This window comes from Streptomyces millisiae (assembly GCF_031845425.1).
GTDB lineage: Bacteria > Actinomycetota > Actinomycetes > Streptomycetales > Streptomycetaceae > Streptomyces > Streptomyces millisiae.
Genome location: NZ_JAVREM010000006.1, coordinates 1 through 190,957, shown reverse-complemented (window position 1 = coordinate 190,957; position 190,957 = coordinate 1). Strand labels below are relative to the sequence as shown.

The window sequence follows — 190,957 nt, the reverse complement described above, 5'->3', positions numbered from 1 at the left end:
GTGCGGGTGGGAGGGGTTTACCCCACCCGCACCCCGCGCACCCGCACCACGCACCACGCACCACGCACCACGCACCACGCACCACGCACCCGCACGAAAACGCCCACCCACCCCAGGAAGGGGCGGGTGGGCGGGAAAAGAACCGCACCGAGCGGCCGAGGTGGGGGCGGCCACGCCCCCACCACCGTGTGCCGGACGCGCGCCAGGGCGTCTAGGCGTCTAGTCGCCGTTCGGCGTCGGCGTCGTCTTCTGGATCTGCAGCAGGAACTCCGCGTTGGACTTGGTCTGCTTCATCTTGTCCAGCAGCAGCTCGATCGCCTGCTGCTGGTCGAGCGCGTGCAGCACCCTCCGCAGCTTCCAGACGATGCCCAGCTCCTCGCTGCCCATCAGGATCTCCTCCTTCCGCGTGCCGGACGCGTCCACGTCCACCGCGGGGAAGATCCGCTTGTCGGCGAGCTTGCGGTCGAGCTTGAGCTCCATGTTGCCGGTGCCCTTGAACTCCTCGAAGATCACCTCGTCCATCCGCGAGCCGGTCTCGACCAGCGCGGTGGCCAGGATGGTCAGGGAGCCGCCGTCCTCGATGTTGCGCGCCGCGCCGAAGAACTTCTTCGGCGGGTAGAGCGCGGCCGAGTCGACACCACCGGACAGGATGCGGCCGGAGGCCGGCGCCGCCAGGTTGTAGGCGCGGCCGAGGCGGGTGATGGAGTCGAGCAGCACGACCACGTCGTGGCCGAGCTCGACGAGCCGCTTGGCGCGCTCGATGGCCAGCTCGGCGACCGTCGTGTGGTCCTCGGAGGGCCGGTCGAAGGTCGAGGAGATGACCTCGCCCTTCACCGAGCGCTGCATGTCGGTGACCTCTTCGGGACGCTCGTCGACGAGGACGACCATCAGGTGGCACTCGGGGTTGTTGTGGGTGATGGCGTTGGCCACCGCCTGCATGATCATGGTCTTGCCGGTCTTCGGCGGGGCCACGATCAGACCGCGCTGGCCCTTGCCGATGGGCGAGACGAGGTCGATGATCCGAGTGGTCAGCGCGCCCGGGTCGCTCTCCAGGCGCAGCCGCTCCTGCGGGTAGAGGGGGGTCAGCTTGTTGAACTCCGGGCGGCCGCGGCCGGATTCGGCGGCCATGCCGTTGACGGAGTCGAGCCTGACCAGCGCGTTGAACTTCTCGCGCCGCTCGCCCTCGCGCGGCTGCCGCACCGCGCCGGTGACGTGGTCGCCCTTGCGCAGGCCGTTCTTGCGGACCTGGGCGAGCGAGACGTAGACGTCGTTGGGGCCCGGCAGGTAGCCGGAGGTGCGGACGAAGGCGTAGTTGTCGAGGATGTCGAGGATGCCCGCGACGGGGATCAGCACGTCGTCCTCGGCGACCTGCGGCTCCGCGACCTCGTCGCGGCCGCGGCGACCACGCCGGTCCCGGTAGCGGCCGCGGCGGCCGCGCCGACCGCCGTCGAAGTCGTCGTCCTGGTCCCGGTCACGGTCGCGGTCGCGGTCGCGGTCCCGGTTGTCCCGGTTCCGGTCGCGATCCCGATCGCGGTCCCGGTCCCGACCGCCCCGGCCCTGACCGTCCTTGCCCTTGCCCTGGCCGTCCTTGGTCGATCCCTGACCGCCCTGGCCCTGGTTCTGACCGCCCTGGCCACCCTGACCGCTCTGGCCGCCCTGGTGCTGACCGGCACCGCCCTTGTCGCGCCGTCCGCGCTCCCGCTTGGACTGCTGCCGCTCGCCCTGGCCGTCGCCCTTGCCGCCCTCGGCACGCACCTCGCCACGCCCCTCGGCGCGGCCGGCGTCACCGGCCGGCGCGGCCTCGGGGACGCGCTCGGACTCGACGGCGGGCGCCGTGCCGTTGACGGCGGCCTTGGCCTTGCCCTCGGCCGCCTGGCCGGGGATCTCGATCTGCTGCTGAGCGGTGGCCTCGTCGCCCGTGCGCGCCCGGGAGGTGGTCCGGCGCTTGGGCTTCTCGGTGGCGGCGGGCGCGGCCTCGGCCGGCTTGGTCTCCGCGCTCGCGGCCCCGGCGCCGCCGGACCCGGCGGCCTGCTTCTCCTTGATGACCTCGATCAGCTGGCTCTTGCGCATCCGCGCGGTGCCCCTGATCCCCAGCTTGGCGGCGACCTGCTGCAACTCGGCCAGAACCATGCCCTCGAGGCCGGTACCGGCACGCCGACGCCGAGGCGCGGCGGTGGCGGCAGGAGCGTCCGTGGCGGACGCGGTGGCAGCACCGGCGGACTTGTCGGCGGTGTCGGCACTCACGCCCATCAGATCGGTGGTGTCGCTCACGAAGGGTCCTTCCCTGGAGCGGACGTCGGCCTGTCTGGCTCGGCGACCGGTCGTGCTGTCCGGCTGCGGCCCCTGTGCGGCGGGCCGGCCGGTGCGGTAATCCCGCCTGTGATCGCGGCGGAAGATCAGTACATGAGTGGTGCGGGAGGACGTCGCAGCGAACCGCCGCACCGTTCCGGAGCGTGCTCAGCACCGCCAGGCAGGCTGCTCAGGCAGATGATCGAGGCTCCCGGAAGAAAGAGGTGGCCCCAGGATGTGGGACCCCGGAATTCCGCACGACGCCCACCAGGGCGTCTGATGCAGACATGAGATTAACACTACCGGATCCTGCCTTCATTCCCCCTCTCGGCGATCGGTTCGGGATCTCCGGCGATCCCGGCTGATCTGCGGCGATCTGGCCCGATCGCCCGGCCAGGAACGCGATCCGCCGCCCGCTCGGCGCCCGGTCGCGTCACTGGGCGGCCCCGGCCCCGGCCAGCGGCAACACGCAGGTCCCCGCCGTGTCGAGGTCGAGCCGGTTCGCCGTCCAACCGTCGCCGGCCAGACGGGAGATCTTGTCCGCGGCGCCCTCCTCGGCGAGGGCCAGCACGGTGGGCCCGGCGCCCGAGATGACGGCCGGCACGCCGTCGGCGCGCAGCCGGTTCACCAGGTCCATGCTCTCGGGCATCGCGGAGGCCCGGTACTCCTGGTGCAGCCGGTCCTCGGTGGCCGGCAGCAGCAGCTCGGGACGCCTGGTCAGGGCCTCCACCAGGAGCGCGGCGCGCCCGGCGTTGGTGGCGGCGTCGACGTGCGGCACGGTGCGCGGGAGCAGCCCGCGCGCGGTCTCGGTGGCCAGCGGTTCGGCCGGCACGAACACCACCGGCGTCACCTGGGGCGACGGGTCCATCCGGATGGCGCGGACCGAGCCGCCCTCGCCCCAGGCGAGCGTGAACCCGCCGAGCAGGCAGGCGGCGACGTTGTCCGGGTGGCCCTCGATCTCGGCGGCGAGCTCGAGCAGCGCGTCGTCGTCGAGCTTGGCCTCGCCGCCCGTGGTCACGGCGCGGGCCGCGACCAGGCCGGCGCAGATCGCGGCGGAGGACGAGCCGAGGCCGCGGCCGTGCGGGATGCGGTTGGCGCAGACGACCTCGAGACCGCGCGGCTGACCACCCAGCGCGTCGAAGGCGGTGCGCAGCGTGCGGATCAGCAGGTTGCGCTCGTCGCGCGGGAGGGTGTCGGCTCCCTCGCCGGCGATGTCGACGTGCAGCCCCGCGTCCGCCACCCGGACCACGACGTCGTCGTAGAGCCCGAGGGCCAGACCCAGCGCGTCGAAACCCGGGCCCAGGTTGGCGCTGGTGGCCGGGGTGCGCACCCGCACGGCGGCGGCGCGGAAGGCGGGATGGGCCATCGCTTGATGACTCTCCTTGGTGAGATGTGCGGCGTGTCCCCCTCCTCGCACCGCGCCGGTGGACGGAACTGACTGTCCGGGGCGCTGACGTCTGGCGCGAGTGGTGCCCCACTGCGGAGGACGAATACCAGCCTATCGAAGGAAGGTTCAGACGCGATACAGGGCGGCGTGGTGTCGCCGCTCACCCCGCCGCTCCTCCCACGGTCGGTCGCGCGTCAGGCCAGGCCGAGGCGGGCGGCCGCCGCGTCCGCGTCGACCGGCACGGTGACCGGCCGGGGCGCGCCCGCGACCGCCCAGTCCGGGTCCTTGAGGCCGTTGCCCGTGACCGTGCAGACGATGCGCTGGCCTGGGTCGACCAGGCCCTGCTCGGCCGCCTTCAGCAGGCCGGCGACGGACGCCGCGGACGCCGGCTCGACGAACACGCCCTCGCCGGCGGCCAACAGCCGGTAGGCGGCGAGGATCTGACGGTCAGTCACCTCGTCGATCAGGCCGCCCGACTCGTCCCGCGCGCGCTCCGCGAGCTCCCAGGACGCCGGGTTGCCGATGCGGATGGCGGTGGCGATCGTCGACGGGTCCTTCACCGGCTCGCCGCGCACGATGGGGGCCGCGCCCGAGGCCTGGTAGCCCCACATGCGGGGGGTGCGGGTGGCGGGGCCGTCCGCCGCGTACTCGCGGTAACCCTTCCAGTACGCACTGATGTTGCCCGCGTTGCCGACCGGCAGCACATGGATGTCGGGCGCGTCGCCGAGCATGTCGACGATCTCGAACGCGGCCGTCTTCTGGCCCTCGATGCGCACCGGGTTCACCGAATTGACCAGCGCCACCGGGTACTTCTCCGACAGGCCGCGGGCCAGCGTCAGGCAGTCGTCGAAGTTGCCGTCGACCTGGAGGATCCGGGAGCCGTGCACCAGTGCCTGGCCCATCTTGCCGAGCGCGATCTTGCCCTGCGGGACCAGCACCGCGCAGACCATGCCGGCGCGCACCGCGTAGGCGGCGGCGGAGGCGGAGGTGTTGCCCGTGGAGGCGCAGATGACGGCCTGCGCGCCCTCCTCCTTGGCCTTGGAGATGGCCATGGTCATGCCGCGGTCCTTGAAGGACCCGGTGGGGTTGGCGCCCTCGACCTTCAGATGCACCTCGCAGCCGACCCGCTCGGAGACCTGCTGGGCGTGCACCAGCGGGGTGCCGCCCTCGCGCAGCGACACCACGGGCGTCGCGTCGGTCACCGGCAGCCGGTCGCGGTACTCCTCGATCACGCCGCGCCACTGACGGCTGGTGCTGGTGGTGATGCTGCTCATGCGGTGGTCCTACTCCCCTTCGACGCGCATGATGCTCGCGACGCCATGCACGGTGTCCAGTCGGCGCAGCGCCTCGACGGTCCCGCTCAGCGCGGCGTCGGGCGCCCGGTGGGTGACGACGACGAGCTGCGCCTCGCCGTCCTTGCCGGTCTGGCGGACGGTGTCGATCGACACCCCGTGGTCCGCGAAGACCGTGGCGCACTGGGCCAGCACACCCGGCTTGTCAACGACGTCGAGGCTGATGTGGTAGCGGGTGACCACCTCGCCCATCGGGCTGACCGGCAGCCGCGCGTACGCCGACTCGCCGGGCCCGCGGCCGCCGGTGAGCTTGTTGCGGCAGGCCGCGACCAGGTCGCCGAGCACCGCCGAGGCCGTGGGCGCGCCGCCGGCGCCGGGGCCGTAGAACATCAGCTGCCCGGCCGCGTCGGCCTCGACGAAGACCGCGTTGTACGCCTCCCGCACGGAGGCCAGCGGGTGGGCGAGCGGGATCATCGCCGGGTGCACCCGCGCCGTCACCGAGCGTCCGTCCTCGGCGCGCTCGCAGATCGCGAGCAGCTTGACGGTGCAGCCCATCTTGCGGGCGCTGGCGATGTCGGCCGCGGTGACCTCGGTGATGCCCTCGCGGTGCACGTCGTCCAGGCGGACCCGGGTGTGGAAGGCGATACCGGCGAGGATCGCGGCCTTGGCGGCGGCGTCGAAGCCCTCGACGTCCGCCGTCGGGTCGGCCTCCGCGTAGCCGAGCGCGGTGGCCTCCTCCAGCGCCTCGCCGTAGCCGGCGCCGCTGGACTCCATGCGGTCCAGGATGAAGTTGGTGGTGCCGTTGACGATGCCGAGCACCCGGTTGACCTTGTCGCCGGCCAGCGACTCGCGCAACGGCCGCAGCAGCGGGATCGCGCCCGCCACCGCGGCCTCGAAGTAGAGGTCGGCGCCGTGTTTCTCGGCGGCCGCGTGCAGCGCGGCGCCGTCCTGGGCGAGCAGCGCCTTGTTGGCGGTGACGACGCTGGCGCCGGCCTCGAACGCGGCGTCGATCAGGCTCCTGGCCGGCTCGATGCCACCGATCAGCTCCACCACCACGTCGATGTCGCCGCGCCCGACGAGGCCCGCGGCGTCCGTGGTGACCAGGTGCGGGGCGACCCCGCCGCGCGCCTTCGACGGGCGGCGCACGGCCACCCCGGCCAGCTCGACGGGGGCGCCGATGCGGGCGGCGAGGTCGTCGGCGTGCGTCGTCATCAGGCGGGCCACCTGGGAGCCGACGACTCCACATCCGAGCAGCGCCACCTTCAACGGCCGAGTACGCACCATCCGACCTCGCCTTTCAGCTCACGTGTCGTTCCCAGTCTCACGCACCCGCGAAAGATCCCCGCACCGCGGTTCACTATGCGGACGCTTCTCCTCAGCCGACGTCGAGGCGCAGGAGATCCTCCTCGGTCTCCCGCCGCACGATCGTCCTGGCCCGGCCGTCGGCCACCGCGACCACGGGCGGTCGCGGGGTGTGGTTGTAGTTGCTGGCCATCGAGCGGCAGTAGGCGCCGGTGGCCGGCACCGCGAGCAGGTCGCCGGGGGCGGTGTCGGCCGGCAGGTAGGCGTCGCGGACCACGATGTCGCCGCTCTCGCAGTGCTTGCCGACCACCCGCGCCAGCATCGGCGGCGCCGTGGACGCGCGGGAGGCCAGCGCCACCGCGTACTCGGCGTCGTAGAGCGCCGTCCTGATGTTGTCCGACATGCCGCCGTCCACGCTCACGTAGGTGCGCAGCCCGGGCAGCGGCTTGATCGTCCCCACCTCGTAGAGCGTGAACGCCGTCGGGCCCACGATCGCCCGCCCCGGCTCCACCGAGATCCGTGGCATGGCGAGGCCCGCCACCTCGCACTCCCGGCCGACGATCTCGCGCAGCGCCTTGGCGATCTCCGCCGGGCCCTGCGGGTCGTCGTCCGAGGTGTAGGCGATGCCGAGGCCGCCGCCGAGGTCGATCTCCGGGAGCTCCACGCCGTGCTCGTCCCTGATCCTGGCCAGCAGCCCGACGACGCGTCGCGCCGACACCTCGAACCCCGACATGTCGAAGATCTGCGAGCCGATGTGCGAGTGCAGCCCGAGCAGTTCCAGGCTGTCCTCGGCCAGGGCCCGGCGCACCGCCTCGGCCGCCGTCCCGCCGGCCAGCGACAGGCCGAACTTCTGGTCCTCGTGCGCGGTGGCGATGAACTCGTGGGTGTGCGCCTCGACGCCGACCGTCACCCGGATCTGCACGCCCTGCACCACGCCGGCCGCCCGCGCGGCCGCCGCCACCCGCTCGATCTCCTCGAACGAGTCGACCACGATCCGCCCGACCCCGGCCCCGACCGCGCGCTCGATCTCGACCAGCGACTTGTTGTTGCCGTGGAACGCGATCCGCGCCGCCGGCATCCCGCCGGCCAGCGCCGTGCTCAGCTCCCCGCCCGAGCAGACGTCCAGGTTGAGCCCCTCCTCCGTCAGCCAGCGCACCACGGCGCGGGACAGAAAGGCCTTACCGGCGTAGAAGACGTCCGCGTCGGCGCCGAACGCCTCCCGCCAGGCCCGACACCTGGCCCGGAAGTCGGCCTCGTCCAGGAAGTACGCCGGCGTGCCGAACTCCTCGGCCAACGCCTTCACCCCCACGCCCGCGACCGTGACCTGGCCCTCCCGGTCACGTTCGACGGTCCGCGCCCAGACCTTCTCGTCGAGCGCGTTGAGATCGGCGGGCGGCGCCGAGTAGTGACCCTCGGGCAGTACGTCGCCGTGCCTGGGTCCTGCCGGGTGGGCGGAACGACTCATGGGACTCTCTTCTCACACTTCTCACACGTGTTCGGGTGCACTGACGCCCAACTGGGTCAGGCCGTCGACCAGCACCACCCCGGCGGCCTGGGCGAGGGCCAGCCGGGCCCGGTGGACGGCCGAGGGTTTCTCGTCCCCCCACGGCAGCGCCCGCCGCATCGCCTCGCTCCCCCCGAACGCGTCCGCGACGCGCACCAGCGACCGCGCCACCCGCGTGGGCTCCCCGCGCCACGGGTGCTCCCCCAGCGCCCCCACCAGCGCGTCCTCCCCCGGCACGCGCCCCGGCTCGGGCGCCAGACCTATCCGGGCCGCCTCCCTGACGAGCGCGCGCGCCCGGGACTGCGCGTACCGCACCCGGAACAGCGGATTCCGCTCCCGCTGCGTCAGCAACTCCCCGCCGCCCGCCGCGGCGGCCCACCGTTCGACATCCCGTCGCGGATCCTCGGCCACCGCCACCGCCACCGCGCGCGGCCGCCGCACGATCTCCTCGACCAGCGCCGCCTCGCCGCCCTCCGCGAGCCGCACCCCGAGGAACCCGCCCCCGGAGACCTCCACGGCCCGCACCCCGGGCACGTCCAGCAACGCCTCCCGCAGCCGCCCCACGACCTCCCCGGCCGGCCGCCCGGCCCGCTGGGCCACCTGGAGCGCCACCCCGGTCGTCCAGACCCCGCCCCGCCAGCGCAGCGCGACCCTGGCCTCCCCCACGCCGAACCCGCGCGCGGCGTCACGCAGCGCACCGGCAATCACATCGGGGGTCACGGAGCCAGCGTACGAGAACCGCTCCCCCGCTACGCGAGCCGTTTTGCCAGCTGGACAGCCTCCCGCCGCCGCTCCTCACACAGCCGGCGCACCAGGATCACCAACTCGGCCGGCTCGAACGGCTTGGCCACCACCGCGTCGACCCCCTCCGGCAGCCGCCGCCCACCACCGACGCTGGCGCTGACCACCACCAACGGGATGTCCCACGTCACCGGATCGAGCCGCAACCGGTCCACGGTCCCCAACCCGTCGAGCCGCGGCATCACGACGTCCAACGTGATCACGTCGGGCCGGAAGAGCCGCACGACCTCCAGACACTCGGCGCCGTCGGACGCGGTCATGACCTCGAACCCGTCGAGCTCGAGATTGACCCTGATCAACTGCCGGACGACCTTGCTGTCGTCGACGACGAGAACCCGCCCTGAAGCGCCTGGCACACAGCCAGAGTAAGCGCGTACCACCCTCCCCGTCCGGCCTTTCCCCAACTTCTACCCGGGAGTAGCCCCTCCCGCACCCACGTACGGAAACCGCGGTGCGGACCCCCCTCACCGAGCTGGTAATGTTCTTCCCGTCGCCCCCGTAGCTCAGGGGATAGAGCAACGGCCTCCGGAGCCGTGTGCGCAGGTTCGAATCCTGCCGGGGGCACCTCGCACGAGGTGCCAACAAGCCCCGCGACCAGCGTCTTTGGCTGGTGCGGGGCTTTGCTGTGTGCGCGGGTGGGTGCGTCCAAGCGCCCGACTGGCGTTATCCGGACCGCGACACCTCACGCGCCCATCCAGCGCTATACAATTCTCTATATAGTGCGGATCATGGGAGAACACTGGCAGATCGAGATCGAGCCGGAGGTGCAGCAGTGGCTCGAACTTCTCCCGGACGCGGAGTATGACAAGGCGGAGCGGGCAGCCGACATGCTGGCAGCGCGGCCAACGACTCTGGGAGAGCCCTACAGCCGTCACCTCGGAGGCGCGCTGCGGGAGCTTCGCTTCACCATGTCCGGCAACGCCGTACGCATCACCTACTGGCTCGCGCCCCGCCAGCGCATCGTACTGCTCACCGTCTTTCGCAAGACCAGGCAGCGCGAGACGGCGGAGGTGGAACGTGCCCGCCAGGCGCAGAAGCTGTGCGAGGCGGAGCACGGCCCAGCCGAGCACACCTACGACCGGATCACGGAGGAGGACAGCGCGTGAACCACTCCCAGTGGAAGACCCGCCGAACCAGGAAGCTCCTTGACGAGACGGTCGAGGAATCCCCGGCGTACGTGGAAGCGGGTCATGCCTTCGCGCTCGGACAGGCCGTCTACGACCGGCGCACGGAACTCGGCCTTTCCCAGGCCGAACTCGCCCGCCGCGCCGGCATGACGCAACCGCAGATCTCCACCATCGAGGGCGGTGACTCCCTGCCGACGCTCCCCCTTCTCAACCGGCTCGCCAAGGCTTTGGACGCCGCACTGACCATCGCCCTGGACGGCGATGCCTCGGCGTTCGTCTTCACTCCGCGGCAGCGCGGCAACCCGCCATCGGATGAACCGCATCAGCGCCCGTCCGTTGCCTGACCAGGAGCAGCTGCCTCCGGAGCCGTGTGCGCAGGTTCGAATCCTGCCGGGGGCACCTCGCACGAGGTGCCAACAAGCCCCGCGACCAGCCAGTTTGGTTGGTGCGGGGCTTTGCTGTGGGCAGGTGGTGCCGGGAGCGGGAGGCGGCTCAGTTGGCGTACACGACGGCACAGACCAGAACAGTCTCGTCCTCGACGAACCAGGACGCATAGCTGCTCTGGTCATTCTGCGTGCGAGCGCACTCACCCGGTGTGTGGTTCGCCGGGGCGGCGTAGACACCGGTGACGCTGTATATCTGGCTGTACGGCGCGGGCACGCTGCTGTTGTCGCAATCCACCCAGCTCATGAGGTTGGCGCCACCGTCCGGCACGCCGAGGAAGCACTGCCCGACCTCGAACCTTCGGCTGACGCACAGCGCCACCGTCTCGCCCTCGTCGCTCGTGTACGACAGGTGGCTCCGTCCCGCGTCCGACGGGCAACTGCCGGTCGTGTCCGAAACGTACGACACCCAGAGCGCCGCGCCATCGGCGCCACAGGCGACGTCCTCGGGCACCTCGGAGGACCAACTACTCTCCCCGGTCATCCAGTTGTGGAGGCAGTCGCCCGCGTCGACCTCCTGGTACGCCTCAAGCGTCGGATCCGGCGTCGGAGTCCACTGGTCGCCGCTGTTGTCGCCGTTCGACTCCGACGTCCCTGTCGAGCCGTCGCCCGAGCCGTCACCTGGCGTGCCTCCGGTGTCGGCGCCGCCCGTCGCGGAGAGGTCCGTGTCCTCCGGGCCGGGCGACGGGGAATTCTCGGCGTCGTCGCTGAGCGCCCGCCGCAGCTCCTCGTAGTTCTCGATTCCGAGAAAGGCCAGCAGGGCTACGACTGATGCCGCCACGCTAAGCCACAAGGAAATCCTGGAAACGCGTTCCACGTGCTGCTCCCCCACTCCCCCGGCAGCGGGGATTCTCGCCCCCCTCAAGCCTCCACGGCAGAGTGCCAGTCGCTTCTTCCGGGCCGCAAGAGCGATGCCACTCGGTCACGATGTCCTGCCGCCGACCGCCGAGCGGGGTGTTCGCGCCGCGGTCCGGTGGGTGCCGGTCATCGCGGGCGGGCCGGTGGAGGGCTCGCGGTGGGGCCGCCGCCGTGGCGGACGGCGCGGGGGGAGGCGCCCAGTTCGCGGCGGCAGGCCTTGTTGAACGCCTGGAGGTCGGGGATGCCGACCTGGGTGGCGATCGCGGAGATGGAGAGGGTGGATTCGCGCAGCAGGTGGCGGGCGCGGGCGATGCGGCGCTGGCGGACGTAGGCGACGACGGTGGTGCCGGTGTGGGCGCGGAAGAGGCGGGTGAGGTGGTTGTGGGAGACCCCGGCGGCGCGGGCGATGCCGGGGACGGTGAGGGGGTCGGCGAGGTGGGCCTCGATGTGGGCGATGGCGGCGTTGACGGCGGGGTGCCGACCGTCGCGGCGCCCCTGCGGGCCGGGCGGGGTGAGGTGGGCGACGCGCCACAGGGTGGCCCAGATCTCGGCCGCGGCCCGCACGGGGGTGCTGGGCCAGGCGGCGAGGGCCTGGTGCATCAGGGCCGAGAGCACGGGGAGTTCGGGACCGGCGTCCTGCATGACCGGCACCGTGTGGGGCCGGCCGGTGGTGGGCAGCGAGAGGTGCGCGTACAGGTGCTCTGAGCGGCCCCGGTAGCGGTAGCGGACGGTGGTGGCCGGGGGCACGAGGCTGACGCGGCCGGGGCGGATGGCGTGGTGGGTGCCGTCGACGGTCAGGTCGGCGGCGTACCGGTAGAGGTGCAGTTGCCACAGGTCGGGCAGGCGGAAGACGTCGGTGTGGCCGGACAGGCCGTGCACGGCGAATCCGACGCTGGTCACGACGGGCGGCTCGTCCAGGCACACCACGGTCTCGAGCACGGTGAGAAATTACCAGTAGTGGGTGAACCGGGCCCACGCGCCGGGGCCCGACAGGCGCCTAGCGTGCTACGCATGACGAGAACGACAATCACGGATCATCTGCTCACCTCGGTGCAGATGGCGCGTTTCGTGGCGCACGGGTCGTTGCGGCTGGACGCCGTGGTTCCGGCGGAGCTGAACGCCGAGGCGCTGGACGTGCTGCCGGCCGGCATCCCGCCGGTGCCGTACGGCACGCCGGTGGGCCAGGCGTACCCCGAGGGGTCCTTCGTCCGGCGGCTCATCGAACTGCCGTCCGTGGCGGGCGCCTTGCGCAGCCTCGTCGGTCCCGACCCGAACATCGACCACCACGCGGTGCACGTCCGGGAGCCGCGTGAGGGCCAGGCGCAGCCGCTGCACGCGGACGCGATCATCGACGTCCGGCCGGACGCGTTCGACGTGCAGCTCATGTACTACCCGGCCGAGGTGACGCTGGAGATGGGTGGCACGCTCAGCGTCCCCGGGAGTCATCTGCGGCGGACCAACGAGAGCGACACCGGCCGGTACCAGAACCTGCGCGGCCAGAGCCGACTGGTCTGCCCGGCCGGCACCGTGGTGTTTCTCCACCACGGCCTGTGGCACGGCGGCCGGCGCAACGACAGCGACACCCCGCGCTACATGTTCAAGATCCGCTTCAACCCGACCGTGCCGCAGCGGCTGCTGTGGGACACCTCGGACCTGACGGATCCGCGGGTGGCGGCGGAACTGGACGCCCACTTCCCCTGGTACGAGCAGGCGACCGGGCGCCTCGAGCGCTACAACCGGGTCCTGCTCTGGCGGGCCCTGACCGGCGACGCGGACTTCGACCTCGAACACTGGGTCACCCGCGTCTCCAACCGGCCGCTGGAGGCCGCCGGATGAGCACCGCGATCCCCACCCCCGCCCCCACCGTCCGCCAGCAGGTCCTGGTGCTGTACCTGGGGAGTTCCGCGCTGGACTCCGATGTCGTCGGCTGGGCGCGCTACGACGGCACCGGCCGCACGTCCCCGACCACGGGCGACAGCGAGGAGCCGCCGTACGCCACGGGCGTGGCCGCCCTGCGCGACGGCTGGCGCCTCTTCCAGGCCGCCCAGCTCATCCCGCCCTATCCGGGCCACGAGTACGACGTGTCCTTCCTCAAGCACGAGTTCTTCTTCGAGAAGCTCGTGGATCTCCGCGACGACCGGTAGCGATCGGCCGATCGGCACCGACGAACCGCCGGGAGCCGTCCCCGCCGGCCCCGCCCGGGGCCGCGGTCGCGCCTGCCCCTGGCGACTCGGCGGTGCCCGACAGCTCAGACAGGACCAGCGGCGCGTGGCCACGAGGGGCGCGCCGCGCGACATCGAGGAGACGCATGGACTTCCGGTTCGCGGACGACCGGCTTCCCTACTACGAGGACCGCTCCCCCGGCAGCGGCACGCTTCCCGCCCGCGCCTGGTACGCCCGCTCCGACGCCGCGCGGCTCTCGTTGAACGGCTCCTGGGCGTTCCGGCTCTCGGACACGGCCGAGGGCGCGGACACCCGGTTCGTGGCGGACGACGCGGACCCGGCCGGCTGGGACCGGGTGACCGTACCCGGGCACTGGGTGCTCCAGGGCCACGGGGCACCGGCGTACACCAACAGCGACTACCCCTTCCCGGTCGACCCGCCGCGGGTGCCGACCGAGAACCCCACCGGGGACCACCGCCACGTCTTCGACCTGCCCGACGACTGGCCGGGGGGCGGGGAGAGCGTGCTGCGCTTCGACGGCGTGGAGTCCTGCGCCCGGGTGTGGCTCAACGGCCGGGAGCTCGGGTGGTTCACCGGCTCGCGGCTGCCACACGAGTTCGCGGTGGGGGCCCTGCTGCGGCGGCGCGGCAACGTGTTGGCGGTCCGGGTCCACCAGTGGTCGGCCGCCAGCTACCTGGAGGACCAGGACATGTGGTGGCTGCCCGGCATCTTCCGCGATGTGACGTTGCTGCACCGCCCGGTCGGGTCGCCGGCCGACTTCTTCGTGCACGCGGCGTACGACCACACCACGGGCCGGGGCAGCCTGCGGGTCGACTGCGACGTCCCCGGCCGCGTCACCGTGCCGGAACTCGGCCTGGACCTCGGGACCGGTGAGGAGGCCGGCGTGGTCGTCGAACCCTGGAGCGCGGAGGTGCCCAGGCTGTACGACGGGGAGTTGGCGACCTCGGGTGAGCGGGTCCCGCTGCGGATCGGGTTCCGCACCGTCGGGGTGGTGGACGGGGTGTTCAGGGCCAACGGCCGGCGGATCCTCTTCCGTGGCGTCAACCGGCACGAGTTCCACCCCGAGACCGGGCGGACGCTGGACCTGGAGACGATGCGGCGCGACATCCTGCTGATGAAGCGGCACAACATCAACGCCGTCCGCACCAGCCACTACCCGCCCCACCCGGCGTTCCTCGACCTGTGCGACGAGCTGGGCCTGTGGGTCGTCGACGAGTGCGACCTGGAGACGCACGGCTTCTGCGAATTCCCCGGCTGGCGCGGCAACCCCGTCGCCGACAAGCGGTGGACCCCCGCCCTGCTCGACCGGGCCCGGCGCCTGGTCGAACGCGACAAGAACCATCCCTCCGTGGTGGTGTGGTCCCTCGGCAACGAGTGCTCCGCCGGACAGGGCCTGTCGGAGATGGCGGCCTGGATCCGTGAGCGCGACCACTCCCGGGCCGTCCACTACGAGAACGACCCCTCCTACCGCGACAGCGACTTCTACTCCCGGATGTATGTCCCGCACCACGAGGTGGAGGCCATCGGCCGCCGCGAGGAGCCGCCGCTGGACGACCCGGAGCTGGACGCCCGTCGGCGGTCGCTGCCGCTGCTGCTGGTGGAGTACGCGCACGCCATGGGCAACAGTCCGGGCGGACTCGCCGACTACCAGCACCTGTTCGAGACCTACGAGCGCTGCCAGGGCGGCTTCGTGTGGGAGTGGATCGACCACGGCCTGCCCAGGCGCACCCCGGACGGCCGCCCCTACTACGGCTACGGCGGCGACTTCGGCGAGGAGTTGCACGCCGGCAACTTCGTCTGCGACGGCCTGCTCTTCCCCGACCGCACCCCCTCCCCCGCCCTGGTCGAGTACAAGAAGGTCGTCGAACCGGTCCACATCACCGGCGACACCACCGCCGGAGAGATCACGGTCACCAACGGCCACGACTTCGCCGACACCTCCCATCTCGCCTTCACCTGGACCTACGAGGTCGAGGGCGAGGCGGTGGCCAGCGGCCCGCTGACCGTCCCGCCGCTCGCCCCCGGCGCCTCCGCCGACGTCAAACTGCCGGCCCCGCCCGGCGGCGACCTGGTGGGCGAGGCCGTGTGGACCATCGCCGCCGAGCTCGCCGCCGACACCCCGTGGGCCCCACGCGGCCACGAGGTGGCCTGGGCCCAGCTCACCGACGTGCCCCGACGCGTCCCCGAGCCGCCCGCCGCCCGCGCCGCCCCGCGCCGCGAGGCCGGCGCCCTGCGTCTCGGCCCGGCCGTGTTCGACGCCGCGACCGGCACGCTCACCGCACTCGGCGGCCTCACCCTCCGCCAGGGCCCGCGCCTCGACGTGTGGCGGGCCACGACCGACAACGACCGGGGTGCCCCCTGGCTCGCGGAGGAGCCCCTGGGCGCGACGTGGCGGAGGATCGGCCTCCACCGGATGCGGCACCGCGTCGACGCGGTCGACGCCGACGAGGAGAGCCTGACGGTCCGCACCCGGGTCGCCCCGGCCGCCACCGACCTCGGCCTGTACGCCGACTACCGCTGGACGGCCGGCGACGACGAACTCCTGCTGGAGGTCAGCGTCACGCCCGACGGCGAGTGGCCCTGCCCGCTGCCCCGCCTGGGCCTGCTGCTCGGCCTGCCGGCGGAGTACGACCGCGCCGCCTGGTACGGCGGTGGCCCGGGAGAGGCGTACCCCGACTCCTGCGCCGCCTCCCGTCTCGGCCGCTACGCCATGTCCGTCGACGACCTACAGACCCCCTACGTCCGCCCCCAGGAGAACGGCGCCCGCTCCGACGTCCGTTGGGCCGAACTCCGCGACGCCGGCGGCGAAGGGGTGCGCGTCACCGCGCTGACCGACTCCTTCTGGTTCACCGCCCGCCGCTGGACCAGCCATCAGCTGGACGCCGCCGAGCACACCACGGACCTCGTTCCCGGCGACACCGTCTGGGTCAACGTCGACGACGCCCAGCAGGGCCTCGGCTCCGAGCCCTGGGACGACGGCCCGCTCCCGCAGTACCAGCTCACGGTGGCGCCGACGGAGTTCCGCCTCGCGTTCACCGCGCTGAGCCGGCGCTGAGGCACCGCTCACGCCCACCCGAGCGTGGTCGGTGGCGCGTCGAAGCGCTTCGACGACCGATATCGCCATGCCCCCGTCCCGGTTCCCCTGCCGCGACAACCCCACCTGGCCACCGCCTTCCGCTGGCGGGATCGACCAACTCCCCCATAGAACTTCTGCCGCAGGGCTTGTGCGACCCGCCGAGGGCTCCTAACCTCAGCCAACGTTGAAGCGCTTCGACCATGCATCACACGTATGACGAATCGTGCGATGACGTAGAGCCACGATGGGGCGCTGACACCATGCCGCCACCTACCGCCGCCGGGCACGCCGAAGCGCCGCCCCGGGGGCGGTCGTTCCTCGTCAACCTCGCTGGGGCACGAGCCGCCCTGACCCCCACCCCCGTAGAAAGGGACGACGGTGAAGCAACGAAGGCACAGTCTCCTGGCCGCTCTCGTGGTGACCCTGCTCGGCCTGTCGGCCATCCCGGCCACCGCGCTGACCGCCGCCCCGGGCGGGGCCCCGGCGGCCGAGCGAGAGCGTTCACCCCGGGTCTCCACCGCGGAGGAGACGGTCGCGGCCATGCAGCCGGGCTGGAACGTGGGCAACACCCTGGACGCCGTCCCCGACGAGACGTCGTGGGGGAATCCGCGGATCACCCGGGAACTGCTCGCCGCCGTCCACGACCAGGGCTTCAACAGCATCCGGCTGCCCGTGACCTGGACCGACCACCAGGGCGGGGCGCCGGACTACCCGATCGACCCGGCCTGGCTTGACCGGGTCGAGGAGGTCGTGGACATGGCCCTGGACGAGGGCCTGTACGTGCTGCTGAACACCCACCACGACTCCTGGCAGTGGATCCTGGACATGCCGACCCAGCACGACGCGGTGCTGGCCCGGTACACCGCGACCTGGACCCAGATCGCCGAACGCTTCCGCGACGCGCCCCCCGAGCTGCTGCTGGAGAGCGTCAACGAGCCGCAGTTCCGGGGCAGCACGGGTGAGGCCCAGGAGTTCGAGCTGCTGGACGAGCTCAACACCACCTTCCACAGCATCGTCCGCGGCACCGGCGGTAACAACGCCGACCGCGTGCTCGTCCTGCCGACCCTGCACACCAACTCCGAGCAGGCCAGGCTCGACCCGCTGGTCGACACCATCGCCGCGCTGGACGACCCCAACCTCGCGGCCACCGTCCACTACTACGGCTTCTGGCCGTTCAGCACGAACATCGCCGGCTACACCCGCTTCAACGAGGAGGTCCAGGCCGACATCACCGCCAACTTCGACCGGGTGTACGACACGTTCGTCTCCCAGGGCATCCCGGTCATCGTCGGCGAGTACGGGCTGCTCGGCTTCGACCGGAATGTCGGCACCATCCAACACGGCGAGATGCTGAAGTTCTTCGAGTACTTCGGCTCCTACGCCCGCCAGCGGCAGCTGACCACCATGTGGTGGGACAACGGCCAGCACCTCGACCGCGCCGCGCTCAGCTGGCGCGACCCGAGCCTGTACCGGCAGATCAGGACCAGCTGGACCACGGACTCCGCGACGGCCTCCAGCGACCAGATCTTCGTCCGCGCCGGCCAGGCCCCGGCGGACGCGACGCTCACGCTGAACCCCAACGGCAACAACCTGGCAGCCGTGCTCAACGGCTCAGCGGAGCTGGTGCGCGGCCAGGACTACACCGTCAACGGCGACCAACTCACCGTCACCGCCGCCACCCTGGCACGCCTCACGGAGGGCCAGGGGCACGGCGTCAACGCGACGCTGTCGCTCCGCTTCGACGGCGGTGCGCCGTGGGACGTGAACGTCATCACCCACGCCACCCCCGAGCTGGTGAACGCCTCCGGCACCACCAGCGGCCTGACCATCCCGACCGCGTTCAACGGCGACCAACTCGCCACCATGGAGGCGGTCTACGCCGACGGCGGCAACGCCGGACCGCATGACTGGACGTCGTACAAGGAGTTCGGCGTCGCCTTCTCGCCCGACTACGGAGCAGGCCGGATCACCCTGCCCCAGGCGTTCTTCGACGCGGTCGACGACAACTCCACGGTGCGGCTCACGTTCCATTTCTGGAGCGGCGAGACCGTCACCTACACGCTGACCAGGTCGGGGACCACCGTCACCGGCACGGCCGGCTGACGACGCCGGCGCTTTCCACCGAGCGGCCGGTCGTCGGCGCGCCCCCCTTCTCCCCCGCCTCGCCACTCAGGCGCCTGGGGCGCGCGCCGGATGTCCGTCCATCCACGAAAGGTGAACCACCCATGGCGAGTTCGGCCCTTCCCCCGCCCTCCTCCCCGGCCCCACGTGGTCCCGGCAGACGCGCCGTCCTCCGCTCGGCGACGGCCATCGCGGCCGCCGCCGCTGGCGGCGTCTCCCTGGCACCGACCGCCACCGCCCGTTCCACCAACGCCTCGGCCCGGTCCTCCGGAGGGTACGTCTTCCGCAACGCGGAGATCGTCGGCGGCGGCTTCGTCACCGGCATCGTCTTCAACCAGCGCGAGCCTGGCCTGGTCTACGCGCGCACCGACATCGGCGGCGCCTACCGGCTCGACCGGCGCACGCGGCGCTGGGTTCCCCTGCTCGACTGGGTCGACTGGGACCACTACGGCCACACGGGCGTGATCAGCGTCGCGACGGACGAGCTCGACCCCGACCGGGTGTACGCGGCCGTGGGCACGTACCCCATGCCCGACTGGGATCCGACGATGGCGGCGATCGTGCGCTCGACGGACCGGGGCCGCACGTGGCGCAGGACCATGCTGCCGTTCCGCCTCGGCGGGAACATGCCGGGGCGCGGCATCGGCGAGCGCCTGGCCGTCGATCCGCACCGCAACAGCGTCCTCTACCTCGGCGTGCGCGGCGGCCACGGCCTGTGGCGTTCGGTGGATTACGGCGAGACCTGGGCGAGGGTCGAGAGCTTCCCCAACGCCGGGAACTTCGTCCCCGACCCCGAGGACACCAACGGCCCCAACGGCGACAACCTGGGCGTGCTCCAGGTGCTGTTCGACAAGCGGGACGGCCGGCGGGGGCGCGCGACGCGGACGTTGTACGTCACGGTGGCCGACACCGAGAACATCCTCTACCGCTCCACCGACGCGGGCCGGACCTGGGAGCGCGTGCCAGGACAGCCCACCGGCTACATCCCGCACAAGGCCGTCCTCGACCACGAGAACGGCTACCTCTACCTCGCCACGAGCAACACCGCCGGCCCGTACGACGGTTCCAAGGGCGACGTGTGGAAGCTGGACACCGCCACCGACACCTGGACGTGCGTCAGCCCGGTGCCCTCCACCAGCTCCGAGTGTCAGTGGGGCTACTCCGGCCTGTCCGTCGACCGGCAGAACCCCGACACCCTCATGGTGGCCACGCAGATCCTCTGGTACCCGGACGTCATCTTCTTCCGCTCCACCGACGGCGGCGCGAGCTGGTCCCGCGCCTGGGAGCTGGACGCGAACAACGAGCGCACCTTCCGCTACACCATGGACATCTCGGACTCCCCCTGGCTGACCTGGAACGGCAACCCCACCCCACCCGAGTTCACGCCGAAGCTCGGCTGGATGACCGAGGCCCTGGAGATCGACCCCTTCTCCTCCGACCACTTCCTGTACGGCACGGGCGCCACCATCCACGGCTCCGACAACCTCACCGACTGGGACTCCGGCGGCACGGTGCGGATCGACGTCCGCGCCCAGGGCCTGGAGGAGACCGCGGTCCTCTCCCTGATCAGCCCGCCGGCCGGCGCGCACCTGCTCTCCGGTCTCGGCGATGTCGGCGGCTTCCGGCACGCGGACCTCACCCGCGCCACGCGCATGTACGACACGCCCACCTTCAGCACCACGGTCGCGCTGGACTACGCCGAGAACGCGCCCCACACGATCGTCCGGGTCGGCCACCCCACCGCTGCCTGGGCGCAGCACTTCGCCATCTCGACCGACGGCGGCGCGACCTGGACCCCCTCCGGCAGCGAACCGGCCGGCCTGACCGACCCGGGCGTCGCGGACACCGCCGTCGCGATCGCGGCGGACGGCGGCCGCGTCGTGTGGGCTCCGGCGGGCGCGCCGGTGAGCTGGAGCGCCGACGCGGGCCAGACGTGGACCGCCTGCCAGGGCGTCCCCTCCGGCGCGCTGGTGCGCGCGGACCGCGTCAACCCCGGGGTCTTCTACGCCTACCAGGCCGGCACCTTCTACCGGAGCACCGACGGCGGCGAGCACTTCTCGGCCACCCCGGCGACCGGCCTGCCCGCCGAGGGCAACGTCCGGTTCAAGCCGGTCCCGGGCCACGAGGGCGACATCTGGCTGGGCGGCGGCGAGGCGGGCGGCGTCTACGGGCTGTGGCGCTCCACCGACGCCGGCGCCTCCTTCACCCGCCTGCCGGGCGTCGAGGAGGGCGACAACGTGGGCTTCGGCAGGCCGGCGCCCGGACGCTCCTATCCGGCCGTCTACACCAGCTCCCGCATCGGCGGTGTGCGTGGCGTGTTCCGCTCCGACGACGCCGGCCGCACCTGGTCCCGGATCAACGACGACCAGCACCAGTACGCCTGGACCGGCAACACCATCACCGGTGACCCACGCGTCCACGGCCGGGTCTACTTCGGCACCAACGGCCGGGGCGTCATCTACGGCGAGCCGGCCGGACCAACCCCGAGTGAATATTAATTCAATATTGAATAGACATGCGTCGCTGAGTAGCCTGCACGGCAGTTCGAACTCAACGAGGAGTGGCCGCATGAGAAGACGAACCATGCTCGGGGCAGCCGGACTTGTCGCGTCGCTGCCGGGAGTGGTCGGCGCCGCGGGGCGGGCGACGGCGGCGGGGCGGGGCGGTGGGCGCGAGCTCCGGGCGATCGACGCCACGGTCATCGCGGAGGTGAGGCCGGAGGGCTACAAGGTCACGGGGCTCGCGGTCGAGTACGACGGGGTCGTCGACCTCGGCCGGGGCGGGGTGGCCACGAGCGCGTTCGAGGTCACGGTGACGCTCACGCGGCCGGGCGCCGAGCCGCGCACGGGGAACCGCACGGTCGTCCGTGCCTACCCCAACGACGCCGCGGAGTTCGCCGGGCGGCAGCGTCCCGGCAGGTACGTGGTGCTCGAACTCGACCCGGACGACCCGCTCGCGCCCGGCGCCTACAACGAGACGTTCACCCGGTTCTACGACCTGGCCGGCGCCTACGAGGTCCGGCAGGTCGAGGACATCGCGGACCGCATACCCGCCCGACCCGACGTCCCGGTCGTCAACTCCGGAGTGCGGAACCGCCTCGTCGACGACTACGCGGCCGCGACGTTCGACGCCGCCTCTGGCGTGGCGGTGGACTACCGCCTCTTCACGCCCCGGGCCAGGCCGGGGCGGCGGTATCCGCTGGTGGTCACCCTGCACGGCCACGGGGAGAGCGGGGACGACAACTTCGCGCAGATCGCCGGGAACCAGATCTCCGTGGCGTTCGCCGACCCGGCGCGGCAGGCCCGGCACCCGGCCTTCGTGCTCTCTCCCCAGGCGCCCCAGGGGACGCCGGGTACCGGCGGGTGGTGGCGCCCCGATGTGCGGGCCGGTGTACTGGAGTTGGTGCGGGCGACCCTCGCCCGGAACCCCGCGATCGACCCGGGCCGGGTCTATCTGACGGGCCTCTCCATGGGCTCCTACGGTTCCTGGGCCCTGCTGCCCGAGCACCACGACCTGTTCGCCGCCGCCGTCCTCGTGTGCGGCGCGGGCGACGAGGCGGCGGCCGTCGAGTCCCTCGGCGCGTTCCCGATCTGGGCCCTGCACTCCGCCGACGACGCCGTCGTGCCCTACGACGCCCCGGGCTCCGACTACCGGATCTTCCGGGCGCTGGAGGCCGCAGGACGCCCGACGACCTGGAGCGAGTGGGCCGGCACGGCCCCGGACCGGGTCCAGGAGGCGGCGGCCGCCGACGCCAGGGGCCGGGCGGAGGCGGCGGGCAGCAGGCACGTCTTCACCACCTTCCCCGCCGGCACCACTCCCCTGTTCAGCCACGCCTCCTGGATACCCACCTACACCAACGACACCGTCATCGACTGGCTGTTCGCGCAGTGAGCAGGGGCAGCAGCTGGTCGCCGAGGCGGGCTATCTCCTGCTTGTACGGGGTGTCGGACAGCACGAAGTGCGTGACGCCCAGCGCCCGGTAGTTCTCCAGCGCGGTCGCGACGTCGGCGGCGGAGCCGACCAGCCAGGTGGTCGCCGCTCCGCCGCCGCCGTACCTGCCCGGGGTGGTGTACAGGCAGGTGTCGAGCACCTCGCCGCGTTCGGCGAGTTCGAGGAGGCGCCGCTGGCCGACGGCCGTCCGGTGGTCTCCCGTCCAGGTGGCGCCCTCGAACGCGTCGCCGGCCATCCGGGCGACCTTCTCCTCGGCCGCGCGCCACGCCTCCTCGGTGGTGTCGCGCACCAGGGTGGTGATCCGCAGGCCGAACTCCAGCGGCTGGTGCCGGCGGCCGAGGCGTTCGCTCAACGTCCTGAGCCGGTCGACGCGTTCGGCGATGCCGTCCAGCGGCTCGCCCCAGAAGAGCTGGACGTCGGCCTCGGCCGCCGACACCTCCTCGGCGGCCGCGGAGGCCCCGCCGAAGTAGAGGGTGGGGTACTTCCGCTCGCCGACCGCGTACGGGCGGGGCGCGACCGTGGAGTCGGTGACCTGGAAGTGCTCGCCGTGGAAGGTGACGGCCTCCTCGGTCCACAGCCGTCGCACCAGGTGCAGGAACTCCCTGGTGCGGGCGTAGCGCCGCGCCGGGTCGACGTTGGTGTCGCCGTACGCGGCCGGGTTGTCGAGGCCGCTGACGATGTTGACCAGGACACGGCCCCGGCTGAGCTGGTCGAGCGTGGCGGCCGCGCTGGCGAAGTTGGCCGGCTGCCAGTAGCCGGGGCGGACGGCGATCAGCGGCTTGAAGGTCGTGGTGCGGGCGGCGAGCGCCGTGGCGACCGTGAAGGTGTCGGGACGTCCCCAGCCGGTGCCCAGCAGGGCGCCGCCCCAGCCGTGTTCCTCGACGGCGTGGGCGAGTTCGGTGGAGTACTCGATCGACCCCCAGCCGGCGGTGGTGTCGTCGCCGCGGTGTCCGGGCTCGACGGTGTTGGGGATGTACCAGAGATATTCCGGGCTCATGGCGGTGCTTCCGATCGCTGGGTTCGCTGCGGTGGTGTGGCGTCAGGCCGCACCACGGGCGCGAGCGGCAGCACGCGGAGGTCAGACGGGTTCGCGGCTGGGTGAGCGGGTGGCGCGGCGCGGGGCGTAAGGCCGGATCAACAGCGCGCGCTCGACACGCGGAGGAGGTCGACACAGCGCTCGCTGGTCAGGAGCGGGACCTCATACATGTGATCGAGTCTCGGGGCGATCGATCGGAATGTCAACGAGGGCCCGCGTCAGCCGGCGGCCTCCAGGAGCAGGGTGTCGAGGCCCCTGGTGAGCCCGACGCGTCCCGGCAGCGCCCGGACGGCCACGAGCGTGCCGGCGACGTAGGGGGCCGGCGACGAGCCCGCGTCGTGCCGGATCGTCAGGCGCTCGTCGGGGAGGCCGAAGACGACCTCCGTGGACACCACGAAGCTCGGCACCCGCAGCGAGTGGACCTGGACCCGGCCGATGGTGGCGCCGCGGGCCTCGGGGTGGCCGTCCGCGTGGGGGGTCACGGCCCGCTCGGTGGCGGACAGCCGCTCGGCCAGCTCGCGGGCGGTGCCGCTGGGGGCGTCGCGCTTGGCCTCGGAGGCGTAGTCGACGACCTCGGCGTACGGCAGGTGGGGCGCCACCAGGAGGGCGGCCGCCTGCGCCATGGCCGCGGTGATCGAGAAGTTGCCCGCGGCCACCACGCCGAGCCCGCGGGCGGTGGCCGTGGCGTCGATGGCGGCGTAGTCGGCGGCGGACAGCCCCGAGGAGCCGACGACCACCGCGACGCCCGCGTCGAGCGCGGCGGTGACATGGGCTCCGACGGCCTCGTGCGAGGTGTAGTCCACCAGCACGTCGGCCCCGGGCAGGGCCTCGCCGACCGTGCCGGCCACGGGGACGCCGAGGGGTTCGCCGCCCCAGGCCGCGCCGAGGTCGGCGCCCGCGTGCGTGCGGCTCACGGCAGACACGAGCGCCAGGTCCGGCGCGTCCAGGACGGCACGCGCCACCGCGCTGCCGGTCCAGCCCGTCGCCCCGGCGACACAGACCCGGATCACGGCGCCTCACCCTCTCCTTCTTCCAGTTCGTCCGCCGGCAGGAGCGGGCGCCCGTCGACCGGTGAGGACAGCACGATGGACGTCGTCGTGGTGCCGACCGCGGCGAAGGCGAGCAGCAGTTCCTCCAGGTGCCGGGTGTCCCGCACCAGCACCTTGAAGATCCAGCAGTCCTCGCCGACGACGTGGTGGGCCTCGACGACCTCCGGCCTGGTCAGCACCCGGTCCAACGCCGGGCGGCTGGCCAGCGGTTGGAACGTGGCGAGCCGCACGAAGGCGCGCAGCCGGTACCCGAGGTGCTCGGGGTCCACGACCGCGGTGTAGCCGGTGACGACGCCGGCCTTCTCCAGGCGGCGCAGCCGCTCGGAGACGCCGGGCGGGCTCATGCCCACCTGGCGCGACAGCTCGGTGAGGGTGATCCGGCCCGACTCCTGGAGCAGCCTGACGAGCGCCCGGTCGACCGGGTCGAGCGTCGGCTGGGGCTCCCGCGAGACCGGGTTGTCGCTCTTAAGATTTTGAGGCATCCTGCTCCATGCTCTGCGTTTTACGAAGCTTAGCATCGCGTCTTTCTCATAAAAGAAAGCAGCCTGGGGGTCGGCTTGAGCGCGGCACGCATCGGTGTGAGTCAGGGCACGGCGCTGTACGTGGGCGCGATCCTGGGGGCCGGCATCCTGGCCCTGCCCTCCCTGGCCGCCCAGGAGGCGGGCCCGGCCTCGGTGCTCGCCTGGGCGCTGCTGCTGCTGTTCTGCGTGCCGGTGGCGGCCAGCTTCGCGGCGATGAGCACCCACCATCCGGACGGCGGCGGCGTCGCGACGTTCGTGTCCAAGGCGTACGGCCACCGCGCGTCGGCCATGGTCGGGTACTGGTTCTACTTCGCGCTGCCCGCGGGCGCGCCCGTCACGGCGTACGTCGGCGGCCAGTACGTCGCGGACGCGGTGGGCGGCGGCCAGGGCGCGGCCCTGGGGTTCGCGGGCTGCCTGCTCGCGGCGGCGTTCGGCACCAACGCGGTGGGCCTGCGGGTCTCCGGGCGGGTGCAGCTGATCCTCGTCGGCCTCCTCGGGCTGCTGCTGCTGACGGCCTGCCTGCTCGCCCTGCCCGACGCCGACCCGGGCAACATGACGCCGTTCGCGCCGCACGGGCTGCTGGCCGTCGGGCCGGCCGCCAGCCTGCTGTTCTTCTCGTTCGCCGGCTGGGAGGCCGTCACCCACCTCGCCGGGGAGTTCCGCAACCCGGCGCGTGACCTGCGTCTGGTCACCCTGCTCACCCTGGTCGTGATCGGCGTCCTCTACGTCGGTCTCGCGCTGACCTGCGTCCTGGTCCTCGGCCCCGAACTGGCGGAGAGCGAGGTCCCGTTGAGCCTCCTGCTGGAGGCGGGGATCGGCGGCGCGGCCAACGCCTTCACCGCGACGCTCGCCGCGATGCTCACGCTCGGCACCATGAACGCCTACCTGGCCGGCGCCAGCAGGCTCGGCGCGGCGCTCGCCCGCGACGGCTCGCTCCCGGCCTGGATGGCCAAGGGCAACCTGCCCGGCGAGATCCCCCGGCGCAGCCTGGGCGTGCTGGCCGTGCTGTCGGTTCTGGTCTCGGCCGTCGCGCTGGGGGTCGGGGCCGACCTGGGCTCCGTCATGCTCGCCGCCTCGGCCTGCTTCATCGCCGTCACCGTGGCGGGTCTCGTCGCGGGCGTGAAGCTGCTGCCCAGCCGCCGGCCGGTCTGGTACGGCGCCATCCTGGCGGCGGCCGTGATGGGCGTGGTGCTGCTCTTCTCCGGGATCTTCCTGCTGGTCCCGGTCGCGCTCGCGGGCGGCGCCCTCTGGTACACCCGGCGGGGCGCCCGGCCGCTGCCCGCGACCGAGAAGGCCCCCGCCACCTCCGTGTGACGCGTTTTTGACGCGTTTTTGACGCGCTTTCCACGGGATATCGACGGGATCTCGCGCCGTCGATCATTTCGGCAGGGAAAAACGGACCGAATACGGGCGCACGGGCCACGCGCACGCGAATTTATTGTGGAAACAGACATGTGGCGAAGCCTTTCCGCAACACCACCTTATTGTTTCCCGACGGTAAAGCGGAATTTACCATCTGACACCCGTGACACCAGGGGAGCAGATCGGTTACCGTTACTGCTGCGCGCGCAATGGTCTTCGAGCGCCGCGCTTTCGCGTCATCAGCTCTCGTTAAAGCAGCTCATGGCACCGCCATGCGAAAATGGGGAGACGAGAAAATGACCACGAGCATTCCCGCTCCGCAGTGCCTGGTGTGCGACACGGATTTCACGGTCGCCGCCGACTGGGAAAAGGGAGAGATCATCGAGTGCGCCGGCTGCGGCCAGGAGCACGAGGTCACCGAGTTCCGGGACGGCGCGGTCCGTGTCGAGCTCGCGCCCGAGCTGGAAGAGGACTGGGGCGAGTGACCTCTCCGCAGATCCTGGTGTCCGCGACGATGCGGCGGCCCGAGGAGAAGGCGTTGCTCGACGCCCTCCTCGCGCGCGGTCTGCGGGCGGAGCTCGCTCTGCCCCAGGACCTGGCGGCCGTCTTGTCCGGACGCCGGGAGCCGCCCGCCCTGGTGGTGGTCCGCAACCTCTCGCACGCCGAGGGCGCCGCCGTCGCGCGCCGTCTCGAGCACGCGGGCGTCCCGACCCTGAACACCTCGACCGCGATCGACGTCTGCAACGACAAGGGCCTCCAGGCCCTGCTCTTCGCCCGGCACGGGATACCGCACCCGGTCTCCCACCACGCCTTCAGCTTCGACCAGGTCCGCGAGACCGCCGCCGAGGTCGGCCACCCCGTGGTCGTCAAGCCGGTCAGCGGCTCCTGGGGACGGGGCGTGACGCTGCTGCCCGACCGGGACAGCGTCGAGGCGTGGATCGGCGGCCGCGAGTCGGTCGACGCCACGGGCAGGGCGTTCCCCGTCCTGCTCCAGGAGTACGTGGCGAAGCCGGGGCACGACCTGCGGGTCGTGGTCGTCGGTCGGACCCCGGTGGTCGCCATCGAACGCGCCTCGGGCGACTGGCGCACCAACACCCACCTCGGCGCGCGGGTCACCAGGACCGACGTCACCACCGAGATCTCCCGGCTGTGCCGGCGGACCGTCGAGGTCCTCGGCGACGGCTTCTACGGCGTCGACCTCCTGCGGGACACCGCCGACGGGCGGCTGAAGGTCCTGGAGGTCAACGCCAACCCCGAGTTCGCCCGTTCCTCGGCCGTCCACGGCGTGCCCATCGCCGACCACCTGGCCGACCACGTGGCCGAACTGGCCCACGAGGGCTCCGCGCGGGTCACCGCCTGAGACTTCCGCCGACCGTCCTGGACGGAGTAAGCCACCATGCCATCGTTCGACACCGCGCTCGTGCTCGCCCGTGTGCTGACCTCGGGCGTCGTCATGAGCATCGAGAAGAGCGACCGGGAACTGCCCGGCCTCGAACGCCTGCTGAGCAGGCAGACCGCCCGCCGCAGGGCCGTGCTCCTCAACAGCCGCACCGCCGCCGTGCACGCCGCGCTCACCGGCCTCGGCGTCGGCCACGGGGACGAGATCACCCAGCCCGGGCTCGACGCCCGCACCTCCGCGTTCCTGGACTGGCTCGGCGTCCGGGTGCGCCCCGGCGGGCCGGCCACCTTCGACGAGGTCGCGCTCGGCCCGGACACCGCGGGCGACCTCCGGGAGCGGGCCGCGCGAGCCACCGCCCCCGCGCTCGTCGTCGACCTCACCGGCCTCGGCTTCGGCCCGGCCGCCGCCCTCCTCACCGACGACGAGACCGTCTGGGCCCGCGCCGAGCGGCTGAAGATCTTCGGCGCCCACGACCTGCGCACCATGTGGACGCAGGAGGAGGCCGACCCGGAGCTGGTCCCCGGCGTCCAGTTCAACTACCGGCTGAGCCCGCTGGTCGCCGCCTGCGTGCGGATGGCCCTGACCCGCGCCGGCACGCCGCCCGTCACCTCTGGAGCCCCGCTGTGATAACCGACTTCCCCGACCGCCCGTTACCCCTGCCCCGGCCGGAGGACGTCACCGGCGAACTCGCCGCGCTCGGCGGCGAGGCGATGATCCCCCGGGAGGCGCGGCGCACGCCGTTCCCCGTCATCACCAAGGAGGACGTCTTCGGGCTGCTGCTCGCGCAGCGGCAGGCGCCGGAGAAGGTCGTCGCCGACTTCGCCGAGTCCTACCGGGCGTACGTCGGCGCGGCGCACGCCCTGCCCACCGCCAGCGGCACGGCCAGCCTCCACCTGGCGCTCGTCGGCGCCGGCGTACGCCCCGGCGACGAGGTCATCGTCCCCGCGTTCACCTTCATCGCCACCGCGCAGGCCGTCGTCGCCGCGCACGCCGTGCCCGTCTTCGTCGACATCGACCCCGACACCTACTGCATGGACCCGCGGGCGGCGGCCGCGGCGGTCACCGGCAGGACCCGCGCCGTGATGCCCGTGCACGTCCACGGGCTGCCGGCGGACGTGCCCGCGCTGCGGGCCCTGTGCGAGCGGCACGGCCTCGCCCTGGTGGAGGACGCCTCGCACGCGCACTCCGCCCGGATCGGCGACGCGGTCGCCGGCTCGCTCGGCGACGCTGCGGGCCAGAGCCTGATGGCCGACAAGAACTTCCCGCTCGGCGGCGAGGGCGGCATCGCCTTCTTCGCCACCGCCGAGGCCCACCGGCGCGCCGTCGACTACCTGGAGCGGCACGGCATCGACTACCGCATGTCGTGGATCGCGGCCGCCTTCGGCGCCAGCCAACTCAGGCGCCTGCCGCACTACGACGCGATCCGGGCCCGCAACGCCGCCCTGCTCGCCGAGGCGCTCGACACCACCGGCCTCTTCCGGCCGCCGCACGTGCCCGACGGGCACGTGCACGCCTACAACATGTACCGGGTCACCCTCGTGCCGGAGGCCGTCGGCCTCGACGACCTCCCCGCGCACGCGGTGAAGGAGGCGGTGCACGAGCTGCTGGTCGCCGAGGGCGTGCCCGCCCGCGAGTGGCAGAACACCCCGATCCCGTGCCACCTCCCGTTCCGGCACCGGGCCGGCTTCGGCAACGGCTACCCGTTCACGCTCAACCCGGAGGCGGTCACCGACCACCGTCCCGAGGACTTCCCGGTCACCCTGCGGATGTTGGAGACCACCCTCGTGCTGTGCCGGGAGCTGCGCTCGCCCGTCGAGTACGAGCGGGTGCGGCGGTACGCCGACGCCTTCCGCAAGGTCGCCCGCCGGCCGGACGCCATCCGCAAGCTCGTCGCCGACCGCGACTACCGGCGGCCGTACGAGAAGGCGGCCCGCCTTGGCTGACACGCTTCTACGCGCCGCCGTCATCGGGGCCAGCGGCTACACCGGCGGCGAACTCGTCCGGCTGCTCCTGGACCACCCCGCCGCCGAGGTCACGTTCGCCTCCGCCGAGCGCCACGCCGGCGCCGCGCTCGGCGCGGTGCATCCCTGGCTGCGCAACCACCCGGCGGCGGGCCGGGTGACGCTGCGGCCGCTCGACGAACTCCCCGACGTGGACGTCGCGTTCTGCTGCCTGCCCGCCGGGCGGCTGCCCGCGGTCCTGCCCCGGGTGGCCGAGCGCGCCAAGCGGGTGCTCAACCTCGCCGGCGACTTCCGGCTGCGCGACGCGGACGAGATCAGCGCGCACTACCCGGCCTCCGCCGACAGCCCGTTCTCCTTCACCTACTACGTGCCCGAGCTGTCCGACGCGCCGCCGGAGGGCCGCTTCGTCAACCTGCCGGGCTGCATGGCCGTCGCCTCGCTCTACGCCCTCCACCCGCTGTACGCCGGGGCGCTGGCCGAGCCGCGGGTCGTGGTCGACGCCAAGACCGGCTCCACGGGTGGCGGCCGTGACACCGCCGAGCACCCCGCCGAACGGTTCGGGAACTTCCGGGTGCACCGGCCGCACGGCCACCGTCACCTGCCGGAGATCCGCCGCGCCGTCGCCGAGTTCAGCGGCACCGAGCTCGACCTGCAGTTCTCCACCTACAGCCTCGACGTCCCGCGCGGCATCGTGGTCACCGGCTACGCCCGGCTGCGGCCCGGCGTCACCGCCCTGGACGTCAAGCGCGCCTACGCCCGCGCGTACGCCGGCCGGCCGTTCGTGCGGGTGCGGTCGTCGCCCAGGTCGCCGCGGGACTTCCCGATGCTGAAGGCCGTCGTCGGCTCCAACGTCGCCGAGGTCGCCGCCAGCGTGCGGGACGACCGGGTGGTGGCGGTCGCGGCGCTCGACAACCTGGTCAAGGGCGCGGCGGGCCAGGCCGTCCAGGCGATGAACCTGCTCGCGGGCCTCGACGAGGGCGCCGGGCTGCCGTGGACGGCGGTGGCGCCATGAGGCCGCTGTACGTCGTCAAGGTGGGAAGCGCCACGCTGGACCGGGCGACCATCCACGGCGAGCTGAGCGACCTCGTCGCGCGCGGCGCCCGGGTGCTGCTGGTCGCCGGCGGCGCCACCGGCATCGAGCGGCACTACCGGGCCATCGGCCGACCCATCCCCCGGCTGCGGCTGGCGGGCGGCGACTCGGTCCGCTACTGCCCGCCCGCCGAGCTGCCGCACATCGTCGGCGCCTACCAGCAGGTGACGCTGCCGCAGGTCGAGGCGGGCCTGGCCGCGCACGGGCGCTCGGTGTTCACCGCCGTCGCCGCGCAGGGCGGCCTCGTCACCGGGCGGGCCAACCGGCCGCTGCGCGCGGTCTCGGCCGAGGGCCGCGCCAGCGTGGTCCGGGACCACCGGGCCGGCGTCCCGAGCGAGGTCGACACGGCGCGGCTGCTGGTGCTGCTCGACGCCTACGACGTGGTGTGCCTGTCGCCCCCGGTACGCGACGAGGCCGGCGGCACCCCGCTGAACGTGGACGCCGACATGCTGGCCGCCGCGCTCGCCGGCGCCCTCGGCGCCGACCACCTGCGCCTGGTCACCGGCACCGCGGGGCTGCTGCGCGACCCCGCCGACCCGGCGTCCACGCTGCGCGACCTGCACCCGGGCGAGGGCGCGGCGTTCGCGTCCGGCCGCATGCGGCAGAAGGTGCGGGCCGCCGAACAGGCCCTGGCCGGCAGCGCGGACGTGGCGATCACCGGACCGCACACGCTGACCGACCGGCAGGGCTGGACCCGGTTCTGGCGGGAGCCGCCGCCCGCCGAGGACCTGACGCTGCTCAGCCGCGCCGTCGCCGTCCCCGCCACCTCGGGCGACGAACGCGAGCTGGCCGACTACCTGCTCGACTGGTGCGGGCGGCGGGGCATCGACGCCCACGTCGACCAGGTCGGCAACCTCGTCGCCACCCGGGGCGCGGGGCCGCGCCGGCTGCTGCTGCTCGGCCACCTCGACACCGTGCCGTTCCACTGGCCGGTCAGCTGGCTGCCGGGCGACGAACTGTCGGGGCGGGGCAGCGTGGACGCCACGTCCAGCCTCGCCGCGTTCCTCGAGGTGCTCGCCGCCGCCGACGTCCCCGAGGACGGCCAGCTGCGGGTCGTCGGCGCCGTCGAGGAGGAGGTGTCCTCGTCCAGGGGCGCCTTCCACGCCCGGGACCACTACCCCGCGGACGCGGTCGTCGTCGGCGAGCCAAGCGGCGCGCGCAAGCTGACGCTCGGCTACTTCGGGCTGTTCAAACTGCGGGTCACCGCGGCCGTGCCGAGCGGCCACTCGGCCGGCATGGGGGCGGTCACCGCCCCCGACGCGCTGGTCCGGGCCCTGGAGGAGATCCGCGGCGACGTGCTCAAGGCGGCGCCCGAGGCGCTCGCCGCCGTCATCGACCTGTCGACCCACCCGGGCCGCGAGGTCAACCGGGCCACGGGGGTGCTCAACGTCCGGGTCCCGCCGGGCGCCGACCTCGACGAGCTCCGCGCCGCCGCCCTCGCCCACCGGGCGCCGGACCTCGCCATCGACGTGCTGCGGGCCACCCCCGGCCACGTCGGCGGCCGGTCCACGCCCCTGGCCAGGGCGTTCACCCGGGCGTTCGGCCGGGCCGACATCCGGCCCACCTTCGTCGTCAAGAAGGGCACCTCGGACATGAACACGCTCGCCACCACCTGGCGCGGCGTCCCCATGGTCGCCTACGGGCCCGGGGACTCCGCGCTCGACCACACGGACGCCGAACGGATCAGCGCTGCCGAGTACCGCACGGCGCGCCGCGTGCTGGCCGACGCGGTCGCCACCTGGTTCGCCGTCACCGCCGGCACCGCCGGCACGGGAAGCGGGGGCACGCCATGACGCTCGTGGTGGAACACACCCGGCTGCTCGCCGAACGCGCCCTGCGGGCCCGCCGGCTGGTCGTCGACATGGCCGCCACCCCGACAGGCTGCCACCTCGGCGGCAGCCTGTCGGTGCTGGACATCCTCGTCGCCGCGCTCGACCGCGCCGCCCGCGACGACGGCACCCGGGTCGTGCTGAGCAAGGGCCACGCCGCGGCCGGACTCTACGCGGCGCTGCACGTCAGCGGCGTGCTCGCCGAGGATCCCGCGCCGCGCTACGGGCGGGCCGGGCACCCCTACACCGGCCACCCGGGGCCGAAGGTGCCCGGCGTGGTGTTCCCCACCGGCAGCCTGGGCCACGGCGTGCCGTACGCCGCCGGCTGGGCGATGGCCCGCCGGCTGTCCGGCGCGGCCGGCCTCGGCATCGCCGTCGCGGGCGACGGCGAACTGCAGGAGGGTCTGGTGTGGGAGGCCTGCCAGGTCGCCGCGGCCCGCCGGCTCGGCAACCTGGTCCTGGTGGTCGACCGCAACGGCGGCCAGAACGACGGCCTGGTCGCCGACATCTCGCCGCTGCCGGACCTCACCGGCAGGTTCGCCGCCTTCGGCTTCGACACCGCCGAGGTCGACGGCCACGACCTAGGCGCCCTGGCGGCCGTGCTGGCCGACGACCGGTCGGGCGCCGAGCGGCCGCTGGCCGTGGTGGCCCACACGGTCAAGGGCAAGGGCGTGCCCGCGGTGGAGGGCAAGGCCGCCTCGCACTATGTGACGATCGACGCGGCCAGGGCCGCCAGGTGGAAGCGGGTGGTCAGATGACGCTCTCCGGCCGGGACGCCTACCGCGCCACGCTCACCCGGCTCGCCGAGACCGACGACCGCGTCCTGTGCTTCGAGGCCGACCTGGGCGGCCGCCGGCACCCGTTCGCGGAACGACACCCGGACCGCTTCTTCAACCTCGGCATCGCCGAGGCGACGATGATCGACATGGCCGCCGGCCTGGCGGTCGCCGGCTACCGGCCGTTCGTCTCGACCTTCGCGCCCTTCGCGGCCCTGCGGGCGGCGGAGAGCCTGAAGCTGACCCTCGGCTACCTGGCGGCCGGCGTCACCGTCGTCGCGCCCTACGCCGGCGTCTCCGGCGCCTGGTTCGGGACCACCCACCACTGCCTGGAGGACCTGGCCGTGCTGCGCGCCATCCCCGGCGTCGTCGTCGCCGCCCCGCACGGCGAGGCCGAGATGCGCTCCGTCATCGAGTACGCCGCCGCGTCCGGCCGGCCGCACTACGTGCGGACCGGCCGCAACGCGGCCTACGAGAGCCTGCCGGGCGCGGGCGACGGGCGGGTCCCGCCGGTGGTCTGGGACCACCGCGGCCCGCCCGGGGCCACCTGCCTGGTGTCGGTCGGGGAGGAGGGCACCCGGCTGTGCGTGGCGGCCCGGGAACGCGACCCCGGGCTGGCGCACGCGCACCTGTGCTACCTCGACCACGAGCACCTGGCCGCGGCCGCCGCCGAACTCGCCCCGCTGCACCGGAGGTTCGTGGTGGTCGAGGAGCACCGCCCGGCGGGCGGCGTGGCCGAGGCCCTGGCGCTGCTCCTCCCGGACCACGCGGTGACCGGCGTCAACGCCGGCCACTCCTGGCCCACCGAGGGCGGCGACCACGGCGAGGTCCTCGCCGCACTCGGCCTCACCCTCCCCGCGGTCCTCGCCGCCGCCGGCCGGCCCGCCTCGGCGTGAAAGCGCGATGAAAGCGGCGACCGGCCTACTGGGTGCGGGTCGTTCGTCTTCTCCCCAGTCGACGCGGCGGACGGCCTCCAGGGGGAAAACCGCTCCGGGGCCGTCGCCGCGCGCCCCGGAGCGGGTGGGGCGACCCGGTCTGGGCTCCCGGCCGAACCTGTGGTGTCCTGCTCTCGTGGCCGGTGTTCTCTCAGCTCTCATAGCGGTGTTCGGCACCCTGCTCGGCGTCGCCCTGACCCAGCGGTCCCAGCGTCAGGCGACCGCGCGTGACCAGGCGTTCGCGGCCCGGCAGCAACTCCGCTCCGAACGCATGGCCGTGTACAGCGACTTCGCGGGAGCGGTGACCGAGTTCAGGCGGGGCCAGCAGGACCGCTGGCACCGCAGGGACGAGGACCCGGAGGGTCCGGCCGCGCACGAGACCCGCATCGAGGCGTACCGCCTTCGCGGCGTCGCCCTGCACGCGCTGTTCCGGGTGCAGCTCATCGCGAGCGGCCCACCGCTCGTCGACGCCGCCCGCCAGGCGTACGAACTGACGAGCGGCACCCACAAGGCGTCCGACAAAACGGAGTTGAGCGCGCTGAGCGACCGGGCGCGCGAGGCGCTGGAACACTTCGTGCGGCTCGCCTCCGCCGACGTGCGCTGACGGCTCAGCCGTGGGGTCACGGCGGCCCGCCGGCCCGGCGTCGGTGTTCGGCGCGGACGGCGTCGAGGTCGCCGAGCCGGTCGAGGTTCGCGATCGCCCGCGCCATGCGCGGGGTGCCGGCGAGGCGGTCGCGGTGCCGGTCGAGGAAGGACCAGTAGCCGACGGTGTAGGGGCAGGCGTCGTCGCCGACCCGGGCGTCGGGGCGGTAGGCGCAGGGGCCGCAGTAGTCGCTCATCCGGTTCAGGTAGGCGCCGCCCGTGGTGTAGGGCTTGGTGGTCATCCGGCCGCCGTCGGCGTACTGGGACATGCCGACGACGTTGGGCGGCATCACCCAGTCGTAGCCGTCGACGAAGCAGCGGTGGAACCAGTCGGTGACGGCGGCCGGGTCCCAGCCGCGCTGCAGGGCGTGGCTGCCGAGCACCAGCAGGCGGGGGATGTGGTGGGTCCAGCCGACGTCCCGCACCTGGGCCAGGACGGTGGCGAGACAGCGGGCCGTCACCGCGTCGGCGTCGAGCTCCGTGAACCAGTCGGGCAGCGGGGCGGTGTGGCCCAGCACGTTCTCCCGGCGGTAGTCGGGGCCGAAGTGCCAGTAGAGGTGCCACACGTACTCGCGCCAGCCGGCGACCTGCCGCACATACCCCTCGACGCTGCGCAGCGGGGCGTCGCCGGCCCGCCAGGCGGCCTCGGCGGCGGCGACGCACTCGGCCGGGTCCAGCAGGCCGAGGTTGAGCGAGGAGGAGAGCAGGCTGTGGCTCATCACCGGGTCGTCGGCGAGCATCGCGTCCTCCCGCGGGCCGAAGCCGGCGAGCCGGTGCCGGACGAAGCGCCGCAGCGCGGCCCGGGCCTCGCGGCGGGTGGCGGGGAAGCGGCGCGGTCCGTCCCGGCCGACGAAGGAGACGTCGCCGGCGCGCTCCCAGCGGTCGAGGTCGTCGCGGACCTCGGCGTCGATGTCGTCCTCGCGCGGCCGGTAGGGGCCGGGGGCGTGCAGGGTGGCCGCGTCGGACGGCGGCGGTTCGCGGTTCTCGTGGTCGAGGTTCCAGCGCCCGCCGGCCGGCCGGTCGCCGTCCATCAGCAGGTCGAGGCGGCGGCGCGCCCAGCGGTAGAAGTCCTCCTGGCGGAGGGAGCGGGCCTCGGCCCAGCCGCGGAACTCCGCCTGGTCGACGAGGAAGCCGCGGGCGGGCAGCACGTCGACCCGGTCCAGCCGGGTGACGAGGGCCAGCGCCGCGTGCGAGGTGGGGTGGTGGACCGTCAGCCGGCCGAGGTCGGCGGCCTCGCGCAGGCCCTGGCGGTAGGTGTCGGCCACCACGTAGCGCACCCGGTCGCCGAGTTCGGCGGCGCGGTGCCGCATCGCGGAGAGCACCAGGTGCGCCTTGGCCCGGTGGAACCGGCGACGGCGGAGCACGGACCGCGCCTCGATCATCAGCAGCGGGCGCCCGCGGGGCAGGAAGTGCGGGCCGAGCTGGTCGCCGAAGAGCCAGTGGGCTTCCGGTGGGGTGGGGTCTGGCACGGCGGTTCCTCCCGGCGTTCGGCTCGCGGCGTCCGTGCCCGCGACGGACGCCAGGAGACACATGCCACCGGCGGCGGGGGCCGCGTGTGGGCCGTTCGGGTCAGGCGCCCCGGACCTGGACCAGGGCGTGGCTGCCGCTGACGCGCCACCCGTCGCCCGTGGCGTCGAGCTCGGCGACCCGGTCGGCGGTCAGGCCCGTGATCACGTCGGACTTCAGGGTGCGCAGGGCGGCCACCGGGGTGGGGAAGTACGCCGTCAGCCGGTCGAAGGGGGTGGTGGGCGGCCACAGCCGGTCGCCCACCAGGCGGCGGTAGTTGAGGTCCCCCTTCAGGATGGTCAGCGTGCACCCGGCCAGGTCCCGGCGGAGGTCGTCCGGCATCGCCGCGTAGGGCAGCGGGGCGCAGAAGAAGGGGTGGGCGGAGGGGCGGAGCCGTCCGGTCGCCATGGCCTGCCACAGCCGGTCGCCGACCTGCCCGGCGTGCCCCGGGGCGCGGGCCAGGCGGCGCAGCGCGTCGACGAGGTCGGCGGGGGTGGCGTCCGAGACGTAGTACGGCTGCGGCTTGAGGTGGAGGACCACGGTGTGGGCGTGGCCGTGGCGCAGCAGGTGGTCGATGAGCACGAGGTCCGGGATGAGCTCGCGGCCGGCGTTGTCGGCGATCACGGCGACGGTGCCGGGCGGCTCGGCGCCGAGCAGGGCCCACAGCCGGTCGGTGTCGTCGGCGACCAGGCCCGTCGTCGACCGGGCGGACTCGGCGGCGGTGGTGAGGAACCCGAGGTCGGCGCGGTTGCCCCAGAGGGCGGCCTGGATCAGCGCGGCGGCCTCGTCCGCCCGGGAGAGACCGGGCAGGGTGTCGAGCGCGTGGAGCTCCTCGTCGACGGCCGCGCTGTGGAGCTCGGCCCGCTTGGCCGGGGCGAAGGGGTCGATGCCCTGCCAGGGCCCGGGGCCGAAGTAGTCCACGGCCTGCAGGAGGCGACGGTAGAAGTAGCTCTCCGCCCACAGGAACGACGCGTCGAACCAGGACCGGCCGACGTGCTCGCCCATGCGCCAGTGCCGCCACGCCGCGTGGTCGTGCGCCTCGGGCGGCAGGGGCCGCAGGACGCCCTCGGTGATCTCACCCAACAGGGCGTCCAAGGCGAGAAGTTGCGCCGGGGTGTAGGGATGCGCGTCGCGGACCTGCCGGATCAGCGCCGGATGCCGCGTCACCAGCACGTCCCGGGCGAAACTGCCGGGCTCGTCACAGCCGACGACCGGCGCGACGTCCTCGGGCGGGGTCTCCGTCACGATGCCCTCTCTCCGTCCCGAACCACTGCTCCCCCACGGACCGCACGGTACCGTCCGCGGCGCCCGGTCAGCGGCCGCCATCAACGGCCGCCGGCCGGGCTCGGGCGGCGAAACCGCAGCTCGGCGAGGCTTCGGGGCGTTCGCAGCCGGGAACACTCGATCCAGACGGCGAGCTCGTTCGGACGGAACATCTTCGCTTGCGCAGGGGGAACTCAGCACTCATGTCAGCACACAAGCGTCGTTGGCGCTACGCGGTCGGCCCCGTCGTGGCCCTTGCCCTGACCCTTACCGCCTGCAACTCCGACGAGGAGCAACCCACGGACGACGCCGGCACGACCCAGGAGGAGACTCCGGAACGGGACGGTGCGACGGCGGAGGACGCCTCCGGCGGCGCGGCGACCGAGGACGAGGACACCCCTCCCTCCGACGCGGGCGAGCCCACGGATACCGACGTCACGACCCACACGCTGGGCGAGCCCTCAGGACCGAGGCTGTTCCACGAGAACTCCTTCGGCGACTCCTGGGACTTCGACGTCACGGTGGAGCGGGTCGAGGGCGGCAGCTGGGACGACCTGACGGGCACCGACCTCGTCGCGGAGGACCATCCCGGCTTCGACCCGCTCTACGTCCAGTTGTCCTTCACCAACGAGAACGGCCCGTACGAGGGGCCCGATCCGACCGGCTCCCTCCTGGTCCAGGCCGACGACGGCGGGCCGTTCGAGCCTGAGAACGCCCTCTCGGCGGACGGGCTGCCGGACTGGTGCGCCTCCCCCGGGGCAGACCGGGTGATCAGCATCGACGCCGGTGAGACGCAGACCACGTGCCAGGTCGTCCTGGTGGGCCACGGCGTCTCCCCCACCTCCGTCGACTGGCAGCACCGGCTCGGCGCCGAGCGCTGGCTGACCCAGTCCTGACTCACGCCGGCCACGACGCCTGCCGCCGTGGCATCGCCGGAGTCTCATCACCGGGCGAAGGCGGCCACCGACACGTCCTTCGCCAACTCCGCGCGGTGGTGCTCGTACGTCGCGCTGTCGGAGACCCGTATCAGCAGACAGAAGCGTTCGGTCGACCTCAGTCCCCTGGCGACCGTCGCGAACTCCCGGCGCAGGAAGTGGATGGCGGCCAGATTGGCCATCGACGACTGGCCACACACCAGAAAGACGGGACGGCTGGACTCGACGGGAGTGAACTTGGCGACCACGGCGTACTCCCGGTTGTCGGGCTCGTACTGGTACTTCTCCCCGCCGACCTCGATGGCCACCGAGTTCCGACGCCTGCCGTCGTAGGGGTGGAAGACGACCCCCGGCAGGTGCGCGGCAAGGTGGCCACTGGCCCGGGCGTTGACCTCCCCGAGCGGGCCGCCGACGCAGAACTCGGTACGGTCGCTGTTGCTCCCCCGGAACGTGCCCGGCTCCACCGAGACCTGGCAGCCCAACTCGCCAGCCAGCAGCGCCAGTTCCACGACGGCCCGGACGTCCCGGTAGTGCGGGCTGCCGGGAGCGTCGTGCTTCCGACCCAGCACGACGAGGCACGTCTCCTCCGGCCGCACGCCGAAGAAATCCGCCCTCCGGTTCACGGCCCGGGCACGCTTGGCCCGCTCCCACAGCCAGACGAACCACCACCGAGCAGGCTGGTCACCAGACCTATCGCGATGTTCGCGAACACCGACTGCATCGAACCGAACCCCCGTTCCACACCCGCCCGACTGCCGGTCATTCTCACAGAGACGGTCTCCGAGGGAATGAGGCACCGGTCGTGCGTCCCGGTGCGACGGAAACCCGCGACGCCGGAGACTCCACACGCGGACCGGGGGGGGCGAACGGTCACGCCGTCTCGCGACGGCAGGGACGCCCGACTCCAGCACGGACGGCCCACCCGAGTTGTTGGATACGTCGGCTCACCGCAGAGCCGTTGATCCTCGATGAGCCGTTATCTACCGTGTTGCTGAGCACCGAACGTCGCTAGATCACCACGGGGGAAAGATCGTGGCACGTCCGTCTGACTGGTCGCCTGTCGACATGGACCGGGATCCGACGCCGGGCGACCCGGACGAGGTCCGCACGCTGGCCGACGAGTTACAGACGTTCGCGGACGACGTGGGCGAGGCGTTGGGCCGCATCCGTGGCATGGCGGAGGACCGGGCGGTGCTGGAGTGGGCTGGTCTGTCGGCCGAGGCGTTCCGTAGCGAGTTCGACGGCGTGCCGGGCAATCTGCAGAAGCTGCAGACCTCCTACGACATGGCCGCCCAGGCCTTACAGACATACTGGCCGAAGTTGGAGACCGCTCAGGGCATGGCCGACCGCGCCCTGGACCGCGCGATATCCGCCCAGGCCGACCTCTCCACCGCCCAGGCCGCGCTCGCCGATGCCCAGGACTGGGTCTCCCGGGCAGGTGACGAAGCGGAACGCTTGGAAGAACAAAGCGACCGCGAGAACGTCGAGCCGCCCTCCGAGGCGGAGGTCCGCGCCGCCACCCGCGACGCCACCGCCGCGAACGAGGCCGCGAGTTCGGCCCAGTCACGGGTCGACTCGGCCGAGGAGGCGCTGTCCGCCGCGCGCCAACTCGCCCTCGACGCCAAGGAAATGCGGGAGGAGGCCGCCCGCACCTGCGCCTCCGAGATCGACGCCGCCTCCGACGCCGGCATCCAGAACCGCCGCTGGTGGGAGGACGCCATCCACTGGGTCTCAGAAAACTGGGACACCATCGTCGAGATCTGCAAGGTCGTCGTCGCCGTCCTCGGCATCGTCGTCATGATCATCGGCGGCCCCCTCGCCTGGGTCGTCCTCGCCGCCGCCCTCGTCGTCCTCGCCGACACCCTCTACGACTACGCCAACGGCCGCGCCACCCTCTGGGACGTCGCCTTCGCGGCGCTTGACTGCATCCCCGGCATGAAAGGCCTCACCACCCTCGGCGGCCTCGCCCGCGGACTCCGCGGCGGTCTCGCAGCCGCCCGCACCGGCCTGCAGGGACTGCGGCAGGGCGTGCGCGGTCTCGGGCAGGCTCTGCGGGGCCTCGCACGGCGGGCCGATGGGCGGGTCTGCCCGACGGACCCCATCGACATGGCCACGGGCGAGATGTTCATGACCGCCGTGGACGTCGAACTCCCCGGCGTGCTGCCGCTGGTCATCGCCCGGTTTCACAGCAGCACCCTGCGGACGGGAAGGTGGTTCGGCCCCTCCTGGGTGTCCACTCTTGACCAACGACTCGTGCTCGGTGACGACGGCGTGCGGTTCGTCACCGATGACGGCATGGTCCTTGAGTACCCACGCCCCCTCGGCGATCCCGACGTGCCCGTTCTGCCCGTCGAGGGTCCCCGATGGGGCCTGTCCTGGGACGGGGTGCCCAACTCACCGCTCACCATCCACCAACCGGAGACCGGCCGCACGCTCCACTTCGCCCCCGTGGCAGGCCGTCCCGCTACCGAGCTGCCCCTGACGGCGATCGCCGACCGCAACGACAACCGAGTCCACTTCGCCTACGACGACACCGGCGCACCGCACGAGGTCTTCCACGACGGTGGCTACCGCCTGGCCGTCGAGACGGATGGCTCCCACGTCACCGCGCTGAGCCTGATCAGCGCCCCCGACGAGCCGGTACTCCTGAGGTACGGCTACGACGAACGCGGCAACCTCACCGCGGTCACCGACTCCTCCGGCATCCCCTCGCAGCTGTTCTACGACGACCGGCACCGCGTCATCGGCTGGGAGGACCGCAACGGCGCCTGGTACCGGTACCGATACGACGACGCCGGCCGCTGCGTCGCCACGGAGGGCGTGGACGGCATCCTGTCCAGCTCCATCGTGTACGAGCCCGAAAGCGGCCGGACCCGGTTCACCAACGCGCTCGGCCACACCACCGTCTACGAGTTCAACGACAGCTACCAGCCCGTCGCCGAGACCGACCCGCTCGGCAACGTCGTTCGAACGGCATGGGACCGGTACGACCGCCCGACGTCGGTGACCGATCCCCTGGGCCGCACCACCGGCTACGAGTACGACGACGCGGGACGGCTCGTCCGCACTGTCTATCCCGACGGCTCGGAGCAGCTCGCGGCGTATGACGAGCGCGGGCTACTGGTCCGCCAGACCGGTCCTGACGGCAGCGAGTGGCGGTACGACTACGACCAACGCGGCAACCAGACCGAGGTCCATGACCCGGCCGGTACCCGGCTGGCCTTCTCCTATGGCCCGCGCGGCGAACTGCTGTCGATCACCGGCCGCTCGGGAGCGACCACCCGTGTCGAGTCGGACCCCCGGGGCCTGCCGGTGGCGGCCCACAGCGACCAGGGCTCCACGACGACGGTGCGACGCGACGCGTTCGGCCGTGCCGTAGCCGCCACCGATCCCCTGGGCCGCACCACATCCACCACCTGGACCCTGGAGGGACGCCGCAGCAGCCGGACCTCTCCGGACGGCACCACCGAGACTTGGACGTGGGACGGCGAGGGAAACCTGCTCAGCCACACCAACGGCACGGGCGCCACAACCTCGTTCACCTACACCGCGTTCCACAAGGTCGCCACGCGGACCGACGCCACGGGCGGCCGCATCCAGTACCGCTTCGACCGCGAGTTGAACCTCACCGAAGTGGTCAACGCCCTCGGGCACAGCTGGCGATACGTCTACGACCCGGCTGGTCGGCTCGTCGAGGAAACCGACTTCGCCGGCCGGATACTCCGGTACGCCTACGACCCGGCAGGCCGGCGCCTGTCCAGCATCAACGGTGCCGGAGAGACCACCACGTTCGTCCGGGACGCGTTGGGCAACGTCATAGAGAAGAACTGTGGTGGGAGCCGCACCACGTTCCGCTACGACCGAGCCGGCCGTCTCACGACCGCCAGCGGCCCCGACGTCGAGATCGCATACGAGCGAGACGCGCTCGGCCGGATCGTCCGGGAGTCCCTGAACGGCCTGAGCACGGGCTTCGCCTACGACGACGCCGGCCGACGCACCCAGCGAACCACCCCGGGCGGCGCCGTCACCGCGTGGTCATACACCCCCGAAGGGGTCCCCACCGAACTGCACGCCGCCGATCACTCCATCCGCTTCGCCCATGATTCGGCAGGTCAGGAGACCCGGCGCGATCTTGGAGCCGGCCTGGCGTTGCACCACACCTGGGACGAGGCGTCCCGGTTGGTGGCCCAGCGGTTGACCCGGTCCACGGCGGCCGCGCCCGGCGGCGCAGCATTGGCGGGCCGCGACTACCGCTACGCCACCGGATCGCCCAACCCCGACCTGGTCGACGACCTGCTCCTCGGCACCGAGGAGTTGGGCCTCGACGACAACGGCAGGATCACCGCCGTCCACGGAAACGACCGAGACGAGCACTACACCTACGACGCCGCCGGCAACCTCGCCACCGCGTCAACGCCCGGCGATCCGGAACCCGCGGCCCTCACCTATGCCGGCAGCCGTCTGACCTCCGCGGGCCGCCGTTCCTACCGCTACGACGACCAGGGGCGAGTCGTCCACCTCACCCAGCGCACCCTGTCCGGCAAGCGCAAAGTGTGGCACTACGGATGGGACGCGGAGGACCGGCTGGTCACCGTGGCCACCCCGGGCGGCGATCACTGGCACTACACGTACGACCCCTTCGGCCGCCGCATCGGCAAGCAGCGGATCGACTCCTCCGGCCGGACAGTCGAACGGTTCACCTTCGTCTGGGACGGCGACAACCTCGCCGAACAGCACCACGAGGCCGGGGACCGGGTGACGCACACCACCTGGGAGTACGAACCCGGAAGCCATCGCGTCCTCACCCAGGAACAGCGCGGCTGGCTCAAGGACGCGCCGCAGGACGAGATCGACCGCCGCTTCCACCACATCGTCACCGACCTCGTCGGCACCCCGACCGAGTTCCTCACCCCGGACGGTGAGGTGGCCTGGCGCCGGCGCACCACCCTGTGGGGCGCGCCGCTCGGTCCCACCGAAGGCGACTTCCCGCTGCGCTTCCCCGGCCAGTACCACGATCCCGAGACGGGACTCCACTACAACCGTCACCGCTACTACGACCCGGCCACCGCCCGCTACCTCTCACCCGACCCGCTCGGTCTGACCCCCGCCCCCGACCCGTACGCCTACGCGCCCAACCCGTACACCTGGTCCGACCCGCTCGGCCTCACCTGCCGCCCGCGCTTCGTCGGGCTCCAATGGCTCACCGACCGCCAACTCGGCGTCGGCGGCGCCCGCGGTCAGATCTCCTTCCGCTACCAACAACACGTGACAGGGCAGGCGTACGAACAGGTATGGGAACTCGCCGACGGCCGACGCGTCCATGTGGACGGTGGTCCGGCCAACGGCTGGATCACGGAGGCCAAGTGGACGCAGAGTGAGGGCCAGTGGGACGCCTCGCCCTACAACCCGGACCACCACCTGTTCAGCGAGACCAAGCAGGAGAACCTGGTCGACCAGGCCGAGAGACTCCTCGAACTCAACGACGGCATCGGCGGAAACGGCGTCCGGTACGCGGTGTCCAACCTCGAAGGGGCCCAGTACTTCCAGAACCTCTTCGCGGGCAATGAAAGACTGGCCGAGGCCATGGCCAGCGGAAGGCTCGGGGTCTTCCACGTACCAGCGAACGGAATGTGGGGATGAACGACGTACTGAACCTTGTCCAGGGACTGCGCGACCTGCCCGCCCTCACCGCCGAGGACGTCGGCCCGGTGCTGGAGCGGCAGGGCTGGGAACCCATGCGCCGGGTACCGCCACCGCCCGTTCCGCGGGCCTGGTCCCGTGGCGGCCTACGCCTCGGCATCCAGGACCGGCTCCCCCAGCCTCGCGTCGAGATCACCCTGTGGCTCCGCGACTACGACGAGGAGGCCGCCGCCGACGCCGAGGACTTCGACTACGTCGAGGGCCTCTGGGCCGAGGCCGAGACGGCGGGACGCGCCCTCGCGGAGCAGATGGCCGCCAGCGGTCACGCCACCTCGCTGACCGGGGCCGAGTTGGACGAGAAGGAGGCCGAGGAGTTCTTCTGGCACACCGCCTGGACCTCCGCGCCCCGCCGCCTCGTCCTCGGGGCCAAGCAGGACGACACGGACCTCCCCGTCCGGGTCGTGGCGATCATCAGCTGATCACGGCCCGAGGTCGGTCACCGGACCGCTCGCCCCTCACCAAGCCGCCCGCGCCGAACCTGACAAGTCTCACCTGGTTGTGGGCCTCGCAGTCCGACGCGTGCGCGGCGGTGAGGGCCGGCGTCCCAGCGCCGGCCTCAGACAGGGCGACGACGTACACCGCTTCCATCGGCAAAGGCACGAACTGACTGTCAGAAGGGGGTGGCAGAGTGCCGGCATGATTCTTCCTCATGTAACCGATGCCCCGCCGCTCGTCTACACCGACAGCTTCGACATACCCGTACTGCTACGCGACAGGCCGGCCCGTCGTCCTCATCAGCAATGGCGCACCGCCAAGCACAAGCCCTGGCCGGCAATGGCCACGTTCCCGCAAGAGAACGGTTGGTATGCCCCAACCACGACATGGCGGGAGATCATCAAGGCGGCCATCGAGGTCGGCCGTCCCGTCTCGTACATGTTCCACCGGTTCCCCCGACTCGCGAACTCCGAACTGGTCGCCCGCGTCGCCCCGCTCTACGCGTACATGGGTCAGCACGACGTCACACCGAGGCACCCGCTACCGCAGACCGTCGGCCGGCGTCTGACCCTCAACGGCGTCTATGAAGACGCAACCGAACGCACGGCGAAGAACGCCATGGGGTACCGACTGGGGATGACGATGGCCGAGTGGGCGTGCCGCGCGTTGCTGGGGTTGGCGCAGACCTGGCACGTCGAGAATGGCGGCCCCATCCCGGCCTTGAGAGGGGATTTCCAAGACCCGAAGCGCAAGCTTCCGGACCTGTGGGGACTGCACCAGGCTGAGAACCAATACTGGCTCATCGAGGCCAAGGGCGGCGATGTCGGCCAGGGTGCCCTCGACAACGGTCTGGCCCAGCTCGCAGGTGGCAGCAAGATCCTCTCGGCCTACGCGCACCGTCGCGTCCTCATTGGCGCGGCAGTGCGCCCACGAGACGACCTCTTCCTCACCATCGACCACAATCAGCATGCCGGAGGCAAGCCGCTGACTCAGTGGGGCCCGGCCGCGCCCGTTGAGCCGGGCGGCCCCGAGGACTACATCGGAGACAGCGATGACGCCCTCATGGCCACTGCTCGGGCCCAGATGTTGAACTTTCTGGCTCTGAGGTCCCTGCCACCGACTCGTCTGAGGACCGTGCTCGTCGCTACCGACCGCACCCTGCGACGGCACACCCCAGGAACACTGGCCATGCCCCTCGAAAGGGATACCGAGACATTCGAGAGGCGCGCTCGTCTACGTGCCGAGGCACCCGCCGCAGAGACACCGACCCTGCGCGGGCGAGCCAGGGCGATGGGGCTGGAGGAGTTTCTGACCGGCCGGATCCCCGGCACCGAAGTGACCATCGGGATGTCGCGTCGTCTCTTCGCGGCATGTGAGCTGGTGCACCGGGCAGACCTGGAGACCGCCAACAGCACCCCCGGTCTACGCGCCGAGGACCAGCGGTACGGCGACGACCCCATGGACGAAGAGTTCGAAGGCGAAGAGCGCCGCGGGCTCCGAGGCATCTGGTACGAACGGCAGGAAGAGGAAAGCCCGTATCTCAAGCCTGTCGTACGCCGGGCGTACGAGCGTGCAGAAGAGGGCACATGGCGCGGTGTGCTCGGCACAGACCTGGAACCGAGGCTCGACGTCGAACCGGACGCAGGTCGCCTCGAAGCCGCCACAGCCGAGACCTACGTCGCCGTGCGCGGGGAGGGCCTGCCCCATAGCACTTGATGAACTCGACGGCCACCTTCTCGACAGGCCTCCTGGACTACGCAGCAACCGCCTCGTGGACATCGAGATCGTCGACGGGGTCGGCGTCGTCGATGCCGACCACCTCGACAGCGACACCCCACTGTTCGAGGGTCCGCACCGTGTGGGCGAGGGTCACCTGGGAGAAGGCCATGAGGCTGTCGGGGGTCAGCTGGGTTCCCCGCCGCAGGTGGATGGCGAAGACGACGCGTCGCGGCACGAAGTCGTCAGGGAGGACACGCCTGCCGTCGGTCTGTTCACGGACCAGCCGGACGAACTCGGCACGCACCGATGCCGAGCTCTGCAGCAGCTGGATCGTGACCAGCCCCTGGTTGAACAGGTGGCTCAACGGGCCCGAGCGGCCGTGGGCCGGCTTGACCAGGACGAGGCTGTCGTCGGGGGCGAGGTGGTCACAGACCTCCATGACGTTGTGGCGCTTGAACGGGTTCTGCACATAGCCACAGTCGAGGTTGACGAACCCCTCGCACCCCGGGTTACCAGACACCTTGTCGTTGTAGTCCCGCTCGACCATCCCCTTCGGCCACGGCGGCATGGGTGTCGTGGGGTTCGAGCTGATCACCCGGGCGACGACGGCCTGGGCCTCCCGGAGGAAGGCATCGCCGATCTCGTACCATGCCTGGTCCCGGAGGCAGAACCGCCGCGCCCTCAGGCTGACCTCGGCCTCGATCCAGCGCAACGCACCGGTCGTGGCGACGATGTCGGACTCGGTCGACGCGTGGCTGCCGTAGACGAAAACCTTGCCGCGACGCAGGGCCGTCAGGCGGGTGCCCGGTTCACGGAGCCGAACTCCGGCGATGAGGTGCTCGGGGGTAAGGTCGTCCATCCGGCGCAGCCGACCGCCGGCCTTCACCCCGAACGAGACACCCCCACCCAAGACGTCCCGCATCGCGCCCTGGCCGTCCTCCACCTCACCCTCACCGGCCCCGCGACCTGCTCGACACCCTGCGGTCCCTCGCTCACCGCCCCGGGGCCGCCCTCTCGCCCCTCCCCGCCCTCGCCACCCAAGCCCTCACCGGCATCGCCACCATCGAACCCGGCGCCCTCCCCTACACCATCACCCTCCTCACCCCCGGCCCACACCCACTCCCCCGACTCCACCGCGGCCGGCCCCACCGCACCTGGCCCGACACCCACCAATGGCTCTGGGCCCTCGCCTCCCGCACCAACCCCCACGACTACCCGCCCCACCCCGACAGCGTCCCCAGCCTCACCGCGGACACCGTCCACATCTCCGCCGACTGGAGCGCCCTCGTCCTACGCCACGGCGCAGCCTTCATCGGCCACCGCCCCGACCAAGGCCCCACCGACCCCTTCTACGGCTACGCCGAACTCCACACCCGCAGCGTCTACCTCGACGCCCTCCTCTTCGGCATGATCCAGCGCGACCACATCGACCAACTCACCGAAGACCTCACCGACGTCTTCACCGGCCCCGGCGAAGCGGCCCGCCTGGCCACCATCGAACGCCGCATCGCCCACTTCCGCAGCACCTACTGGCGCCAACACCTCACCACCCACGGCACCGCCAACGACCTCCTCACCGCCTACCAGAACCAGTACCGACTCCCCGAACGCTTCACCGAAATCCTCGCCGAAGCCGCCGACCACAACCGCCTCATCCAAACCCACAAAAACCAACAGATCAGCGGCGCCCTCGGCATCATCACCATCCTCGGCCTCCCCCTCACCACCGCCCTCACCGTCATCCAAGTCCTCGGCTACCAAACCCCCTGGCACCTCCTCACCGCCACCCTGACCGCCCTCGCCGCCACCGGCGCCCTCCTCACCACCCCCTACGGCCGCCTCGTCCTCAACTCCCTCCGAGGACGAACCAGAAGGGGAGCGCCATGAACCCGGGGCCCGAGCAGCACGACGGGGCCCGGCAACCGCTATCGGTTGCCGGGCCTTCCTGCGTTCGTCAGTCCACGAGATAGTGGGCTTCGATGTAGGCGACAGTGGAGTCGTACGGTTCCCCCACCGGCTTCAACGCGTACCGACGGAAAACCGCGGCGGTGGCGCGGCGGGCGCCTCGGTTGCGGGCGTCGGCGTTGTCCCAGGACCGGGCAAGGGTGCGGGTCACCACCTGGTCGATCTGCTCGGCCAGGTTCCGCTCCGTGACGGTGAGGCCGGGCGGTGCGTGGTCGTGGATGATCCGCGACAGGACGCCCACGTGATCGTCGTCCAGCACGACGACGGCTTCGTCGGGGTGTTTCTCGGCCTTCACGATGGCTTGGGCGACCCGGAGTGCGTCGGACAGGAAGTCCAGCGCATCCTGAGCGTTCTGGATGATCCGGTCCCGCAGCCGCCTGATCCGCTCGGCGAGAGCGATGTACTTCGCCGACCCCGGCTCTACGCCCTCGTCGAGGGAGGCCTTGATGCGGTCCAGGATCTCCGCCGCGGACGGCGGCGTCTTGTCCTCGCCATCGTTCTTGTCGCGCTTCGGTCGGACGAGGGCCAGCAGCTCCTTGAGGACGGCGATGCCCTGGGCGTCCAGGACGAGGGCTTCCTCCTGGGAGGCGACCACGGAGAAGGAGTGGACGTGGGCGTTGATGATCTCCAGGACCATAGGTCCCAGCTCGGCCAGCCGTTCCTTCCTCTCCTCGTCGGAGGACTTCTTGAACAGGGTCGTGTACACGGACCCGAACAGCCCGAATCCCTCCTGGAACTTGGCGACCCGCTTGTCGGTGTTGATGAGCGGGTACAGGCGAGCCAGGAGCCGGTAGTCCCTGGCGAACACCTCAGCGGCGCCTGGATCCGTATCCAGGTAGACGTTGATGGCTCGCACAGACTCGTATCCGTGGACCGTGAGGTCCAGACCGTCCACGTCCGCGAGGAGGTCTTCGATGCGGGCAAAAGTGGTGCGGAACTCGGCGACCAACTCGGACACGTCGGTGACGAACCCGCCGCCCTTGCCGGCCCCCTCTGCGGTGGGGTCGACGACGGCGCGTTGGACCTCTTCAGCCAGGCCGATGTAGTCCACGATCACGCCGGAGGTCTTCACGAACCCGGTCGGAGACGCCCAGGGGCGGTTCGGTCGGGTGATCGTCTGGAACAGGTTGTGGGCCTTCAGCGGCTTGTCCAGGTAGAGGACGCCCTCGTTGGGGGCGTCGAACCCCGTCATCAGCTTCGCGGTCACCACCAGGAAGCACAACGGGTTCTCCGGGGCGAGGAACCGCCGCTTCTGGTCCTCCTCCTCGACCTCCGAGAGCTGGAACGGCCGCATGGCGGGGTCTTCGTCCTTGGAGTCCGAGACGGAGATGTTCACCTCGGCGGTGATCCGCTCGTGCTTCGCGACCTCGGCAATCAGTCGTGACGCCTCGAAGCCGGCCAGCAGCTCGTTGATCTTGTCTGTGTATGCCACGGCCAGCTCACGGTTGTAGGCGACGACCTGGGCCTTGAGGCCATTGCGGTAGGCGCCGGCCAGGTAGTGGTCCACGATGTCCTGGCAGACCGCGTGTATGCGGTCGGGGTTGGCGAACACCGAGGTGAGGCGCCCGAACTTGCGGGACAGGGCCTCACGATCCGGGTCGTCGAGTTCGAATTCGTCGGCGAACTGGTCGAACTCAGCCTGCAACGCCTGGTCGTCTATCTCGAAGTCGACCGGGTGTGGGTCCAGCATGACGGGGACGGTCGCCTCGTCCAGCAGAGACCGCGACACGGAGTACCGATGCAGCACCCTGCCCGGGTCGGTCTCCTCGCCGAAGAGGGCGAAGGTGTCGGTGGCAAGGTTCCTGACGGGGGTACCGGTCATGCCGAAGAACTTCGCGTGCGGCAACGCCGCACGCATCTGTCCGGCGAGGGACTTCGACTTGGCGGACTGGGTGCGGTGCGCCTCGTCGACCATCACGATGATGTTGGCCCGGGTCGACAGGTTCTTGCCGGCGTCGGCGAACTTGTGCACGGTCGTGGAGATGACGCCACGTACATCGTCGGTCAGCAGGGAACGCAACTCCTGGCTGGTGGCGGGCTGGTGGAAGTATGCGTCCCCCATCGCTGAGGTAAACACCCCGGAGGTCTGCCGGACGAGCTGAGTCCGATCCGAGAGCAGGATGATCGTGGGCGACTCGGTGCGGGTGTCTTCCAGCAACAACGAGGCGGCGAACACCATCAGCAGCGTCTTCCCGGACCCCTGGTGGTGCCAGATCAGGCCCTTCGAGCCGCCCTCCAAGACCCGCTCGTGGATCAGGCGCGCGGCCTCCATCTGCGGATAGCGGGGCAGGTACTTCTTGTCCGCCCCGCCACCGGAGGTGTCGAACAGAACGAAGTTTGCGAGCATGCCCAACACCGTGGCAGGGTTCATCAGCAGCGTGACGGAGCGCTGCACGTCGGCCTGTCCTGACAGGTTCTCGTCGTCGGCGGTGGACCGAAACGGCTGCCACAGGTAGGTCGGCGCGCCGGCGGCACCGAACCGCAGCTTCAGCCCGTCGGATGCGATGGCGAAGACGTTCGGCGTGAAGAACCACGGGTACTCGGTGGCGTACACATCGTTGATCTCGCGGGCGGCATCGATCCACCCGGACTTCGCGGTCGGGGACTTGACCTCGACCACTACCAGGGGCAGGCCGTTGACCCAGTACACGAGGTCGAACCGGCGGGATGTCTTACCGGGGACGGTGATGGTCACCTCGTCCGACACGACCAGGGTGTTGGCGGTCAGATGCTCGAAGTCGATAACTTTCAGGGCGTGCCACACGCCGTCTGCGTCCCGGAACTCCTTGCGCCCACGCAGCAGACGAAGCACCTGCTCGTTGGCCCGCACCAGCCCGCCCTCGACGGCGTTGACCGTGGCAACGATCTCCTCGACCACCACGTCCGCGTCAAACCCATCGATCACCCCAGGGTTTAACCGAACGATGGCGTCCCGCAGCTGGCTGACGATCACGGTCTGCGTCGTCTTGCGCGGCAGCGACCTGCCTGCTGTGAAGTCCCAGCCTATGGGGAGGGACCATTGGATCATCAGGTTCTGGAACTCGCGCTCCCGGATCCCCTTCGCCACGGCTCAGACCTCCAACTCGGCGGACTCGATGTCGATGGTCCGGTCCAGCAGCCCTGCCAGCAGTCTTGCGCGAGCCTGACGGAGACTGGCCCCTTCGGCACGGAGCTCAGCAATCTGTCCCTCGATCGAATCCAGTGCTTCCGCTGCCTGCTCCTGCTCAGGTCGGGACGGGATGGGAAGAGCGACAGAAAGGAGCTGGTCGGGATTGAGGCGCTTACGACGCTGTACAGTCCCGACGACCCTGCTCTGCATCTCAGCCCACAGCCGAGGTGTCCGGCAGACATGCTTCATCCACCCTGGAGCAATGTCACCGGCAAGCGTGAAGGTCGGGAACTCATTGCTTGCCACGAAGCCGTCGAATTCTACAGGAACCACGGTAATTGGCCCCTCCCAAGCAGTCAGCTTTCGCATTACTACCTGGTTCTCCCGAAGGACGTTCATGGCCGTGTACTCGGTATCTGCCCCGTCGAACTCATCCTTGTCCACAAGGCCCTTGCCGGCGTTGAGTACTCCAGCGAGGTGGTAAGTCTTTCCGGCTTCCATCCGGGTCCGTACGACATCGAGGTGCATCGCTTCGCCGAGGAAGCGCAAATCCGCCTCGTTACCATCATTGGTGCACCAGAGCAACGACGCCGCCGCCCGGTACACGCTTTCCAGCGCCCTCGCCTCGTCATCGAGCGCGCTGATCTGATCATCGACCGCGCTGATGATCTCAACGATCCGCTCCTGCACCCTAATCGGCGGAAGGACGATGGATACCGACGCGATGGTCTTGGCGGACAGCTCAGTCTGATTGGTGCTCCCCGTCTGCAGAGATTCGAAGTCCGCCTTACGCATTGATAGAATCAGCCCTGCGAATCCCAACACGAAACGCTCCGGATCGGGACGCACAATGGTGATGTGAGAGTCGGCGGTCGCAGGCTCGGAAAGCTCGCGGAGTTCCGCGGCCCGGCCAAGCGTGCCACGGCCGGTGGAGTTAATGAGCACATCCCCGACCCGAAGGTAGGCGTATTCGGGAAGCGCCCGCGAGAGTTCAGTTTGGCGGGCGAGGGAGAAGTCGATTCGGTTCCCGTCACGGACGCACTTCTGGTTCAATACCAAGCGGCCCTCATCGACGTACTTCGGAGCCTTTCCCCTCTTGATTGAGCGGCAAGCATCTTCGAGCGTCGTCTCGACCCACTGGTCACTCATCGAAGCCCTCAATCCCAGCAGCGGCGAGCACTTTGAGCATCCGCTCCTCGGCGATCCGACGCTTAGCACGCCTGAGGTTGTAAGCGTCGATCAGGGTGCCGAGGTCTTCAGTCTCGGCTGCGGCCTGCTTAATGTAGCGTCCAATATTCAGGTTGTAGTCGTTCTCCTTAGACCTGATCTCGCTCCGGGAGACAAATCGGGCAGCCAGGCGACCGTCACTGTCGAGACCGACGGGGTTGCCTTCGGAATCGAAGTTTGCATGGTAGGCGGTCACCACATCGGCGATGTCAGCGTCGGTGAGCGTGTTGCGGTTCTTGCCCCTCGTGAAGCGTCTGGAGGCATCGATGAACAGCACTCCGTCCTCGCGCTCCTCAGCCTTGGCGCCTTTAGCACGGAAGACGAGGATGCAGGTGGGGATGGAGGTTGAATAGAAGAGGTTGGCCGGCAACCCGATGACGGCTTCCAGGAGGTCGTCGTCCAGGATACGCTGGCGGATGGCTGCTTCCTGACCGCCACGGAAGAGAACGCCATGAGGTAGAACAACGCCGGCACGGCCATTCTTCGGACCCATGCTGGCGATCATGTGCTGCACGAATGCCCAGTCAGCTGACGACTGCGGGGCGACCCCGCCGATGGCGCGCGGGTCGTTGCTCCAAGGCTTCCACTTCAGGCTGTACGGCGGGTTGGCGACGATCACGTCGAACTGTTCGACCGACCCGTCCGGCTTCTTGAAGCGCGGGTCCTTCAGCGTGTCGCCGCCCTCGATTTGAAACTGGGTCAGGTTGTGCATAAAGAGGTTCATGCGTGCCACGCCCGCAGTGTCCGATACGGCCTCCTGCCCATACAAGCTGAGCGTGTAGCCACGCCCGCCGCGAGCCTTCAGGAGGTTCGCGGCGGCGATGAGCATGCCCCCTGAGCCACAGGTCGGGTCGTACACCGACTCGTAGCCCTTGGGGTCCAGGAGTTCGACGATCAACTCGACGACCTCACGCGGGGTGAAGAACTGGCCCGCGCGGGTGCCGGAGCCGTCGGAAAACCGCTTCAACAGGTACTCGTATGCCCCGCCGAGCACGTCGTGGGACATGTTGCCCTCGTGCATCTTCGGGGTGCGGTCCATCGCCTGCATGACCGCCGCCAGCACCTCCCCCGACAGGACCTCTTCGGAGGTCCAGCTCATAGACCCGAACAGGCGGGAGAACTTGTCAGGGTTGGCCGTCTCGATCGCCTGAAGAGAGGCGCGGACCCGCTGGCCGAGGCCGGGCTGGGTGATGGTGGCGAGGATGGACGTCCAAGAGGCGCGACGCTCCTGGACGGTGCCGGGGTAGATGAACGGGATCTCGAACGACTGGTAGTCGCGGTACTCGATCTCGTGGGCTTCCTCGGCAGAGAGGTCGTCCAGGCCCTCGTTGTCGGCCAGAAACTCCTGGTGGTGATGTTCCCAGGTATCCGACAGGTACTTCCAGAACATCAGCGGGAAGACAACCGAGGAGTATTGCGCTTCGGGCATCGCCACGCGCAGCTCGTCGGCGGCATCCCACAACCGGCTCTCGATCTCTTGCTGGGTCACTGCCATCTGTCGGGGTTATCCTTGCTCGTCAAAGGGCGGCGGCCCGAAGGCCGTGGTGTTCCCCGCTGGTGACCCCATATCCGGCGTATCCGGCGCGTGCACGCCGGACGTGTCCCGCTGGGTGAACACACGCGGGGTGTCGTACTCCCTGTACGGGCGACTCACCAACGATATCCCTCCCCAGGACCACGACATACGGCAAACGCCCGACCAAACGGCCGGGCACGCACCACGGTGGCCGCCCCGTCCGGGAGCCTCCCCAACCTGGGCTCTTCACCTTGCCCCGATGCGGACATCTCCCCCACCAGGACCTCCCTCCGCGCCGCCTACTGCATGATCCGCAGGGGGAGCAGATCGACGACGAAGCGGCCTGACCGCCCGGTCGGAGGGCAGGTCATCCGTCCCGGTGAAGCGGGAGGCCGGCGACGACGGACACGCCTCGGACGGGGCGGGGCCTGATGGTCCAGGCGGCGGCGAGGCGATCGACGAGCAGCAGGCCACGGCCCGTCTCGCCGTCAACGTCGAGCGACCGCGGTGCGGGCACGGCATTGCTGGCGGCCGTGCCAGGGTCGGACACGGCGATCCAGTAGTGACCGTCGGCGGGCCACAGGACGAGATCCACCCGCTCGTCCTGCTGGTGCGTGCCATGCCGGATCGCGTTGGTGACCAACTCGGAGGTGAGCAGGCTCAGATCGTCGCCCAGGCACCGTCGCAGTCCAGTCGGCAGCGCCTGGGGGACGGCGTGCCGGGCGCGTCCGACGGAGGCCAGACGGGCAGGGAAGTGCCAGTGCGTGGGCACAAGCGGGATGTCAGGCATGGCCAACTCCGATGCGGTGACGGTTGTTTGAAGACGCACCGGCCGGTGGCTCGCCGCCCTGGACGCGGGCACACCCGCCCCAGGGCAGGCGGGCATGCTCGCGCGGCGCACTTCCGACACAGCGGTGTGTAGCGTGCTTAGTACCGACAGTAGAGGCTGCGAGTTAAATTTGCCATCTCTCACGCTATATTTCACCGTGTGGGTGACATCTCCCCTTGCCAGGGCGACCCGATGGAAGGCAGAACATGGCCCCCAGGACAACACCGACCGAGCGACAGAGGCGCCTGGGCAGCGAGTTGAGAAGACTCCGCATGGCGGCTGGCATGTCTGCCGAACGCGCGGCGGGGCTGCTGGGGGTCGATCGCGGCCGGCTCTCCAACATGGAGTCGGGTCAGCGCGGCATCAGCGAGGAGCGCCTACGCACACTCGTCTGCAACTGTGACTGTACGGATGAGCGATACGTCGAAGCCCTGGTTCAGATGGCGACGGCCGGCCCTGGCTGGTGGGAACCCTTCCGTGGCAGCCTGCCGCAAGGGATGCTGGACATCGCGGAGTTGGAGGCGAACAGCCCGCGCATGCGCGTTTGGAACATGGTCCACATCCCCGGCTTGCTCCAGACCTCTGACCATGCGCTGGCGGTCTTTCGCCTCGCCATCCCCTCTCTGCCCGAGCACGAGGTCGCGCTCCGCCTTGCCCACCGAACCCAGCGTCAACAGATCCTCCTGGGTGAGGCCCCGCCCCAGTACCTGGCTCTCATCCACGAAGCAGCGCTCCGGATGCGCTTCGGCACCCCGGATGTCGTACGCGGACAACTGGCCCACCTGATCGACATGTCCGAGCGCGACAACATCACCGTCTTGGTGATCCCCTTCGAGAGTGGCGGCTTCCCAAGCGCCGGACAGGCCGTCCTTTACGTGGAGGGGCGAGTACCACAGCTCGACACGGTCCAGGTCGACAGTTCTCACGGGCCCGACTTCCTGCACGCGGAGAGCCAGCTCGCGAAATATCGCGCCCAGTTGGACTGGTTGCAGGAACTGGCACTGACCCCGGGGCCGTCTCGTGCCTTCATCCGCGAGATCGCGAACCAACTCTAGGAGACACCTTGCCCGACATCACCTGGGAAGCCCCGTTCTGCGCCGAAGGCGAAGCCTGCTTCCGATTCGGCACCGACAACGACGGCAACGCCTACATATCCGTCAACGGTCAGGAGGAGCACTACCTCACCGACACCCTCGACGCCCTCCGCACCCTCATCACCGACATCAAGGCCGGCAAGGCCGACCACCTGCTGTAGCCCACATCCAGGGCCCCTTCCGTCATAGTGGTGAGACACACCACAGCCGGGCGACGGAACAACGGGGGACACGAGGGGTGACCGCCGGTACACCGGATCGGCGAGCGGGGCGCTGCGAACTAACCGAAGGCACGCTGGTGGAACGCGGTTGGCCCTGCGCCAGTCTGCGAGGTTATGGAGCGCAGCATAGAGAGGGCCGGCATCGACGATCAGTGTGGTTCGCGGTGCCGACTCTCCTCCTCGGCGAGTATGTCCCGCCCCTCAAGCAGGCCGGCGAGAGCTTCCTCCATGCGCTCAGCGATGTCCGGGCGCCCGCTGTCGCCGGCCCCCGTCGAACGGAACGCCGCCGCGCCTGCCCCGGGTGCCCGGCGCCTGGCAGGTGGGAGGCGATGGCCTCTCGGGTCGACTCCGAGATGGTCATGCCACGCTGAGCAGCCTCCTGACGCATGCGAGCGTCGAGGCTGTCCGCCAGTTTGATGGTCGTCCGTCGCCTGTATGCCATCATGCCCGGGCGCGACTGCGTCCGCCGTCACCCGCGCGACGACGCCAAACGGGGCGGGGCCTCGCGCCGCAACTTCGTTGCAGGCGAAGCGCGTTGACAGGGCACCGCGTAGGCTCGTGGCGCATGATGACGCCTTCCTCACAACAGCGGCAGTGCCGGGCGACGACCAAGGCAGGACACCGTTGTCCCATCGATGCCGGACCGTCGGATTTGTGCCATGTGCACGATCCAGCGCTCCAGTGCGGCGCTCAAACCAAGCGCGGCACCCGATGCACTGTGGCCACTGGCGGGGGCCGCTGTAAGACCCACGGCGAGGCGGCAGCCGCTCCGCGACCTGCCACGCTCTGGGAAGAGGAGCAACGCCCCGCAGCGCCATCGAGGGACTTCCTCTCCCACACCCTGGATTTCGGCTGATCGCCGAGCACACCGCCGGCCCGAGCGAGCAGCTACGCCTCAGGCTTCAGGAAGTCAGGGCGCAAGGAATCCGAGATCGTTCCCGGGCGACTCACGGTAGTGCGCTGCCCGGATTACCCGGGGGCCGCGGACCTTCCCGCCTGGATCCCCGCGAAGATCGATGAGTTCACCAGGACCGACTCGGTGCCCGCCACGGCCATCAGCGAGGAGGCGGGGCCGGAGCGGGTGAACGCCTGGCTCGAGGCGTTCGCTCACGGCCAGGGCCTGGGCACCCACGTGCTGCTCAGGACCGGTATGGCGTTCTTCCCCTGGCTGGAGTGCCAACTGCCCGAGAGCGGCTGGGCCACGATCGTTCGCGGGGCGTTGGGCGACGATCTCTTCGTCGCCTCGGCGGACGGGAACGTCCTAGTCGTCGTGTTCGCCGAGGAGTACGACTACCAGGGCTTCGCCGCCCACGCCCCGGAAGGGCGCTAAGGGCTCGCAGCGTGGCCGCGATCGCCACCCGAACGGCGATCGCGAGGCGCGGTGGTCGGGACCACTTCCGCGATCCCGAGCACCGCGCCTCGTGCGACCGAGCCGGCCCTGGGGGCGTCAGCTCTTGACCGACCCCGACATCAGGCCGCCGACGAAGTAGCGGCCGAGGACGATGTAGACGACCAGCGTCGGGAGGGAGGCGAAGAGCGCGCCGGCCATGGAGACGCCGTAGTCCTGGAGGAGCGCGCCGTTGGCCAGGTTGTTCAGCGCCAGGGTGACCGGGCCGTTCTGGCTGGAGGAGAAGAAGACCGCGAACAGGAAGTCGTTCCAGGCGGAGGTGAACTGCCAGATCAGCACGACCACGAAGCTGGGGATGGAGATCGGCAGGATGACGGACCAGTAGGTCCGCAGCATGCCGGCGCCGTCGATGCGGGCGGCCTCGACCAGTTCGTGGGGGACGGTCTGGTAGTAGTTGCGGAAGATCAGCGTCGTGATCGGGATGCCGAAGACCACGTGCAGCAGGATCAACGTCGGTACGCCGCTGGGCAGGGACAGGTCGAGGACCAGCTCGTTCAGCGGGATGATCACCGCCTGGTACGGGATGAACATCCCGAACAGGATGAGCGTGAACACCAGGTTGGCGCCGCGGAAGGACCAGCGGGAGAGCACGAAGCCGTTGATCGAGCCGAGCAGCGCGGAGATGATCGCCGAGGGGACGACCATCTGGAGGGTGCGTCCGATGGCGGGGGTCAACGTGTCGGCGGCGGTGCGCCAGTTGTCCAGCGTCCAGGTGGAGGGGAGGCTCCAGGCGCGGGAGGGGGCCGCGTCGCCGGGGCCCTTGAAGCTGGTGACCAGCAGCACGTAGACCGGGATCAGGACGATGAGGAGGAAGAAGAGGAGCGCGGCGTAGCGCAGGGTGCGGGCCAGGGGGAAGCCGGCGGGGCGCCGCGATGGCGGCGCGGGGCGCTTGGTGGTCGGCTGGGCGGTGGTTGTGGAGAGGGTGGCTGCCATCACCGCTCCCTGCGGTTGGTGCGGACGAGGTAGGGCACGACCACGACGGCCACCAGGACCAGCAGGATCGAGCCGACGGCGGCCGCGTTGGCGTAGTCGAAGCTGGACTTGAAGACGTACATGTCCACCGCGGGGACCTTCGTCTGGTAGTTCGCCGGCTTCGAGATGGACATGATCAGGTCGAAGGACTTCAGCGACATGTGGCCGATGATGATCAGCGCGGAGAGCGCCACCGGGGAGAGCTGCGGGAACAGCACGTGCCGGTAGAGCTGCCAGGTGGTCGCGCCGTCCATCCGCGCCGCCTCGCGGAGTTCGTCGGGGATGCCGCGGAAGCCGGCGAGGAACAGCGCCATGACGTAGCCCGACAGCTGCCAGATCGCGGGGATCGCGATGGCCGTGATGCCGTAGTCGACGTTGTTCCACCAGTTGTTCTGGAGGAAGTCGAGGCCGGTCATCTGGAAGAGGCGGTTGAGGCCGGTGGCGGACTCGTCCTGCCCTGAGTTCAGCAGCCAGCGCCAGACCACGCCCGAGGCCACGAAGGAGACGGCCATCGGGAAGAGGTAGATCGAGCGGAAGACGCCCTCGCCCCTGATCGGCCGTTCCAGCAGCCACGCCCACAGGAAGCCCATGACCATGGTGCCGGCCAGGAACACCAGGGTGTACAGCAGCAGGTTGCGGAGTGAGTGCTGGAAGGCGTCGTTGCCGAGGAGGTCGAGGTAGTTGTCGAACCAGACGGTGCTCGACGGCTCCTGGCCCGTGGTCTGGGCCGCGGTGTGGATGTCGGTCGTCGACGTCCCGAAGTTCACGGCGATCAGGCCGTAGACGAAGACGCCCACGAGGACCAGCGACGGGGCGAGCAGCAGCAGCGGCGGCCCGACGCGTTTCAGGGTGTGTGTCATCGGTGTCTCGTGTCTCCCTTGGGTCGTCACGGCGCGCCGTCGGCGGGGAAGGGCCGGCGGCGCACCGTGACGTGTTCCGGGTCGGTGCCGGCGATCAGCTGGTGGCCGTCGCGGCGGCGAGCTCCGACTGGAACGTCGACAGGTCGGCGGCGCCGGAGGTGAACCTGCTGGTGGCGTCCGTGATGGCGTTCAGCTGGGAGACCGGGACGGCGGCGCCGTGCGCCAGGGAGGAGACGATGGTGTCCTGGCCGTAGGACTCCATGGCGGTCTGCTGGTACTCGGAGAAGTCGGCCGGGTCGGCGTCGACGCGGGCCGGGATGGAGCCCTTGGCCACGCTGAACGCCGTCTGGCCCTCCAGGGAGGCGACGGTCTCCAGCCAGGCGCGGGAGCCCTCGGGGTTGGGGGCGCCCGTCGGCAGGGTGAAGGAGTCGGCGAGGAAGTCGAAGACGCCGTCGGTGCCGGGGACCGGGACCGCGGCGAAGTCGGTGCCCAGCTCCTGGCCCTGCTCCTCGAACGCGGCGACCGCCCAGTCCCCCATCACGTTGAAGGCGGCGTTGCCGTCGATGACCATCTGGGTCGCCTCGGGCCAGTCGAGGCCGTCGCGGTCGTCGTTGGTGTAGCTCATGGCCCGCTCGAAGTCCTCCAGGGCGGCGGTGACGTCGGCGCCCTCCCAGTCGGTCGAGCCGTTCCACAGGCCGGTGTAGGCGTCGGGGCCGAGGTCGGCGAGGAGGATCGTCTCCAGCAGGTGGACCTGGGTCCAGGCGGTGGCGACCGACAGCGGGGTGACGCCGGCGTCCTGGAGGGCGTCGAGGTCCTCGAACCACTCGTCGAGCGAGGCGTAGCTGGGGTTCGGGTCGATGCCGTTCTCCTCCAGCACCGCGGAGTTGGACCACATCACGTTCGCCCGGTGGACGTTGGAGGGTATGGAGTAGATCTGCCCGTCCCGGGTCAGCAGGTCGATCAGGTCCGACGGGAACGCCTCGCGCAGGTCGAACTCGTCGTAGAGCGCGGAGACGTCCTCGATCTGGGCCGCGTTGATGTAGTCCAGCAGCTCCATGCCGGCGTGCGCCTGGAAGGTGTCCGGCGGGTCGCTGGCCTGGAGGCGGGACTGGAGGAGGTCCTTGGCGGCCGATCCCGCGCCGCCGGCGACCGCGCCGTTGACGAACTCGATGTCGGGGTGCTGCTCCTCGAACGCGCCCACCAGGGCGTCGAGTCCGGCCTTCTCGGAGCCGGCCGCCCACCAGGTGAAGACCTCGACCTCGTCGTTCGAACCGCCGCCGCCGCTCGAACCGCCGCCGCCGTTGCTCGAACCGCTGCACGCCCCGAGTGTCAGGGCGGCGATGGCCGCGCCGGCCACCATCGTGCTGGTCCTGCGATTGACACGCATGGGTGTTCCCTACGCCTTCGTTGCCGTACCGGGGGACGCCCCGGGGGCGTCCTTGGTGTCTGCGGACATCCAAGGGCCGACCCTCGTTGAAATCAAGAAGTAAATTCAAAGGAGCCTCTAATCGTTATGTGCGGTCAGCTCGTGTATCCAAGCGGCTGGTGGGCGGGGGTCCCGGGGCGGGCGGCGGCCAACGCGGTCCTGACCGGGCGCGGGTGCGGCGGGTAAGCTGCCCGACGTGCGCACTGACCGGGTGACTCCCGGCTCGCAGACTTCACTACGTGAGGCCAACCGAGCCCGGATCGTGAGCGCCGTTCAGCGGCACGGCTCGCTCACGCAGATAGAACTGGCCGGTGTCACAGGGCTGTCCCCGGCCACCGTCTCCAACATCGTCAAGGAGCTGGCGGCCAGCGGGGTGCTGCACACCTCGCCGTCCACCCGCAGCGGGCGGCGCGCCCTCCAGGTCACCCTCGCCCGGGGTCTCGGCCTGGTCGCCGGGGTGCACTTCGGCAGCCGGTCCCTGCGGGTCGCGCTCGCCGACGCCGCGATGCAGGTGCTCGCCGACCAGCGGATGCCGCTGGCGCCCGACCACCGGGCCGACGCCGGGCTGCGCCGCGCGGCGCTGCTGGTCGTGGAGATGCTGGAGTCCCTCGACGCCGGCCCCGAGGAGCTGCTCGCCGTGGGCGTCTGCCTGCCCACCGCCGTCGACCGCCGCACCGGCCGCATCACGACGGTCGGGATGCTGCGCGGCTGGGACGGCGTGGCCGTGCCCGAGGTGCTCGGCGAGGAGTTGGCCGCCCCGGTGGCGGTCGACAACGACGCCAACCTCGGCGCCCTCGCCGAGACCCGGCTCGGCGCCGCCGCCGGGCACGAGAACGTCGCCTACCTGCGGGTCTCGCACGGGGTCGGCGGCGGCCTCGTCATGGGCGGCCAGCTGGTGCACGGCCGGGCGGGCGGCGCCGGCGAGATAGGCCATGTGACGGTCGACGAGAACGGGCCGATCTGCCGGTGCGGCAACCGGGGCTGCCTGGAGACGTTCGTCGGCGCGCCGGCCCTGCTCGGGATGCTCGCCGCCAGCCACGGGCACCTCACGCTGGACGACGTCATCCTCCGCGCCAGGGAGGGCGACCCGGGCTGCCGCCGGGTGCTGTCGGACACCGGGCAGCACCTGGGCGTGGCCGCCGCCAACCTGTGCAACCTCGTCGACCCCGAGATCGTCGTGGTCGGCGGCCGGCTCGCCGGGGCCGGCGAGATCCTGCTCGGCCCGATGCGCACCGTCGTGGAGCAGCGCACCATGCCGAGCACGGCGGGCCCGGTCCGGGTGGTCGCCTCCGAGTTGGGCGCCGCCGCCGAGGTGCGCGGGGCGCTGGCCGTCGCCCTGGACACGGCCCGGATCAGCGGCGCGCTGGGGGTGACCCCGTGATACGCCGCCCTCTCGACCCCCTTCGCCGGCTTCGGCTCGCCGCGCTCGGGCTGGCGGCGCTCCTGCTGGCGGCGGCGGCCGGGTGCGGGTCGGTCGGCCCCGGCACCCCGCCGGAGGGCGCCATCGGGCTGCTGCTGCCGGAGGTGAAGACCGCCCGCTACGAGACGACCGACCGTCCCACGTTCGTCCATGTCGTCGAGGAGCGCTGCCCCGGCTGCGAGGTGTACTACGCCAACGCCGACCAGAACGCCGCGACCCAGCAGCAGCAGGCCGAGTCGATGCTCGCCAGGGGCGCCGACGTGCTGGTGCTCGACGCCGTCGACACCTCGGCGGCCGTCAGCATCGTCCGGGAGGCTCGCCGGCACGACGTGCCCGTCATCGCCTACGATCGGTTCATCGCCGACGTCGACATCGACTACTACGTGTCGTTCGACAGCGAGCTCATCGGCTACCTACAGGGCGTCTCGCTGGTGACCGCCGTCGAGGAGGCCGTCCGGGAGCGGGGCCCCCGGGCGGACGGCCGGCCCCCGGGCATCCTCCTCGTCCACGGCTCGCCGACCGACCCCAACGCCGCCGCGCTCGCCGCCGGCGTCGACCGTGCCCTCGAAGGAGAGGACATCGAGGTGCTCGCCGAGTACGACACCCCGGACTGGAGCCCGGACATGGCCACCGACTGGGTGGAGAGCCAGGTGGCCAGGTTCGGCGACCGGATCGACGGCGTCTACGCCGCCAACGACGGCATCGCGGGCGGCGCCATCGCCGCCATGAAGGCCGCCGGGTTCCACCCGGTGCCGCCCGTCACCGGGCAGGACGGCGAGCTGGCCGCGGCCCAGCGCATCATCTCCGGCGACCAGTACATGACCGTGTTCAAGGCGACCACCGAGCAGGCCCGCACCGCGGCCGAGCTGGCCGTGCGCGTGCTGCGCGGCGAGTCCCCCCGCACCACCGCCACCATCCAGGGCGTGCCCAGCCTGCTGCTGGCCCCCAGGGCGGTCGGCGTCGACGACGTGGAACGGGTCCTCGTCGACGGCGGGGTGCACACGGCGGAGGAGATCTGCACCCCCTACTACGCGGCGGCGTGCGCCGACACGGGCCTGGCCCGGGAGGGGTCGTGAGCGCCAGAACCACCCCCGTGCTGTCCCTGCGCGGGGTCTCGAAGAACTTCGGCGGCGTGCGCGCCCTGATCGACGTCGACCTGGACATCCACCAGCACGAGGTGCTGGCCGTCGTCGGCGACAACGCGGCCGGCAAGTCGACGCTGGCCGGCGTGATCGCCGGCGTGTACCGGCCGGACGCCGGCCGGATCCTGCTCGACGGGGCGCCCGTGGTGCTCTCCTCCCCCGCCGTCGCCCGTGGCCTGGGCATCGCCGCGGTCTTCCAGGAGCTCGCGCTCTGCGACAACCTCGACGTCGTCGAGAACCTCTTCCTGGGCCACGAGCCGACCCGCGGCGGGTTCCTCGACGAGGTCGCGATGGAGCGCCGGGCGTGGGAGCTGCTCGGCCAGCTCGCCACCAGCGTCCCGTCGGTCCGGGTGCCGGTGCGGGCGCTGTCCGGCGGGCAGCGGCAGGTCGTCGCCGTGGCGCGGGCGCTGCTCGGCTCGCCCCGGGTCGTCGTCCTCGACGAGCCGACCGCGGCGCTCGGCGTCCGGCAGACCGCCGAGGTGCTCAACCTCGTGGAGCGGCTCCGCGAGCGCGGGCACGCGGTGGTCCTCATCAGCCACCAGGCGGCCGACCTCCAGGCAGTCGCCGACCGCTTCGCGGTGCTGCGGCTCGGCCGCGTCGGCGGCGAACTTGACGCCGCGAGCGTCGGGTACGAGGATCTGCTGGCCGCGATGACCGGGGTGAGCCGGCCGAGCGGCAGGAAGCCCCGATGAGCCGAACCACCGCACCGCCGCGGCAGCGCGCGCTCGTGGCCGCCTTCACCGGCGACGAGCCCTGGCACCGGCTGCTGCACCGCATCCCCGACCGCCAGCTCGGCATGGTCCCGGTCACCGGCGCCCTGGTGCTGATCTGGGGCGTGTTCGCGCTCATCGACCCGGCGTTCCTCTCCGCCGAGAACCTGGTGAACCTGACCCTGCAGTCCGTGCCCACCGGGGTGATCGCGCTCGGCGTGGTCCTGGTGCTGCTGGTCGGGCAGATCGACCTATCGGTCGGCTCGGTCAGCGGTCTCGCCGCCGCGGTCGTCGCGGTCACCACCGTGTCCGCGGAGTGGCCGATCGCCCTCGGCGTCCTGCTGGCCCTCGCCGTGGGCGTCGTCGTGGGCCTCGGCTACGGACTGCTGGCCACCCGGCTCGGGCTGCCCAGCTTCGTGCTGACGCTCGCCGGGCTGCTGGCCCTCGCCGGCGTGCAGCTCCGGGTGCTCGGCCCGCAGGGGTCGATCAACCTGCCCTTCGAGTCGTGGCTGGTGCGCTTCGCGCAGGAGAGCTTCCTCTCCCCGCTGGCGGCCTGGAGCCTGGTGGCCTGCGCGGTCGCCGTGGTCACCGTGGCCCAGCTGGTGGAGCGGGCCCGGCGGATCCGGGCCGAGCTGCCGGTGATCGGCCTGGCCCGGCTCCTGCTGCGGGTGGCCGCGCTGGCCGCGGTGCTGGCCGTGACCGTCGGCTACCTGGGCACGGAGCGCGGCATCGGCTACCCGGTGGTGCTGCTCGTGGGGCTCGTCGTCGTGGTGGACGTGCTGCTGCGCCGCACCCGCTGGGGCCGGGCCGTGCGCGCGGTGGGCGGCGACCCCAGGTCGGCGCTGCTGGTGGGGGTGGCGGTGCGGCGCACGACGGTGTCGTGCTTCGTCGCCTGCTCGACGCTCGCCGCGCTGGGCGGCGTCCTCGCGACGGGCCGGCTGGCCGCGGCGAACCAGGGCACGGGCGGCACCGAGACGTTCCTGACCGCCATCGCCGCGGCCGTGATCGGCGGCACGAGCCTCTTCGGCGGCCGGGGCAGCGCCTGGTCGGCGCTGGTCGGCGTGCTCGTCATCACGTCCATCTCCAACGGCCTCACGCTGCTGAACCTGGACACGGCCTCCCGCTACATCGTCACCGGCCTCGTCCTGCTGCTGGCCCTCACCGCCGACACCCTGATCCGCGGCCGCCGCACCCGCGACGCCACCCCGGCGACGCGGCTGCGGCCGTGACCTCGTCGCTCCCGTCTCACTCGCCGAAGTAGACCACCTGCTCCCTGGCGGCGCGCAGCTCCTCGTACTTCGCGCTGAACAGCTCGAAGTAGTCGCGCAGCGAGGCGCCCGAGACATCGGTCCTGCCGGGGACCGGGCGCTGGAACTGGTAGCCGACGCCGCCGGTGAAGGCGCGCCAGGCGAGCTTCTCGTTCCGAGCCGCGTCGTCCACGATCCGGAAGGTGTCGCCGGTGCTGAAGTCGAGGCCGTAGAGGTTCTCGGCGGGGAAGTGCGGGACGTGTCGGAGGGTGTAGGAGCGGCCGGGCGTCTCGCCGCCGGTCTCCGAGACGACGCCGGGCGGCCCGATGTCCTGCTGCGCCGGGTTGCGGAACGACTCCAGCGGCTTCTTGTCGCCGTAGTAGCCGTCGATGTCGGTGTAGTTCGACTGCCGGTCCTTCACGCCGCCGAAGATCTTGTTCAGCAGCCAGGCCACCAGCCAGGCCAGGAGGCGGACCACGATCACGACCACGACCGCGACGACCGCCCCGATGCCCGCGCCGACCGGCCCGCCGATCACCGCGCCGATGCCCGCGCCGCCGACGGCGAACACCGGCAGCGCGGCGCCGATGCCGGCCCAGAACTCGCTGTCGGTCGGGGGGATTCCGGCGAGCCCCGGGCCGCCCTCCTGGACGGTGTCGTAGCTGACCTGGTTCTGCAGGCCCTGGACGGCCAGCAGGTTGGCGAAGACCACCGGGTGACGGCCTTCCGGGCTCTCGGCCCCCTCGTCGTCGACGAGCGTCACGGCCGGATGGTCGAGCGGGATCACGGAGGCGGTGGTGGGGCTGGTGCTGAGGAACAGCAGCCCGCTGAGCGGCTCGTCGGCCCGGCACCGCCGCACCGCGGGCCCTTCGCCCTCGCCGCCCCCGCCGGGGAAGCGGTCCATCAGCAGGCCGACGGCGAGGTGGTGGAACTCCCGGTTGGTGCCGTCGCCGACGGCCAGGCGCCGGGCGCCGTCGTCCGCCGGGTAGAAGGCGTGGTAGAGGAACATCAGCGGCTCGCCGCCGTTGCGCGGGAAGCGCACCTCGCGCAACGGGTCCAGGTGGACCCGGTTGTTGCGCAGCTCGACGAAGCGCCCGCCGCGGGCCGCCGTCGCGGCGTAGTGCCGGTTCAGCCGGGAGGCCGCCTCGGGCGACTTGACCTCGGTGAACAGGGTGGGCACCAGGCGCCCCGGGGTGAGCCGGGCGTCGCCGGCCGGCAGGTTGAGGTGGCCCGCGGTGAGCGGCGAGTCGGGGTAGGGCGCCACCCCGGCGTCGATGCCGATGGTGGCGGCGAACGGCCGCCGCCCGCCCTCCGGGACGTCCTCGGGCGCCGGGCCCTGCCACGCCTCCGGGTTGTCGAAGAGCACGTCGAAGGCGTTCCGCCCGATCGGGCGGGCGCCGGCGTCGCCGTACAGCCGGCCGCGCAGCACGCCGTCGTCGAACGCCAGGTAGCGGGCGATGTCCACGGGCCAGTACGTCTGGCTGTCCGGGTGCCGCAGCACGGGCGCGCAGCGCTCGGCCACCGCCGTGAACACGTCGGCGGTGTCGCGGTCGTCGTAGCCGAGCAGGCCGAACAGCTCGGCGAGGGTGCGCTCCAGGACGGAGCGGAAGCGCTCCAGCTGCTCCCGCTGCTCCGGGTCGGTGCTGGCGTCGGCGCGGGCGTCGAGGGCGGTGGTGGTGGGGATGCGGACGAAACCGGCCGGGGTGGCCGGGACGTCGAACCGACCGTCCTGGTCGAACAGTTCGGCCGGCTCGGTGAGCCCGGCGAAGTCCGGGTCGCTGGTCAGGATCTCGAAGAAGCGCTCGATGAGGTACGCACGGATGGTGTCGAGCCTGCTCATGCGGGCCTCCCCGGCTCGTGGTGGTCGCAGTGGACGTGGATGTGCGTCGCGGGCCGGCCCTCGGTGGCGTCGCGGCCGCGGCAGCCGCAGCCGTGCCCCGGGCCACCGCCCGGACCGCCGGGACCGCCGGGACCTCCCGGGCCACCGCCCGGACCGCCGGGTCCTCCTGGTCCCCCGGGTCTTCCTGGTCCCCCGGGGCCTCGGCCGCCCTGGTCCGCGCACCAGCGCTCCAGCCACTCCACCAGCCAGTCGTACGCGCCGGGACCGCCGCCGGGGACGCCGGCCGGGAAGGTGCTCACGCACCACTCCGGATGGCCCCGCCTGATCTGCTCCCACCGCTCGTGGGAGAGCGGATTGGCCGCGAAGAGCCGCAGCGCCTCCCAGCCGAAGGCCTGCTGCGCGGCCGGGTTGTCCTGGCCCGCCGTCGTCAGGAACCGCTCCAACAGCCGTGCCAGGGCCGGGTCCCGCAACAGGTCGGTGCCGGCCTGCTCGTGCTCCTGGGTCAGCCGGGCGATGTCCACGGCGATCGGCATGAGCGCGTCCAGCGTGGCCGCCGGGTCGACGGCCTGGCCCACGAGGACGCCGGCCAGCCGCCGCGCCCCGGCCGTGACAGCGGTGCCGAACTCCCTGAGCGCCTGCTGTTCCGCGCCGGTGAGCTCCCGCCGCAGCGCGGCGTCCCACAGCTCCATCCGGCTGGTGCCGTCCGATCCCGCGCAGAGCAGCTTGGCGAGGGGCAGGACGAGCTCCTCCCGCTCGTCCAGCGTGTCCACCCAGACCGGGCCGAGCAGCCCGTCGAAGGTGTAGCGGGCGTCGCCGCCCGGCCAGTAGCCGAGGCGGATGCCGTTCTCCCCGACCGGGCGGATCGGCAGCCCGGCCGTGGTCCTGGCGCCGAGCAGCTGCCCGTCCACGCTGAGGGTGAGCACCTGCCCCGAGTCGTACAGCAGCTCGGCGAGGTGCCACTGCCCGGCGCGCAGCCGGCCGACCTGGCTGGAGACGCCCCACCAGTTCGGCGAGCCGTCGTTGATGGTGCCGGACAGCACCCCGCCCGGCTCGGTGAAGAGGGCGAACGAGCCGTCGCCCTCGACCAGGTTGAGCCGGCGGGAGACGACGGTGTCCGCCGCCCTGAAGTAGGCCCGCACCCGCAGCCCGCGCCAACCGGCGAACTCGGGGCGGGGGCCGGTCACGATCTTGGACTCCGGATGGTCGTAACGCACCGCGGTGGCGATCGCGGCCACCGGCCGGTCCACCCAGCGGTCGGCCGCGGGCAGTTCCACGCGGCCGTGGAAGCCGTGTCCCGTCTCGTCCAACGCTGCGTGGGTGACGAAGTCGTAGTGCAGCAGCGGATTCCACGTCATGGGCACAGCCCCCCTGACTCCCCCGACACCCCGCGGACGCGGCTCGGCCCGCGGATAACGGGTATATGCGTCCCGGCCCACGTGGGCATGCGAGCCGGACGGAGCGCGCGGAAGCGCGCGAGGGTGTGCGCCGTGCGTGGCCCCGACACGCCTGGTGTGCAAGGGAGTTGAGTGTCGTGCCGGTGCGCGCCGCACGGCTACCATGGGCTCGCTGGGACGCCCGGAGCGCTGAGACGAAAGGCTGTCATGGACGGCAACGAGCCCGCCACCGCCGCCATCCCCGAGGTGGGGCTTGAGGACCTTCGCCTCGGCCGGCCCCACTCCGCGCGGATGTACGACTTCTTCCTGGGCGGCAAGGACAACTACGAGGCGGACCGCAAGGCCGCCATCCAGGCCCTGACGGTCTACCCGGGCATCATCACGCTCGCCAGGGAGAACCGTTCCTTCATGCACCGGGCCGTGCGGACGCTCGCCGAGGCCGGCATCCGGCAGTTCCTCGACATCGGCACCGGCATCCCCACCTCTCCCAACCTGCACGAGGTGGTCCAGAGCGTCGCCCCCGAGTGCCGGGTGGTGTACGTCGACAACGACCCGCTGGTGCTGGCCCACGCGCAGGCGCTCCTGGACAGCACCCCCGAGGGCCGCACCGCGTACCTCAGGGCGGACGGCACGGATCCGAAGTCGATCCTGTCCGCCCCCGAGTTGACGTCGACGCTGGACCTCAGCCAGCCGGTGGCCATCAGCCTCTGCGCGGTGCTGCACTTCATGCCGGACGACCGGGACCCCTACGGCGTGGTCAGGACGCTGCTGGACGCCGTGCCGTCCGGCTCGGCCCTGACGATCAGCCACGCCACGCCGGACTTCGACCCCGTCGCCACGGCGAAGGCCGTCGAGATCTACCGGGCCAGCGGCACCCCGGCCCAGGTGCGCACCCGGGCCGAGGTCGAGCGGTTCTTCGCCGGGCTCGACCTGATCGAGCCGGGCCTGACGGTGGCCCACCGCTGGCGCCCCTACGAGTCCAGCGCCCGCCTGCACGTGCTGGCCCGGGAGACCATGACGGACGCCGAGGTCAGCCTGCTGGCCGGCGTCGCGTTCAAGCCCTGACGAGCCCTGACCGTGGCCGGGCCCCTCGTCGAGGCCCGACCACGGTCGCGGGGCAGGCGGGGCGGACGGGGCGTCAGCGCGCGGGCCGCACCCGCACCCGGGCCTCGGCGGTGTACCCGGAGCCGGCGCCGGTCGCGGTGAGCGTGGCCTGGCCGGTCGGGGCGTCGGCCGGGACCGCCGCCTCGAAGGCGACCGCGCCCCGGTCGTCCGCGACGGACCGGCCGAGTGAGGTGGCGCCCAGCGTGAACTCCACGCTCTCGCCCGCCCGGTAGCCCCGCGCGCCGACCTCGACGGTCGAGCCCGCGGTGACCGGTCCCGCGACCCGCAGCCCGCCGGTGCGCCCGGCGGCCGCGTACTCGGCGCAGACGTCGCCCTGTTCGCCGACCTCCGGCGCCGGGGAACCGCCGGTGACGCCGTCGTCCTCGCGGACGGTCAGCGTGCCGAAGCCGGCGTCGCCCATCACGGCGCCCGAGACGTTGGTCGCCGAGACCTTGAAGGAGGTCGTCGCGGTCGCGCTCGGGAGGGTGTCCCCGTAGGTGGGGACCGCCACCGGCACGCAGACCTGGCCGGGCGCGAAGGTGACCTCCCGCATCGTGACCCCGGCCCGCCCGGTGGCGGAGCCGAAGACGCTGACGTAGGCGGTGACCGGGTGGCCGACGCGCTGCGAGAGCACGGCCGCGACCTGCGCGGTGCCGGGGCCCGAGCCCTCCTCGACGCGGGTCGACGCGATGTCGACGGTCGCCTGCCGGGCGGGGCGGCGGGCGCCGACGGCCGGGTTCTCGGCGGTCAGGTCGGAGAGATAGACGCCGCCGGAGTCCGTGGCCGGCGTGAAGCGCACCTCGCGCACGTCGGTGAGGTCGAGCCCGTCGAGGGCGGCGGTCGGGATGGTGACCTGCTGCAGGATGATCTTGCGCAGCCAGGGGTGGTCCGCGCCGGGGAGTCGGGTGACGGCGTCGGGGTTGAGCTCCGAGACGGGCGCCGACCACGTCTCGCCGTCGCCGTCGGTGACGCTGACGGTGACGTCGGTCGTGGTGGCGACGGACGCGTCGGCCGCCATCCGCACGGCGATCCGCTCGTAGTCGCCGAGGTCGCGCCGGCCGCGTGGCAGGCTCACCCGGAGTTCGCCGTCGCCCGAGGTCCACGAGAGGTGGAGCATCGGCGAGGCGGGGACGTTCGGCGCCCACAGCGCCGGTGACCAGTGCGGGAGCGCCGCCTGGTCGACCGTGGTGGCGCAGAACGGCCGGGGCTGCGGCAGGGTGACGCCGCCCTGGCCGCCCATGCTGGCGCACACCTCGGCGGTCACGTCGCCCGAGGCGCGCACGGCCGTGGACGCCCGCTCGAAGGTGGCGATGTCCAGGCGGGAGCGGGCGGGTTGGTTGGCGGTGACGGTGATGGTGGCGAACGAGGCCGTCGAGGGGGCGATCACGTCCGAGCCGTCGAAGAGCGGCAGGAACTCCTCCTCCCCGCCCAGCACCAGACGGAAGAAGCCGGCCAGGTAGGCGACGCCGACCTCCCGCTGCTCGGCCGCGGTGAGGCGGGTGGTGGTCGCCGCGGCGGCGTCGCAGGTCGGGTCGTCGCCCGCCGGGGCGAAGGAGGCCCAGTCGTCGGCGGTGGCGGCGGGGAAGAGGCCCGGCGTCCAGACGGTGTTGAAGTAGTTGTGGTTGGCGCCCATCACCAGGACCGCCGAGCGGAGCACGTCGTCGTCGAAGGCGTGCCGCGAGTCGTCGACGATGTGCTGGCCCATCAGGTTCTCCACGTCGCCGTCGCAGTACGGGAGGATCGTCGCCGTCACCGTGTTGGGCAGCGTGATGCGGTCGTAGGCGACGGGGGCGAGCGGCAGCACCGCGTCGATCCCGTACTGCCGCGCCACCGGCCGGGCGTCGTTGAGGGTGGCGGCCGCGACCACGCCCTCGCCGCCGCGCGAGTGGCCCATGAGGCCGACGTCGTCCAGGTCGAGGCGGCCGACGAGGTCCGCCGGCCGCAGGTCGCCGCTGAGGGCGTCGGCGAGGCTGACGTCCCGGTCGGTGAACGCGTCGTGGAAGCCGACGGCCCCACCGTCGTTGGCGCGCTCCAGCATCTCCAGCGTGTCGAGGACGAGTTGGCCGCGGGCCTGGGCGCCGTGGTCGGCGGAGAGCTGGTTGTCGTTGGCGTTGATCGCGTTGGCGGAGATCGACACGACGGCGTAGCCGTTGCTGGCCAGCGCGCGGGCCGGGTCCTCGTAGCCGAGGTGGCTGGGTATGGGGAAGCGCTGCTCGGTGCTGTCCGGCGAGGCCAGGCAGGGCCAGCGCGCCGGGTTGGCGGCGCCCGAGCCGTAGCAGGAGGTGTGCCGGCCGTGCAGGAAGACGACGACGGGCGCCTCGCCGCGGCCGTCCGGGAGGTAGATCTTCCCCGTCATCTCGCCGCGGATGCCGCCGATGTTGAGCAGCGGCACCGCCTGGTCGCCGAAGTCGTACTCGGCCTCGTACACCTCGTGGTCGCCGCGGCGCGCCGGGTCGGCGGCCAGCGCCTCCTGGTCGCCGGCGGGGGTCGGCGCGGGCGTCACCTGCTCGCGGTCGCCGGCCGGCGTCTCACTGCCGAAGGCGTCGGTGGTGACCTCGGTGGCGTCCGCCACCGAGGGGTCGTTGGTGACCAGCGAGAGGGTGCGCCCGTCGGCGGACTCGGTCGCGGGGCCGAGGACGCGGCCGTCGACGGCGAGGGTGGGCGCGCTCGCCGTGACGGGCGGCGTCCTGTCGAGTTCCAGCGAGACCTCGAAACCGCCCGCGACCCGGGTCACGGACCAGGAGGGGCCCGAGGCCACCTCGGGGTCGGCGTCGTCGGGGGCGGCGGAGGCGACGCCCGGGACGGCGAGGCCGGCACAACAGGCGAGCGCCAGCAGGGTGGCGAGGCGTTTCACACGCCGGGGGAATGTCGTCACGTCGGGCCTTACTTCATGAGGTGCGTAGGATGCCCGCCTCTCGCCCCTTTTCGGACGGGTGGCGGGCAGCACGCACCGTACGTCCCGGGCGTGAAGAACGTTCGGGCGGTTTGTTGCGTCCGCTTTACGCCGGCGCGCGTCGCGGCCACTTCCTGCCAGCTCGGCGCCGCGCTTTCTCCCAGACGGCCGGGGCGCGCTCGGTAGGTTGGCGCCATGAGCGACGACGACATGCTGGGCCGGGGCATCGGGCCCGCCGCGATGACGGTGCTGCCGCAGGCGGCCGCCGTCGACGACGAGTTCGAGGTCACCGTGTGGTGCTCGCGGCTCGCCGAGTTCGGCCTGGTGGAGGCCGCCGAACGGCACTTCCGCCCGGCGGCCGAGCGCGGCGACGTCACCTCGGTCAAGTGCCTGCTGTGGCTGGCCAGGACGACGGGCCGGCCCGAGGAGGCGGCCCGGTGGCTGGAGCGCGCCGCGGCGGCCGGGGACCCGTGGGCGATGTACGAGTTCGGCGCCTCGCTCCCCCGGCCCGAGCGGCAGGACGACGTCGAGCACTGGTACCGCCGGGCCGCCGCGGGCGGCCACGCCGCCGCCATGAACGATCTCGGCACCTTCGCCAGCCGCGCCGGCCGCCGCGACGAGGCGATGGACTGGTACCGGCGCGCCGCCGAGTCCGGAAGCCCGACCGGCATGAACAACCTGGCCATCCAGTACGTGCTCCAGGGCATGACCGGGGAGGCCGAGCGGTGGTTCACCGAGGCGGCGAAGGTCGGGAGCGCCGACGGGATGGCCAACCTGGGCCGGTTGAAGGAGCAGCTCGGCGAACCGGCCGAGGCCGAACGGTGGTACGCCGCCGCGGGCGAACAGGGCCACGCCGGCGCCAGCGAGCGGCTGGCCCAACTGCTCGACGCCACGGGCCGCGCCGACCAGGCCGCGGCCTGGCGAGCCCGGGCACGCCGATGAGGGTCACGGCCGACCGCGACAGTGTCGCGATGGGCGACGACATCCTGCCGCACGCCGAGACGACCGAGCTGCCGACGGAGACCCCGCTGGCCGACGTCGTCGGGCGGCTGCTGGAGCGCCACTTCCTCGCGACCATCGCGGGCGGGCGGGCCACCTGGATCCTGGTGGCCGACGGCCGTCGCCCGCTCGCGGTGGTCGCGCAGCAGTGGGCCGAGCCCCGCTTCCTCGTCGACCCGGCGCTGCCGATCGGCTCCTTGGCCACGGGCCGGGACAACGGCCTCTCCCTCATGTTCCGTTACTGGAAGCAGCACGACCCGGACCACGTCCTCGCCGAACTCGCCGCGGGGCGCGAGCCGGTGCGCTGAGCGTCAGGCCGACCGTCCGGCGAGTTCGGTGAGCAGCACCGCCAGGTGGTCGGCGAACGCGGTGAGCTGGTCGAGGGCCGGGCCGCCACGGGCGATCCGGAAGCCGTTCCGGCGCCCCCAGAACGTGGTCTGCACGGCGTGGAACTGGGCCCAGCGCAGCACGCGTTCCCGGTCGAGCTCGGCGGCGTCCGCGTAGACGTGGATCACCCGCAGGACGGCCTTCGACAGGTCGTCCGCGCCGAGGAACGTCATGGCACGGGACTTCAGCAGCGTGCCGGCGTCGTAGGCGGGGTCGCCGGCCCACCCCTTGGGGTCGACGGCCAGCCAGGGCTCGCGCTCGGCGGTCAGGATGTTCCCGGCGTGTAGGTCGCCGTGGATGAGGGTGTCGGACCGGTCCCGGCCCAGCTCGGTGACGGTCGCCACCGCCGCGTCGACCACCCGGCCCGGCAGCGGGTACCCGAACTCGGCCGAGCCGGCGCGCAGTTCCTCGGCCCACCGCTCGGCACGCGCCGCCAACCGGGGCAGCGCGGGCGGCGCGGGGACCGCGAGCCGGCGGCTGAGCCGCCCGGCGATCGCCACCGCCTCGTCGCCGTCGACGAGCTCGGCCAGCGTCGCCGTCCCGGCCCGCTCCAGCAGCATCGCGTACCGGTCGTCGTCCCGCTCGTGCAGCAGCACGGCGCCGCGCCCGCCCCACGCCTCGAAGGCGTCCGGCTCGTGGTCGTTCCCAGGGTGCGGGAACGACACCTTGAGCACCGCCGCCTCCCCGCCGACCCGCCGCACCGGGACGATGACGCCGACCCCACCGTGCCGCACCGCGCCGTCCGGCACGCACCCCCAGCGCTCCAGCAACTCCTCCACGATCCACGGCAGTTCGGCCAGCCACGCCGCGCCACGCTCGCCCTCGCGCTCAACGGTGCCGCGCGCGAACTCCTCCGGTATCCCCGTCCCAGGTGTCAGCGTCATGCGGGCACCCTACGCGGCGGGGTGCCCGGCCCCCGCGGCCGGCGGGACGAGGGTCGCGCGGCGGAGGGCGGGGAAGGCCGCGGCGACGGCCAGGGTGGCGGCGACGCAGACGAGTCCGCCGGTGACGACGGCGGCGCGGGGGCTGGTGAGTTCGGCGAGGAAGCCGACGGCGGCGTTGCCGAGAGCCGGGGAGACCGTCGCCTGGACCATCCACAGGCCGCTGACCCGGCCGCGCAGTTCGTCGGGCGTGCCGTGCTGGAGGAGCGCGGAGCGCAGGACCTCGGAGATCAGGTCGCCGAGGCCGGCGAGCGCCAGCAGCGCCAGGGCCAGCGGCAGCGCCGACGCGGCGCCGAACCCGGTGAGCGCGAGCCCCCACAGCAGGACGGCGCCGACCAGCGCGTGCCCGCCGGCGCGCGCCGTCCAGCCGCTGGTCGCCGCGCCGACGAGGGCGCCGAGGGCGGGGGCGGCGTAGAGCAGCCCGACGACCTGGGGGCCGCCGCCGAAGTGCTGGTCGGCCAGGGCCGGGTAGAGCGCCTGCGGCATCGTGAAGACCATGGCCGCGGCGTCGATGAGCAGCAGTCCCGCGATGAGCCGGTTCCCCCGCACATGACGCACCCCGTCCGCCACCGAGCCGAACGCCCGCCGAACTCCGTTGGCCGAGGTGGCCGTTGGGCCGCCCACCGGCAGCGGGCGCACGAACAGCAGCGCGAGCGAGAACACCAGGAGGCCGGCCGCGTCCACGGCGAAGCAGGCGGCGAGCCCGGGACCGGCGATGAGCGCGCCGCCGACGGCCGGCCCGACGAGCGCCGCGAGTTGGGTGGAGGCCGAGGTGAGCGCGCCGGCGGCGGCGAGGCGTTCGCGCCCCACCAGCGTGGGGATGGCGGCCAGCATCGCGGGGCCGCCGAGGCCGGCGAGCAGGCCGGTGAGACCGGTCGCGACATAGACCGGCCACAGCCGCGGCTCCGGCAGCAGCGCGTTGACCGCGAGCGCCGCCGCGACCAGCGTCAGGGGAAGGCGGGTGGCGAGCATCAGCAGCCGCCGGTCCGTCCGGTCCGCGAGCACGCCGCCCACCAGCACCCCGACCACCATGGGCAGGGCGCGGGCCAGGCTCACCAGGCCGAGCTGGGCAGCCGACCCCGTGAGCTCGTACACCTGGACGGCCACCGCCACGCTGGTCATCAGCGTGCCGAGGAGCGCCCCGAGGAATCCGGCGTACAGCAGCCGGAAGTCGCGACTGTCACGGAGCGGGCTGAGGTCCATGGCGAGACGGGCCGCGGGCATGGGTGACCCCCAGATCGAAGTGAGGCAAGCCTTACCCGCCCCACTCTCGCCGCCGACCCCGCTTGAAGTCAACATGTGTGAAGTTCAAGCGCCTTGCTAGCCTCGCCCTCGATGAGCAGCAGCGAAACGCCCGCCGCCCGGCGCCGGCCGACCCACCGCAAGGGCCGCGCCACGCTCACCCGCGAGTCGGTCGGCCGCGCCGCCCTCGACCTCATCGGCCGCCGCGGCCCGGCCGAACTGACGATGCGCTCGCTCGCCGCCGAGCTGGGCGTCTCGCCCCGCGCCCTCTACAACTACGTGGAGGACCGGCGCGACCTGATCGGCCTCGCCGCCGAGCTCTTCGAACAGGACTGGCACCCACCGAAGTTGGACCCCGCCCCGGACCGCTGGCGGCCCAGCCTGCGGGCGCTGTGCGACGAACTGCGCGCCCACTACCGGCGCCACCCCGGCATGACCACGCTGGCGCTCACCGAGGACGTCACGATGGCCCGCCACCCGACGATGCTGCGCAACGTCGACGCGATCGTCGGCTTCCTCACCGCCCTCGGCCTGCCCCCGGCGGACGCCTACCGCGCCTGCGTCGAGACCATCCGCCTCGTCGTGGGCTTCGTCGAGTTCCACGACGCCCTCCACGACCGGCCGCCCGCCCACCTCGCCCCCGGGGAGCTGACCGAGACCCCACCCCCCTGGCTACGCCCGGAACCCGGCACCGACCTCCCCCACCTCACCCGCCTCGCCGACCTGCCCCCCACCTCCCAGGACGAGCAGTTCACCTTCGCCGTCGACCTCCTCGTCGACGGCCTCGCCGCGCGCGTCCGCCCTGGGGGACGAGCGCGGGGGTAGGCATCGGCGGTGGGCGCGGGTGGACGTCGCCTCACCGAGAACGCAGGCCGCGAGCAGTCAGATCCGAGTGAGATCGATCTCGACCGGAAACGGAGCCGAGACCTTCACGGTGCCGGTGAACACATCGCCCTCGCGATACGTCCTGGTCGCGGGGTCGAGGACGTAGGTGTACGCCAGCGGGACGCCCGTGGCCGCTTGCTCGATCCGCCAGTAGAAGGCGATGCCCGCCCTGGCGTACTGCGCGACCTTCACGATCCGGTCGGTGGTCTCCGAGCCCGGCGAGACCACCTCGACGACCAACAGCACGTGCTCGGGACGGGTGGGCGTCTCGTCGATGGTGTCCGCTCGGTACACGACCACATCCGGACGGCGATTGATCAGCGGCACGTCCTGAAGCCGGACATCGAAATCCGTGTCGGCGTTCCAGTCCGGGCCGCCGGCCCCCTCCAACGCGTTGGCCACGATCCGTGCCAGGCGGTTGTGCCGCTTCGACGCGCTGGGGCTCACCACGACCATCCCGTCGACGATCTCAATGCCCGCGCACTGCTCCTCGGACCAGGAGTCGTACTGCTCAGCCGTGATCTGCTCGTGCATCCACGCGGGGGCGATCATCTCGGCGGTCATGGCGCACCTCCTCGCATCCGTACGGCGGGCGCTGTCTTCCAGGCCCAGCGTACCGAGTCCGGACCGGGGAAGGCCGCCGTCAGCACCGCCAGGCGGAGATCAGGTCCTCGGCCCGTGGGCAGTACGCGGGAGACCGCCGGCGACGCCGCTGCGGGAGGCGGCGACCAGCGGCGTGTCGGTGGTCGCACTCGGGCACGGCGATCATGTTCTTGGCCAGGGTGCCGTTGTCGAAGTACCAGAAGTTCTCCGGCTCGGTGAGCAGCGTCGTCTTCGGGACTCGTACACCGCGTACCACCAGGCGATGTCGCTCGCCGCCACCGTCCCCTGCCACGCCTCGAAGGGGACGTCACGCTTGATCCAGTGGGTCATCCGGGCCGTGACGTTGACCGGCTCGGGTGCCAGGTCGTCGCGCAGTTGCTTGTGGAAGTCGGCGGCGTGGACGACCCGGTAGCCGAGCACGGGCCCGAGGGCGCCGTTGAAGTCGTTGCACACGTCGTCGCGGGCCGCTGTGACCTCGTCGGAGAGCACGCCGGGGCCCATGACGGCGATGACCAGAGTGATCTTCAGCCGGGCGTCGCCCAGCGCCGCGTTGACGCGGGCGGCGATGGGGTCGCCGAGGCGGTCGTTGAAGCGGTCGAAGTTGCGCTGTTCGATGAGGCGGAATCCGGCGATCAGCTTGTGGACCGCGTTGGTATCCAGCTTGCCCTTGCCGTCGTCGCTCCACTTGGCCTGGACGAGCCATACGTCCTGGGAGCTCTCGCTGACGGCCACCCCGTCGATGCCCTGGTCCCGTTCGCCGTCGATCACGGCCCGGCCGGCCGTCTCGTAGTCGCACCCGGTGACCATCCGGACGGCGGCCGCGGTCAACGCGCGGGAGAGGAAGCGCTGTTCCCGCCCCCGTGCGTCGTACCCCCGCAGATCGTCGTCGTAGATGAGCCCGGCATAGTCGCGCAACAGCGCTTGGCGAACCTGCTGGACCTGGAGTGGTGACGCCATGTTTCCTTGCTTCTTCTCGCCCATCGCCCGCCCTACCTCCCCTGAACATCACGCGAACAGATCATCATATGGCTCGGCCGTGGAGCGCCGGCGGCGCACCGCCGCCTGACCGGGCCAAGAGGTCAGCTGTGGGCCTCGCGGTACTCCCGCCGCAGCTCGTCGAGTGGCCGCAGTCCCTCCGCTGTCCGAGCCCGCCAGAAGGTCCAGCCGTTGGCGGTCGAGCCCAGGGCACGGGCCGCTCCGGAGGGCGTCTCGTACCGCTGGCCGTCCAGCACGATATTGCCGTCGCCGTCGATCTCGCCGGTGGCCTCGTAGGCGCCCTGCCGGGACTCCACCACGGTGCCGGGCGTGAGGAGCCCGGCGGCGACGAGGTCGGCCAGGACGATCCATCGCTCGGGGGTGCGTGGCGGCGCGCCGGGTTCCGGGTAGACGGGGCGGTAGTCGTGGTCGCCGAGGGTGCGGAAGGCGTCGCGGACCACGCCGGCCATCAGGGCGCGGCGGGCGGCCAGGAAGTCGCCGTACGGCATGTGCTCCCAGTCGGACGGCAGGGCGTGCCAGTAGCGCTGCCGCTCCAGGCGGTCCGCCGGCAGTGCCTTGGCGGCGAGTTGCTGGGGCCAGTAGTCGGCGGGCGGCCGGTCGGAGATGGCGATGTTGTCGCTCCACTCGACCAGGGCCATGTTGGCGATCTGGTTGATCCGGCTGGTCTCCTTGACGCCCTGGCCCTTGAGGTGGTTGCGGGGGAAGAGGTGGTGGCGCTCGATGCCCTTCTTCAGCGTGACAGCGGGGTCGAGCCGGCTGCGCACCCTGGTGGTGGAGAGGAGGGCGTCGGCGTCGAGGATGTTGAGCGCGGCGACATAGGCCATCAGCGCCGGCGACTTGGCGGCGGAGCTGTCCAGGTCGTTGGGGAGCGTGATCTCCCAGAAGTCGCGGCTGAGGGTGTCGTCGATGATCTTGTCGAGGGTGGCGACGAAGCTCCGCCCCTCCTCGCGGGCGGAGTTGAGTCGGGCCAGGTCGTTCTCGACCTGGCTCTCGAAGGAGCCGGAGTAGCGGCCTGTCATATGGGCCATGAAGAACCACCGGGCGATGACCTCGCGCAGCCGGTCGATGGGCACCTGGTGTTCGACGCGGCCGATCAGCCAGAGGGCGTAGCTGTAGAGGACGGCGTTCTGCGCCGAGATCATCTTGGTGCCGCGGAAGCCGGCGCGCTCCAGGCACTGGAGGAACTCGTGCCAGTGGGTGAGGTCGAGCACGTGCCGCTGGGCCTGCTGGAGCTTGGCGAACTGCTCCTCGCGCCGGGTCGGGTCGGGCTTGCCGGTCTCCAGGGAGCGGCCGCGCAGGGCCGTGTAGACCTGCTTGAGCACGGCACGCTTGAGGGCGACGGTGGTGGTGACCCGCAGCAGTTGGGCGGGGTCCGGCTGGATGTACCAGTTGAACGGGGAGGGGCCGTCGAGGGACGGTTCGCGGGCGGCTCGGGAGAATTCCTCCAGTTCGCGGCGGCCCTTCTCCCAGAACACCGACATCAGCGTCAGGATGAAGTCGGCCTGGTTGAGGGCGACTCCCTTGCTGTTGATGCGGACGAAGATCTCGGCGACCTCCTCCTCGTCGACGGAGCTGGACAGCTCCACCACCTTGAAGGTGTAGGAGCCGAGCTCGTAGACGCGGTCGATGGCGGAGTCGAGTGTGTCCCGCTCGTCCTCGTCGAGCGGACGCTTCTCCCCCAGCCGGCTCAGGAAGGCGCGGACGGTCCGCTTACGGTTCTCCGGCTTCCACAGCTCGCTGATGTCGGCCAAGTACTCAGGGTCCTGTTCCACGGCGGCGTCAGTGACGGCGAAGGTGGCGTCGGCGGGGCGGAAGGCGAGGCGGATGCGCCCCGTGGAGTAGTCCTCGCGCGTCACGGGCGCACCGCTCATCACCGCGTAGAGAGAGGTCAGCCGCTGCTGGCCGTCCACGATGAGCTGCCGGGCGACCTGGTGGGCCTCGCCGGTGCCGATCTGCCGGGTGCCGGCGTCCACTCCAGTCTCCCAGAAGAGCAGATAGCCCACCGGGAAACCCTTGTACATGGAGTCGAACAGATCACGGGCCTTGGCCGCCGGCCACACGTAGGGCCGTTGCAGGTCGGGCAGGGCGATCTCGCCGCTGGCGATGTCCTGGACCAGTCGGGAGACGGGGTAGCTGGTGTCCTTGTAGCGGACCTCGGGCATCTTCGGGTGGCTGCCTCTCTGTGCGGTCAGTCGAGGATCTGGACGCGGTGCTCGGGTCGTTGCAGGTGGTCCATGACGATCTGGTGGGCACGCCAGCCGTCGGGGAACTTCGGGGGCACGTCCAGGTGGACGGGCTGGTGCGAGGGGTGGCGGTCGAGGAGTTCCGGGATGCCGGCGCGGGCGACGACGAGGCAGGCGTGACGGTGGCGGGAGAGCAGGACGCAGAGGCGGCCGGTCTCCAGGTGGAAGGCGCTGGCGTCGGCGCGGCCGGAAAGCGGGTGCCAGACGAGGGTGACGTCGAACTCGCGGCCCTGGAGGCGGTTGGCGGTGTCGACGGTGATGCCGTCGAGTTCGGGCGCGAGGGCCGAGCGGACGGCCTCCGCCTGGTCGTTGTGGGCGACGCCGATGGCGATGCGTGCGGGAGTGAGGCGGCGGCCTTCGGGTGGCGGTGCCTGGTCACAGAAGGTCGTGGTGCCCCGGGCGACGAGGCGGCTCGCGGTGTCGGCGAGGGCGCGGGCGAGTTCCCGGTCGGTGCGCAGCGTCTGCCGGAAGGGGAGTTCGAGGTGGCCCCAGCCGGTCTCGGCGGCCCGGTCGAGAACCTGGTCGATCGGGTCGGGGGCGAGGGCCCGGAGCAGGGTCATCCGCCGGTCGTCGGGTCCTGTTCCGGAGTCGAACGGGGTGAATGGGTAGAAGGCGCGCTCCACCAGCGGGGCGGCCGTCGCGGGCAGCCGCCAGGAGACGGGCAGGGCGCGCACCGCCATGGCGGGGTTGTGGGCGAGGGTGACGTCGACGGCGTTGCGCAGCGGGTCCCAGGTCAGGCCGGTCCAGCGGTCGGTCTCGACCGTGCTGAACGGGTCGAGTTGGCCCGGGTCGCCGACGAACAGGGCGCTGTCGAAGAGCGGGGCGCAGGCGAGCAGCGCGTCGGAACGCATCTGGTACGCCTCGTCGACGATGGCGCGCGACCAGTGCCCGTGTTCCTCCTTCACCCAGGGCCATTTGGCGGCGGTGGCGATGATGATCGGCGGCGGGGTGGGCCCGAGGTCGGGGATGGTCTTGGCGCTCACCACGCCGGGCAGCGCGGCGAGCCGCGGGGAGAGCGGGCGGGTGGTTGACAGGAGCCGGCCGACGACGAGGTCGGGGCGGTTCCGCGCGAGGCGTTCCGTCAGGTCGTCGACCTGCTCGTTGGTCTGGGCGATGACCATGACGTACTCGCCGCGGGCGACGAGGTGGAGGGCGGCGCGGACGACGAGGGTCGACTTGCCGGCGCCCGGTGGCGAGTCCACGACCACGCCGCGCGTCGTGCCACCGGCGAGCCGGTCGAGGTCGGACAGCACGGTGGCGACGGCGGCGTCGGCGCGCGCCCCTGGGGTGTCCACGATGGTCGCGGGGGTGCTCATTCCCATGCCTCGTTCGCGTCCTCGTCGGTGGGTTCGTAGGGCTGGGGTGGGCCGCCATGGGTCCAGGGGGTGTCCTCGTCCGCGGGGAGCCGCGGCGGTGGGACGTAGGGCGGAAGGCTGGTGTAGCAGACCTCTTCGCCGAGCTCGGGAACGCTGCCGGGTGGCGGCTTCTTCGAACGCCCCATCCCGCCCGTGAGTTCGAGGTCGATCTCGTGGGCGCCGTCGGCCGTGGCCCGGATCGCGAGGACCTCGGCCGTCTGCCTGGGACGCGCCGGGCTGGTCACCTCGTCGCCGACGCGCAGCCGCCCGGTGCCGGTCGTGGTGAGGGTGATCCGGGGGCGCAGCACGGACCGACCCTTCGGGCTCAGGCCGTTGCGCTCGGGTTCGGCAGCGGTCACGGTGCCGGAGACGGCCTCGCCGGTCAGTTCGAACTCGGCCATCACCAGGGGGTCGTCGAAGGCGCGGTCCGACTGGTAGCGGGCGGTGGCGTCCTCCAGGTGGGAGAGGCGGCGGGCGGCGCTGGATGCCTGCTCCCAACGGCCGCGAGGCAGGCCGCCTTCCGCCACGTACCCGTGGAAGCCGGTGAACCGGTCCCGGTCGCGCTGCCAGCGCTGCGCGACGCTGGCGCCCGGCGGTACGGCTCGGAGCAAGTCGATGCCGCGCCACATCAGCCGCCAGGTGGGAAGGAGTTGGGGACGCAGCTGAGCCTCTAGCTGACGGATGGCGGCGGCGCGGCGGCGGTCGCTGGTCGCCTTGTCAATGGCCTCGTAGAGGGAGGCGAGGGCGTGGTCGAAGTGCGGGTCGGTGGCGGGTCCCGAGGGCGGGAAGTGGGTCGGGTCCTCGGCCAGCAGGGCGGCGGTGGCGCCGTCGGTGTCGGGCGGTGGGTCGATCCAGGCCAGCAGCGCGGCGAGGTGGGCGTCCTCGGTGGGGCTCTGCCCGGTGGCCCAGTGGGCGGTGAGGGTCTGGGTGAGGGCCAGCATCAGGCTGGAGGTGGGGAACTCCCCCTGGTCGGTGAACCAGGTGAGCCACTGCCCGAGCCGGGGCACGGCGGGATCCACGGCGTACGGGCCCTCGGTGCGGCGGAAGCGGGTGGAACGGCCGAGCAGACGGAGGAAGGCGGCGGCGCCGGCGTTGGGGACGACGAGTTGGGGCGCTTCGGTGTAGCGCTCCCGCTGTTCCCTCGCGCCGGGCCTGCCCCCTTCGTACTCCTCCGTGGCCGAGGTGAACTCATCGATGTAGGCGAGGAGTTGGTCGGCGAGGCGGGCGGCGAAGCGGAACCGGTCGTCACGGTTCCTGGGTTGCGGGACGACGAGCAGCCGGGGCTCTTCGGGGTCGGAGCCGACCAGGGCGGCGAGCGGGGCGCAGACCTCGCCGGCCAGGTTGAGCGGGATGAGGACGAACGGCCGGTCGGAGACATGGGTGTGGCGCACCGTGGTGATCGGCACCGCCCGGCCGGTGGCGGCGGCCTCCAGGGTGGCGACGACCCGCAGGGCGCTCATGCCGCGCCTCCCGCGGCGCGGCGGCGGGCGCGGAGCTGGGCGGCGCGGGCGAGTTGGGTCACGACCTCCTCCTGTTCCGGGGCGGGCCGGCGCTGGCCGAGGGCGAGGTGGTGGGCGGTGGTGGTGTCGGCCAGGCCAGGGAGGGCGTCGCGCACGACCGCGCCGAGGCGCGCCGGGTCGCGGGTGCGCCGGGCCTCCTCCCGGCAGTGGTGGGAGAGTTCGCACATGTCGAGGCAGCGCGGGCCGTACAGGTGGGGCAGCTCGTCCACGGTCCGGGTGAGCCGCTCGGTGGACGTGCCCGTGGACAGGTCGAGGGTGGCGCCGGCGGAGAGCGCGGCTGCCGCCTCCTCGGCCCGGTCGAGACGGGACAACTGGTACTGGACGGCGTCGAGTTGCTGGCGCAGGTCCACCAGCCGGCCGTAGGGGCGGTTGGTGAAGTCCCGGGGCAGCACCAGCAGGAAGCGGTCGGCGACGAGCGCCGGGTCGGCGCCGAGTGTCCGCAGCACCGAGCGGAGCGCGAGGACGTACACGGCCGCCTGCTTGGCGGCCTCCGCCACGCTGTTGGCGTCGGCCCGCCCGTCCACGGCGGCGAACGACCGGATCACGACGACGTAGAGGCGGTCGCCGACGCGATGGCTGACGGCGTCCGGCACCAGATGAGCGGTGGTGCCGGCGACGTCGAGGGTGAGCACGGGGTGGTCGAGGATCACCCGGGCGTCGTCGTCCTTCGCGATCGCCCCGAGCAGGTTCCGCGTCTCGGCGGCCCGCACGCCAAGACCCTCGCTCTCCCAGGCCGAGTTGAGGTCGGCGACGCGGGCCTCCTCGATGGGGACGCCGAGTTCGGCCCGCAGCAGGGTGATGAGCTCGGCGTAGCCGTTGGCCTTGAGCTGCTCCTCGAAGGCGCGCTGCCGGGTGATGGCGAACGGCGACTGGCCGAACGGCGCGGGGTGGCCGAGGCGTTCGGCGAGTCTCCCCTTGTCGATCCCGGCCGCGTCGAGCACGGCCCGCCGGTGGCAGCCCGGATTGATCGTGAGCGCGGTGATCTTCCGCGCGGTGTACTCCTGCCGTTGCTCGTTGCCCCGCAACGTGTCGAGCTGGCTGACTCGTGCTGCCGGAGGACTGGTAGGCGGCATGACCTCTTCCGTTGCGTGACATGCGGTACGGGACGACGTGCACACGGTGTTCGGCACGGGCGCGGTGGCGAACCGGCCGGGACAACGCGCGGATGAGGGGGAAGGACGACTTTACCGGCATGTCCTGGACCTTGGCCGGGAATCGCCGTTTCGTCGGCCGTTATCCGGCCTTGCCGGGACCCGCGTTCCGCTCGGTGTCGACGGTCCGCCGCACCCCGAAGAGCAGCCGCGCCGGGTCCTTCAACTCGCCCCTGGCGCGGTCGGCCGCCGAGCGGCGGGTGGCCTCGTCGGCCTCGGCGTGCACCGCCGCCTCGGCCTCGGCGGCCTGGATCACGCGGGCGGTGTCCGGCATCCCGGTGCCCTCGTAGGCACCTGGGATGTTGAGGGCGAACTTGCGGAGCAACGCCCAGGCGGGCAGGGCAGGTTCGTGGCCGGCGGCGCGCATGCGGGCGATCTGCCGCGCGATGCTGCCGGCGTGGGTGAGGAAGTCGGCGCGCGGCCCGAGGGGGCCCATGATCCGGCGCTCGAGCGGCCAGGTGGAGACCGCGAGCAGCCCACGCACGGGGATCAGCCGGTCGTGGCTGAGGGCCGGGCAGATGTAGTAGGGCCTGGCGAAGGGTTGGGCGACGAAGGAGCGCTCCTCGTCACGCCGGAGCGAGCCGAGCCGGGTGGTGATCACGGCCTCCGACAGGAACGCCTCGTGGGTGGCGGCGATCAGCTTGGGTCCCGCCGGCGCTTCGAGAATGGTCAGTGCCTGGTGCGCCTGCTCCCGAATCGGGGTGGCTCCGCCGGCGAGGCGGGACGGCGCGGGGGCGGGGGGTGACGGCGCGGGGAGTTCGGCGGGCCGGCCGGGCGGCGCCGGCCGCTCGGCATCCCCGGTCTCCTCGTCCTCCTCCTCGTCCAGGCGTCGGCCGTACTCGCGGACGATGGCGCGGAGCTCCGCGCGGAGCTGGTCGGCGAGCGCCTTGTCGCCACGGCGCTTGGCGACGCTGATGGCGGCCCGGTACTCCGCCATCTGATCTTCCAGTTCTTCGAGCGACTCGGCCATGGCGACAGGCTACCGAGCCTCCAGACAACGCCGCAAGAGCCAAACTCTTCCAATAATTTGCGCTATCCATTCGGCGGCGCTACTCTCAGTGCCAGGCCGCAGCTGACCCGGCGTCACCTCGGTCGCCCTCTTTGTCGTGCCTGGTTCAGCGCGCGCGGTTTCCCCAGGTCACCGCCGCCCCCGCGTCACACGCACCTCCTTACGACGCATCCCCCATCACCCCATGTCGTCACGCACCGTGTTCAGCGACGCCCACATTCGCTCGAAGGAGCAGCCCCCTCATGGACGCGCCCTCCACCGTCCCGCCCTCGCCCCGCACGCTGTATCGGCTCATCGGCGTCGACCCGAGTGCCGACGGCATGTTCGACTGCGTTTCGCCCGCCCAACTGGACGAGATCGGCGCCGAGTTCCTCGAGCTCGACGACTTCGGTGTGCCCGCCGTCGCGTTCCACGGGCTCTTCGCCAAGGAGGAGGCGAGTTGGTGCGCCGACTTCTCGCGGCTCACCAACTGGCCGGTGCGGCACCCCTCCTGGCGCGGTGCCGCCCTGCTGCTCCTCGCCATCGACCGCGAGGTGTACGCGCTGTGCTACGGCGAGGGCTACCGGCTCGTGCCCCACCACCTCAAGGACCGGCGGTTCGGCCTCCGGTTCGTCGTCCGGAGCGTCGACCCCACCGACATCCGCGCCGCCGTCGCCCGCACCCCGGGGCAGGGCCGCACCGACATCGCCGTGCTGCCGGGCGGCGCACCCGTCGGCGCCCTGGGCCTCGACACCTACACCAAGCTGGTGCAGAGCATGGGCGGCCGGCTGGCCAGCCGTGAGCTCACCGTTGAGCGTGCAGGGGGCGACCGGGCGTACTGCGCCGAGGGCGGCGCCGGGCTGCGTCTGCCGTACGGCGCGGACGCCGCCTCGTTGGTCCGGGACATCAGGACGATCGCCAGGGTCTGCCGGGAGGAACCCCCGCGCCCGGAGCTGGAGTTCGTCGAGTCCGTGGCGCCCATCAAGGAGGCCGCCACCGTCCGGCTGCTCGACGAGCGGCTCGACCAGGCGCTCGGCACCCTCGACGGGGCGCGTCTCGGAGCGACCGTGCCCGAGGAGCGCCTGCCCGACTTCGCGCTGGCCCGCGCCATCGGCGTCCGCTTCCGCGGGAGCGAGGAGCACAGGGGCGAGCTCTTCGACCTGGAGTACGTGCGGGGGCGGCTCCGCTTCCACCGCACCGGCCGGCGCGTCACCGCGCTCCGCGAGTGCGAGGTCACCCTCTACCGGGACGCGCGGGCGAGGAAGGACGACGTCATCGGTCGCACGCGCCTGGTGCGCTGGGTCGAGGCGGAGTTGCTCGGCGCGGACGGCCGCCGCTTCGTCCTGACGGACGGGGTGTGGCACGAGTTCGACGCCGCCTATCACGCGGGCCTCGGCGCCACCGTCAGTCGCCTGATGCCCTCTCGGCCTTCGCTGGAGCTGCCCGTCTGGCCGGACGGCGTGGAGGAGCGCGCCTACAACGAGGGCGTGGCGGACGGCGACCCCGGCTTCGTCTGCCTGGACCGGAGGCTGGTGACGACCCCGTTGCACCGCCCCAAGGGAGTGGAGATCTGCGACCTGCTCGGTCCCGACGACACCCTGGTGATGGTCAAGCAGGCGGATGGTTCATCGGAGCTCAGCCACCTCTTCAGTCAGGGTGTGGTGGCGGTCGAGGCGCTGCTGCACCAGCCGGAGGCGCGCCGGGGCTTCGCCGAGCGGGTCGCCGCGCTGGGGAAGGGCCGGCGACTGCCCGAGGACTTCCGTCCCCGGCGAGTGGTGTTCGCCATCCGCCTGAAGCGGCACGCACGGTTGACTCCCGCGACGCTCTTCCCTTTCGCGCGCGTCGCGCTCGTCCAGGCGGCCCGCACGCTGGAGTCTTACGGCATCAGCGTCGAGGTCGTCGGCATCCCGTCGGAGGCGGAACCGGGGGTGGATGCCGGGACGCGCGCCGCCTGAGCGTGGCGGGTGCGACCCGCCTGGGGACGGACGGGTCGCACGTGGGGTCGGGCCCGGCCAGGGGCCCAGGGCAGGGCGCCGATGTGGCCCCGGCCCGTGCCGGCGTGGTTGAGGGGGCTGCGGGGGGCGGTGACCGGGTCAAGGGTCGTCGCGAAGGCGCTTTCGCGTCGAAGAGCTGAGGGCTACCAGCGCAGCGGCAGCGTCGCCAGGTGGGCGCCGAGCAGTCCTGCGATGATCCGGTGGTCGTGGGCCGAGGGGTGCCAGTCGCAGCCGAGGTGGTCAAGCGCCGGGTCGTCGTAGTGCCAGTAGCCGACCCGGCGGTCGCCGCGGCGCTGGCGGACCTCGACGACGTGCTGGGCGGCCCGGGCGAACGCCGTGGTGTTGTGGAGGGCGGCCGCGCTGACCACGATGAACGTCTCGCGGCCGTAGCGGGCGCGCAGGCCGTCGAGGAAGCGCTGGTAGGCGCGCTCGTAGTCGGCGACGAGATCGTCCTCCGTGGCCCACCGCTCGCCCGGACGGAGCGGGGTGGAGAAGTCGTTGAGGCCGAGGCCGATCACGACGAGCCGCGGCCGCCAGGTGCGCGGCCGGCGCCAGACGTCGCCGGCCACGTTCAGCAGGGCGCGGTCGTAGTAGGTGCGGTAGTCGACGTCCGGGCTGTGGCCGTCGTAGTTGCGGACCATGCCGAGCCCCGAGTAGGCGTTGATCTGGACGTCGGCGCCGAGGCTCCTGGCGGTGAGGGCGCCGAAGGCGAGGTCGGTGTTGGTGTTCCGGTTGACCCCGCCGTTGGCCGAGCAGTCGCGGGTGTCGGAGACGTTGCCGTAGCCGGCGGTGTTGGAGTCGCCGATGAACTCGATCTGCCGGCTCCGCGCCCGGGGCGGGGCGAGGATCGCGCCGCCCCGGGCGGCGACGAACCCGCCGAACCTGCCCAAGGACCAGGGGCTTTCGGTGCGCTTGACGAGCCGCACGGTGTGCTCGGCGTCGGGCAGGTCGTGGATCCAGGCCGTGGTGCGGCCGGGGGTCACCAGGGTGGTGGCCGTCACGCCGTCGATCTGGACGTCGTAGTCGTTGTCGGCGTCGTCCAGGACGAGGCCGACGCCGGTGCCGCGGAACCGGCCCTCGAAGGAGACGCCGGGCCAGCTGTACTCCGCGAACCCGCCGGCCGTCCGCCTGATCCGGCCAACGGTGTGGTACCGCGCCCGGGCCTCGGAGCCCAGCGAGGTGGCCGGGGTGGCGGCGACCAGGCCCGCGGCCGTGGCCGCGATCAACGTGCGGCGGGCGAGAGGGCGTTGTGTCCCCATGTGACCATCCTTCGACGCGGCGGGCGGGCGCCCCGCCGGAACTTCCGGGCGCGCCCTCGGGAGCGCTCCCGGTCACGTCGAAGATGACAGAACGGGCCCGGTCGTCAATCCCCCGCGCGGCCGGCGCCGGCGCCCGGGCCGGCCGCGGCGGGTCCCGTCGGAACCCGTCAGAACGGGGTGAGGGTCAGGGTCATCCGGCTGGGCGCGTTGTCCTCGATGTACGGCGCGAAGCCGGCGACGTCGTCGAAGGCGAAGGCGTAGGCCCGGCCGTCCACGGCCGCCGCGTGCAGGACGCGCGCGTAGTGGTGGGCCGGGTCGCCGCGGTAGAAGTCGGCGGGGGCGGTGGTGGGTTGGCTCGGGTGGCTGATGGCGGTGGTGCGGTTGAGCGCGGCGGCGAGGATGGCGGCGACCGGGCCGACGATCGGGTCGTTGGGGGCGTGCAGGGCGCCGTCGCAGAACAGCACGTCGCGGGTGGCGGGGCGGGCGAAGGACACCTGGCCCGGGCCGTTGAAGACCAGGCGGTCGCCGCTCACCCGGCCCGTGAAGGTGCCGGCGTTGGTGGTGACCCGCAGGTCGCGGGAGGCGTACTCGGACCACACCCGGTCCACGTAGGGCGCGAAGTAGTCGCGCGGGAAGAGGCCGGCGTCCAGGCCGTGCCCGGGCGCGAGGACGCGGCGGTCGCCGAGGACGAGCGGCCCGAAGGCGGGGTGGCCGCGGAGCTCGGAGAACACGGCCGCGCGGGCGCCGTCGCGGAGCGTGCCGGCCGTCTGGTCCCGGGAGCCGGTGAGCCGGATGGCCAGCGGCACGCTGAACATGTCGACCATCGTCGTGTTGCAGTACATGCCGTCCGGCCGGTAGGTGAACTCGGCGCAGTCGTGCAGCACCTGGTAGTTGGGGTCGGACGGCACCCAGCCGGCCGGGTAGGCGAGGGCCGGGTTGCCGTTGCCGTCCGGCACCGCGCGGAACCTCAGCTTCTCGCCGAGCGCGACGTAGATCCGGCCCGAGAGGTACGGGAGTTGGATGGTGGTGTCGCCGGAGGCGGCCAGCGGTATGGCGTAGTCGGTGTAGCCGTCGGGGCCGTTGTCGGACAGCGAGACCGGCAGCAGCCGGCCGTCGGGGGCGACGTGCACCTGTCGGGTGCCGTCGTTGCCGACGATGTAGACCCAGATCGAGGTGTTGGCGAACTGGCCGGTGCGGTTCACCACGGTCAACGGCAGCGGGGCGGCGGCGTGCGCGAACCCGGGCCGGAGGGCGAGGGTCGACGCGCCGAGGGCCGCGCCGAGCGCGGCGCCCCTGAGGACGTTGCGGCGGGAGAGCATGGGGGGACTCCTTCCGGCCCTCCACGCACACGACATGAAGGGCATGAGATGAGAGCGCTCTCAGGTCGTTGCCCCCGCACACTGCCCGCGCCGGGTGGGTGCCGTCAAGGTCCAGACCAAGTCGGATGCGATTCTTCTCCTCGTGCCTGTCCCTCTTCGCCTCGCCCGCCGCCACCCGCTCGACTGGCTGGCCGCGGCCCTGCTCGCGCTCGGCCTGCTGTTCCTGGCCACGGGCGTGCTGCCCGCGCAGGCGGCCGGAGACGCCATGGCGCGCGTCGCGCCGCTGCTGGCGTTCCTCGGCACGGTCATCGTGCTGGCCGAACTCGTCAGCCGGGCCGAGGTGTTCGACGTCGTCGCGGCACGCGTGGCACGGGCCGGCGGCGGCAGCTACCTCCGACTCTTCCTGCTCTGCGTCGCGTTCGCGTCCCTCACCACGATCGCGCTCAACCTCGACACCACGGCCGTGCTGTTGACGCCCGTCATGCTGGCGCTCGCCGCGCGCGTCGGGATCGCGGCGGTGCCGCTCGCCATGACGACGGTGTGGCTGGCCAACACCGCGAGCCTGCTGCTGCCGGTCTCCAACCTGACGAACCTGCTGGCCGCCGACCGCGTCGCGCTCTCCCCGCTCGAACTCGCCGGCCGGATGTGGGCCCCGCAGGCGGCGGCCGTCGCGGTGACGGCGGCCTGCCTGTGGGCGTTCTTCTGGCGCCGCGGCCGGCGCGGCGCCGAGGCGTACGAGGCGCCGCCCGCGCACCGGCCGGCCGACCGGGCGCTGTTCCGAATCTGCGGTCTCGCCTGCGCCGGCTTCCTCCTCGCCATCCTGCTGGCCGACGCGCCACTGTGGATCGCCTCCGGCGCGGCGGCGGCCGTCGCGGCGGCCGCGTTCGCGGTGCGCCGGCCCGCCGTGCTCCGTCTCTCGCTCGTCCCCTGGCGGCTGCTGGTCCTGGTGCCCGGCATGTTCCTCGTCGTGGAGACGGTGAACGCGCACGGCCTGCACGAGCTGCTCGCCTCGGCGGTGGGCACCGACGACGGGCTGCTCGGCATGCTGCGCGCGGCGGGCGTCGGCGCCGGCCTCTCCAACGTGCTGAACAACCTGCCGGTCTACCTCGCCGGCGAGTCTGCGGTGCCGGTCGGCAACGAGGACCAGCTGCTGGCGCTGCTGACCGGCACCAACGTCGGCCCGGTGATCACCCCGTGGGCGTCGCTGGCCACCCTGCTGTGGTTCGAACGCTGCCACGCGGGCGGCGTGCGGGTGCCGGTACGGACGTTCGTGGCGACCGGCACGGTGCTGGCACTGACCGCCGTACCGACGTCGGTGCTGGCGCTGGCGGCGCTCGGCTAACCACCGGTCGTCATCCAGTGGGCCGGGCGCGGCCGCCGTCGGCGGCGACTAGCGGTGACGGCGGCCCGCACCGATCGCCCCTAGCGTCCACCAGGCAATCGGATCAGGTGGTACGGCCAGCGCTATCTCCGTTCCGTCGTCACGTGCAACGTGCGCAGCCCCCGGATGACGAACTCAGGGCGGCGCGGCGGCTCTTCGGCGAGCCGAAGTCCCGGCAGCCTGGTGACCAGGGCCTCCAGCGCGGCCGAGATCTCGGCCCTGGCCAGCGGCGCGCCGACGCAGTAGTGGATGCCGGCGCCGAAGCCGAGGTGCGGGTTGGGCGAGCGCCCGATGTCGAGCCGGTCGGGGTCGGCGAAGACGTCGGGGTCGCGGGCGGCGGCGCCGAGCAGCGCGGCGATCTTCTGCCCCGGTTCGAGCTCGTACCCGGCCACGGTGGTGGACACCACGGCCGTCCGCTCGAAGAGCTGCAACGGCGCGTCGTAGCGGATCAGCTCCTCGACGGCGGTGGGCAGCAGCTCCGCCGGGGCGGCGACCAGGCGGTCCCACTGGTCGCGGTGGCGCAGCAGCGCCAGCACGCCGTTGCCGATGACGTTGACCGTGGCCTCGTGGCCGGCCATCAGCAACAGCACGGCGGTGCCGACGAGTTCGTCGTCGGAAAGCCGGTCGCCGCCGTCGCGCACCGCGACCAGGTCGCTGATCAGGTCGTCTCCCGGTTCCCTGGCCCGGAGCGCGGTCAACTCCCGCAGATACGCCACGAACTCGGCCGCCGCGGTCTCGGCGGCGGCCGCGCCCTCCGGCGGCAGGCCGTACTCGTACATCTTGACGATCGCGTTGGACCACGGCTGGAGCCGCGGCCGGTCCTCGGCCGGCACGCCCAGCAGTTCGGCGATCACCTCGACCGGCAGCGGCCCCGCGAGGTGCGTGAGCAGATCCGCCGCACCGTCAGCCGCGATGGCCGCGGCCAGCCCGTCCGCCATCCGGCCGGCCACCGCCCGGACCCGCGGCTGCAGCCGCGCGGTGTGCCCCCGGTTGAACGCCGCCGCCACCAGCCGGCGCAGCCGGGTGTGCCGCGGCGGCTCGCTCTCGAGCAGCGAGTTCCGGTGCAACAGGTTGAACGCCGGAAACGCCGCCGCCGGCTCCTTGTCCCGCCAGATCCGCCCGGCGTCCCTGCTGCGCAGCACGGCGGCGCAGGCCTCGTGCGAGACGGCCACCGGCAGCCCGAGCCCGTCGTGCCAGTGCACGGGCCCGCGCCGCCGAAGCTCGGCGAAGGCCGGGTAGGGGTCGTCGAGGAACACCGGGTCGGCGGGGTCGAAGCTCACCCGAAGAGGCTATCCGCCGCGACTCACACACGAAGCCCCATCGGCTGAGTCATGTGGCGAGCCGTGTCAGCCGAACTGTTGCTGCTCAACGTCGGGCGGCAGCAGACAGGGAGTGTCGACAGTCAGCAGCAGTCGCCCCTCCTCGTGGTCTTCGGCCGAGACCGATTGGTGATCTTCGGGATGCCGGGCGTCCACCACATTCGCAGGGTTCACTGACGGATCCGAACGGTACCCCTGGATCTCCAGTCCCTGCCCCTCCAACGCGTCACGAATGGCACGCACCGCTTCCGCGTTCCGCTCGGGCGCGACATCGGCCATTACCGAGTACATGAGAAGGAAGCGGCCGTCTTCGGCCACCTCATCGCCGCGCCCCACGCAGTTGTGAAAGCTGACACGCCTGGACTCCGTGTCGATTTCCGCCTGCGCGGTGCGCGCCATGGACTCGGTCCAGTGGGTGGCCCACGCCTCGGCGTCCTCTCTGCTCATGCGGGGAAGTGGCTCATTGATTCCGTCGTCGCCGCTGCTTCCAGACACACATCCTCCCAGTGCCAGTACCGCCGCCATGGTGGCGGCAGCCACACCACGACCTGTGAAACGCGGCCTAGATGAATGGGGCCTCACTGTTCTACCGTCCCCGTGCTAGGAGTCTCACCGGCGATGACTCGGCCGATGTTCCTCAGAGATTCGCTGTCCTGTCGCCAGTAGCCGCTGTGCCCTGACGTATCCACATACATTCTCTGGGCCCCGAATTGGTCATCCTGTGGGGCGGCACCGAGAGTAAGCCCCGAGGCATAGCGGGAAATAGGGTCGTCGTCGGCTGCCCCAACCCAAAGGCGTTCTGGGGAGATATGCAGGTCTTCGGCATGGCCCACGGTCAGCCCCGGGCTGCCGAGCACGATGACGTCGTCTGCTCCGAGACCATCCCGACCCGCATCCGCCGCACCTACGGTGGTGGAGCCATAGCTGTGGCCAACCACGGTGAGATGGCTGTCAGATCCCTCGTGAGCGGCGCGAAGACCGGCTGTGAAGTTACGGAGTTCGTCTGCGCCCTCGTTTGCACGCCCCCTGGTGATCACACTGTCGGAGATTTCAGGGGCGTCGTAGCCGAGCCACGAGATGACGGCGACATCGCCGCGACGTTGCCGCAGCGCTGCTTCCTGCATCAAGCCGATCCGATCGATCTGCCCCTGCATACTTCCTATGTCCGTCGTCGTCCCGGGCACCAGGACCGCCGTGTGTGCGGCCGTGTCGGGGTTGCCCTGGGCCACGATGGCGCGGCCGTCGTCCTGGGTGCCGAAGCCGAGGAGGTAGAGCCGCTGCTCGGCCGGCGCGTTGGCGCGGCTGTCCAGTGTCTCCTGGAGCCGGGTCAACCCGTCGTAGATGAAACGGTCGTGGTGACCGAGTTCGTGCTCCCTCGCCCGGTAGTCGTTGAGCTGGGCGTCCAGCGCGGCGCGGTTGGCCTGGTCGCGGGTTTCGGCGGGGAGGCCGTCGAGGGCGCCGAGTTGCGTGGGGTAGGAGGCCAGCAGCAGGTCGCGTTCCGGGTCGGTGAGGCCGGACCACCAGCGCGCCGCCTCTGCCGGGGGCCGGTCCGTCGGGATGTCGTCGGCCGGGATCCCGATGCCGTGTGTCTCGGCGAGCCGTGCCGCCGCCTGGTCGGCGATCTGGGCGCCGTACTCCTTGTCGAGGGTGAACGGGTCGAGCTCGCGCAGCGCGCGGCCGGCCAGTGCGCTGGCCTCCACGGCCTGCTCGATGGCCTCGTCGATCCGCGCCTGGTGGCCGGCCACCTCGATGGACTCGCGGAGGAGTCGGTCGGGCTCCGCCAGATCCTCGGGGCTCGGGTCGTGTGGGCGGGCGAGGACAGTGCCGTCCTCGCTGACGCGGTGGCCGGCGTCCTCCGCGTCGGCGACGGCGTTCCGGAGGCGTTGTTGCGCCGCCTGCATCCTGGCCCGCGCCTCGTCCAGGACGGCGGCGAGCAGCAGGGCGTACCGGCTGGCGGTGGTGAGGATCGACTGGGTGACGGCCATGGCGTGCAGGCCCGTGTCGGCCGACTGGCCGGCCCATCCCGCGTCGATCAGCGGCCGGGAGGCGCGGGCGAGTGAGCCGTCGTGGGCCTCCTGGCAGGCTTCGGCCAGCCGGCGCCAGGCGGAGACCGCCGTGCCGAGCGGGTAGAAGTCCTGGGTCAGCAGTTCGCGGTACATCGCCGGCATCAGACGGTGCCCCAGCCGCGGAAGGTGGCGCGAAGCTGCTGGTCGAGGCCGACCATCGCGGAGGTGACGGCGCGCAGTCCGGCGGCGTGTTCGGGCAGACGGTCGGCCATGTCGCTGAGGGCTGCTCCCCAGCCGGCTCCGCTCTGCCCCAGCTGTTCCCCGAGCGTCCACTGCCGCAGGGACTCGGTGGCGGCGGCGAGGTCGCCGATGGCGCGGTCGAGGACGGGCCGCAGGTCCTCGTGCGCGCTCTCGCAGGCGGCGGCGGAGGCGAGCAGCTGGTCGACGGGGACGCTCAGATCCGGTGCGGCCGCTGGGCCCTCGCCCGGCGTCCGCTGCGCGGCGATCTCGGCGCGCGCGAACGCCTGGGCTTCCACCCACTCTTCGTGCCAGCCCACGAGCCTGTCCCCCGTCCGTACGCGACGCCTGTGTGGCGGAACGTAAGATATCGGACTCGCTCGGCTACCGCCCGGGCAGCCGTCCCTCGACGCGTTCGCGGAACCTCATGGCGCGGGGGTCGTCGTAGGCGGTGGTGAGGCGTAGCGCCTCCGTCCGGTGCGCGGCGGCCTGGTCGGGGTGTTCGGTGTCGAGGGCGTCGGCGAGGGCTTCGAGGGCCAGGGCCTCGTGCCAGGGGTCGGCGAGTTCGCGGAAGGCGGCGGCGGACTGGCGGTGGAAGTCGGCGGCTTCGTCGTGTCGGCCGAGTGCCTGGTAGGTCCGGCCGGCGCCGAGCCAGGCCAGGGCTTCGCGGCTGCGGTTGCGCAGCCGGCGGTTGAGGGAGGCCGAGCGCTGGTAGGAGGCCAGGGCGTCGCCCTGCTGGCCGAGGGCCAGTTGGGCGTCGCCGAGGGCGAGGAGCCAGGCGGCCTCCGCGAACTGGTTGCGCAGGGTGAGGGCGATGTCGACGGCCTCCTGGGCCAGGCGCAGGGCCTCCTCGGTCCGGCCGCTCTCGCGGTGGATGTCACTGCGGGTCCACAGGATGTTGCCCTCGTTGAGCCGGTTGCCGACGGCGCGTTCGAAGGCCAGGGCCGGGTTGCCGGCCTCCTCGGCGTCGGCGAGGCGGCCCGCCCGGTAGTGCGTCAGGGCGAGGTTGGCCAGCGCGATGGCTTCGTAGGCGCCGGCCCCGATGCTCCGGAAGATGGCGGCCGCCTGCTGGAAGTGGTCGCGGGCGGCCGACAGGTGGCGGCGGCTCAGCTGCACGAGGCCGAGGAGGTTGAGGGAGTTGCCCTCGCCCGACCGGTCGCCGAGGGCGCGCCGGATGGCGAGGGCGGAGCGGTGGCAGTGCTCGCTTTCGGCGAGTTGGTTGAACCGGGCGTGGCACATGCCCAGGTCTTCGAGCAGGGTCGCCTCTCCGGCCCGCTCGCCCTCGCGTCTGGCGGCCGCGAGGCCGATGCGGCAGGCCGTGAGCAGGTCGGCGGTGGGTGACGAGGGCGCCTTGGCGTTCCACAGGACGGCGGGCAGGAGCCAGGCGTGGCGGTCGAGCCCGGCGCTCGCGGCGGCCCTGACGCAGGCCACGAGGTTGCCGTGCTCGCGCTCCGCCCAGATGGCGGCGGTGTCGTAGTCGGGGAAGGCGAGGGGGGTGACGAACTCGGCCGGAGGGTCGAGGGGTTGGTGGTTCTCGGCGGGGTCGAGCCGGCTCTGGGCGGCGTCGGCGGTGTGCAGGTACCAGTCGAGGACCCGGCGCAGCGCGGCCGTGCGCTCGGCCGCCGGCTCCTCGCGGCGGGCCTGGTCGGCGGCGTAGGCGCGGAGCAGGTCGTGGAACTCGTACCGGTCGGGGGCCGGTTGGTCGAGCAGGTGGGCGCCGACCAGGATGTCGAGGAGTTGGCGCGCGCGGCTGGCCCGGGCGCCGGCGAGCGCGGCCGCGGCGTGCAGGCTGAACTCGGGGCCCGGGTGGAGGCCGAGCAGGCGGAAGAGCCGCGCCGCCTCGGGCCGCAGGGCGCGGTAGGACCAGGCGAAGACCGTGCGCACGGCCGCCGCCTCGTCCTCGTCGACCACGCTGAGGGCGTCCCAGAGGGCGGACTCGTCGCGCAGCTCGGCGATCAGGTCGTCCAGGCTCAGGTGGGGGTGGGTGACGGCTCGCTCGGCGGCGATGCGCAGGGCCAGGGGGAGACGGGCGCAGAGCCTGGCGAGGTCGGCCAGTTTGGTGGCGTCGTCCTCGGGCCGGTATCCGGCGGTGACGGCGCGGAGCAGGGCGACGGCCTCGGGCTCCGGGAGGGTGCCGAGGGTGAGGCGGTGCGCGCCGTCCTTTATGGCAAGACCGGACAGCCGGCTGCGGCTGGTGACGACGGTCAGGCAGCCGGCGCTGCCGGGGAGCAGGGGGCGGACCTGGGCGGCGGTGGCCGCGTTGTCCAGCACGATCAGCATGCGCCGGTCGGCGAGCAGGGAGCGGTAGAGCGCGGCCGCCGCGTCCGGCTGGGAGGGAATGGCTTCGGCCGGGACGCCGAGGGCGCCGAGGAAACGGTGCAGGGCCTCGTGGACGGAGACCGGGTCGTCCGGATCGTAGCCACGCAGGTTGATGTACAACTGCCCGTCGGGGAAACGGTGTTGCACCTGGTGGGCCCAGCGCAGGGCCAGCGACGTCTTGCCGGCGCCCGCCGTGCCCGCGATGACGCAGAGCGATACGACGAGGGGGGCGCCCTCGGTGCCGGGCAACACGGCGTCGAGCCGTTCCAGTTCCTCGGTCCGGTTGACGAAGCCTCGGATGTCGCCCGGCAGTTGGCGGGGTCTGGGGTGGCCGGCGGCGTCGCGCTCGTCGATCGTCACTCCTCGTCGGTGGTCAGCCGGGGCGGGGGAAGGGGGGCCACTTCCCGCGCGAAGTAGGAGGACAGCTCCTCGCCACGCTCGAAGAGGGCGCGGGTGAGGTCCTGCCAGTCGTCGACGAGTTGGGGGTCGGTGAAGCGGACGCAGCCGTCGAGCACGCCTTCGTCGGTGTAGACGACCTCGTAGAGCGTCTCCCCGCCGAGCACGACCAACTCGGGCAGCGGACGGTCGACTTCCAGGGCGTGGAGCTCGCCCGCCTCGACGATCCTGATGTCCTCGCCGCCGTCCTCGGCGTTCAGCAGCAGGGAGTGCAGCTCCCACTGGATGTACGGGGTGAACGGCTTCTCGACCACCCGCACCCGGTGGAAGACGGTGCCGAGCCGCCTGTCCTGCTCCGCTTCCTCGCGGAGGCCGGCCCGCCGGCCTTCGAGGAGGCGCAGCGCCTCGGCCCAGTCGCCTCGGCCCAGGGCCGCTCTGCTGGGGCTGTCCTGTTCGACGAAGTGCTGACCGCGCTCCAGCTTCCAGGAGTCGCGCCGGTCGAGTCGGGTGTAGCGCTGCCAGAAGTCGGCCGAGTAGGCGGGCTGGTCGAGCCGCACCCCCTGGGCTCGGTCGAGGCGAGGGGGATGGAGGTCAATCATCGGGGATGTCCGCTTTCGCCGCGCTCAGCATGTTGCCGGGGAGGATGACGAGTCGTTCGTCCGGCGCCAACCCCACGCCCTCGGGAAGACGGGAGCGGTAGTCGGCGGTGAGGTCGCGTCCGATCACGGCTATGTCGCCGTTGTCCAACTGCCAGATGTCCGGGCAGCCGGTCTTGCCGTCGGTGTTGCCGAGTTCCTTGGCCGACCTGCCGAGCCGCCGCGCGAATAACGCGGACGGGTCGGCCTCCCAGGGACGCGCCATGACTGCCTCCGTGCACGTGTCCGAGGCACACGCCCGCATACGCGTGTACCGCGATTCAGCTTACGAAAGGGCTTTCACGCGCTACAATGCCCGGCCCTCAGGTTGGCCATTTTGGGTTAATTTCCCATGCCACGTGCTTATGCCGCGCCCGGCCGGAGCTCGGGATGGGACGGCGGAGCGGAACAGTGCCGGGTGGGGCGGGGCCTCTGGCCTCCGCGGCCAGCACTGGGGGCCGGATCAGCCGAGGTCGTCGAGGAGGAGGTCGAGGACGGTCTCCTCCTCGACGCGGACGCCGGTGCGGGTGAGGGCGGTGGCAAGGGGCGGGTCCCAGGGGGTGGCGACGGGGACGCCGGTGAGGGGTGGGGAGGTGGTGGGGTCGGCGGCGGCGAGGTAGTCGGGCGTGGTGTAGCGCCAGGGACGGAAGGGGACGTGGCGCAGCAGGGAGTTGGCGATGCGCAGGCCGCCCCAGTCGAAGTCGCCGTGGTACTGGAGAGTGGCGCCTCGGTCGTGGAGGTGGCGCAGCAGGGTGAGGGCGGCGGCCGAGGGCTGGCCCTGGAGGCAGACGAGGGGTGGGCAGTGCGGGCCGTGGCGGTCGGCGGCAGCGGCGAGGACGGCGGGGTTCTCGCAGACGTGGACCGTGCCAGCGGTGGACTCGGGCGGGCGGTGGGCGAGTTGGCGGAGGGTGAGGACGGCGGGTTCGCCCTGGGAGGCGTGCCAGTCGAGCGCCGGGGTGCCGAGCAGGTTGAGGGTGAGGACGGTGCTGGAGAGGTCGTCGCGGAGCAGGCCGGCGGACGCCCAGGCGGCGCGGCGCCATTCGGCGCCCGTGCCGGCGGGGTGGCCGGTCAGGGCGCGGACGCCAGAGAGGGTGAGCGTGGCGAGCGGGGTGCCGTCGTCGAGGGCGTGCGCGCTGCCGAGGACCCGGGCGGCGAAGGCCGGGAGGGAGGTGGCGGGGTCCGTGGGGAGGGCGCGGAGGACGGTCACGGTGTCGGTGAGCAGTTCGCGGGCCGTCTCGGGGGTACGGGCGAGGCGGCGGACGAGCCCTTCGGCGCGGAGCCGGGTCGCCCAGTCGGCGAGGTGGGGCAGGTCGTCGAGTGGGGCGTAGGCGATGGCCCAGGCCCAGTCCTCGGCCGCGCGGGCCTCGCTGCGGGGGATGACGGGGCCGGTGAGGGCGGTGATGGCGGCGGTGAGCCCTTCGGGGCTGGCGCCGGAGCGGCGGAGGGTGGCGTCGACGGCTTCGAGGGGGATGGTGAGGGTCCTGCCGCGGCCGGGTGGGCGGCCCAGCAGGCGTTCGGCGGCGGCGCGTTGGGCGGGTGTCGGGTCGGTCAGGGAGACGGGGCCGGTGAGTGGCCTCTCGTGGGCGAGACGGCGGCGGGCGCGGTCGACCAGCCAGGCGAGTTCGGGGTCGCCCAGCAGCCGGCGCAGCCGGGTCAGGTCCACGGTCAGGTCCACAGGGGTTCCGGTGGCGCGGGCTCGGCGCGGACCGGGTCGTCGCGGCGCTGGCGCGCGACGCCGTCCCACTCCCACCGGGTGACGAGGACGGCGGACAGCTCGTCGATCCTGGAGAGTTGGGCGATGGCGATGCCCGGCACCTGGGGGTAGCAGGCCCACTCACGTTCGCTGGTCATGACGACGTCGAGGTCGAAGGCGTGCAGCAGGCCGAGGCACTTGGCCCGCGAGTCGTCGTCGACGCCGGCGAACGCCTCGTCGAGGGTGACGAGGCGGGGCGAGTGGGGGTTGCCGGCGCTGGCGTAGTGCGAGGAGGCGGCGGCGAACAGCGGGACGGAGACGGCGAGGACGCGCTCGCCGCCGGAGGCGGGGCCGGTGGCCGGAACCCAGCGGTCGTGTTGGTGGCGCTCGACGCCGAACTCGTGCCAGGAACGGTAGTCGAGTGCCGCCGTGAGGTGTTCGAGCCAACTGCCCGCCGCGTCGTCGGACTGCTGGCGGGCGATCTGCGCTTGGAGGAACTCGCCCACGGCGGCCCGGTCTTCCGGGGTCCAGGCGTCGGCTGACTGACGCAGCCGCTCGCGGGCGGCCGCCAGTCCCGCGGGGGCGCGGCGGGAGGGGCGCCACACCAGGCGGAGGCGCATGCCGGTGGAGGTGGGGCGCTCGGCGAGCTCCTCGTTCATGGCGACGACCCGCCGTTCGGCGGCGCCGATCAGTTCCTGAAGGGTGCCGGCGACCTCGGTGATGAGGTGGGTCTCCAGGATCTCGCGCTCGTGGGCGGAGAGGATGCGGGTGAGTTCGCGCGCCTCGGTGTCGAGGGCGGCGGCGAGCTCGGGGACGGGGCGTTGCCGGCCCTGGTAGACGATGTCGACCACCATGCCGTCCTCCACCATGCGGGCCGAGGCGGTGTGGCCGTGCCGGGAGAGGGTGTCCTGGAGCGTCTTGAACTCCCGGCTGAGGTTGCCCTGGATCCGCTCCCAGGCGGCGTCGGAGTCGTCGGTCGTGGCCAGTTCGGACTCGATCGCCCTGGCCAGGGCGATGGCGGGGGTGGGTGCCCATGGCGCCTGGCCGGGAGCCGGGATGTCGAGGTCGGGGAGGGCGACGCTCAACAGGCCGGTGGCCGCGAACCGCCGCAGCGCCGCGATGGCGTCGGCACGGTCGGCGACGGCCTCCGCGATGGTGCGGCGCAGGAGCTCGATGCGGCCGTCGGCCGCGCCGGCGCTCCGCTCGGCCGCGGCGTGGTCGGCGCGGGCCCGGCGCTGCTCGGCCCGGGTGGCACGCTGCTCGTCGGCGGTTTCGGTGAGCCGGCGCTGGAGTTCGGCGACGGCGGTGCCGACCGTGGCACGCAGAGTGGTGTGCCGTTCGTCGGCCGCGGCGGCCGCGCGGGTCAGTTCCTCGGTGCGCTGGGCGAGTTCGGCTGCTCGTTCGGCGGCGCGGGTGATCTCCTCGCGCTCCTCGCCGAGCCGATCCGCGGCGGCGACGCTCTCGCGCAGCGCCGGCCAGAGCGCGGCGAGGGCGACGGCGAGTTCCGCGAGGGCGCGGCGGACGGCGGCGAGTTCGGCGCGGTCCGCCGGCAGACCGAGGTCAGCCGCGGTGCCGGTGAACTCCGCGGCCGCCTGGTCGGACTTGGCGGCGGCGGTGGCGAGGTCGGCGGCGCGGGCCCGGCGACGCTCGGTGGCGCGGTGGGCGGCCTCGGTGGCGGCCGCGGCGTGCGCGTGTGCCTGGCGGAGCGGCGCGTCGTCGGGGACGGCGGCCAGCTCGGTGTCCAGGGCGCGGCGGCGGGTCGCCACCGCGTCCGCCTCGGTGGCGACGGTGGCCGACTCGGCCCGGAGGGTGGCGAGTTCGGCGTGCAGCGCGTCGATGCGGGCGCGGCGGGCGGCCTCGCGGGCGCCCACACCGACGAAGGTGGCGACGGGCTTGGCCCACCGGCCGGTGAGCGCGCCGACGCGGAACCGGCCGTCGGTGGCCGCCCAGGTGTCGGTGCCTGTCGTGGGGCCGAGCCCGACGGCGGCGAGCAGCCGGACCACGGTGGCCTCGCCGACCTGGGCGGCCCGCCGGTCGCCGTGGTCCACGGCCGGGCGGAGCGCGTGGGCCAGCGAGGGCCCTGACACCGGCTCGGCGCGCGGGGAGAGCAGCACGTCGTGGCCGTCGGGGGCCAGCGCCGTGCCGTCGGGGGTGATCCAGGCGTCGAGCAGCCCGGACGCCTCCAACGCGGCCTCCAGGCCAGCGCGCTCGGTCGGCGACAGCTCGTCCCGGAAGTCGACGAGGCGCCACAGCGGGGCGCCCGGCTGTCGTTCCCTGACGCCCGGGGCACGAGTGTGGGGGGCCGGCGGTTCGGGTGGGCCACCGGCCTCGAGCCCGGTGATCTCGGCCTCGGTCCCGTGGACACGGTCGGCGAGCTCGGCGCGCCGGGCGGCGAGTGCGGCGGCCTGGTCGGCGAGGCGGGTGGAGGCCGCGCGGTGGGCGCGGGCGGCGTGTTCACGGGCGGGGTTGGGCCCGTGCAGGACCTCGGTCCACCGCTGGAACTCGTCGAGCAGCCCGGTGGGGTCGCCGTAGGGCAGTTCGGCGCACTGCTCGAGGTGGTGGCGCACGGCGTCCAGCAGGGCGCGGCCGGCGTCGGCGGTGGCCCGGGCCGCGTCCTCGGCGGCCTGCTGGGTGTGGGCCAGCTCGGCCTCGGCATCGTCCAGGCGCCGGGCGGCGGCATGGCGCTCGGCGGCGGCCCGGTCGGCGGTGGCGGCGAGCGCGTCGAGGTGATCGAGGTTGCGGCGCCCGCGGTCGAGCGACTGCTCGGCCGCCGCCTGGTCACCGAGGTCGGTGGGGGGCGGCACGTGGGCAGCGGTGGCGAGGTCGCGGGCCCGGGCCAGCGCGGCCTCTGCCTGGCGGCGGGCGGCGTCGAGCCGCGTCTCGGCGGCGGCACCGCGGGCCTCGGCGCGCGTGAGGAGACGCACGGCGGCGGCCTGGTCCTCGGCCGCCCGCCGGCGGTCGCGGTCGGCGCGAGCGGCGTCCTCGGCGGCCTGCTCCAGCTCGCGGGCGCTGCGCATCTCGGGGCCTGCGCGCAGCGCCGCCTCCCGCTCGCGCAGCCGGGCCTCGGTCTCCTCCAGGTCGGACATGCGCTCCTGGGCCTCGGCCCTGGCCGTGATCGCCCGCTCACGGTCGGCCTCGGCGGCGGCGAGCTCGCGCTGCTGTCCCTCGTAACGGGCGTGCTGGACGCGGGGCAGGCGGGCGCGGCGGCGGCTGGCGATCCGGGCGTAGCGCCGGTAGTGGTCGAGGAAGGTGGTGGCGGCGCGCTCCGCTTCCAGGGTGGCCCGCAGTTCGTCGCGTTCCTCGTCGAGGGAGCGGAACGCCTCGGCCGCGTCGGCGATGACAGCCTGGTCCATCGGGGGCAGCGCCTCGGTGAGGGCGCGGGAGAGCGCGGCCTCGTTGGGGCGCTTGGACAGCTGGGGTTGGCGCAGCTGGATGAGCAGGTCGACGAGGGCGCCGTAGCGCTGCTCGCCGAGCCCGAACAGCGCCTCGTCGACGGCCCTGCGGTAGGCCCTGGCCTGCTCGTGGACCAGGCCGTGTCCCGCGATGGCCTCGGCGAGCCGGTCGCGGCCGAGCGCGGTGCCGGTGGCGTCGATCAGCCGCAGCGTGCCGGCGTCCGGCTCCTCGCGGTGGTCGACGCGCTGGTCGGTGACGGCGAACCAGTGGCGGGCGATGCCGCGCCCGGCGACGGCCTTGAGCCCGCAGAGCAGGGTGCGGAAGTGTTCCTGGCCGGTGTCCTGGTCGCGCCGCCCGAACTCCACCCAGGTGTAGCCGAGTCGCTCGGGGTGCGGGTGCTCGCCCCCGAGCAGCAGGTTCCACTCCATGCGCTTGCCGGGGTCGCCGTCGGGTTCGACGCGGCGTGGGGAGAGGTCGCCGTCGAGGAGGAAGGGAAGGGTGAGCGCCAGCACCTTGGACTTGCCGGTGCCGTTGTTGCCGCGCAGCAGCAGGCGGCCGTCGTGGAAGTGGAACTCCTCGACGTCGTAGTGGAACAGGTCGACGAGCCCGATGCGCAGGGGCTGCCAGCGGGTGCGGGCCGGCGCGGGGAGGGCGGTCGTCGCGGTCATCGCTGGGGCTTCCTTCCTTGCCGAGACGCGTCCCCTGCGGGGTCACGGACGACGGGGTCGCCGACGGCGTACCGGGCGAGGGCGGGGCGAGCCGCCACCGCGCCGGCCTGGAGCGTGACGAGGTCGAGGGCGGCGAGCTTGTCGACGGCCTGGGCGACCAACCACTCCTCGGCGCCTGGCTCCTTGGCGGTCTTGGCCCAGAACCCGGCGTGTTGGACGGCGAGTTCGCGTACTCGCTGGCGCAGCGCGGCGACGGTGACGGGGCCGTCCGCGGCGGCGAGGTGTTCGGCGAGCAGCAGGGTCGCGTGGCCCCGGGTGCCCTGCTCCGGCATGCGGACGTCGGTGAGGTCGTCGTCCGGGTCGACCATGGCGATGCCCTCGGCGCGCACTTCGGCGACGAGCCCGGTGAACTCACTGACGCGGCTGGTGAGGAAGCCACGCTGTCGGGTCAGATAGGCCAGCTCGGCCTCGGTCAACTCGTCGTAGTAGAGCACCGGATCGTCGAGCAACCGGCGGGTGAGGGTTCGTCGAATGGCCAGGAACCGCAGCTCGTCGCTGTCCAGCGCGGTCTCGGCGCTGAGTTCGGCGAGCCGGTGCTCGAACTCGGTGGCCCGCACCAGGGACGGGCCGCGGGAGGTGGCTAGCAGGCCGGCGAGCACCCGGCGTTCGACGTCGTAGAGCGCGTCGCCGACGCCGGAGACGTACGCGTCCTCGTCACCGGCGATCCGGCGCAGCACGCCGAGCCGGATCAGCAGTCGGACGACGGCGGCCAGGTCGAGGCGTTCATCGCGCGCGTCGAGGGTGAACCGGACCCCGGCGGCCGCGAGTTCGGGCGCGGCGGCCTCCAGGACGACCTGGTCGGCGAGGCGGCCGAGCGCGGTCTGGGCCTCCCCACGCTCCAGGACGGCGAGGGCGAGGCAGAGCAGAACGTAGCGACGGCGGGTGAACGGGGTGGCGGAGCGGCCCTCGCGGGCGGGATGGGTGGCGTCGGCGAGGGTGCCGGGGGTTCTGCGCAGCCGGGCGGCCTCCGCGTCGACGTGCAGGGCCCAGCCGGTGTTGCGGTCGAACCACTCGCGCAGTTCGGTGGCGTGGCGGCGGACGAGGCGGAACGCGTCGGCGTGGGGGCCGCGCGCCAGCAGCAGGGGCTCCTTGAGCAGGGCGCGGGCGGCCTTCCGCAGATCGGCCTGGTGTTGCCCGTCGAGCACCTCGGCCAGGGGCGTGCTCACCGGTCGTCACCCCCGTCCGTATCGCCTTCGAGGCGACGTCGGGTGCCGGGTCCCGTGAGGTCCACGATCTCCACCAGGTGGTCGGGGCCGCGGAAGACGCCCGTGGGAGTGCGGATCTCGGCGCGACCGGCGTCGGGCAGGGTGGTAAGGCGTATCTCCATGGAGCCGTCGTTGCTCGTCGCACTGGTGTGGGTCATGCCGGGCCGCCAGGTGGCCAGCGCGTCGCCGAGCAGTCCGAGGAAGAGACCGAAGGCGAGCGGGTCGAGCTCGCCAAGGGCGGAGAGCCTGACGGGACCCGACGTGGCCAGGCGGGACCGGGCGGCGATGGTCTCGGCGTTCTGCTTGACGGCCAGCTCGGCGAGCCGGCGGCGGGCGGCCGACCGGTCCTCGACGCGGCGGGCCCGGCCGCGCCGCTCGTAGCTGCCGGTGCGTCTCAACTGGGGACTGATGCGGAGCGGGTCGGCCGCGGACCAGGGAGTGCCGGCCGGGACCGGGTGGGCGGCGCGGACGGCGAGGGTGTCGGCGTCGACGGTGAGGTGGCGGGACGAGTAGAGCCCGAAGGCGCCGCGCCACAGTCGGTGCCGGGCCGCGTCGTCCGGTGCCTCGGCGAACCAGCGGGCGAGTGTCCTGAAGTCGGCTGAACGGTCCGACCTTCCGGACCGCCGCTCGTTGAGCACCCGCACCACCGCGAGGAGTTGCGGGATGGCGCCGAGCGCCCTGGCACGCAACAGCCGGGCCTGTGCCGGGCGCGCGTCCCGGCTGACGAACCAGGCGGTGAGCCCCGACCAGCGTGCCGCCCAGCGCCCGAGCGCGGCGCGCTCGGCGTGGTCCGCCTCCTCGGGCGCGGCGTCGGCCGCCTCCCGGGCGGCGGCCGTCGCCAGCAGCGCGTCGATGGCCGGCCCCTCCAACTCCTCGATCAGCAGGGCGATACGCCCGCCGAGCGTGATCAGGTCCTGGATGAACCGCTCCAGGTACTGGATGAGCTGGTCCTTGTAGGCGAGGAAGACGTCCTCGGAGACCTCGTGCAGGTCGATGGTGCGCTGGAGCGAGCCCATGAAGGCGCGGGCGTTCTCGGCCAGGGCGGAGAAGCGGCTGGTCAGGGCGTCGAGCGCGAGATGGGTCTTGGCCGGGTCGGGCGACCGCTCGGCGGCCAGGGCGAGCAACGCCCGCAGGTGGGTGATGATGTCGTGGAGGGCGACCGCCTGGAGTGCGCCGCGCCTGCCCAGGGCCTCGTCATAGCCGGCCAGGGCCTCCTCGGCCGCCTCGCCCGCCTGGGTGAGCTGGTAGACGAACCGCCTGCGGTAGAAGTCCTCGACGGCGGTCACCCGCCCGGTGTCGGGATCGGCGCGCAGGTTGCCCCAGGTGACGAGGGAGTCCAGGGCCCTGGTGATCTCGTCCGTGGTGGCCGGACGCCGCTCGGCGGGCAGCGCGAGCTGGACGTCCTCCGGGCGCAGGTGCACGGCGAACCGCTCCTTGGCGGTGAGGAAGACGCGCATCACCTGTCGGTAGAACTCCGCGTTCGGCGCGGTGAGATGCGCGAACGGTCCGTATGCGGCGGGCGAGGTCATCACCGGCCATTGTGCCGGAAGGGCGAGCCCGTCTCGGACCGGTCGGGAGTTTTCGTCGAACGTCGTCCTCGTGATCCCGACACGAGGTGACGGCACGAGGCGGGGGCGAGACAGCGTGGCTCGACACGCGGATGAGGCGGGGACGAGGCAGGTGGAACCGTCGGTGGCTGGCAACGGAGCCCACGGCCGAGCGCCGGACGGTGTGGGCCGGACCACACCGCCAGGGCGGCTTCGGTCACCGAGCGGCAAAGAGCTCCCGAATCCGGTCAATCAGGTCCTCCAGCCCCTCTCGAAGGCTTGGAAGGTTCCGCGCATTCCGCGTCGCGAAGGAGATCAGCCGCGCCTCATCCACCCCTGTCTTCTCGCTGACCGCGCCGGGTTGATCATGAACATTGCAGACCCACGCTTCCTCCAGAGCCCGTTTCCACTCCCACTCCGGCACCCCGAACTCCCTCACCGCCGCCTCGGCGCATTCCGTGAGGGTTTCCATCACGGTGGCCTCGGGCTCCGCCGAGCCGGGAAGATACGCCAGCCACTCTCCCTGACGGCTGGCGATGGAACGAGTGTCGCCGTCGAGCACACCGAGAAAGGCCACGGCCGGCCTCGTCGGCCCCAGGGCACTCGCGATCGTGACGACGACATCCGCGCCACGCACATCCTGCACACGTACATGGGGGGCCAAGTCCGGGAGGTGCACGCGGAGCAGCTCCTCCAGCAGTTTCCTGGCGAAGAGGTCCTCAACCAAGAGCACGGCTTCGGGCCTTACCCTCATCCCCAGCTTCCGGCCGACCTGGGCCGGGATCACGCCAGGAGAGATGGTCGCTCTGGGATCGCCCCCAGCGCTCCTCTCCAGCGTGCGTAGCGAGGCAGTCGGCAACTGGTAGGCGAACTCCGGAGAGTGCGATGCGATCACCACGGACAGTTCCAGGTCAATCGCTCGGGCGACGATGACGTCGAGCAGCAATCCACGCGCGCGGGGGGACAGAAAGTTCTCCGGTTCGTCGAACAGCACCACGCTGCCTCGTGGTGCCGCTCGGAGCCCCCTCAGAATCACGCAGGTAGCCAGTTCCCCCAGACTCATCTGTTCGGGCCCGTACGTGTTACCGCGGTAGCTGAGTTCGTAGTAGAACCAACTGGCCGACTCGTCGACGGCCGGCGTACGGCGGTCGAGCTCCTGGTGTGTGGCCAACGCGTACGGGCGCTCCATGATCGTGCTCAGCGCGTTCTCGAACCAGGCGCTGCGAGGTGCCTTGTCGGCCGTGGCGCGCTCGCTCTCCAACTCATGGGCCGGCACGCGGCTCACCTGCGCCAGGACGTCGAAACACTCTCGCGCGGTATCGACATAAAGACAGGGAACCCTTGCCTCAGCCAACTCCATCTCAACCGTGGCCGCGCCGGTGCGGTCCTGCTTTCGGTGCCGGGGCCGCCCCATCATCCGCACCGCAGCGGGCCTTGGCCTCCCGTCCGCGTCGGCTTTCGTGTCGAGATGCTGGGCGAGCGTCCGGAGGAACTGCGACTTGCCCGCACCGCTCACGCCACACAGAAGAGTGATGCCCGGAGCCATCTCAGCAGCCAGGGAACCAAGATGCACATGCCCGTCGATCTCCACGGTGCGCAGCGGTGAGCGTACTTCGCCACTGGCCAACTTGCGGTAGTGCTTCTGAATCTGGGCTCGGCTGAGGACCACGTCGTCCTTGGCGTTTTGGCTCACCCCCACTCCCCCCAAGCCCCGAGCACTCCGTCAGCCCACAGCAGCTGGTCGACCCGGTCCTCGGTGAACGGTCCGGCTCCTACGCTGGTCAGCACCTCATACATCCGGATCACGTCCGGAACAGGGGGGGTCTTCCGTGACGGGGCACCGCCTGTGGCGACCAGGAACAACCAGGTGATCGCATCCCGAAGCACCGTTGACTCCGCCGTGTGCGCCCCAACCGCAGCCACCTCGTTGAAGCGTTCCAGCAAGGCTGAGTGAGGAATGTCGCGAAAGCCTGCCCGCAGCGGTGGCGGGGCACCGGGATTTAGCTGGGCGGCGCGCCTCCGCCGCTCCGGCTCCAGCCACTCCATGAGGTATCCGAGATGGTGTTCCGCGCCAGGCCCGAGGGCGCGCCTGGCGCGCACCATGACCAGCAACCAGCTCAGCAGCGTGGGCTTGGTGAACCGAACCGCCGGCACATCCAGGGCGGGCAGCGACAGCAACTCCTTCAGCGCCTCCGCCACCTCGTCCCGTGTGGCCTGTGTCACCGCGTTGCCGGATCGCAATCGGACATTGAGCTGCTCGCTGCCCATCGCGGCGGCGCGGATGCTTCCCGCCTCCACGGAGACCAGCACTCTACTGATCACGTCCTCGTATGCCAGACCGACGTTTCCGAAGCCAACGCGCTCCTCGGCAAGCCCCCAGTCCGCCGCCCTGACGACGAGGCGCCGCACCTGCTCTCCGAATGATCCCGACGCGACCAGCCGGCGGCCGGATTCCGGTAGCTGGTCTTCGGAGTTCAGCCGCAGCAAGGCAGTACGCAACTCGCCCGGCGGCAACCCATCGAGTTCCAGAAAGACGAGCGGGTATTCGTCAACCGCCTCACGCAGACCTCGCGGCAGGTCAGGGTAGGCCCTTCCGTCCGACTCCCGCAGGACGACCGCCTGCGGCGCGAGTCGCCCGTCCACCAGGAGCTCGCCACGGACGAACTCACCCAGCGCCGCGAGCCGCCGTTGCCCGTCGAGTAGCACGTGCCTCCCATCAGGCTCGCGTGCGACGAGGAAGGTGCCGATGGGCCAGCCACGCAGCACGGAGTCGAGCAACACGTGCTTGCGGTGGTCTGACCACTCGGTGACTCCGGTCGAGTCGGACGCAGGACGCAATCTTCCGTCGTCAAGCCGGGCGAGCGCCTCGCGAACCGTCAGGACGGTGGGATGGGTCGTCGGATTCCGCAGTTCGTGGATCCGCGTCATGACGGCCCCCTCCTCTCAAGCGCCGACCCATCACCGACCGTAACGACCTGGTGAGGGTTCGTGCCCCATTGCACAGTACGGCTGGTCACTGACATCCGGCGGGGCATGGTGAGGGTCACCTCTGCAGTCCTCAGTAGTACTGCCGGATGTAGTCGTACGCCTTCTGGAACAGCTCCTCGTCACGTTGCAGGTGGTAGCGCACCAGCGTGCGCCGCAGCGCCCTCTTCACCTCGCGCTCTCCCCCCGCCGTGTGCTGCCACCCCGGAAACCGCACGGCCGCGACGATGTTGTCGATCTCCTCGACGAGCTTTGCCACCGCCACCGGGGTGCCCGCCGAGCGCGAGGACTCGAAGAGCCTGGTCAGGGCGTACTTTCCCTGCTCTCTCGGGTCCTGCTTCGCCGCTTCGGCCTCGGCCTCGGCGGTCTGCTTCGCCAACTCCAGGAGTTGGAAGAGATACTCCCGACTCACCAACTGCCCCGCTTCATACTGCTCGCGCAGCCGCTCCAACTTCTGTGCCAGCGAATCGAATCGAGGCTCCCCGCGCCGGCGTCCGAGCCGGTCGGCAAGCCTGGGTTGGAGTTGCCGGATGCTGCGCCGCGGATCGCGGTGAAGGTACTCGACCATCCGCGCGTCGAGGATGAGTGTGTCAAGACGCTCAGGTGGCAGGTCGGCGTGGATGTGCGCGTTGACCAGTTCGCGGGTCTTGGGGCCGAGCACCCGCCACAGCAGCGGGGTCGTGGCGTGGCTGGGGCGCACGGACTGGTGCACCTTGGCGAGCCAACGGTAGTCGGCCTCGTGCTCACTCAGCCGTGGATCGGGGGACAGCGCCTCCCAGAGGCGAGCCAGCCGCGCGAACGCCTCAGCGAACGCCTCCCGCGTCCCGTCGTCGGGCAGTCTGTCCTGCGCCGCGAACAGCGCCTCGTAGCCGTCGGCTGTTCGGTCCACGCCCGGGAAGAACTCCAGGCAAGCGCGCACGGCCCCGGGAAACGCGGCCCAGAGTTCCTCAATGCTGGTCACCGCCTGCTCGACGGCACGTTCGTCGAAGCGCAAGGCCTGCCCGAGGCGCGCGAAGACACCCAGGTAGTCAACGATCAGGCCGTGTGACTTGGTCTGCTCGCTGTCGGGGTGCTTGTACGGACGGTTCACCCTGCAGACAGCCTGGAGCAGGGTGTGGTCCCGCAACACCTTGTCCAGATACATGGTCTGAGCGATCGGGGCGTCGAAGCCCGTGAGCAGCTTGGCCGTCACGATGAGGATCTTCAGCGGGTCGTTCGGGGCGCGGAAGCGATCCAGCAGCGCCGCCTCCTCACTCTTCCCCCGCTCAAAACGGTCCTTGATCGCCTTCGGCTGCCCTTCGGTGGACATCACGACCTCGCTGGCCTGGGGGCCCAGAAGCGCGTCAAGACGCTCCTTGTACAGGACACACGCTTCCTGGTCGAAGACCACCACCTGTGCTTTGAAGCCCTCCGGGGCGACCTTCTCCGTGAAGTGGCGTGCGATGTCCTCACAGACCATGCGAATACGCTCGGGTGCCTTGATCAGGGCTCCCATCCGTGCGGCCCGGTTCGCCATGGCCGCCCGCTCACGTGGGGAGAGGCCTTCGGCCAGTTCCTCGAACTTGGCGTCGATCACCTGGCCATCGATCTTGAAGCGGGCGTCCCGCGGCTCGAAGTGCAGGGGAAGTGTGGTTCCGTCACGCAGGGAATCGGCCTGGGTGTACCGGGAGAGATAACGCCCCTCATCCACCTCATAGCCGAAGGTCCGGAACGTGTTGACGTCGGTTCGGTTGATGGGCGTGCCGGTCAGGCCGAAGAAGACGGCATTGGGAAGGGCCTGCCGCATCCGTTGCCCCATGTCCCGATCCTGGGTGCGGTGCGCCTCGTCCACCAAGCAGACGATGTCACGACGGTCAGACAGAATCCGGTCAAATTTCCGAAACTTGTGCACCGTGGTAACGATGATCTTTCGCTGCCCGGTCGCGAGCATCGCCCCCAGGTCATCTCCTTTACCGGCGGTGACGACGTTGGGGATGTCCGTGGTACGGAAGGTGGAGGTGATCTGGGTGTCAAGGTCGAGCCGGTCCACGACGATCACCACCGTTGGGGCCCCGGTCCGCGGGTCGCTCCGCAGCGCCTGAGCGGTGAAAACCATCAGCAACGACTTGCCTGACCCCTGGAAGTGCCACACCAGCCCCTTCCTGGGCGCCTCAGGATCGCGGGCCGCGGCGGCGGCCCGGTCGGCCATGCGCCGCCCCGCCTCGTACTGCTGATAGCGGCAGACGTTCTTGACCTTCCGGTGCCCATCGTCGGTGCTGTACACCGTGAAATCGCGGACGATGTTCAGCACGGTCGAGGGGTGCAGCAACCCGTCGACTGCCTGACGAAGATACTCGGGACTTTCCGGCGGCAGCGTTCCCCGCGTCCCCGGAGACCACCATGGGCTCCAGAGCGTGGGCGGCAACCGAAGGCCACCAAACCTCAGATCTCGCCCATCTGTCGCGAAACACAGCGCATTGGACACGAAGAACTCCGGCACGTCCTGCTGGTAGCCATCCAGCTGGAGCACACCATCGGCCCAGCTTATGCCGGGACGTGTCGCGGACTTCGACTCACCGACGACGAGGGGAAAACCGTTGACCCACAGCACATGATCGAATCGGCGAGAAATCCCACCGCGCCGGAAGGTGACCTCGGTGGTGATGTGGTATCGGTTGCGCGAGGGATCATCGAAGTCGATGAGCTGCACGGCGACGTGTTCGTGCTCGGGGCCAAAGGGCATCGAATGCGCGCCAAGCAGCCATGTACGGAGGCTCTCATTAGCCTTGATCAGCCCTTCGCCGCGCGCCGAGCGGATCAGCGCGGTGAGCCGGTAGAGAACCTCTTCGGCACGATCGGGGTCAGCGGCGATCGCCGGGTTGAGCCGCACCAACGCGGCACGTACCTCGGACTCCACCAGGACGTCCTGCTCCGCCCGCTCGAAGTCGCTCCCCGGCTGCTCCCATGCGAGCGTCGGCAGGGCAACCAAGCGGTCGGTCACAAACGCCTGAACTGTGCTTCGCTCGCTGAACATCCGCCGCCCCTCGCTCTCTCCTCGCCCCCTCGCGCCCCCGAGTCACCCGTTGCTGACACCGACGGCCGTGGACGCACCACCAGCAACAGCCTCCGGCCCCTGCAAGAGCAGGTTCAGGGTTCGCTGCATCAGACTACGCGTCTGAGTAAGGTCCGCGGCGAGCGTGGTACGCAACTCGCGTGCGGCCTCAAGGCGTTCGACGACGCGACGCTGCACGGACAGCGGCGGGACAGGGATGGGCTGAGCGGAGAGGAGCCCGGCGGGGAGGTGAGCGATGGATGTGGTGCGCTTGGCCACCCTGGCAAAGGCCCCAAGCCGCTGACAGCGTCGGAACCAGCCGAGCGCGAACTCGGGCAGAACCTCCTCGCCCGCGCGAAACCGTAGTAGCGTCATCTGAAAGCAGCAGTTCTCAATTTCACCCCGATACATCGCCGCCCGGCCCAGGAATTCCAGACTTTGCCCCTCGTTGAGGAGAATATCCTTCGGCCGCAATACATACTTGCTGAAGACCTTAGGGGTGAAGTTCATCTCCAGAACATTATCGAGGAAAAGCTCGTCATCCCCAACATTCGCAACTCGGAGGTAAGGGCGGAGATGGCTCCCCTCATGCACATTAGGTTCACGTTTCATGCCCAACTGCACCTCCCCGACGTCTGCCACCCTCCGCACGGGCCATTCCGGCTCGTCATAGAGTTCTGACAACGCGGCCAATTCCACCTCACGAGCTGCCTCCAGCGCGGTTACCTTCGCCCGTGCCGCCCGCTCGAAAGACCACAGGAGATCAGCGATGCGGTGCTGTTCCGCCAGCCCCGGAAGCAGGAACTCATACTTCGCCAACTCCTTCCAGCTCGTACGAGGCGAGAGCGAACCAACAGAAGTCATCATCGCCCGTTGATAGAACTCTTCATTTCGTACGAGCAAGGGGAGATAGCGCGGAAGCACACGCCCTTGCCGCGCCTCAAATACCAGCACATCGCCCGAGCAGATCCCCGCGAAGTCAACGTATCCAGACTTTCTCTGATATGCACGTCGTTTACCGAAGAGCGTACATCCCGGGGTGAAAGCACGGGTAAAACTGGACTGCCCCTCAGGCGTGCCCCATTCGGACACGAGGAGGGAGTCACGATCAAGATGTTCCAGCCCCACGACAGGTGTGCTTTCACTCACTGAGGCGGCCCGACGAGTGACGTTCTGCACAACGTCCCCGAGACGCACGGCTTCCCACTCAGAGTCCAACTCAATCACACGCCTAGCCCATTAATCCGACTTACCGCACGTTCCAAAACATTCCGTCGGCGAGCAACGCCGGAATCCCACTGCTGAAAGTCCAACTTCAGCACCTGCGGACCCTCTCGCAAGACAACTGATGTGCGAGCGACTTGATATGAGATAGCGAGAGTTGAACCCAGGTTCAGCAATTCAGAATTTTCCTTTACAGCACTGAATCCCTCAACCTCATCAAAACTTTTGTACACGCGAAGAATATTTGCGATGTGCTGCTCATTCAAAAAGGACTGTCCGCGGACGCGTTCAATCAGATCAGCAGCGTCGATAAAAAGCACCTTACCTTCCCGTCCCGGCCTCTTACGCCTCCGGAGCACTACCACACACGCTTCCATAGGCGAGTTGTAGAACAACCCAGGTCCGAGGCCCAGCACGCATTCAAGGAGGTCGGACTCGATCAGCTTCTCCCGCATGGCTCGCTCGTCGTCCCGGAAGAGCACGCCATGTGGGAAGAGGATCGCGCATCGGCCAGTCTTGGGGTCCAGCGAGGCAGCGATGTGCTGGAAGAACGCGTAGTCGGCTCGCCCCTGAGGCGGGACCCCCCACATGTTGCGCGGATCCTCGGCGAACCGGTCACGATCCCACTGCTTAATGGAATACGGAGGGTTAGCCAACACCACATCGAAGCGGCTCAGTTGGTCCCCCTCGAAGAAGAGTGGCTGAGAAAGCGTGTCACCGCGCTCGATGCGAAAGTTCTCGATCCCGTGCAGGTAGAGATTCATACGTGCGATCGAGGAGGTCATCACGTTAAACTCCTGCCCGAACAACCGGAGTCGCCGATAATCCTTCCCCTGCCGCTTCAGTTCGGCTGCCGCAGTGACCAGCATACCGCCCGTGCCGCATGTCGGATCGTAGACGGACTCTCCAGGCTCCGGCTCCAGCATGCGAGTCATGAGCTGGACGAGCGTCCGGTTGGTGTAGAACTCCTGGGCCGTGTGTCCCGAGTCGTCAGCGAACTTCTTGATCAGATACTCATAGCCGCGGCCGAGCTCATCCTCGGGCACCCGGGCCAGCGAGAGTACCTGGGTAGAGAAGTGCTCCAAGAGATCCCGGAGCGTCTCGTCCGAGAGCCGTTCCGTATTCGTCCACTGTGCGTCGCCAAATACCCCGGTCAGCTGTTGGGGGTTGGCCTTCTCGATCGCTCTCATGGCCTTCGAGATCTTCGCCCCGAGCCCCGAACGCTCCCCCCGTACCGTCTCCCAATGGTGCTCATCCGGGATCTGGAACTGGTAGTTCTCTTCCTTACCCGCCAGCTCGATATCGCCACCATACACGGCGAGGGCCTGCTCGCGCTCCTCATCGTGGACGTCACACATCCGCTTGTAAAAAAGCAGAGGGAAAATGAACTGTTTGTAGTCGCCGGCGTCGATCAGCCCGCGGAGCCGGACGGCCGCCCCCCAGAGATAGTTCTCCAGCTCACGCTGATCCAGCTGATCAGGCCCACTATCCGTACCTGGCAACGCCTCAGCCAGCAAATTCTCGCTCTTGCTCTCGCTCACCCGAGGAATCCCCATTCCTTAAGCCTATGCCGCAGTTCGTCCTCGGCCGCCGCCGCATCCGCCAAGGCGCCCTCCAGTTTCACGATGGCATCGGCGAGCGACGGTAGCTCGGCGGCACGGTTCTTGCTGACATAGAGGGAGATGCTGAGGCTTCCGTCATGCTTGGCGATATCGGCTTCGTCCGCCAGGTGGCTCCGACCCTCAATGTTCGCGAAGGCGCGGTACCAGCCGTGAATCCTCGAGGTGTGTTCGGCCTCCAGTACGTTCTGGTTTCGGCTCTTGCGGAACTGATCCGAGGCGTCGACGAAGAGGATCTTCCCTCGCCGTTCCTTCGGCTTCCTCGCACGAAGCACCAGCACGCAGGCCGCCAACTCCGCCCCGTAGAACAGTTTGCCCCCGAGCCCGATGACGCTCTCGATGGCGTCAGCCTCGATGATCTTCTTCCGGATCTTGGCCTCGCGCCCCCCGCGGAAGAGGATGCCCTGGGGCAGAACAACTACCGCTCGCCCGGTGTCCGGGCGCATGGAGGCGATCATGTGCTGTACCCAGGCCCAGTCGGCGGTGCTGGTCGGAGGCGTGCCGAACTCCCCGCGGCCGAAAGGGTCCGCATCCCAACTGTCGTCGCCCCACGCCGCCAACGAAAACGGCGGGTTCGCGATCACGCAGTCGAAGGTCTTCAGCCGATCCTCGCGATCGGTGAACACGGGATGCCGAAGAGTGTCGCCGCGTTCGATCCGGAAGTCCTCGATCTTGTGAAGGATGAGGTTCATGCGGGCGATGCCTGATGTGGTGAGGTTCTTCTCCTGGCCGAAGACCTTGCCGTACAGCCGTTGCGTGGGGATGCCCTGCCGTGCGAAATGGTTGGCGACCTCGATCAGCATCCCTCCGGTCCCACAGGCCGGGTCGTACACCGTCTCCCCGGCCCGCGGGGCGAGGATGTTCACCAACAGCTCAACCACCGCGCGCGGCGTGTAGAACTCACCAGCCTTCTTGTTGGACAGGTCGGCGAACTTCTTGATCAGGTACTCGTAGGCCTGACCGAGGAGATCCGAGTCGGCATGTGCGTCACCGAGGAAGCGAGCGGAGAAGTGATCGAGGAGCGCTCGCAGCACACGAGGCGGGACGCGATCACGGTTGGTCCACGGCGTGTCGCCAAAGATTCCGTCGAGCTTTTCGGGGTTGGCTTTCTCAACTTCCCGAAGCGCCGTAATGAGAGCGCCGCCGAGCTCGTGATCCGGAGTGGCGACGACGTCGGACCAGCGATGCCCCTCAGGGATGACAAAGCGGTGCTGGTCGGCTTTGGCCGCGAACTCCCGATCTCCATCGGAGAGCTCGAGGGCCTCCTCGTACTCTTCGCCGTAGACGTCACAGAGACGTTTGTAAAAAAAGAGTGGAAAAATATAGCTCTTGAAGTCCGCCTGGTCGACGAGGCCACGCAACAGGTCCGCTGCCCCCAGGAGATGGCGCTCAAGCTCACTGAGCGTGAGCGCACGGGACGTGCCTGAGTCCAACGCGAGCTGCTCAGTCGCTTCCTTCTGGGCCACCGGACGGCTCCGTTCTACGCACGCATGTGTTGAGAAGCCACAAGCTTAGGGGGTAGGACGAGCCACCGACGACCCCCGGCACAGGCCGTTCCACCACTCCATACCCGGCCGCCTCTCACACGCACGAGATGGGTCAGCTGGCGCGCCAGATGCGATGCCGCAGTGGTCGGGCTGGACTGGGTGGTGTGCCCATGGAACGAGCCTTGATGACCGCGCCGTGGCCCGCAACCACCGCGTCGGTGTCCTGCGGGCCACGGCCCAGACGATCAGTTGTCGAACTCGCCGCGCCCCGTGCTCGCGAGGAACGCCGCCCACCCAGTGTCGTCGAACCTCAGCGTCGGACCGGACGGGTTCTTGGAGTCCCGCACGACCTGGCCGTCATGCGTGAGCTGGGCAACCTCGACGCAGTTACCGTTGCCGCCGCTGTAGCTGCTCCTGCGCCACGGCCCAATGCCGTCTCGGGATATCATCACGTTCCCTTTCCTACTCTTCTCGCATTTCCTCTGCCACTCGCTGAATGAGAGCGAATGAGTCCGCCGGGTTCAGCGCCGCCGCCCTCAGGTGGTCGAACGCGTCGCCGTAGCTCTGCCGTTCGCCGGGGCTATCCATGTAGAGCGTGCCGGTCATGTTCTCCACGCACACGACGCTGGGGTCCTGCGGCAGCCCGAAGACCACGAAGGCACCCGTGAGCCCGGCATGCGCGCCGGCGGTGTGTGGGAGCACCTGGATGACGATGTGCTGGTAGGCCGTCATTCCGCTCAGATGGGTGAGCTGTTCGCGCATGACGTTGACGCCGCCGACGGTCTGGCGGATGGCGGACTCGCCGATCACGGCCCACAGCCGGGCCGGGGACTTACGCTCCAGCACGGTCTGACGCTCGCGGATCACCTTGACTCGCTCGTCGATGTCGGCGGGCGGCAGAACGGCCGGGTTGGTGTGGATGACGGCCCGGGTGTATGCCTCGGTCTGGAGCAGGCCGGGGATCAGGATGGGCTCGAAGTTCTTGATCTCGACCGCGTCCGCCTCCAGGGAGATGTACTCGGAGTACGTGCGCGGCAGCGTGTCCTGGTAGGCGCGCCACCAGCCGTGCTTGTGGGCCTCGCGGGCCGCCTGGAAGAACGCTTCCTGGCGCGCCTTGTCGTCCACCCCGTACAGGTGCAGCAGCGCCTTGAGGTCGTTCTTCGAGACGCGGACCTCGCCGCCCTCGATACGGCTGAGCTTGGGGCGAGAGAAGCCCATCTCCTCCGCCACGGCTTCGGACCCGATCCCCGACTTCTCGCGTAGTTCCCGCAGATCAGCGCCGAGCCTACGGCTGCGGAACGTGCTGGCCATGCTCCCTCCCTGCTTCCTGTTTTCAGTCTGCCCTGCCCAGGCGGCGTCGGCCACCAACACGACTCACCTGCACGTGTGCAGATGGCGGACTTGCCAATCCGACATCACCCACTCTACGGTGTGCACGACAGATCACACAAAGTGGCGAGTCATCAACTTGGCGTGTCCGCCCGTTCGTTGGGCGTACCCATGTGCGAACTCCGCTCTCTGAAAGGGGGCGCGTATGGTTGGCATCAGACGAACATTCCGCTACTGGTCGAGCAGGGATTCTCCGAGCCGGGCTCGTAAGGCCGTACGCAACGCGGTACTTGCCTGGGAGTTCGGCGACGACATCGCCGACGTCGCGGAACTGCTCACCTCGGAACTGGCGACCAATGCCGTGATACACGCCACGGACGGCAGGGAGTACGCCGTCGACGTACTCGTCTCCGACGGCTATCTGACCGTGGGCGTGACCGACTTCGGGCACGGACTTCCGCACGCCCAGCACTGCCGTGACGACGACGAGCACGGCCGTGGCCTCGCCATGGTCAAGGATCTCGCCGATGCCTCGGGATACGAGCGAGTGCCCGGTGGTGGGAAGTGCGTGTTCTTCCGGCTGAGGGTTCCGGCGATACCGCAACACATCCGCGAGCGCGAATCCCACTGCCTGGGGGGACAAGAGCATGACCACAACGCCGGGCACGACACCGGGATTGCGCATTCCGTTACACGCTCAGGGCGCCGGCTCGTTCGTGCTCGTCTTCGGTTCGGCTGGTGACGAGCGGCGCGAGTCCGTGACCGCCGCCCAGTTGATGACGCTGCTCACGGACGCGGCCCGGGAGATCGGGCTTTCGTTGTCCCACCGGCCGCCGAGCGGCCAGCAAGGAGCAAACCCGTGATCACGCAAGGCTATTGGGGCGAGTGTCTGACTTTTCCACGCTCGCCGGCGTCGGAGCGGCGTGAGATCGCCTGCTACCACTCCGCTTCCTTCCGGGCGCCTACCCAGGCTGTGGTCTGGGTGCGGGTCGCGCTGCGGATGGTCGTTTCCGCGCTGCCGCCGGACGAGGCGGAGCGAGCGTACACCTGGCTGGAGTGCGGCCAGTGGAAGGCGGTCCACGACCTCGCGAACGGGGAGCCCGTGACGGTCACCGTCACAGGTAGGGGCCTCATCATCGCCTGGTGTCTCCGACCCGCACGGTTCCTCCTCGTCGTGCCCCACAGCACCGGGCCGCTGACTCGAGGTGCGGCGTATGACCGCTACGTCGAACTCGCTCAGGACAGGAACCTCGCGGAAACCGATCCGTCCACCTCATCGCACGCCGAGGCAGGCGTGTGACCGGCACGAGGAGGTGCGCCGCGTCAGGTGGTCGGTCATGGTTCGGGTGGTAAGTGGTGCTCGATGCGCGCGCGGGTTTGGGCGGCGCGGGGGTCGTCGTAGGGGGCGATGAGGCGCAGGGCCTCGGCACGGTGGGTGGCGGCCTGGTCGGGGTGGGCGTCATTCAGAGTGTCGGCGAGGGCTTCGAGGGCCACCGCCTGGTGCCATGGGTCGGCCAACTCGCCGAAAGTGGCAGCAGCTTGGCGGTGGAAGTCGGCGGCCTCGTCGTGTCGACCGAGGGCCTGGTAGGTGCGGCCGGCGCCAAGCCAGGCCAGGGCCTCGCGGCCGCGGTTCCGGAGCCTGCGATTCAGCGCTGCTGAGCGCTGGTAGGAGGCCAGGGCTTCGCCGTGCTGGCCGAGGGCCAGTTGGGCGGCGCCAAGGCTGATGAGCCAGTACGCCTCCACGTACTGGTTGCGCAGGTCGAGGGAGATGCCCACCGCCTGCCGGGCCAGGCGCAGCGCCTCCTCGGGCTCGCCGCGTTCCAGGTGGTTCTCACTCAGCAGCCGGAGGATGTTGCCTTCGCTGCTGCGGGCGCCCGCGGCCCGCTGGGTGGCGAGGAGTCGGTGGCCGAGGTCGTGGGCCTCGGCCAGCCGGCCGGCGCGATGGTGGGTCACCGCGAGGTTGGACTGGGCCAGGGCTACGAAATGGGTGGCTCCGAGCTCCTCGAAGATGGCGATGGCCCGTTCGAAGTGATCGCGAGCCGCGTCGAGTTGCCTACGGTTCAGGGCAGTGAGGCCCAGGAGATTCAGGGAGTTGGCCTCGCCCTCTCGATCGCCGAGGGCGCGCCGTAGGGTGAGGGCGTCTTCGTGGCACCGCTGGCTCTGGTCGAACTCGTTGATCCGGGTGTAGGTCATGCCCAGGTCTTCCAGGAGGGTCGCCTCGGCGGCCCGGTCGCCCAAGCGCCGTGCGGCGGCCAGGCCGAGGTTCCCGGCCTCGAAGAAGTCGAGGGCGGAGGCTGATGGCCCGCGAGCGTTCCAGAGGACGGCGGGAAGCTGCCAGGCGTGGTGGTCGAGCCCCTCGGCGGCAGCCGTCCTGATGGCGGCCAGGAGATTGGTGTGTTCGTGCTCGGCCCAGTCGGCCGCGGTGTCGTAGTCCGGGAAGGACAGGGCTGTGACCGGCTCGGCGGGAGGTTGGAGCAGCTGGTGGGCCTCCTCAGGTTCGAGCCAGGTCTGGGCGGCGTCGGCGGTGTGCAGGTACCAGTCGAGGACCCGGCGCAGCGCGGCCGCGCGCTGGTCCGCCGGCTCCTCGCGGCGGGCCTGATCGGCGGCGTAGGCGCGGAGCAGGTCGTGGAACTCGTAGCGATCCGGCGCTGGTTGTCCGAGGAGATGAGCGCCGACCAGGATGTCGAGGAGCTGGCGGACGCGGCTGGTCCCGGCGCCGGCGAGCGCGGCCGCGGCATGGAGACTGAACTCGGGGCCCGGGTGGAGGCCGAGCAGGCGGAAGAGGCGGGCGGCTTCCGGGCGCAGGGCGCGGTAGGACCAGGCGAACACGGTGCGTACGGCGGCCGCCTCGTCCTCGTCGGCCACGCTGAGGGCGTCCCAGAGGGCTGACTCGTCGCGCAGTTCGGCGATCAGGTCGTCCAGGCTCAGGTGGGGGTGGGTGACGGCTCGCTCGGCGGCGATGCGCAGCGCCAGCGGGAGACGGGCGCAGAGCCTGGCGAGGTCGGCGAGCTTGGTGGGGTCGTCGGCCGGCCGATAGCCGGCGGTGATGGCCCGCAACAGAGCCACGGCCTCCGGCTCCGGCAGCGTGCCGAGCGTCAGCCGGTGCGCACCGTCCCGTATGGCGAGTCCCGACAGGCGGCTGCGGCTGGTGACGACGGTCAGGCAGCCGGCGCTGCCGGGGAGCAGGGGGCGGACCTGGGCGGCGGTGGCCGCGTTGTCCAGCACGATCAGCATGCGCCGGTCGGCGAGCAGAGAGCGGTAGAGCGCGGCTGCCGCATCCGGCTCTGCGGGAACGGACGCGGCGGGAATGCCGAGCGCGGTGAGGAAGCGGTGCAGGGCCTCATGCACTGTGACCGGGTCGTCCGGATCGTAGCCACGCAGGTTGATGTAGAGCTGGCCGTCCGGGAAACGGTGCTGGGCCTGGTGAGCCCACCGCAGCGCCAGGGAGGTCTTGCCCGCGCCCGCCGTGCCCGCGATGACGCACAGCGACACCACGAGCGGAGCGCCCTCGGCGCTGGGCAGGACCGCGTTCAGCTGCTCAAGCTCCTCGGTTCGGTTGACGAACCCTCGGATATCACCTGGCAGTTGGCGAGGCGTTGGCGTCACTCCCGCTGTGTCGGGGTCGCTGATCGTCACTCCTGCGTGGTGATCCGTGGCGGGGGCAAGGGGGCAACCTCGCGGGCGAAGTAGGTTGCGATGTCCTCCCCGCGGTCGAAGAGTCTTTTGATGAGGTTTTCCCAGCCCTCGACGAGGTCGGGGGAGCTGAAGCGAATGCCGCCGTCGGGCACGCCGGCTTCCGTGTAGATGACTTCGTAGAGCGATTGCTCACCGAGGACCACCACCTCGGGAAGCCGGCCCTTCGATTCGAGCGTCGCCACGTCGGCCGCATCGATGACGCGGATGGCCTCGCCACCATCCTCGGCGTTGAGGCGCAGAGAGTGCAGCTCCCATTGCATGTACGGCGTGAACGGCCTTTCGACGACGCGCACGCGGTGGAAGACGGTGCGCTGGCGTCGATCCTGCTCGGCGTCGCGGCGGAGGGCATCGCGTTTGTCCTCAAGTAGCCGAAGAGCCTCTCCCCAGTCACCTCGCCGGAGCGCCGCCCTGCTCGCGCTCCCCTGCTCCTCGAAGTGCTGGCGGCGCTCCAGCTTCCAGGAGTCGTGCTCGTAGATCCGCTCGTAGTCCTGCCAGAAGGTGGTCTTGTAGGCGGACCGTTCGAGGCGCTGGCCCTGGGCGGGGTCGAGGGGAGGCAGGGACAGGTCAAGCATCCGGGATGTCCGCTTTCGCCGCGCTGAGCATGTTGCCGGGGATGACGACGAGACGCTCGTCCGGGGCCAGCGCCACTCCCTCGGGAAGGCGGGAGCGGTAGGCCGCGGTGAGGTCACGCCCGATCACGGCTATGTCGCCGTTCTCCAGCTGCCAGATGTCCGGGCATTCACCCTTGTCTTCCGAATTGCCCAGTTCCTCGGCTGACTTGCCGAGACGCCGCGCGAACGACGCGGACGCGTCGGCCTCCCATGGACGAACCATGACTACCCCCAGCAGGGTGTGGTCGGAGGGGTTGGCGTCCCCTCAGCGATACCCAATGACTCACTGTAGGGAGGCCCCCCTCCGGGCGACAAGCCAGCGCCGTGAGGATGGCTCGAAAGGGCCAACCTCCCACGCCACCAGCCAAGGGATGCCCTTCCACGGGCTCTCGGTGATGGCTCCGGGCTTTCAGCCCCCGCGCTGGCATGAAGCGGTCAGGGAGCCGGGCCGCGTTGGCAGGTGGGGCACCAGTACGTGGGCCGCTCGCGGCCCGGGTGGCCGTAGGTGTCGGAGGTGACGCGGACGGGGGTGCCGCAGGTGAGGCACGGTTGGCCGGCGCGGGCGTAGACGTGGAGGCGGGGGCGGCCGCGGCGGGTGGTGGTGCGGTTCGGGGTGGCGCGGTTGGCGGTGAGGAGGCGGTGGGCCGTGGTGAGCAGGGCGTCGAGGTCGGGCAGGTCGCCGACGGGGAGCCAGGGGGTGGCGCGGGCGAGGTGGCAGAGCTCGGCCAGGTAGACGTTGCCGATGCCGGCGAGGTTGCGCTGGTCGAGGAGGGCGGCGCCAAGGGGGCGGGTGGGGTCGGCGAGGAGCCGGCGGCGGGCCTCGGCCGGGTCCCAGTCGGGGCCGAGGAGGTCGGGCCCGAGGTGGCCGACGAGGCGCGGTTCCTCGGCGGTGCGGACCAGGTCGAGGACGGGCAGGCGGTAGCCGACGGCGGTGTGGTCGGCGGTGCCGAGGATGGCGCGGATCTGGTGGGCGGGACCGCCGCGCCAGCGCTCGCCGGGGGCGTGGACGTGCCAGGCGCCGTCCATCCGGAGGTGGGAGTGGAGGGTCAGGCCGCCCTCGACGCGGGTCAGCAGGTGCTTGCCGCGCGGGGTGACGTCGAGTACGGCGCGGCCGGTGAGGTCGGCGGTGGCCAGCCGGGGGACGCGCAGGTCGGTGCGGGTCAGCTGGTGGCCGGCGAGGGCCGCGTCGAGCCGGTGCGCGGCCTGCCAGACGGTGTCTCCCTCGGGCATGCCTCCATCATGCGCCAGCGGAGGATGTGACCGGGACCACAAGCGGTACGTTGTCGTTTCGCTAAGCCGCGACCTACTATGAGTACGGAACAGTTTCGTACAGGAGTAGCGATGCCCACGGAGACCAGCGAGGCGGCACCCACCGGCCGGCGGAGTCGGCTGTCGGAGGCCAGGGAGCGGGAGATCTACCAGGTGGTGGAGGGGCTGCTGCGTGAGCACGGCTACGACGCGCTCACCATGGACGAGGTCGCCACCGCCGCCCGCGCCAGCAAGGCCACCCTCTACCGCCGGTGGAACACCAAGGCCGAGCTGGTGGTGAGCACGCTCAAGCAGCTCAAGCCGCCCAGCGTGACGGAGGTCAGGGCCGACACCCTGGCCGAGACGCTGGTCGAGCAGCTGCGGGCCGCCGGCCGCCGCCTCAGCGAGGAGGCGTCGCTGATGCGGGGGCTCGGCATGGCCATGCACCAGAACCCGGAGCTGCTCGCGGCCTTCCGCGAGATGCTGCTCCTGCCGGAACTGACCGCCACCAGAAAGCTCTTGGACGAGGCCCGGGAACGCGGCGAACTGCCGCCGAACGGGCCGGACGCCGAGCACCTGCTCTACATGGTGCTCGGGGCGCTCCTCGGCCGCCCGCTGTACGAGGACAAGCAGCCGGACACCGACTTCCTCGTGGAGTACGCAAGGACCGTGATCCTGCCCGCACTCGGGCTCAGAGCCTAACCACCACCGACAGCACAGGGCGAGACCGGGCGGCCGTGGGCCGTCGGGGCGGTCTGCCACACCCTTCCACAGCCCATTTATCAGCCTTTTCCGGCACAACGACACCCTCAGGGAAACGCAGCTCATGGCTACCTTTCTCCAACGACTCGGCCAGTTCTCCTTCCAGCGGCGGCGGTTGGTCGCCCTGATCTGGGTCGCGCTGCTGGCCGTCGCCGGCGTCGGCGCGGCCACCGCCTCGTCGTCGGCGTCCACCTCCATCACCATCCCCGGCACCGAGGCGCAGCGGGCGTTCGACCTGCTCGACGAGCGCTTCCCGGGGGCCAGCGCCGACGGCGCCACGGCCCGGGTGGTCTTCCAGGCCCAGGACGGCGACATCACCGACGCCACCGACCGGGCGGCCGTGGAGCGGGTGGTCGGCGAGCTGGCCGCCGGCTCCGACCACGTGACCAGTGTCGTCGACCCCTTCCAGGCGCAGGCCGTCAGCGCGGACGGCTCCATCGCGTACGCCCAGGTCGGCTACGACGTGAAGTCGACCGAGCTGGCCGACGCGGACCGCGACGCCCTGGAAAGCGCGGCCGAGCTCGGCCGCGACGCGGGGCTCACGGTCGAGATCGGCGGCGACGCGCTGACCCAGATACCGCACACCGGCGCCACCGAGGTCATCGGCGTCGCGGTCGCCGCCGTGGTGCTGGTGATCACCTTCGGCTCGCTGGTGGCCGCCGGACTGCCGCTGCTGACCGCGCTCGTCGGCGTCGGCATCAGCGTCGCCCTCATCACCGCGCTGAGCGGTCCCCTGGAGCTGAACAGCACCACCCCGATCCTGGCCATGATGATCGGGCTCGCGGTCGGCATCGACTACGCGCTGTTCATCGTCTCCCGCTACCGCGCCGAACTCGCCGAGGGCCGGGACCGATTGACGGCCGTGGGGCGCGCGGTCGGCACGGCGGGCTCCGCGGTGGTGTTCGCCGGTCTGACGGTGGTCATCGCCCTGGCCGGCCTCGCCGTCGTCAACATCCCGATCCTCACCTCCATGGGCCTGGCCGCCGCCGGCGCCGTCGCCCTGGCCGTGCTCGTCGCGCTCACCCTGATCCCGGCGCTGCTCGGCTTCGCCGGCGACCGGGTGCTGGCCAGGAAGGCGCGCGGCGCCGAGCCGGACCCGGCCGAGCGGAAGGACAACCTGGGGACCCGCTGGGCCAGGTTCGTGCTGCGCCGGCCGGTCACCGTGCTGCTGGTCGGCGTCCTGGGCCTCGGCGCGGTCGCGCTGCCGGCCACCAGCCTGGAGCTCGGCCTGCCGGACGACGGCTCGCAGCCGACGAGCACCACCCAGCGCCGGGCCTACGACCTGATGTCCGAGGGCTTCGGACCCGGCTTCAACGGCCCGCTGGTCGTCACCGTGGACGCCCGGGGCAGCGCCGACCCGCAGGCCGAGGCACAGCGGGTGGTGGACACGGTCGGCGGGCTCGACGACGTCGCGCTCGTCACCCCGGCCACGTTCAACGAGGCGGGCGACACCGCCATGATCAACGTGATCCCGGAGTCCAAGCCGAACAGCGCCGAGACCGAGGAGCTGGTCAACGCGATCCGCGCCGCCAACGGCGACGAGGTGCTGGTCACCGGCCAGACCGCGATGGCCATCGACGTGTCGCAGAAGCTGGACGACGCGCTGCTGCCGTACCTGGCGCTGGTGGTCGGCCTCGCGGTGGTGCTGCTGGTGGCCGTGTTCCGGTCGGTGCTGGTGCCGTTGAAGGCGGCGCTCGGCTTCCTGCTGTCGGTGGTCGCGGCGCTCGGCGCGGTGGTGGCGGTCTTCCAGTGGGGCTGGCTCGGCGGCCTGTTCGGCGTCGAGGAGACCGGCCCGATCATGAGCCTGATGCCGATCTTCATGGTGGGCGTGGTGTTCGGACTCGCGATGGACTACGAGGTCTTCCTGGTGACCCGGATGCGCGAGGCGTACGTGCACGGCGAGACGCCCAACGAGGCCGTGGTGACCGGCTTCCGGCACGGGGCCCGGGTGGTGGCGGCCGCCGCGGTGATCATGATCAGCGTCTTCGCGGGCTTCATCGGCTCGTCGGAGTCGATGGTGAAGATGATCGGCTTCGGCCTGGCCGTGGCGGTGCTGTTCGACGCCTTCGTGGTGCGGATGGCCGTCGTGCCGGCGGTCCTCGCGCTGCTGGGGAAGGCCGCCTGGTGGCTGCCGAAGCCGCTGGAGCGGGTGATCCCCGACGTCGACGTCGAGGGCGCGCGGCTCGACCGGGGGGCGGCGGACGACGGGGGCGTCGCGGACGCAGACGACCGGCTTACGAGCCGGGTCTGACGGCGATGACCATGCCGATGGCGGTCAGCGCCGCGACGGTGGGCGTGCGGCCCGGCCGGCTGGTGGACGTACCCGCGGTGGTGCGGCTGCTCGTGCCGGGCCCCCCGCCCGGGGACGACGACGACCAGGCGCGGCGCGCGCTGCGGCTGGTGCTGGCCCACCATCTGCTGGAGGAAGGGCAGTTGTGGGTGGCCGAGGGCGGGCTCGGCGACACCCGGGTCGCGGCGGCGGCGATCTGGCTGCCGCCGGACGCGGAGCCGGTGAGCCGACGCCTGACGGAGGTGCTGACCAGGGAACTGCGGGACCCGATCGACCTGATCGCCGCCGGCGAGCGTGCCAGGGCGGCGCTGGCCGCGGCGCGGCCCGAGGAGCGGCACTGGACGCTCACCACGGCCGGAGTGTCGGGGCCCGACTGGGACGAGCGGCGGACCACCGGTCTGCTGGCGCCTGGTCTCGCGGCCGCCGACCGGGACGGCGCGGCCGTGCTGGCGGTCGCCGCGTCGGAGCGGGACGCGGAGCGGCTCGGCCGGCTCGGCTTCGTCGGCGCCCGCCGCGTCACGACGGCGCAGGGGCCGGGCGCCTGGCTGGCCAGGCGCCCGGCCCATGGCTGGGGGCCGGCCGGCTAGGCCGCCGCCGTGGCCGTGGCCGTGGCCGTGACGACGGTCATGGACTCGGTGAGGCCGGCGCGGGCCAGGGCCTGGCGCAGGTCCTCGGACGCGCCGGCGATCACCATCTCGGTGCCGGGGGCGAGGTGTTGCTGGGCGAACGCCAGGCAGCGCACGCCCGCCGGGACGAGCGCCTCCAGGTCGTTGGCGTCGACCAGCAGCCGCCGGGGCGCGCTGCCCACGGCCTGGTCGACGAGCGTCCGCAGGGTGCGCACGTCGGCGTCGGTGAGCCGGCCCGCGAGGTGCAGGACGGTGGAGCTGCCGGCCGAGCCGAGCGAGGCGGTGAACGTCATCGGGTTCTCCTCTCAGTTGCGACGGTCCGCCGGCCGGACGGTGGCCCGCACCGCCAGCGGCGAGGCGGAGTCCGGCAGTCGGACGGTGAGTTCGGTCGGGTCGAAGTCGGCGTAGGGCCGTCCGTCGACGGTGACGCCGTCCAGGACGACCGCGCCGGGCGGGAAGACGTCGGGCGAGACGCGCAGCAGCCGGTCCGGGTAGCGCGCGCCGGGTCCCGGCCTGAAGTGCAGGTCGAGCGGTTCACGGTGGACCAGCAGCCGGGTGTAGACCTCGGCGAGGTAGCAGAGTTCGGCCTTGTGGTACATGCTCATGGCGTGGCTGCCCTTGAGCCGCTCGTTGCCCATCAGGTACGGGATGCCCTGGGCCAGCACGGTGAAGAACACGCCGCCCTCGTCGTGGTCGAGGAAGAACGCGTTGTAGAAGGCGGCCGACTCCCTGGCGTGGCGCAGGAAGTCGTCGTCCCCGGTGTGGCCCGCCAGGATGAGGTAGGCCAGGATGGCCTGCTCCTGCTGCCACCAGGACTTGCGGTCGTGCCAGACGAAGGCGTGCCGGCCGCGCTCCGGGATGCGTTCGACCAGGTCGTACCAGCCGCCGCGGCGCCGGTCGAGGCCGACGGACGGCATCGTCTTCCCCAACGACTCGGCCAACGCCCGGTACTCGCGCTTCGGCAGGGTGCCCTGCATCCGCATCAGGTTCCAGGCGATCTTCAGGTTGTGGCCGACGACCGCGCGGTTCTGCTGCCAGCCCCAGGCGTGGTCCGGGGTCCAGTCGGCGTGGAACCGTTCCCTGACGAACGGGCTGCCGTCCGGGGAGCGGTCGGGCAGGTGCGTCACGATCATGTCGAAGGTGTGCTCGAGCATCCTGCGGTACCGCTCGGCGCCCGTGGCCAGGTACAGGTTGAAGAGGTAGGCGGGGGCGTGGTCGCCCACCGAGTTCCAGTTCTTCCTGGACCGGTTGGGGCCGAGCGACTCGTCGTGCGGGCTCAGGGTGACCGGGTCGATGTGGGAGTAGTAGCCGCCGAGCTTCGGGTCGTGGAAGAACCGCTCGAAGAGGCGGACGGTGCCCTCGATGTCGGCGAGGATCGTGGGGTCGCCGGTCACCCGGTACGTCTGCACCAGGCCGACCAGCGCGTAGATCTGCTCGTAGGCCGGGATGGCCCGGTAGTCGTCGCCGAACTCGGAGGCGAACAGCTTGTGTTCGCGGTCGCCGGTGACGTCGATGCCGTGGTACCAGTACACGACGTCGGCGTCCTGGTCGACGAAACGCATGTGGTCGTGGAGGTAGCGGGAGCCGCGCTCGGCCACGGTCAGCGCGCGTTCGTCGCCGGTCAGCAGGAAGGTGCTGGCCATGCCGTAGACCATGCGGGAGATGGTGTCCGTCTCCTGCACCTGCCGGGTCGCCTTCTGGCCGCTGTTGCGCAGGTCGGTGCGGTAGTCGCCGAAGTCGACGTCCCGCTCGCCGAACTGGGCGCGCCGGTAGAACGCGGCGAGCTCCCGCAGCTGGTCGGTCCACCAGCCGGCCCGCTCGTGGGGCCACTGGCCGGCGGCGCCGCCGGCGAACACCAGGTGTCCGGCCTGGAGGTAGGGCCCTTCCTCCTCCTGGTAGACCGGGCCGTAGGCGAAGACCAGGGTGCCCGGGGTCAGTTCGTCGTAGAGCCGGGGCGTGACGTCGGCGTAGGGCTCGCCGAGGTTGCGCAGCCGCTCCCCCGAGGTGGTGGCCGTCAGGTGGACGGTCACCAGCCGGTCGTCGAGGGTGCGCAGGATGACCCGGCCGCCCTCCCGGCGCACCACGTAGCCGCTCGTGGTGTCGGAGTGCGAGGAGTGGAGGGCCTGGCCGGGGCCGGCGCCGGTCACGAGACGGCCCCGGCGACGGCCGGTTCCGGCACCGGGTCGAGCAGGTCGATGACGGAGCGGGCCAGCAGGTGGCACTGGTCGACGGTGCGGCTGGTCACCAGGTCGCCGTCGACCACCACGTCCTGGTTGGTGTACATCGCGCCCATGTTGCGGATGTCGCCCACCAGGTTGTTGTGGCAGGTGACCTCGCGCCCGCGGACCAGCTCGGGGGTGGCGGAGACCAGGGCTAGGCCGTGGCAGGAGAAGCCCTTCACCAGGTTCGGCAGCCGGAAGGCGCGGCACATCAACTCGACGGCCGGCGCGAGCCGTTCGACGTCCTCGCTGTAGCGGAGCCGGTCGGAGACCTGGCCCGAGGGCACGATCAGGGCGGAGAGGCGGGCGAGTTGGGTGTAGTCGAGGGCCTCCAGGTCCTCGGTCACGGTCAGCGGCGCGCGCTGTTCGGCGCCGGTGAAGGTGAGGGAGGGCCGGCCCCACAGGCGGGTCAACAGGGTGACCTCGGCGCCCTCCTCGGCGAAGCGCCGCCGGTAGTACGAGATCTCCTCCTCCACGAAGTCGTTCTCCATCAGGATTCCGACGCGCTTGCCGGCGAGGCGGCCACGGGTGGGCGACGGCTGTGTGGTCATCGTTGGTATCCCCTGGTCAGGAAGTGAGGTTGGTCGGCAGGGTCCGGGGCCGGCCCGGGGGCGGGCCGGCCCCGGGTGGGTCAGGCGCTCAGCAGCGCCGTGCGCGCGGCGGTCGCCGGCGCGGCGGCCGGCTGCCGGACGCTGATGGTGCGGATCCGCGGCCCCTCCGGCTGCCGCACCACCCACCACTCGTGCCGGGTCGGGACGGCGCCGGGGCCCGTGATGGTGGTCGCCGTCACCTCGGCGTGCAGCGGCGACAGGAGCCGCACGTCGACCCCGGTCAGCGCGACGGCGCGGCCGGCGAGCGGCAGCAGGTCGCCGGCCTCGTACCAGCGGCGGAAGCCCTCGACGCCGCGGAAGACGCCCGAGGGGAGGTCGAGGCGCAGCCCGTTGGCCAGGTGCTCCGTCAACTCGCCCAGCGGGCGGCGGTCGGTGAGTGCCCGGTGCCAGCGCCGCACCAGCGCCTCGGCGCGGGCGGCGGTCAGCCGGCGTCGTCTCGCGGGCTCGGTGATGGGGGTGGCGATGCGGGTGGGGGCGGGCAGGGTCACGGACGGTTCCTTTCTCGGTACGGGTTCTCGGTGAGGTGTGCGGCGGGGTCAGTCGACGGCCAGGTCGATCAGGTAGGGGCCCTCGTGGGCCCACATGGCCTCGATGGCGGCCTCCACCTCGTCGGCCTTGGCCACCCGCCGGCCGGGGACGCCGAGCGCCGCGGCGAGGGCGGTGAAGTCGATCTCCGGCCTGGTGAGGTCGAACGCCTCCGGGTAGGCGTGCGGGGCGATGCCCTGCTCCCGCCAGTACTGCTCGATGTTGAGGTCGAGCAGCCGGTAGCGGCCGTTGTTGCAGATCACGAACTTGGCGCCGATGTTCTCCCGGGCCGCCGTCCAGAGCGCCTGGAAGGTGTACATGCTGCCGCCGTCCCCGGTGAAGCCGATGACCGGCAGCTCGGGGCGGGCCAGCTTGGCGCCGATGGCGCCCGGGATGCCGACGCCGAGCGAGCCGCCCCGGGTCTGGAAGAAGTGGCCCGGCCGGCGCGGCGGCAGGTGCCTGGCCAGCGGCCCGCCCGCGGTCAGCGCCTCGTCGAAGACGACGAGGTCGGCGGGGCCACGCTCGGCCAGCACGCGGGCGAACCGCTCCATCGGCGACTCCTCGGCCGCGGGCACCGTCGTGGCCTGGGCCGCGACCGGGCGGCCGGCCGCGCGGGTGCGCGGGCCGAGCGTCTCGGCCAGGCCGGCGAGCGCGACCTTGGGGTCGGCGACGACGCCGAGGTCGACCGGGAAGTTCTTCGCGATCTCGTAGGCGTCCAGGTCGATGTGGACGATCCTGGCGTCGGCGCTGAAGGGGCTGTCCAGGTGCGGGAAGACCTCGGGGAAGACATAGGTGCCGACGATCAGCACCCCGTCGGCGTCGCCGACCACCCGGGCGCTGTCCTTGCCGAACATGTGGCCGAGCTGGCCGCCGTACAGCGGGTGGGTGGTGTCGAAGTTGACCTCCGAGGAGTTCACCCCCCACACCGGCGCGCCGAGCCGCTCGGCGACCGCCGTCAGCTCGGGCTGGGCGTCGCTGGCGGCGACGCCGTCGCCCATCAGGATCAGCGGCCGCCGGGCGGTCGACAGCAGCCGCCCGGCCTCGCGCAGCGCCTCGGCGCTCGGGGCGACCCGGGTGTCGGGGATGCTGGTCGGCACGGCGGGCTCGGTGGTCAACTCGTCGAGCACGTCGGCCGGCAGCACCACGAGCACCGGGCCGCGCGGCGGGGTCATCGCCATCTTCACGGCGCGGCGCAGCACCCGCAGGGTGGAGGCCGGGTCGATGACGCGGGTGGCGTACTTGACGACGGGTTCGGCCATCGCCACCAGGTCGGCGGCCATCTGGGCGTCCATCGCGTCGTAGCGCACCCCGGCCTCGCCGGCCACCACCACCAGCGGCGAGCCGCCGCGCTTGGCCTGGTAGAGCATGCCGATGCCGTTGCCGAGGCCGACGCCGCTGTGCAGCTGGACCAGGGCGGGCCGCCGGGTGGCGCGGGCGTAGCCGTCGGCGATGCCCACGGCGGCACCCTCGTGGAGCGTCGGGACGTAGGTCAGCCGGAAGTTCCTCGACTCGTCGAGGAAGCCCTGCTCGACCGTTCCCGGGTTGCCGAACATGTAGGTGATGCCATCGGCCGCGAACTGCTCGAAGATGGCGGCCTTTCCTGGCCTGGCACGCATGCGGGATCTCCTCTCGGGCGAGCTCGGGTTACCAGCCGTGCCGGCGCAGGCCGTTCTCCAGCACCTCGACCAGCAGTTCGCCGGAGGGGATGGAGTCCGGGGTGGAACGGGCGGTCACGAAGGGGTAGTCGACGATGACGGAGGTCTCCTTGCCGACGTTGCCGTGGAAGGCGCCCTCGGGGCCTGTGGCGTCGCGCAGGATGTACTCCAGCGGGTACGGCGGCGGGCCCATGTTGAAGTCGACGCCGATGAAGCCGGTGCCGTCCTTGTAGTCGTACTCCTTGGGGTGGCCGGTGACGTGCTTGCCCCACAGGATGCTGGCGCGGTCCTCCCAGTCGCGGGCGAAGGCGAGCACGGCGACGCCGTAGCACTCGGCGAGGATCGGCTTGTCGGCCCTGACGAACGCCAACACCAGCTCGTGCAGCCGCTCGTTGTTGGCCAGGTCCACGATGGGGCCGCTGCCGCCGACGATGACCAGCGCGTCGAAGCCGGACACCAGGTCGCCGGTGGCCCGGTCGAGGCGGCTGTGGTACTCCTCCAGCTCCCGCAGGTGGTTGAGCGCGCTGTAGTAGGGCCGCTCGGGGATCAGGGACTGGAGGCTGACCGGGTTGTCGAGCCGGTCGGACTCGTCGAGCTCGGCGGCGCGGCGGGCCATGTCGCGGGTGGTGACCGAGCGGCCGAGCGGCGGGTCGATGTACTCGGGGTCGACGCTCGGCGGCAGCGCGTGCGCCCGCTTGCCGGTCGGCGTCATGAACGTGATCTGGTAGCCCTGCCTGTCGAACGCCTCGACCGGGCCGACGAGTTCCTCGCCCCAGTAACCGAATTCGGACAGGACGACGAGTATCCGCTTGGACATCGTTTGCTCCTCAACTGGACTGAGATCCTGGCGAGGTCCGGAATCGGGACCCCGCCGCACTGAGCACGGTTGAAGTACATCCCGTGGAATACGCGGGCCTCAAGGAATGACGGAACCGCCCCCACCACTCGTCCAAGTTGACGGAGTACAACATTTCGCCGGAGTTTCCCGCGTCGATTCACACGCCTCTTCGCACCATGAGCAAGAAGCCTTGAGAAAGGGGCAGATAATGACTCCACGCCTGGTCATAACCGACCTGGCTCCGGTTGTCGACGGGGGCCGGTATCCCGCGAAGGGGGTGGTCGGGGAGCATATTCCGATAGGCGCCACCATCTGGCGCGAGGGCCACGAGGCACTCGCCGCCGAGGTGGTCTTCGAGCCGCTCGTCGGCACCGCCGGGGCCGGCACGGTCCCGCTGACGCTCGTCGACGCGGGGCTCGACCGCTGGGCGGGGCGGATCGTCCCCAGCCACGAGGGCATGTGGACCTACCGGGTGCGCGCCTGGAGCGACCCCTGGGCGACCTGGCGGCGCGCCGTCGACGCCAAGGTGGCCGCCCGGGTGCCGCTGCCGCTGCTCGCCAACGACCTGGAGACCGGCGCCCGGCTGCTGACGGAGCTGGCCGAGGCCAGCGGCGACCCGCGCCCGGCGCGCGCGGCGCGGCTGTTGCGCGACGCCACGCTGCCGCTCGCCGACCGCCTGGCCCCGGCCACCGCCGAGGACATCGACGCGCTGGCCGCCGCGCACCCGAGGCGGGACCTGCTGACCCAGGGCCCGGCGCACCGGATCTGGGTGGACCGCGAACGGGCCCTGTTCGGCTCCTGGTACGAGATGTTCCCGCGCTCCACGGGCGGCGTCGACGACCGCGGCCGGCCCGTGCACGGCACCTTCGCCACCGCCGCCGCCCAGCTGCCGCGCATCGCGGCGATGGGCTTCGACGTGGTGTACCTGCCGCCCGTCCACCCCATCGGCCACACCAACCGCAAGGGCCCCGACAACGCGCTCACCGCGGGCCCCGACGACGTGGGCTCACCCTGGGCGATCGGCTCGCCCGCCGGCGGGCACGACGCGGTCCACCCGGCGCTCGGCACCGTGGCCGACTTCGAGGCGTTCGTGGCCGCGGCCCGGGATCTCGGCATGGAGGTGGCGCTCGACCTGGCGCTCCAGTGCTCGCCCGACCACCCGTGGACCCGCGAGCACCCGGAGTGGTTCACCCGGCAGCCGGACGGCGGCATCGCCTACGCCGAGAACCCGCCCAAGCGGTACGAGGACATCTACCCGCTGAACTTCGACAACGACCCGGCGGGGCTGCGCGCCGAGATCCTGCGCGTGACCCGGTTCTGGGTGGACCGGGGGGTGCGGATCTTCCGCGTCGACAACCCGCACACCAAGCCGCTCTGGCTGTGGGAGTGGCTCATCAGGGAGGTCAAGCGCACCGACCCCGACGTGCTGTTCCTGGCCGAGGCGTTCACCCGCCCGCCGCTGCTCAAGGGGCTGGCCAAGGCGGGGTTCACCCAGTCCTACACGTACTTCACCTGGCGCACCGCCAAGGACGAGTTGACGGACTACGCGCTCGAACTGGCCGGGGACGCCGACTTCCTGCGCCCCAACCTGTTCGTGAACACCCCGGACATCCTGCACGCCAGCCTCCAGCACGGCGGTCCACCCGCGTTCGCGCTGCGCGCCGCGCTGGCCGCCACGCTCTCGCCGACCTGGGGCGTGTACTCGGGCTACGAGCTGTTCGAGCACCGGGCGCTGCACCAGGGCAGCGAGGAGTACCTGGCCTCGGAGAAGTACGAGTTGCGGCCCCGCGACTACGAGGCCGCGGACGCCTCGGGCAACTCGCTGACGCCGTGGCTCACCGAGCTGAACCGGCTGCGCCGGGCCCACCCGGCGCTGCGGCAGCTGCGGAACATCCGCTTCCTCGAGGTGGACAACGACGCGCTGCTCGCCTACCTGAAGACCGACCCGGCGACCGGCGAGTCCGTGCTGTGCGTGGTCACCCTCAACCCCTCCGGGGTCGAGGAGGGCGTGGTGCGCGACGTGCCGGCGGCCTTCGGCGAGGCGCCCGACGAGCCGCTGCCGCTGCGCGACGAGATCGGCGGGGAAACGGCGCTGTGGAGCCGGGCCACCCGCGTCAAGCTGGACCCCCGCGCGTCGGTGGCCCTCGTCCTGGTGCGGGCCCGCCATGCGTGAGCCGACCACGGCCCGGGCCGTTCCCGAACCGGTGGCCGCCGACTTCGCGCCCGCCAGGCCGGCGCCCGTCGAACCCGGCTGGTACAAGCGGGCCGTCTTCTACGAGGTGCTGGTCCGCGCCTTCGCGGACAGCGACGGCGACGGCGTGGGCGACCTGCAGGGCCTGACCGCCCGCCTCGACCACCTGCGCTGGCTGGGCGTGGACTGCCTGTGGCTGCCGCCGTTCTACGCCTCGCCGCTGCGCGACGGCGGCTACGACATCAGCGACTACCGGGCGGTGCTGCCGGAGTTCGGCACCATCGACGACTTCGTCGAGCTGCTGGACGCGGCACACCAGCGCGGCATCCGGGTGATCGTCGACATGGTCATGAACCACACCTCGGACGCGCACCCGTGGTTCCAGGAGTCCCGGCACGATCCCGACGGCCCGTACGGCGACTTCTACATGTGGGCCGACGACGACTCCGGCTACCCCGACGCGCGGATCATCTTCGTCGACACCGAGAGCTCCAACTGGGCCTACGACCCGGTGCGCGGCCAGTACTACTGGCACCGGTTCTTCTCCCACCAGCCGGACCTCAACTACGAGAACCCCCGGGTGCTCGACGCCATGACGGACGCGCTGCGGTTCTGGCTCGACCTCGGCATCGACGGGTTCCGCCTGGACGCCGTCCCCTACCTGTTCGCGCGGGAGGGCACCGACTGCGAGAACCTGCCCGAGACGCACGACTTCCTGAAGTCGGTGCGCAAGGTGGTCGACGACGAGTACCCGGGCCGGGTGCTGCTCGCCGAGGCCAACCAGTGGCCGCGGGACGCCGTGGCGTACTTCGGGGAGACCGGGCTGACCGGCGACGAGTGCCACATGGCGTTCCACTTCCCGCTGATGCCGCGGCTCTTCATGGCGCTGCGGCAGGAGAAGGCGGCGCCGGTCACCGAGATCCTGGCCAGCACGCCGCACATCCCCGACGACTGCCAGTGGGGCATCTTCCTGCGCAACCACGACGAGTTGAGCCTGGAGATGGTCACCGACGAGGAACGCGCCTACATGTACGCCGAGTACGCGCCGCACCCCCGGATGCGTGCCAACGTGGGCATCCGCCGCCGGCTGGCCCCGCTGCTCGACAACGACCAGGACCGACTCCGGCTGGCCACCGCGCTGTTGCTCTCGCTGCCCGGCTCGCCGATCCTCTACTACGGCGACGAGATCGGCATGGGCGACGACATCTGGCTCGCCGACCGGGACGCGGTGCGCACCCCCATGCAGTGGTCGGCGGAGCGCAACGCCGGCTTCTCCACGGCCGATCCCGACCGGCTGTACCTGCCGGTCGTCAGCACGCCCGAGCACGCCCCGGAGCGGGTGAACGTGGCGGCGCAGCTGGCCGACGCCGACTCGCTGCTGCACTGGACCCGGCGGATGCTGCACCTGCGCCGCGCCCACCCGGCGTTCGGCGAGGGCACGTACCAGCCGCTGGCCGCCTCGGACGAGGCCGTGCTGGCCTTCGTCCGGGACCACGCGCCGCCGGAGGGCCCGCGCGACCGGGTGCTGTGCGTCGTCAACCTGGCCGCCGAGGCCAGGTCGTGCGCGCTGTCCTTCCCGGACGCGGCCGGCGCCCGGCTGCGCGACCTGACCGGCGGCCCCGACCGCACGGTGCCGGACGGGGCGTTCGACCTCGAACTGCCGGGCCTGGGCGTGCGCTGGTTCGCCGTCGAGACGCCGAAGGCGCCGTCATGACCGCGCCGGTCGAGATCCTGGGCACGCCGGCGGTCACCGCGTCGCTGGCCGGCTGGCTGGCCGGGCAGCGGTGGTTCGCGGGTGAGAGCGCCGACGGGCTGGCCGTGCTCGACGCCCGGGAGGTCGCCGTCGGCCAGGACGGACCCGCCGCCCTCGTGCTGGCCGTGGTGCGGGCCGGGGCCGGGGACGAGCGGTACCAGCTGCTGCTCGGCGTCGGCCCGGCGGGCGCGGTGCCCGAGCCGGCGGCCGTCGTCGCCAGGGCGGGCGACACCGTGGTGTACGACGCCCTGGCCGACCCCCGGCTGGTCGGCGGCCTGGTCGCGGGCGTGCTGGCCGGGGCCGAGAGCCCGGGGCTGCGCCTGGTGCCGCAGCCGGCGCCGAACGCCGCCGTGCCGCGGCCGGCCGCCCCGGCGGCCGGCGGGCTGCCGGTGCGACCGCTGGGCGTGGAGCAGAGCAACAGCTCGGTGGTGGTGGGCGACCGGTACCTGCTGAAGGTCTTCCGCCGGCTGGTCCCTGGCCCCAACCGGGACCTCACCGTGCACCGGGGGCTCGCGGCCGCCGGCTGCCCGCACGTGCCGCCGCTGCTCGGCGCCGTCGAGGACGCGGCGACCGGCACCACCTACGCGACCGTGCAGACGTACCTGCCGCGGGCCGTGGACGGTTGGACGCTGGCGCTGGCCGCCGCCGGGAGCTTCCTCGGCGAGCCGGCGCCGCCCGGTCGGCAGGCGCAGGCCGACCTGCGGGTGGCGGCCCGCACCCTGGGCCGGGCGGTCGCGGTGGTGCACCGCGACCTCGCGGCCACCGGGGGGCGGGTCGCGCTGCGCCGGGTCGACTACCAGCGCGTCGCCCAGCGGCTGGCGCGCCGCCTCGACCTGGCGCTCGCGCTGGCGCCCCGGCTGACGGCGTACGCGCCGCGGCTGCGGGCGGAGTTGGGCTCGGTCGCCACCCTGGACGGCTCGCCACGGCGGACGGCCCAGCGGGTCCACGGCGACCTGCACCTGGGGCAGACCCTGCACACCGCCACCGGCTGGCTGCTGGTGGACTTCGAGGGCGAGCCGCTGGCCGAGCCGGCCGAACGGGACCGCCCGGACTCCCCGTTGCGGGACCTGGCCGGCATGCTGCGCTCCTTCGACTACGCCGCCCACCACCCGCTCACCGGCGCGCACGAGGGCCGGGCGGCGGACGACCGGCGCTGGGTGCGGGCCGCGCGCTGGGCGAGCCTGCACCAGCAGGCGTTCCTCGACGGCTACCTGGCCGAGGCCGGGCCGCAGGACGCCGGCGACCGGCGGCTGTTGCACGCCTACCTGCTGGACAAGGCGGTCTACGAGGTGGCGTACGAGACCCGGCACCGGCCCGGCTGGGCGTGGCTGCCGGAGCGGGCGCTGGAACGCCTGCTCGGCGGCGGCGCGGCCGAGCGGGGCGCCGCCTGATCCCGGCGCGTACGAAGGCCCCGTTCTCCCCACGGCCGGGTGGGGAGAACGGGGCCTCGCGCTGCCGGGCGGCGCGCCGGAACCCGTGGTCAGGAGGTCCGGTCGCGCCGCGGCAGTCCCAGGAGGGCGATCCCCAGGCCCACGACGGCCAGCGCGGAGGCGCCGAGGAAGGCGTTCCGGAAGGCGGCCAACGGCGTGGCGTCCGCGTCGCCGGTGGTGGCGGCGATCACGCCGGCGAGCACCGCGGTGCCGAGGCCGGCGCCGACGGCGTACGCGGAGGAGCTGAGGCCCGCCGCGACGCCCTGCCGCTCGTCGGCGACCGCGCTGACCCCGCCGATGTTGGCGGCCGACAGCACGGTGCCGCAGGCGAAGCCGTGCGCCAGCAGGCAGGGCAGCACCAGCGTGAGGTAGCGGTCGTCCTCGCCCAGCACGGCGAACAGCCCGACGGCGACGGCCTGGACGACGAGGCCGAGCGCGCACACGAAGCGGATGCCGTAGGCGTCGACCAGCCGGCTGGTGACGAACCGGGCGACCAGGAAGACGGTCACGCCGAGCGGCAGGATCGCCATCGCGATACGGGCCGGGCCGTAGTCGAGCACCTCCTGGAGGTACAGCACGACGGCGAACTGCCAGCCGAGCGCCGCCGCGGCGTGCGTGAGGGCGACGAGGTAGGAGGCGCTGCGGGTGCGCGAGGAGAAGATGTCGAGCGCGAGCATGGGGGCGTGGTGGCGGCGCTCGATGGCCACGAACAGCCAGAGCAGCAGCGGCGAGAGGGCGAGCGGGAGCAGGGTGCTCGGCGCCGACCAGCCCGCGTCCGGGGCCCGCACCACGGCCGTCACGAACAGCAGCAGGGCGGCCGTCACCACCAGCGCCCCGCCGGGGTCGTAGGAGCGGCGCCCGGCGCCGGCCGGCGCGGGCTCGTCCGGTTCGACGGCGAGCGGCACCAGCGCCAGCACCAGCAGGCCCACCACGCCGGGCACGAAGAAGACCAGGCGCCAGTCGACGTCGGTGAGCAGCCCGGAGGCCACCAGGCCCGTGCACCAGCCGAGGCCGCCGGTGGCGCCGTAGATCGACAGGGCGCGGTTGCGCTCCCGGCCCTCGGCGAACCGCGTGGTGATGATGGAGAACGCGGCCGGCGCGGTGAAGGCGGCGGCGACGCCCTTGACGAACCGGGAGGCGATCAGCGGCCCCGGCTCGGTCATCATGCCGCCCAGCAGGCTGGCGCCGACGAAGACCGCGAGGCCGACGAGCAGCACCCGGCGCCGGCCGAGGATGTCGGCGGCGCGACCGCCGACCAGCAGGAAACCGCCGTAGGCGAGGGTGTAGCCGGACACCAGCCACTGTAAGGAGGCGGTTCCCATCGACAGGTCGTCGCGAATGCTGGGCAGGGCGACGCCCACGGTGGAGTTGTCCAGCGCGTCGAGGAAGAACACCGCGCAGGTGACCAGGAGTACCAGGCCCTTGCGGCGGGCCGGCGCGGCGTCCGCCGGCCGCGCCACGGGGGCCGCCGTGTCATTGGTTGAAGTCATCGGATTCTTTTCCCCTTCTCGCGGAATTCCGTGGCGGCCACGGAATTCCGGGCACACGGTAAAGACGCGCGGGAGGCACGGACGTGCCTCCCGCGCGAGAACGGGCCGCCGAGAACGGCGATTCCGACACCGTCGGAACGGTTTTCAGTATGCCGTCGGGCGCATGCCCTTCCGGAAAGAGCGACGGCTTCCCCGAGCGACTTCGTGCAGTTAACGCGGTGGCTCGTCGGCCAGCTCGCGCACGACGCGGCCGAATTCGCGGATCGTGTCGGTCTCCGCGTCCCGTGGCCAGGCGAGCGCCACCCGCATGGACTCGACGCCGGCCAGCGGCACCCAGGCCAGGTCGGGGCGCGCGTAGTACTGGGCCATGCCGGCCGGCGCGAAGCAGATGGCCTCGCCGGCGGCCACCTGTTCGAGCATCTCCTCGACGTTGCGGTTGGTCGGCCCCCAGCGCGGCGTCGACCCGTCCGGCCTCGGGACCACGGCCCACCACTCCACCCAGGCCCGCGGCGCGTGTTCGGTCCAGGTCAGCGGCTCGTCCCCGACGTCGTCCAGCGTCACCCACGCCCGGCCCGCCAGCGGATGGGCGGCCGGGAAGCCGACCACCCTGGGCTCGACGTGCACCACCTCGGCCACCAGCCCGGTCAGGTCGGCGGGCAGCCAGACGAAGGCCACGTCGGCGCGGCCGTCGCGCAGCCCGGCGACCTCCTCGCCCCAGTCGAACCGCCGCGGCTCCACCCGGATCCCGGGGTGCCGGCGGGCGAACTCGGCGCGGGCGCGGGCGATCAGCTCGCCGGCGCCGCTCGCCTCGAAGCCGACCCGCAGCGGCCCGGCGCCGCCCCGCCGGTAGGAGTCGGCCACCTCGGTGACCCGCTCGGCCTCGCGTATCGCGCGCCGCGCCGCGACCACGATGTCGGCGCCCGCGCTGGTGGCGCTGACCCCGCCCGGGTGCCGGTCGAAGAGCCGCACGCCGAGCTTGGACTCCAGGGACTTCAGCGCGTACGACAGCGTCGGCTGGCTCACGTAGAGGCGCCTCGCGGCCCGCCCCAGGTTCCCCTCCTCGGCGATCGCGACGAGGTAGCGCAGCTCCCGAAGCTCCATGCTGCGATCATAGACGCGCTCTATCGATCGAGTGATCGTCTCGTTTGGACGGTCGGGCCCGTCGGATGCGACAACTGGGAAGCACAGAAGCCCACTCGGAGGTGTGACCCACGTGAGTTCCCCTGACTCCGCCCCGCCCCGGACCGCCGTCGGCCGCGTCTGGCTGATCACCGGGACGTCCAGCGGCTTCGGCCGCGCGATCGCGGAGGCGGCGCTCGCCGCCGGCGACACGGTGGTCGCCACGGCGCGCCGGCCCGAGACCCTCGACGACCTGGTGGCCGCCCACCCGGACCGGGCGACGGCCGTCCAGTTGGACGTCACCGACGGCGCCCGGATCGCCGCCGTGGTGGCCGAGGTGCTGCTCTGGTACGGGCGCGTGGACGTGCTGGTGAACAACGCGGGACACGGGCAGGTCGGCGCGGTCGAGGAGACCACGGACCGCGAGCTGCGTGACCTGATGGACCTGCACTTCCACGGCCCGGCCGCGCTGACCCGCGCGGTGCTGCCCGGCATGCGCAAGCAGAAGTCGGGGGCCATCGTGCAGATCAGCAGCTTCGGCGGCCAGGTCGCCTACCCCGGGTTCTCCGCCTACTGCGCCACCAAGTTCGCGCTGGAGGGCCTGTCCGAGGCGCTGGCGGCCGAGGTCGCGCCGCACGGCATCAAGGTGATGATCGTCGAACCCGGCGCCTTCCGCACCAAGTTCTCCGGCGGCGGCCTGCACCAGTCGGCGGAGCTGCCCGCCTACGCCGAGACCGTCGGCCAGACCCGTCAGTTCATCACCGGCATCGACGGCACCCAGCCCGGCGACCCCGCCAGGGCGGCCACCGCCATCCTCGCCGCCCTCGACAGCGACAAGACGCCGCTGCGGCTGCCGCTCGGCGACGACGCCTACGACGGGCTGCTCGCCCATCTTGACGCGGTCCGCGAGGAGTTGACCGCCTGGGAGTCCGTCGCCCGGGACGTCAACTTCCCCGAGGCCTGAGCGCTTCGCTGGAAGAGCCGCGACACGCCGTCGGTCACCGCGGCGCCGTCGTGGCCGGTCGCACCCACGCCGCAGGGCCTCCTCCGGGCTCCGTCCGGACGGCCCCGCGCCCCTTCGGGGTACCGCCGCCCCACAGCGGAACGGCCTCCGTGCGCCGCCACCGCTCGGTGGTGGCGCACGGAGGCCGGAATTCGGCCGGCGTCGGCGCCGATGGTGCCGCCGGCGTCAGTCCCGCTTCAGGGCGCGCAGGATCTGCGAGGGGTCGGTGTACGACTTCCAGCGCACGATCCGGCCGTTCCGCACGGTGAGCGCCTGGATGAACTCGATCTCGAAGACGCGCCCGGTCTCCCGCACCGTGGAGCGCTCGTAGATCACGCCCATGGCCCTCTCGCCGTCCACCACGAGGTCGACGAGCTCCTCGTGGTTCACCTCGACGACGCCGCCGAAGGTCTTGAAGGTCTCCAGGACCTGGTCCCGGCCGCGGTAGGTGCCGATCCAGGCCATGGCGTCGTTGTAGCCCGGCACGATGTCGTAGTTGATCCACTCGACGTCGTCGGCCAGACAGCCGAGCGCGATGTCGAGGTCGCCCTCCGTCAGGGCCTTGAACCAGGTCGTCGCGACCTCTCGCGTCGTGGGGGTCATTGTTGGGTCCTTCCTCTCCTTCTCTTCCCTGTCCCGCTCTCCGACGTCCGCGCCGCCGCCTAGCGCGGCCGCGGGCCGATGACCCAGTCCTGCCGGACCGTCATCGTGTGCAGGTAGCGCTCGTTGACGAAGTTCTTGTAGTCGTCCTCGATCGCGGCCTGTTGGGCCGTGGCGCGCGCCGCGCGCAGGCTCGCCAGGTCGTCGAACCAGACGTGGTAGGCCGCGTCGAACGGCGGCTCGCTGATCGCGTACCAGGAGTCCCGCGTGAACGACTGGTAGTAGCGCGTGACCCCGGGCAGCCGGGTGACCAGCGGGGCGTGCGTCTCCCGGCTGTGCCGCCGGAACTCGTCGACGCTGACGCCCTCCGCCCGCTTGGCGAGGATCACGACCTTGACGCCGGGCTGCACCTGGTTCTCCGGCACCCCCGGCACCACGATCTCGGTGTCGGTGTCGAGGACCACGGACCGCCAGAACGCGGCCCAGCGGGGCTCGTCGAGCCGGGCGCCCTCCAGGAACTCCGGGGTCTGGAGCGAGGCGAGCTGCTCCTCCTCGTTCTCCAGCCAGATCTCGGCTATGCCGCTCCACAGCGGCTCGCCGTCGCCGGGCTGCGGGAGGCGGGCGTCGATGGCGTACCGCCTGATCTGGGGGATGCGGCTGGCGTACCGGACGGCGTGCACCTCGAGCCAGTACCGCTGGAACTCCTCCTCGGTCATGCCGGGCTTGGGTGCGGCGAAGATGAGCTGGTGGATCATCGGTTGACCTCCTCGGGGGTCGGCTCGGGCTCAGACCTTGTAGCGGGCGATGACGTCCTCGGCGAAGCCGGTGTAGTCCCGCAGCGGCCAGACCTCCTCGAAGTCCAGGTACTCGCGCATGGGGAGCCGCCCCAGCGCGTTCCGGTCGAGCTCCTCGGCGCTCGGGGCGTCGACGATGGCGATGACGCGCTTCTGGGCGGCCACCTTCCACAGGCCGATGCAGTAGCCGGAGTCGAGGGTCTCCTGGGCGTGCCTGGCCTCCTCCTCCTCGATCTCCCACAGCTCGTCGAGGGTGATCCGGCCCTCGTGGTTCCACTTCATCTGGACGTAGAACAGCATGGGCGTGCCTTCCTGGTGAGTGACGGTGTTCCGGGCGGTTCCCCGGGGGTGGTCGGAGGTGGGTCAGCGCGCGGTGGCGGCGGCGAGCTCGGTGACCATCGGGTGGTCGGCGCCGAAGGTCCCCTCGGCGATCTCCAGCGCGGTCCTGCCGTCGTAGCCGAGCAGGTCGGTGCGGGCGCCGGCGGCCAGCAGCACCCGGGCGCACTCCTCGAAGCCGTGCCACATCGCGTCGTGCAGCGGCGTGTAGCCGTTGGTCGCGCCCTGGTAGTCGAGGTCGACGCCGGGGGCCTCGACGAGGAGGGCGGTGATGTCCGCGTGCCCGTTGTAGACGGCCTTGTGCAGCGGGACCGCGCCGAAGGTCGGCTCGGTGGCGTTGACGTCGGCGCCGGCGGCCAGCAGCATCCGCACGATCTCGGTGTGGCCGTCGCGGGCGGCCACGAGCAGCGGGGTGTGCTTGTCGTTGAAGCCGTTGACGACGGGGAAGCGCTCGTCGACCTCGGCGCCGGCGGCCAGTCGCGCCCTGACGCCCTCGACGTCCCCGGCGGTCACGGCGGCCATCAGCCGCTGGCCCTCGATCCGCCGTTCGTCGGCCGCGGTCCTGGCCTGGAGCAGCCGGTCGCCGGCCTCGAGCCGGTCCTTGCCGTGCACGTTGACGTTGAGCGCGTAGTCGACGTGCTGCCGCAGCGAGAACCCGTAGTGGGTGGGCATGTTGAGCCCGGCCTCGCGGTCCAGCAGATAGGCCACGATGTCGGGCCACTTGTACCACATGGCGTCGATGACCGGCGTGTGTCCGGTGGTGGTGGCGACCGCGTCCACGAAGGCGCCGGCCTCGACGAGCACCCGGACGGTGTCCAGGTCGCCGCGCTGGACCGCCTTGTGCAGGGCGGTGCCGCCGGCCCGGTCGTCCGTGGAGTGGACGTCGCCGCCGGCCGCGACGAGCGAGCGGACCACGTCGGCGTTCCCCCGTCCCGCGGCGACCTGGAGGATCGTCAGGCCGGCCGCCGGCAGCCGGTGGTTCGGGTCGGCGCCGTACGCCAACAACCGGTCCACCTCGTCCACGTGCCCCTCGGCGACGGCGGCCAGCAGCCGGTCGTCCAGGTCGGACCGGAACACGGCGACCTCGTCGGCGCTGTCGGAGAGCACCCGCCAGGCGCTGACCAGCCCGTCGTCGCCCACGGTCAACAACGATGAGTGGGCGAAGCCCGCCTTGGCCCCGGTGGTCCGGTGGGTGATCCGGCGGAGCGTGACCACGACCGCGCGGTCGCCCTCGGCCAGCACCTGGACCCCGCTGTCGCCGGTGTCGACGACCGCGGCCCGCCGCCGGAAGGCGTCGGCGACCGCCTCCCTGCCGCGCCACACGCCGACGTCGGGAAGGACGGCGTTCTCCTCGGTCGCGGCGAACTCGTAGATGACATCGGGGGACAGCGAGTCGATCACCGCGGCCACATTTCCGCCGGCCACCTCGGTGAATAGGCGGGTCACCACGGCACGGGTGCGCTCCGTCTCGGACATGGGTTCTCCATAAGCTGCTCGGACAGCGAATTCCATGGGTTGAGCGGGCCTGCCGCCCCCGCTACCGGGCGCCGTTCAGGCCGACGCCACGAGTAAACTCCGCTCCCACTGACCGAGGACAGTGATCCCGTGAATTCCAGTGATTTCTGTGCAACTTCACGGAGTATCGTTCGGATATCGATCCGGCGCGCCGGGCCCGGCGTTCGCATATGCACCGGCCCGGAACGAGGATCGCCGGCCGACGTCGGGGCGCTCCAGGCCCGGGGGAAAGCCTGGAGTCCCGTACGTCGGCCGGCGACTCGTACGAGTAATCCTGCAAGCTTCATCATTCGACGGGAAGAGCCCGCCCGATACTGGTACTCCTGGTACTGGCACGGCAGATGACAGTCAGGGCTTAGATCATTTACCCCCACCTGAGGGAGACTCCAGGCATGACCATCCAAGGACAACTGGCGGACTTTCTCCGTTCCCGACGCGACCGTACCCGGCCGGAGGACCACGGCCTGCCCGCGGGGCGGCGCAGGTCACCGTGTCTGCGCCGGGCGGAGGTCGCCCAGCTCGCGGGCATCAGCGTCGACTACTACATCCGCCTGGAGCAGGGCAAGGCCGGCCGCCCCTCGCCCACCGTGCTCGACGCCCTGGCCCGGGTGATGCGGCTGAACCCGGACGAACGGGAACACCTCTACCTGCTGGCCCGTGCCGAGAGCCCCCGGCGCACGGTGACCGTGGAGCGGGTGCGGCCCGGCGTCCACCAGTTACTCGAGGCCCTCACCCCGACGCCGGCCTATGTGATGGGCCGGCGGATGGACGTCCTGGCCTGGAACAGCATGGGATCCGCCGTGATGGGCGTGGACTTCGACAGCCTCCGCCTACCGCAGCGCAACCTGCTCTGGCACGTGTTCTGCATGCCCGAGGCCCGCTCCCTGTACGTCGACTGGGAGACCGTGGCCCGGCAGGGCATCGCCCACCTCAGGGCCTCGGCCGGGCGCTACCCTGACGACCCGGGCATCACCGCGCTGGTCGGCGAACTCTCGGTCAAGAGCGAGGAGTTCCGCACCTGGTGGGCCAGGCACGACGTGCTGGACCGGGGCAGCGGGCGCAAGGAGCTCGACCATCCGCTGGTGGGTCGCCTGCAGCTCGACTACGAGTCCCTGCGCCTCTCCGACGGCCCCGACCAGCACCTCGTCGTCTACACGGCGCCCCCGGGCAGCCCCTCCCACCAAGCGCTCGACGAGCTCGCCAGGATCACCCTGAAAACCGAGGACACCGCCGCCAGGACCGCCACGCCGTGGGCGAAGCTCCGCCCGTTCCACAAGGTCGGCGCCCGGAGACCCCGCGGTTCCGCCTGAACCATTAAGCGGAGGCCGGCAATCCGATCGTCCAAAACCACCCGCCAAGCAATTGCAGGGGCCGCCATTACCACCCGCTTCACCAACCTTTGGCAACTACGTTAGGTCAAGTTTGCCGAGCCGCTGAGCGTGGTGAAGCATGAAACCGACCACGACCGAGCGAGTACGGGGTGTGACGCCATGCTTACAAATGATGTCGTTCCGAGAATCGCCCGAGATCCCATCTCCTCATATGCCAGCGAAGTGTTTCACGCTATCCCGCGCGTCGATCAGAGACGTTGGGCAGAGGTCTATCTACGGGGTCTGCTGTCGGTACCGGGCAAGAAATCAGTTCGAAAGATCGCCGAGAGCATTCTTGCGACGCCTGCCCATCAATCTCTTCAACAATTCATCAACCAGAGCCCGTGGCGCTGGAGCCCGGTCAGGGCGGTGCTCGCGCGCTACGTCCAGTCCGTGTCCCCGGCCCGAGCGTGGGTCCTGAGCCGGGTCGTCATACCGAAGCGCGGCGACCGCTCCGTGGGGGTGGGGCGCCAGTTCCTCCCCGAGGCCGGCCGGCTGGTGAACTGTCAGATCGGCCTCGCGGCCTCCTTCGTCACGGACGACGCCAGCGTCCCGGTCAACTGGCGCATCCTGCTGCCCAAGGCCTGGGAGGGCAGCGAGATCCGCGAGTCCGCCGGCATCCCCGACCACGTGGAGACCCGGCCGCAGTGGCTCGAAGCGGCGGACATGGTGCGGGAGATGGCGCACCGGTGGGCGCTCTCCCCGGCACCGGTCGTGGCCGACACCCGGCATCTCGGCAGCGCGGACGGGCTGATCGCCGAGCTGGCGACCCACGACGGCCTCCCGTTCGTCCTGGAGGTCGACCACGCGCTCGCCGAGGCCGCCGGCGCCGACCGGCTCCCCAGGCCACGGCAGCAGGCCAACCTCCCGCTCCGGCCGCTCGAGTCGGTCCTCACCGCCGGCCGGGGGCTGACCGCCCTGGCCGGCCACCGGCGCCACACCGTGCCTCCGGCGACCCCGGCCGCGCGGCACACCTTCGTCCGCTCCTCGCTCGCGAAGATCCCCATGCCGGGTGGCGCGCCACCCCGCATCGCCCGGCTGCTGACCGAGATGTCCCCCGACGGCGAACCCGCCCGCTTCTGGGTCACCAACCTGATGAGCCACCGCGTGGACGACGTGATGGCGCTGGCCCGGCTCGAGGGCCGGGCCAGGGACGGCATCCAGAAGCTCGACCGGCACTTCGGCCTGCGGGACTTCGAGGGGCGCTCGTTCCGCGGCTGGCACCATCACATGACGATGGTCTCCGCCGCGTCCGTCTTCGCGCACGTGGGCTGGGACGCCCTGGCGGCCTGCGTCTGCTGACGCCTCACGGGGAGCGCCGCGGCGGGACCGCGCGGCGCTCCCGACAGGTCAGCGGGTGGTGGTGGCGGTCAGGGACTCGACGGACATGCCGGGCAGCGGATCGCCGTAGACGGAGCCGACCAGGGCGGTCAGCGTGTCGCCGCGCTCGGTCTGGCGCAGCAGCTCGCTGACGGCGCCGAGCAGCCGCCGCACCTCCTCCGCCGGCGGGCCGCCGCGCAGCGACCGCGCGGCGAGCTCCGAGGCCGCCACGGCGACCTCGGTGGCGAGGCGGCGGGCGTCGTCCGCCGCCTCGGCCGCGTGCACTTCGAGCAACTGCCTGGGCTCCAGCAGTCGTTGGGTGAACTCGCCGCTCGCCGTCGGCGGCGACTCGGCGTTCGGCAGCGGCGGCTTCGCGCGGCGCGAGCCGGCGGACGGCCCGTACCGCGCGATCCGCGCGGTACGGGCGACTCGTGAGGTGGGGTTCGGGGGGACGGTGGCACGGCTGACGGACCAGACGGTCACGCAGACCATCACCACCGAGACGACGACCGCTAACACCAGCGACTGCCAGAGCATCGGGTTCATCTCGTGCTGCCTCCTGGGCACTCGGGAACGTGACTCCCCCGTCACCTCTGGTCTGTCCGCGCCGACCGGCGCCGAGACCGCCGCCGCCACGGCGACCGGCAGCGTGCCGAGGGCGCGCGGCCGGCCATGGCGCCGACCGCGCGCGCCCCCGAGGTCAGCGCAGTCGCGCCGCGACGGTGACGAACGAGTGCGGCGGGAGCGTGAGCCGCAGCCCGCCGTCCGCCGTCCGCGCGACGCCGTCGAACGCCCGGGTCGCCACCGCCTCCGGATCGTCCCCCGTGTTGTGCGCCTGGAGCCGGTCGGCGGTCAGCAGCCGCGCCGTCGGCTCCTCGACCCCGCCGCCCCGCAGGTCCAGGGTGACCTCGGCGGCCTCCGCCGCGTCCAGGTTGGTCAGCGAGACCAGCAGCTCGCCGTCCCGGACGCTGGCCGAGGCCGACAGCGTCTCCAACTCCCCGTCCCCAACCGGGCGTCGGGTGCCGGCCGTGCGCAGGTGCACGGCGAGCGAGGTGGCGTCCTGGTGCCGCTTGTTCATCTCGAAGACGTGGTAGGTCGGGGTCTTCACCAGCCGCTCGCCGTCGGTCAGCACCATCGCCTGCAGGACGTTCACGGTCTGCGCGATGTTGGCCATCACCAGCCGGTCGGCGTGCCGGTGGAAGACGTCGAAGTGGGTGCTGGCCACCAGCGCGTCGCGCAGCGTGTTCTGCTGGTAGAGGAAGCCCGGGTTGGTGCCCGGCTCCACGTCCCACCAGGTGCCCCACTCGTCCAGCACCAGACCCACTCGCCTGCCCGGGTCGTAGCAGTCCATCACCGCGGAGTGGCCGGCGATCAGCCGGTCCACGCGCCGGGCCGCCACCATCGTCCGGTAGTAGTCGTCGACGTCGAACTCGGTGGCGCTGCCCTTGGCACCCCAGGGACCGGCCAGCGTGTAGTAGTGGAACGACAGGCCCTGGAAGAAGTTCTTCGGGGTGGCCTCGCAACCGAAGCAGCTGATCTGCTTCATCAGCGTCTCGGTCCAGGCGTAGTCGTCGTCGGCCGCGCCGGACGCGATCCGGTACAGCTTGTTGTCGCCGTGGTCCCGGCAGTAGGTGGCGTACTGGCGGGCCAGGTCCGCGTAGTACTCGGCCCGCATGTTGCCGCCGCAACCCCACGTCTCGTTGCCGAGCCCCCAGAACCGCACCCGCCACGGCTCCTCCCGGCCGTTCTCCCTGCGCAGCCGCACCATCGGCGAGTCGCCGTCCCGGGTGAGGTACTCCACCCACTCGCTCATCTCCTGCACCGTGCCGCTGCCCACGTTGCCGCTGATGTACGGCTCGGCGCCCAGCAGTTCGCACAGCGCCAGGAACTCGTGCGTGCCGAAGTGGTTGTTCTCCTCGACGTTCCCCCAGTGCGTGTTCACCATCCGCGGCCGGCCCTCCTTCGGGCCGATGCCGTCCTTCCAGTGGTACTCGTCGGCGAAACAGCCGCCCGGCCAACGGAGGTTGGGGATGTCCAGGGCCCGCAGCGCCTCGACGACGTCCAGCCTGATGCCGCCCTCGTTGGGGATCGGGGAGTCCTCGCCCACGTAGAAGCCCCCGTAGACACAGTGCCCCAGGTGCTCGGCGAAGTGCCCGTAGAGGTGGCGGCTGATGGTCGGGCCCTCGATGTCGAGGTTGATGATGGCGGTGGCGGTGCGCTCCGTCATGGGGAACACTCATGCCTTTCGTGATCGGTATGGTCGGCTCGGTGGTGGCTGAGGCGGTGGATAATCGGCCCATGGCGCCGAGAGTGACGATGAGCGAGGTGGCGAAGGCCGCCGGCGTCTCGGTGATGACCGTCTCCAACGTCGTCAACGGCCACCGCTACGTGAGCGAGGCCACCCGGGAGCGGGTGCTCGAGGCCATCGACCGGCTCGGCTACCGGGTCAACGTGGCGGCGCGCAACCTGCGTTCGGGCAGCACCGGGATCATCGGGCTCGCCGTGCCCGACATCGACGCGCCCTACTTCGGGCAGCTCGCCGCGCTGCTGACCAGGCGCGCCACGCGGCTCGGCTACCAGATCGTGGTCGAGCAGACCGGCGCCACCCGGGAGAGCGAGCTCAGCGCCCTGACCCACTCGCGGCTGCGAATGTACGACGGGCTCATCATCAGCACCGTGGGCCTGGGCAACGAGGAAGCCGAGCAGCTGCGCTCCGAGTTCCCCGTGGTGGCGCTCGGCGAGCGGATCACCGGCGCCGGCGCCCTCGACCACGTGGCGATGGCCAACGTGGCGGGCGCCGAGGCCGCCACCCGGCACCTGATCGAGCGCGGCTGCCGCCGGATCGCGGTGCTCGGCGGCACGCTCGACGCAGGCGTCAACGCCGGCTCGCTGCGCACCGAGGGCTACCGGCGGGCGCTGGCGGAGGCCGGGCTGCCGTGGCGCCCGGAGCTGGTGCTGGAGCGGGCGTACACCCTGGCGGGCGGCGCGGAGGGGGTGCGGGCGCTGGTCGGGGCGGGCCTGGCCTTCGACGGCCTGGTCTGCATGACGGACACGCTGGCGCTCGGCGCGCTGCGGGCGCTCGCCGACCACGGCCGCTCGGTGCCGGGCGACGTGCGGGTGATCGGCTTCGACGACATCGAGCAGGCGGCGTACTCGGTGCCCTCGCTCTCCACCGTCGCGCCCGGCCACTCGGAGATGGCCGACGCGGCGCTGCGGCTGCTCACCGAGCGGATCGCCGGCCGGCGGGACGAGGGCGCGTTCGAGGAGTTCGTCGGGCCGCACCGGCTGGTCGTCCGCGAGTCCACCGGTAACTGAGCCGCCGCCCGTCCCGTGGTCCGCTCCCATGCGCTCACCCCCTCGCGCGTTGTATCGATACCGATCTTGTATCGATACAAGAAACTCGCACGCGGAACCAGGGGTGTCAAGGCTCGCGTTGCCCTGACATGCGAGTGTTCGAACGGCCGCCGGTCCAGGAGGGCGACAGCGACGGGGATCGACCGCTGCTGGTGCTCGAAGGCGTGAGCCGCCTCCACGGGGAGCGGCAGGTGCTGCGCCCGGTGGACCTGGCGCTGGCGCCGGGCGAGGCGGTGGCGCTGCTCGGGCACAACGGCTCGGGCAAGTCGACGCTGTTGCGGCTGGCCGCCGGCCGGGACCGGCCAGGCACCGGCCGGGTGCTCTTCGCCGGCGCGCCGATGGACGAGGACGACCCGGCGGTGCGCGCCCGGGTGGCCGTCGTCGGCGACGCGCCGGCCTGCTACCCGGACCTGACCGTGCGGCAGCACCTGGAGCTGGTGGCCGTCGGACACGGCGTCCCCGACCGCGAGGCGGCCGTCGACGCGGCGCTCGCCGCGCACGGCCTCACCGAGCGGGCCGGGGCGTTGACCACCGAGCTCTCCTCGGGACAGCTCCAGGAGCTGCTGCTGGCCGCCGCCCTGCTGCGCCCGGCGGAGCTGCTGCTGCTCGACGAGCCGGAGCAGCGGCTCGACCCGGCCGCCAGGGAGCGTCTCGCGCGGGCCCTGACCGAGCGGCGCGCCGCCGGGGTGACGCTGCTGTTCGCCACCCACCACCGGGAGTTGGCGCGGGCGGTCGCGGACCGGGTGCTGCTGCTGGACAACGGCCACGTGGTGGCGGAGGGCGCGCCCGCGCGGGTGCTGTCACCGTGACGACGACGGGGGTGGTGTCGTCCCCCGCCGGGCGGGCCGCGCTCGACTGGCTGCGGGCCCGGCGCGGCGCCGGGCGGCTGCGGCGGGCCGGCTATACCGCGTATCTCGTGACCGTGCTGTTCGGCGCATGGGGCGGGACGTACGGCTTCGGGCTGCTGCTCTCCATCGAGCGCGGCGGCGTCTTCGTCGAGCAGGCGGACCTGATCGCGGCCGGGCTGCCGTACGGGCTCGCGGCCCTGGCACTGGCGGCGCTGGCGCTGGTCGCGGTGGACGCGCTGTGGCGCGGCCCGGTGGTGCTGCCCCGGCACGACGCGGACTGGCTGCTGCCCATGCCGGTGCCGCGCTGGCCGCTGCTGCGGCCCTGGGTGCTGCTCTCGCTCGGGGTGCTGCTGCTGGCCGGCCTGGTGGCGGGCGTCGGGGTGGCGCTGGTGCTGGCGGCGGCCGGGCTCGGCGGTCTCGGCCCGCTGCTCCTGGCCTGCTGCCCGCCGTCCTGCGGGGTGGCGCTGCTGGCCGGCGGGGCGGCGGTGGCGGTGCAACGGCTGCCGGCCGCGGCCAGGGTGGCGCGCCGGCTCGCCGTGCCGGCGCTGGCCGCGGCGGTCGGGTGCGGCTGGCTGGCCGTGGTGGCCGGGGACCGGCCGCCGCCGGGCCTCGTCGAGGACCTGGTGCTGTGGTCGGGGCCCTGGGGCTGGGCCGGCCAGCCGGCGCTGGCGGCGGCCGGCGTCGGGGCGCCCGGGTGGCCGGTGGCGGCGGCGCTGCTCGGCGGGTGCGCGGTGGCGGCGGTGCTGCCGGTGCGCCGGCTGGTGACGACGATGCCGGCGGCGACGTTGCGCGCCAGGTCGCGGGCGGTGTGGCAGGTGACGGCCGCGGCGCTGGCGTTGGAGCCGCGCGCGGTCCGGCTGGCGCTGGCCGGCGCGGCCGGCGGCGGCGTGGGCTTCCCCCGGCTGGCGCGCTGGCGCCGGCGGCTGCGGCCGCCGCGCTCGCCCGGTCTCGCGGTGCCGTGGCGCGACGCGGTCGGCCTGCTGGCCGAGCCGCGCCGGCTCGGCTCGGCGGCGGCGCTGCTGGTGGCGGCCGGCCTGCTGCTGAGACCCGGGACCGCTGTGGCGACGGCGCTGGCGGCCGGCCTCGGCTACGCGGCGGCCGCCCGGCTCCTGGAACCGGCCAGGCTCGACGCGGAGGACCCGCGCCGCGCCCGGCTGTGGTGGCCGGGCTCACCGGCGGGGCTCGCGCTCCGGCACACGCTGACGCCGGGCGCGGTGCTGCTCGCCCTCGCGCTGCCGGTCGGGCTCGCCCTCGGCACCCTGCCGGCGCTGCTCGGCGCGGTGCCGGTGGTGGTGGCCGCCGGTCTGGTGGCGGCCCGACAGGCCCCACCGCCGGTGTGGCTGCCCCCGATGCTCGCCGCCGCCTGGCGGCTGGCGGCCCCGCTGGCCGCCGTCGCCGGCCTGCCACTGGCCCTGTCGATCGCCGCCGGCTGGCTCGCCCCGACCGCCTGCGGGCCGCTCGCCGCGGCGCTGCTGTGGTGGGCGACGGTCCGCCTCCGCCGGGGTGACCTGGCGTAGCCGCGGCGCCGGCCACGCGCCGGGCGGCCCGCCGGCCCCCGGGCCAGGAAGGGCGCGTGCGGCCGGTGCGTCAGCCTGGCATGACCCGCCAGCCGGTGTAGACCGTCGGCGCGACGCTCGTGCCCGCGGTCGAGCCGTGCAGGTAGCAGAGGCCGCCGGCTTCCGGAAGGGCGCCGATCGAGCGGTACTCGTTGAGGTGGTAGTCCACGGCGTACGCCTCGACGCCGTACTGGCCGACCACCCGGCCGTACGGGGGAACGGGCGTGGTGGCCGTGACACCGGTCGTGGTCGTCGTGCTCTGTGTGATGCTCGCGCTGACGTTGGCGCTCAGGAAGCCGAACAGCGAGGCACTGGTGCCGACCGTCACGGTCAGACCGAAGGTCCTCGACACCGACGAGGTGAAGCTTCCCGTGATCTCCCGGTTGGTGCCGTTGACGACCACGCGCTCCTCACTCACCAGGAAGTCGGGCCGCACCGCGTCGATGACGTACTCACCGGCCACGTACTCGGGAGTGAAGCTTCCGTTGAAGAAGTAACTCCAGGTCAATCCGTCGGGACAGTACCCCTCGTCCGCCTGGGCCGGGGACGAGGTGCCCACGGTCAGCGTCGTCGTCAGGGCGGCCAGCGCCGCCCCGACCGCGACCCGGGACCTCCACCGCGCCAGGCGACGCGGGCCGCTCCTGGCCCGTGCACTGCGGTCGGCCATGTCTCTCCCTTTCTGGGCGCCCTGCTGCGGACTTCCCGAGCAGCGTTGGCCGACCGTATTCGGTCGCGACGGCGCGGTCTTCGTGACGGGGCGAAGACGCGACGGGACCGGCGACGACGGCTTTGTCACGTCGCGCAGTCCTGGGTGCTCCTGAGCTCCCGTGGCGGGTTTCCTAGGCTGGGTGCCATGGCCAGTGAGCGTTCCACCCCGTCCCGCGACCGTCGTCGTGCCGAGCTGCGGGAGTTCCTGCGCAGCCGCCGGGCCCGGGTCTCGCCCGGGGACGTCGGGCTGCCGGCGGGTGGCGGGCGGCGGCGTACGCCGGGGCTGCGGCGCGAGGAGGTCGCGGTGCTCGCCGGGGTCGGGGTGTCCTGGTACACGTGGTTGGAGCAGGGGCGCGACATCCGGGTGTCGGCGGAGGTGGTCGACGCGATCGCGCGGGCGCTGCTGCTCGCCCCGGCCGAGCGCGCGCACCTGTACCGGCTGGTCGGCCTCACCCCGCCGCAGGTCGTCGCCGGGCCTTCGGTGCCGGCCCCGCCGCAGGTGCGGCGGCTGCTGGACGCCTGGTCACCGCGGCCCGGCTACATCCGGGACCGCCACTGGTACTTCACCGACATCAACGACGCGGCCCGCGCCGTGTTCGGCTACGGCGAAAAGGACCACAACTGCCTGGTCTCCTTCTTCACCAACGTCCGCTACCGGGTCCTGCACCGGCACTGGGCCGACACCGCCCCGGACGTGGTCGCCGGCTTCCGCGCGGACGCCGCGCGCTACCCCGAGGACCCGGAGTTCGACCGCATCGCCACCGAACTGGCCGTGACCAGCCCGGAGTTCGCCGAGCTGTGGGAGCGCCACGACGTCGCCGAGCACGCCAGCGCGGTGAAGGCGGTCGACCATCCGGACGTCGGGACGCTGGTCTTCGACGCGACCCTGCTGCCGCTGCCCGACCTGCCGGGACACCACCTGATCCTGCACAACCCGCACCCCGGCACGGACACCGGGGCGCGCCTCGATCGGCTCATGGGCACTCGCAGCCTGGTGGTGACACACCCAGGATGAGCCGACACTGCCGGTCCGCGTGACGGCCGCGCAGGATCACTGCCATGAACAGCGACAACACGCGGATGAGGGCAGTGGTCATTCCGGAGTTCGGCGAGGCCGAGGTGCTCCGGGTCGAGCGGATGCCGGTCCCCGAGCCGGGTCCTGGGCAGGTCGCGATCGACGTGGCGCACGCGGGCGCCAACTTCGCCGAGGTGCTCTACCGGCGGGGCGTGGTGGACGTGCCGCTGCCCTTCGTGCCGGGCATCGAGGTCTCGGGACACGTGCGGGCCGTCGGCGCGGGCGTCACCGGCCTGGCCGTCGGCCAGCCGGTGGCCGCGCTGACCATCGTCGACAGCGGCGGCTACGCCGAGGTGGTGGTCACCTCGGCCGCGCTGGTCGCCCCGCTGGACGGACTCGACCTCGGCCTCGACGTCGCCGCGGCGCTGCCGTCCAACAGCACCACGGCCTTCCTCGTCCTGGAGCGGGTGGCGCGCCTCGCGCCGGGAGAGCGGGTCCTGGTGCACGCCGCGGCGGGCGGCGTGGGCAGCCAGCTCGGGCAGGTGGCCCGGCTGCTGGGCGCCGGCCGGGTGGTCGGCACGGTCGGCGGCGAGGCGAAGATCGAGACCGCGAGGGGCTTCGGCTACGACGAGGTGATCCTGCGCGACCGGCTCGCCGAGGCGGGCGAGTTCGACGTCGTGGTCGACATGGTCGGCGGCCCGGCCCGGGCCGCGAGCCTGGAGCGGCTGGCCCCCATGGGGCGGCTGGTGGTGATGGGGAACGCCTCGGGCGCCGAGGACGTCGGCCTCCCCGCCAACCACCTGTGGTTCACCAACCGGACCGTCTCGGGCTTCAATCTCGCCGCGTTCTCGGCCGCCTTCCCGGCGGAGGCCGGGCGTGCCCTGCGCCGCGCGGTGCGGTCCGCGGCGGACGGGACCCTGCGGGTGGCGGTCGAGACCCTGCCGTTGGAGCTGGCCGCGGAGGCCCACCGCCGCATCGAGTCCGGGCGAACCACCGGAAAGCTGGTCCTCGACATCGCGGCGGCCTGAACGAGCGCTCGCGGCGCGCGGCGGCGCGGCTCCGCCGCCGGAAGCGGCCTGGCCCCACGGTCACCACCGCGCCACCGCACGGCACGCGGCACGCGGCGGCGTGGACGTCCCGCCGACGCAAACGGCGCCCGGCCCGGCGGGCGACGGCGCGGCTCCGCCGCCGGAGGCGGCCTGGCACCGCGGAAGCGCGGGAGCCGCTGCCTGTCCGTGGCCTCCCCCGCGCCACGGCGCGACCGCGCTCAGGAGGCGAGGCCGCGCAGGAGTATGGCGAGGCCGCCGAAGAACTCGGCGTCCGGGGTGACGTCGCGGGCGTGCCGCGCGGTGTCGGCCAGGTGCGGGAAGTCGGCGGGCGGCAGCGCGGCGATCGTGGTGGTGCCGGGTCCTGCCAGGGGGCCGAGGTGTTCGAGTTGGAGCGCCCCGATGACGTAGCCGAGCAGCGCGCGGAGCGCGATCACGCGGCGGGTGCCGTCGAAGCCGGCCTCGTCCAGGATGGTGAGCACCGTCTCCGACCAGCGCAGCACGCCGGGCGAGTGGTGTCGGTGGGTCACCGTGAGCGGGAGGACGGCGGGGCGGGCGCTCACCGCGACCCGCAGCCGCCGCACCATCTCCTCGACGCGCTCGCGCCACGGCGTGTCGTCCGGCGGCGGCGCGGTGTCGACGGCGTCGAGCAGGGACTCGACGAGGAGCCGCTCCAGCGTCTCGCGGTCGGCGACATAGCGGTACAGGCCCATGGTGCTCATGCCGAGCTCCTTGGCGACCGCGCGCATGGAGAGGCCGGCCAGCCCCTCACGGTCGACGACGGCGTGGGCGGCGGCGACCAGTCGGTCCTGGGTGAGGGTACGTGGGCGGGGCATGGCGGTTGACAGCGTACGGCACACGCCTACAAGCTGTAGGCGTGCATCGTACGCTAACGAAGAAGAAGGCGCCCGGCGACCACGTCGCCCGGCGCGACCTCCTAACCGTCCAGGGCGAGGCCGTGACCGTGCCCGCCGGGGACCGGCTGGTCCACCTCCAGTTCCGGCGCTTCGCCGGCTGCCCCGTCTGCAACCTGCACCTGCGGTCCGTGACGCGGCGACACGCCGAGATCGAGGCGGCGGGCGTCCGGGAGGTGGTGGTGTTCCACTCCCCCGCCGATGAGCTGCTGCCGCACGCCGTCGACCTGCCGTTCGCGGTCGTCGCCGACCCCACCAGGCGGCTGTACGTCGAGTTCGGCGTGGAGTCCGCGCGTCGCGCGCTGCTGGACCCGCGGGCCTGGTGGCCGATCGCCCGCTCCCTGGCCACCGGCGTCTGGGCGGTCCTGCGCGGCCGGGAGCGGCTGCCGGCCCGACGACAGCCGAACGGCCGCCTCGGCCTGCCCGCCGACCTGCTGATCGCGGGCGACGGCCGCGTCCTCGCCGTCAGATACGGGGAGCACGCCTACGACCAGTGGTCGGTCGACGAGCTCCTCGAACTGGCGCGCGGCGCAGTGTAGTCAAACTTGACTACACTGCCCGCATGGCCGAGAAGACGATTCCGATCCTGCCCTGCCAGGCGCTCCAGCCGGTGCTTGACTTCTACACCGCCCTCGGGTTCGAGGTCACCTACCGACAGCGCAGCCCCAACCCGTACGCCGTCGTCGAACGCGGCGGCATCGAGCTGCAGTTCTTCGGTCTCAAGCAGTACGACCCGGCGGCCTCGGTCAGCACCCTCTACGTCCTGACGGACGACGTGGACGCGCTGCACGACGCGTTCCGCGCCGGACTGAAGGCGGCCTACGGGCGGGTGCCCACCCGGGGCCTGCCACGGATCGGGCGGGTGAAGGACATGTCGTACGGCGTCCGCCAGTTCCTGCTGACCGACCCCGGCGGCAACTGCCTGCGGATCGGGCAGCCGACCAGCGAGGACCCGAGCCACCGGCCGGCGCCGAAGGAGACCTTCGCGCGGGCGCTGCACCACGCCACCCTCTTCGCGGACTCCAAGGACGACCCGGCCGGCGCCGCGCGGATCCTCGACCGGGCGCTGGGGCTGACGGAGGAGCGGCCCACCCCCACCCAGCTGCTCCGGCTGCTGGTGCTGCGCGCCGAGGTCGCCGACCGGCTCGGGGACGACGACGCGGCGGCAGCCTTCCTCGACCGGGCGGCGGCCGTCGACCTCACGGCCGCCGAACGGGACGAGGTCACCGCCGAGTTGGCGCGGCTCGCCGAGCCGCGGGACTGACCCCGGGCGAAATCGGGTTGCCGGCGGCCGGTGCCGGCGTGATGATCGCGCGGTGGCCAGGACCAGGATGCACGCCGACGAGATCGCGACCGACCCGCCGCTGGTGCGCCGGCTGCTCGCCGGGCAGTTCCCCGACTGGGCCGGGCTGCCGGTCCGGCAGGTCGAGTCCTACGGCACCGACCACGACATCTACCGGGTCGGCGACCGGCTCTCGGTGCGGCTGCCGCGCATCGGCTGGGCGGAGTCCCAGGCGGCCAAGGAGGCCGAGTGGCTGCCGAGGCTGGCGCCGCACCTGCCGCTGACCGTGCCCGTGCCGCTGGGTCTCGGGCAGCCGGCCGAGGGCTATCCGTTCGTCTGGTCGGTGCACGAGTGGCTGCCCGGCGAGAACGCCAACGGCACCCTCGACGACCTGGAGTCGGCCGCCGCCGACCTGGCCGGCTTCGTCCGCGCGCTGCGCCGCGTGGCCACCTCCGGCGCCCACCCGCGCCCCCGGGGCGCCCGGGGCGCGCCGCTGGCCGAGCTCGACGCGTCGGTCCGCCGCGCCGTCGCCGAGCTGGGCGACCGGATCGACGGCCCGGCCACGCTGCGCTCCTGGGCGGAGTCCCTGACCGCCCCGGCCTGGTCGGGCGACGGGGTGTGGGTGCACGGCGACCTGCTGCCGGGCAACCTGCTGGTGGTCGACGGCCGGCTGTCGGCCGTCATCGACTTCGGCGGCCTGAACGTCGGCGACCCGGCGTGCGACCTCCAGCCGGCGTGGAACGTGTTCGAGGGCGCCAGCCGTGACCGCTTCCGCGCCGAACTGGCCGCCGACGACGCCACCTGGCTGCGCGGCCGGGGCTGGGCGTTGGCCCAGGTGGTCATCGCCATGCCGTACTACTGGCACACCAACCCCGGCATGATCCGCCAGACCTCCCACGCGCTCGGGCAGGTCCTGGCGGACGGCACGACCGCGCCCGTGCTGCGCCGCGCCGAGCCCCACGAGGCGGACGCGCTCACGGCGCTGACCCACCGCTCGAAGGCCCACTGGGGCTACCCGCGGGAGGTGCTCGACCGGTGGCGGGACCTGCTGACGATCACCGCCGGGACCATCCGTGCCGACCATGTGGTGGTCGCCGAGCGGGCCGGCGTCCTGCTCGGCTACTACCGGCTGCACGGCGCGGCGCCGGACGGCGAGTTGGCCGACCTGTTCCTCGACCCGCCGGTCATCGGCACCGGGCTCGGCCGCACGCTGTGGGAGCACGCGGTGGCCACCGCCCGCGAGCGCGGCTTCCGCTCCCTGACCTGGGAGTCGGACCCCAACGCCGAGCCGTTCTACCGCCACCTCGGCGCCGAACGGATCGGCGGCCGCGAGGTGGCGCCGGGCCGGGTACTGCCGATCATGCGGGTCGTCCTCGCTCCGTCCTGAGCAAGGACGGTGGCTCACCCGGACGAACCGGCCATGGTCAGCGATCCTCGCTGATCGAGGGTGACCGCCGATGCGCACATATGGCGACAAACGCATGCGCTCTGACGTCGACGGTCACCTTTCGATCCAACGTGTCGATCGAGTCGCGAGGAAACCGACGTACCCGCTCGACACCCGGTCCTCGACGGCGAATGTCCGGATTCGCGGCTTCACCCCGTTCCGCTCCGACGGCACGATAAGCCCCGTCCTGGTGACCGCCGTTCCCCACGAGCGGCGGCCGAACACAAGGGGGGACAACCGTGAAGTTCCGTACGTTCATGGCAATGGTGGCTGCCGTTGCCGCGCTGCTCGCCGGCCAGTTGCTGGTCGGCAGCGCGTCGGCGGCTCCCGCCTCCGACTACACCGCGCAGGCTCGCGCGGCCGGGCTGACCGCCACCCAGGCGGACGCCCTGCAGGATCGGGTCGACGACTTCCTGGCGAGCCACCCCACCGCGCGGCAGATCGCGGCGGACCGGCTCGCGATCCCGGGTGGCGCCGTCACCCTGGACGTGCCGGGCACCGACGTCGGCGTCACGGCGATCAGCTGTTCGTCGGGCTGGCTGTGCATCCGCGACGGATACGGCGACCGCTACGACTACTACTACTGCGGTCTCTACGAGTTCTGGGGGATCGGGAACGGAGAGTTCAACAACAACCAGTCCTCCGGGACCGTGGCCCGGTTCTACAACGAGAACGGCAGCCTCCGCTGGACGAACACCGCCAAGGACACCGGCACCGCCTCGTGGACGCCGGTCTGGTTCGTCCGACCGTGCTGACCCGCTAGGTCCATCACCCACGGCTCCGCGTTCCGCCGCACCTCGGGCGGGGCGCGGGGCCGTGCGCCGACCGTCGCCCCGGTGACCGGATCGGTCCGGCGCCGGCCCGGTTCGTGCCTGCCGGGGCGGCGTCCGCGCTGGCCAGACTGGGTGGCATGAAGCGAGCGTTGATCGTCATCGATGTCCAGGAGTCCTTCCGCGCCAGGCCGGAGTGGGACCGGATCGCCGATCCCCGGATCGCGGAGTCCGTCAACCGGCTGGTCGCCCTCGCCCGGGCCGCCGGCGACCTGGTGGTGTGGGTGCTGCACACCGAGCCCGGCACCGGCAATGTGTTCGACCCGGCCGAGGGGCATGTGCGGCCGATGGCCGAGCTGGCGGAGCCCGAGGCGGGCGAGCCGGTGCTGTACAAGACCTCGCACAACGCGTTCACCACCACCCACCTCCAGCAGCTGCTCACCGTGGCCGGCGTCGGCGAGCTCGTGGTGTGCGGGATCCGCACCGAGCAGTGCGTGGAGACCACGGCGCGGGTCGGCAGCGACCTCGGCTACCGGGTGGTGTTCGTGACCGACGCCACCACGACCGAGCCGCGCGGCGGGCTGAGCGCCGAGGAGATCGTGGAGCGCACGGTGGTGGCGCTGCGGGGCCGGTTCGCCGAGGTCACCACGGTCGCCCAGCTGGAGGCGGCGGCCGGGCTGGCAGCATCGAGTGCGTGAGATCCGTCGTCTTCGTCCTGCTGCCCGGCGTGCACCTGCTCGACCTGGCCGGCCCGGCCCAGGTGTTCGGCACGGCGGCGGACCACGGGCACCCCTACCGGCTCCGCTACGTCGGTGAGCGCGCGACCGTGCCGAGCGCGCAGGGCCTGCCGCTGACCGCCGAGACGGCGTGGCCGGCGCTCGACCCGGCCGACCTGGTGCTGGTGCCCGGCTGGCGGTCCCCCACGGCCCGGGGCGGGCCCCGGCTGGGCGAGGCGTGGGAGGCCCGGCTGCGCGCGCACCACGCGGCCGGCGGCACGGTCGCCAGCGTCTGCTCGGGCGCCCAGGCGCTCGGCCGGGCCGGGCTGCTCGACGGGCGTCGGTTCACCACGCACCACGAGCTCCAGGACGAGCTGGCCGCCCGACACCCGCGCGCCACGCTGGTGCGGGACGTGCTGTTCGTGACGGACGACCGGGTGGTGACCTCCGCCGGCATCGCCAGCGGCATCGACCTGGCACTTCACCTGCTCGCCGCCCGGCACGGCCCGGCGCTGGCCGCGCGGGTGGCGCGCGCCATGGTGGTCTACGCCCGCCGCAACGGGCACGAGCCGCAGGCCAGCGCGATGCTGCGGCACCGCTCGCACCTGGACGACACGGTGCACCGGGTCCAGGACCTCATCGACGCGCGGTTCGCCGAGCCGCTGCCGTTGGCCACCCTGGCGACGGCGGCCGGCGTCAGCGAGCGCACCCTGACCCGCGTCTTCACCCGCGCCACGGGCGGACTGACCCCGCTGCGCTACCAGCAGCGCCTCCGTCTGGAGCGCGCCGAGCACCTGATCGGCCAGGGCGCCATGGTGGAGACGGCCGCCCGCACGGTCGGCTTCGACGACGCCCGCATGCTGCGGAGGCTGCGCGCCAGGCGTTAGGCCGGACCGTCGCGAAGCGGAGGCGCCTAGCGGCGAGGCCGCGGGGATGCCGGGCGCGGCCGCGCGCACCGGGCGGCCCGGCCGGCGGCGGCGGGCCGCCGGGCAGGCCCGCCCGCCCCTGCCCGGCCCGGGCGGGCCGCCTGCGTGCCCCGGGCCACGGCCCCGACCGCACCCGAGACTCCCCGGCGGCGGAGCCGCCCATGGTCCGCCGGCGCCGGGGCGCCTCGCCCCTGCCCAGCAAGGCTGGCAAGCCGGCGTACCCGGCCCGCACCCGGGCCGAGCGCCACGGCCCGACCGCACCCTCCGCCGGCCGGCCCAGGCCTCCCGGCGGAGCCGCGAAGCGGCGCCACGCGCCACCGGCAGCCGCCCACCCGGCGGTGGAGCCGCCCATGGTCCCCCGGCCCGCACCCGGGCCGAGGGCCACGGCCCCGACCGCACCAGACACTCCCATGTCACCGCGAGCGGCCCGGGCCTCCCGGCGGAGCCACGAAGCGGCGCCGCGCGCCACCGGCGGACGCCCACCCGGCGGCAAAGCCGCCCATGGTTCGCCGGCGGCGGGGCGCCTCGCCCCTGCCCGGCAAGGCTGGCAAGCCGGCGTACCCGGCCCGTGCCCGCGCCGCGGGCCACGGCCCCGACCGCACCGGACACCCCCGTGTCTCCGCCGGCGGCCCGGGCCTCCCGGCGGAGCCGCCCGGGGCGGGGGCGCCCCGACGGCCCGGCCCTCTCGTATGTCCTCCCGACCTCACTTCTCCCCGGGCCGGCCGTACCCGGCCCGTGGCCGGGCCGGGTAGGGCGGCCACGCCCGTTCCGCGGTCACGCCCGTTACGCGCGGCGCTTGCCCGCTCCCGGGCGGGTGACGCGGAAGGCGATGAAGGCCAGCAGGGCGATGGCGACGCCGACCAGTACCACCTTGGAGTAGACGGAGACCAGGTCGGTGACGCGTTCCCAGTCCTCGCCGAGGCGGTAGCCGGCCAGGACGAAGAGGGAGTTCCAGATGGCGCTGCCCAACGTGGTGAGCAGCAGGAACGTGGAGACCCGCATCTTCTCGACGCCGGCCGGTACGGAGATCAGGCTGCGGAAGATGGGGATCATCCGGCCGAAGAAGACGGCCTTGGCGCCGTGCTTGGCGAACCACGCCTCCGTCTTCTCGATGTCCGAGACCTTGACCAGCGGCAGCTTGGCGGCGATGGCGATCAGCCGCTCGCGGCCGAGCAGCGCGCCGACCCAGTAGAGGGCCATCGCGCCGACGACCGAGCCGATGGTGGTCCACACCAGTGCGGCCCACAGGCTCATGTTCCCCTGGCTCGCGGTGAAGCCGGCCAGCGGCAGGATCACCTCGCTCGGCAGCGGGGGGAACAGGTTCTCCAGGGCGATGGCGGCGCCGGCGCCGGGGGCGCCGAGCGCCTCCATCATGTCCGTGGCCCAGCCGGCTATGCCGCCGAGCTCTTCGGACGACTCGGCCGAGGCGGCCAGTAACACGGGTGCGGTGGATTCGATCACGGTAAAGACCGTACAAAATCTGCCGGGCGGGCCGCGATGCGGGCCGCCCCAAAGCGGGGGTGCGGAAAACCGCAGTACGCGGGGGTCGTGGCGCCGGTTAGCGTGACGGCATGAACGAGGCCCTGCGCCGCTGGCTGCGCGCGGTGGCCGGCCTGGCGGCGGGCGGCGCGACCGGGCTGGCCACGCTCCCCCTGACACCGCTCGTCGCGGTGAGCCTGCTGCCGCCGCTGCCGGCGTGGCGCCGCCGGGTGTTGGCGGCCGCCGGGCGTCTCGCCGACGTCGAGCGGGCGCGGCTCGCGCGGTTCCTCGGCGAGCCGGCGCCGACCGGCGCGCCGGGGCCCGGCGCGTTCGGCTACGTCGCGGCGCGGCTCGGGCCCGCCGTGCTCGGGGTGCTGGTGCTGGCCGCGCTGCTGGCCGGCGTCGTCTACGCGTCGATGCTGCTGTGGCTGTGGTTCGTGGCGCCGGACGATCCCGTCACGGTCCTCTCCTCCGGGGTCGGCGGGGTGCTGCTGCTGTTCCTCGCGGTCCACGGGGTGCTGGCCGTCTCGACGCTCGAGGTCCAGTTGGCGCGGCGGTTCTTCGGGCCGGGCACGCAGCGGGCGATGCAGCGGCGGATCGACGAGCTGGCGGCCAGCAGGGCCGGCGTGGTGGAGGCCGTGCACGACGAGCGGCGGCGGATCGAGCGGGACCTGCACGACGGGGTCCAGCAGCGTCTGGTGGCGCTCGGCATGCTGCTCGGCCGGGCCCGCCGGCATGGCGACCAGGCGGACGAGCTGCTGGCGCAGGCCGTGGCCGAGACTCGGCAGGCGCTGGCGGAGCTGCGCGAGGTGGCCTGGCGGGTCTATCCGGCGGTGCTCGACGAGGCGGGGCTGCCGGCCGCGCTGGAGTCGGTCGCGGAGCGCGCCCCGCTGCCGGTCGTCCTGGAGTACGCGGTGCCCGAGCCGGCGCCGCGCGCCGTGGAGACGGTGGCGTACTTCGTGGTGTCGGAGGCGGTGACCAACGCCGTGAAGCACTCGGGCGCCGGGCGCGTGACGGTCACTCTGGAGCGGGACGGTGACCGGCTGACGGTGACCGTCACGGACGACGGGAAGGGCGGCGCCGACCCGGGCGGCGGCGGGCTCACCGGGCTCGCCCGCCGGGTCGCGGCGCTGGACGGGGTGCTGGGGGTGGCCAGCCCGCCGGGCGGCCCGACGACGGTCAGGGCGGAGCTGCCGTGCGGGTGATGCTGGCGGACGACTCGACGCTGCTGCGCGAGGGCCTGGTGCGGCTGCTGACCGAGGAGGGCCACGAGGTGACGGCCTCCGTCGGGGACGCCGAGGCGCTGCTCGCCGCCGTGGACCTGGACCCGCCCGAGGTGGCCGTGGTCGACGTGCGGATGCCGCCGACCCACACCGACGAGGGGCTGCGGGCGGCGCTCGAGATCCGCCGGCGCCGTCCGGAGGTCGGGGTGCTCGTGCTGTCGCAGTACGTGGAACGGCGGTTCGCCGCCGAGCTGTTGGGCGGCGGCCCGGAGGGCGGGGTCGGCTACCTGCTGAAGGACCGGGTGGTCGAGGTGGACGAGTTCCTCGACGCGCTCGCCAGGGTGGGCGCCGGGCGGACCGCCTTCGACCCCGAGGTGGTGCGCCGGCTGCTGGCCCGCAGCTCGCACGTGGACCCGCTGGCCCGGCTGACGCCACGGGAGCGCGACGTGCTGCGGGAGATGGCCGAGGGCCACACCAACTCGGCCATCGCGGCGCGGCTCTTCGTCTCCCGCAGCGCCGTCGAGAAGCACATCAACGCGATCTTCGACAAGCTGGAGCTGCCCGGCGGCACCGGCTACAGCCGCCGGGTGCTGGCGGTGCTGCGCTATCTCGACTCCTGAACCGTTATCAGCGGCGTGCACCGTTTTGACCCCCTTCCGCCGGGTACGAGCAGGAGTTCAGAAGCGACGACGAAGTCCCGGAAAGGATCGCGCACATGGACACCTGGGGCCTGCTGGCAGGCCTGATCGCCTACACCCTCTGTTCCCTGGTCGCCGCGCGCGCCGCCTTCGCCGTGCAGCGCTCCCGCCTGATCGCGCAGGAGCCCCTGTGGCACCACGACCAGGACCCGGTGGAGAGCTTCGAGAGCCACGACAGGTCGAGCGCCGCCACGGGTGCTTTCCTCTTCGGAATCGCGTGGCCACTGACCGTGCCGGGGTACTGTGTCTACCGCTGCGCCACCTTCGTGATCACCGCGCGTCCGCGAGAGACCGACCACGAGCGCGAGCGCCGCGCCCAGCAACTCCAGCGGCGGATCCGCGAACTCGAACGGTCGCTTGACATGCCATCGCTCGACGAGCGGCCCCACGATCCGTCCGCGCGGAGGGCTGACACGACTCACGTTCCATCCGATGGCGCGCAACCACGCGTCACCCCCTGAAGGTCTATGTCGGCATGAAGATCTCCTTCCTCCTCCATAACGGCTATGGAATCGGAGGAACCATCAAGACCACGTTCAACCTGGCCGAGGCGCTCGCCGAGCGGCACGACGTCGAGATCATCTCGGTGTTCCGGCACCGGAAGGTGCCGAACTTCCCGCTCGACGAGCGGGTGCGGATGCGGCACCTGGTCGACCTGCGCACGGAGAAGGAGCACCCCCGGCACGTGCGGCCGGCCCGGGTGTTCCCCGCCTCGGAGTACCGGTACCCGCAGTACAGCGAGTTGACGGACGAGCGGATCGAGGAGTGCCTGGCGTCGCTCACCTCGGACGTCGTCATCGGCACCCGCCCGGGGCTGAACGTGCACCTGGCGTTGCAGGGCCCCAGGTCCGCGGTGCGGATCGGGCAGGAGCACCTGACGCTGAAGACCCATCCGCCGGCGCTGCGCAACGAGTTGCGCCGGGCCTACCCGCGGCTCGACGGGATCACCACCGTCACCGAGGCGGACGCCGAGGCCTACCGGACCCGGATGCGGCTGCCCGGGGTGCGGCTGATGGCGCTGCCCAACAGCATCCCGGAGCCGTCGATCCCGCCGGCCGACGGCGACGCGAGGATCGTCGTGGCGGCGGGCCGGCTGGTGCGGTCCAAGCGGCACGAACTGCTGGTGCGCGCCTTCGCGCGGGTGGTCGCCGAGCGCCCCGACTGGCAGCTGCGGATCTACGGCAACGGCGACCAGGAGGAGCCGCTGCGCGAGCTCATCAACGAGCTCGGGCTCTACAACAACGCCTTCCTGATGGGCAAGGCGACGCCGATGGACGGCGAGTGGGTGAAGGCCTCGATCGCGACGGTCACCTCCAGCTTCGAGCCGTTCGGGATGACGATCGTGGAGGCGATGCGCAGCGGCCTGCCGGTGGTCAGCACCGACTGCGAGTACGGGCCCGCCGAGATCATCAGGGACGGCGAGGACGGCCGTCTGGTGCCGGTGGGCGACGAGGAGGCGCTGGCCGGGGCGTTGCTCGACCTGATCCGCGACGACGCGTTGCGGCACCGGATGCGCGCGGCCGCGCTGGAGAACTCCCGGCGCTACGACCCGGTGCCGGTGGTGGCGCAGGCCGAGGCGCTGTTCGAGGAGCTGCTCGAAAGGAAGCGTTCGATGCGCGGCCGGCTGCGGTTCCGGGTGCCGGCCCCGGCGCATGTGGCGCACACGGTGCGGGATCTGGCGATGGCGGCGGCCATCACCACGGTGCGAGGGCTGCGGAAGGTGCGGCGATGAGCGAGACGGTGACCGGGGTGCTGGAGGAGACCCCGCACGCGGACTGCCGGGCGACGGCCGACGGGGGGCTGACGCTGGACCTGGCGCTGCCCTCGCTGACGGCGCCGCCGAGCCTGGAGCTGCGGCTGCGGGCCAAGGAGGGCGAGCAGCCACGGCACGCGCTGCCGGTGGAGTCGGCGGGCGCGGACGGCCGGTGGCGGGCGGTGCTCGGCGCGGAGCCGGTGCTGGCCGAGGGCCGGTGGGACCTCTACCTGCGGGTGGCGGAGGACGGCGACTGGCGGCGGGTGGCGCCCGGGGTGCGGGACCTGCGCGCGCTGCTGGCGCGTGAACCGGCCCCCGTTGAGGGCCCGTTGGCGGTGCGGGTGCCGTACCGCACCAAGGACGGCTGGTTCGCGGTCCGTGCCTGGCTGCGGCCGGCGCTGGCCGAGGCGGGCCCGATCACGGTGTCGCCCGAGGGCTCGATGACGGTGCGGGCGCGGCTGCTCGGCGCGAAGCCGGGGCGCGGCGCGGCGGCGGTGGTGAAGCTGCGCGGCGGCGGCAAGCGGGGCCCGGCGCGGGAGGCCGAGCTGGTCGACGAGGGCGCCGGGGTGTTCTCGTTCACCGTGCCGTACGCGGAGTTGGTGGCGGAGGAGTCGACGGAGGCGACCGCGTTCTGGGACGTGTCGGTGCGGCCCGCGAGCAAGGCGGCCCGGGTGCGGGTGGCGCGGCTGCTGGACGACGTCGCCGACAAGAAGGCCGTGTTCGTCTACCCCGCGACGCGGGTGGGCGAGGCCACCGTCCAGCCGTACTACACGGTCGACAACGACCTCGCCGTCCGCGTGGACCGCCGGGACGAGTCCTAGGTCGAGGTTCGCCGCCCGCCCCGGAGCAGCCGGCCGTGGGCGGCCTCCTCGTGGGTGACGACGTAGCAGTCGAAGTCCTCGCCCGAGCCCTGGACGATGGCCGTGGCGATGCTGCGGTGGAACAGCGCGCCGAGCCGGCCGCGGCGGGTGGCGCCGATGACGATCTGCGACGCGTTGTGCTCGCGGGCGAAGTCCAGCACGGCGGCGGCCGGGTCCTCCGCGGTCACCTCGTGGTAGCTGCCGCCGGCGCGCTCCACCAGGGCGCGCTGGCGGTCGAGCAGTTCGGGCGCGGCGCCGGCGAGGCCGTCGGCGCGGACGACGTGCACGGCGAGCAGTTCGCCGCCGGCGCCGCGGGCGACGATCCGTTCGGCGCGGCGGATCAGGGTGTCGCCCTCCGGGCCGCCGGAGAGCGCGACCACCACCCGTTCCCTGGCGGCCCAGGGGCGGTGGATGTGCGCCTCGGTGCGGTAGCGCTGGAGCGCCTCGTCGACCCGGTCGGCGGCCCACAGCAGGGCGAGTTCGCGGAGCGCGGTGAGGTTGCCGACGCGGAAGTAGTGGTTGAGGGCGTCGTCGACCTTCTCCGGGGCGTACACGAAGCCGTCGCTCATCCGGCGGCGCAGCGCGTCGGCCGACATGTCGACGACCTCGATCTGGTCGGCGGCGCGCACCACCGCGTCGGGCACGGTCTCGCGCTGCCTGACCTCGGTGATCCGCTCCACCACCTCGTTGAGCGACTCCAGGTGCTGGATGTTGACGGTGGTGAGGACGTCGATGCCGGCGGCGCGCAGCTCCTCGATGTCCTGCCAGCGTTTGACGTTGCGCGAGCCCGGCACGTTGGTGTGGGCGATCTCGTCCACCAGGGCCAGCTCGGGCCGGCGGCGGAGCACGGCGTCCAGGTCCATCTCGGTGAACCGCGCGCCCCGGTGGACGAGGGTGTGGCGGGGCACGGTCTCCAGGCCCTCGGCCATCAGCCGGGTCATGCGGCGGCCGTAGTCCTCCATGAAGCCGATGACGACGTCCACGCCACGGCGGCGCTGGCGGCGGCCCTCGGCGAGCATGGCGTAGGTCTTGCCGACGCCGGGGGCGGCGCCGAGGTAGACGCGCAGGGTGCCGTGGGCCATCGGTCGGTTCACTCCCGTCCGTCGAGCCCGGCGAGGGCCAGGTTGAGTTCGAGGACGTTGACGCGTTCGGCGCCGAGGAAGCCGAGGACCCGGCCGCCGGTGTGGTCGGCGACGAGCTCGCGCACGGTGCCGGGGTCGAGACCCCTGGCGTCGGCGACCCGGTCGGCCTGGAGGCGCGCGTAGTCGGGCGAGATGTGCGGGTCGAGGCCGCTGCCGGAGGCGGTGAGCGCGTCGGCCGGGACCCGGTCCTCGGGCACGTTCTCGGCCTTGGCGACGGCGGCCCGGCGGCGGCCGACCTCCGCCGCGAGCGTCGGGTTGTCGGGGCCGAGGTTGCTGGCGCCGGAGGCGAGCGGGTCGTAGCCCTCGGGTCCGGCGGCGGACGGGCGGGGGTGGAACCAGTCGCGTCCGGTGAAGCGCTGGCCGATGAGGGTGGAGCCGACGGCGCGCCCCTGGTGGTGGGCGAGGGAGCCGTCCGCCCGGTGGTGGAAGGCGAGTTGGGCGACGCCCCAGACGGCGAGCGGGTAGAGCGCGCCGAGCAGCACGGTGAGGAGCAGCAGCAGCCGCAGTCCGGCGGCGGCCTGTCTGAGCAGCTGTCGGGTCATGGCGGCGGTCACCGGATCCCGGGCAGCAGGTGCACGACGAGGTCGATCAGCTTGATGCCGACGAAGGGGGTGACGAGTCCCCCGAGGCCGTAGACGGCGAGGTTGCGGCGGAGCATGGCGGCGGCGCTGGTGGGCCGGTAGCGGACGCCGCGCAGGGCGACGGGCACCAGGGCGACGATGACCAGCGCGTTGAACACGACGGCGGAGAGGATCGCGGACTGGGCGCTGGCCAGGCCCATCACGTTGAGGCGGTCGAGCTGCGGGTGCACGCCAGTGAACATGGCGGGGATGATCGCGAAGTACTTGGCGACGTCGTTGGCGATCGAGAAGGTGGTCAACGCGCCCCGGGTGATGAGCAGTTGCTTGCCGATGGCGACGATCTCGATGAGCTTGGTGGGGTTGGAGTCGAGGTCGACCATGTTGCCGGCCTCCTTGGCGGCCATGGTGCCGGCGTTCATGGCGACGCCGACGTCGGCCTGGGCGAGGGCGGGGGCGTCGTTGGTGCCGTCGCCGGTCATGGCGACAAGCCGGCCCGCGGCCTGCTCGCGGCGGATCAGCTCCATCTTGTCCTCGGGCGTGGCCTCGGCGAGGTGGCGGTCGACGCCGGCCTCGCGGGCGATGGCGGCGGCGGTGGCCGGGTTGTCGCCGGTGATCATCACGGTGGAGATGCCCATCCGGTGGAGTTCGGCGAAGCGTTCCCTGATGCCGGCCTTGACGATGTCCCGCAGCCGGATCACGCCGAGCACCCGGGCGGGCTCGCCGGGGGTACGCTCGGCGACCAGCAGTGGGGTGCCGCCCTCGCCCGCGATGGCCTCGACCAGCGGCCCGACGGTGTCCGCCGGCCGGCCGCCCTCGGCGCGCACCCACTTCATGACGGCCGTCGAGGCGCCCTTGCGGATCCGGCGGCCGTCGCCCAGGTCGACGCCCGACATGCGGGTGTGGGCGGAGAACGGCACGAAGGTGACGTCGGTGACCCGCCCCTCCTCGCGGCCGCGCAGCCCGTAGCGGTTCTTGGCCAGCACCACGACGGAGCGGCCCTCGGGGGTCTCGTCGGCCAGCGAGGACAGCTGGGCGGCCTCGGCCAGCTCGTGCTCGTCGACGCCGGTGACCGGGATGAACTCGGTGGCCTGCCGGTTCCCGAGGGTGATGGTGCCGGTCTTGTCGAGCAGCAGCGTGTTGACGTCGCCGGCCGCCTCGACCGCGCGCCCGGAGACGGCGATGACGTTGCGCCGCACCAGCCGGTCCATGCCGGCGATGCCGATGGCGGAGAGCAGCGCGCCGATGGTGGTGGGGATGAGGCAGACCAGCAGCGCGGTGAGCACGGTGAGGGTCTGCTGGCGGCCCGCGTACGCGGCCAGCGGCTGGAGGGTGGCGACGGCGAGCAGGAAGACGAGGGTGAGGCTGGCCAGCAGGATGTTGAGGGCGATCTCGTTGGGCGTCTGCTGCCGGCTCGCGCCCTCGACCAGCGTGATCATCCGGTCCAGGAAGCCCTCGCCGGGCCTGGTCGTGACGCGGACGGTGATCCGGTCGGAGAGCACCCGGGTGCCGCCGGTGACGGAGCTGCGGTCGCCGCCCGACTCGCGGATGACGGGCGCCGACTCGCCGGTCATGGTGGACTCGTCGACGGACGCGACGCCGTCCACCACCTCGCCGTCGCCGGGGATCAGCTCCCCGGCCTCGACCACCACGAGGTCGCCGACGGCCAGTCGGGGTCCCGGTACCCGTTCCTCGCCGCCGTCCGGGCGCAGCCGGCGGGCGACGGTCTCCTGCTTGGTGCGGCGCAGCGCCTCGGCCTGGGCGCGGCCCCGGCCCTCGGCGACGGCCTCGGCGAGGTTGGCGAAGAGCACCGTGACCCACAGCCAGGCGGCGATGGCGAAGCCGAAGAAGCTGGGGTCGACGATCGCGGCGACGGTGGTGACGAGGGAGCCGATCCAGACGACGAAGACGACGGGCGCCCGGATGGTGTGCCGCGGGTCGAGCTTGCGGGCCGCGTCGGGCAGGGCGGCGGCGAGCTGGCGTGGGGTGAACTCGCCTCGCCCGGGCGGGTGGTGGGTCACCTGAGCCCCTCCGCGAGCGGTCCGAGGGCGAGCGCGGGGAAGAAGGTGAGGCCGGTGACGATGACGGCGACGCCGGTGAGCAGCCCGGCGAAGACGGGCCGGTGGGTGGGCAGGGTGCCGCTGGAGACGGGCACCCGCTGCTGGGATGCGAGCGAGCCGGCGAGGGCCAGCACCAGGACCATGGGCAGGAAGCGGCCGAAGAGCATGGCGAGTCCGAGCACGGTGGTGTAGAAGGTGGTGCCGCTGGCCAGCCCGGCGAAGGCGCTGCCGTTGTTGTTGGCGGCGGAGGCGAAGGCGTACAGCGCCTCGGACAGGCCGTGCGGCCCGGGGTTCAGCAGGGCGTCGCGCGGCCCCGGGAGGGCGAGGGCCAGGCCGAGGCCGAGGAGCACGGCGAACGGCATGGCCAGCACGGAGAGGGCGACCAGGGTGATCTCGCGCTGGCGGATCTTGCGACCCAGGTACTCGGGGGTGCGGCCGACCATCAGGCCGGCGATGAACACGGCGAGCAGGGCGAGCACCAGGAGCCCGTAGAGCCCGGAGCCGACGCCCCCCGGGGAGATCTCGCCGAGCAGCATGTTGACGAGCAGCACGCCGCCGCCGAGCGGGGTGAAGCTGTCGTGGGACGCGTCGTTGGCGCCGCCCGAGGTGGCGGTGGCGGAGTGCGCGAAGAGCGCCGAGTTCCAGACGCCGAACCGCTGTTCCTTGCCCTCCAGGGCGATGCCGAGCTCGCGGGGCACCGCGCCGTTGGGGGCACCTCCCAGCGTTAGCTGGGGGAGCGTGGTCTCGAAGACGGTGGTCAGGGTGAGTCCGGCGACCCACAGGGTGGTCGCCACGGCGAGCAGCGCCCAGCCGTGCCGGGTGGAGCCGACCATCCTGCCGAAGGTGCGGGGCAGGGCGCTGGGGATCAGCAGCATCAGGAAGATCTGGAGCAGGTTGGTGAGCGCGGTGGGGTTCTCGTACGGGTGGGCCGAGTTGGCGTTGAAGTAGCCGCCGCCGTTGGTGCCGAGCAGCTTGATGGCCTCCTGGGAGGCGACGGGCCCGCGCACGATGGTCTGGCTGCCGCCGTCCAGGGTGGTGAAGGTGTGGGCGCCGGCGAAGTCCTGGACGACGCCGCCGGCCGCGAGCAGCAGCGCGGCGACGAGGGACAGCGGCAGCAGGACGCGGACGACGGAGCGGACCAGGTCCACCCAGAAGTTGCCGAGCTCCTCGGTGCGTTCGCGGGTGAAGCCACGGATCAGGGCGACGGCGACGGCGAGTCCGGTGGCGGCGGAGAGGAAGTTCTGCACGGCCAGGCCGGCGAGCCCAGCGAGCTGGCCCATGGTGGCCTCGCCCGCGTACCACTGCCAGTCGGTGTTGGTGACGAAGGAGACGGCGGTGTTGAACGCGCCGGAGGGCGGCAGCCCGCCGTGGCCCAGGGAGAGCGGCAGCACGCGCTGCAGCCGCAGCAGCGCGTAGAGGAACAGCACGGAGACGGCGGCGAAGCCGAGCAGCGAGAGGGCGTAGACCGTCCAGCGCTGCTGGGCGACGGGGTCGACGCGGACCAGCCGGTAGACGAGGCGTTCCACGGCGAGGTGGCGCTCGGAGCGGTAGACCCGGGCGAGGTGGTCGCCGAGCGGGACGTGCACGGCGGCGAGCGCCAGCACCAGCACGCCGATGGCGAGCAGCCCGGCGAGCGCGTCGCTCACGAGAACCACTCGGGGAAGAGCAGGGCCAGCAGCAGGTAGCCGGCGAGCGCGACGGCGACCACGAGGCCGACGATGTTCTCGGCGGTCACCCGCGCGCCACCCCCTTGACGGCCGCCGCCAGCAGGGCGAAGGAGACGACGGTCAGGGCGATGTAGGCCAGGTCGGGCATGGGGACCAGCATGTTGCGCGGGCCGCGCGGCGCCCGGCGACCACACGCGGGGATCCACCCGAACGGCGGATCTACCGCGGCCTGGTCCAGTCGTCGGCGAGCCGGCAGAGGGCGTCGAGCGCGGCGGTGACCCGCCCGGTCTCGCCGGTGGTGAGGAGGTCGGCCTGGAGGCCGGCGTAGGCGTTGTTGAGCAGGGTGGCCCTGACCAGGGCGTCACCCGGGTCGAGGCCGCGCAGTTCGAGCGCCCGGGCGACGAAGCGGGCGCGGCCGGCGACGAAGGCGGGAGGGTGGCCGGTGAGCCGGCCGGCGGCCGCGAGCCCCTCGATCTCGTGGACGAGCCGGGTCCTCGGCAGTTCCTCCTCGCTCAGGTGCCGGTCCCAGGCGTCGCGGACGATCGCGCCGATGCCGACGGCCGGGTCGGCCCAGCCCGGGGTGGCGGCCAGCGCCTCGTGCTGCCGCTCGTCGAGCCGGTCGAGGACGGCGCGCAGCAGGGCGTCCTTGTCCCCGAAGTGGTGGGTGAGCACCCGGGTGGAGCGGCCGAGGGCGGCGGCGAGGGTGCGCAGCGAGAAGGTGGCGACGCCGGTCTCGGCGAGCCGGTCGATGATGTCGTCGACGAGGCGCGCTCGCCGCGCGGGGTCGGCGGTCCTGGGCACGCGCTCACCAGCCCCTCAGGAAGGCCAGGACGGCCTCGGCCACGCCGGCCGGGTCCTCGTCGTGGACCCAGTGGCCGCGTCCCGGGAAGGTCACGAGCCGGGTGTCGGGCCGGCGCGCCGTCATCTCCCTCGCCTGCGCGGTGGGCAGCACGGTGGAGTCCTCGCCGTGCAGCAGCAGCGCCGGGCAGGCGGAGCCGAGCCAGTCGGGCCACCAGTCGCCGAGCAGCGCGCGCTGGGAGCGCAGCAGCGTCTCGGGGTCGAACGACAGGCCCCAGCCGTCGGGGTGTTCGGCCGCGCTCTCCAGGAAGTAGTCGGCGACCTGGCCGACCCGCTCGGTCAGCAGCGCGCGCAGCTCGGCGAGGCCGGCGGCGCGCCGTGGCCAGTCGCGGGCGTCCAGGACGGGCGGCTCGTTGCGGGCCGGTCCCTCGATGACGACGAGTCGGCTGACGAGGTCGGGGTGGTGGGCGGCGAGCCGGTAGGCGACGGAGCCGCCCATGGAGTGGCCGAGCACGGGCAGCGGCCCGGCGCCGAGGTGGTCGGTGAGGAATGCGGCGGCGTCGGCGAGGTACGCGTCGGGACGCACGTCGGCGACGGGCGCGGCGCTGCCGTGGGCGCGCTGTTCGAGGGCGATCACGCGGTGTGCCGGCGCGAGGCGGGCGGCGAGCGCGGCGAGGCCGCGGGCGCGGCCGAAGTGCCCGTGCAGCGCGAGCAGCGGGGCGCCCGGGCCGCCGAAGTCCACATACGAGAGGTCGGTGCCACGGACGGTGACGGGATGCGCGGTGGCCATAAGCGTAAGGGTAACAGTCGTTACCCTTACGCCTCCGGCCGGCCGGATGCCGGACGCGTCCGAACGCGGTTCCATGGAGGAGGGCGCCGACCGGGAGGAGGCACCGGATGCTGTACGACGACCGGATCGCGGCGGGACGCCGGCTGGCGCGCGATCTTGCGGGGCTGCGGAAGCAGGACGTGGTGGTCATCGGGCTCCCCAGGGGCGGGGTGCCGGTGGCCGCCGAGGCCGCCCAGGCGCTCGGCGCGCCACTCGACGTCGCCGTGGTGCGCAAGCTGGGCGTGCCGTTCCAGCCCGAGCTGGCCATGGGCGCCATCGGCGAGGACGGCGCCCGGGTGCTCAACGAGGACGTGGTGCGCACCGTGCGCGTCTCGGAGACCGAGCTGTCCGAGGTGGAGGCCGCCGAGCGGGTCGAACTCGACCGGCGGGCCCGGGAGTACCGGGGCGGCGGCGGGCGCGTCTCGCTGACCGGCCGCACCGCCGTCATCGTGGACGACGGCATCGCCACGGGCGCCACCGCCCGCGCCGCCTGCCGCTCGGCGCGGGCCCGCGGCGCGGCGCGGGTGGTGCTCGCGGTCCCGGTCGCGCCACGCGACTGGCGCCGGCGGATCGGCGACGACGCGGACGAGTTCGTCTGCCCGGAGACGCCGGCCGAGTTCGTCGCCGTCGGCCAGTTCTACGAGGCGTTCGAGCAGACCAGCGACGCCGAGGTGATCGCCTGCCTGCGTGGCGGCGACCGCCGCGAGGTGACCATCGACGCGGGCGAGGGCGTCCGGCTGCCCGGCGAACTGACGCTCCCCGAGGGGGCGCGAAGCGTGGTCGTCTTCGCGCACGGCAGCGGCAGCGGCCGGCTCAGCCCGCGCAACCGCTTCGTCGCCGAGGCGCTCAGCGGCGCCGGCCTCGGCACCCTGCTGTTCGACCTGCTGACGCCGCGTGAGGAGCCCGACCGGGCCAACGTCTTCGACATCGGCCTGCTGGCGGCCAGGCTGCGCCGCGCCACCGAGGCCGTGCCGGACGACCTGGCGGTCGGCTACTTCGGCGCCAGCACCGGCGCGGCCGCCGCGCTCTGGGCGGCCGCCGAACCCGACTCCCGCGCCACGGCCGTCGTCTCCCGGGGCGGCCGCCCCGACCTGGCCGACGCCCGCCTCTCCGCCGTCACCGCCCCCACCCTCCTGATCGTCGGCGGCTCCGACCCGCAGGTGCTCGAACTGAACCGCTCGGCACGCGAGTCGCTGCGCGGCGAGAGCCGACTGGCGGTGGTGCCCGGCGCCACCCACCTCTTCGAGGAACCCGGCGCGCTCTCCGAGGTGTCCGAACTCGCCCGCGACTGGTTCCTCGACCACCTCCCGGGCGGCGCCGCCTAGCGGAGGGCTCCTCCTCCCCCGGCGAGCGGCGCCCCCGCGAAGCGGGATCCGCCTTCGGACACCCGCTCCGGCTGCGCCTGTACCGGGCGTTGTGCGTGCAGAGGAAGTGGACGAGGCGGTGTCGTTGGTCAGCTACCACCTCAGGAGGCTCGCGGCGCACGGCCTGATCGAGGAGACCGAGCGCCCACGCGGGGACGCGCACGAGCGCTGGTGGCGGCGAGGACGCCTGGCGGTAACGCCCGAAGGACACTTGGCACGCCCCCAGACGCGCCGAGGTGGCGGGCCGAACCGCGCTGCGCGCGGTGCCCGGCCCGGCAGGGCCGAGGGCCCGCGGCGGCTGCGCCGCCGGGCCACGCGGCCCCTGCCGCGCGACGGCCCGCCCGGAGGGTGGGCGCGGCGCCGCACAGCCGACAGGGCTGTCGCGCTGCGGGGGGCCGAACCGCGCTGCGCGCGGTGCACGGCCCGGCAGGGCCGAGGGCCCGCGGCGGCTACGCCGCCGGGCCATGCGGCCCCTTGCCGCGCGACGGCCCGCCCGGAGGGCGGGTGGGTGGGCGCGGCAGGGCCGGCGGCCAGTGCCGGGCGTGGTGCGTTTGCGGCCTTCGGCCGCGCGCCGCAGCATGGCGGGGAGGTGGCGTTCCGCCACCGCGCCGCCGTCAGGGAGGTCGGATGAAGGCCGTCCAGTATCGGGAGATCGGTGCCGCGCCCGAGGTCGTGGACGTGCCGGAGCCGGAGCCGGGGCCCGGGCAGGTGGTGTTGCGGGTGGCGGCCGCCGGGGTGTGTCACTCGGACATCGCCGTGATGAGCTGGCCGGCCGAGTCGTTCCCCTACTCGCTGCCGCTGACCCTCGGGCACGAGGGCGCCGGCACGGTGGCGGCGCTGGGCGAGGGTGTCACCGGGATCGCCGAGGGTGAGCTGGTCGCGGTGTACGGGCCGCAGGGCTGTGGCCGCTGCGCCAAGTGCGCCGAGGGCAAGGAGAACTACTGCCTGCGCGCCGCCGATCTCGGGATCTTCCCGCCGGGGCTCGGTTCGCCGGGCGCGATGGCGGAGTTCCTGCTGGTGGACGACGCCAGGTTCCTGGTGCCGTTGGGCGGGCTCGACCCGGTGAGCGCGGTGCCGTTGACGGACGCCGGGCTCACGCCGTACCACGCGATCAAGCGTTCGCTGCCCAAGCTGCGGCCGGGCAGCACGGCCGTGGTGATCGGCACGGGCGGGCTCGGGCACGTGGCGATCCAGCTGCTGCGCGCGTTGACGCCGAGCCGGGTGATCGCGCTCGACGTGTCGGAGGACAAGCTGACGCTGGCGAGGGCGGTCGGCGCGCACGAGACGGTGTTGTCCGACGAGCGGGCGGCCGACCGGGTCAGGGAGCTGACCGGTGGGCTCGGCGCGGAGGCGGTGTTCGACTTCGTGGGGGCGCAGGGGACCGTGACCACGGCGGGCGCGGTGGCGGCCGTGGAGGCGGACGTGTCGATCGTGGGCATCGCGGGCGGCGCGCTGCCGGTCGGCATCAACACCACCGCGTTCGACGTCGCCGTGGCCGCGCCGTACTGGGGTAGCAGGGGCGAGCTCGGCGAGGTGCTGGCGTTGGCGCGGTCCGGGGCCGTGGAGGTCAGGGTGGAGACCTACGGCATCGACGAGGCGCCGCTGGCGTACGAGCGGCTGCACGCCGGGAAGGTCAACGGCCGGGCGGTGGTCCTGCCCAACGGTTGAGGTGCGGCGGCGCCCGCCGGGGGCGCCGCCGCCGGCGGGGTCAGTCGGTGAGGTCGACGCCGCGGGCCGAGGTGGCGCCGATCTCCTCGGCGATCTCGTTGAGCACCGCGGGCGGGATGGTGCTGTCGATGGTGAGGGCGATCAGCGCGTCGCCGCCCTCCTCGGCGCGGGCCACCTGCATGCCGGCGATGTTGATGCCGGCCTCGCCGAGGATCCGGCCGAGGGTGCCGACGACGCCGGGGCGGTCGGTGTAGCGCAGGAACGCCGTGTGGTCGGCGAGCGCCAGGTCCACGGTGTGCGGGCCGATGCCGACGATCTTCTGCAGGTGCTTGGGACCGGCCAGGGTGCCGGCGACCGAGACCACCTCGCCGCTGGTGAGCGTGCCGCGCACGGTGATCAGGTTGCGGTGGTCGGGCGACTCGGAGCTGGTGGTGAGCCGCACCTCGACACCGCGCTCCTGGGCGAAGAGCGGCGCGTTGACGTAGGAGACGGTCTCGGCGACAACGTCCTCGAAGACGCCCTTGAGCGCGGAGAGTTCCAGGATCTTGACGTCGTGCTGGGTGATCTCGCCGCACACCTCGACGTCGAGTCGCTGGGCCACCTCGCCGGCGAGCGCGGTGAAGATGCGGCCGAGCTTCTCGGCGAGCGGCAGCCCGGGACGGACGTCCTCGGCGATGACGCCGCCCTGCACGTTGACCGCGTCGGGGACGAGCTCGCCGGCGAGCGCGAGGCGGACGGACTTGGCGACGGCGAGGCCGGCCTTCTCCTGGGCCTCGCCGGTGGAGGCGCCGAGGTGCGGGGTGCCGATCACGGTGTCGAACTCGAAGAGCGGCGAGTCGGTACAGGGCTCGGTGGCGTAGACGTCGAGCCCCGCGCCGGCGACCCGGCCCTCCTTGAGGGCGCTGAGCAGGGCGGCCTCGTCGACGATGCCGCCGCGGGCCGCGTTGATGATCCGGACGCTGGGCTTGACCTTGTGCAGCGCCTCGTCGCCGATGAGCCCCAGGGTCTCGGGGGTCTTGGGGAGGTGCACCGTGATGAAGTCGGAGACGGCGAGGAGCTCGTCGAGGCTGAGCAGCTTGACGCCCATCTGGGCGGCGCGGGCCGGCTGCACGTAGGGGTCGTAGGCGACGATGTCCATGCCGAAGGCGGCCATCCGCTGGGCGACCAGCACGCCGATGCGGCCGAGGCCGACGACGCCGAGGGTCTTCTCGGCGAGCTCGACGCCCGTGTACTTGCTGCGCTTCCACTCGCCCTTTTTCAGCGCGGCGTTGGCCTGCGGGATGTTGCGGGCGGTGGAGACGATCAGGCCGCAGGCGAGCTCGGCCGCGGTCACGATGTTGGAGGTGGGCGCGTTGACCACCATGACGCCGGCCTTGGTGGCGGCGGCGACGTCGACGTTGTCCAGGCCGACGCCGGCACGGGCGACGACCTTGAGGCGGCGGGCGGCCGCGATGGCCTCGGCGTCGATCTTGGTGGCGCTGCGGATCAGCACCGCGTCCACGTCGGCGATGGCGGTCAGCAGTTCGTCACGGGCAGCGCCGTCACAGTGCCGGATCTCGAAGTCGGGACCGAGGGCATCGACGGTCGCGGGGGAGAGCTCTTCTGCGATGAGTACGACGGGCTTGCTCACTGGGTCTCACTGGTCCTTTGTGGAAGGCCGCGTCCCGACGGCCGGGAGTGGAGAGGTAGGCAGCCACGTGGAGCCGCACGACGCTGTGAGCCCGTGACACGCTTGGTGCAGTGCAGTGTAGCGGCGGGCGGCGAGCCCGGCGGTCGCGTACCGGACCCGCCGCCCGATCGAGCGAACTCCCCGTGGAGACGGGGCGGATCGATCGGATCGCGGAGAGCTCAGGCCTCCTCGTCGACCCAGCTCATCAGCTTGCGGAGCTCCTTGCCCGTGGTCTCGAGCAGGTGGCCGGCGTCGGCCTTCTTGTACTCGTTGTAGCGCGGCAGGCCGGCGTTGTACTCGGCCATCCACGCCTCCGCGAAGGTGCCGTCCTGGATGTCGCCCAGGATGCGCTTCATCTCGGCCTTGGTCTGCTCGGTGATGACGCGCGGTCCCGACACGTAGTCGCCCCACTCGGCGGTCTCGGAGATCGACCAGCGCATCTTCTCCAGGCCGCCCTCGTACATGAGGTCCACGATGAGCTTCAGCTCGTGCAGGCACTCGAAGTAGGCGATCTCCGGCTGGTAGCCGGCCTCCGTCAGGGTCTCGAAGCCGGCCTTGACGAGGGCCGCGGTGCCGCCGCAGAGGACCGCCTGCTCGCCGAAGAGGTCGGTCTCGGTCTCCTCGGTGAAGGTGGTCTTGATGACGCCGGCCCGGGTGCCGCCGATGGCCTTGGCGTAGGAGAGGGACAGCGGGAAGGCGTTGCCCGAGGCGTCCTGCTCGACGGCCGCGATACACGGGACGCCGCGGCCCTCCTCGTACTGGCGGCGGACCAGGTGGCCGGGGCCCTTGGGGGCGACCATGCAGACGTCGACGCCCGCCGGCGGCTTGATGAAGCCGAAGCGGATGTTGAAGCCGTGGCCGAAGAAGATCGCGTCGCCCTCCTTGAGGTTGTCCTTGACGGACTCCTCGTAGACGCGGGCCTGGATCGGGTCCGGCACCAGGATCATGATGACGTCGGCCTCGGCGGCGGCCTCGGCCGGGGTGGTCACCCGCAGCCCCTGCTCCTCGGCCTTGGCGCGGGACGTGGAGCCCTCGTGCAGACCGACCCGGACGTCGACGCCCGAGTCGCGCAGGGACAGCGCGTGGGCGTGGCCCTGGCTGCCGTAACCGAGGACCGCCACCTTGCGGCCCTGGATGATGGACAGGTCGGCGTCGTCGTCGTAGAACAGCTCGGCCACTTCGGTTCTTCTCCTTGTTGGTTCACGCCACCGCCGAGGGGACGGCGGCGGGGTTCCACCGTAGGACGTGTGGAACGGGGGTGGTGGACCGGTCTCGGTATCCGGTCCACACGCGGGAACGACGTGCTACGCGCTGCGGTCGAGCGCGCGGAGCGAGCGGTCGGTGATGGAACGGGAGCCACGGCCGATGGCGATGGCGCCGGACTGCACCAACTCCTTGATGCCGAACGGCTCCAGCATCCGCAGCATGGCCTCCAGCTTGTCGCTGCTGCCGGTGGCCTCGATGGTGACGGCCTCGGGCGCGACGTCCACGGTCTTGGCGCGGAAGAGCTGCACGATCTCGACGATCTGCGACCTGGTCTCGTTGTCGGCGCGGACTTTCACCAGAACGAGTTCCCGGTGGACGGCCGCCGACGGGTCGAGTTCGACGATCTTGAGGACGTTGACCAGCTTGTTGAGCTGCTTGGTGACCTGCTCGAGCGGCAGCGCCTCGACGCTGACGACGATGGTGATGCGGGACACCTCGGGGTGCTCGGTCGTGCCGACGGCGAGCGAGTCGATGTTGAAGCCGCGCCGGGAGAAGAGCGAGGTGATCCGGGAGAGGACACCGGGCTTGTTCTCGACCAGGACGGAGAGCGTGTGCTTGGACATGGCGGGTTCGTGTTACCTCTGCGGTCGGTCAGTCGTCGGCGTCGCTGAAGTCGGGGCGCACGCCGCGGGCGGCCATCACCTCGTCGTTGGAGGTGCCGGCGGCGACCATCGGCCACACCATGGCGTCCTCGTGGACGATGAAGTCGACCACGACGGGCCGGTCGTTGATGGCGTTGGCCTTCTCGATGACGGCGTCGAGCTGGTCGGGGTCCTCGCAGCGCAGGCCGACGCAGCCCATGGCCTCCGCCAGCTTGACGAAGTCGGGGATGCGGGTGCCGGTCGCCTCGGGGCCCTCGCGCAGCACCGTGTTGGAGTAGCGCTGGTTGTAGAAGAGGGTCTGCCACTGGCGGACCATGCCCAGGGCGCCGTTGTTGATGATGGCGACCTTGATCGGGATGTTGTTGAGCGCGGCGGTGACCAGCTCCTGGTTGGTCATCTGGAAGCAGCCGTCGCCGTCGATGGCCCAGACGGGAGCCTCGGGGCGGCCGGCCTTGGCACCGAGCGCGGCGGGGACGGCGTAGCCCATGGTGCCCAGGCCGCCGGAGTTGAGCCAGGTGCCGGGGCGCTCGAACGGCAGGTAGTGGGCGGCCCACATCTGGTGCTGGCCGACGCCGGCGGTGAAGACGGTGTTCTCCGGGGCCAGTTGGCCGATGCGCTCGATGACCTGCTGCGGGGAGAGGGTGCCGTCCTCGGGCAGGTCGTAGCCGAGCGGGTAGGTCTCGCGCCAGCGGTCGAGCTGCTCCCACCAGGCGGCGTAGCGCTCGGCGGCCTCCGGGCCCGCCGCGGTGGCCGGGTCGTCGGCGCGCAGCGCGGCGGTCAGGTCGGCCATCACGTCCTTGACGTCGCCCACGATGGGGACGTCGGCGACGCGGTTCTTGCCGATCTCGGCGGGGTCGATGTCGGCGTGCACGATCTTGGCGTGCGGCGCGAAGGAGTCGATCTTCCCGGTGACGCGGTCGTCGAAGCGGGCGCCGAGGGCGACGATCAGGTCGGCCCGCTGGAGCGCGGTGACGGCGGCGACCGAGCCGTGCATGCCGGGCATGCCGAGGTGCTGGCGGTGGCTGTCGGGGAAGGCGCCCAGGGCCATCAGGGTGGTGGTCACCGGGACGCCGGTCAGCTCGGCCAGCTCGCGCAGCTCGGCGGAGGCGCCGGCCTTGACGACCCCGCCGCCGACGTAGAGGACGGGGCGCTTGGCCTGGGCGATCAGCCGGGCGGCCTCGCGGATCTGCTTGGCGTGCGGACGGCTGACCGGGCGGTAGCCGGGCAGGTCCGTGGTGGGCGGCCAGGAGAACACGGTCCTGGCCTGCAGGGCGTCCTTGGAGATGTCGACGAGGACGGGGCCCGGACGCCCGGTGGCGGCGATGTGGAAGGCCTCGGCGATGGTGCGCGGGATCTCCGCGGGGTCGGTGACCAGGAAGTTGTGCTTGGTGACGGGCAGGGTGATGCCGCAGATGTCGGCTTCCTGGAAGGCGTCGGTGCCGATGGAGGGGCTGGCCACCTGTCCCGTGATGGCGACCAGCGGCACCGAGTCCATGTGGGCGTCGGCGATGGGGGTGACCAGGTTGGTGGCGCCGGGTCCCGAGGTGGCCATGCACACGCCGACCCGGCCGGTGGCCTGGGCGTAGCCGGTGGCGGCGTGTCCCGCGCCCTGCTCGTGGCGCACGAGGATGTGGCGGACCTTGGTGGAGTCCATCATCGGGTCGTACGCGGGGAGGATGGCGCCGCCGGGGATGCCGAAGACGGTGTCGGCGCCGACCGCCTCCAGGGAGCGGATGAGGGACTGGGCGCCCGTCACGTGCTCGACGGTGGCGGTGGGCTGCGGTGCTCCGCTTCGGGGGGCCCGCGGCTGCGGCTTGGGTGCCCCGGTGGCCTGCTCGGTCATCGACGTTCTCTTCTCGGAGTGGTGAGGGTGGTGAAGCTGGGGTGCGGGTGCGGGTTCCGACGCGTCCCTGACGGCGTCGGTGCAACAAAAAACCCCTCGTGCCGTAAGGCATGCGAGGGGGAGCGCGTCGCTGGGGGCCACGGAGTGTCCGAGGTCAGCCGACGCGCCATCCAAGTACGAGAATTCGGGTGTGCATGACTCTGACCTTGCTCCCCTGCCCGCCAGGTGTCAAGCGAGCACGAGCGGCGTCTCACTATGTGAGCCGCGGCGGACCGGGCGTGGACCGGGTGGGGCGGATCCGGGTCGGCGACGCGCGGGTGGCTAGGTGGGTGCGGAGTGCGAGGGGGCGGGGTCGGCCTGGGGCTCGCGGGGGGTGCGGCGGGCCGGTGGCAGGGGGTGCGGGGGCAGGGGGAGGCGGCCGCCGTCGAGGACGCGGCGCAGCCCGGCGGCGTCGAGCGGCTCGCTGAAGGCGAGCCCCTGGCCGCGCCGGCAGCCGAGCGCGCGGAGCGCGGCGGCCTGCTCCGGGTGGTCGACGCCGTCGGCGAGGGAGTCGACGCCCAGGTCGGCGGCCAGCCGCAGCAGGCCGGCGGCGATCTTGCGCAGCTGGGGGGAGTCGAGCAGGCCGTCGACGAGCTCGCCGTCGAGGCGGACGAGGTCCACGGGGAGCCGGTGCAGGGCGGCGGCCGCGGTGCCGCCGCTGCCGAAGCCGCCGAGCGCGACGCCGACGCCGAGGCCGCTGAGGTCGAGGAGGCGACGGCGCAGTTCGTCGGCGGCCAGCACCGACTCGGCCTCGGGCAGCTCGATCATCAGGGCGCCGGGCGGCAGCCCGTGCTCGGCGAGCAGCGCCTCGACGCCGCCGGCGCCCAGCGCCCGGTCGGCGAGCCTGGGCCCCGGCACCCGGACGCTCACGGGGACGGTGTGGCCGGCGCGGTGGCGCCTGCCGGCCTCGGCGACGGCCTGCCTGACCAGCCAGCCGGTCATCTCGGTGGCCCGCTCCCCGGCGTCGGGGCGGGGGCCGCGCAGCAGTTCGAGCGGGGTGCTGAGCAGGCCGTGCGCGGAGCGCCAGCGGGCCTGCGCGGAGACCGCGGTGATCCGCCCGTCGGCGAGGTCGACGACGGGCTGGTGCAGCAGGGTGAACTCGCCGGCGTGCAGGGCGCGGCGCAGCCGGTCGGCCAGCTCGGTGCGGCGCACCGCCTCGGCCTGGAGCTGCGGCACGTACAGCTCGACGCGGGCCTTGCCGGCCTGCTTGGCGCGGTACATCGCGAGGTCGGCGTTGCGCATCAGCGCGGCCGGGGTGGCGCCGGGCTCGGCGAAGGCGATGCCGATGCTGGCGGCCACCCGCACCTCGCGGCCGTCCACCACATAGGGGCGGGAGAGGGCGGTCCGCACCCGCTCGGCGATCTCCAGGATCCGGTACTCGCGCGGGCCCGGCTCGCCGGCCGGGTCGCCCACGATCAGCGCGGCGAACTCGTCCCCGCCCAGCCGGGCCGTGGTGTCGCCGGTCCTGACGGACTCCCGCAGCCGCTGGGCGGCCTGCACCAGCAGCTCGTCGCCCGCCTGGTGGCCGATGGTGTCGTTGACCGCCTTGAAGCCGTCGAGGTCGATGAAGAAGACCGCGGCGTCCGACTCGCCGGTCTGGCCGGGGCCGTGGCCGTCACTGAGGGCCAGCCGGACCCGCTCGGTGAACAGGGCCCGGTTGGGCAGGTCGGTGAGGGCGTCGTGGGAGGCGCTGTGCTGAAGCTGTGCTTGCAGTCGCACACGTTCGGTCACGTCGCGGCTGTTGAAGATCAGGCCGTCCTGGTAGCGGTTGACGCTGGACTCGACGTTGAGCCAGCGCCCCTCGTCGTGCCGCACCCGGCACTCGATCCTGGTGGCCGGCTCGAGCGCGGGCGGCACCGCGAGGAAGCGGCGCAGCTCGTGCAGGACACGGCCGAGGTCGTCCGGGTGGATCAGGGTCGAGAGCTCGCAGCCGATCAGCCGGTCGGCGTCCCTGCCGTAGACGCCGGTGGCCGCCGGGCTCACGTAGCGCAGCTTGCCGTCCGGCGCGGCGATCATGATCACGTCGCTCGATCCTTGCACCAGCGAACGGAAGTAGTTCTCCTTCTGGGCGAGCTCGCGGGTCAGCGCCGCGTTGTCCGCGAGGGTGATGCCCTGGCGCACCAGCAGCGCCAGGACGACGGCGGACGCCGCGTACACGACGACCCGGTCGACGCTGCGGCCAGCGACTATGGTCATCAGGATGCTGAGCACGCACACGGCCGCCGCCGTGTAGGGCGCGAGGGCGCCGATGCCCAGCGACTCGGCGAACGGCCCGGCGTGGCGATCGCCCTCCTGGCACCCGTCGGGCGGCGGCTCCTCGGCCGGCCCGTCGCCCGGCGGGCGGCCGGCCGCCCGCTCGCCCCTGGCGCCCGCCCACGGCGCGTAGGCCAGGAGCAGCGAGGCGGCGAACCAGCCGGCGTCCAGCAGCTGGCCCGAGCTGTAGTGGGCGCGCAGCATGGGCGAGGTGAACAGCGCGTCGCACAGGACGGTCAGGGCCAGGGCGCCGATGGCCGTGTTGACCCCGGTCCGGCGCCGGGTGCCGTGCCGGAAGTGCAGCACCAGCACCATGCTGACCAGCGCGATGTCCAGCAGCGGATAGGCCAGCGCCAGGGCGGCGCGGGCCACCGTCTCGCCCCGCCACTGGGCGGTGTGGGCGAGGGCGACGCTCCACGAGAGCGTCATCAACGAGCCGCCGATGAGCCAGGCGTCGAGCCCGAGGCAGATCCAGCCCGCCCTGGTGGCCGGACGCCTGGCGAACATCAGCAGGCCGATGATGGCCAGCGGCGCGAAGAGCAGGTAGCAGACGTCCGCGAGCGAGGTGCGCGGGACGGACTCCCGCAGCACCACCTCGTACCAGCCCCATATGGCGTTGCCCAGGCCGATCATCATCGAGGAGAGGCCGAACAGCGTCCACGCGGGCCGCAGCTCACCGGCCCGCCGGTGCGCGTACCACAGGCAGGAACCGGCGGCCAGGAAGGCGGCCGCGGAGAGCCCGAAGTCCCCCATCACGCGGGCCACCTGCGGGGAGCCCCAGCCGAACAGGGCTCCCACGGCGTACCCCGCGCACACCCCGGCCAGCGCCAGCTGCGGCCCCGGGCCGGTCAGCGGCGGGCTCCCCGCGTCGGCGCGCGGCCGCCAGGCCGTTCTCGGGCGGTGCATTGGCCTGTGCCCCCCTCTCGTTCCGGACTCGCCCCGGGACGGACGGTACACCAGAACCGTCACTCAACGCCATAGCAATCTCACCGACCGTGACGATTTGGGGGGTGCCTCGCGCTCGGTCAACGCCGCGGATCAGTCCTCCCGCCCGCCCACGGCGACGACGTGCGCCACCGGTTCGCCCGCCGCGAACCTGCCCAGCTGGTCCCGCAGCAGCCGCTCGGCGCGGGGCCTGAAGGCCGACGTCGGGCCGCCGACGTGCGGGGTGATCAGCACGCCGGGCGCGTCCCACAGCGGATGCCCCGGCGGCAGCGGCTCCGGGTCGGTGACGTCGAGCGCCGCGAGCAGTCGGCCCGACTCCAGCTCGGCGAGCAGCGCCTTGGTGTCCACGACCGGGCCGCGGCCGACGTTGACCAGTAGCGCGCCGTCCGGCATCCGGGCCAGGAACTCCGCGCCGACCAGGCCGCGGGTGGCGGCGGTGAGCGGGGTCGCGACGATCACCACGTCGGCGCGGGGCAGCAGTTCGGGCAGTTCGTCGGTGGCGTGCACCGGGCCGCGCGGCGCCGTCCGCGCCCGGCTGGCGACGCGGATGACCTCGGCGACCTCGAACGGCAGCAGCCGGTCCTCGATGGCGCCGCCGATGTTGCCGTAGCCGAGGATCAGCACCCGGCGGTCGGCGAGCGCCGGGTGCACGCCCTGCGCCCAGCGCCCCTCGCGCTGGGCGAGCACCGCGTCGGGGACGCCGCGCAGCGCGGCCAGCGTCAGGGTGAGCGCCAGCTCGGCGGTGCTGGTGTTGTGCAGCGGGCCGGCGTTGCACAGCCGCGCGCCGGGCGCCAGGTCGGGCAGGCCGGGGAGCATGTGGTCGACGCCCGCGGTCAGGGTCTGGACGACGCGCACGCCGGTCATCAGCGGCAGCGGGCGCAGCACCACGTCCTGGCGCTTCATGTACGGGACGACGTAGAAGGCGCAGTCGGCCGGATCGGCCGGGTAGTCGTCCTCGCCGTCCCAGTGCCGGTAGGTGAACGATCCCGGCAGGTCGGACAGGTCGTCGGGGGAAAAGGGCAGCCAGACATCCGAAGTGCTCATGCGGTCAGGCTAGATCGGCCGCCGGCGGGGGGACCGGGGGGTGACGGAACGGATCACGTCTGATGTGCTGGGCGTTCCGATCGCGGTCCCGGGGGCGGGGAGGACGGAGGCGGATGATGAGGCGGCGAGGCGGGCCCAGCCTGCTCGCGGCGGTGACGGCCGTGTCCCTCGCGGTGGCGGGCTGTTCCGGCTCGGGCACGGACGACGACGGCGGCGGGCGGGACGGCGGTGCGACCGCGCCCGGGAGCGCGCGGGAGTCGCCCGACCCGGAGGCGACGGCCGCCCCCGAGGAACCGACCGTGGCTCCCGACGAGGGCGCGGTGGAGGTGGTCGAGACGGTGGCCGAGGGGCTCGACTCGCCCTGGGGCCTGGTGCCGCTGCCCGACGGCGACCTGCTGGTCGGCTCCCGGGACGGCGGCACCGTCCACCGGATCGCGGTCGACTCGGGCGAGGTCTCGGAGGTGGGCGAGGTGCCGGGGGTCACGCCGGACGGCGAGGGCGGCCTCCTCGGCCTCGCCCTGGACCCGGACTTCGCGTCGAACGGCCTGCTCTTCGCCTACCACACCACCGCCGACGACAACCGGATCACCGCCTTCCGCTACGACGCCTCGGCGGCACCCGGGCAGGGCCTCGCGCCCGACCGCGACGTGCTCACCGGCATCCCCCGCGGCGAGTTCATCCACAACGGCGGCGGCCTGGCCTTCGGGCCCGACGGCATGCTGTACGCCTCGACCGGCGACGCGGACGACCGGGGCCGCGCCCAGGACCAGGACTCCCTCTCCGGAAAGATCCTGCGCATCGACCCGGCGACGGGCGAACCGCCAGCCGACAACCCGGACCCCGACTCGCCGGTCTACTCGTCCGGCCACCGCAACGTGCAGGGCCTCGCCTGGGACGCCGAAGGCCGGCTGTGGGCCTCGGAGTTCGGGCAGGACACCTGGGACGAGCTCAACCGCGTCGAGCCGGGCGGGAACTACGGCTGGCCGCTCCACGAGGGCCCGGGCGGCGAGGCCGACGGCTTCACCGACCCGGTGCGGTGGTGGCCGCCGGCCGAGGCCTCGCCCAGCGGGCTCGCCTTCCAGGGCGGCTCCCTCTGGCTGGCCGGCCTGCGGGGCGAACGCCTGTGGCGGGTGCCGCTCTCCGACGCCGAGCCGGAGTCGTTCCTGACCGGCGAGTTCGGGCGCCTGCGGGCGGTGCGGGCGGTCGGGGACGACGAGCTGCTGCTCGTCACCAACGAGACGGACACGCGCGGAACGCCGGCGCCCTCCGGGCGGGACGACCGCGTCCTCCGCCTCCGCGTCCGCTGA

General features: G+C 72.3%; 156 protein-coding genes and 1 tRNA gene. 67 read left to right on the top strand and 90 right to left on the bottom strand.

The genetic code is table 11. The features are described from left to right. Positions 1-219 precede the first annotated feature (219 nt). From rho to RNC47_RS09190, 7 genes are all read right to left on the bottom strand, one after another. A complete protein-coding gene (rho, locus tag RNC47_RS09220) occupies positions 220-2,271 on the bottom strand; it encodes a transcription termination factor Rho (RefSeq protein ID WP_394814736.1) in 2,052 nt (683 codons plus the stop codon). Between the two features lie 451 nt (positions 2,272-2,722). Beyond that, entirely contained in the window at positions 2,723-3,655 is a 933-nt protein-coding gene (gene thrB, locus RNC47_RS09215; protein ID WP_311597235.1) for a homoserine kinase, read from the bottom strand. A 215-nt stretch (positions 3,656-3,870) separates the two neighbouring features. Then, entirely contained in the window at positions 3,871-4,950 is a 1,080-nt protein-coding gene (gene thrC / locus RNC47_RS09210; protein ID WP_311597233.1) for a threonine synthase, read from the bottom strand. Between the two features lie 9 nt (positions 4,951-4,959). Further along, complete coding sequence (locus tag RNC47_RS09205; protein ID WP_311597231.1) at positions 4,960-6,252, bottom strand: homoserine dehydrogenase; 1,293 nt, start codon at positions 6,250-6,252, stop codon at positions 4,960-4,962. Between the two features lie 91 nt (positions 6,253-6,343). Beyond that, positions 6,344-7,735 (bottom strand): diaminopimelate decarboxylase, encoded by a 1,392-nt coding sequence (gene lysA / locus RNC47_RS09200; RefSeq protein ID WP_311597229.1) that lies wholly within the window; start codon positions 7,733-7,735, stop codon positions 6,344-6,346. A gap of 21 nt (positions 7,736-7,756) precedes the next feature. Next, on the bottom strand, positions 7,757-8,494 hold the full coding sequence (locus RNC47_RS09195) for a DALR anticodon-binding domain-containing protein (protein ID WP_311597228.1): 738 nt from the start codon (positions 8,492-8,494) through the stop codon (positions 7,757-7,759). Between the two features lie 29 nt (positions 8,495-8,523). After that, on the bottom strand, positions 8,524-8,931 hold the full coding sequence (locus tag RNC47_RS09190) for a response regulator (RefSeq protein ID WP_311597226.1): 408 nt from the start codon (positions 8,929-8,931) through the stop codon (positions 8,524-8,526). A 136-nt stretch (positions 8,932-9,067) separates the two neighbouring features. Between RNC47_RS09190 and RNC47_RS09185 the strand changes: the two genes are divergently transcribed. The 3 genes from RNC47_RS09185 to RNC47_RS09175 all read left to right on the top strand — a co-directional run bounded on the left by RNC47_RS09185 (position 9,068) and on the right by RNC47_RS09175 (position 10,046). Continuing rightward, positions 9,068-9,139 (top strand) — tRNA-Arg (locus RNC47_RS09185). 164 nt (positions 9,140-9,303) lie between these two features. Next, positions 9,304-9,681 (top strand): type II toxin-antitoxin system RelE/ParE family toxin, encoded by a 378-nt coding sequence (locus RNC47_RS09180; protein WP_311597225.1) that lies wholly within the window; start codon positions 9,304-9,306, stop codon positions 9,679-9,681. Beyond that, complete coding sequence (locus RNC47_RS09175) at positions 9,678-10,046, top strand: helix-turn-helix domain-containing protein (RefSeq protein ID WP_311597224.1); 369 nt, start codon at positions 9,678-9,680, stop codon at positions 10,044-10,046. Before RNC47_RS09180 ends, RNC47_RS09175 begins: the two co-directional genes overlap by 4 nt. Before the next feature lie 148 nt (positions 10,047-10,194). Here the strand turns inward: RNC47_RS09175 and RNC47_RS09170 are convergent, their stop codons facing one another. Both RNC47_RS09170 and RNC47_RS09165 read right to left on the bottom strand, forming a co-directional pair. Beyond that, positions 10,195-10,962, bottom strand: a complete 768-nt coding sequence (locus tag RNC47_RS09170) for an LppU/SCO3897 family protein (RefSeq protein ID WP_311597222.1) — start codon at positions 10,960-10,962, stop codon at positions 10,195-10,197. Between the two features lie 167 nt (positions 10,963-11,129). Continuing rightward, positions 11,130-11,942, bottom strand: coding sequence for an AraC family transcriptional regulator (locus tag RNC47_RS09165; protein WP_311597220.1), 813 nt, complete (start codon positions 11,940-11,942; stop codon positions 11,130-11,132). Between the two features lie 72 nt (positions 11,943-12,014). Between RNC47_RS09165 and RNC47_RS09160 the strand changes: the two genes are divergently transcribed. From RNC47_RS09160 to RNC47_RS09135, 6 genes are all read left to right on the top strand, one after another. Next, positions 12,015-12,839, top strand: coding sequence for a phytanoyl-CoA dioxygenase family protein (locus tag RNC47_RS09160; RefSeq protein WP_311597218.1), 825 nt, complete (start codon positions 12,015-12,017; stop codon positions 12,837-12,839). Next, entirely contained in the window at positions 12,836-13,147 is a 312-nt protein-coding gene (locus tag RNC47_RS09155) for a hypothetical protein (protein ID WP_311597217.1), read from the top strand. Before RNC47_RS09160 ends, RNC47_RS09155 begins: the two co-directional genes overlap by 4 nt. Positions 13,148-13,311: 164 nt before the next feature. Then, the gene (locus RNC47_RS09150; RefSeq protein WP_311597215.1) at positions 13,312-16,242 is read left to right on the top strand and encodes a glycoside hydrolase family 2 TIM barrel-domain containing protein; all 2,931 of its coding nucleotides are present in this window, start codon (positions 13,312-13,314) and stop codon (positions 16,240-16,242) included. Positions 16,243-16,641: 399 nt separating this feature from the next. After that, positions 16,642-18,366, top strand: coding sequence for a cellulase family glycosylhydrolase (locus RNC47_RS09145; protein ID WP_311597213.1), 1,725 nt, complete (start codon positions 16,642-16,644; stop codon positions 18,364-18,366). A 122-nt stretch (positions 18,367-18,488) separates the two neighbouring features. After that, positions 18,489-20,882 carry a beta propeller repeat protein gene (locus RNC47_RS09140; protein WP_311597212.1) on the top strand — a complete coding sequence of 798 codons (2,394 nt, stop codon included), beginning with the start codon at positions 18,489-18,491 and terminating at the stop codon, positions 20,880-20,882. A 70-nt stretch (positions 20,883-20,952) separates the two neighbouring features. Then, a complete protein-coding gene (locus RNC47_RS09135; RefSeq protein WP_311597211.1) occupies positions 20,953-22,275 on the top strand; it encodes a PHB depolymerase family esterase in 1,323 nt (440 codons plus the stop codon). Here RNC47_RS09135 and RNC47_RS09130 read toward each other — a convergent pair. From RNC47_RS09130 to RNC47_RS09120, 3 genes are all read right to left on the bottom strand, one after another. Next, on the bottom strand, positions 22,250-23,332 hold the full coding sequence (locus RNC47_RS09130) for an LLM class flavin-dependent oxidoreductase (RefSeq protein ID WP_311597209.1): 1,083 nt from the start codon (positions 23,330-23,332) through the stop codon (positions 22,250-22,252). The genes RNC47_RS09135 and RNC47_RS09130 overlap by 26 nt on opposite strands. 257 nt (positions 23,333-23,589) lie before the next feature. Continuing rightward, positions 23,590-24,381, bottom strand: coding sequence for a 4-hydroxy-tetrahydrodipicolinate reductase (dapB, locus tag RNC47_RS09125; RefSeq protein WP_311597207.1), 792 nt, complete (start codon positions 24,379-24,381; stop codon positions 23,590-23,592). Continuing rightward, entirely contained in the window at positions 24,378-24,902 is a 525-nt protein-coding gene (locus RNC47_RS09120) for an Lrp/AsnC family transcriptional regulator (protein ID WP_311597205.1), read from the bottom strand. The genes dapB and RNC47_RS09120 overlap by 4 nt, the downstream gene beginning before the upstream one ends. A gap of 75 nt (positions 24,903-24,977) precedes the next feature. Between RNC47_RS09120 and RNC47_RS09115 the strand changes: the two genes are divergently transcribed. The 10 genes from RNC47_RS09115 (at position 24,978) to RNC47_RS09070 (ending at position 34,897) form a co-directional block, all read left to right on the top strand. Beyond that, the gene (locus RNC47_RS09115; RefSeq protein ID WP_311597203.1) at positions 24,978-26,255 is read left to right on the top strand and encodes an APC family permease; all 1,278 of its coding nucleotides are present in this window, start codon (positions 24,978-24,980) and stop codon (positions 26,253-26,255) included. 344 nt (positions 26,256-26,599) lie between these two features. Further along, on the top strand, positions 26,600-26,788 hold the full coding sequence (locus RNC47_RS09110) for a lysine biosynthesis protein LysW (RefSeq protein ID WP_311597201.1): 189 nt from the start codon (positions 26,600-26,602) through the stop codon (positions 26,786-26,788). Next, the gene (locus RNC47_RS09105) at positions 26,785-27,663 is read left to right on the top strand and encodes a RimK family alpha-L-glutamate ligase (RefSeq protein ID WP_311597199.1); all 879 of its coding nucleotides are present in this window, start codon (positions 26,785-26,787) and stop codon (positions 27,661-27,663) included. Before RNC47_RS09110 ends, RNC47_RS09105 begins: the two co-directional genes overlap by 4 nt. A gap of 36 nt (positions 27,664-27,699) precedes the next feature. Next, entirely contained in the window at positions 27,700-28,329 is a 630-nt protein-coding gene (locus RNC47_RS09100; protein WP_311597198.1) for a PLP-dependent aminotransferase family protein, read from the top strand. Beyond that, the gene (locus RNC47_RS09095; protein WP_311597197.1) at positions 28,326-29,645 is read left to right on the top strand and encodes a DegT/DnrJ/EryC1/StrS family aminotransferase; all 1,320 of its coding nucleotides are present in this window, start codon (positions 28,326-28,328) and stop codon (positions 29,643-29,645) included. The genes RNC47_RS09100 and RNC47_RS09095 overlap by 4 nt, the downstream gene beginning before the upstream one ends. Further along, entirely contained in the window at positions 29,638-30,675 is a 1,038-nt protein-coding gene (gene argC / locus RNC47_RS09090; protein ID WP_311597195.1) for an N-acetyl-gamma-glutamyl-phosphate reductase, read from the top strand. The genes RNC47_RS09095 and argC overlap by 8 nt, the downstream gene beginning before the upstream one ends. Next, positions 30,672-32,546 (top strand): M20/M25/M40 family metallo-hydrolase, encoded by a 1,875-nt coding sequence (locus RNC47_RS09085; RefSeq protein WP_311597194.1) that lies wholly within the window; start codon positions 30,672-30,674, stop codon positions 32,544-32,546. The genes argC and RNC47_RS09085 overlap by 4 nt, the downstream gene beginning before the upstream one ends. Next, entirely contained in the window at positions 32,543-33,340 is a 798-nt protein-coding gene (locus RNC47_RS09080) for a 1-deoxy-D-xylulose-5-phosphate synthase N-terminal domain-containing protein (protein ID WP_311597193.1), read from the top strand. Before RNC47_RS09085 ends, RNC47_RS09080 begins: the two co-directional genes overlap by 4 nt. Further along, a complete protein-coding gene (locus RNC47_RS09075) occupies positions 33,337-34,254 on the top strand; it encodes a transketolase (RefSeq protein WP_311597192.1) in 918 nt (305 codons plus the stop codon). Before RNC47_RS09080 ends, RNC47_RS09075 begins: the two co-directional genes overlap by 4 nt. A gap of 175 nt (positions 34,255-34,429) precedes the next feature. After that, positions 34,430-34,897, top strand: a complete 468-nt coding sequence (locus RNC47_RS09070) for a hypothetical protein (RefSeq protein ID WP_311597191.1) — start codon at positions 34,430-34,432, stop codon at positions 34,895-34,897. 16 nt (positions 34,898-34,913) lie between these two features. Here RNC47_RS09070 and RNC47_RS09065 read toward each other — a convergent pair whose 3' ends face one another. Then, positions 34,914-36,467, bottom strand: a complete 1,554-nt coding sequence (locus tag RNC47_RS09065) for a cryptochrome/photolyase family protein (RefSeq protein ID WP_394814735.1) — start codon at positions 36,465-36,467, stop codon at positions 34,914-34,916. Between the two features lie 37 nt (positions 36,468-36,504). After that, entirely contained in the window at positions 36,505-37,686 is a 1,182-nt protein-coding gene (locus RNC47_RS09060; RefSeq protein WP_311597188.1) for a damage-control phosphatase ARMT1 family protein, read from the bottom strand. Positions 37,687-37,907: 221 nt separating this feature from the next. On the opposite strand from RNC47_RS09060, the gene RNC47_RS09055 reads away from it, so the two are divergent. Beyond that, entirely contained in the window at positions 37,908-38,600 is a 693-nt protein-coding gene (locus RNC47_RS09055; protein ID WP_311597187.1) for a hypothetical protein, read from the top strand. Positions 38,601-38,647: 47 nt separating this feature from the next. Here RNC47_RS09055 and RNC47_RS09050 read toward each other — a convergent pair whose 3' ends face one another. Further along, positions 38,648-39,208, bottom strand: coding sequence for a hypothetical protein (locus tag RNC47_RS09050; RefSeq protein WP_311597185.1), 561 nt, complete (start codon positions 39,206-39,208; stop codon positions 38,648-38,650). A gap of 496 nt (positions 39,209-39,704) precedes the next feature. On the opposite strand from RNC47_RS09050, the gene RNC47_RS09045 reads away from it, so the two are divergent. The 3 genes from RNC47_RS09045 to RNC47_RS09035 all read left to right on the top strand — a co-directional run bounded on the left by RNC47_RS09045 (position 39,705) and on the right by RNC47_RS09035 (position 46,490). Further along, a complete protein-coding gene (locus tag RNC47_RS09045) occupies positions 39,705-44,279 on the top strand; it encodes an RHS repeat-associated core domain-containing protein (protein WP_311597183.1) in 4,575 nt (1,524 codons plus the stop codon). Then, a complete protein-coding gene (locus RNC47_RS09040) occupies positions 44,276-44,758 on the top strand; it encodes a hypothetical protein (RefSeq protein ID WP_311597181.1) in 483 nt (160 codons plus the stop codon). Before RNC47_RS09045 ends, RNC47_RS09040 begins: the two co-directional genes overlap by 4 nt. A 217-nt stretch (positions 44,759-44,975) precedes the next feature. After that, positions 44,976-46,490, top strand: a complete 1,515-nt coding sequence (locus tag RNC47_RS09035) for a gamma-glutamyltransferase (protein ID WP_311597179.1) — start codon at positions 44,976-44,978, stop codon at positions 46,488-46,490. Positions 46,491-46,527: 37 nt separating this feature from the next. Here the strand turns inward: RNC47_RS09035 and RNC47_RS09030 are convergent, their stop codons facing one another. Continuing rightward, on the bottom strand, positions 46,528-47,415 hold the full coding sequence (locus tag RNC47_RS09030; protein ID WP_311597177.1) for a DUF6119 family protein: 888 nt from the start codon (positions 47,413-47,415) through the stop codon (positions 46,528-46,530). Between the two features lie 485 nt (positions 47,416-47,900). On the opposite strand from RNC47_RS09030, the gene RNC47_RS09025 reads away from it, so the two are divergent. Continuing rightward, the gene (locus tag RNC47_RS09025) at positions 47,901-48,380 is read left to right on the top strand and encodes a hypothetical protein (protein WP_311597174.1); all 480 of its coding nucleotides are present in this window, start codon (positions 47,901-47,903) and stop codon (positions 48,378-48,380) included. Positions 48,381-48,447: 67 nt separating this feature from the next. Here RNC47_RS09025 and RNC47_RS09020 read toward each other — a convergent pair whose 3' ends face one another. The 4 genes from RNC47_RS09020 to RNC47_RS09005 all read right to left on the bottom strand — a co-directional run bounded on the left by RNC47_RS09020 (position 48,448) and on the right by RNC47_RS09005 (position 55,100). Then, positions 48,448-51,525, bottom strand: coding sequence for a type I restriction endonuclease subunit R (locus tag RNC47_RS09020; protein WP_311597172.1), 3,078 nt, complete (start codon positions 51,523-51,525; stop codon positions 48,448-48,450). A 3-nt stretch (positions 51,526-51,528) separates the two neighbouring features. Beyond that, positions 51,529-52,716 carry a restriction endonuclease subunit S gene (locus RNC47_RS09015; protein ID WP_311597171.1) on the bottom strand — a complete coding sequence of 396 codons (1,188 nt, stop codon included), beginning with the start codon at positions 52,714-52,716 and terminating at the stop codon, positions 51,529-51,531. Beyond that, the gene (locus RNC47_RS09010) at positions 52,709-54,289 is read right to left on the bottom strand and encodes a type I restriction-modification system subunit M (protein WP_311597169.1); all 1,581 of its coding nucleotides are present in this window, start codon (positions 54,287-54,289) and stop codon (positions 52,709-52,711) included. The genes RNC47_RS09015 and RNC47_RS09010 overlap by 8 nt, the downstream gene beginning before the upstream one ends. A gap of 388 nt (positions 54,290-54,677) precedes the next feature. Beyond that, the gene (locus RNC47_RS09005; protein ID WP_311597168.1) at positions 54,678-55,100 is read right to left on the bottom strand and encodes an ATP-binding protein; all 423 of its coding nucleotides are present in this window, start codon (positions 55,098-55,100) and stop codon (positions 54,678-54,680) included. Between the two features lie 245 nt (positions 55,101-55,345). Between RNC47_RS09005 and RNC47_RS09000 the strand changes: the two genes are divergently transcribed. The 3 genes from RNC47_RS09000 (at position 55,346) to RNC47_RS08990 (ending at position 57,784) form a co-directional block, all read left to right on the top strand. Continuing rightward, positions 55,346-56,194: a helix-turn-helix domain-containing protein gene (locus RNC47_RS09000; protein WP_311597166.1), complete on the top strand. Its 849-nt coding sequence runs from the start codon at positions 55,346-55,348 to the stop codon at positions 56,192-56,194. 8 nt (positions 56,195-56,202) lie between these two features. Next, the gene (locus RNC47_RS08995) at positions 56,203-56,394 is read left to right on the top strand and encodes a hypothetical protein (protein WP_311597164.1); all 192 of its coding nucleotides are present in this window, start codon (positions 56,203-56,205) and stop codon (positions 56,392-56,394) included. A gap of 1,099 nt (positions 56,395-57,493) precedes the next feature. Beyond that, a complete protein-coding gene (locus RNC47_RS08990) occupies positions 57,494-57,784 on the top strand; it encodes a hypothetical protein (protein WP_311597162.1) in 291 nt (96 codons plus the stop codon). Between the two features lie 117 nt (positions 57,785-57,901). Here the strand turns inward: RNC47_RS08990 and RNC47_RS08985 are convergent, their stop codons facing one another. The 3 genes from RNC47_RS08985 to RNC47_RS08975 all read right to left on the bottom strand — a co-directional run bounded on the left by RNC47_RS08985 (position 57,902) and on the right by RNC47_RS08975 (position 61,081). Next, complete coding sequence (locus RNC47_RS08985; protein WP_311597161.1) at positions 57,902-58,795, bottom strand: carbohydrate ABC transporter permease; 894 nt, start codon at positions 58,793-58,795, stop codon at positions 57,902-57,904. Next, a complete protein-coding gene (locus RNC47_RS08980) occupies positions 58,795-59,694 on the bottom strand; it encodes a carbohydrate ABC transporter permease (protein WP_311597159.1) in 900 nt (299 codons plus the stop codon). Before RNC47_RS08980 ends, RNC47_RS08985 begins: the two co-directional genes overlap by 1 nt. 94 nt (positions 59,695-59,788) lie before the next feature. Beyond that, positions 59,789-61,081 carry an ABC transporter substrate-binding protein gene (locus tag RNC47_RS08975; protein WP_311597158.1) on the bottom strand — a complete coding sequence of 431 codons (1,293 nt, stop codon included), beginning with the start codon at positions 61,079-61,081 and terminating at the stop codon, positions 59,789-59,791. A gap of 301 nt (positions 61,082-61,382) precedes the next feature. Here RNC47_RS08975 and RNC47_RS08970 point away from each other — a divergent pair, with 301 nt between their 5' ends. The 4 genes from RNC47_RS08970 to RNC47_RS08955 are packed head-to-tail and all read left to right on the top strand — an operon-like array spanning position 61,383 to position 65,621. Then, on the top strand, positions 61,383-62,501 hold the full coding sequence (locus tag RNC47_RS08970) for an ROK family transcriptional regulator (RefSeq protein ID WP_311597157.1): 1,119 nt from the start codon (positions 61,383-61,385) through the stop codon (positions 62,499-62,501). Next, entirely contained in the window at positions 62,498-63,616 is a 1,119-nt protein-coding gene (locus RNC47_RS08965; RefSeq protein WP_311597155.1) for a substrate-binding domain-containing protein, read from the top strand. The genes RNC47_RS08970 and RNC47_RS08965 overlap by 4 nt, the downstream gene beginning before the upstream one ends. Further along, positions 63,613-64,374: an ATP-binding cassette domain-containing protein gene (locus RNC47_RS08960; protein ID WP_311597153.1), complete on the top strand. Its 762-nt coding sequence runs from the start codon at positions 63,613-63,615 to the stop codon at positions 64,372-64,374. Before RNC47_RS08965 ends, RNC47_RS08960 begins: the two co-directional genes overlap by 4 nt. Then, positions 64,371-65,621, top strand: coding sequence for an ABC transporter permease subunit (locus tag RNC47_RS08955; protein ID WP_311597151.1), 1,251 nt, complete (start codon positions 64,371-64,373; stop codon positions 65,619-65,621). Before RNC47_RS08960 ends, RNC47_RS08955 begins: the two co-directional genes overlap by 4 nt. A 16-nt stretch (positions 65,622-65,637) precedes the next feature. Here the strand turns inward: RNC47_RS08955 and RNC47_RS08950 are convergent, their stop codons facing one another. Together RNC47_RS08950 and RNC47_RS08945 are read right to left on the bottom strand one after the other, a co-directional pair. After that, positions 65,638-67,479: a hypothetical protein gene (locus RNC47_RS08950; RefSeq protein WP_311597149.1), complete on the bottom strand. Its 1,842-nt coding sequence runs from the start codon at positions 67,477-67,479 to the stop codon at positions 65,638-65,640. Further along, complete coding sequence (locus tag RNC47_RS08945) at positions 67,476-68,834, bottom strand: LamG-like jellyroll fold domain-containing protein (RefSeq protein ID WP_311597148.1); 1,359 nt, start codon at positions 68,832-68,834, stop codon at positions 67,476-67,478. Before RNC47_RS08945 ends, RNC47_RS08950 begins: the two co-directional genes overlap by 4 nt. 246 nt (positions 68,835-69,080) lie before the next feature. On the opposite strand from RNC47_RS08945, the gene RNC47_RS08940 reads away from it, so the two are divergent. After that, complete coding sequence (locus RNC47_RS08940; RefSeq protein ID WP_311597146.1) at positions 69,081-69,938, top strand: SAM-dependent methyltransferase; 858 nt, start codon at positions 69,081-69,083, stop codon at positions 69,936-69,938. A 73-nt stretch (positions 69,939-70,011) separates the two neighbouring features. Here the strand turns inward: RNC47_RS08940 and RNC47_RS08935 are convergent, their stop codons facing one another. Next, positions 70,012-72,852, bottom strand: a complete 2,841-nt coding sequence (locus tag RNC47_RS08935; RefSeq protein WP_311597144.1) for an alpha/beta hydrolase — start codon at positions 72,850-72,852, stop codon at positions 70,012-70,014. Positions 72,853-73,065: 213 nt separating this feature from the next. Between RNC47_RS08935 and RNC47_RS08930 the strand changes: the two genes are divergently transcribed. Next, complete coding sequence (locus tag RNC47_RS08930; RefSeq protein WP_311597143.1) at positions 73,066-73,812, top strand: tetratricopeptide repeat protein; 747 nt, start codon at positions 73,066-73,068, stop codon at positions 73,810-73,812. Positions 73,813-73,841: 29 nt separating this feature from the next. Beyond that, the gene (locus tag RNC47_RS08925) at positions 73,842-74,177 is read left to right on the top strand and encodes a hypothetical protein (RefSeq protein ID WP_311597141.1); all 336 of its coding nucleotides are present in this window, start codon (positions 73,842-73,844) and stop codon (positions 74,175-74,177) included. A gap of 3 nt (positions 74,178-74,180) precedes the next feature. Here the strand turns inward: RNC47_RS08925 and RNC47_RS08920 are convergent, their stop codons facing one another. Both RNC47_RS08920 and RNC47_RS08915 read right to left on the bottom strand, forming a co-directional pair. Continuing rightward, on the bottom strand, positions 74,181-75,140 hold the full coding sequence (locus RNC47_RS08920; protein ID WP_311597139.1) for an aminoglycoside phosphotransferase family protein: 960 nt from the start codon (positions 75,138-75,140) through the stop codon (positions 74,181-74,183). Positions 75,141-75,149: 9 nt separating this feature from the next. Beyond that, a complete protein-coding gene (locus RNC47_RS08915; protein ID WP_311597137.1) occupies positions 75,150-76,421 on the bottom strand; it encodes an MFS transporter in 1,272 nt (423 codons plus the stop codon). A gap of 111 nt (positions 76,422-76,532) precedes the next feature. Between RNC47_RS08915 and RNC47_RS08910 the strand changes: the two genes are divergently transcribed. Beyond that, positions 76,533-77,264 carry a TetR/AcrR family transcriptional regulator gene (locus RNC47_RS08910; protein ID WP_311597136.1) on the top strand — a complete coding sequence of 244 codons (732 nt, stop codon included), beginning with the start codon at positions 76,533-76,535 and terminating at the stop codon, positions 77,262-77,264. A gap of 57 nt (positions 77,265-77,321) precedes the next feature. Here RNC47_RS08910 and RNC47_RS08905 read toward each other — a convergent pair whose 3' ends face one another. The 7 genes from RNC47_RS08905 to RNC47_RS08875 all read right to left on the bottom strand — a co-directional run bounded on the left by RNC47_RS08905 (position 77,322) and on the right by RNC47_RS08875 (position 86,162). Then, complete coding sequence (locus RNC47_RS08905) at positions 77,322-77,888, bottom strand: Uma2 family endonuclease (RefSeq protein WP_311597135.1); 567 nt, start codon at positions 77,886-77,888, stop codon at positions 77,322-77,324. A gap of 201 nt (positions 77,889-78,089) precedes the next feature. Continuing rightward, on the bottom strand, positions 78,090-78,884 hold the full coding sequence (locus tag RNC47_RS08900; RefSeq protein WP_311597133.1) for a restriction endonuclease: 795 nt from the start codon (positions 78,882-78,884) through the stop codon (positions 78,090-78,092). 122 nt (positions 78,885-79,006) lie between these two features. Beyond that, on the bottom strand, positions 79,007-81,085 hold the full coding sequence (locus tag RNC47_RS08895) for a GmrSD restriction endonuclease domain-containing protein (RefSeq protein WP_311597131.1): 2,079 nt from the start codon (positions 81,083-81,085) through the stop codon (positions 79,007-79,009). Between the two features lie 26 nt (positions 81,086-81,111). Continuing rightward, positions 81,112-82,482, bottom strand: coding sequence for an AAA family ATPase (locus RNC47_RS08890; protein WP_311597130.1), 1,371 nt, complete (start codon positions 82,480-82,482; stop codon positions 81,112-81,114). Next, entirely contained in the window at positions 82,479-83,981 is a 1,503-nt protein-coding gene (locus RNC47_RS08885; protein ID WP_311597128.1) for a hypothetical protein, read from the bottom strand. The genes RNC47_RS08890 and RNC47_RS08885 overlap by 4 nt, the downstream gene beginning before the upstream one ends. Next, a complete protein-coding gene (locus RNC47_RS08880; protein ID WP_311597126.1) occupies positions 83,978-85,114 on the bottom strand; it encodes a hypothetical protein in 1,137 nt (378 codons plus the stop codon). The genes RNC47_RS08885 and RNC47_RS08880 overlap by 4 nt, the downstream gene beginning before the upstream one ends. Before the next feature lie 160 nt (positions 85,115-85,274). Then, on the bottom strand, positions 85,275-86,162 hold the full coding sequence (locus RNC47_RS08875; RefSeq protein ID WP_311597125.1) for a hypothetical protein: 888 nt from the start codon (positions 86,160-86,162) through the stop codon (positions 85,275-85,277). Positions 86,163-86,443: 281 nt separating this feature from the next. On the opposite strand from RNC47_RS08875, the gene RNC47_RS08870 reads away from it, so the two are divergent. Continuing rightward, positions 86,444-88,135, top strand: a complete 1,692-nt coding sequence (locus RNC47_RS08870) for a TIGR04141 family sporadically distributed protein (RefSeq protein WP_311597124.1) — start codon at positions 86,444-86,446, stop codon at positions 88,133-88,135. A 182-nt stretch (positions 88,136-88,317) separates the two neighbouring features. Here the strand turns inward: RNC47_RS08870 and RNC47_RS08865 are convergent, their stop codons facing one another. Together RNC47_RS08865 and RNC47_RS08860 are read right to left on the bottom strand one after the other, a co-directional pair. Continuing rightward, positions 88,318-89,433 (bottom strand): SGNH/GDSL hydrolase family protein, encoded by a 1,116-nt coding sequence (locus RNC47_RS08865; protein ID WP_311597123.1) that lies wholly within the window; start codon positions 89,431-89,433, stop codon positions 88,318-88,320. A 167-nt stretch (positions 89,434-89,600) separates the two neighbouring features. Further along, positions 89,601-90,752, bottom strand: coding sequence for a beta-1,3-glucanase family protein (locus RNC47_RS08860; protein ID WP_311597122.1), 1,152 nt, complete (start codon positions 90,750-90,752; stop codon positions 89,601-89,603). Positions 90,753-90,894: 142 nt separating this feature from the next. On the opposite strand from RNC47_RS08860, the gene RNC47_RS08855 reads away from it, so the two are divergent. Then, positions 90,895-92,094 (top strand): ArsB/NhaD family transporter, encoded by a 1,200-nt coding sequence (locus RNC47_RS08855; RefSeq protein ID WP_311597121.1) that lies wholly within the window; start codon positions 90,895-90,897, stop codon positions 92,092-92,094. Between the two features lie 122 nt (positions 92,095-92,216). Here the strand turns inward: RNC47_RS08855 and RNC47_RS08850 are convergent, their stop codons facing one another. The 19 genes from RNC47_RS08850 to RNC47_RS08760 all read right to left on the bottom strand — a co-directional run bounded on the left by RNC47_RS08850 (position 92,217) and on the right by RNC47_RS08760 (position 119,328). Further along, positions 92,217-93,413: a cytochrome P450 gene (locus RNC47_RS08850; protein WP_311597119.1), complete on the bottom strand. Its 1,197-nt coding sequence runs from the start codon at positions 93,411-93,413 to the stop codon at positions 92,217-92,219. 66 nt (positions 93,414-93,479) lie between these two features. Beyond that, positions 93,480-93,899 carry a hypothetical protein gene (locus tag RNC47_RS08845; RefSeq protein WP_311597117.1) on the bottom strand — a complete coding sequence of 140 codons (420 nt, stop codon included), beginning with the start codon at positions 93,897-93,899 and terminating at the stop codon, positions 93,480-93,482. 131 nt (positions 93,900-94,030) lie between these two features. Further along, positions 94,031-95,611, bottom strand: a complete 1,581-nt coding sequence (locus RNC47_RS08840; RefSeq protein WP_311597115.1) for an alpha/beta hydrolase — start codon at positions 95,609-95,611, stop codon at positions 94,031-94,033. Positions 95,612-95,619: 8 nt separating this feature from the next. Next, on the bottom strand, positions 95,620-96,015 hold the full coding sequence (locus RNC47_RS08835; protein ID WP_311597113.1) for a hypothetical protein: 396 nt from the start codon (positions 96,013-96,015) through the stop codon (positions 95,620-95,622). 64 nt (positions 96,016-96,079) lie between these two features. Next, positions 96,080-98,374, bottom strand: coding sequence for an ATP-binding protein (locus RNC47_RS08830; protein ID WP_311597111.1), 2,295 nt, complete (start codon positions 98,372-98,374; stop codon positions 96,080-96,082). Next, positions 98,371-99,009, bottom strand: a complete 639-nt coding sequence (locus RNC47_RS08825) for a DUF6879 family protein (RefSeq protein WP_311597109.1) — start codon at positions 99,007-99,009, stop codon at positions 98,371-98,373. Before RNC47_RS08825 ends, RNC47_RS08830 begins: the two co-directional genes overlap by 4 nt. After that, positions 99,002-99,271: a hypothetical protein gene (locus RNC47_RS08820; RefSeq protein ID WP_132932703.1), complete on the bottom strand. Its 270-nt coding sequence runs from the start codon at positions 99,269-99,271 to the stop codon at positions 99,002-99,004. The genes RNC47_RS08825 and RNC47_RS08820 overlap by 8 nt, the downstream gene beginning before the upstream one ends. 237 nt (positions 99,272-99,508) lie before the next feature. Continuing rightward, positions 99,509-100,720 (bottom strand): TIGR02679 family protein, encoded by a 1,212-nt coding sequence (locus RNC47_RS08815; protein ID WP_311597108.1) that lies wholly within the window; start codon positions 100,718-100,720, stop codon positions 99,509-99,511. Continuing rightward, a complete protein-coding gene (locus tag RNC47_RS08810) occupies positions 100,711-104,799 on the bottom strand; it encodes a TIGR02680 family protein (RefSeq protein ID WP_311597106.1) in 4,089 nt (1,362 codons plus the stop codon). Before RNC47_RS08810 ends, RNC47_RS08815 begins: the two co-directional genes overlap by 10 nt. Next, complete coding sequence (locus RNC47_RS08805) at positions 104,796-106,025, bottom strand: TIGR02678 family protein (RefSeq protein WP_311597105.1); 1,230 nt, start codon at positions 106,023-106,025, stop codon at positions 104,796-104,798. Before RNC47_RS08805 ends, RNC47_RS08810 begins: the two co-directional genes overlap by 4 nt. Further along, positions 106,022-107,593 (bottom strand): TIGR02677 family protein, encoded by a 1,572-nt coding sequence (locus tag RNC47_RS08800; RefSeq protein WP_311597104.1) that lies wholly within the window; start codon positions 107,591-107,593, stop codon positions 106,022-106,024. Before RNC47_RS08800 ends, RNC47_RS08805 begins: the two co-directional genes overlap by 4 nt. Positions 107,594-107,828: 235 nt before the next feature. Then, complete coding sequence (locus RNC47_RS08795; RefSeq protein ID WP_311597103.1) at positions 107,829-109,304, bottom strand: AAA family ATPase; 1,476 nt, start codon at positions 109,302-109,304, stop codon at positions 107,829-107,831. Further along, on the bottom strand, positions 109,301-110,539 hold the full coding sequence (locus RNC47_RS08790) for a DUF262 domain-containing protein (protein ID WP_311597101.1): 1,239 nt from the start codon (positions 110,537-110,539) through the stop codon (positions 109,301-109,303). The genes RNC47_RS08795 and RNC47_RS08790 overlap by 4 nt, the downstream gene beginning before the upstream one ends. 130 nt (positions 110,540-110,669) lie before the next feature. Further along, the gene (locus tag RNC47_RS08785; RefSeq protein WP_311597100.1) at positions 110,670-113,609 is read right to left on the bottom strand and encodes a type I restriction endonuclease subunit R; all 2,940 of its coding nucleotides are present in this window, start codon (positions 113,607-113,609) and stop codon (positions 110,670-110,672) included. Positions 113,610-113,651: 42 nt separating this feature from the next. After that, on the bottom strand, positions 113,652-114,854 hold the full coding sequence (locus RNC47_RS08780) for a restriction endonuclease subunit S (RefSeq protein WP_311597099.1): 1,203 nt from the start codon (positions 114,852-114,854) through the stop codon (positions 113,652-113,654). Then, the gene (locus RNC47_RS08775) at positions 114,851-116,392 is read right to left on the bottom strand and encodes a type I restriction-modification system subunit M (RefSeq protein WP_311597098.1); all 1,542 of its coding nucleotides are present in this window, start codon (positions 116,390-116,392) and stop codon (positions 114,851-114,853) included. Before RNC47_RS08775 ends, RNC47_RS08780 begins: the two co-directional genes overlap by 4 nt. Beyond that, positions 116,389-117,936, bottom strand: a complete 1,548-nt coding sequence (locus RNC47_RS08770; protein WP_311597096.1) for a type I restriction-modification system subunit M — start codon at positions 117,934-117,936, stop codon at positions 116,389-116,391. Before RNC47_RS08770 ends, RNC47_RS08775 begins: the two co-directional genes overlap by 4 nt. A 266-nt stretch (positions 117,937-118,202) precedes the next feature. Then, positions 118,203-118,406: a DUF397 domain-containing protein gene (locus RNC47_RS08765; RefSeq protein WP_311597241.1), complete on the bottom strand. Its 204-nt coding sequence runs from the start codon at positions 118,404-118,406 to the stop codon at positions 118,203-118,205. Positions 118,407-118,419: 13 nt separating this feature from the next. Next, a complete protein-coding gene (locus tag RNC47_RS08760; protein WP_311597094.1) occupies positions 118,420-119,328 on the bottom strand; it encodes a helix-turn-helix domain-containing protein in 909 nt (302 codons plus the stop codon). A gap of 163 nt (positions 119,329-119,491) precedes the next feature. Between RNC47_RS08760 and RNC47_RS08755 the strand changes: the two genes are divergently transcribed. Together RNC47_RS08755 and RNC47_RS08750 are read left to right on the top strand one after the other, a co-directional pair. After that, positions 119,492-120,028 carry an ATP-binding protein gene (locus tag RNC47_RS08755; protein ID WP_311597092.1) on the top strand — a complete coding sequence of 179 codons (537 nt, stop codon included), beginning with the start codon at positions 119,492-119,494 and terminating at the stop codon, positions 120,026-120,028. Positions 120,029-120,145: 117 nt separating this feature from the next. Further along, entirely contained in the window at positions 120,146-120,586 is a 441-nt protein-coding gene (locus RNC47_RS08750) for a hypothetical protein (protein WP_311597091.1), read from the top strand. A 35-nt stretch (positions 120,587-120,621) separates the two neighbouring features. Here the strand turns inward: RNC47_RS08750 and RNC47_RS08745 are convergent, their stop codons facing one another. The 4 genes from RNC47_RS08745 to RNC47_RS08730 all read right to left on the bottom strand — a co-directional run bounded on the left by RNC47_RS08745 (position 120,622) and on the right by RNC47_RS08730 (position 124,823). Continuing rightward, a complete protein-coding gene (locus RNC47_RS08745; protein ID WP_311597089.1) occupies positions 120,622-122,892 on the bottom strand; it encodes an ATP-binding protein in 2,271 nt (756 codons plus the stop codon). A 26-nt stretch (positions 122,893-122,918) separates the two neighbouring features. After that, positions 122,919-123,554 carry a DUF6879 family protein gene (locus RNC47_RS08740; protein ID WP_311597088.1) on the bottom strand — a complete coding sequence of 212 codons (636 nt, stop codon included), beginning with the start codon at positions 123,552-123,554 and terminating at the stop codon, positions 122,919-122,921. Further along, positions 123,547-123,816, bottom strand: coding sequence for a hypothetical protein (locus RNC47_RS08735; protein ID WP_311597087.1), 270 nt, complete (start codon positions 123,814-123,816; stop codon positions 123,547-123,549). The genes RNC47_RS08740 and RNC47_RS08735 overlap by 8 nt, the downstream gene beginning before the upstream one ends. 212 nt (positions 123,817-124,028) lie before the next feature. Continuing rightward, positions 124,029-124,823 (bottom strand): DNA-formamidopyrimidine glycosylase family protein, encoded by a 795-nt coding sequence (locus RNC47_RS08730; protein WP_311597085.1) that lies wholly within the window; start codon positions 124,821-124,823, stop codon positions 124,029-124,031. A gap of 111 nt (positions 124,824-124,934) precedes the next feature. Between RNC47_RS08730 and RNC47_RS08725 the strand changes: the two genes are divergently transcribed. The 3 genes from RNC47_RS08725 (at position 124,935) to RNC47_RS08715 (ending at position 128,480) form a co-directional block, all read left to right on the top strand. Continuing rightward, positions 124,935-125,543, top strand: a complete 609-nt coding sequence (locus tag RNC47_RS08725) for a TetR/AcrR family transcriptional regulator (RefSeq protein ID WP_311597083.1) — start codon at positions 124,935-124,937, stop codon at positions 125,541-125,543. Positions 125,544-125,667: 124 nt separating this feature from the next. Next, positions 125,668-127,854 (top strand): MMPL family transporter, encoded by a 2,187-nt coding sequence (locus RNC47_RS08720; protein ID WP_311597081.1) that lies wholly within the window; start codon positions 125,668-125,670, stop codon positions 127,852-127,854. A 5-nt stretch (positions 127,855-127,859) separates the two neighbouring features. Beyond that, positions 127,860-128,480: a hypothetical protein gene (locus tag RNC47_RS08715; protein ID WP_311597079.1), complete on the top strand. Its 621-nt coding sequence runs from the start codon at positions 127,860-127,862 to the stop codon at positions 128,478-128,480. On the opposite strand, the gene RNC47_RS08710 is transcribed toward RNC47_RS08715, so the two are convergent. The 6 genes from RNC47_RS08710 to RNC47_RS08685 all read right to left on the bottom strand — a co-directional run bounded on the left by RNC47_RS08710 (position 128,477) and on the right by RNC47_RS08685 (position 134,346). After that, positions 128,477-128,812 carry an STAS domain-containing protein gene (locus RNC47_RS08710; RefSeq protein WP_311597077.1) on the bottom strand — a complete coding sequence of 112 codons (336 nt, stop codon included), beginning with the start codon at positions 128,810-128,812 and terminating at the stop codon, positions 128,477-128,479. The two genes, RNC47_RS08715 and RNC47_RS08710, sit on opposite strands and share 4 nt — an antisense overlap. A 12-nt stretch (positions 128,813-128,824) precedes the next feature. Beyond that, the gene (locus tag RNC47_RS08705; RefSeq protein ID WP_311597075.1) at positions 128,825-130,666 is read right to left on the bottom strand and encodes an AGE family epimerase/isomerase; all 1,842 of its coding nucleotides are present in this window, start codon (positions 130,664-130,666) and stop codon (positions 128,825-128,827) included. Further along, positions 130,663-131,289, bottom strand: a complete 627-nt coding sequence (locus tag RNC47_RS08700; RefSeq protein WP_311597073.1) for a DJ-1/PfpI family protein — start codon at positions 131,287-131,289, stop codon at positions 130,663-130,665. Before RNC47_RS08700 ends, RNC47_RS08705 begins: the two co-directional genes overlap by 4 nt. A gap of 80 nt (positions 131,290-131,369) precedes the next feature. Beyond that, positions 131,370-131,837: a hypothetical protein gene (locus tag RNC47_RS08695; protein WP_311597072.1), complete on the bottom strand. Its 468-nt coding sequence runs from the start codon at positions 131,835-131,837 to the stop codon at positions 131,370-131,372. Positions 131,838-131,885: 48 nt separating this feature from the next. Beyond that, positions 131,886-133,490, bottom strand: a complete 1,605-nt coding sequence (locus RNC47_RS08690) for a thiamine pyrophosphate-binding protein (RefSeq protein WP_311597070.1) — start codon at positions 133,488-133,490, stop codon at positions 131,886-131,888. A gap of 28 nt (positions 133,491-133,518) precedes the next feature. Next, positions 133,519-134,346, bottom strand: a complete 828-nt coding sequence (locus RNC47_RS08685) for a type 1 glutamine amidotransferase domain-containing protein (RefSeq protein ID WP_311597069.1) — start codon at positions 134,344-134,346, stop codon at positions 133,519-133,521. 229 nt (positions 134,347-134,575) lie between these two features. Between RNC47_RS08685 and RNC47_RS08680 the strand changes: the two genes are divergently transcribed. The 3 genes from RNC47_RS08680 to RNC47_RS08670 are packed head-to-tail and all read left to right on the top strand — an operon-like array spanning position 134,576 to position 139,702. Continuing rightward, positions 134,576-136,540, top strand: coding sequence for an alpha-1,4-glucan--maltose-1-phosphate maltosyltransferase (locus tag RNC47_RS08680; protein ID WP_311597067.1), 1,965 nt, complete (start codon positions 134,576-134,578; stop codon positions 136,538-136,540). Continuing rightward, positions 136,533-138,272 (top strand): maltose alpha-D-glucosyltransferase, encoded by a 1,740-nt coding sequence (gene treS, locus RNC47_RS08675; RefSeq protein WP_311597065.1) that lies wholly within the window; start codon positions 136,533-136,535, stop codon positions 138,270-138,272. The genes RNC47_RS08680 and treS overlap by 8 nt, the downstream gene beginning before the upstream one ends. Next, positions 138,269-139,702 (top strand): maltokinase N-terminal cap-like domain-containing protein, encoded by a 1,434-nt coding sequence (locus RNC47_RS08670; RefSeq protein ID WP_311597063.1) that lies wholly within the window; start codon positions 138,269-138,271, stop codon positions 139,700-139,702. The genes treS and RNC47_RS08670 overlap by 4 nt, the downstream gene beginning before the upstream one ends. A gap of 89 nt (positions 139,703-139,791) precedes the next feature. Here the strand turns inward: RNC47_RS08670 and RNC47_RS08665 are convergent, their stop codons facing one another. Beyond that, on the bottom strand, positions 139,792-141,231 hold the full coding sequence (locus RNC47_RS08665; protein ID WP_311597061.1) for an MFS transporter: 1,440 nt from the start codon (positions 141,229-141,231) through the stop codon (positions 139,792-139,794). Between the two features lie 210 nt (positions 141,232-141,441). Then, a complete protein-coding gene (locus RNC47_RS08660; protein WP_311597059.1) occupies positions 141,442-142,332 on the bottom strand; it encodes a LysR family transcriptional regulator in 891 nt (296 codons plus the stop codon). Positions 142,333-142,444: 112 nt separating this feature from the next. Between RNC47_RS08660 and RNC47_RS08655 the strand changes: the two genes are divergently transcribed. Next, positions 142,445-143,314, top strand: a complete 870-nt coding sequence (locus tag RNC47_RS08655; RefSeq protein WP_311597056.1) for an oxidoreductase — start codon at positions 142,445-142,447, stop codon at positions 143,312-143,314. Positions 143,315-143,539: 225 nt separating this feature from the next. Here the strand turns inward: RNC47_RS08655 and RNC47_RS08650 are convergent, their stop codons facing one another. The 4 genes from RNC47_RS08650 to RNC47_RS08635 form a co-directional block, all read right to left on the bottom strand. After that, entirely contained in the window at positions 143,540-143,956 is a 417-nt protein-coding gene (locus RNC47_RS08650) for a nuclear transport factor 2 family protein (RefSeq protein ID WP_311597055.1), read from the bottom strand. Between the two features lie 59 nt (positions 143,957-144,015). Further along, positions 144,016-144,708: an EthD domain-containing protein gene (locus RNC47_RS08645; RefSeq protein ID WP_311597054.1), complete on the bottom strand. Its 693-nt coding sequence runs from the start codon at positions 144,706-144,708 to the stop codon at positions 144,016-144,018. 30 nt (positions 144,709-144,738) lie between these two features. After that, positions 144,739-145,047: a muconolactone Delta-isomerase family protein gene (locus RNC47_RS08640; protein ID WP_132819402.1), complete on the bottom strand. Its 309-nt coding sequence runs from the start codon at positions 145,045-145,047 to the stop codon at positions 144,739-144,741. Between the two features lie 63 nt (positions 145,048-145,110). Then, a complete protein-coding gene (locus tag RNC47_RS08635) occupies positions 145,111-146,559 on the bottom strand; it encodes an ankyrin repeat domain-containing protein (RefSeq protein ID WP_311597053.1) in 1,449 nt (482 codons plus the stop codon). 431 nt (positions 146,560-146,990) lie between these two features. On the opposite strand from RNC47_RS08635, the gene RNC47_RS08630 reads away from it, so the two are divergent. Beyond that, positions 146,991-147,908 (top strand): helix-turn-helix transcriptional regulator, encoded by a 918-nt coding sequence (locus RNC47_RS08630; RefSeq protein ID WP_311597052.1) that lies wholly within the window; start codon positions 146,991-146,993, stop codon positions 147,906-147,908. A gap of 180 nt (positions 147,909-148,088) precedes the next feature. Further along, a complete protein-coding gene (locus RNC47_RS08625; RefSeq protein ID WP_311597050.1) occupies positions 148,089-149,270 on the top strand; it encodes an IS701 family transposase in 1,182 nt (393 codons plus the stop codon). Between the two features lie 48 nt (positions 149,271-149,318). On the opposite strand, the gene RNC47_RS08620 is transcribed toward RNC47_RS08625, so the two are convergent. Both RNC47_RS08620 and RNC47_RS08615 read right to left on the bottom strand, forming a co-directional pair. Beyond that, on the bottom strand, positions 149,319-149,834 hold the full coding sequence (locus tag RNC47_RS08620) for a hypothetical protein (RefSeq protein ID WP_311597048.1): 516 nt from the start codon (positions 149,832-149,834) through the stop codon (positions 149,319-149,321). Between the two features lie 154 nt (positions 149,835-149,988). Further along, on the bottom strand, positions 149,989-151,515 hold the full coding sequence (locus tag RNC47_RS08615; protein WP_311597046.1) for an alpha-N-arabinofuranosidase: 1,527 nt from the start codon (positions 151,513-151,515) through the stop codon (positions 149,989-149,991). Positions 151,516-151,586: 71 nt separating this feature from the next. Here RNC47_RS08615 and RNC47_RS08610 point away from each other — a divergent pair, with 71 nt between their 5' ends. From RNC47_RS08610 to RNC47_RS08600, 3 genes are all read left to right on the top strand, one after another. Beyond that, a complete protein-coding gene (locus RNC47_RS08610; RefSeq protein WP_311597044.1) occupies positions 151,587-152,603 on the top strand; it encodes a LacI family DNA-binding transcriptional regulator in 1,017 nt (338 codons plus the stop codon). Between the two features lie 128 nt (positions 152,604-152,731). Further along, positions 152,732-153,451, top strand: a complete 720-nt coding sequence (locus RNC47_RS08605; protein ID WP_311597043.1) for an ABC transporter ATP-binding protein — start codon at positions 152,732-152,734, stop codon at positions 153,449-153,451. After that, positions 153,448-155,007, top strand: coding sequence for a hypothetical protein (locus RNC47_RS08600; RefSeq protein WP_311597042.1), 1,560 nt, complete (start codon positions 153,448-153,450; stop codon positions 155,005-155,007). Before RNC47_RS08605 ends, RNC47_RS08600 begins: the two co-directional genes overlap by 4 nt. 70 nt (positions 155,008-155,077) lie before the next feature. Here RNC47_RS08600 and RNC47_RS08595 read toward each other — a convergent pair whose 3' ends face one another. Next, on the bottom strand, positions 155,078-155,713 hold the full coding sequence (locus tag RNC47_RS08595; protein ID WP_311597039.1) for a hypothetical protein: 636 nt from the start codon (positions 155,711-155,713) through the stop codon (positions 155,078-155,080). A gap of 186 nt (positions 155,714-155,899) precedes the next feature. Between RNC47_RS08595 and RNC47_RS08590 the strand changes: the two genes are divergently transcribed. Both RNC47_RS08590 and RNC47_RS08585 read left to right on the top strand, forming a co-directional pair. Beyond that, a complete protein-coding gene (locus RNC47_RS08590; protein WP_311597037.1) occupies positions 155,900-156,769 on the top strand; it encodes a helix-turn-helix transcriptional regulator in 870 nt (289 codons plus the stop codon). A 44-nt stretch (positions 156,770-156,813) separates the two neighbouring features. Then, positions 156,814-157,797: a quinone oxidoreductase family protein gene (locus tag RNC47_RS08585; protein ID WP_311597035.1), complete on the top strand. Its 984-nt coding sequence runs from the start codon at positions 156,814-156,816 to the stop codon at positions 157,795-157,797. Positions 157,798-158,036: 239 nt separating this feature from the next. Here RNC47_RS08585 and RNC47_RS08580 read toward each other — a convergent pair whose 3' ends face one another. Then, positions 158,037-158,651, bottom strand: a complete 615-nt coding sequence (locus RNC47_RS08580) for a TetR/AcrR family transcriptional regulator (protein WP_311597034.1) — start codon at positions 158,649-158,651, stop codon at positions 158,037-158,039. Between the two features lie 41 nt (positions 158,652-158,692). On the opposite strand from RNC47_RS08580, the gene RNC47_RS08575 reads away from it, so the two are divergent. The 6 genes from RNC47_RS08575 (at position 158,693) to RNC47_RS08550 (ending at position 163,831) form a co-directional block, all read left to right on the top strand. Then, positions 158,693-159,268 carry a peroxiredoxin-like family protein gene (locus RNC47_RS08575; RefSeq protein WP_311597033.1) on the top strand — a complete coding sequence of 192 codons (576 nt, stop codon included), beginning with the start codon at positions 158,693-158,695 and terminating at the stop codon, positions 159,266-159,268. Positions 159,269-159,291: 23 nt separating this feature from the next. After that, positions 159,292-159,993: a bleomycin resistance protein gene (locus RNC47_RS08570; protein WP_311597031.1), complete on the top strand. Its 702-nt coding sequence runs from the start codon at positions 159,292-159,294 to the stop codon at positions 159,991-159,993. Between the two features lie 52 nt (positions 159,994-160,045). Next, positions 160,046-161,398 (top strand): GNAT family N-acetyltransferase, encoded by a 1,353-nt coding sequence (locus RNC47_RS08565; protein ID WP_311597029.1) that lies wholly within the window; start codon positions 160,046-160,048, stop codon positions 161,396-161,398. A 323-nt stretch (positions 161,399-161,721) separates the two neighbouring features. Further along, a complete protein-coding gene (locus RNC47_RS08560) occupies positions 161,722-162,213 on the top strand; it encodes a hypothetical protein (protein WP_311597028.1) in 492 nt (163 codons plus the stop codon). A 155-nt stretch (positions 162,214-162,368) separates the two neighbouring features. Further along, on the top strand, positions 162,369-162,926 hold the full coding sequence (locus RNC47_RS08555; protein WP_311597027.1) for a cysteine hydrolase family protein: 558 nt from the start codon (positions 162,369-162,371) through the stop codon (positions 162,924-162,926). Further along, positions 162,923-163,831 carry a GlxA family transcriptional regulator gene (locus RNC47_RS08550; RefSeq protein ID WP_311597025.1) on the top strand — a complete coding sequence of 303 codons (909 nt, stop codon included), beginning with the start codon at positions 162,923-162,925 and terminating at the stop codon, positions 163,829-163,831. Before RNC47_RS08555 ends, RNC47_RS08550 begins: the two co-directional genes overlap by 4 nt. 822 nt (positions 163,832-164,653) lie before the next feature. Here RNC47_RS08550 and RNC47_RS08545 read toward each other — a convergent pair. Then, positions 164,654-165,244: a DedA family protein gene (locus RNC47_RS08545; protein WP_311597239.1), complete on the bottom strand. Its 591-nt coding sequence runs from the start codon at positions 165,242-165,244 to the stop codon at positions 164,654-164,656. Between the two features lie 197 nt (positions 165,245-165,441). Here RNC47_RS08545 and RNC47_RS08540 point away from each other — a divergent pair, with 197 nt between their 5' ends. The 5 genes from RNC47_RS08540 to RNC47_RS08520 all read left to right on the top strand — a co-directional run bounded on the left by RNC47_RS08540 (position 165,442) and on the right by RNC47_RS08520 (position 169,844). Beyond that, a complete protein-coding gene (locus RNC47_RS08540; protein ID WP_311597023.1) occupies positions 165,442-166,554 on the top strand; it encodes a sensor histidine kinase in 1,113 nt (370 codons plus the stop codon). Next, on the top strand, positions 166,554-167,192 hold the full coding sequence (locus RNC47_RS08535) for a response regulator transcription factor (RefSeq protein ID WP_394814737.1): 639 nt from the start codon (positions 166,554-166,556) through the stop codon (positions 167,190-167,192). Before RNC47_RS08540 ends, RNC47_RS08535 begins: the two co-directional genes overlap by 1 nt. A 95-nt stretch (positions 167,193-167,287) precedes the next feature. Beyond that, complete coding sequence (locus tag RNC47_RS08530; RefSeq protein WP_311597020.1) at positions 167,288-167,731, top strand: hypothetical protein; 444 nt, start codon at positions 167,288-167,290, stop codon at positions 167,729-167,731. Positions 167,732-167,745: 14 nt separating this feature from the next. Then, complete coding sequence (locus tag RNC47_RS08525) at positions 167,746-169,002, top strand: glycosyltransferase family 4 protein (protein ID WP_311597019.1); 1,257 nt, start codon at positions 167,746-167,748, stop codon at positions 169,000-169,002. Continuing rightward, the gene (locus tag RNC47_RS08520) at positions 168,999-169,844 is read left to right on the top strand and encodes a hypothetical protein (protein ID WP_311597017.1); all 846 of its coding nucleotides are present in this window, start codon (positions 168,999-169,001) and stop codon (positions 169,842-169,844) included. The genes RNC47_RS08525 and RNC47_RS08520 overlap by 4 nt, the downstream gene beginning before the upstream one ends. On the opposite strand, the gene RNC47_RS08515 is transcribed toward RNC47_RS08520, so the two are convergent. From RNC47_RS08515 to RNC47_RS08485, 7 genes are all read right to left on the bottom strand, one after another. Further along, positions 169,841-170,965, bottom strand: coding sequence for a universal stress protein (locus tag RNC47_RS08515; protein ID WP_311597014.1), 1,125 nt, complete (start codon positions 170,963-170,965; stop codon positions 169,841-169,843). The two genes, RNC47_RS08520 and RNC47_RS08515, sit on opposite strands and share 4 nt — an antisense overlap. Positions 170,966-170,973: 8 nt before the next feature. Beyond that, complete coding sequence (gene kdpC, locus RNC47_RS08510; protein ID WP_311597013.1) at positions 170,974-171,567, bottom strand: potassium-transporting ATPase subunit KdpC; 594 nt, start codon at positions 171,565-171,567, stop codon at positions 170,974-170,976. 8 nt (positions 171,568-171,575) lie between these two features. After that, entirely contained in the window at positions 171,576-173,624 is a 2,049-nt protein-coding gene (gene kdpB / locus RNC47_RS08505) for a potassium-transporting ATPase subunit KdpB (RefSeq protein ID WP_311597011.1), read from the bottom strand. After that, positions 173,621-175,309 carry a potassium-transporting ATPase subunit KdpA gene (gene kdpA, locus RNC47_RS08500; protein ID WP_311597009.1) on the bottom strand — a complete coding sequence of 563 codons (1,689 nt, stop codon included), beginning with the start codon at positions 175,307-175,309 and terminating at the stop codon, positions 173,621-173,623. Before kdpA ends, kdpB begins: the two co-directional genes overlap by 4 nt. Continuing rightward, a complete protein-coding gene (gene kdpF, locus RNC47_RS08495; RefSeq protein WP_311597008.1) occupies positions 175,306-175,398 on the bottom strand; it encodes a K(+)-transporting ATPase subunit F in 93 nt (30 codons plus the stop codon). The genes kdpA and kdpF overlap by 4 nt, the downstream gene beginning before the upstream one ends. A gap of 151 nt (positions 175,399-175,549) precedes the next feature. Then, positions 175,550-176,131, bottom strand: a complete 582-nt coding sequence (locus RNC47_RS08490) for a TetR/AcrR family transcriptional regulator (protein WP_311597006.1) — start codon at positions 176,129-176,131, stop codon at positions 175,550-175,552. Between the two features lie 4 nt (positions 176,132-176,135). Beyond that, positions 176,136-176,918: an alpha/beta fold hydrolase gene (locus RNC47_RS08485; protein ID WP_311597004.1), complete on the bottom strand. Its 783-nt coding sequence runs from the start codon at positions 176,916-176,918 to the stop codon at positions 176,136-176,138. A 107-nt stretch (positions 176,919-177,025) separates the two neighbouring features. Here RNC47_RS08485 and RNC47_RS08480 point away from each other — a divergent pair, with 107 nt between their 5' ends. Then, positions 177,026-178,282, top strand: a complete 1,257-nt coding sequence (locus tag RNC47_RS08480) for a phosphoribosyltransferase family protein (protein WP_311597003.1) — start codon at positions 177,026-177,028, stop codon at positions 178,280-178,282. 666 nt (positions 178,283-178,948) lie between these two features. After that, a complete protein-coding gene (locus tag RNC47_RS08470; RefSeq protein ID WP_311597001.1) occupies positions 178,949-179,989 on the top strand; it encodes an NAD(P)-dependent alcohol dehydrogenase in 1,041 nt (346 codons plus the stop codon). Positions 179,990-180,029: 40 nt separating this feature from the next. Here the strand turns inward: RNC47_RS08470 and serA are convergent, their stop codons facing one another. The 6 genes from serA to RNC47_RS08440 form a co-directional block, all read right to left on the bottom strand. Further along, on the bottom strand, positions 180,030-181,619 hold the full coding sequence (gene serA, locus RNC47_RS08465; protein ID WP_311596999.1) for a phosphoglycerate dehydrogenase: 1,590 nt from the start codon (positions 181,617-181,619) through the stop codon (positions 180,030-180,032). 218 nt (positions 181,620-181,837) lie between these two features. After that, positions 181,838-182,836 carry a ketol-acid reductoisomerase gene (gene ilvC / locus RNC47_RS08460; RefSeq protein WP_311596998.1) on the bottom strand — a complete coding sequence of 333 codons (999 nt, stop codon included), beginning with the start codon at positions 182,834-182,836 and terminating at the stop codon, positions 181,838-181,840. Between the two features lie 126 nt (positions 182,837-182,962). Further along, positions 182,963-183,487 carry an acetolactate synthase small subunit gene (gene ilvN, locus RNC47_RS08455; protein WP_311596996.1) on the bottom strand — a complete coding sequence of 175 codons (525 nt, stop codon included), beginning with the start codon at positions 183,485-183,487 and terminating at the stop codon, positions 182,963-182,965. 28 nt (positions 183,488-183,515) lie between these two features. Continuing rightward, positions 183,516-185,369 (bottom strand): acetolactate synthase large subunit, encoded by a 1,854-nt coding sequence (locus RNC47_RS08450; RefSeq protein ID WP_311596994.1) that lies wholly within the window; start codon positions 185,367-185,369, stop codon positions 183,516-183,518. A gap of 321 nt (positions 185,370-185,690) precedes the next feature. Beyond that, a complete protein-coding gene (locus RNC47_RS08445) occupies positions 185,691-188,567 on the bottom strand; it encodes a putative bifunctional diguanylate cyclase/phosphodiesterase (protein ID WP_311596992.1) in 2,877 nt (958 codons plus the stop codon). Between the two features lie 132 nt (positions 188,568-188,699). Beyond that, positions 188,700-189,650 (bottom strand): 2-hydroxyacid dehydrogenase, encoded by a 951-nt coding sequence (locus RNC47_RS08440; RefSeq protein WP_311596991.1) that lies wholly within the window; start codon positions 189,648-189,650, stop codon positions 188,700-188,702. A gap of 116 nt (positions 189,651-189,766) precedes the next feature. Between RNC47_RS08440 and RNC47_RS08435 the strand changes: the two genes are divergently transcribed. Beyond that, on the top strand, positions 189,767-190,957 hold the full coding sequence (locus RNC47_RS08435) for a PQQ-dependent sugar dehydrogenase (protein WP_311597237.1): 1,191 nt from the start codon (positions 189,767-189,769) through the stop codon (positions 190,955-190,957).

What these genes read in the sequence shown, in the direction of transcription:
- RNC47_RS08765 (WP_311597241.1), bottom strand. Translation starts at nt 118,406, where the DNA reads ATGATATCCCGAGACGGCATTGGGCCGTGGCGCAGGAGCAGCTACAGC.
- RNC47_RS08900 (WP_311597133.1), bottom strand. Translation starts at nt 78,884, where the DNA reads ATGGCGTCACCACTCCAGGTCCAGCAGGTTCGCCAAGCGCTGTTGCGC.
- RNC47_RS08825 (WP_311597109.1), bottom strand. Translation starts at nt 99,009, where the DNA reads ATGATTGACCTCCATCCCCCTCGCCTCGACCGAGCCCAGGGGGTGCGG.
- RNC47_RS08725 (WP_311597083.1), top strand. Translation starts at nt 124,935, where the DNA reads ATGCCCACGGAGACCAGCGAGGCGGCACCCACCGGCCGGCGGAGTCGG.
- RNC47_RS08840 (WP_311597115.1), bottom strand. Translation starts at nt 95,611, where the DNA reads ATGTACCGCGAACTGCTGACCCAGGACTTCTACCCGCTCGGCACGGCG.
- RNC47_RS08520 (WP_311597017.1), top strand. Translation starts at nt 168,999, where the DNA reads ATGAGCGAGACGGTGACCGGGGTGCTGGAGGAGACCCCGCACGCGGAC.
- RNC47_RS09015 (WP_311597171.1), bottom strand. Translation starts at nt 52,716, where the DNA reads ATGAGTGACCAGTGGGTCGAGACGACGCTCGAAGATGCTTGCCGCTCA.
- RNC47_RS08895 (WP_311597131.1), bottom strand. Translation starts at nt 81,085, where the DNA reads ATGCCCGAGGTCCGCTACAAGGACACCAGCTACCCCGTCTCCCGACTG.
- RNC47_RS08785 (WP_311597100.1), bottom strand. Translation starts at nt 113,609, where the DNA reads ATGTTCAGCGAGCGAAGCACAGTTCAGGCGTTTGTGACCGACCGCTTG.
- RNC47_RS08650 (WP_311597055.1), bottom strand. Translation starts at nt 143,956, where the DNA reads ATGACCCCCACGACGCGAGAGGTCGCGACGACCTGGTTCAAGGCCCTG.
- RNC47_RS09080 (WP_311597193.1), top strand. Translation starts at nt 32,543, where the DNA reads ATGACGCTCGTGGTGGAACACACCCGGCTGCTCGCCGAACGCGCCCTG.
- RNC47_RS08595 (WP_311597039.1), bottom strand. Translation starts at nt 155,713, where the DNA reads ATGGCCGACCGCAGTGCACGGGCCAGGAGCGGCCCGCGTCGCCTGGCG.
- thrB (WP_311597235.1), bottom strand. Translation starts at nt 3,655, where the DNA reads ATGGCCCATCCCGCCTTCCGCGCCGCCGCCGTGCGGGTGCGCACCCCG.
- RNC47_RS08570 (WP_311597031.1), top strand. Translation starts at nt 159,292, where the DNA reads ATGGCCGAGAAGACGATTCCGATCCTGCCCTGCCAGGCGCTCCAGCCG.
- RNC47_RS08915 (WP_311597137.1), bottom strand. Translation starts at nt 76,421, where the DNA reads ATGCCCGCGGCCCGTCTCGCCATGGACCTCAGCCCGCTCCGTGACAGT.
- lysA (WP_311597229.1), bottom strand. Translation starts at nt 7,735, where the DNA reads ATGAGTCGTTCCGCCCACCCGGCAGGACCCAGGCACGGCGACGTACTG.
- RNC47_RS08810 (WP_311597106.1), bottom strand. Translation starts at nt 104,799, where the DNA reads ATGACCGCGACGACCGCCCTCCCCGCGCCGGCCCGCACCCGCTGGCAG.
- RNC47_RS08470 (WP_311597001.1), top strand. Translation starts at nt 178,949, where the DNA reads ATGAAGGCCGTCCAGTATCGGGAGATCGGTGCCGCGCCCGAGGTCGTG.
- RNC47_RS08590 (WP_311597037.1), top strand. Translation starts at nt 155,900, where the DNA reads ATGGCCAGTGAGCGTTCCACCCCGTCCCGCGACCGTCGTCGTGCCGAG.
- RNC47_RS08820 (WP_132932703.1), bottom strand. Translation starts at nt 99,271, where the DNA reads ATGGCGCGTCCCTGGGAGGCCGACCCGTCCGCGTTATTCGCGCGGCGG.
- RNC47_RS08645 (WP_311597054.1), bottom strand. Translation starts at nt 144,708, where the DNA reads ATGATCCACCAGCTCATCTTCGCCGCACCCAAGCCCGGCATGACCGAG.
- RNC47_RS09130 (WP_311597209.1), bottom strand. Translation starts at nt 23,332, where the DNA reads ATGAGCCCGGAATATCTCTGGTACATCCCCAACACCGTCGAGCCCGGA.
- RNC47_RS08440 (WP_311596991.1), bottom strand. Translation starts at nt 189,650, where the DNA reads ATGAGCACTTCGGATGTCTGGCTGCCCTTTTCCCCCGACGACCTGTCC.
- RNC47_RS08560 (WP_311597028.1), top strand. Translation starts at nt 161,722, where the DNA reads ATGGTGGCTGCCGTTGCCGCGCTGCTCGCCGGCCAGTTGCTGGTCGGC.
- RNC47_RS08485 (WP_311597004.1), bottom strand. Translation starts at nt 176,918, where the DNA reads ATGGCCACCGCGCATCCCGTCACCGTCCGTGGCACCGACCTCTCGTAT.
- RNC47_RS09120 (WP_311597205.1), bottom strand. Translation starts at nt 24,902, where the DNA reads ATGCCTCAAAATCTTAAGAGCGACAACCCGGTCTCGCGGGAGCCCCAG.
- RNC47_RS08690 (WP_311597070.1), bottom strand. Translation starts at nt 133,490, where the DNA reads ATGCGTGCCAGGCCAGGAAAGGCCGCCATCTTCGAGCAGTTCGCGGCC.
- RNC47_RS08875 (WP_311597125.1), bottom strand. Translation starts at nt 86,162, where the DNA reads ATGGCCGAGTCGCTCGAAGAACTGGAAGATCAGATGGCGGAGTACCGG.
- RNC47_RS08800 (WP_311597104.1), bottom strand. Translation starts at nt 107,593, where the DNA reads ATGACCTCGCCCGCCGCATACGGACCGTTCGCGCATCTCACCGCGCCG.
- RNC47_RS08700 (WP_311597073.1), bottom strand. Translation starts at nt 131,289, where the DNA reads ATGACCACACAGCCGTCGCCCACCCGTGGCCGCCTCGCCGGCAAGCGC.
- RNC47_RS08870 (WP_311597124.1), top strand. Translation starts at nt 86,444, where the DNA reads ATGGACGCGCCCTCCACCGTCCCGCCCTCGCCCCGCACGCTGTATCGG.
- RNC47_RS09040 (WP_311597181.1), top strand. Translation starts at nt 44,276, where the DNA reads ATGAACGACGTACTGAACCTTGTCCAGGGACTGCGCGACCTGCCCGCC.
- RNC47_RS08860 (WP_311597122.1), bottom strand. Translation starts at nt 90,752, where the DNA reads ATGCTCTCCCGCCGCAACGTCCTCAGGGGCGCCGCGCTCGGCGCGGCC.
- RNC47_RS08755 (WP_311597092.1), top strand. Translation starts at nt 119,492, where the DNA reads ATGGTTGGCATCAGACGAACATTCCGCTACTGGTCGAGCAGGGATTCT.
- RNC47_RS08515 (WP_311597014.1), bottom strand. Translation starts at nt 170,965, where the DNA reads ATGGCCCACGGCACCCTGCGCGTCTACCTCGGCGCCGCCCCCGGCGTC.
- thrC (WP_311597233.1), bottom strand. Translation starts at nt 4,950, where the DNA reads ATGAGCAGCATCACCACCAGCACCAGCCGTCAGTGGCGCGGCGTGATC.
- RNC47_RS08710 (WP_311597077.1), bottom strand. Translation starts at nt 128,812, where the DNA reads ATGACGTTCACCGCCTCGCTCGGCTCGGCCGGCAGCTCCACCGTCCTG.
- RNC47_RS08525 (WP_311597019.1), top strand. Translation starts at nt 167,746, where the DNA reads ATGAAGATCTCCTTCCTCCTCCATAACGGCTATGGAATCGGAGGAACC.
- RNC47_RS08865 (WP_311597123.1), bottom strand. Translation starts at nt 89,433, where the DNA reads ATGGGGACACAACGCCCTCTCGCCCGCCGCACGTTGATCGCGGCCACG.
- RNC47_RS09205 (WP_311597231.1), bottom strand. Translation starts at nt 6,252, where the DNA reads ATGGTGCGTACTCGGCCGTTGAAGGTGGCGCTGCTCGGATGTGGAGTC.
- RNC47_RS08685 (WP_311597069.1), bottom strand. Translation starts at nt 134,346, where the DNA reads ATGTCCAAGCGGATACTCGTCGTCCTGTCCGAATTCGGTTACTGGGGC.
- RNC47_RS08480 (WP_311597003.1), top strand. Translation starts at nt 177,026, where the DNA reads ATGCTGTACGACGACCGGATCGCGGCGGGACGCCGGCTGGCGCGCGAT.
- RNC47_RS08585 (WP_311597035.1), top strand. Translation starts at nt 156,814, where the DNA reads ATGAACAGCGACAACACGCGGATGAGGGCAGTGGTCATTCCGGAGTTC.
- RNC47_RS09180 (WP_311597225.1), top strand. Translation starts at nt 9,304, where the DNA reads ATGGGAGAACACTGGCAGATCGAGATCGAGCCGGAGGTGCAGCAGTGG.
- RNC47_RS08940 (WP_311597146.1), top strand. Translation starts at nt 69,081, where the DNA reads ATGGACGGCAACGAGCCCGCCACCGCCGCCATCCCCGAGGTGGGGCTT.
- RNC47_RS08985 (WP_311597161.1), bottom strand. Translation starts at nt 58,795, where the DNA reads ATGGCAGCCACCCTCTCCACAACCACCGCCCAGCCGACCACCAAGCGC.
- RNC47_RS08735 (WP_311597087.1), bottom strand. Translation starts at nt 123,816, where the DNA reads ATGGTTCGTCCATGGGAGGCCGACGCGTCCGCGTCGTTCGCGCGGCGT.
- RNC47_RS08640 (WP_132819402.1), bottom strand. Translation starts at nt 145,047, where the DNA reads ATGCTGTTCTACGTCCAGATGAAGTGGAACCACGAGGGCCGGATCACC.
- RNC47_RS08945 (WP_311597148.1), bottom strand. Translation starts at nt 68,834, where the DNA reads ATGACGTGGAATCCGCTGCTGCACTACGACTTCGTCACCCACGCAGCG.
- RNC47_RS09045 (WP_311597183.1), top strand. Translation starts at nt 39,705, where the DNA reads ATGGACCGGGATCCGACGCCGGGCGACCCGGACGAGGTCCGCACGCTG.
- RNC47_RS08635 (WP_311597053.1), bottom strand. Translation starts at nt 146,559, where the DNA reads ATGTCCGAGACGGAGCGCACCCGTGCCGTGGTGACCCGCCTATTCACC.
- RNC47_RS08715 (WP_311597079.1), top strand. Translation starts at nt 127,860, where the DNA reads ATGACCATGCCGATGGCGGTCAGCGCCGCGACGGTGGGCGTGCGGCCC.
- RNC47_RS08605 (WP_311597043.1), top strand. Translation starts at nt 152,732, where the DNA reads ATGCGAGTGTTCGAACGGCCGCCGGTCCAGGAGGGCGACAGCGACGGG.
- RNC47_RS08670 (WP_311597063.1), top strand. Translation starts at nt 138,269, where the DNA reads ATGACCGCGCCGGTCGAGATCCTGGGCACGCCGGCGGTCACCGCGTCG.
- RNC47_RS08450 (WP_311596994.1), bottom strand. Translation starts at nt 185,369, where the DNA reads ATGACCGAGCAGGCCACCGGGGCACCCAAGCCGCAGCCGCGGGCCCCC.
- RNC47_RS08845 (WP_311597117.1), bottom strand. Translation starts at nt 93,899, where the DNA reads ATGAGCAGAGAGGACGCCGAGGCGTGGGCCACCCACTGGACCGAGTCC.
- RNC47_RS09110 (WP_311597201.1), top strand. Translation starts at nt 26,600, where the DNA reads ATGACCACGAGCATTCCCGCTCCGCAGTGCCTGGTGTGCGACACGGAT.
- RNC47_RS08975 (WP_311597158.1), bottom strand. Translation starts at nt 61,081, where the DNA reads ATGCGTGTCAATCGCAGGACCAGCACGATGGTGGCCGGCGCGGCCATC.
- RNC47_RS08535 (WP_394814737.1), top strand. Translation starts at nt 166,554, where the DNA reads ATGCTGGCGGACGACTCGACGCTGCTGCGCGAGGGCCTGGTGCGGCTG.
- treS (WP_311597065.1), top strand. Translation starts at nt 136,533, where the DNA reads ATGCGTGAGCCGACCACGGCCCGGGCCGTTCCCGAACCGGTGGCCGCC.
- RNC47_RS09135 (WP_311597211.1), top strand. Translation starts at nt 20,953, where the DNA reads ATGAGAAGACGAACCATGCTCGGGGCAGCCGGACTTGTCGCGTCGCTG.
- RNC47_RS08445 (WP_311596992.1), bottom strand. Translation starts at nt 188,567, where the DNA reads ATGCACCGCCCGAGAACGGCCTGGCGGCCGCGCGCCGACGCGGGGAGC.
- RNC47_RS08955 (WP_311597151.1), top strand. Translation starts at nt 64,371, where the DNA reads ATGAGCCGAACCACCGCACCGCCGCGGCAGCGCGCGCTCGTGGCCGCC.
- RNC47_RS08665 (WP_311597061.1), bottom strand. Translation starts at nt 141,231, where the DNA reads ATGACTTCAACCAATGACACGGCGGCCCCCGTGGCGCGGCCGGCGGAC.
- RNC47_RS09010 (WP_311597169.1), bottom strand. Translation starts at nt 54,289, where the DNA reads ATGGCAGTGACCCAGCAAGAGATCGAGAGCCGGTTGTGGGATGCCGCC.
- RNC47_RS09025 (WP_311597174.1), top strand. Translation starts at nt 47,901, where the DNA reads ATGATCCAGCGCGACCACATCGACCAACTCACCGAAGACCTCACCGAC.
- RNC47_RS08630 (WP_311597052.1), top strand. Translation starts at nt 146,991, where the DNA reads ATGACCATCCAAGGACAACTGGCGGACTTTCTCCGTTCCCGACGCGAC.
- RNC47_RS08610 (WP_311597044.1), top strand. Translation starts at nt 151,587, where the DNA reads ATGGCGCCGAGAGTGACGATGAGCGAGGTGGCGAAGGCCGCCGGCGTC.
- RNC47_RS08930 (WP_311597143.1), top strand. Translation starts at nt 73,066, where the DNA reads ATGAGCGACGACGACATGCTGGGCCGGGGCATCGGGCCCGCCGCGATG.
- RNC47_RS08555 (WP_311597027.1), top strand. Translation starts at nt 162,369, where the DNA reads ATGAAGCGAGCGTTGATCGTCATCGATGTCCAGGAGTCCTTCCGCGCC.
- kdpC (WP_311597013.1), bottom strand. Translation starts at nt 171,567, where the DNA reads ATGACCCGACAGCTGCTCAGACAGGCCGCCGCCGGACTGCGGCTGCTG.
- RNC47_RS09005 (WP_311597168.1), bottom strand. Translation starts at nt 55,100, where the DNA reads ATGCCTGACATCCCGCTTGTGCCCACGCACTGGCACTTCCCTGCCCGT.
- RNC47_RS08910 (WP_311597136.1), top strand. Translation starts at nt 76,533, where the DNA reads ATGAGCAGCAGCGAAACGCCCGCCGCCCGGCGCCGGCCGACCCACCGC.
- RNC47_RS08980 (WP_311597159.1), bottom strand. Translation starts at nt 59,694, where the DNA reads ATGACACACACCCTGAAACGCGTCGGGCCGCCGCTGCTGCTGCTCGCC.
- RNC47_RS09160 (WP_311597218.1), top strand. Translation starts at nt 12,015, where the DNA reads ATGACGAGAACGACAATCACGGATCATCTGCTCACCTCGGTGCAGATG.
- RNC47_RS08720 (WP_311597081.1), top strand. Translation starts at nt 125,668, where the DNA reads ATGGCTACCTTTCTCCAACGACTCGGCCAGTTCTCCTTCCAGCGGCGG.
- RNC47_RS08740 (WP_311597088.1), bottom strand. Translation starts at nt 123,554, where the DNA reads ATGCTTGACCTGTCCCTGCCTCCCCTCGACCCCGCCCAGGGCCAGCGC.
- RNC47_RS08680 (WP_311597067.1), top strand. Translation starts at nt 134,576, where the DNA reads ATGACTCCACGCCTGGTCATAACCGACCTGGCTCCGGTTGTCGACGGG.
- RNC47_RS08625 (WP_311597050.1), top strand. Translation starts at nt 148,089, where the DNA reads ATGCTTACAAATGATGTCGTTCCGAGAATCGCCCGAGATCCCATCTCC.
- RNC47_RS08920 (WP_311597139.1), bottom strand. Translation starts at nt 75,140, where the DNA reads ATGACGCTGACACCTGGGACGGGGATACCGGAGGAGTTCGCGCGCGGC.
- RNC47_RS09150 (WP_311597215.1), top strand. Translation starts at nt 13,312, where the DNA reads ATGGACTTCCGGTTCGCGGACGACCGGCTTCCCTACTACGAGGACCGC.
- RNC47_RS09055 (WP_311597187.1), top strand. Translation starts at nt 37,908, where the DNA reads ATGTCAGCACACAAGCGTCGTTGGCGCTACGCGGTCGGCCCCGTCGTG.
- RNC47_RS08660 (WP_311597059.1), bottom strand. Translation starts at nt 142,332, where the DNA reads ATGGAGCTTCGGGAGCTGCGCTACCTCGTCGCGATCGCCGAGGAGGGG.
- RNC47_RS09085 (WP_311597194.1), top strand. Translation starts at nt 30,672, where the DNA reads ATGAGGCCGCTGTACGTCGTCAAGGTGGGAAGCGCCACGCTGGACCGG.
- RNC47_RS08925 (WP_311597141.1), top strand. Translation starts at nt 73,842, where the DNA reads ATGGGCGACGACATCCTGCCGCACGCCGAGACGACCGAGCTGCCGACG.
- RNC47_RS08530 (WP_311597020.1), top strand. Translation starts at nt 167,288, where the DNA reads ATGGACACCTGGGGCCTGCTGGCAGGCCTGATCGCCTACACCCTCTGT.
- RNC47_RS08905 (WP_311597135.1), bottom strand. Translation starts at nt 77,888, where the DNA reads ATGACCGCCGAGATGATCGCCCCCGCGTGGATGCACGAGCAGATCACG.
- RNC47_RS09065 (WP_394814735.1), bottom strand. Translation starts at nt 36,467, where the DNA reads ATGTGTCTCCTGGCGTCCGTCGCGGGCACGGACGCCGCGAGCCGAACG.
- RNC47_RS08885 (WP_311597128.1), bottom strand. Translation starts at nt 83,981, where the DNA reads ATGAGCGCCCTGCGGGTCGTCGCCACCCTGGAGGCCGCCGCCACCGGC.
- RNC47_RS08790 (WP_311597101.1), bottom strand. Translation starts at nt 110,539, where the DNA reads ATGACGCGGATCCACGAACTGCGGAATCCGACGACCCATCCCACCGTC.
- RNC47_RS09100 (WP_311597198.1), top strand. Translation starts at nt 27,700, where the DNA reads ATGCCATCGTTCGACACCGCGCTCGTGCTCGCCCGTGTGCTGACCTCG.
- RNC47_RS08580 (WP_311597034.1), bottom strand. Translation starts at nt 158,651, where the DNA reads ATGCCCCGCCCACGTACCCTCACCCAGGACCGACTGGTCGCCGCCGCC.
- RNC47_RS09030 (WP_311597177.1), bottom strand. Translation starts at nt 47,415, where the DNA reads ATGCGGGACGTCTTGGGTGGGGGTGTCTCGTTCGGGGTGAAGGCCGGC.
- RNC47_RS09155 (WP_311597217.1), top strand. Translation starts at nt 12,836, where the DNA reads ATGAGCACCGCGATCCCCACCCCCGCCCCCACCGTCCGCCAGCAGGTC.
- RNC47_RS08730 (WP_311597085.1), bottom strand. Translation starts at nt 124,823, where the DNA reads ATGCCCGAGGGAGACACCGTCTGGCAGGCCGCGCACCGGCTCGACGCG.
- RNC47_RS08890 (WP_311597130.1), bottom strand. Translation starts at nt 82,482, where the DNA reads ATGAGCACCCCCGCGACCATCGTGGACACCCCAGGGGCGCGCGCCGAC.
- RNC47_RS09000 (WP_311597166.1), top strand. Translation starts at nt 55,346, where the DNA reads ATGGCCCCCAGGACAACACCGACCGAGCGACAGAGGCGCCTGGGCAGC.
- RNC47_RS09140 (WP_311597212.1), top strand. Translation starts at nt 18,489, where the DNA reads ATGGCGAGTTCGGCCCTTCCCCCGCCCTCCTCCCCGGCCCCACGTGGT.
- RNC47_RS09035 (WP_311597179.1), top strand. Translation starts at nt 44,976, where the DNA reads ATGATTCTTCCTCATGTAACCGATGCCCCGCCGCTCGTCTACACCGAC.
- RNC47_RS08620 (WP_311597048.1), bottom strand. Translation starts at nt 149,834, where the DNA reads ATGAACCCGATGCTCTGGCAGTCGCTGGTGTTAGCGGTCGTCGTCTCG.
- RNC47_RS08540 (WP_311597023.1), top strand. Translation starts at nt 165,442, where the DNA reads ATGAACGAGGCCCTGCGCCGCTGGCTGCGCGCGGTGGCCGGCCTGGCG.
- RNC47_RS08880 (WP_311597126.1), bottom strand. Translation starts at nt 85,114, where the DNA reads ATGCCGCCTACCAGTCCTCCGGCAGCACGAGTCAGCCAGCTCGACACG.
- RNC47_RS08615 (WP_311597046.1), bottom strand. Translation starts at nt 151,515, where the DNA reads ATGACGGAGCGCACCGCCACCGCCATCATCAACCTCGACATCGAGGGC.
- RNC47_RS09075 (WP_311597192.1), top strand. Translation starts at nt 33,337, where the DNA reads ATGACGCTCTCCGGCCGGGACGCCTACCGCGCCACGCTCACCCGGCTC.
- RNC47_RS08950 (WP_311597149.1), bottom strand. Translation starts at nt 67,479, where the DNA reads ATGAGCAGGCTCGACACCATCCGTGCGTACCTCATCGAGCGCTTCTTC.
- RNC47_RS08545 (WP_311597239.1), bottom strand. Translation starts at nt 165,244, where the DNA reads ATGATGGAGGCGCTCGGCGCCCCCGGCGCCGGCGCCGCCATCGCCCTG.
- RNC47_RS08435 (WP_311597237.1), top strand. Translation starts at nt 189,767, where the DNA reads ATGAGGCGGCGAGGCGGGCCCAGCCTGCTCGCGGCGGTGACGGCCGTG.
- ilvN (WP_311596996.1), bottom strand. Translation starts at nt 183,487, where the DNA reads ATGTCCAAGCACACGCTCTCCGTCCTGGTCGAGAACAAGCCCGGTGTC.